Origin of the sequence: Citrobacter tructae (genome assembly GCF_004684345.1) — a bacterium.
Taxonomy (GTDB): domain Bacteria; phylum Pseudomonadota; class Gammaproteobacteria; order Enterobacterales; family Enterobacteriaceae; genus Citrobacter; species Citrobacter tructae.
The window spans coordinates 1,602,062-1,832,747 of record NZ_CP038469.1; the positions used below are offsets into that span (position 1 = coordinate 1,602,062).

The 230,686-nt window shown below is 51.6% G+C and carries 212 protein-coding genes, 2 tRNA genes and 5 pseudogenes (2 of these 219 cut by a window edge); 69 read left to right on the plus strand and 150 right to left on the minus strand.

The features are described 5' to 3' along the window. The 4 genes from efeB to putP all read right to left on the minus strand — a co-directional run. Nucleotides 1-1,218, minus strand: the 5' portion of a protein-coding gene (gene efeB / locus E4Z61_RS08590) for an iron uptake transporter deferrochelatase/peroxidase subunit (protein WP_135322399.1). Its footprint begins 66 nt before the window's first position; only the first 1,218 of its 1,284 coding nucleotides appear in the window; its start codon is at nucleotides 1,216-1,218; its stop codon lies off the left edge, out of view. Nucleotides 1,219-1,223: 5 nt separating this feature from the next. Then, nucleotides 1,224-2,351: an iron uptake system protein EfeO gene (gene efeO, locus E4Z61_RS08595; RefSeq protein ID WP_135322400.1), complete on the minus strand. Its 1,128-nt coding sequence runs from the start codon at nucleotides 2,349-2,351 to the stop codon at nucleotides 1,224-1,226. A gap of 58 nt (nucleotides 2,352-2,409) precedes the next feature. Beyond that, nucleotides 2,410-3,243 (minus strand): iron uptake transporter permease EfeU, encoded by an 834-nt coding sequence (gene efeU, locus E4Z61_RS08600; RefSeq protein WP_135322401.1) that lies wholly within the window; start codon nucleotides 3,241-3,243, stop codon nucleotides 2,410-2,412. A gap of 214 nt (nucleotides 3,244-3,457) precedes the next feature. Next, on the minus strand, nucleotides 3,458-4,966 hold the full coding sequence (gene putP / locus E4Z61_RS08605) for a sodium/proline symporter PutP (protein ID WP_135322402.1): 1,509 nt from the start codon (nucleotides 4,964-4,966) through the stop codon (nucleotides 3,458-3,460). A gap of 422 nt (nucleotides 4,967-5,388) precedes the next feature. Here putP and putA point away from each other — a divergent pair, with 422 nt between their 5' ends. Continuing rightward, nucleotides 5,389-9,351: a trifunctional transcriptional regulator/proline dehydrogenase/L-glutamate gamma-semialdehyde dehydrogenase gene (gene putA / locus E4Z61_RS08610; RefSeq protein ID WP_135322403.1), complete on the plus strand. Its 3,963-nt coding sequence runs from the start codon at nucleotides 5,389-5,391 to the stop codon at nucleotides 9,349-9,351. 58 nt (nucleotides 9,352-9,409) lie between these two features. Further along, the gene (locus tag E4Z61_RS08615; RefSeq protein ID WP_135322404.1) at nucleotides 9,410-9,805 is read left to right on the plus strand and encodes a lysozyme inhibitor LprI family protein; all 396 of its coding nucleotides are present in this window, start codon (nucleotides 9,410-9,412) and stop codon (nucleotides 9,803-9,805) included. Here E4Z61_RS08615 and rutR read toward each other — a convergent pair. Then, the gene (gene rutR, locus E4Z61_RS08620) at nucleotides 9,802-10,440 is read right to left on the minus strand and encodes an HTH-type transcriptional regulator RutR (protein WP_135322405.1); all 639 of its coding nucleotides are present in this window, start codon (nucleotides 10,438-10,440) and stop codon (nucleotides 9,802-9,804) included. The two genes, E4Z61_RS08615 and rutR, sit on opposite strands and share 4 nt — an antisense overlap. A 215-nt stretch (nucleotides 10,441-10,655) precedes the next feature. After that, nucleotides 10,656-10,829, minus strand: a complete 174-nt coding sequence (locus E4Z61_RS08625) for a con-10 family general stress protein (protein ID WP_135322406.1) — start codon at nucleotides 10,827-10,829, stop codon at nucleotides 10,656-10,658. A gap of 385 nt (nucleotides 10,830-11,214) precedes the next feature. On the opposite strand from E4Z61_RS08625, the gene wrbA reads away from it, so the two are divergent. Then, a complete protein-coding gene (gene wrbA, locus E4Z61_RS08630) occupies nucleotides 11,215-11,811 on the plus strand; it encodes an NAD(P)H:quinone oxidoreductase (protein WP_135322407.1) in 597 nt (198 codons plus the stop codon). A gap of 20 nt (nucleotides 11,812-11,831) precedes the next feature. Further along, on the plus strand, nucleotides 11,832-12,059 hold the full coding sequence (locus E4Z61_RS08635; protein ID WP_096757610.1) for a YccJ family protein: 228 nt from the start codon (nucleotides 11,832-11,834) through the stop codon (nucleotides 12,057-12,059). 37 nt (nucleotides 12,060-12,096) lie between these two features. On the opposite strand, the gene agp is transcribed toward E4Z61_RS08635, so the two are convergent. The 7 genes from agp to E4Z61_RS08670 form a co-directional block, all read right to left on the minus strand. Further along, nucleotides 12,097-13,338, minus strand: a complete 1,242-nt coding sequence (agp, locus tag E4Z61_RS08640; RefSeq protein WP_135322408.1) for a bifunctional glucose-1-phosphatase/inositol phosphatase — start codon at nucleotides 13,336-13,338, stop codon at nucleotides 12,097-12,099. A gap of 87 nt (nucleotides 13,339-13,425) precedes the next feature. Next, the gene (locus E4Z61_RS08645) at nucleotides 13,426-14,133 is read right to left on the minus strand and encodes an ArsR/SmtB family transcription factor (protein ID WP_135322409.1); all 708 of its coding nucleotides are present in this window, start codon (nucleotides 14,131-14,133) and stop codon (nucleotides 13,426-13,428) included. A 57-nt stretch (nucleotides 14,134-14,190) separates the two neighbouring features. Beyond that, on the minus strand, nucleotides 14,191-14,958 hold the full coding sequence (locus E4Z61_RS08650; RefSeq protein WP_135322410.1) for a sulfite exporter TauE/SafE family protein: 768 nt from the start codon (nucleotides 14,956-14,958) through the stop codon (nucleotides 14,191-14,193). Nucleotides 14,959-15,095: 137 nt separating this feature from the next. After that, nucleotides 15,096-15,602, minus strand: coding sequence for a protein disulfide oxidoreductase (locus E4Z61_RS08655; RefSeq protein ID WP_135322411.1), 507 nt, complete (start codon nucleotides 15,600-15,602; stop codon nucleotides 15,096-15,098). Then, nucleotides 15,592-16,215, minus strand: coding sequence for a DsbA family protein (locus tag E4Z61_RS08660; protein WP_135322412.1), 624 nt, complete (start codon nucleotides 16,213-16,215; stop codon nucleotides 15,592-15,594). Before E4Z61_RS08660 ends, E4Z61_RS08655 begins: the two co-directional genes overlap by 11 nt. Then, complete coding sequence (locus E4Z61_RS08665) at nucleotides 16,212-18,092, minus strand: protein-disulfide reductase DsbD family protein (RefSeq protein ID WP_135322413.1); 1,881 nt, start codon at nucleotides 18,090-18,092, stop codon at nucleotides 16,212-16,214. The genes E4Z61_RS08660 and E4Z61_RS08665 overlap by 4 nt, the downstream gene beginning before the upstream one ends. A 48-nt stretch (nucleotides 18,093-18,140) precedes the next feature. Then, nucleotides 18,141-18,503, minus strand: a complete 363-nt coding sequence (locus E4Z61_RS08670) for a copper resistance protein (protein WP_135322414.1) — start codon at nucleotides 18,501-18,503, stop codon at nucleotides 18,141-18,143. A gap of 376 nt (nucleotides 18,504-18,879) precedes the next feature. On the opposite strand from E4Z61_RS08670, the gene dsbA reads away from it, so the two are divergent. The 4 genes from dsbA (at nucleotide 18,880) to cbpM (ending at nucleotide 22,282) form a co-directional block, all read left to right on the plus strand. Next, nucleotides 18,880-19,503 carry a thiol:disulfide interchange protein DsbA gene (dsbA, locus tag E4Z61_RS08675; RefSeq protein WP_135322415.1) on the plus strand — a complete coding sequence of 208 codons (624 nt, stop codon included), beginning with the start codon at nucleotides 18,880-18,882 and terminating at the stop codon, nucleotides 19,501-19,503. Nucleotides 19,504-19,861: 358 nt separating this feature from the next. Beyond that, nucleotides 19,862-20,578 (plus strand): YebC/PmpR family DNA-binding transcriptional regulator, encoded by a 717-nt coding sequence (locus E4Z61_RS08680; protein WP_135322416.1) that lies wholly within the window; start codon nucleotides 19,862-19,864, stop codon nucleotides 20,576-20,578. Between the two features lie 490 nt (nucleotides 20,579-21,068). After that, a complete protein-coding gene (gene cbpA, locus E4Z61_RS08685; protein WP_135322417.1) occupies nucleotides 21,069-21,989 on the plus strand; it encodes a curved DNA-binding protein in 921 nt (306 codons plus the stop codon). Beyond that, nucleotides 21,989-22,282: a chaperone modulator CbpM gene (cbpM, locus tag E4Z61_RS08690; protein ID WP_135322418.1), complete on the plus strand. Its 294-nt coding sequence runs from the start codon at nucleotides 21,989-21,991 to the stop codon at nucleotides 22,280-22,282. The genes cbpA and cbpM overlap by 1 nt, the downstream gene beginning before the upstream one ends. 79 nt (nucleotides 22,283-22,361) lie before the next feature. Here cbpM and E4Z61_RS08695 read toward each other — a convergent pair whose 3' ends face one another. Further along, nucleotides 22,362-22,718, minus strand: coding sequence for a YcgJ family protein (locus tag E4Z61_RS08695; protein WP_135322419.1), 357 nt, complete (start codon nucleotides 22,716-22,718; stop codon nucleotides 22,362-22,364). A gap of 166 nt (nucleotides 22,719-22,884) precedes the next feature. Between E4Z61_RS08695 and E4Z61_RS08700 the strand changes: the two genes are divergently transcribed. The 3 genes from E4Z61_RS08700 to E4Z61_RS08710 all read left to right on the plus strand — a co-directional run bounded on the left by E4Z61_RS08700 (nucleotide 22,885) and on the right by E4Z61_RS08710 (nucleotide 27,925). Next, the gene (locus E4Z61_RS08700; RefSeq protein WP_135322420.1) at nucleotides 22,885-23,451 is read left to right on the plus strand and encodes a Slp family lipoprotein; all 567 of its coding nucleotides are present in this window, start codon (nucleotides 22,885-22,887) and stop codon (nucleotides 23,449-23,451) included. A gap of 165 nt (nucleotides 23,452-23,616) precedes the next feature. Continuing rightward, a complete protein-coding gene (locus tag E4Z61_RS08705; protein WP_135322421.1) occupies nucleotides 23,617-24,774 on the plus strand; it encodes an efflux RND transporter periplasmic adaptor subunit in 1,158 nt (385 codons plus the stop codon). A 28-nt stretch (nucleotides 24,775-24,802) separates the two neighbouring features. Next, on the plus strand, nucleotides 24,803-27,925 hold the full coding sequence (locus E4Z61_RS08710; RefSeq protein ID WP_135322422.1) for an efflux RND transporter permease subunit: 3,123 nt from the start codon (nucleotides 24,803-24,805) through the stop codon (nucleotides 27,923-27,925). 96 nt (nucleotides 27,926-28,021) lie between these two features. On the opposite strand, the gene E4Z61_RS08715 is transcribed toward E4Z61_RS08710, so the two are convergent. The 4 genes from E4Z61_RS08715 to E4Z61_RS08730 all read right to left on the minus strand — a co-directional run bounded on the left by E4Z61_RS08715 (nucleotide 28,022) and on the right by E4Z61_RS08730 (nucleotide 32,901). Then, the gene (locus E4Z61_RS08715; protein WP_135322423.1) at nucleotides 28,022-29,233 is read right to left on the minus strand and encodes a MalY/PatB family protein; all 1,212 of its coding nucleotides are present in this window, start codon (nucleotides 29,231-29,233) and stop codon (nucleotides 28,022-28,024) included. A gap of 12 nt (nucleotides 29,234-29,245) precedes the next feature. Then, nucleotides 29,246-30,697 carry a Na+/H+ antiporter NhaC gene (gene nhaC / locus E4Z61_RS08720; RefSeq protein ID WP_135322424.1) on the minus strand — a complete coding sequence of 484 codons (1,452 nt, stop codon included), beginning with the start codon at nucleotides 30,695-30,697 and terminating at the stop codon, nucleotides 29,246-29,248. Nucleotides 30,698-30,838: 141 nt separating this feature from the next. Continuing rightward, the gene (locus E4Z61_RS08725; RefSeq protein ID WP_135322425.1) at nucleotides 30,839-31,849 is read right to left on the minus strand and encodes a LacI family DNA-binding transcriptional regulator; all 1,011 of its coding nucleotides are present in this window, start codon (nucleotides 31,847-31,849) and stop codon (nucleotides 30,839-30,841) included. 215 nt (nucleotides 31,850-32,064) lie between these two features. Continuing rightward, entirely contained in the window at nucleotides 32,065-32,901 is an 837-nt protein-coding gene (locus tag E4Z61_RS08730; protein ID WP_135324908.1) for an alpha/beta fold hydrolase, read from the minus strand. Between the two features lie 884 nt (nucleotides 32,902-33,785). On the opposite strand from E4Z61_RS08730, the gene E4Z61_RS08735 reads away from it, so the two are divergent. After that, nucleotides 33,786-34,082 (plus strand): LysR family transcriptional regulator, encoded by a 297-nt coding sequence (locus tag E4Z61_RS08735; protein WP_135322426.1) that lies wholly within the window; start codon nucleotides 33,786-33,788, stop codon nucleotides 34,080-34,082. 593 nt (nucleotides 34,083-34,675) lie between these two features. On the opposite strand, the gene E4Z61_RS08740 is transcribed toward E4Z61_RS08735, so the two are convergent. From E4Z61_RS08740 to E4Z61_RS08755, 4 genes are all read right to left on the minus strand, one after another. Further along, nucleotides 34,676-35,812: an HlyD family secretion protein gene (locus E4Z61_RS08740; RefSeq protein WP_135322427.1), complete on the minus strand. Its 1,137-nt coding sequence runs from the start codon at nucleotides 35,810-35,812 to the stop codon at nucleotides 34,676-34,678. Nucleotides 35,813-35,814: 2 nt separating this feature from the next. Further along, the gene (locus E4Z61_RS08745; RefSeq protein WP_135322428.1) at nucleotides 35,815-36,159 is read right to left on the minus strand and encodes a DUF3302 domain-containing protein; all 345 of its coding nucleotides are present in this window, start codon (nucleotides 36,157-36,159) and stop codon (nucleotides 35,815-35,817) included. Nucleotides 36,160-36,748: 589 nt separating this feature from the next. Continuing rightward, nucleotides 36,749-37,111 (minus strand): helix-turn-helix transcriptional regulator, encoded by a 363-nt coding sequence (locus E4Z61_RS24385; RefSeq protein ID WP_135322429.1) that lies wholly within the window; start codon nucleotides 37,109-37,111, stop codon nucleotides 36,749-36,751. A 265-nt stretch (nucleotides 37,112-37,376) separates the two neighbouring features. Beyond that, on the minus strand, nucleotides 37,377-38,903 hold the full coding sequence (locus tag E4Z61_RS08755; protein ID WP_135322430.1) for an EAL domain-containing protein: 1,527 nt from the start codon (nucleotides 38,901-38,903) through the stop codon (nucleotides 37,377-37,379). Nucleotides 38,904-39,577: 674 nt separating this feature from the next. Here E4Z61_RS08755 and E4Z61_RS08760 point away from each other — a divergent pair. After that, nucleotides 39,578-40,429: an aldo/keto reductase gene (locus E4Z61_RS08760; protein ID WP_135322431.1), complete on the plus strand. Its 852-nt coding sequence runs from the start codon at nucleotides 39,578-39,580 to the stop codon at nucleotides 40,427-40,429. A 26-nt stretch (nucleotides 40,430-40,455) separates the two neighbouring features. Then, nucleotides 40,456-41,445, plus strand: coding sequence for an aldo/keto reductase (locus E4Z61_RS08765; protein WP_135322432.1), 990 nt, complete (start codon nucleotides 40,456-40,458; stop codon nucleotides 41,443-41,445). Nucleotides 41,446-41,480: 35 nt separating this feature from the next. Here E4Z61_RS08765 and E4Z61_RS08770 read toward each other — a convergent pair whose 3' ends face one another. Then, nucleotides 41,481-42,374: a LysR family transcriptional regulator gene (locus E4Z61_RS08770; protein ID WP_135322433.1), complete on the minus strand. Its 894-nt coding sequence runs from the start codon at nucleotides 42,372-42,374 to the stop codon at nucleotides 41,481-41,483. Between the two features lie 215 nt (nucleotides 42,375-42,589). Between E4Z61_RS08770 and E4Z61_RS08775 the strand changes: the two are divergent. Continuing rightward, nucleotides 42,590-43,228, plus strand: a pseudogene (locus E4Z61_RS08775) (NAD(P)H-binding protein). Nucleotides 43,229-43,305: 77 nt separating this feature from the next. On the opposite strand, the pseudogene E4Z61_RS08780 reads toward E4Z61_RS08775, so the two are convergent. From E4Z61_RS08780 to tssB, 30 genes and pseudogenes are all read right to left on the minus strand, one after another. Next, a pseudogene (locus E4Z61_RS08780) lies at nucleotides 43,306-43,698 on the minus strand (type VI secretion system Vgr family protein); the annotation flags it as partial. A gap of 570 nt (nucleotides 43,699-44,268) precedes the next feature. After that, nucleotides 44,269-44,592 carry a hypothetical protein gene (locus tag E4Z61_RS08785; protein ID WP_135322434.1) on the minus strand — a complete coding sequence of 108 codons (324 nt, stop codon included), beginning with the start codon at nucleotides 44,590-44,592 and terminating at the stop codon, nucleotides 44,269-44,271. A gap of 49 nt (nucleotides 44,593-44,641) precedes the next feature. Continuing rightward, nucleotides 44,642-45,187, minus strand: coding sequence for a hypothetical protein (locus E4Z61_RS08790; RefSeq protein WP_135322435.1), 546 nt, complete (start codon nucleotides 45,185-45,187; stop codon nucleotides 44,642-44,644). 16 nt (nucleotides 45,188-45,203) lie between these two features. Beyond that, complete coding sequence (locus tag E4Z61_RS24110; RefSeq protein ID WP_240703863.1) at nucleotides 45,204-45,962, minus strand: hypothetical protein; 759 nt, start codon at nucleotides 45,960-45,962, stop codon at nucleotides 45,204-45,206. Between the two features lie 429 nt (nucleotides 45,963-46,391). Continuing rightward, nucleotides 46,392-46,571 (minus strand): hypothetical protein, encoded by a 180-nt coding sequence (locus E4Z61_RS24115; RefSeq protein WP_240703864.1) that lies wholly within the window; start codon nucleotides 46,569-46,571, stop codon nucleotides 46,392-46,394. Continuing rightward, on the minus strand, nucleotides 46,571-47,110 hold the full coding sequence (locus tag E4Z61_RS08800) for a DUF4123 domain-containing protein (RefSeq protein WP_135324909.1): 540 nt from the start codon (nucleotides 47,108-47,110) through the stop codon (nucleotides 46,571-46,573). Before E4Z61_RS08800 ends, E4Z61_RS24115 begins: the two co-directional genes overlap by 1 nt. After that, nucleotides 47,090-47,308 (minus strand): annotated as a pseudogene (locus tag E4Z61_RS24390) (type VI secretion system Vgr family protein); the annotation flags it as partial. The gene E4Z61_RS08800 and the pseudogene E4Z61_RS24390, both read right to left, overlap by 21 nt. A 489-nt stretch (nucleotides 47,309-47,797) precedes the next feature. After that, the gene (locus E4Z61_RS08805) at nucleotides 47,798-48,169 is read right to left on the minus strand and encodes a hypothetical protein (RefSeq protein WP_167817535.1); all 372 of its coding nucleotides are present in this window, start codon (nucleotides 48,167-48,169) and stop codon (nucleotides 47,798-47,800) included. Between the two features lie 4 nt (nucleotides 48,170-48,173). Further along, a complete protein-coding gene (locus tag E4Z61_RS08810) occupies nucleotides 48,174-49,157 on the minus strand; it encodes a DUF6402 family protein (RefSeq protein ID WP_135322437.1) in 984 nt (327 codons plus the stop codon). A 4-nt stretch (nucleotides 49,158-49,161) separates the two neighbouring features. Continuing rightward, entirely contained in the window at nucleotides 49,162-51,621 is a 2,460-nt protein-coding gene (locus E4Z61_RS08815) for a type VI secretion system Vgr family protein (protein ID WP_135324910.1), read from the minus strand. Nucleotides 51,622-51,632: 11 nt separating this feature from the next. Next, a complete protein-coding gene (gene tssJ / locus E4Z61_RS08820; RefSeq protein WP_135322438.1) occupies nucleotides 51,633-52,157 on the minus strand; it encodes a type VI secretion system lipoprotein TssJ in 525 nt (174 codons plus the stop codon). Nucleotides 52,158-52,188: 31 nt separating this feature from the next. Further along, the gene (tssG, locus tag E4Z61_RS08825; RefSeq protein WP_135322439.1) at nucleotides 52,189-53,271 is read right to left on the minus strand and encodes a type VI secretion system baseplate subunit TssG; all 1,083 of its coding nucleotides are present in this window, start codon (nucleotides 53,269-53,271) and stop codon (nucleotides 52,189-52,191) included. Then, nucleotides 53,235-55,004 (minus strand): type VI secretion system baseplate subunit TssF, encoded by a 1,770-nt coding sequence (tssF, locus tag E4Z61_RS08830; RefSeq protein ID WP_135322440.1) that lies wholly within the window; start codon nucleotides 55,002-55,004, stop codon nucleotides 53,235-53,237. The genes tssG and tssF overlap by 37 nt, the downstream gene beginning before the upstream one ends. A 39-nt stretch (nucleotides 55,005-55,043) precedes the next feature. Continuing rightward, a complete protein-coding gene (tssA, locus tag E4Z61_RS08835; RefSeq protein ID WP_135322441.1) occupies nucleotides 55,044-56,648 on the minus strand; it encodes a type VI secretion system protein TssA in 1,605 nt (534 codons plus the stop codon). Beyond that, nucleotides 56,649-60,026 (minus strand): ImcF-related family protein, encoded by a 3,378-nt coding sequence (locus E4Z61_RS08840; RefSeq protein ID WP_135322442.1) that lies wholly within the window; start codon nucleotides 60,024-60,026, stop codon nucleotides 56,649-56,651. A 24-nt stretch (nucleotides 60,027-60,050) separates the two neighbouring features. After that, nucleotides 60,051-61,211 carry a hypothetical protein gene (locus tag E4Z61_RS08845; RefSeq protein WP_135322443.1) on the minus strand — a complete coding sequence of 387 codons (1,161 nt, stop codon included), beginning with the start codon at nucleotides 61,209-61,211 and terminating at the stop codon, nucleotides 60,051-60,053. A gap of 3 nt (nucleotides 61,212-61,214) precedes the next feature. Next, nucleotides 61,215-61,478 (minus strand): PAAR domain-containing protein, encoded by a 264-nt coding sequence (locus E4Z61_RS08850; RefSeq protein ID WP_135322444.1) that lies wholly within the window; start codon nucleotides 61,476-61,478, stop codon nucleotides 61,215-61,217. Nucleotides 61,479-61,493: 15 nt separating this feature from the next. Next, a complete protein-coding gene (locus E4Z61_RS08855; RefSeq protein ID WP_135322445.1) occupies nucleotides 61,494-61,913 on the minus strand; it encodes a hypothetical protein in 420 nt (139 codons plus the stop codon). A 257-nt stretch (nucleotides 61,914-62,170) separates the two neighbouring features. After that, entirely contained in the window at nucleotides 62,171-62,551 is a 381-nt protein-coding gene (locus tag E4Z61_RS23860; RefSeq protein WP_167817536.1) for a hypothetical protein, read from the minus strand. A gap of 290 nt (nucleotides 62,552-62,841) precedes the next feature. Continuing rightward, the gene (locus E4Z61_RS08865) at nucleotides 62,842-63,039 is read right to left on the minus strand and encodes a hypothetical protein (RefSeq protein WP_135322446.1); all 198 of its coding nucleotides are present in this window, start codon (nucleotides 63,037-63,039) and stop codon (nucleotides 62,842-62,844) included. A 13-nt stretch (nucleotides 63,040-63,052) separates the two neighbouring features. Beyond that, on the minus strand, nucleotides 63,053-63,562 hold the full coding sequence (locus E4Z61_RS08870; protein WP_135322447.1) for a hypothetical protein: 510 nt from the start codon (nucleotides 63,560-63,562) through the stop codon (nucleotides 63,053-63,055). Between the two features lie 9 nt (nucleotides 63,563-63,571). Continuing rightward, nucleotides 63,572-66,475: a CHAP domain-containing protein gene (locus tag E4Z61_RS24120; protein ID WP_240703866.1), complete on the minus strand. Its 2,904-nt coding sequence runs from the start codon at nucleotides 66,473-66,475 to the stop codon at nucleotides 63,572-63,574. A gap of 11 nt (nucleotides 66,476-66,486) precedes the next feature. Beyond that, complete coding sequence (locus tag E4Z61_RS08880) at nucleotides 66,487-68,844, minus strand: type VI secretion system Vgr family protein (protein WP_135322448.1); 2,358 nt, start codon at nucleotides 68,842-68,844, stop codon at nucleotides 66,487-66,489. Beyond that, nucleotides 68,837-71,500: a type VI secretion system ATPase TssH gene (tssH, locus tag E4Z61_RS08885; RefSeq protein ID WP_135322449.1), complete on the minus strand. Its 2,664-nt coding sequence runs from the start codon at nucleotides 71,498-71,500 to the stop codon at nucleotides 68,837-68,839. Before tssH ends, E4Z61_RS08880 begins: the two co-directional genes overlap by 8 nt. 153 nt (nucleotides 71,501-71,653) lie before the next feature. Then, nucleotides 71,654-72,145 (minus strand): type VI secretion system effector Hcp, encoded by a 492-nt coding sequence (hcp, locus tag E4Z61_RS08890; RefSeq protein WP_095925785.1) that lies wholly within the window; start codon nucleotides 72,143-72,145, stop codon nucleotides 71,654-71,656. A 2-nt stretch (nucleotides 72,146-72,147) separates the two neighbouring features. Beyond that, nucleotides 72,148-73,827, minus strand: a complete 1,680-nt coding sequence (locus tag E4Z61_RS08895; RefSeq protein WP_135322450.1) for an OmpA family protein — start codon at nucleotides 73,825-73,827, stop codon at nucleotides 72,148-72,150. Continuing rightward, a complete protein-coding gene (gene tssL / locus E4Z61_RS08900; RefSeq protein ID WP_135322451.1) occupies nucleotides 73,827-74,531 on the minus strand; it encodes a type VI secretion system protein TssL, short form in 705 nt (234 codons plus the stop codon). The genes E4Z61_RS08895 and tssL overlap by 1 nt, the downstream gene beginning before the upstream one ends. Then, nucleotides 74,528-75,877, minus strand: a complete 1,350-nt coding sequence (gene tssK, locus E4Z61_RS08905; RefSeq protein WP_135322452.1) for a type VI secretion system baseplate subunit TssK — start codon at nucleotides 75,875-75,877, stop codon at nucleotides 74,528-74,530. The genes tssL and tssK overlap by 4 nt, the downstream gene beginning before the upstream one ends. Before the next feature lie 18 nt (nucleotides 75,878-75,895). Further along, a complete protein-coding gene (gene tssC / locus E4Z61_RS08910) occupies nucleotides 75,896-77,446 on the minus strand; it encodes a type VI secretion system contractile sheath large subunit (RefSeq protein ID WP_135322453.1) in 1,551 nt (516 codons plus the stop codon). Nucleotides 77,447-77,482: 36 nt separating this feature from the next. Further along, entirely contained in the window at nucleotides 77,483-77,980 is a 498-nt protein-coding gene (gene tssB, locus E4Z61_RS08915; protein WP_135322454.1) for a type VI secretion system contractile sheath small subunit, read from the minus strand. 435 nt (nucleotides 77,981-78,415) lie between these two features. Here tssB and E4Z61_RS08920 point away from each other — a divergent pair, with 435 nt between their 5' ends. Then, complete coding sequence (locus E4Z61_RS08920; RefSeq protein ID WP_135322455.1) at nucleotides 78,416-78,703, plus strand: hypothetical protein; 288 nt, start codon at nucleotides 78,416-78,418, stop codon at nucleotides 78,701-78,703. Between the two features lie 146 nt (nucleotides 78,704-78,849). Here E4Z61_RS08920 and E4Z61_RS23865 read toward each other — a convergent pair whose 3' ends face one another. Both E4Z61_RS23865 and E4Z61_RS08925 read right to left on the minus strand, forming a co-directional pair. Further along, on the minus strand, nucleotides 78,850-79,008 hold the full coding sequence (locus tag E4Z61_RS23865) for a hypothetical protein (RefSeq protein ID WP_167817537.1): 159 nt from the start codon (nucleotides 79,006-79,008) through the stop codon (nucleotides 78,850-78,852). A gap of 53 nt (nucleotides 79,009-79,061) precedes the next feature. Beyond that, the gene (locus E4Z61_RS08925) at nucleotides 79,062-79,571 is read right to left on the minus strand and encodes a hypothetical protein (RefSeq protein WP_135322456.1); all 510 of its coding nucleotides are present in this window, start codon (nucleotides 79,569-79,571) and stop codon (nucleotides 79,062-79,064) included. Between the two features lie 131 nt (nucleotides 79,572-79,702). Between E4Z61_RS08925 and E4Z61_RS23870 the strand changes: the two genes are divergently transcribed. The 3 genes and pseudogenes from E4Z61_RS23870 to E4Z61_RS08935 form a co-directional block, all read left to right on the plus strand. After that, complete coding sequence (locus tag E4Z61_RS23870; RefSeq protein WP_167817512.1) at nucleotides 79,703-80,182, plus strand: hypothetical protein; 480 nt, start codon at nucleotides 79,703-79,705, stop codon at nucleotides 80,180-80,182. Beyond that, on the plus strand, nucleotides 80,073-80,486 hold the full coding sequence (gene radC / locus E4Z61_RS08930; protein ID WP_420808712.1) for a RadC family protein: 414 nt from the start codon (nucleotides 80,073-80,075) through the stop codon (nucleotides 80,484-80,486). Before E4Z61_RS23870 ends, radC begins: the two co-directional genes overlap by 110 nt. A gap of 12 nt (nucleotides 80,487-80,498) precedes the next feature. Next, a pseudogene (locus tag E4Z61_RS08935) lies at nucleotides 80,499-80,723 on the plus strand (type IV toxin-antitoxin system YeeU family antitoxin); the annotation flags it as partial. 326 nt (nucleotides 80,724-81,049) lie between these two features. On the opposite strand, the gene E4Z61_RS08940 reads toward E4Z61_RS08935, so the two are convergent. Beyond that, nucleotides 81,050-81,137 (minus strand) — tRNA-Ser (locus tag E4Z61_RS08940). A 143-nt stretch (nucleotides 81,138-81,280) separates the two neighbouring features. Then, complete coding sequence (locus E4Z61_RS08945; RefSeq protein ID WP_135322458.1) at nucleotides 81,281-82,909, minus strand: ABC transporter substrate-binding protein; 1,629 nt, start codon at nucleotides 82,907-82,909, stop codon at nucleotides 81,281-81,283. Between the two features lie 271 nt (nucleotides 82,910-83,180). Here E4Z61_RS08945 and yccA point away from each other — a divergent pair, with 271 nt between their 5' ends. Continuing rightward, nucleotides 83,181-83,840 (plus strand): FtsH protease modulator YccA, encoded by a 660-nt coding sequence (gene yccA / locus E4Z61_RS08950; RefSeq protein ID WP_135322459.1) that lies wholly within the window; start codon nucleotides 83,181-83,183, stop codon nucleotides 83,838-83,840. A gap of 88 nt (nucleotides 83,841-83,928) precedes the next feature. Then, a complete protein-coding gene (tusE, locus tag E4Z61_RS08955) occupies nucleotides 83,929-84,258 on the plus strand; it encodes a sulfurtransferase TusE (protein ID WP_135322460.1) in 330 nt (109 codons plus the stop codon). Here the strand turns inward: tusE and yccX are convergent. Beyond that, on the minus strand, nucleotides 84,255-84,536 hold the full coding sequence (gene yccX / locus E4Z61_RS08960) for an acylphosphatase (protein WP_135322461.1): 282 nt from the start codon (nucleotides 84,534-84,536) through the stop codon (nucleotides 84,255-84,257). The genes tusE and yccX overlap by 4 nt on opposite strands. A gap of 94 nt (nucleotides 84,537-84,630) precedes the next feature. On the opposite strand from yccX, the gene rlmI reads away from it, so the two are divergent. Together rlmI and hspQ are read left to right on the plus strand one after the other, a co-directional pair. After that, nucleotides 84,631-85,821, plus strand: a complete 1,191-nt coding sequence (gene rlmI, locus E4Z61_RS08965; RefSeq protein ID WP_135322462.1) for a 23S rRNA (cytosine(1962)-C(5))-methyltransferase RlmI — start codon at nucleotides 84,631-84,633, stop codon at nucleotides 85,819-85,821. A 57-nt stretch (nucleotides 85,822-85,878) separates the two neighbouring features. Continuing rightward, on the plus strand, nucleotides 85,879-86,196 hold the full coding sequence (hspQ, locus tag E4Z61_RS08970; RefSeq protein ID WP_135322463.1) for a heat shock protein HspQ: 318 nt from the start codon (nucleotides 85,879-85,881) through the stop codon (nucleotides 86,194-86,196). A gap of 73 nt (nucleotides 86,197-86,269) precedes the next feature. On the opposite strand, the gene E4Z61_RS08975 is transcribed toward hspQ, so the two are convergent. Further along, on the minus strand, nucleotides 86,270-86,683 hold the full coding sequence (locus tag E4Z61_RS08975; RefSeq protein WP_135324911.1) for a CoA-binding protein: 414 nt from the start codon (nucleotides 86,681-86,683) through the stop codon (nucleotides 86,270-86,272). A gap of 172 nt (nucleotides 86,684-86,855) precedes the next feature. Between E4Z61_RS08975 and csgI the strand changes: the two genes are divergently transcribed. After that, on the plus strand, nucleotides 86,856-87,518 hold the full coding sequence (csgI, locus tag E4Z61_RS08980) for a curli synthesis inhibitor (protein ID WP_135322464.1): 663 nt from the start codon (nucleotides 86,856-86,858) through the stop codon (nucleotides 87,516-87,518). Nucleotides 87,519-87,611: 93 nt separating this feature from the next. Beyond that, nucleotides 87,612-88,070: a methylglyoxal synthase gene (gene mgsA / locus E4Z61_RS08985; RefSeq protein WP_135322465.1), complete on the plus strand. Its 459-nt coding sequence runs from the start codon at nucleotides 87,612-87,614 to the stop codon at nucleotides 88,068-88,070. A gap of 31 nt (nucleotides 88,071-88,101) precedes the next feature. On the opposite strand, the gene helD is transcribed toward mgsA, so the two are convergent. Further along, a complete protein-coding gene (gene helD, locus E4Z61_RS08990; protein WP_135322466.1) occupies nucleotides 88,102-90,156 on the minus strand; it encodes a DNA helicase IV in 2,055 nt (684 codons plus the stop codon). A gap of 125 nt (nucleotides 90,157-90,281) precedes the next feature. On the opposite strand from helD, the gene E4Z61_RS08995 reads away from it, so the two are divergent. Beyond that, nucleotides 90,282-90,728: a YccF domain-containing protein gene (locus tag E4Z61_RS08995; RefSeq protein ID WP_135322467.1), complete on the plus strand. Its 447-nt coding sequence runs from the start codon at nucleotides 90,282-90,284 to the stop codon at nucleotides 90,726-90,728. Nucleotides 90,729-90,746: 18 nt separating this feature from the next. Continuing rightward, nucleotides 90,747-92,900 carry a YccS family putative transporter gene (gene yccS, locus E4Z61_RS09000; protein WP_135322468.1) on the plus strand — a complete coding sequence of 718 codons (2,154 nt, stop codon included), beginning with the start codon at nucleotides 90,747-90,749 and terminating at the stop codon, nucleotides 92,898-92,900. On the opposite strand, the gene E4Z61_RS09005 is transcribed toward yccS, so the two are convergent. Beyond that, complete coding sequence (locus tag E4Z61_RS09005; protein ID WP_135322469.1) at nucleotides 92,878-93,492, minus strand: TfoX/Sxy family DNA transformation protein; 615 nt, start codon at nucleotides 93,490-93,492, stop codon at nucleotides 92,878-92,880. The two genes, yccS and E4Z61_RS09005, sit on opposite strands and share 23 nt — an antisense overlap. Nucleotides 93,493-93,708: 216 nt before the next feature. Here E4Z61_RS09005 and sulA point away from each other — a divergent pair, with 216 nt between their 5' ends. Both sulA and ompA read left to right on the plus strand, forming a co-directional pair. Continuing rightward, the gene (gene sulA / locus E4Z61_RS09010; protein WP_135322470.1) at nucleotides 93,709-94,218 is read left to right on the plus strand and encodes an SOS-induced cell division inhibitor SulA; all 510 of its coding nucleotides are present in this window, start codon (nucleotides 93,709-93,711) and stop codon (nucleotides 94,216-94,218) included. Between the two features lie 355 nt (nucleotides 94,219-94,573). Beyond that, nucleotides 94,574-95,632, plus strand: a complete 1,059-nt coding sequence (gene ompA, locus E4Z61_RS09015; protein WP_135322471.1) for a porin OmpA — start codon at nucleotides 94,574-94,576, stop codon at nucleotides 95,630-95,632. Between the two features lie 98 nt (nucleotides 95,633-95,730). On the opposite strand, the gene matP is transcribed toward ompA, so the two are convergent. Then, nucleotides 95,731-96,183, minus strand: a complete 453-nt coding sequence (gene matP, locus E4Z61_RS09020) for a macrodomain Ter protein MatP (protein WP_135322472.1) — start codon at nucleotides 96,181-96,183, stop codon at nucleotides 95,731-95,733. Between the two features lie 185 nt (nucleotides 96,184-96,368). Between matP and E4Z61_RS09025 the strand changes: the two genes are divergently transcribed. Beyond that, entirely contained in the window at nucleotides 96,369-98,129 is a 1,761-nt protein-coding gene (locus E4Z61_RS09025) for an AAA family ATPase (RefSeq protein WP_135322473.1), read from the plus strand. A gap of 68 nt (nucleotides 98,130-98,197) precedes the next feature. Continuing rightward, nucleotides 98,198-98,716 (plus strand): bifunctional 3-hydroxydecanoyl-ACP dehydratase/trans-2-decenoyl-ACP isomerase, encoded by a 519-nt coding sequence (fabA, locus tag E4Z61_RS09030; protein WP_135322474.1) that lies wholly within the window; start codon nucleotides 98,198-98,200, stop codon nucleotides 98,714-98,716. A 107-nt stretch (nucleotides 98,717-98,823) separates the two neighbouring features. On the opposite strand, the gene rmf is transcribed toward fabA, so the two are convergent. From rmf to rlmKL, 6 genes are all read right to left on the minus strand, one after another. After that, a complete protein-coding gene (gene rmf / locus E4Z61_RS09035) occupies nucleotides 98,824-98,991 on the minus strand; it encodes a ribosome modulation factor (RefSeq protein ID WP_135322475.1) in 168 nt (55 codons plus the stop codon). Between the two features lie 256 nt (nucleotides 98,992-99,247). Then, nucleotides 99,248-99,811 carry a membrane integrity-associated transporter subunit PqiC gene (pqiC, locus tag E4Z61_RS09040; RefSeq protein ID WP_135322476.1) on the minus strand — a complete coding sequence of 188 codons (564 nt, stop codon included), beginning with the start codon at nucleotides 99,809-99,811 and terminating at the stop codon, nucleotides 99,248-99,250. After that, nucleotides 99,811-101,448, minus strand: coding sequence for an intermembrane transport protein PqiB (gene pqiB / locus E4Z61_RS09045; protein WP_135322477.1), 1,638 nt, complete (start codon nucleotides 101,446-101,448; stop codon nucleotides 99,811-99,813). Before pqiB ends, pqiC begins: the two co-directional genes overlap by 1 nt. 4 nt (nucleotides 101,449-101,452) lie before the next feature. Next, on the minus strand, nucleotides 101,453-102,706 hold the full coding sequence (pqiA, locus tag E4Z61_RS09050) for a membrane integrity-associated transporter subunit PqiA (RefSeq protein WP_135322478.1): 1,254 nt from the start codon (nucleotides 102,704-102,706) through the stop codon (nucleotides 101,453-101,455). Nucleotides 102,707-102,720: 14 nt separating this feature from the next. Continuing rightward, nucleotides 102,721-104,628, minus strand: coding sequence for an ABC transporter ATP-binding protein (locus E4Z61_RS09055; RefSeq protein WP_135322479.1), 1,908 nt, complete (start codon nucleotides 104,626-104,628; stop codon nucleotides 102,721-102,723). 12 nt (nucleotides 104,629-104,640) lie between these two features. Further along, on the minus strand, nucleotides 104,641-106,749 hold the full coding sequence (gene rlmKL, locus E4Z61_RS09060) for a bifunctional 23S rRNA (guanine(2069)-N(7))-methyltransferase RlmK/23S rRNA (guanine(2445)-N(2))-methyltransferase RlmL (protein WP_135322480.1): 2,109 nt from the start codon (nucleotides 106,747-106,749) through the stop codon (nucleotides 104,641-104,643). 98 nt (nucleotides 106,750-106,847) lie between these two features. On the opposite strand from rlmKL, the gene E4Z61_RS09065 reads away from it, so the two are divergent. After that, entirely contained in the window at nucleotides 106,848-107,957 is a 1,110-nt protein-coding gene (locus tag E4Z61_RS09065) for a YcbX family protein (RefSeq protein WP_135322481.1), read from the plus strand. Here E4Z61_RS09065 and zapC read toward each other — a convergent pair. Further along, nucleotides 107,954-108,496, minus strand: a complete 543-nt coding sequence (gene zapC / locus E4Z61_RS09070; RefSeq protein WP_135322482.1) for a cell division protein ZapC — start codon at nucleotides 108,494-108,496, stop codon at nucleotides 107,954-107,956. The genes E4Z61_RS09065 and zapC overlap by 4 nt on opposite strands. Nucleotides 108,497-108,661: 165 nt before the next feature. Continuing rightward, on the minus strand, nucleotides 108,662-109,672 hold the full coding sequence (gene pyrD, locus E4Z61_RS09075; protein ID WP_135322483.1) for a quinone-dependent dihydroorotate dehydrogenase: 1,011 nt from the start codon (nucleotides 109,670-109,672) through the stop codon (nucleotides 108,662-108,664). A 243-nt stretch (nucleotides 109,673-109,915) separates the two neighbouring features. Here pyrD and ssuE point away from each other — a divergent pair, with 243 nt between their 5' ends. The 5 genes from ssuE to ssuB are packed head-to-tail and all read left to right on the plus strand — an operon-like array spanning nucleotide 109,916 to nucleotide 114,167. After that, on the plus strand, nucleotides 109,916-110,491 hold the full coding sequence (ssuE, locus tag E4Z61_RS09085) for an NADPH-dependent FMN reductase (protein WP_135322484.1): 576 nt from the start codon (nucleotides 109,916-109,918) through the stop codon (nucleotides 110,489-110,491). Then, entirely contained in the window at nucleotides 110,484-111,458 is a 975-nt protein-coding gene (locus tag E4Z61_RS09090; protein ID WP_135322485.1) for a sulfonate ABC transporter substrate-binding protein, read from the plus strand. The genes ssuE and E4Z61_RS09090 overlap by 8 nt, the downstream gene beginning before the upstream one ends. Next, nucleotides 111,455-112,600, plus strand: coding sequence for an FMNH2-dependent alkanesulfonate monooxygenase (ssuD, locus tag E4Z61_RS09095; RefSeq protein WP_135322486.1), 1,146 nt, complete (start codon nucleotides 111,455-111,457; stop codon nucleotides 112,598-112,600). The genes E4Z61_RS09090 and ssuD overlap by 4 nt, the downstream gene beginning before the upstream one ends. Before the next feature lie 11 nt (nucleotides 112,601-112,611). After that, nucleotides 112,612-113,403 (plus strand): aliphatic sulfonate ABC transporter permease SsuC, encoded by a 792-nt coding sequence (gene ssuC / locus E4Z61_RS09100; RefSeq protein ID WP_135322487.1) that lies wholly within the window; start codon nucleotides 112,612-112,614, stop codon nucleotides 113,401-113,403. Then, nucleotides 113,400-114,167: an aliphatic sulfonates ABC transporter ATP-binding protein gene (ssuB, locus tag E4Z61_RS09105; RefSeq protein WP_135322488.1), complete on the plus strand. Its 768-nt coding sequence runs from the start codon at nucleotides 113,400-113,402 to the stop codon at nucleotides 114,165-114,167. Before ssuC ends, ssuB begins: the two co-directional genes overlap by 4 nt. A 45-nt stretch (nucleotides 114,168-114,212) precedes the next feature. Here the strand turns inward: ssuB and pepN are convergent, their stop codons facing one another. Then, nucleotides 114,213-116,825, minus strand: a complete 2,613-nt coding sequence (gene pepN / locus E4Z61_RS09110) for an aminopeptidase N (RefSeq protein ID WP_135322489.1) — start codon at nucleotides 116,823-116,825, stop codon at nucleotides 114,213-114,215. A 265-nt stretch (nucleotides 116,826-117,090) separates the two neighbouring features. Between pepN and pncB the strand changes: the two genes are divergently transcribed. The 4 genes from pncB (at nucleotide 117,091) to aspC (ending at nucleotide 122,919) form a co-directional block, all read left to right on the plus strand. Further along, complete coding sequence (gene pncB, locus E4Z61_RS09115) at nucleotides 117,091-118,293, plus strand: nicotinate phosphoribosyltransferase (protein ID WP_135322490.1); 1,203 nt, start codon at nucleotides 117,091-117,093, stop codon at nucleotides 118,291-118,293. 165 nt (nucleotides 118,294-118,458) lie between these two features. Continuing rightward, entirely contained in the window at nucleotides 118,459-119,859 is a 1,401-nt protein-coding gene (asnS, locus tag E4Z61_RS09120; protein ID WP_135322491.1) for an asparagine--tRNA ligase, read from the plus strand. 615 nt (nucleotides 119,860-120,474) lie between these two features. Next, on the plus strand, nucleotides 120,475-121,545 hold the full coding sequence (gene ompF, locus E4Z61_RS09125) for a porin OmpF (protein WP_135322492.1): 1,071 nt from the start codon (nucleotides 120,475-120,477) through the stop codon (nucleotides 121,543-121,545). A 183-nt stretch (nucleotides 121,546-121,728) separates the two neighbouring features. Then, entirely contained in the window at nucleotides 121,729-122,919 is a 1,191-nt protein-coding gene (aspC, locus tag E4Z61_RS09130; protein ID WP_135322493.1) for an aspartate transaminase, read from the plus strand. A 57-nt stretch (nucleotides 122,920-122,976) separates the two neighbouring features. Here aspC and E4Z61_RS09135 read toward each other — a convergent pair whose 3' ends face one another. The 7 genes from E4Z61_RS09135 to cmoM form a co-directional block, all read right to left on the minus strand. After that, nucleotides 122,977-123,624, minus strand: a complete 648-nt coding sequence (locus tag E4Z61_RS09135; protein WP_135322494.1) for an MBL fold metallo-hydrolase — start codon at nucleotides 123,622-123,624, stop codon at nucleotides 122,977-122,979. Nucleotides 123,625-123,651: 27 nt separating this feature from the next. After that, entirely contained in the window at nucleotides 123,652-124,200 is a 549-nt protein-coding gene (mepK, locus tag E4Z61_RS09140; protein WP_135322495.1) for a peptidoglycan L,D-endopeptidase MepK, read from the minus strand. 177 nt (nucleotides 124,201-124,377) lie between these two features. Next, nucleotides 124,378-126,129, minus strand: coding sequence for a L,D-transpeptidase (gene ldtD / locus E4Z61_RS09145; RefSeq protein WP_135322496.1), 1,752 nt, complete (start codon nucleotides 126,127-126,129; stop codon nucleotides 124,378-124,380). Between the two features lie 260 nt (nucleotides 126,130-126,389). Beyond that, complete coding sequence (gene mukB / locus E4Z61_RS09150; protein ID WP_135322497.1) at nucleotides 126,390-130,850, minus strand: chromosome partition protein MukB; 4,461 nt, start codon at nucleotides 130,848-130,850, stop codon at nucleotides 126,390-126,392. Further along, nucleotides 130,850-131,554: a chromosome partition protein MukE gene (gene mukE / locus E4Z61_RS09155; protein ID WP_135322498.1), complete on the minus strand. Its 705-nt coding sequence runs from the start codon at nucleotides 131,552-131,554 to the stop codon at nucleotides 130,850-130,852. The genes mukB and mukE overlap by 1 nt, the downstream gene beginning before the upstream one ends. Continuing rightward, a complete protein-coding gene (gene mukF, locus E4Z61_RS09160; RefSeq protein ID WP_135322499.1) occupies nucleotides 131,535-132,857 on the minus strand; it encodes a chromosome partition protein MukF in 1,323 nt (440 codons plus the stop codon). Before mukF ends, mukE begins: the two co-directional genes overlap by 20 nt. A 3-nt stretch (nucleotides 132,858-132,860) precedes the next feature. Then, entirely contained in the window at nucleotides 132,861-133,640 is a 780-nt protein-coding gene (cmoM, locus tag E4Z61_RS09165; RefSeq protein WP_167817538.1) for a tRNA uridine 5-oxyacetic acid(34) methyltransferase CmoM, read from the minus strand. Nucleotides 133,641-133,775: 135 nt separating this feature from the next. Between cmoM and elyC the strand changes: the two genes are divergently transcribed. After that, nucleotides 133,776-134,555, plus strand: coding sequence for an envelope biogenesis factor ElyC (gene elyC / locus E4Z61_RS09170; RefSeq protein WP_135322500.1), 780 nt, complete (start codon nucleotides 133,776-133,778; stop codon nucleotides 134,553-134,555). Here the strand turns inward: elyC and E4Z61_RS09175 are convergent. From E4Z61_RS09175 to E4Z61_RS09240, 14 genes and pseudogenes are all read right to left on the minus strand, one after another. After that, complete coding sequence (locus E4Z61_RS09175; RefSeq protein WP_135322501.1) at nucleotides 134,532-135,425, minus strand: YcbJ family phosphotransferase; 894 nt, start codon at nucleotides 135,423-135,425, stop codon at nucleotides 134,532-134,534. The two genes, elyC and E4Z61_RS09175, sit on opposite strands and share 24 nt — an antisense overlap. A gap of 178 nt (nucleotides 135,426-135,603) precedes the next feature. Next, a complete protein-coding gene (gene kdsB, locus E4Z61_RS09180; protein WP_135322502.1) occupies nucleotides 135,604-136,350 on the minus strand; it encodes a 3-deoxy-manno-octulosonate cytidylyltransferase in 747 nt (248 codons plus the stop codon). Further along, nucleotides 136,347-136,529, minus strand: coding sequence for a protein YcaR (gene ycaR / locus E4Z61_RS09185; RefSeq protein WP_135322503.1), 183 nt, complete (start codon nucleotides 136,527-136,529; stop codon nucleotides 136,347-136,349). The genes kdsB and ycaR overlap by 4 nt, the downstream gene beginning before the upstream one ends. A 51-nt stretch (nucleotides 136,530-136,580) precedes the next feature. After that, nucleotides 136,581-137,813, minus strand: coding sequence for a winged helix-turn-helix domain-containing protein (locus E4Z61_RS09190; protein WP_135322504.1), 1,233 nt, complete (start codon nucleotides 137,811-137,813; stop codon nucleotides 136,581-136,583). A gap of 41 nt (nucleotides 137,814-137,854) precedes the next feature. Next, on the minus strand, nucleotides 137,855-138,832 hold the full coding sequence (gene lpxK / locus E4Z61_RS09195; protein WP_135322505.1) for a tetraacyldisaccharide 4'-kinase: 978 nt from the start codon (nucleotides 138,830-138,832) through the stop codon (nucleotides 137,855-137,857). Next, nucleotides 138,829-140,577 (minus strand): lipid A ABC transporter ATP-binding protein/permease MsbA, encoded by a 1,749-nt coding sequence (gene msbA / locus E4Z61_RS09200; protein ID WP_135322506.1) that lies wholly within the window; start codon nucleotides 140,575-140,577, stop codon nucleotides 138,829-138,831. Before msbA ends, lpxK begins: the two co-directional genes overlap by 4 nt. Nucleotides 140,578-140,613: 36 nt before the next feature. Next, nucleotides 140,614-142,878 carry a ComEC family protein gene (locus E4Z61_RS09205; RefSeq protein WP_135322507.1) on the minus strand — a complete coding sequence of 755 codons (2,265 nt, stop codon included), beginning with the start codon at nucleotides 142,876-142,878 and terminating at the stop codon, nucleotides 140,614-140,616. A 205-nt stretch (nucleotides 142,879-143,083) separates the two neighbouring features. Continuing rightward, the gene (ihfB, locus tag E4Z61_RS09210; RefSeq protein WP_003035780.1) at nucleotides 143,084-143,368 is read right to left on the minus strand and encodes an integration host factor subunit beta; all 285 of its coding nucleotides are present in this window, start codon (nucleotides 143,366-143,368) and stop codon (nucleotides 143,084-143,086) included. 159 nt (nucleotides 143,369-143,527) lie between these two features. Next, nucleotides 143,528-145,201, minus strand: a complete 1,674-nt coding sequence (gene rpsA, locus E4Z61_RS09215; RefSeq protein WP_045441262.1) for a 30S ribosomal protein S1 — start codon at nucleotides 145,199-145,201, stop codon at nucleotides 143,528-143,530. Between the two features lie 113 nt (nucleotides 145,202-145,314). After that, nucleotides 145,315-145,998 (minus strand): (d)CMP kinase, encoded by a 684-nt coding sequence (cmk, locus tag E4Z61_RS09220; protein WP_045441261.1) that lies wholly within the window; start codon nucleotides 145,996-145,998, stop codon nucleotides 145,315-145,317. Nucleotides 145,999-146,168: 170 nt separating this feature from the next. After that, nucleotides 146,169-146,326: pseudogene (locus tag E4Z61_RS09225) on the minus strand (metalloprotease); the annotation flags it as partial. A gap of 48 nt (nucleotides 146,327-146,374) precedes the next feature. Further along, complete coding sequence (gene aroA, locus E4Z61_RS09230) at nucleotides 146,375-147,658, minus strand: 3-phosphoshikimate 1-carboxyvinyltransferase (RefSeq protein WP_135322508.1); 1,284 nt, start codon at nucleotides 147,656-147,658, stop codon at nucleotides 146,375-146,377. A gap of 70 nt (nucleotides 147,659-147,728) precedes the next feature. Continuing rightward, nucleotides 147,729-148,817, minus strand: a complete 1,089-nt coding sequence (gene serC, locus E4Z61_RS09235) for a 3-phosphoserine/phosphohydroxythreonine transaminase (RefSeq protein ID WP_135322509.1) — start codon at nucleotides 148,815-148,817, stop codon at nucleotides 147,729-147,731. 214 nt (nucleotides 148,818-149,031) lie between these two features. Further along, nucleotides 149,032-149,724 (minus strand): DUF421 domain-containing protein, encoded by a 693-nt coding sequence (locus tag E4Z61_RS09240; protein WP_135322510.1) that lies wholly within the window; start codon nucleotides 149,722-149,724, stop codon nucleotides 149,032-149,034. A gap of 135 nt (nucleotides 149,725-149,859) precedes the next feature. On the opposite strand from E4Z61_RS09240, the gene ycaO reads away from it, so the two are divergent. The 5 genes from ycaO (at nucleotide 149,860) to E4Z61_RS09265 (ending at nucleotide 157,048) form a co-directional block, all read left to right on the plus strand. After that, nucleotides 149,860-151,620 carry a 30S ribosomal protein S12 methylthiotransferase accessory factor YcaO gene (ycaO, locus tag E4Z61_RS09245; protein ID WP_135322511.1) on the plus strand — a complete coding sequence of 587 codons (1,761 nt, stop codon included), beginning with the start codon at nucleotides 149,860-149,862 and terminating at the stop codon, nucleotides 151,618-151,620. 405 nt (nucleotides 151,621-152,025) lie between these two features. After that, the gene (gene focA / locus E4Z61_RS09250) at nucleotides 152,026-152,883 is read left to right on the plus strand and encodes a formate transporter FocA (RefSeq protein WP_135322512.1); all 858 of its coding nucleotides are present in this window, start codon (nucleotides 152,026-152,028) and stop codon (nucleotides 152,881-152,883) included. Nucleotides 152,884-152,942: 59 nt separating this feature from the next. Beyond that, nucleotides 152,943-155,225 (plus strand): formate C-acetyltransferase, encoded by a 2,283-nt coding sequence (gene pflB, locus E4Z61_RS09255; protein ID WP_135322513.1) that lies wholly within the window; start codon nucleotides 152,943-152,945, stop codon nucleotides 155,223-155,225. Nucleotides 155,226-155,418: 193 nt separating this feature from the next. Continuing rightward, complete coding sequence (pflA, locus tag E4Z61_RS09260; protein ID WP_135322514.1) at nucleotides 155,419-156,159, plus strand: pyruvate formate lyase 1-activating protein; 741 nt, start codon at nucleotides 155,419-155,421, stop codon at nucleotides 156,157-156,159. A gap of 97 nt (nucleotides 156,160-156,256) precedes the next feature. Then, a complete protein-coding gene (locus E4Z61_RS09265; protein WP_167817539.1) occupies nucleotides 156,257-157,048 on the plus strand; it encodes a PA3715 family protein in 792 nt (263 codons plus the stop codon). A gap of 122 nt (nucleotides 157,049-157,170) precedes the next feature. Here the strand turns inward: E4Z61_RS09265 and E4Z61_RS09270 are convergent, their stop codons facing one another. Further along, the gene (locus tag E4Z61_RS09270) at nucleotides 157,171-158,019 is read right to left on the minus strand and encodes a MurR/RpiR family transcriptional regulator (protein ID WP_135322515.1); all 849 of its coding nucleotides are present in this window, start codon (nucleotides 158,017-158,019) and stop codon (nucleotides 157,171-157,173) included. Between the two features lie 121 nt (nucleotides 158,020-158,140). Between E4Z61_RS09270 and E4Z61_RS09275 the strand changes: the two genes are divergently transcribed. From E4Z61_RS09275 to E4Z61_RS09295, 5 genes are read left to right on the plus strand one after another with little or no spacing between them, the layout of a single operon-like run. Next, complete coding sequence (locus tag E4Z61_RS09275; RefSeq protein ID WP_135322516.1) at nucleotides 158,141-158,416, plus strand: PTS sugar transporter subunit IIB; 276 nt, start codon at nucleotides 158,141-158,143, stop codon at nucleotides 158,414-158,416. Between the two features lie 16 nt (nucleotides 158,417-158,432). After that, nucleotides 158,433-159,698, plus strand: a complete 1,266-nt coding sequence (locus E4Z61_RS09280; protein WP_135322517.1) for a PTS ascorbate transporter subunit IIC — start codon at nucleotides 158,433-158,435, stop codon at nucleotides 159,696-159,698. A 12-nt stretch (nucleotides 159,699-159,710) separates the two neighbouring features. Continuing rightward, nucleotides 159,711-160,508 carry a transketolase gene (locus tag E4Z61_RS09285; protein ID WP_135322518.1) on the plus strand — a complete coding sequence of 266 codons (798 nt, stop codon included), beginning with the start codon at nucleotides 159,711-159,713 and terminating at the stop codon, nucleotides 160,506-160,508. Further along, nucleotides 160,508-161,419 carry a transketolase family protein gene (locus tag E4Z61_RS09290; protein WP_135322519.1) on the plus strand — a complete coding sequence of 304 codons (912 nt, stop codon included), beginning with the start codon at nucleotides 160,508-160,510 and terminating at the stop codon, nucleotides 161,417-161,419. Before E4Z61_RS09285 ends, E4Z61_RS09290 begins: the two co-directional genes overlap by 1 nt. Nucleotides 161,420-161,470: 51 nt before the next feature. Further along, nucleotides 161,471-161,908, plus strand: a complete 438-nt coding sequence (locus E4Z61_RS09295) for a PTS sugar transporter subunit IIA (protein WP_135322520.1) — start codon at nucleotides 161,471-161,473, stop codon at nucleotides 161,906-161,908. A gap of 4 nt (nucleotides 161,909-161,912) precedes the next feature. Here E4Z61_RS09295 and E4Z61_RS09300 read toward each other — a convergent pair whose 3' ends face one another. The 10 genes from E4Z61_RS09300 to lrp all read right to left on the minus strand — a co-directional run bounded on the left by E4Z61_RS09300 (nucleotide 161,913) and on the right by lrp (nucleotide 177,191). Further along, complete coding sequence (locus E4Z61_RS09300) at nucleotides 161,913-163,334, minus strand: APC family permease (protein ID WP_135322521.1); 1,422 nt, start codon at nucleotides 163,332-163,334, stop codon at nucleotides 161,913-161,915. A gap of 215 nt (nucleotides 163,335-163,549) precedes the next feature. After that, nucleotides 163,550-164,698, minus strand: a complete 1,149-nt coding sequence (locus E4Z61_RS09305) for an MFS transporter (protein ID WP_135322522.1) — start codon at nucleotides 164,696-164,698, stop codon at nucleotides 163,550-163,552. 280 nt (nucleotides 164,699-164,978) lie between these two features. Then, nucleotides 164,979-165,842: a dimethyl sulfoxide reductase anchor subunit family protein gene (locus E4Z61_RS09310; RefSeq protein ID WP_135322523.1), complete on the minus strand. Its 864-nt coding sequence runs from the start codon at nucleotides 165,840-165,842 to the stop codon at nucleotides 164,979-164,981. A 1-nt stretch (nucleotide 165,843) separates the two neighbouring features. Beyond that, nucleotides 165,844-166,461 carry a dimethylsulfoxide reductase iron-sulfur subunit DmsB gene (dmsB, locus tag E4Z61_RS09315; protein ID WP_102602158.1) on the minus strand — a complete coding sequence of 206 codons (618 nt, stop codon included), beginning with the start codon at nucleotides 166,459-166,461 and terminating at the stop codon, nucleotides 165,844-165,846. Between the two features lie 10 nt (nucleotides 166,462-166,471). After that, nucleotides 166,472-168,916 (minus strand): dimethylsulfoxide reductase subunit A, encoded by a 2,445-nt coding sequence (gene dmsA, locus E4Z61_RS09320; protein WP_135322524.1) that lies wholly within the window; start codon nucleotides 168,914-168,916, stop codon nucleotides 166,472-166,474. Nucleotides 168,917-169,152: 236 nt separating this feature from the next. Continuing rightward, nucleotides 169,153-170,445 carry a serine--tRNA ligase gene (gene serS, locus E4Z61_RS09325; RefSeq protein WP_096757692.1) on the minus strand — a complete coding sequence of 431 codons (1,293 nt, stop codon included), beginning with the start codon at nucleotides 170,443-170,445 and terminating at the stop codon, nucleotides 169,153-169,155. Between the two features lie 92 nt (nucleotides 170,446-170,537). Further along, nucleotides 170,538-171,881 carry a replication-associated recombination protein RarA gene (gene rarA / locus E4Z61_RS09330; RefSeq protein ID WP_135322525.1) on the minus strand — a complete coding sequence of 448 codons (1,344 nt, stop codon included), beginning with the start codon at nucleotides 171,879-171,881 and terminating at the stop codon, nucleotides 170,538-170,540. 10 nt (nucleotides 171,882-171,891) lie between these two features. After that, nucleotides 171,892-172,503 carry an outer membrane lipoprotein periplasmic chaperone LolA gene (lolA, locus tag E4Z61_RS09335; protein WP_096757694.1) on the minus strand — a complete coding sequence of 204 codons (612 nt, stop codon included), beginning with the start codon at nucleotides 172,501-172,503 and terminating at the stop codon, nucleotides 171,892-171,894. 111 nt (nucleotides 172,504-172,614) lie between these two features. Continuing rightward, nucleotides 172,615-176,562 carry a DNA translocase FtsK gene (locus tag E4Z61_RS09340; protein ID WP_135322526.1) on the minus strand — a complete coding sequence of 1,316 codons (3,948 nt, stop codon included), beginning with the start codon at nucleotides 176,560-176,562 and terminating at the stop codon, nucleotides 172,615-172,617. Nucleotides 176,563-176,696: 134 nt separating this feature from the next. Continuing rightward, complete coding sequence (gene lrp / locus E4Z61_RS09345; protein ID WP_000228473.1) at nucleotides 176,697-177,191, minus strand: leucine-responsive transcriptional regulator Lrp; 495 nt, start codon at nucleotides 177,189-177,191, stop codon at nucleotides 176,697-176,699. A 571-nt stretch (nucleotides 177,192-177,762) separates the two neighbouring features. Between lrp and trxB the strand changes: the two genes are divergently transcribed. The 5 genes from trxB (at nucleotide 177,763) to infA (ending at nucleotide 183,586) form a co-directional block, all read left to right on the plus strand. Further along, nucleotides 177,763-178,731 carry a thioredoxin-disulfide reductase gene (gene trxB, locus E4Z61_RS09350; RefSeq protein ID WP_135322527.1) on the plus strand — a complete coding sequence of 323 codons (969 nt, stop codon included), beginning with the start codon at nucleotides 177,763-177,765 and terminating at the stop codon, nucleotides 178,729-178,731. 114 nt (nucleotides 178,732-178,845) lie between these two features. Beyond that, nucleotides 178,846-180,612, plus strand: coding sequence for a heme ABC transporter permease/ATP-binding protein CydD (gene cydD, locus E4Z61_RS09355; protein ID WP_135322528.1), 1,767 nt, complete (start codon nucleotides 178,846-178,848; stop codon nucleotides 180,610-180,612). Then, nucleotides 180,613-182,334, plus strand: coding sequence for a heme ABC transporter ATP-binding protein/permease CydC (gene cydC / locus E4Z61_RS09360; RefSeq protein ID WP_135322529.1), 1,722 nt, complete (start codon nucleotides 180,613-180,615; stop codon nucleotides 182,332-182,334). It abuts the gene before it with no gap. A 43-nt stretch (nucleotides 182,335-182,377) separates the two neighbouring features. Continuing rightward, the gene (aat, locus tag E4Z61_RS09365; RefSeq protein ID WP_135324913.1) at nucleotides 182,378-183,082 is read left to right on the plus strand and encodes a leucyl/phenylalanyl-tRNA--protein transferase; all 705 of its coding nucleotides are present in this window, start codon (nucleotides 182,378-182,380) and stop codon (nucleotides 183,080-183,082) included. 285 nt (nucleotides 183,083-183,367) lie between these two features. After that, complete coding sequence (infA, locus tag E4Z61_RS09375) at nucleotides 183,368-183,586, plus strand: translation initiation factor IF-1 (RefSeq protein ID WP_002211347.1); 219 nt, start codon at nucleotides 183,368-183,370, stop codon at nucleotides 183,584-183,586. A 78-nt stretch (nucleotides 183,587-183,664) separates the two neighbouring features. On the opposite strand, the gene E4Z61_RS09380 is transcribed toward infA, so the two are convergent. After that, entirely contained in the window at nucleotides 183,665-184,576 is a 912-nt protein-coding gene (locus E4Z61_RS09380) for a LysR family transcriptional regulator (protein WP_135322530.1), read from the minus strand. A 108-nt stretch (nucleotides 184,577-184,684) separates the two neighbouring features. Between E4Z61_RS09380 and E4Z61_RS09385 the strand changes: the two genes are divergently transcribed. The 3 genes from E4Z61_RS09385 to E4Z61_RS09395 all read left to right on the plus strand — a co-directional run bounded on the left by E4Z61_RS09385 (nucleotide 184,685) and on the right by E4Z61_RS09395 (nucleotide 186,475). Further along, on the plus strand, nucleotides 184,685-185,545 hold the full coding sequence (locus tag E4Z61_RS09385; RefSeq protein WP_135322531.1) for a pirin family protein: 861 nt from the start codon (nucleotides 184,685-184,687) through the stop codon (nucleotides 185,543-185,545). A 16-nt stretch (nucleotides 185,546-185,561) separates the two neighbouring features. Then, nucleotides 185,562-186,239, plus strand: coding sequence for an isochorismatase family protein (locus E4Z61_RS09390; protein ID WP_135322532.1), 678 nt, complete (start codon nucleotides 185,562-185,564; stop codon nucleotides 186,237-186,239). A gap of 148 nt (nucleotides 186,240-186,387) precedes the next feature. Next, a tRNA-Ser gene (locus E4Z61_RS09395) sits at nucleotides 186,388-186,475 on the plus strand. A 92-nt stretch (nucleotides 186,476-186,567) separates the two neighbouring features. Here the strand turns inward: E4Z61_RS09395 and rlmC are convergent. The 10 genes from rlmC to E4Z61_RS09445 form a co-directional block, all read right to left on the minus strand. Next, on the minus strand, nucleotides 186,568-187,695 hold the full coding sequence (gene rlmC, locus E4Z61_RS09400; protein WP_135322533.1) for a 23S rRNA (uracil(747)-C(5))-methyltransferase RlmC: 1,128 nt from the start codon (nucleotides 187,693-187,695) through the stop codon (nucleotides 186,568-186,570). Between the two features lie 40 nt (nucleotides 187,696-187,735). Then, nucleotides 187,736-188,245: a YbjO family protein gene (locus tag E4Z61_RS09405; protein WP_135322534.1), complete on the minus strand. Its 510-nt coding sequence runs from the start codon at nucleotides 188,243-188,245 to the stop codon at nucleotides 187,736-187,738. Between the two features lie 36 nt (nucleotides 188,246-188,281). Then, the gene (gene potI / locus E4Z61_RS09410) at nucleotides 188,282-189,127 is read right to left on the minus strand and encodes a putrescine ABC transporter permease PotI (RefSeq protein WP_135322535.1); all 846 of its coding nucleotides are present in this window, start codon (nucleotides 189,125-189,127) and stop codon (nucleotides 188,282-188,284) included. Then, nucleotides 189,124-190,077, minus strand: coding sequence for a putrescine ABC transporter permease PotH (potH, locus tag E4Z61_RS09415; protein ID WP_135322536.1), 954 nt, complete (start codon nucleotides 190,075-190,077; stop codon nucleotides 189,124-189,126). Before potH ends, potI begins: the two co-directional genes overlap by 4 nt. Nucleotides 190,078-190,086: 9 nt before the next feature. Further along, nucleotides 190,087-191,220, minus strand: coding sequence for a putrescine ABC transporter ATP-binding subunit PotG (potG, locus tag E4Z61_RS09420; RefSeq protein WP_135322537.1), 1,134 nt, complete (start codon nucleotides 191,218-191,220; stop codon nucleotides 190,087-190,089). A 137-nt stretch (nucleotides 191,221-191,357) separates the two neighbouring features. After that, a complete protein-coding gene (potF, locus tag E4Z61_RS09425; protein WP_135322538.1) occupies nucleotides 191,358-192,470 on the minus strand; it encodes a spermidine/putrescine ABC transporter substrate-binding protein PotF in 1,113 nt (370 codons plus the stop codon). Between the two features lie 431 nt (nucleotides 192,471-192,901). Beyond that, a complete protein-coding gene (locus tag E4Z61_RS09430; RefSeq protein ID WP_135322539.1) occupies nucleotides 192,902-193,378 on the minus strand; it encodes a type III secretion system chaperone family protein in 477 nt (158 codons plus the stop codon). Nucleotides 193,379-193,468: 90 nt separating this feature from the next. Further along, a complete protein-coding gene (gene rimK, locus E4Z61_RS09435) occupies nucleotides 193,469-194,371 on the minus strand; it encodes a 30S ribosomal protein S6--L-glutamate ligase (RefSeq protein WP_135322540.1) in 903 nt (300 codons plus the stop codon). A gap of 59 nt (nucleotides 194,372-194,430) precedes the next feature. Beyond that, nucleotides 194,431-195,153, minus strand: a complete 723-nt coding sequence (nfsA, locus tag E4Z61_RS09440; protein ID WP_135322541.1) for a nitroreductase NfsA — start codon at nucleotides 195,151-195,153, stop codon at nucleotides 194,431-194,433. Continuing rightward, nucleotides 195,137-195,427, minus strand: a complete 291-nt coding sequence (locus tag E4Z61_RS09445; RefSeq protein ID WP_135322542.1) for a YbjC family protein — start codon at nucleotides 195,425-195,427, stop codon at nucleotides 195,137-195,139. Before E4Z61_RS09445 ends, nfsA begins: the two co-directional genes overlap by 17 nt. A 171-nt stretch (nucleotides 195,428-195,598) precedes the next feature. On the opposite strand from E4Z61_RS09445, the gene E4Z61_RS09450 reads away from it, so the two are divergent. Beyond that, nucleotides 195,599-195,862: a GrxA family glutaredoxin gene (locus tag E4Z61_RS09450; RefSeq protein ID WP_135322543.1), complete on the plus strand. Its 264-nt coding sequence runs from the start codon at nucleotides 195,599-195,601 to the stop codon at nucleotides 195,860-195,862. A gap of 35 nt (nucleotides 195,863-195,897) precedes the next feature. Here E4Z61_RS09450 and E4Z61_RS09455 read toward each other — a convergent pair whose 3' ends face one another. Beyond that, entirely contained in the window at nucleotides 195,898-196,278 is a 381-nt protein-coding gene (locus E4Z61_RS09455; RefSeq protein WP_135324914.1) for an inner membrane protein YbjM, read from the minus strand. 268 nt (nucleotides 196,279-196,546) lie between these two features. Here E4Z61_RS09455 and E4Z61_RS09460 point away from each other — a divergent pair, with 268 nt between their 5' ends. Further along, nucleotides 196,547-198,232, plus strand: a complete 1,686-nt coding sequence (locus tag E4Z61_RS09460) for an aspartate:alanine antiporter (protein WP_135322544.1) — start codon at nucleotides 196,547-196,549, stop codon at nucleotides 198,230-198,232. A gap of 283 nt (nucleotides 198,233-198,515) precedes the next feature. Here the strand turns inward: E4Z61_RS09460 and E4Z61_RS09465 are convergent, their stop codons facing one another. The 8 genes from E4Z61_RS09465 to E4Z61_RS09500 all read right to left on the minus strand — a co-directional run bounded on the left by E4Z61_RS09465 (nucleotide 198,516) and on the right by E4Z61_RS09500 (nucleotide 205,358). After that, entirely contained in the window at nucleotides 198,516-198,731 is a 216-nt protein-coding gene (locus E4Z61_RS09465) for an ogr/Delta-like zinc finger family protein (protein WP_058842448.1), read from the minus strand. A gap of 67 nt (nucleotides 198,732-198,798) precedes the next feature. After that, complete coding sequence (locus E4Z61_RS09470; RefSeq protein WP_135322545.1) at nucleotides 198,799-199,896, minus strand: phage late control D family protein; 1,098 nt, start codon at nucleotides 199,894-199,896, stop codon at nucleotides 198,799-198,801. Further along, entirely contained in the window at nucleotides 199,893-200,378 is a 486-nt protein-coding gene (locus E4Z61_RS09475; protein WP_115614539.1) for a phage tail protein, read from the minus strand. The genes E4Z61_RS09470 and E4Z61_RS09475 overlap by 4 nt, the downstream gene beginning before the upstream one ends. Continuing rightward, entirely contained in the window at nucleotides 200,375-203,176 is a 2,802-nt protein-coding gene (locus E4Z61_RS09480; RefSeq protein ID WP_135322546.1) for a phage tail tape measure protein, read from the minus strand. Before E4Z61_RS09480 ends, E4Z61_RS09475 begins: the two co-directional genes overlap by 4 nt. Beyond that, the gene (locus E4Z61_RS09485; protein WP_032680256.1) at nucleotides 203,169-203,288 is read right to left on the minus strand and encodes a GpE family phage tail protein; all 120 of its coding nucleotides are present in this window, start codon (nucleotides 203,286-203,288) and stop codon (nucleotides 203,169-203,171) included. Before E4Z61_RS09485 ends, E4Z61_RS09480 begins: the two co-directional genes overlap by 8 nt. A gap of 14 nt (nucleotides 203,289-203,302) precedes the next feature. Then, nucleotides 203,303-203,605 carry a phage tail assembly protein gene (locus tag E4Z61_RS09490; RefSeq protein ID WP_032680255.1) on the minus strand — a complete coding sequence of 101 codons (303 nt, stop codon included), beginning with the start codon at nucleotides 203,603-203,605 and terminating at the stop codon, nucleotides 203,303-203,305. Nucleotides 203,606-203,660: 55 nt separating this feature from the next. Further along, nucleotides 203,661-204,176, minus strand: a complete 516-nt coding sequence (locus E4Z61_RS09495; RefSeq protein ID WP_115614536.1) for a phage major tail tube protein — start codon at nucleotides 204,174-204,176, stop codon at nucleotides 203,661-203,663. A gap of 9 nt (nucleotides 204,177-204,185) precedes the next feature. Beyond that, nucleotides 204,186-205,358 carry a phage tail sheath protein gene (locus tag E4Z61_RS09500; protein WP_135322547.1) on the minus strand — a complete coding sequence of 391 codons (1,173 nt, stop codon included), beginning with the start codon at nucleotides 205,356-205,358 and terminating at the stop codon, nucleotides 204,186-204,188. Nucleotides 205,359-205,487: 129 nt separating this feature from the next. On the opposite strand from E4Z61_RS09500, the gene E4Z61_RS09505 reads away from it, so the two are divergent. After that, complete coding sequence (locus E4Z61_RS09505) at nucleotides 205,488-205,994, plus strand: hypothetical protein (RefSeq protein ID WP_135322548.1); 507 nt, start codon at nucleotides 205,488-205,490, stop codon at nucleotides 205,992-205,994. 104 nt (nucleotides 205,995-206,098) lie between these two features. On the opposite strand, the gene E4Z61_RS09510 is transcribed toward E4Z61_RS09505, so the two are convergent. Genes E4Z61_RS09510 through E4Z61_RS09535 form a run of 6 tightly spaced genes read right to left on the minus strand, consistent with a single transcriptional unit; the run spans nucleotide 206,099 to nucleotide 210,516 of the window. Beyond that, entirely contained in the window at nucleotides 206,099-206,695 is a 597-nt protein-coding gene (locus E4Z61_RS09510; RefSeq protein WP_135322549.1) for a tail fiber assembly protein, read from the minus strand. Then, on the minus strand, nucleotides 206,695-208,092 hold the full coding sequence (locus E4Z61_RS09515) for a phage tail protein (protein ID WP_135322550.1): 1,398 nt from the start codon (nucleotides 208,090-208,092) through the stop codon (nucleotides 206,695-206,697). Before E4Z61_RS09515 ends, E4Z61_RS09510 begins: the two co-directional genes overlap by 1 nt. After that, complete coding sequence (locus E4Z61_RS09520) at nucleotides 208,089-208,694, minus strand: phage tail protein I (RefSeq protein ID WP_135322551.1); 606 nt, start codon at nucleotides 208,692-208,694, stop codon at nucleotides 208,089-208,091. Before E4Z61_RS09520 ends, E4Z61_RS09515 begins: the two co-directional genes overlap by 4 nt. After that, entirely contained in the window at nucleotides 208,687-209,595 is a 909-nt protein-coding gene (locus tag E4Z61_RS09525) for a baseplate assembly protein (protein WP_135322552.1), read from the minus strand. The genes E4Z61_RS09520 and E4Z61_RS09525 overlap by 8 nt, the downstream gene beginning before the upstream one ends. Further along, the gene (locus tag E4Z61_RS09530; protein WP_135322553.1) at nucleotides 209,582-209,941 is read right to left on the minus strand and encodes a GPW/gp25 family protein; all 360 of its coding nucleotides are present in this window, start codon (nucleotides 209,939-209,941) and stop codon (nucleotides 209,582-209,584) included. Before E4Z61_RS09530 ends, E4Z61_RS09525 begins: the two co-directional genes overlap by 14 nt. Then, complete coding sequence (locus E4Z61_RS09535; RefSeq protein WP_135322554.1) at nucleotides 209,938-210,516, minus strand: phage baseplate assembly protein V; 579 nt, start codon at nucleotides 210,514-210,516, stop codon at nucleotides 209,938-209,940. The genes E4Z61_RS09530 and E4Z61_RS09535 overlap by 4 nt, the downstream gene beginning before the upstream one ends. A gap of 138 nt (nucleotides 210,517-210,654) precedes the next feature. Between E4Z61_RS09535 and E4Z61_RS09540 the strand changes: the two genes are divergently transcribed. Next, nucleotides 210,655-211,464: a DUF2971 domain-containing protein gene (locus tag E4Z61_RS09540; RefSeq protein ID WP_167817541.1), complete on the plus strand. Its 810-nt coding sequence runs from the start codon at nucleotides 210,655-210,657 to the stop codon at nucleotides 211,462-211,464. Here the strand turns inward: E4Z61_RS09540 and E4Z61_RS09545 are convergent. From E4Z61_RS09545 to E4Z61_RS09595, 11 genes are all read right to left on the minus strand, one after another. Next, nucleotides 211,461-211,922 carry a phage virion morphogenesis protein gene (locus E4Z61_RS09545; protein WP_135322556.1) on the minus strand — a complete coding sequence of 154 codons (462 nt, stop codon included), beginning with the start codon at nucleotides 211,920-211,922 and terminating at the stop codon, nucleotides 211,461-211,463. The two genes, E4Z61_RS09540 and E4Z61_RS09545, sit on opposite strands and share 4 nt — an antisense overlap. After that, nucleotides 211,915-212,346 (minus strand): phage tail protein, encoded by a 432-nt coding sequence (locus E4Z61_RS09550; RefSeq protein ID WP_135322557.1) that lies wholly within the window; start codon nucleotides 212,344-212,346, stop codon nucleotides 211,915-211,917. Before E4Z61_RS09550 ends, E4Z61_RS09545 begins: the two co-directional genes overlap by 8 nt. Beyond that, nucleotides 212,309-212,557 (minus strand): Rz1-like lysis system protein LysC, encoded by a 249-nt coding sequence (gene lysC, locus E4Z61_RS24125; RefSeq protein WP_240703880.1) that lies wholly within the window; start codon nucleotides 212,555-212,557, stop codon nucleotides 212,309-212,311. Before lysC ends, E4Z61_RS09550 begins: the two co-directional genes overlap by 38 nt. Further along, nucleotides 212,442-212,870, minus strand: coding sequence for an Rz-like lysis system protein LysB (gene lysB, locus E4Z61_RS09560; RefSeq protein ID WP_135322559.1), 429 nt, complete (start codon nucleotides 212,868-212,870; stop codon nucleotides 212,442-212,444). The genes lysC and lysB overlap by 116 nt, the downstream gene beginning before the upstream one ends. Beyond that, nucleotides 212,867-213,382, minus strand: a complete 516-nt coding sequence (locus E4Z61_RS09565) for a lysozyme (RefSeq protein ID WP_135322560.1) — start codon at nucleotides 213,380-213,382, stop codon at nucleotides 212,867-212,869. Before E4Z61_RS09565 ends, lysB begins: the two co-directional genes overlap by 4 nt. Beyond that, a complete protein-coding gene (locus tag E4Z61_RS09570) occupies nucleotides 213,363-213,578 on the minus strand; it encodes an HP1 family phage holin (protein ID WP_001397650.1) in 216 nt (71 codons plus the stop codon). Before E4Z61_RS09570 ends, E4Z61_RS09565 begins: the two co-directional genes overlap by 20 nt. A gap of 3 nt (nucleotides 213,579-213,581) precedes the next feature. Next, complete coding sequence (locus E4Z61_RS09575) at nucleotides 213,582-213,785, minus strand: tail protein X (RefSeq protein WP_135322561.1); 204 nt, start codon at nucleotides 213,783-213,785, stop codon at nucleotides 213,582-213,584. Further along, complete coding sequence (locus E4Z61_RS09580; protein WP_135322562.1) at nucleotides 213,785-214,249, minus strand: head completion/stabilization protein; 465 nt, start codon at nucleotides 214,247-214,249, stop codon at nucleotides 213,785-213,787. The genes E4Z61_RS09575 and E4Z61_RS09580 overlap by 1 nt, the downstream gene beginning before the upstream one ends. A gap of 94 nt (nucleotides 214,250-214,343) precedes the next feature. Further along, nucleotides 214,344-214,994: a phage terminase small subunit gene (gene gpM / locus E4Z61_RS09585; protein WP_024552863.1), complete on the minus strand. Its 651-nt coding sequence runs from the start codon at nucleotides 214,992-214,994 to the stop codon at nucleotides 214,344-214,346. 3 nt (nucleotides 214,995-214,997) lie between these two features. Then, on the minus strand, nucleotides 214,998-216,065 hold the full coding sequence (locus E4Z61_RS09590; RefSeq protein ID WP_135322563.1) for a phage major capsid protein, P2 family: 1,068 nt from the start codon (nucleotides 216,063-216,065) through the stop codon (nucleotides 214,998-215,000). A 16-nt stretch (nucleotides 216,066-216,081) separates the two neighbouring features. Next, a complete protein-coding gene (locus E4Z61_RS09595) occupies nucleotides 216,082-216,915 on the minus strand; it encodes a GPO family capsid scaffolding protein (protein WP_135322564.1) in 834 nt (277 codons plus the stop codon). 140 nt (nucleotides 216,916-217,055) lie between these two features. Here E4Z61_RS09595 and E4Z61_RS09600 point away from each other — a divergent pair, with 140 nt between their 5' ends. Both E4Z61_RS09600 and E4Z61_RS09605 read left to right on the plus strand, forming a co-directional pair. Next, the gene (locus E4Z61_RS09600) at nucleotides 217,056-218,822 is read left to right on the plus strand and encodes a terminase ATPase subunit family protein (RefSeq protein WP_135322565.1); all 1,767 of its coding nucleotides are present in this window, start codon (nucleotides 217,056-217,058) and stop codon (nucleotides 218,820-218,822) included. Next, nucleotides 218,822-219,862 carry a phage portal protein gene (locus tag E4Z61_RS09605; RefSeq protein WP_135322566.1) on the plus strand — a complete coding sequence of 347 codons (1,041 nt, stop codon included), beginning with the start codon at nucleotides 218,822-218,824 and terminating at the stop codon, nucleotides 219,860-219,862. The genes E4Z61_RS09600 and E4Z61_RS09605 overlap by 1 nt, the downstream gene beginning before the upstream one ends. 47 nt (nucleotides 219,863-219,909) lie before the next feature. Here E4Z61_RS09605 and E4Z61_RS23950 read toward each other — a convergent pair whose 3' ends face one another. The 10 genes from E4Z61_RS23950 to E4Z61_RS09655 all read right to left on the minus strand — a co-directional run bounded on the left by E4Z61_RS23950 (nucleotide 219,910) and on the right by E4Z61_RS09655 (nucleotide 227,941). Next, nucleotides 219,910-222,102 carry a hypothetical protein gene (locus E4Z61_RS23950; RefSeq protein ID WP_205746889.1) on the minus strand — a complete coding sequence of 731 codons (2,193 nt, stop codon included), beginning with the start codon at nucleotides 222,100-222,102 and terminating at the stop codon, nucleotides 219,910-219,912. A 23-nt stretch (nucleotides 222,103-222,125) separates the two neighbouring features. Then, nucleotides 222,126-222,299 (minus strand): hypothetical protein, encoded by a 174-nt coding sequence (locus E4Z61_RS23875; RefSeq protein ID WP_167817542.1) that lies wholly within the window; start codon nucleotides 222,297-222,299, stop codon nucleotides 222,126-222,128. Nucleotides 222,300-222,883: 584 nt separating this feature from the next. Continuing rightward, nucleotides 222,884-225,292, minus strand: coding sequence for a replication endonuclease (locus E4Z61_RS09620; protein WP_135322567.1), 2,409 nt, complete (start codon nucleotides 225,290-225,292; stop codon nucleotides 222,884-222,886). Further along, complete coding sequence (locus tag E4Z61_RS09625) at nucleotides 225,283-226,140, minus strand: DNA adenine methylase (protein WP_135322568.1); 858 nt, start codon at nucleotides 226,138-226,140, stop codon at nucleotides 225,283-225,285. The genes E4Z61_RS09620 and E4Z61_RS09625 overlap by 10 nt, the downstream gene beginning before the upstream one ends. After that, a complete protein-coding gene (locus E4Z61_RS09630) occupies nucleotides 226,137-226,364 on the minus strand; it encodes a TraR/DksA family transcriptional regulator (protein ID WP_016150819.1) in 228 nt (75 codons plus the stop codon). Before E4Z61_RS09630 ends, E4Z61_RS09625 begins: the two co-directional genes overlap by 4 nt. Next, on the minus strand, nucleotides 226,364-226,597 hold the full coding sequence (locus E4Z61_RS09635; protein WP_135322569.1) for a DUF2732 family protein: 234 nt from the start codon (nucleotides 226,595-226,597) through the stop codon (nucleotides 226,364-226,366). The genes E4Z61_RS09630 and E4Z61_RS09635 overlap by 1 nt, the downstream gene beginning before the upstream one ends. A 67-nt stretch (nucleotides 226,598-226,664) precedes the next feature. Further along, nucleotides 226,665-227,006, minus strand: a complete 342-nt coding sequence (locus tag E4Z61_RS09640; RefSeq protein WP_135322570.1) for a DUF5347 family protein — start codon at nucleotides 227,004-227,006, stop codon at nucleotides 226,665-226,667. Further along, nucleotides 226,970-227,170 (minus strand): phage filamentation protein Fil family protein, encoded by a 201-nt coding sequence (locus E4Z61_RS09645; protein WP_135322571.1) that lies wholly within the window; start codon nucleotides 227,168-227,170, stop codon nucleotides 226,970-226,972. Before E4Z61_RS09645 ends, E4Z61_RS09640 begins: the two co-directional genes overlap by 37 nt. 7 nt (nucleotides 227,171-227,177) lie before the next feature. Continuing rightward, nucleotides 227,178-227,687, minus strand: coding sequence for a phage regulatory CII family protein (locus tag E4Z61_RS09650; RefSeq protein ID WP_135322572.1), 510 nt, complete (start codon nucleotides 227,685-227,687; stop codon nucleotides 227,178-227,180). Nucleotides 227,688-227,719: 32 nt separating this feature from the next. Beyond that, nucleotides 227,720-227,941, minus strand: coding sequence for a MerR family transcriptional regulator (locus tag E4Z61_RS09655; protein ID WP_135322573.1), 222 nt, complete (start codon nucleotides 227,939-227,941; stop codon nucleotides 227,720-227,722). Between the two features lie 95 nt (nucleotides 227,942-228,036). Between E4Z61_RS09655 and E4Z61_RS09660 the strand changes: the two genes are divergently transcribed. The 3 genes from E4Z61_RS09660 to E4Z61_RS09670 all read left to right on the plus strand — a co-directional run. Further along, a complete protein-coding gene (locus E4Z61_RS09660) occupies nucleotides 228,037-228,633 on the plus strand; it encodes a phage repressor protein CI (protein ID WP_135322574.1) in 597 nt (198 codons plus the stop codon). 20 nt (nucleotides 228,634-228,653) lie between these two features. Next, on the plus strand, nucleotides 228,654-230,351 hold the full coding sequence (locus tag E4Z61_RS09665; protein WP_135322575.1) for an SNIPE associated domain-containing protein: 1,698 nt from the start codon (nucleotides 228,654-228,656) through the stop codon (nucleotides 230,349-230,351). 84 nt (nucleotides 230,352-230,435) lie between these two features. Then, nucleotides 230,436-230,686, plus strand: partial view of a phage integrase gene (locus tag E4Z61_RS09670; RefSeq protein WP_135322576.1) — the start only. Its footprint extends 796 nt past the window's final position; the window shows 251 of its 1,047 coding nt (coding positions 1-251); its start codon is at nucleotides 230,436-230,438; its stop codon lies beyond the right edge, outside the window.

Below are 230,686 nucleotides of genomic sequence, written 5' to 3' on the forward strand. Positions count from 1 at the left end.
GTAACCGCCGCCAATCGGTTTAACATACTCTTCGAGCGCTTCACCGTTCAGGCGTTTCTGTACTGCCAAAAACCCTTTCTGCAGATCGTGCTGATAGCAGACAAACAGCAGTCCCATATCCAGTTGGCCGGAAGGCGTCACACCAAGCGAATAGCTGTAGCCACGACGCATCATCAGGCTGGATTCCGTCGCTTTGGTGCGCGGGTTTGCCAGCCGGATATGGCTGTCGAGTGCAATTACCTCACCATCAGGATCGCTGGCATAATCCGGTACATCATGCTCATGCTGCATTCCCAGCGGCGCACCGGTCTGTTTATCGCGCCCGAAAATGGTTTGCTGTTCTTTAAGCGGCGTGCGGTCCCAGAACTCAACGCGAAACTGAATAAGCCTCACCGCCTGATAACTCCCCCCTACCGCCCATGCAGGCTCGCCCTGATCGGCCGTGACCCACACTACGTTTTGCATCAGTTTTTCATCGGTACCGTCCGGGTTAGCCGTCCCGTCTTTAAAGCCGAGCAAATTGACCGGGGTTTCTTTGCCTTTACTGCGCGCAGCATGATCGGAGATAAATCCTTCGCGTTTCCAGCGAACGCTGAGCAGGTCCGGCGTATGCTTAATAATGTCACGCAATGCATGGATAACGGTGTCCTGCGTGTTGGCGCAAATCTGCAACAGCAAATCCCCGTGACACAGCGCGGCATCCAGCGAATCATTCGGAAAACGCGTCATTTTTTGCAGCGTTTTCGGCATTTGCGTTTTCAGGCTATAACGCTCATCGAACAGCGAAGAGCCGACCGACAGCGTCATCGTCAGGTTATCCGGTGCAATGTAAGCCCCCAGAATACCGGAGTCCATTGGTGGCAAGCGCGGATTCGGCGTTTCTGGCGCCGGGCCGCCGGTGGTCAGGAACGCAAAACGACGGGTCAGTAAACGAAACAGGCGTTCAAGGTCTGCCTTATCACTGGCAAGAACATCAAACGCCACCAGCATCATCGATGCCTGCTGCGGCGTCAGGATCCCCGCCTGATGCAGCCCATAAAAAGGCTGCTCATCATCGCGCGCGTTCGGCGACAGGGTCCCCGGCGCGCTTTGTGGTTTTTGCGCATGCGCAACTGGGCAGCCGCCCGCCAGCGCCAGCGCACCACCCAAGGCTCCCATGCCTTTCAGTAGACGTCGGCGTGACGGTTCACTCACGCCGTTTTCATTATCTTGCTGCATGATGCTTAATCCAGACCCAGTACGCCGCGTAATTGTGACAAGTCTTCTGCCAGCGTCGTAATCGGCCCTTTCAGCGCGTTGCGGTCAGCGTCGGTCAGCTTGTCGTAGGTTTCAAACCCGTCTTTGGTGCGATATTTGCTCAGGATGCTATCGACTTTTTTGAAGTTCGCATCCACTTTCGCCAGCAGCTCAGCATTAGATTTTTGCAACTGAGGACGCAGGAGATTGACAATTTTCTGCGCGCCATCGACGTTGGCCTGGAAATCCCACAGGTCGGTGTGGCTGTAGCGATCTTCTTCGCCGCTAATTTTGCTGGCAGCCACTTCTTCAATCAGCCCTGCGGCTCCGCCAACCACTTTTGACGGAGGGAAGGCCAGTTCACTGATGCGCGTTTGCAGGTCGATAACGTCGCTGTTCAGCTGATCAGCGTATTTATCCATGCCCTTGGTGGTATTGTCGCCAAACAGCGCTTTTTCCAGGCGGTGGAAGCCGGTGAATTTAGGATCGGCGGCTTTTTGCTCGTAATCGTCTTCACGGGCATCGATGCTGCCATCGAGATCGGAGAACAGTTCGGCAATCGGTTCAATACGTTCATAATGCTGACGCGTCGGCGCGTACAGGGATTTGGCTTTCTCGATATTCCCTGCTTTAATCGCGTCCGTAAACGCTTTGGTACCCGTAACCAGCTGTGCGGTTTCTGCGGTCACATAGGCTTTGTATTCGGTAATCGCGCCACTCAGGCTCAGCAGGGCGTCACTCTGCGCCGCATCTGCCGTTGCGCTGCCCTTGACGATCAGTTTCCCTTTAGGGTTGGTCAGCAGTCCACAGGTCATATCGTATTCACCGGGCTGCAGGTTGGCGGTCATTTTCTGGCTGAAGCCTGGCGCAATATTTTCACGCTCTTCAACCACCATCACGCCTTTGAGGATTTCCCACTCCAGCGCTTTCTGACTGTGGTTCTGAATAATAAATTGGGTTTTCCCGGCGTTGACCGTGATCGTCATCGGTTCACACTGTTTGTCGTTAACCGTGACGTTGACCTTTGGAATATCAGCGGCGTGTGAGGCAAAAGCAGAAGTAAACAGCGCAGCGATACCTAACTGCAGTGCACTACGGCGAAAGTTAATCGTCATGACCTATCCCTATAAATAAGTATGTTGTAACTAAATGAGATTCTGCGTCGCGTTGTTATCAGGGTGCAGTACGAGACGCCGTAGAGCCTGAACGAGGCGGTAATGCAAACATAATCAGTGCCGGGATCAAGTAGATAAACCAGACGGCAACCTCGCTGACGCTTGGTGCTTCCTGGTAACCAAAAATCCCCTCCATCAGCGTGCCAAACAGCGAGTGCGTGGACAGCACACTGCTGAGGTCAAATGCCACATCCTGGAAATGATTCCATAACCCGGCCTCGTGGAACGCACGAATCGCTCCGGCCGCAAGACCTGCGGCCACCAGCAGAATGAACAGGCTGGTCCATTTGAAGAATGCCCCGAGGTTCAGTTTGATCCCGCCGAGGTAAATCAGGTAGCCCAGTACAACGGCGGTTGCCAGACCCAGCATCGCCCCTACCGGCGGCCAAATGCCCACATCCTGCTGAAATGCCGCCAGCAGAAAGAAAACTGACTCCAGTCCTTCACGGGCGACCGCAAAAAAGACCATCATCACCAGCGCCCAACCATGATGATTGCCACGCTGTAAGGCGTTATCGACAGCCTGCTCCAACTGAACTTTGACGTTGCGCGAGACTTTACGCATCCAAAAGACCATCCACGTGAGGATCACCACGGCAATCACGGCCACAATCCCTTCAAACAGCTCCTGTTCTTTTTGCGGAAATTCACCGGTGGTCTCATTAATGAAAATCCCCAGCGCCAGGCATAGCGCCGCCGCCAGCAGAACGCCAATCCACATCACACCAATCCAGCGACCTCGCTGAGTCCGTTTCAGGTAACTGGCTATCAGGCTGACAATCAGCGCGGCCTCTAAGCCTTCGCGCAACATAATCAGAAATGGAACAAACATGCGAAGTACCCTTAAACGTTATTCTCAGTCAACTCGTGAAAAGAAAAGTAAATTACAGTGATAGTGATTATCATTACAGAAAAGAAAAACTCAAGCGGAATGTTTTGAGAATGATGACTTAATGTAAACAGTTAGCTTGGTAAGGGTTACTGTCTTTTTACGAAGAGAGGCGTAAAAAAGCCCGCGCACGGCGGGCTGTAGAAGAAATAACAGATTACTCAACCTGTAAACGTGACGGCGGTGCTGAGTGATAATGTGCATCTGCTTCGGCAAAGCGTTTTTGCATGGCGGCTGAAGGTGCTTTACCCAGCAAGCTGAACACCACGATGCCGATGCTGCCGAAAACGAAGCCCGGGATGATTTCATACAGACCCAGCCATGCGAACTGTTTCCAGACGATAACCGTGACTGCACCAATGATCATCCCCGCCAGCGCGCCATTACGGGTCATACGCGACCACATAACAGAGAACAACACCACCGGACCAAATGCCGCACCAAAGCCTGCCCAGGCGTAACTCACCAGACCGAGAACGCGGTTTTCCGGGTTAGCCGCCAGCGCAATAGAGACCAGCGCGACAACCAGCACCATAACGCGTCCAATCCACACCAGTTCTTTCTGGCTGGCATTTTTATGCAGGAACGCTTTGTACAAATCTTCCGTAATAGCGCTGGAACACACCAGCAACTGGCAGCTCAGGGTCGACATCACCGCCGCAAGGATGGCAGACAGCAGAATACCGGCAATCCACGGGTTGAACAGAATTTGCGCCAGTTCAATAAACACGCGCTCGGCGTTCTGATTAACCGCACCGGCCAGCGCCGGATTGTTATTGAAATAGGCGATACCGAAGAAGCCAACGGCAACCGCCCCCGCCAGGCACAGGATCATCCAGGTCATACTGATGCGACGAGCGTGAACAATGCTATGGTGAGAATCTGCTGCCATAAAGCGCGCCAGAATATGTGGCTGCCCGAAGTAACCCAATCCCCAGCCCATCAGTGAGATGATGGCGACAAAGTTCAGCCCCTTGAACATGTCCACATTCTCAATGCTCTTTTGTTTAATGACTTCCAGCGAGTCTTCAAATCCACCGACGCCAATAATGACCATCACCGGCGTCAGGATCAGAGCGAAGATCATCAGGCTGGCCTGCACGGTATCGGTCCAGCTCACCGCGAGGAATCCACCAATAAAGGTGTAAATGATCGTGGCTGCCGCTCCCGCCCATAGCGCCGTTTCATAGCTCATGCCAAAGGTACTTTCGAACAGACGCGCCCCTGCGACAATACCGGAAGCGCAATAGATGGTGAAAAACAGCAGAATCACCAGCGCGGAGATAATACGCAGAATTCGGCTTTTATCTTCAAAACGACCGGTGAAGTAATCCGGTAACGTCAGTGCATTGTTATTGTATTCGGTGTGAACACGTAAGCGTCCCGCCACCAGTTTCCAGTTGATCCATGCCCCAACAATCAGGCCGATAGCGATCCAGCTTTCTGAAATTCCAGACAGGAAAATCGCACCCGGCAGCCCCATCAGCAGCCAGCCGCTCATATCAGATGCCCCGGCGGAAAGCGCGGTGACAAAAGGCCCCAGGCTGCGTCCACCAAGAATGTAGTCATCAAAGTTTTTGGTTGAACGCCATGCAATAAACCCTATCAATAGCATGCCAAAAATATAGACACAGAATGTCACTAACATCGGTGTGCTAATAGCCATCAAAACTCTCCAAAATTATGTATCGACAATGCCGTAGCTTGCCGTTTTATTACCCTGCCGGAACGTGGCAAAGATATCTATGTTGACCTGGGCGACCGTATCCTGCCGGAAGCGATGGTCATTCACAATCGATTTAACACACCATTTACATCAATTTTGATCTCGAGTAGATAGCATTTTTCTGGAGGTTGCACTCCCTCACACTTTTTTCGGTTGCACCTTTAAAAAGTGTTAACTACCGCAGAGAAAAAGAGCCCGCGATTTTTACACCTCTTTCTACAAACACCACATTCATTAACATTTCATTCATTTTCAAGCTTGCAAACCAAGTCACATTTAACATGGTTGCACAAAGTTGCAACATAGTGGATATTTCTCGCTAACTATCATTTCCGTATTTCAGTACAACAGGAGTAAACGGCATGGGAACCACCACGATGGGGGTTAAGCTGGACGACGCCACACGCGAACGTATTAAAACAGCCGCATCACGAATCGATCGCACGCCGCACTGGCTGATCAAACAAGCCATCTTTAATTATCTCGAAAGACTGGAAAATGACGATGTACTTCCTGAGCTACCTGCCCTGCTGGCAGGCGCAGCTAATGAAGGTGATGACGCAGCGGCATACCAGAATGAAACCCACCAGCCTTTCCTCGAGTTTGCCGAACAGATCCTGCCGCAGTCGGTTTCCCGTGCGGCGATCACCGCCGCATATCGACGCGCGGAAACCGACGCCGTACCGATGTTGATGGAACAGGCTCGCCTGCCGCAGCCGATCGCTGAACAGGCGCATAAGCTGGCGTATCAGCTAGCAGACAAACTGCGCAATCAGAAAACCGCCAGCGGTCGTGCCGGCATGGTACAGGGTCTCCTGCAGGAGTTTTCGCTTTCCTCTCAGGAAGGCGTCGCGCTGATGTGTCTGGCGGAAGCCCTGTTGCGTATTCCCGACAAGGCCACCCGCGATGCGCTGATCCGCGACAAAATCAGCAACGGTAACTGGCAGTCACACATTGGTCGCAGCCCGTCGTTATTCGTCAATGCGGCAACCTGGGGACTGTTGTTTACCGGTAAACTCGTCTCAACCCACAACGAAGCCAGCCTCTCACGCTCGCTGAACCGCATCATCGGTAAGAGCGGCGAACCGCTGGTACGTAAAGGCGTCGATATGGCGATGCGTTTGATGGGTGAACAGTTCGTCACCGGGGAAACCATCGCCGAGGCGTTAGCTAACGCGCGTAAACTGGAAGAAAAAGGTTTCCGCTACTCCTACGATATGCTGGGGGAAGCCGCGCTGACCGCCGCTGATGCACAAGCCTATATGGTTTCTTATCAGCAGGCGATCCACGCCATTGGTAAAGCGTCGAACGGGCGCGGAATTTATGAAGGGCCGGGAATTTCGATCAAGCTGTCGGCGCTGCACCCGCGCTACAGCCGCGCACAGTACGATCGCGTGATGGACGAGCTTTATCCGCGCCTGAAATCACTCACCCTACTGGCACGTCAGTACGACATCGGCATCAATATTGACGCCGAAGAAGCAGACCGTCTGGAAATCTCCCTCGATCTGCTGGAAAAACTGTGCTTTGAACCTGAGCTGGCAGGCTGGAACGGGATTGGTTTTGTCATCCAGGCTTACCAGAAGCGCTGCCCGTATGTAATTGATTATCTCATTGATCTGGCTACGCGCAGCCGTCGCCGACTGATGATCCGCCTGGTCAAAGGCGCGTACTGGGACAGCGAAATCAAGCGCGCGCAGATGGACGGTCTGGAAGGTTATCCGGTCTATACCCGTAAGGTCTACACCGACGTTTCCTATCTGGCCTGCGCGAAGAAACTGCTTGCCGTGCCAAACCTGATTTACCCGCAGTTTGCCACCCATAACGCCCATACGCTGGCGGCAATTTATCAGTTAGCGGGTCAAAACTATTATCCCGGACAGTACGAGTTCCAGTGCCTGCACGGCATGGGTGAACCGCTGTACGAGCAGGTCACCGGTAAAGTAGCTGACGGTAAACTGAACCGTCCATGTCGTATTTACGCACCGGTAGGCACCCATGAAACGCTGTTGGCGTACCTGGTGCGCCGTCTGTTGGAAAACGGCGCCAACACGTCGTTCGTTAACCGTATTGCCGACACCACTCTGCCGCTGGATGAACTGGTTGCCGACCCGGTCGAAGCCGTGGAAAAAATGGCGCAGCAGGAAGGCCAGGCTGGCCTGCCGCATCCGAAGATTGCGCTGCCGCGCGACCTGTACGGCAAGGGGCGCGAAAACTCCGCTGGGCTGGATCTGGCGAACGAACATCGCCTGGCCTCGCTGTCCTCTGCCCTGCTCAATAGCGCGCTGCAAAAATGGCACGCGAAACCGATTCTGGAGCATCCGGTAGCTGACGGACAAATGACGTCAGTGATTAACCCGGCAGAACCCAAAGATATTGTGGGCTACGTTCGCGAAGCCACTCCTAATGAAGTGGAACAGGCGTTACAGAGCGCCGTGAATAATGCGCCTATCTGGTTCGCCACGCCGCCGCAGGAGCGTGCCGCTATTCTGCATCGCGCCGCCATCCTGATGGAAGGCCAGATGCAGCAACTGATTGGCATTCTGGTTCGCGAAGCGGGTAAAACCTTTAGCAACGCCATTGCCGAAGTGCGCGAAGCAGTCGACTTCCTGCACTATTACGCCGGACAAGTCCGCGATGATTTTGATAACGAAACGCATCGTCCGCTAGGCCCGGTGGTCTGCATCAGCCCGTGGAACTTCCCACTGGCCATTTTCAGCGGGCAGATTGCTGCCGCGCTGGCCGCAGGCAACAGCGTACTGGCAAAACCAGCGGAACAAACCCCGCTGATTGCCGCTCAGGGCATCGCTATTTTACTGGAAGCCGGTGTACCGCCGGGCGTGGTGCAACTGTTGCCAGGCCAGGGCGAAACCGTCGGGGCGCAGCTCACGTCCGATGAGCGCGTGCGCGGCGTGATGTTCACCGGTTCAACAGAGGTCGCCACCTTATTGCAGCGCAACATTGCCACCCGTCTTGACGCTCAAGGACGTCCAATCCCGCTTATCGCCGAAACCGGTGGGATGAACGCGATGATCGTCGACTCCTCGGCGCTAACGGAACAGGTTGTGGTGGATGTGCTGGCCTCTGCCTTTGACAGCGCCGGGCAGCGTTGCTCCGCGCTACGCGTCCTGTGTCTGCAGGACGACATCGCCGATCACACGCTGAAAATGCTGCGTGGCGCGATGGCGGAATGCCGTATGGGTAACCCGGGTCGCCTGACCACCGATATTGGACCGGTTATCGACGACGAGGCCAAAACCAATATTGAACGTCACATTCAGGCCATGCGCGCCAAAGGTCGTCCGGTATTCCAGGCTGTGCGTGAAAACAGCGATGATGCACGTGAATGGCAAACCGGCACTTTTGTTGCGCCGACGCTGATTGAGCTGGAAAGCTTCGATGAGCTGCAAAAAGAGGTGTTCGGCCCGGTACTGCACGTGGTGCGTTACACCCGTAGCAACCTTGGCAATCTGATTGAGCAGATCAATGCCTCCGGTTACGGCCTGACGCTGGGTGTACACACCCGTATTGATGAAACCATCGCCCAGGTTACCGGCTCGGCACACGTGGGCAACCTGTACGTCAACCGTAATATGGTTGGCGCAGTGGTCGGTGTGCAACCTTTCGGAGGTGAAGGTTTGTCAGGCACCGGTCCGAAAGCAGGCGGTCCGCTGTATCTGTACCGTCTGCTGGCTAATCGTCCGGAAAATGCACTGGGCATCACCCTGGCTCGCCAGGATGCCGACTACCCGGTTGATGCGCAGATCAAGGCGGCGCTGATGCAGCCGCTGGAAGCGCTCACTGAATGGGCAACCGATCGCCCAACATTGCATGCGCTGTGCCAACAGTTTGCTGAACTGGCACAGGCCGGAACCCAGCGTTTACTGCCTGGCCCTACCGGCGAGCGCAACACCTGGACGCTGTTACCTCGTGAGCGCGTACTGTGTATTGCCGATAACGAGCAGGACGCGCTAGTTCAGGTCGCCGCCGTGGCCTCCGTGGGTAGCTCAATACTTTGGCAGGACGATGCTTTCCATCGCGAGCTGGCAAAACGTCTGCCAGCTGCGCTTTCCGGGCGCATCCAGTTTGCCAAAGCGGACAACCTGACGGTACAACCGTTCGATGCGGTTATCTTCCACGGTGATTCCGACCAACTGCGCGCGCTGTGTGAAGCGGTTGCGGCACGGGAAGGCGCAATTGTCTCGGTACAAGGGTTTGCCCGTGGAGAGAGCAACATTCTGCTGGAGCGTCTGTATATTGAGCGTTCTCTGAGCGTCAACACCGCCGCTGCTGGAGGAAACGCCAGCCTGATGACAATCGGCTAAGGGTATGGTTAATTAAGGCTCCGGTAACGGGGCCTTTTTTATGAAGCCAGAGGGAAGCATGAAACGAATTGTACTGACATGTGTGGCGCTGCTGCTCAGCAGCCAGGCGCTGGCGGATGACTGCGCCAATGCTAACACCCAAGATGAGATGAACAACTGCGCCGTCGGGCAGTTTAAAACGGCAGATACAAAGCTCAATGATACATATCAAAATGCGCTTAAACGCGCGGCACCCACCCAGCGTGAATTACTGAAAAAGGCCCAGGTGGCGTGGATAACCCTACGGGACGCGGACTGCGCATTAATCAGCTCAGGTACAGAAGGCGGCAGCGTGCAGCCGATGATCGCCAGCCAGTGTCTGGCCGATAAAACCAACGAGCGCGAAGCGTTTCTCGCTTCACTGTTGCAATGTGAAGAAGGCGATTTAAGCTGCCCGTTACCGCCTGCCGGTTAACGCACGCGGATCCCTTCGATAATCATCCGCTGCACGTTCTCAACCGTTTGATTAAAAAAAACTTCATCGCGCAGCGTTGCGCCTGTCACCGCCTCCACCTGCACAGCGAAGTCGGCGTAGTGCTGAGTGGAGGCCCAAATCATAAAAATCAGATGATGCGGATCGACCGGCGCCAGTTTCCCGCTGCTGACCCAACCGGCAATCAGCGCGGATTTTTCATCAATCAGCGTTTTAAGATCGCCCGTCAGTTCAGCCATTAGTAGTGGCGCACCTGCAAGCATCTCCATGCAAAACAGCCTTGATGCCTGCGGGTAATCACGGGAGACTTCCAGTTTGAGACGGATATACTCTTTGATCGCCACCAGCGGCGCAAAGTCTTCACGAAAAGCCTTCAGCGGCGCCAGCCAGATGTCGAGGATCTGCCGTAAAACGGCAATATAAAGCACCTCTTTCGACGGGTAATAATAGAGCAGATTGGTTTTTGACACCCCCGCCTGCTCTGCTACCTGTTCGAGACGCGTTCCGTGGATCCCATACTGGGAGAAGATATTTAACGCCGCGGTTAAAATGGCCTCGCGTTTAGCGCTGACCGCCTGCGAGCGTTTACCTGTTTTTTTCTCTGCGCGTTGAGCCATGCGCCCTCTCCTTGTTTTGAGGGCGTCAGCATAACAAATCATACGGTGAATGGATAAGTTAAAGCGATTTCGGCGGAGCCTCTGGCACGACGGGAAATGGTTACCGTTAAACTTTGCAAACAAAAAACCGCCGGAACAACCCGGCGGCGGTGGCTTCGCAACGTCTGTTGCTGAACGGTCAGCCGTCACGATAAATCTAACAGACAGCCTGGCAATTACGCTTTATTGTTGCCGTGGCTATTTTTGCCCCCTTTTTTGCCTGCCTCTGAAGCGCGTTGCGGGTCATTCTTGAAATTGCCCCCGCTGTGCTGGCCACCTTTTCGACCTGCTTCTGATGCTCTTTCACGGTCTTCCGCAAAATTGCCGGAACCGCCTCGATGGTTTGCCATTACTGCCCTCCGTCATTGATTAGACATCATATTGCATAGGCACTGAGGAGTGATACCTCACGCAGGCTGTAGGCAATGCCCGATGTTCGCTGCGTGGGATTAAGCATAGTGAAGACTAGCCTGACAAGCGGTTAACGGTAATATCCTGCAACAGGTTTGCGGGTATTTAGTGAATAATCACAGCCAGAAATCAATAAGCCTTTCTTATGACTGGCAAATCCCGTCTGCTTAAAAATGTATCAGTTTGCGACAAAAAAACATTGCGATTAAAGTTGTTATAAATCAAAGAAATGATGGTGAAATTTGCACTCCTGACCGTACGTCATATCTTTAAAGGTAGGTAGCGAATCGCTACGGACACGGTTAACTCGAGGAGTAGTGCAAAATGGCAAAAGTTCTGGTGCTTTATTATTCCATGTACGGACACATTGAAACCATGGCCCATGCAGTCGCAGAAGGTGCAAATAAAGTAGATGGTGCGGAAGTGATTATTAAGCGCGTACCGGAGACCATGCAGCCTGAGATTTTCCTGAAGGCGGGCGGTAAAACACAAAATGCACCAGTCGCCACCCCGCAGGAACTGGCTGATTACGACGCCATTATTTTCGGCACCCCCACCCGCTTTGGCAATATGTCAGGTCAGATGCGTACCTTCCTGGATCAAACCGGCGGTCTGTGGGCTTCTGGCGGTCTGTACGGCAAACTCGCCAGTGTATTCAGTTCAACGGGGACCGGCGGCGGTCAGGAACAAACCATTACCTCAACCTGGACGACGCTTGCTCACCACGGAATGGTCATCGTTCCTATTGGATACGCCGCGCAAGAGTTATTTGACGTCTCACAAGTTCGCGGCGGGACGCCATACGGCGCAACCACCATTGCCGGGGCCGATGGCTCTCGCCAGCCAAGTCCGGAAGAGTTGTCTATCGCCCGCTATCAGGGTGAATATGTCGCTGGTCTGGCTGTAAAACTTAATGGCTAATCGTCAACAGGAGGATTCGTATGCCAACTCAAGAAGCGAAAGCCCATCGCGTCGGTGAATGGGCACGTCTGCGCAATACATCGCCTGAAATCGCCGAGGCCATTTTTGAAGTCGCCCATTACGACGAGAAACTGGCAGAAAAAATTTGGGAGGAAGGCAGCGACGAAGTGCTGATCAAAGCCTTTGAGAAAACGGACAAAGATTCACTCTTTTGGGGTGAACAGACAATCGAACGTAAAAACGTCTAACAACATGACTCCCCCGTTTGCACGGGGGAGTTTCTCTTTACTTCGCCGCTGCATTCAGCACGCTATCGAATTTATCGCCAGGGCAGAATCCATTCGCATCGATCGGACAGCCTTTCAGTTCCAGCGTCACGCGCTGCGCGGGTGATTTTAGCGTCAGCACCTGCGCATCACGCAGCTGCTGCGAGCTCTGATACACATACTCGATTTTCATCAGATCCTGGTTAGTATTACCGTCATGCCAGCGCTGGAAGACAATCTTCCCGCCAATCGGCGTGCGTTCGTTCTGGTCATGCAACTGATACGGTTTGAAATCCAGTGCTGTGAGTAATGACGCAATGTTTGAGTCATGTCCTACCAGGACAGTGATTTTTGGCGCGGTCACACGGTCCGTCACCAGTGCCTTATCGATATATTTCACCAGCGGTTTGGCGACATTTTGCGCCACATCCGGCGAGGTGAACAGGCTGTCCTGATAGCCATTTTTCAGCTTCGACAGCACCTTCCACTGTTGATCAGATTTAATCTCACCCCAGGCCACCTCATTCAGTGGGAAGCCTTCGTAATATTGCAACGTGAACGCATCCACCAGCGAGTTACCTACCTTCAGTGGCCCTGAAACTCCGGGTTCCTGCTGGTACTTCGCGCTAAACGTGTCTTTGGCGTCAGTCAGGGAGCACTGCTGTTTTTCTTTACAGGACGGTGAGTCTTTGTAGTTGGTCATTTGCTCAAGCAGCTGATAGCTGTCGTTGAGCTGCATTTTACTGCGCTCTTTTTCCATTGCCTGCACGGCCTGCTGGCTGAAGGCGGCGGAATCGTCGGTGATCACCGGGTTGAAGGTGGGATCCATAGTGCCCATTTTTTCCTGATGATGCACAGGAACGTCACAACCCGGGAACGCGCCAGTCACAAAGAACTGCGCCGTTGCGACCGTGCGCTGCAGGCTGTTGGCGTAGGTATACACCGTATTCGGTGCCGGACACTCACCGGATTTAACCATCCCCTGCTCTGCCAACCATTCACGCATGTAATGGCCCATATAGATTTCCAGCACACCACCTTTAGTGGTGAGCTGACCGCCCGGCACATCCCACTGTGGCCACTGTTTTGGCGTGGATTGCTCAAGAACGCTGCCATTATTGGCTAAAGGTGCCCGTAAGTTATGTCGACTCATCATCAGTACTTGCTGGAGTTGATAGCCCTCCGGCGCGGTCTGCGCCTGCGCGGTGGCTGACAGTAATACAGCCCCTGCCACGGCTGCGGCGATTAACGATTTATTCATCCCTACGACCTCTTGTTGTTATCAATCACAACAGAGTGTGACAGAAACGAAACATTTTTCCGGGAACGCTTTCGCAAAATGGGTCATTTACCGCGTCACGTTAATACCGAACTCGCTCTGGAGTTTGCGGATACCAAGCGGGGTGAAGGTGACATGGCGACTGCCTGTCTCGGTTTTAATCCATCTCCGCTCGGTAAAGCAGCGCAGAAGCGTTGCGCCGAGCGCGCCCCCCGGATGGAAGCGTCGCTCGCTCCAGTCCAGACAGCCACAGCTAAGTTTTCGCCGGGAGACACCGGCGGAGATAACTATTCCCATCTCTGCCAGCTTTTCCTGTCCAAGAGAAGTCAGCGTGTCACCATCTGCGGTTAGCCATTGCCGGGAAACCAGCGTATCAAAAAGTCTCACCGCCACTTCTCCAGCGAGATGGTCATAGCAGGTTCGGGCATGTCGCAAGCCCGGCGGCGTGGTGATTTTTCGCGGTGTTGATGTCGCCCACGCCACGCCCATCAGGCGTTCCAGCAGTTCAGCGATATCCGCGCCTGCCAGACGAAAATAACGATGCCGTCCCTGAGCGAGCGCAACAACAAAACGCTGTTCGCACAGACGAGCCAGATGGGCGCTGGCGGTCGAGGCAGACACGTCTGCCACGGTGCTGAGTTCCGTCGCCGTCCAGGCGCGCCCATCCATCAGGGCACACAGCATGCGCGAGCGCGATTTATCCGCCATTACCGCCGCAGTAAGCGCCATCCGCGACTCCAGTTCGGCCTCTTCTTCATTCAACATGACAGATGTCATAGCGACCTCATTAGCCCTGAATATCTGCATTAACGATGCCATGAAATCCTCGTAAAGTCACAGCGGGGACGCAACCGCACGTAGCATCATCTCCACGCCCAAACCCACCAGGCAAAACAGAAAACAGCGTTTAAACACGACAGGAGATATCACCCGCCGCAGGCGTGATCCAATCCACTGACCGAACAACGCAGGCACAATGGCAAAAGCGGATAAGCTCAACGACTGAACGGGTAACGCATTGTGCCACCACAAACCAAACGCTAATGCCAGCGTCGAGAAGGTAAAGGAGATCCCGAGTGCCTGCACCAGTTCATCCTTTTCAAAACCCAGGGACTGGATCCACGGCACGGCAGGCATCACAAACACCCCGGTGCCGCCGGTCAATAAACCCGTCACAAATCCAATAACCAGAGAGAGCGATTTTTCGCGCTGCGGATCCACCGGGATCTTTTTTCCTGCCAGCGTCCAGATGGCGTAAGCAATCAGCGCCACGCCGAGCACAAACTGCGTGCGGGTGGTGTTGCCGCTGGTGATCCAAACGCTGGCCAACAGAGTCGCTACCACCACCGCCAATAGCATTGGCCACAGCCGTTTCAGTAACGTTTGGGTATTTCCTCCCCCGCCAAATTGAAACAGGTTACTGACTAAAGAGGGCAGCAACAGCATTGCCGCTGCCGCGACCGGGGAGATAAGCGAGCCAAGGATCCCCATCGCTACAGTGGGTAGCCCCATACCGGTCACGCCTTTCACCATGCCTGCCAGCACAAAAGTTGCGGCAATCATTATCACCATCGAAGGTCCGAACGCTAAAAACATCGTCATGCTGCGCTATCCCGAAAATAATGAAGATGACGTATTTTGGACGTGAATCGCGGTGTTTGCTTCGTCGCGCAGCGAACTGTGCCCTCCCGCTACACCGGTAGTACCATAAAAAATGCCGGGTTTCCCCGGCACAAAAATCAGAACGTTTTTGCCCACCACAGCCGCAGTTTCATACCCCAGTAGCTGGTCCAGCCGCTGGTCGTGGACACCACGCGGCCTTGTGACATCACCACCAGCGTTGGCGTGACGCTAATCTCCCAACTGCGGGAGAGTACGCCATCGGCATCATTAATGACCGGGAATTCCACGCCTTTGCGCGCCAGCCAGCGAGACACCTCAGCCTCACTGCCGGAGCGCAGCACAATGGTCATCACGTTTTCCCCTTCCCGCTGTAATCTGGCGACTTCCGGCGTCGTGAAGCGACAAACGCCGCACCAACTGGCCCAGAAATAGAGCAGTACGGGCTTGTCTTGACTCAGCGACGCCAGGGTGACGGTTTCGCCATCCAGCGTCTGCAAAGGCGTACTGTCAAAAGATGCAGGGAGTTGGGGCGCTCGCCATGCGTCCATCAGCAGCATGCCGCCCACCAGCAGTGCCAGCAAGATGAGTCCTTCGCGCAGCCAGCGCCGCAGTTTACTGAGCATTGGCAGCCGCCAGCTTTTCTTTGACGACCGCTTCGAGCGTTTCCCACGGTACAGCGCCGGGAATAAGTTCATCGCCGATGATCGTGGCAGGTGTACCGCGCACGCCGACAAGCCGCGCCAGTTGCAGGTTAGTGCTCAGCGTTTCCATACTTTTATCATCCAGCGTGACCGAGGTTGCCGCCGATTTTTCCTGCGCCTGTTTGATGCTGGCAGCAGTATGGTAGCCCCTTTTCTGCATCAGTTTTTCATGCAGCGCCAGGAACTGCTGCGGGTGCTCGCGCCAGGTCATCAGCGCGGTACGCGCCGACAGCACCGAGCTTTCACCTTTAAACGGCAGCGGTTTAATCACCACTGCCACATCCGGATATTTCTGCACAATTTTTTCCAGCATCGGATCCAGTTGCTTGCAGTACGGGCAGTTATAATCGGTAAAATTAATCAGCGTCAGTTTTGCCTGCTTCGCCCCAATGCGTGGGCTGTCAGGATCGTTAAACAGGGCTTCCTGAATTAACGCTTCAATTTGCTTTTCCTGCTCCGGTGTAAACGGCGCTGGCTCTTTCGCCACACTGACGGCAGAAAACAGGGACAACAGCAAAACAATCATCATTTTCATGGCGTGACTCCTTTGGCATCCACCAGCATTTTTAACATCGCATCGCGGGTTAACAGCGTCGGCAACGCCTGACCATCCGGCAGACCGGGGCCATAAATTTGGTTAAACGGCACAGCAACCTGGCCGCGTTTTTTCAGAAATTCGGTGATGGCTTCAGAGGGCAGCGTCCAGTCACCGCGCAGCGCCACCACATCGGGCTGTTGCAATGCGGCCTGCACGTCCTCTTTATGCAAGACGTTGTATTTATTTACCTTGCAGGTAATACACCAGTCGGCGGTGACATCAATGAAGACACGCTTATGTTGGGCGAGCGCATCGGTGATGGCCTGCTCGCTCAGCGGCTGCCAGTTGACACTCTCTTTGGCGGAACTTTGGCTTGCGAAGCCCAGATGCGGGAGCAGCAACGTTGCCAGCCAGATGGCTGAACCTAACATCATCACCCCGAGCAAACGCCGCAGGATATTCATCCAGCGTCCCGGACGCGGTAAACGCAGCGCCAGACCCGGACGCAGCGCCACCATCAGCCACGGCAAGCTCATTCCTAGCCCAAGCGCCAGAAACAGCCCCCACAGCGTCGGCAGCGAAGCCGTTAATGCCACCGCCACCGCTGTCCCCAGAAACGGCGCACTGCACGGCGTGGCCAACAGCGTCGCAAACGCGCCTTGCCAGAAATGCCCGGCCAGGCCATTGCCACCGTGGGTCGCCAATGTGGTGGTCATCGTTGAAGGCAAACGGAATTCAAACAGCCCGAACAGGCTGGCGCTGAAGACCAGCATCACCAGCACCATCACGCCGATAAACCACGGGTTCTGGAACTGGATCCCCCAGCCGAGCGCCTGATTGGTCATCCGCAGCACTGTCATCAACGCGGCCAGCGCCATAAAAGAGACCCATATTCCGGCCACCGAGGCGAGGAACTGGCGACGAACCTGACGACGACTTTTCTCCTCAACGAGTAAAATTGAGCCCAGCTTCATCCCGAGCACCGGCAGCACGCAGGGCATCAGGTTGAGGATAAGCCCCCCCATCAGCGCCATCAACACCACCTGCCACAGCGGCAGCGCCGTGTTTTCGGTAGTCGGCGCGTCACCAATGACAAGATGACTTTCCTGGGCAACGCCGTTATCAGCCAACACCAGCGTGATCGGCTTGCCACGCAGATCCGGCGCGCCCTCTCCCCAACTGTCATGCACTGGGATCGTTGCCCGGAGCGTTTCCCCCTCCACGCGAATTTTCGGCATGCCAAAATCCGCCTCATCAACGGTATCCAGATACAGCCCGGGCTCTGACCATCCTCCTGTACGCTGTGCTTCAACAACCAGTTCTCCGGCGCGCGCACCGGCACGCAGAGAATCCGTCAAGCCACTGGCAAGCGGGATCTGCCCCATGGCCTGAGCATAGTCATGAGCAAAGGTTGGGTCCTGGGCGGATGGGGTCACGGAAAAGGGATAATCCGTCAGCAGGCAGACGTTACTACACGTCGAAAGCGTCAATACGCCGCTCAGCGTAGCCGGTGGCGTCCCGCGCACCACCATAGGGAACGTCACTTTATCGTGATATCCCTGGGTGGTAATACTGGCGACCTCAAAGCGCGCAGGCGTGGGCCAGAACCAGTCCACGGTTGGCATTGCACCCTTCCAGGCGATAGACGGCGCAATGCCGCCCTCGCCAGGTGAACGCCAGTAGGTTTTCCAGCCATCCTCCAGTTTGACATCCAGCAGCAGCCGGGTTTCGCCGTCCGCAGATGTATCAGCACGTAGCCGCACGCTGGCGTGGTCGTTATCGGGTGAGCGCAGCCAGCCGATTTCAGCGGCCCAGGATACGGGCAGCCATAGCAATAACAGACAGAGCAGTGTCTGCCTGAAAACAGTCATCATATTTTTTCTCCATGAATAATTATCTAACAGTCAGCAACGGCTGCACTGTCATTCACGGAAGACGCAAAACCTGAGATGAACCCGAAGCGTGGGTGGCGAGATAGCTCGCGGTGGGAAAAACGGCAGACGAAAAGCCCGCACCGGCGCCAGTAGCGACAAGAGCAGGCAAAGCACCAGAATGGCACCTTCAAACAGCACCGGCGGCGAAGCCAGCAATGACTTCGCGCTCAGTTCACAAGGGGTAACGGGCGAAGCGTCATCAGCCTCGGTTTGCGCGCTGGCAACAACGGTCACGGCAGGGGTATTCATCTGCAACGCGTGCAGACCCGCCATGCGCTGCGCGGTGCATACCATCACCACGACACATGCCAGGCACAGGAACCACCATCCCATCCGTTGACGTTTTGCCATTTAACCCTCACTGATTGACGCGGTTATCTTAGCTACTGGCGAGGTTTTGGCAACCTTTACGCTGTAAAGTTATGTCGGAGCAAGGCGCATCGCCGCGCCCGCGTGAAATGGCAATGAAGCACCGCACCCAAAATATTAACTCGATAATAAAATCAACAAGAAAATATAACGACAGTTATCTTTCGCCATTTCCGATGAATCATCATGAAAGCGCACCAGAATATATTCAAGCAAGATAAATAAAGAACGTATGTGTAAAACAAAGTAAGGGGCAACACATTTAAAAATGAATACTTTATTATAGTGCAGGCGTAATGGACCTCGCGTTCATTATAAACACAGCTTGTTTATAATATGTTATTTAGAGTATATGAAAATGAAAAAATATTTACTCCCGCTTATCGGGTTGCTGTTTACCGTGAGTGCTCAGGCAGCAACATTTACCGATGGAAAAGAATTTATCACGCTTGATAAAACCGTACCGTCAGCCCCTGCGGCGCTGAAGTTTTTCTCATTTTACTGCCCTTCTTGCTATCAGTACGATGAAGTACTGGAAGTCACTGATAACGTGAAAAAAGCATTGCCTGCAGAGGTTAAACTCACCGAGTATCACGTCGACTTTTTAGGCCCTCTGGGAGCAGACATGACGCACGCCTGGTCAGTCGCCATGCTGTTAAATGTGGAAGATAAGGTTAAGCCTTTACTTTTTGATGCCGTCCAGAAGAAACAGTCCATTAATACCGCTGATGATATCCGTAATGTGTTTATCCAGGCAGGCGTGAGTGCCAGTGATTATGATGCCGCGTGGAATAGCTTTGCAGTAAAATCACTGACGGCCAAACAGCAAGAATTGGCTAAAGCCGTTGATTTAAAAGGCGTACCGGCTATCTTTATCAACGGCAAATATATGATTAACCCGAAAGGATTAAATTCCGATAACGTTAATTCTTTTGTCCAGAACTACGCGGAAACGGTCCGCTTTCTTATTAGCAAACCTTAATCAGTCATTAATATAAGTTACGCACCACCAGCAGTGGCCAGAACCTCTTCCGACCCTGTTAGTGGTGCAGCCATGCGCCCAGGGAAGTGATGCGCATTTTCGTGGCTGTTTTTCTTGCCTTAGGTATTATTGCTGCAATTCAATTATTAAGTATAAAAACACAAGAACCAAAATAAAAATCGCAAATAACTTATCCATAATGTTAACCATTGATTAAATTAAAGTAGCACCCCGTAAAATTTGGATATTTTTAATTCTCATAGACTAGAATTTACATATCATGATATAATGTGAAGGGAAAATACGCAGGTTATTAACCTGCCAGTAATATGATTAAATTTGCGAGGAGATCATTCCAGTGGGACGTAAATGGGCCAATATTGTTGCTAAAAAAACGGCTAAAGACGGTGCAACATCTAATATATATGCAAAATTCGGTGTAGAAATATATGCCGCTGCTAAACAAGGTGAACCAGACCCAGAATCAAACTCATCTTTGAAATTCGTTATTGAACGTGCGAAACAAGCACAAGTTCCCAAACACGTTATTGATAAAGCCATTGATAAAGCCAAAGGTGGCGGAGATGAAACGTTCGTTCAAGGCCGTTATGAAGGCTTTGGACCAAATGGTTCAATGGTTATTGCTGAAACGTTGACTTCAAATGTTAACCGTACGATTGCTAATGTCCGCACAATTTTCAATAAAAAAGGTGGAAATATCGGAGCGGCAGGTTCTGTCAGCTATATGTTTGATAATACTGGCGTGATTGTATTTAAAGGAACAGACCCTGACCGTATTTTTGAAATTTTGCTTGAAGCTGAAGTTGATGTTCGTGATGTAACCGAAGAAGAAGGCAACATCGTTATTTACACTGAATCTACAGACCTTCATAAAGGCATTGCAGCGCTAAAAGCAGCTGGAATTACTGAATTCTCAACAACAGAATTAGAAATGATTGCTCAAGCAGAAATTGAGCTTTCACCAGAAGATTTAGAAATCTTTGCAGGACTTGTTGACGCCCTTGAAGATGACGATGATGTTCAAAAGGTATATCATAACGTTGCAAATCTCTAATTATAGATTAAAGGAATCTGCCATTATGGCAGATTTTTTTAACTTATAGAGTTGTTACAAAAAAGCATACCTAGCCAGATAGATTGATTATAAAAAATACTACCCCCAAAAATAAATCACATTAATTGAAATGTCTGGTCTTAACTATCTTAGTTTTGTTTGTATATACCCAATGGATTTCGAATTGCATTGAGGCGGCAAGAGAACGAATCCCGATGAGCTTACTGTAGTAAGTGATTCGGGTGCGTAAACGTAGCCAACAAAGATGCAACTTGAAAGACGATGTGTATATTACTGGAATGACACAGAATTTCTAACACTCCCCTGCTTTTCACTCATAGCAAAGTAGGTCTGTCCTGACCGATAAACATGCTCCCCTCACTCCCTTCGTAGTTGGCATTCGCACTTTTCAGGATTACCCTAAACTTAACGGTGATGCCTTTCCCTAGGGGTATCCTTCTTCATGGGTTGATTCATACGAGATAACACTATGGAATTAAAGGATTATTACGCCATCATGGGCGTGAAGCCGACGGACGATCTCAAGACCATCAAGACCGCCTATCGTCGACTCGCCCGCAAATACCATCCCGATGTCAGCAAAGAAACCGACGCCGAGGCGCGTTTTAAAGAGGTTGCTGAAGCATGGGAAGTCTTAAGCGATGAACAGCGGCGTGCCGAATACGACCAGTTGTGGCAACACCGCAACGATCCGCAGTTCAGCCGTCAGTTCCAGCAAGGAGAAGGTCAGAGTTACAATGCGGAAGACTTCGACGATATCTTCTCCTCCATTTTTGGTCAGCATGCGCATCAGTCACGGCAACGTCGTGCCAGTCGGGGTCACGATATCGAAATCGAAGTTGCCGTATTCCTCGAAGAAACGCTGGCTGAGCATAGCCGCACCATCAGTTACAACCTGCCGGTATACAATGCTTTTGGCCTGGTAGAGCGGGAAATTCCCAAAACGCTGAACGTGAAAATTCCGGCCGGCGTAGGCAACGGTCAGCGCATCAGGCTGAAAGGCCAGGGCACGCCCGGTGAGAACGGTGGCCCGAGCGGCGATTTGTGGCTGGTGATTCACATTGCGCCGCATCCGCTGTTTGACATTGTTAATCAGGATCTGGAAGTTGTCGTTCCCCTCGCCCCTTGGGAAGCCGCGCTGGGTGCGAAAGTTACCGTACCCACACTCAAAGAGAGCATCCTGCTGACGATCCCACCGGGTAGCCAGGCCGGGCAGCGATTACGCATCAAGGGCAAAGGACTGGTGAGTAAAAAACAGACCGGTGACCTGTACGCGGTGATCAAAATTGTGATGCCGCCCAAACCTGACGACAACAGCGCCGCATTGTGGCAACAGCTGGCGGACGCGCAGAAAACCTTTGATCCACGCAAAGAGTGGGGGAAAGCATAATGGCTAACGTTACCGTCACCTTTACCATTACCGAGTTTTGCCTGCATACCGGCGTTTCTGCCGAGGAGCTAACTGAGATTGTCGGGCTAGGGGTTGTCGAACCCCGTGAGGATAAAACCTTCGATGATCATGCGCTGACCGTCGTGCAACGCGCATTGCGCCTGCGTCAGGAGCTGGAACTTGACTGGCCGGGAATTGCCGTTGCGCTCACGTTACTGGAAGAGAACGCTCAGCTGCGTCAGGAAAACCGCCTGCTGCGACAGCGTTTGTCACGCTTTGTCGCGCATTCGTAATGAGGCTGAGGATTAACACCTCGATTGATAACGTTAAATACGACGGGTAAGCGACTGACTCAGTGCTTACCCGTGGTTGTCAGGATTTATCCGACTTGCCGAACAGCAACGCGGTGTAGTGGGAGTTCACCTTGCCACTGTGTTTACCATCTGGTCCGTAGTATCGATCATCCCGGCACAGACGCTCTGTGGTGTCGCAAAACAGGCCGCCCTGGAAGGTAAACGCCGTCGTATCGAATTGTCCGGCCGCTGCCAGTTTATCCCCCTGCTTCTTCCCGACATATTTCGTGGTCAGCGCCACCGACAAACCGTGCTCATCAGCACAGATATATTTGTCACACAGAACACCTGGCACCGGGCTATGTGGGCTGGTCACCGCTGCGTACGCTGGCAGTGACAGGATACCGACAGCCAACAAGATACCGACTTTTATCATCACTCTCTCCCTATATTCTTCGTCAGTCGTGATTAATATTGTATACCAGAAGCCATCTATAACCATGAGCTACAATTATATTACTTTTAGATAATCAGCAGCGCACTTGATGACAATAATGATCAAAGGTTTACTATAGACCTGTCTTTTTTAGCAGGAAAGTAAAATGAACAAAACCAAAGGCGTAATGATTTTTGCCCTTACATTCGTCCTGTCAGCGTGTGCTTCAATCCCGGAGAATATAAAAGGAAATAATCAGCCAGATATACAAAAAGATTTTACCTCCGTCCATAATCAACCCGGGTTATATAAAGGTCAGCAGGCGAGATTTGGTGGTAAAGTCATCAATGTGATCAACGCAAAAAACGACACTTTACTGGAAATAGCGGTTCTCCCGCTTAACAGCTATGCCAAACCACAAATAGACGCGAGCTATCAGGGCCGCATTCTCGCCAGCCAAAAAGGCTTTCTGGATCCGGTTAATTACAGGAACCACTACGTCACCATTTTAGGGACGATCCAGGGAGATGAACCAGGGTTCATCAATAAAATACCGTACGACTTTGTTAAAGTTGACTTACAAGGTATTCAAATTTGGCATCTAACAGAGTCGGTCAGCGCAACCTATAACATGTGGGATTACGGCTATGGTGCATTCTGGCCTGAACCCATGTGGGGTGCACCGTACTACGCAAATACTATCACGCAAGTCACACCGGAGTTAGTAAAGTAATTCAGTTGCACGATGGCGCAATTATATTGAGCCATCGCAACCCTTAGCCAAATAAATGGGCTTTGCCATTCTTATGCCTGACCTCCTCATGTTATTTATCGATGATATCCAGCCCCTGCATGCAATACCAAAAAATGTGCGCGTACAAATTCTTCAGGGATTACTATGAACAGAAAACGCTTACTGTTGATACCATTAATTTTTAGTGCTGCCATCACCACCGCGTGTGATAATAAACCTGCAACAAATACCACCATCAGAGAACCGGAGGTCGGTGTTATTACCCTGGCCCCCTCCTCCGTTAATATTAAGAGTGAACTTCCGGGCAGAGCCGTTTCGTTCAAAATCGCTGAAATAAGACCTCAGGTCAGTGGTATAATTATTAAACGAAACTTTATTGAGGGTGATAAAGTCAGCAAAGGAGAATCTCTTTACCAAATTGATCCTGCCCCTCTGCAAGCGAAACTCGATGCTGCTAAAGGCTCTCTGGCAAAAGCGCTGGCCACCGCCAATAATGTGCGCTTAACATTACAGCGTCAGTCTGCCTTATTAAAATCCAATTACGTCAGCCGCCAGGATTATGACACCACGCGTTCTCAACTTAACGAGGCTAACGCTAGCGTTGCCGTCGCCAGAGCGGACGTCGAGCAGGCCACGATTAACCTTCATTATGCCAATATCACCTCGCCTATTGATGGCATCAGCGGCACATCCTCCGTTACCGTTGGCGCACTGGTCACCGCGAATCAGGAAAATGCGCTGGTCACCGTTCAACAACTGGACCCAATTTATGTTGATTTAACGCAATCAGTGCAGGACTTCTTACGCCTGAAAGAAGAGAAATCCAGCGGAAAAATTGCCCAGCAAAAAGGCCAGATTCCAGTTGAGCTGATGCTGGAAAACGGCAAACCCTACCGCTATACCGGTACGCTTCAGTTTTCCGATCCTGCCGTCGATGAAGTCACTGGCTCCGTGACTCTGCGCGCCATTTTCCCTAATCCTGACGGTGAAATTTTACCCGGCATGTATGTTACGGCTCTGTTGGATGAAGGTAGCCAGCAGGACGTTTTAATGGTTCCTCAACAAGGGGTTACCCATAACGAGCAGGGAAAGGCCACCGCATTGATCCTTGATCAGGAAAACGTGGTGCAACTGCGCGACATAAACGCTGTGCAGGCCGTAGGTAACCAGTGGTTAGTTACCACGGGATTACGTCCCGGCGACCGGGTTATTGTTTCCGGATTACAAAGAATCCGTCCGGGAATAAAAGCCAGGGTCCTCTCTTCGCACCCGAATAGCCCTGACACCGTAACCAAACAGTAATACTCCAGGCATTAAGGACATCTTCTTCATGGCCAACTTTTTTATTGAACGCCCGGTTTTCGCATGGGTGCTCGCGATTATTCTGATGTTTACCGGGGGGATCGCGATCATGAATCTGCCAATCGCCCAATATCCTCAAATAGCGCCCCCGACGATTACTATTAACGCCGCCTATCCAGGCGCAGACGCAAAGACCGTAGAAGATTCCGTCACTCAGGTGATTGAACAAAATATGAATGGCCTTGATGGCCTGATGTACATGTCATCCACCAGCGATGCAGCAGGTAACGCGGCCATTATCCTGACCTTCAAGAGCGGCACATCACCCGATATCGCCCAAGTTCAAGTGCAAAATAAACTGCAATTGGCGATGCCCTCTTTGCCGCAGGAGGTTCAGCAACAAGGGGTCAGCGTTGATAAATCCAGTAGTAATATCTTAATGGTTGCTGGCTTTATCTCGGATAACAACAGCCTGAGCCAATATGATATTGCCGACTATGTTGCTTCGAATATTAAGGATCCTCTCAGTCGTACCGCCGGGGTGGGGAGTGTGCAATTATTCGGTTCGCAATACGCCATGCGTATCTGGCTGGATCCGCAAAAACTCAACAAATATAGTCTCACGCCGCAGGATGTTATTTCGCAAATCAAGATACAAAATAATCAGATATCGGGAGGGCAACTGGGCGGTATGCCACAGTCGGCAGATCAGCAGTTGAATGCGTCAATCGTTGTTCAGACTCGCCTGCAAAGTACCGATGAGTTTGGCAAGATCTTCCTGAAAGTCCAGCAAGATGGTTCTCAGGTTCTGCTGCGGGACGTCGCGCGAATTGAGTTGGGGGCAGAAAATTATTCTACGGTCGCACGGTATAACGGCAAACCTGCCGCCGGGATTGCGATTAAGCTTGCCGCAGGCGCGAATGCACTGGAAACATCCCGGGCAGTAAAAAAAGAGCTGGACAGATTATCGGCCTGGTTCCCTGCCAGCATGAGGACCGTTTATCCCTATGACACCACCCCATTTATCGAGATTTCAATTCAGGGTGTTTTTCAGACATTGATCGAGGCAATCATCCTGGTATTCCTCGTCATGTACCTTTTTCTGCAAAATTTCCGCGCGACACTTATCCCCACAATCGCGGTTCCCGTTGTGATCCTTGGAACATTTTCAATCCTGTCTGTTGCAGGTTTTACGATTAATACCCTCACGATGTTTGGCATGGTGCTGGCAATAGGGCTTTTAGTCGATGATGCCATCGTGGTGGTCGAGAACGTTGAACGTATTATTTGCGAGGAAAAATTGTCCCCAAAAGCGGCGGCGCATAAAGCGATGGGCCAGTTGCAAAGAGCGCTGGTCGGTATTGCCGTGGTGTTATCCGCCGTATTTATGCCCATGGCTTTTATGAGCGGCGCAACAGGTGAAATCTTCCGTCAGTTTTCCATCACCTTGATATCCGCTATGACGCTGTCGGTGTTCGTGGCGATGAGCCTGACACCCGCACTTTGCGCAACGCTATTAAAAGCAGCGCCTGAGGGGGATAACGCAAAAACACATTTCCTGTTCACCCGTTTCAATCATTTCATGGAGAAGTGCACCCAACACTACACGGACAGCACGCGTAAACTCTTGCGTTGCACAGGCCGTTACATGGTCATCTATTTGGTTATCGGGGCGGGCATGATTGTCCTGTTTTTACGCACCCCAACCTCCTTTTTACCGGAAGAAGATCAGGGGGTATTCATGACCACTGCGCAATTACCTTCGGGTTCAACGATGGTGAATACCAGCAAGGTTCTGGGCGAAATCACCGATTACTATCTGACGAAAGAACAGAAAAATGTCGCGTCTGTTTTTACCGTTGGCGGATTTGGATTCAGCGGGCAGGGGCAAAACAATGGACTGGCATTTATCAGCCTGAAGCCATGGTCTGAGCGTGTTGGGGAAGAAAACGCGGTTACCGCCATTATTCAACGGGCAATGGTTGCCTTAAGTGCCATCAATAACGCCGTGATTTATCCTTTCAATTTGCCTGCCGTAGCAGAACTGGGAACCGCTTCAGGGTTTGATATGGAGTTGCTGGATAACGGTAATCTTGGGCACACAAAGATGATGCAGGCCCGCAACCAGCTCCTGGCGCTGGCTAATCAGTCATCCGGTGAGGTCGCCGGGGTGCGTCCTAACGGGCTGGAAGACACACCGATGTTCCATGTTAATGTCGACGCCAAAAAGGCTGAAGCCATGGGTGTCTCACTCTCGGATATTAATCAGACCCTCTCCACGGCGTTTGGTAGCCGTTATGTCAATGATTTCCTTAACCAGGGACGCGTTAAAAAAGTGTATGTTCAGGCCGATACTCCGTTCCGCATGCTGCCTGGCAATATAAATCACTGGTACGTGCGTAACGCCTCCGGTTCCATGACTCCGCTTTCCGCCTACTCAACAACCGAATGGACCTATGGTTCCCCTCGCCTTGAACGCTACAACGGGCAACCTTCAATGGAAATTTTAGGGCAGCCTGTTGTCGGAAAAAGCAGCGGTGATGCGATGAACTTTATGGCATCCCTGATGAATAAATTGCCTGCCGGCGTCGGTTACGCATGGACGGGTCTGTCTTATCAGGAGGCGTTATCCACAAACCAGGCGCCCATGCTGTATGCTATTTCGCTTGTTGTAGTATTTCTTGCACTGGCAGCCCTGTATGAAAGCTGGTCCATTCCTTTTTCAGTGATGCTCGTGGTGCCAATTGGCATCGTCGGTGCGTTGCTGGCTACCGACCTGCGCGGTTTAAGTAATGATGTTTATTTCCAGGTCGGCCTGCTCACCACGATGGGTCTGTCGGCTAAAAACGCCATTCTGATCGTTGAGTTTGCCGTCGAGATTATGCAAAAAGAAGGAAAAACACCGCTTGAAGCCGCAGTGGAAGCAGCGAAAATGCGCTTACGCCCTATTCTGATGACGTCGCTGGCCTTCATTTTGGGGGTTATTCCCCTGGCAATAAGCAACGGTGCGGGTTCAGGCGCACAAAATGCGGTGGGGACTGGCGTAATCGGGGGGATGCTGGCCGCGACCGTGCTGGCGATTTATTTTGTCCCGGTCTTCTTTGTTCTTGTCGAAAGCACGTTAGCCCGGTTTAAAACACCGCGCTGTTAATACCTGCGAAAACGCATCCCACCAGATGCGTTTTCATATAATGACAGCCGACTTTTTAAGTAGACCGGCAAAGCCTCATGCAGAGTAATAACGCTTTTATTTAAACTCGCTGATGGGATGAACGTTATTTGCAGATTTAAATGCAATGCGTTTCATTCCCTCCAGCGCTTTTTCGAGGTATGCGCGTGGACATCCCAAGTTCAGGCGGATAAAACCATTGCCAGCCTGACCAAAGCTATTTCCCATTGAAGGTGCAATACCAGCGACATCAACCATAATCCATTTGAGCTGTTCATCATCCAGCCCCAGTGCTTTGCAATCTATCCATAGCAGATACGTTCCCTGAGCAGGAACAATTCGAGCCCATGGAAGATATTCATCAACCTGTTTAATAAACCATTGGCGATTATCTGCCAGATACCCCAGTAACTCATCCAGCCAGGCCGCGCCATGTCGCCATGCAGCGGTGCTTGCCTCGATAGAAAGTGCATTAAAGACATCCAGTCCATGCGCATCCAGACGACGCAAAAATTGCTCACGCAATGCCTGGGACGGAATAAGAAAGTTGGCGATGCGTAATGTCGATAAACCGAACGTTTTACTGGCAGACGTCGCAGATATCACACGCGAATGCCAGCGCTCTCCCAGATGTAAAACCGAGGTAAAGCTCTCGCCTGGCAGTAACAAATCGGCCCATATTTCATCCGACAATACCGTGACATCATAGGCCTCACACAACAGGAGCAGTTGTTCCAATTCCTGCGCTGACCAGCAGCGGCCGGTTGGATTATGGGGATTACATAAAATCATCAAAGGTGGACGTTCAGTACGAAATAACCTTTCCAGGTGGATGAGATCCATTTTGTAACCCGTTTTGGGATCTTCATGTAACGGATTTTCCAGCAAACGTCGGCCATTGAGGGATATTATTTTGGAAAATGATCCGTAATAAGGTCCCTGAACCACCACCCCTTCCCCTGGATGACTCAGCATTTGTACCAGTAAAGATAGCCCTGGAACCACGCCTTCAATGCTACAGACCCACTCCTGCTTCAGGTCCAGTTGGTGCCGTGTCGCGAACCATGAAATGAGAGAGTCATAGTACGTTTGCGGTCGTTCACTGTAGCCGAAAATACCGTGTTCGATGCGTTGCGCTAAAGCCTGCTGCACGGCATCGGGACAGACAAAGTCAAAATCGGACACCCACATGGGCAACAGTTCATTGCTCTCCTTACCAAAATAGCGTGCCATAAAGTCCCATTTCAGAGAGCCTGTATTGTGGCGATCGATAATCTTATTAAAATCCATGGTCATCCTTTCCTATTCTGTAGCCGCAGTCGTCTTCTCTTTTCCAGGCATCGGGGATAGCCTGGCAATACCGATTCCAGTGAAACCATAAATTAAGGCAAAAAAGATAGCTGAATAACACTGGACAGCCCAGGGCAGTAAATCCAGCGTGCTCACTCCCAACGTCGTTGCCATATATACCCCGGCAGCAGTCCACGGCAACAAGGGTTCAATAACGGTGCCAGCGTCTTCAATCGTCCTTGACAGATTTTTGGTATCCAGCCCCATGCGCCGATAGGCATCTTTGAACAGTTCAGCGGGAACCAGAAGCGCCAGTTTGCCGTCGCTGGTGGCGCCGGTAACCAGAATAGTGGTTGCGATGGTCGCAGCGATTAACTGACCGACACTGTCAATGATTGTCAGTAAGCGGTTGATAATAATGCTGAGTGCGCCAGTTAACGTTAAGGCACCGGCAAAAGAAAACGCGCAAAAAACAAGAAGGATGGTGCTCATCATTGAGAACATGCCACCACGATTCAGTAAGCGTGGAACATCCGCAATAATTCCCTCACTTCCCACAGGGAACATATTGATATTGAATCCATCAATAAACGCATCCAGGCCTTGCTTGAGACTGAGTCCCTGCAACACGACACCCAAAATCAGTGCCAGTACGCATGCACTCAGCATTAAAGGAATCACCGGTTTTTTGCGAATCGCCCCCCACAGCACAATCACGGGCGGCAAAATCAGAATGATATTAAAGTGATATAGCGACTCCAGGGCGTTGACAATATCCGTGACGCGCTGTGGTGTGGCAACATCGCCGAGCATACTGCTATGGCCTGCAATCAGATACACCACAGCGGCCAGCAGGAAACTGGGGATGGTTGTCCACAACAAATGCTGAATGTGTTCGAACAGCGTCGTCTCCGCCACAATCGCCGCAAAGTTGGTGGAATCAGACAGCGGCGATATTTTATCGCCAAAGTAGGCGCCAGAAACCACCGCACCAGCCGCTGCCGCCAGGGGCACATCCAGACCAGAGGCTACGCCCATGAGCGCAACCCCCACCGTTCCTGCCGAGCCCCATGATGTTCCGGTACATACGGACACCACGCTGGTCAAAAAGAATGCGGCGATCAGAATGTATTCAGGACTGATTAATTTGAGTCCCCAGTACACCATGTACGGTATGGTTCCACTGAACATCCATGTGCCGATTAGCGCACCTACGCAGATCAAAATCATGATGACCGGCATCGCTTTGGCGAGTTTATCCACCACCGAACTGATAATGTCTTCCCAGGTATATCCCTGCCACCACGCAATACCGGCGGCTACCGCGGCAGAACAGAGTAACAAGGGCTCAATACGTAACCCCATGATGCCGTAACCAACGATCAGCAGCAGTAGCATGGCGGCAATGGGGATCACAGCTAAACCAAATGAGAGTATTTTTTTCTGATTGTGAGAGGCATTCATAAATGGATCTCCTGTCTGTAGAGTCGCTCAAGAGTAGATGAACACCCTTTACCCTGAATGTGATCGCCTATTCGTCACCATGTAAGCGATTACATGAGATGACAAAATTTGAGACAGATCACAGTTGATACCCTTGACGACTTACTCAGAGATCTGAGGAGGGAGAGCGGAATCACGGATCACCAGTTCAGCCGTGAACTTGTTCATACCGGGCTGCGGGGTTACCCCCTTAAAAAGTTGTATTGCCAGTTGCGAAGCGCAGCGTGCCATTCGCTCAACCGGATAGTGCATGGTTGTCAGCGCCGGGTAGAGATAACGGGCCATCACTACATCGTCAAACCCAACGATAGAGAGCTTCTGTGGGAGATTGATCCCCTGCTGATGTAGGATGCGCATGATACCGGCCGCCATTACATCGTTAAACGTTACCGCAGCGGTGAAAGGAATGTCGCAGTTAAGCAGCTGGTGCGCAGCGCGTTCCCCGCCTTCTTCATTAAAAGGTACGCTAATTACCCAGCTTTTCTCAGGCGTAATGCCGTATTCAGTCAATGCCTGACGATACCCTTCCAGTCGCTCGCGACGATCGATAATCGGTAAATCAGTGGTTACGCAGGCGATACAACGGTGTCCTTGCTCCAGCAAATGAAGAGTGGCCGTTTTAGCCGCCTGACTGTTTTCCAACCACACGCAACGATTAGCCATCCCGGCAATATAGCGGTTCACGACTACCATGGCAGGGAAATGGGCGGCGTAACGCAACAGTTCCTTTTCTGACAATCTACTGGCATGAACTACAATAGCCTCACAGCCTTGATTGATCAGAAAATCAAGCCCGGATTTCTCCATTCCTTCATCGTGGCCACCGCTGCAAACCATTAGGCGAAATTGCTCTTTGCGTGAGACCTCTTCCACACCGCGCGCAAGACGAGCAAAAAAGGGATCGGCAAGATTACCCGTCAATAATCCGAGCATGTCACCACTACGTTTCGCGAGCGCAATGGCTGCGGCATTACGATGATAATTAAGTTCGCGCATGGCCCTTTCAACACGTTCACGCGTCACTGGTTCAACCCATGCGGTTTGATTGATAACACGCGAAACGGTTGCTGTTGAGACTTTCGCCAGCAATGCAACATCCTTTATTGTCGCCATTTCAGTTCCTTATATTTTTATATTATTCATTTCACTATTGAAATTATTATTTGTAGAAACCAGTCGCCGATTCCACCGTTTAATATAACAAAAAATCGAATTGATTCTAGCATTAATTAAAGAAATGAGCATTCCATTTTATTATTAATATGCGTTTAACTTATGTCATTTTTATTCTGAAGCTGAGTGAAAAATGCCCCAACTTCAGAATATTTTCAGGCTTGGATAAATTGCAACAGATCGTTATTAATTACCTCGGCGTGCGTGGTATGCATCCCGTGCGGATAGCCTGGGTAAATTTTCAGAGTGCTGTTAACGAGCAATTTATCCTGTAAAAGCGCTGCATTTTTATAAGGGACAACCTGATCATCATCACCTTGCATGATTAAAACGGGCAACGTAATGGCTTTCAAATCATCGGTCTGGTCAGTTTCAGAAAAGGCTTTAATCCCTTCATAGTGCGCTTTTGCACTCCCCATCATCCCCTGCCGCCACCAGTTTTGAAGGGTTCCATTTGATATCTCAGCCCCTTCCCGATTGAATCCGTAAAATGGTCCGGTTGCTACATCAAGATAAAACTGCGCGCGATTTGCGGCAAGAGCCTGACGGAATCCATCGAAAACACCGAGCGGTGTCCCCCCCGGATTATTGTCAGTCTTCACCATTAGCGGTGGTACTGCGCTGATAAGCACGGCTTTCGCCACACGACCTTGCGGTTGCCCGTATTGGGCGACATATCTTGCCACCTGCCCCCCTCCTGTGGAGTGGCCAACATGCACGGCGTTATGCAGATCCAGATGTTCCACAACGGCAGAAACATCTGCCGCATAGTGGTCCATATCATGACCTTCGCTAACCTGGTCTGAACGTCCATGTCCACGACGATCAATGGCAATAACACGATAACCTTGATTAAGGAAGAATAACATCTGGTTATCCCAGTCATCCGCACTCAGCGGCCAGCCATGATGAAATACGATAGGTTGAGCGTCTTTCGCCCCCCAGTCTTTATAAAAAATGTTCACACCATCTTTCGTTTTTACAAATGACATAGTTGTATTTCCCTCGAGAGGATATTTCAGCCAAAAGATCATTGATACCGCGTTGATCGCGCAACATCTTACAAACATGGGCAAACCAACACGAATGAACCTGCGTAAGGCTTAGTGAGTATAGTTGCAAAAATTAGAAATCTTTTAATTTTGGTTTTACTGGATATATAACGTATGAACTTAATAACTCTTTAAATACATAGCGTTAAAGTTGTATAGAAGCACAAGCCGTCCGACGTATCGTCATCAATACCCTAAAAATTATGTCATTGACGATGGCCTATCCTTCATTATTCAGAATGGTTATCCCCTGGATACTCCGAACTTTCCGGTTTACGTCGCGGTATGGTCAGTACCTGTGCATTCATACTTTGCCACGACGATTTCATCGTTCTGCCTACCAGAAGTTTAGTCTCTCACTCATGGTCTCTACCAAAGGCACAGGCATGTAAACCGTGGTTATCGGGTTGCTATACGGTTAAGTCAAAAGAGCATATCTGCAGCCCGACTGAACTCTATGCTAACTTTGGAATAATAGTATTAATTGTTTTGTATTTTTAAATTGTTTATCATTTTTGCACTTATGGTTATCTTTATGGACTGCGATTGATAATCTTTATCAAAATAAAATATATGCAATGTCATGATAGTTATAATTAATAAAATAATTTAATCAACTTAACATGTTAGAGACATCTCGCGAAATCGCTACATTACCTGATATAAATCACTAAATAACTTGGTATATACCAGAATTAAATCTCTTTATTTTATAATCTTTATGGTTTTAGTGATTGTTTTTTTAACATTCTAAAACACTTATATTTTGTATTACTATATGAGAGACTTGTTAGGTGAACGTTGATAGCGATGAGAACATTAATATGATTGAAAAACATGATTTTGAATATATGAAAAACATTGACTTTAATTCTGTTTTATATTTTTCGGCAGTAATGAATTATAAAACAATATTTAATGCCAGCGTAGTTTTGAATTGTTCCGCTCCAACGGTAAGTATTATGTTGAAACGCTTTTGCTCTTACTTTCCAGTTCCACTTTTTGAGAGAGAGGGGCGTTGTTTAACTCCAACAAAATATGCTATGGAGTTGGATGAAATGATCGGCGATACCTTCTTAAAATTTTCCATTGCTATGCGCGAAGATTATCGAAAAGTATAAATATATCAAATGATATTTGGTCTTCATAACAGTCTGTCTTTAATATTTATACAGAATATTATTTATTGGGTCGCCATCCCTCAGTCATTAGCTCAATGATATAATCCAGCGATCGTTGCACACAGAGCGGCAGGTTCTTTCGGTTTCTATAAATAATATCACAATTAATAGCAGTATAGATATTGTCAAATCTTAATTACTCACTAACAGTGACTATTTCTATTTCTGCCGCTTCCACATGAATAAATTCCAATACATTGTTATAGCTATAATCAGTCATCGAACTTAATAAAATAAAGGGATATTGGGCTAATTCTTATGGTGTGGTAAAAGGATGTCTTTTACTGAATTCTGGGGTTGCAAACACATCCATCCGAACCCGCTTTACTTTTCGGGCAGTCAGATTCTGGTTATGAAGTGGAAAATAGGAAATAAGCATGTCACATGAGTTGTTAAAACTCACACCTTTAAAGTAGTCTGATTTTCAAATTTTTCATTATTTCTGTTCTGTAGACATTTAAGTATCTTACTCCAGTGTTGATGATCTATAGCCAGAAATAATCACCTGGAATCAAAAAAAACATGATAACAGTTTAATGATCCAGATAGAGGTAATGCATCCAACTGGTCATCCGCAATAAAACTTTACGCATAATAGCCACATGAGAAAAATGTTCTGAATAGATGGCAACTTGCGCGTAGATACCATCCGGTAAATCATCAAAATTTTCATCAGGGGTCAGATCAATAAGGGCGATGACACCATCACTATCGGGTGTAGTGGTTAATGATTGCAGTGTTCCTTGAGCCTGATACGAACCGCCTGGAATTACCGGAAGAACGCTAGCCAGCGTTCCTGTAAAAACCTTTCCTGGCAAGGCGTTGAAAACAATCTCTGCTTCGTCGCCACGTTTTAAACGTAACAAGGAGTTCTGGCGAAACTGCGCTACAATTTGTCGCTTTTGTTTGGGTATAAATACCATTACTGGCCGTAGCGGCAGCGCAGCAGCAAAAGTACCTGGGCGGATCAATACTTGAGTGGCGTAGCCATCACTGGGGGCACGGACCACGGTTTGTTGCAAATTATATTTTGCTTCAGCGAGTTGAGCCCGCAGACTGGCAACTTGTGATTGTTCTCCATTGAGGAGGCTATTAATCTGGCTTTTAATTTGGGCTTGCTCCGCGACGGATGACTTTACTGCCGCATCTTGAGCGAGGTAGCTTTGTCGGGCATGGTCGATATCACTTTCTGAAAACGGGTTCACCTTTGCCTTACTACCCTGCAAATAGCGTTGGTAATCTTTGTATACACGGTCACGCTGCGCAGTCGCTGTCGATGTATTGGCGATAGCTTCATCCAATTGTGACTGCAGCGCATCAGCATTATGGATAGCCGTAACAAGATCGGCCTCAAGTCTCTCAACACGTGCCTGGTACCGTGTAGGCTCCAGTTCAAAAAGTATTTCCCCTTTTTTAATGAGCTCGTTTGGTTTATCCATGATAGTACGAACAATACCTGTCACTTGTGGTGTAATAGGTATGGAAATTACTGCTTTTTGCGCCTTAAATGTATAAGGGTGGTTATAATTCATTAATAGAATCAGAGTGCCAACCAGAAATATTCCGCCCAGTGCTGCTGTTGGAACACTCCATTTATTAATAGGAATTCTGAATATTTTAAAAACTAACCAGGCAAGGGCTACGTAAGTCAGAATAATTAATAAATCCACAATTAGTCACCATAATTATTATTAGAGTCAGCATCTTTTTTATGCTTTTTCAATTGTCGCTCAAGCTCAGCAACACGTAGATATAAAGCCTCATCACGCGGTTGTTGAGTAGTCTGCATTCCCCATCCACGATCGGGACGATACAACGTGGCCCAAATCCATAGAAACGGCCACAAAACATGTAAAGTGAACAAGCTTACCCACCCTGCGACATGTATAGCATCAGCATGTGGATGATGACGCTTTTTGGCGATTTCATAAGAAATGTCATGGATGATGATGACACCGTAAAAAAATATCAGGAATACCAGAATTAAAACACCAAGTGCAAAATAATTAAGGAACATACTATTCCCCTTTCCTCGGCAAGGTTGGTAAAACAAAACCTGCTCTAGATTTTAATTTTGTTGCATCTCCTTTGTGATGGGCGGGAGACATAATGCAACTGGAGGTAACATAGTTATTATTCATAAGATGAGAAGACCTGGTTCTTTTTGTAATCATTTTGTTATTTTTGTTTATCAATGCATAGAGTGCAACATAATGGATGTAGAATACATTATTAAACCAACCTCGCTAGCATTAACCGTTTAGGTTTCTGAAACGATTTTATTATATGAAACATAATATTTTAAAATAGATTGCATGATGAAGTGCCATGCCTTACATTATAGTTGCTTCATAAGATATCTTACGTAAGAGGACATCTTAATTAATGATACTTATGCAGCAAGTGTGCCTGAGAAAAAATAATCATTATTTTTTACATCATTTTGACCGTCACCCGTGCGGTCTTTTTTTTTGCTTTCCCCTTAAAAACTTCTTAGCTAAAACTGAGCACAACTGCGTTCAGATTACTGTAGTAAATGATGATATAAAAAATAGTTAACAGAAAATCAAGGATATGTCAGTTTGCTGAGAAATTAGACTTTCATATTATAAATGAATATTTTTCACACCTGACCGCCTTAACTCACAGGGGGTTATTTTGTATTTTTTCCGAAATGCTCGATGAAAGGACTGTTGCGAACTATATCCAGCATTTAAGGCAATGGACAGGATAGTACTTTGGGAGTGGACTAATTCATGAACTGCATGCTGGAGGTGTGTCTCCCTGATAAAACGGCCAAGTGATATCCCAGTATGTTCTTTAAAAAAAGATTGTAGGTAAAATTTTGAAAAGCCAGAGATAATAACCAAATCATCAATCCGTAGTTTTTCATTTTGGTGTTCTTTAATAAACATTATTAGCTGGGTAGACACATCTTTTGTGAATAAGTTGTTTTTTGAACATTTCATTTATCTTACACTCCTAACAATCGGAATAAACATTAAGCTAAAAACTATGATGCAGGTATCAAATCCTGGTGAGGATTTTCATCATACACCCTATAGTTGTCCCATATCTATACTCATAGTAAGCATTGAATGTTTATGAAGTTATAACTATTTAGCTATTTCTCTCTCTATCGAACCATTACCTGACTAATACAGGCAATATATTTAATAAATATTGATATAACTCAATGATGTTAATCATCGATTCACGAGACGACATGGCTAGTCAGGAGTAAAATTGTCTGGCAAAGTCCTCCATGGGAATGGGTTTTCCGTATAAGTATCCTTGCAGAAAACTAACGTTACGTGCTTTTAGATATGTTGCCTGAACTTCATTTTCTACCCCTTCCGCAACGATCTGTAGGTCCAGTCGGTTGGCCAGATCAATAATATTATCAATGATATGAACGGAGTATGAATCAACACCAATATTGTTGACAAAGCTCTTATCGATTTTAAGAATATCAACATTAAAACTTTGTAAATACTTTAAACTGGAATTTCCTGTGCCAAAATCATCAATGGCAATAAGAACTCCCAGTTCATGCAGTTTTTTCACAAGTGTCTGCGTCGTGCTATTTGTCACCAGTAATTCACGCTCCGTCAATTCCAAAACCAACCGAACAGGATTGTCCCTAAATGCCTGGATGAATTTTCGACAGTCTTCCACCAAGTTGAAGTCACTAAATTGACTGGCACTGATATTAAAAGCGAAATGAAAGTTTTTCGGCAGTAAATGTGCTATCGGAACAAACTGTTTACATACATTGGTCATTAGTGTTTGGGTCATCGGTATAATGAGGTTACAGCTTTCAGCCAAGGGAATAAAACTGTCCGGCGGAATAATACCGAGATTGGGATGTGACCAACGGATTAAAACCTCACAACCAACCCATTGGGAGTGTTCTCCTGAGACCACTGGCTGAAAGTAAGGTATAAACTCCTGAAGATTCAATGCCTGAAGCAATTCATATTCTACTGTGATGAGTCGACCTGACCATCGAAATACACCAAAACCCACAATAGCAGCCAATAAGAACCAGGATAAAAGAGTGAACCGAGAGAAAATCCAGAAGTAATAGGCATAATCGCCAGATGAGATAACGGTAGCTATCCGGAAGGGATATCGGCTCGATATTTGCTCCATATACCCTGGCATATCGGAGGTAAACAGGGGGGCAGCACTTGTCTGCCATTGCTGTCGTCCAACAACCAACGCCAGAGGTAAATTGATACTCATCACGTACAGTTCGGAAAGAATATGGTCGCCATAAAGCCTGACCACAATACTGTCATGACCAACGACCATCCGGTAGATAATCAGTGGCTGCCCTTTCCTAACCCGTGTGTCGCTCATCAGGTAGAGCATTCCGTTGGTATAACTATCAAAATTGATATTCTCTTCATTGTTACCGTACAAAGATGAGCAATAGATTTTATGTCCCCGAACCAAATTTATGCTGCGCAGATGTTGGGAATAAGCCACTTGCATTCTCAGCTGTAGCTCAACAGGCTCAAGACAGGGTTTACCATGATATTCTTTTACGTCAAGCGATGCTTTCCTGGCGCTATCCAGAGTTCTCTCCACAAGTTGCCGGGCATTTGTCATTCTGATGTTAGTGGTTCGCTGAAGATTGGATGCTGCCTGCCAGAGCGTGCTGATTAACCCCAACAGGACGCAAAGTAGGCTTATGAGTATTGCGCGAATCAGTCGATGCTTAAATCGACGCCTTTTTAACAGACCAAACGGCATGTCATTACCTCTACAGCTTATGTGAACCGTTTTATGGCTTTACCATTACGCCATACAGGTTAAGGGCTTTATAAGTACACGACGCTCTTCGCACTTCATTGATAATGGCTGCATGCAATGAGACATACTGTGGTTAAGAATATTTAAATTAGTTTATGATTTGTATTCTCCTTCATAGCTTAACATTTATATTTAATTTCCTGATAGGGAAAGTGATTGGTTCTGCATTCACCATTCATATACACGCTAAACTCAGATGTACATATAATTAAAAACACATATTTATCAATGAGATATTTTTATTTGCAAGTGTTTGCATTGAGTTTAATAAATATTTTAAAAGACGTTATAGTTTAGATAATTTAAAGTATTATAAGTTTCTTTAATTTATAAACTGCCCATTGATAATTCTGGTACTTTCAACCTGTTGATAATGATCTGAACCATGAGAGTGACATCATGTGTGGTTGCCGATTTTTCCTGTTGTTGACGGTATTAATAGACACGATTTAAACCCGAATGATTACCCATGGCTGCATCTGGCTGTGAATTCAACCGATGAATGCCCAAACAATTAATGAGCACATCTAATAAACCCTAGCTAATTACCCCATCTAATCGAATAAATCTGTTTGCGTTATGATTTTCCTGGACAACAGCTAAAGGATAACGTCATGCAGACAGTCACACTGAACAACGGTATTGAAATGCCCCTGTTGGGCTTTGGTGTATTCCAGATGACAGATGCCAGCGAGTGCGAACACGCAGTGATTGACGCCATCGAAACAGGTTACCGCCTGATTGATACCGCAGCCTCTTACCAGAATGAATCCCAGGTTGGGAACGCACTCAAACAGACCGGTATCGCACATAACGAAATTTTTGTCACAACCAAACTATGGCTACAGGATACGAACTACGAAGGCGCGAAAGCCCAATTTGAGCGGTCACTGAACCGACTACAGCTCGATTACGTTGACCTGTACCTGATTCACCAGCCTTATGGCGATGTCCACGGCGCATGGCGGGCGATGGAAGAACTGCAGCAGGCAGGAAAAATTCGCGCCATTGGCGTCAGCAACTTCCATCCCGACAGGCTGGCCGATCTTATCGCCTTCAATAAAATTGTTCCTGCGGTTAACCAGATTGAAGTGAACCCTTTCAATCAGCAGTTGCATGCCGTTCCGTGGATGCAAAGCCGTGGCATTCAGCCCGAAGCGTGGGCACCATTTGCTGAAGGGAAAAACGGTTTGTTCCAGCATCCCGTGTTAACGGCGATGGGCCAGAAGTACGGCAAAAGCGTGGGCCAGGTTGTTCTGCGGTGGATCTTCCAGCGCGGCATCGTTTCGCTGGCTAAATCGGTGCGCAAAGAGCGCATGGAAGAAAACATCAACATCCTCGATTTTGAACTCAGTCCTGAGGATATGCAGCACATTACCGCCCTTGATACCGCGACCAGCGCCTTCTTTTCTCACCGCGATCCGGCGATGGTGGAATGGCTGACTGCCCGTAAGCTCGACGTCTAAACTACAACGTAAAAAGGTACTTAGTGATGCAAAAACGTTATCTTGGTCAATCCGGGCTCGAAGTGTCAGCCCTGGGACTGGGTTGCATGGGCCTCAGCCACGGCTACGGCCCGGCGACAGATACCCGTCAGGCGATCGAACTCATTCGCTCAGCGGTTGAACGTGGCGTCACGTTCTTCGATACCGCCGAAGTATATGGCCCATATCTTAATGAAGACGTTGTCGGCGAAGCCTTAAAACCGTTGCGTGACCGTGTGGTTATTGCCACCAAATTTGGTTTTAGCTTCGGTACGGACAACAAGCAACAGATTTTAAACAGCCGTCCGGAGCATATCCGTGAAGCAGTAGAAGGCTCGCTGCACCGCCTAAAAACGGATGTCATTGATCTGCTATATCAACACCGTGTCGATCCGGACGTCCCTATTGAAGATGTAGCGGGAACAGTGAAAGACCTAATAGCTGAAGGCAAGGTCAAACATTTCGGTCTGTCTGAAGCGGGTGCACAAACCATTCGTCGAGCGCATGCAATACAACCTGTCACTGCCCTGCAAAGCGAATACTCTATGTGGTGGCGCGAGCCTGAGCAGGAGATCCTGCCGTTGCTGGAGGAGTTGGGCATAGGTTTTGTGCCCTTCAGCCCCTTAGGCAAAGGCTTCCTGACAGGAGCGATCACGCCAGGGACAACGTTTGGCAAGGATGATTACCGAAACCAGGTGCCACGTTTTGCCAAACAAGCACTGGAAGCCAATGAAAAGATGGTTGTTTTGTTGGGTGAACTGGCGGGCGAAAAAGGTGTGACTCCTGCACAAATTGCGCTGGCTTGGTTGCTGGCACAAAAGCCGTGGATTGTGCCGATCCCGGGCACCACCAAACTGTACCGGCTGGAGGAAAACCTGAGGGCAGTTGACATTATTCTTTCGCAAGAGGACTTATTGCAGATAACCCAGGCGCTTGAAACGATTAAAATCGTTGGCGAGCGCTACTCGCCTGAACATCAGGCCCGTGTAGGCCGTTAAGACTCAAGCGGGTCCACAAGTAAATTGCGGACCCGTTATTCCGAGTAGCGAAGTGCATCAATCATCAGCGCAAAAGCAGATGGATGCTGCTTACGGCTCGGGTAGTAAAGATAATATCCGGGGAAAGACGGGCACCAGTCCTGCAAAACCTGAATAAGTTCACCTGACTTTATGTAATCCTGAACCCCGTCCTCAGGAACACAGGCGATGCCGAAACCCGATAAAGCCGCATCAATCCTCTCCTCCAGTAGATTAAACGTCACCTGTCCTTCAACTCTGACGCGTAGCGGCTTCCCTTCCCTCTCAAACTCCCAGTGATAAAGCCCACCAGCAGTCGGCAATCGCATATTGATACAGCGATGATGTTGTAGTTCGTGCGGCGTTTCAGGCGCTGGGTTAGCCGCAAAATAATCCGGCGCACCGACCACGGCCATGCGCATATCCGGCCCGATTCTGACCGCCACCATGTCTTTATCCACGCTTTCGCCCAGACGGATCCCGGCATCAAAGCGCCCTTCAACAATATCGACGAAGCCGTTATCGACCACCAGTTCGACATTAATTTCCGGATATTCCCGAAGAAAGGGCTTTAACTTTGGCCACACTACGCTGCGCGCGGCATGCTCCCCTGCGGATAAACGGATATTACCGGAGGCAGTACCGTTGAGTTGAACAAGCGCTTCCAGTTCCTGCTCAAGATCGGCAATACGCGGTTCAAGGCAGGCAATAATGCGCTCACCCGCTTCCGTTGGCGCCACGCTTCGAGTGGTACGGGTCAAAAGGCGGATATTTAACCTTTCCTCAAGTGCCTTCATCGCATGGCTAAGCGCTGACTGCGAAACGCCCAGTTTACCGGCCGCTTTAGTAAAACTTCGCTCTCTGGCTACCACCAGAAAGATTTGCAGTTCGTTGAAGTTCTCTTTGAGCATTGACGGTTTCCTTAGTGAAACATTCCCCTCAAAAGGAATTCATGAAGGGTGTTCATAGACACAATCATTTTAGCCCCATTACTGACAATAATGATAATTGATATTCGGAACATATCGAAAAATATGTCTGAATAATCAGAAGGTTTATCATGAAAATACTTGTTGCCGGCGCAACAGACAGTATTGGTCTTCATGTGATGAATACGGCTATTGAAATGGGTCATCAACCCGTGGCGCTGGTCAGAAATCGGCGCAAAATTACACTTCTTCCGCGTGGAAGCGATATTTTCTACGGCGATGTTTCGATACCTGAGACACTCACCAATTTACCGAAAGATATTGATGCTGTTATTTTACACTCGGCTCCGATGGACAGGGACGAATGGGTGCCAGGGCCATCGATTATGGCGGCGTGCACAATATCCTGACGATATTTAAAGGTACTCGCGTGCGAATTGCCTTAATGCGCTACCGAGCGGCTCAGCGCCTGGAATCAACGCACTGAGGTTCATGACTGGAAACGACGTGCCGAACGTCTGGTCAGGGCGAGTGGTCACCCCTATAACATCGTCAGGCCCGGCTGGTTTGATTACAACAATGATGATGAGTACAGGATCGTTATGATCCAAGGCAATCGACGCTATACCGGAACGCCGGAAGATGGTGTGATATCCCGCGTTCAAATTGCCCGCGTGCTGATCAGTGCACTGAGCAATGACGCCGCAAAAAATAAAACGTTCGAACTGGTAGCGGAGCGAGGGGAAGTCACGCCTCTATTTGCGGAAATAGCTGTTCAATCACATCCACTGATTGCCAACAAACTGACTGGTTTTATCCAAATCAATTGCAGATAGAGAACTGAAATCCAATATTCTATTTTTCATTGTCTTAGATTTCACATCTACCACTCCTAAACGCTCTAGTCGCTTAAGATTTCTTTCAGCGCCGTTTCCATATCCAGCACTTCGCCTGCGGCCTTTTGCTGCCCGTCGGCGGTGATGAGCAGCCCTTTCGCCACGCGGATGACGCCGTATTCATCGGTTCTGAGTTCAAAGCCGGAACCGCGCGGTTTGTTCTGCTCATCGACAATATGTCCCTGACTCAGTTGCGTGCTGCCGAACGGCGTGGTCAGCGCAATATGCTCCTGACCGCGCTGGTCCTCCATCCGCAGTTCATTCTGAGCGGCGGTGCGCAGGATGTTCTGGCTGCGGTTGCCGCGGGTGACGATGTCAGCGTGTTCAGAGTCGTGAAACGCATGGGCGAGGTAGGGCCGGTCGATGTCGCCGTCGTCATAGCCGATGCCCACTTCCGTGCCGTCGATAACGGTAGCGGGTCTGCCCGTCAAACAAGGCCAGCCAGTTATCCATTGGCATTGTCGTCACTCCTTAACGGGGATCAGAATCAGAAAACCATCACAAAATGATCTACAAGACAACGCGCTGAGTGCTTTTACCCGAGAACATATCAGTCATGGTTTTTTATTAACCTTAAGGCATGAGTATTGTGAAACAATAGTAGATGATTATTGAAATTGTTACTTTTGAAATAGCTAGTCATGACATCTAAAATCATATGACCGCGAGAAGCATCCTGTTCAAACTGACTGCCAAATAAAAACATAACAAGCGTTAAATATGCCTTTTGCTCTGTACATATAAATTCATTATCTACAGAAAAAGCCTCAGCAAAAAACAATCAATTCATTGATAGTATCGCAGCCAATAAAATTATATTTTTGAGGGTATATAGACTCCAATAGTTCATGTAATTCTTTTGGTGTTGAGTATAACCCTCGGGAATCATCACCCAACCTAAAGTTATAAAACCGATTCACACTCGCCAAAAAAACTCACTATCTTCCCCATGTACAGCATTGAGATAGCTTTCAAGTAAATCATATAAAGCCTTGCTTTTTTTCTATCTGTGAGACTGTAGTTTTCTGACTGATATTATTCAGCCACTGATAAAGAAGTTCTTGTTCAAACCCCATGCCAAACATGAATGTCATATCGATAAAAAGACGAACCGGACCCCGTTGAGTATTACCAGACTGTTGTGCCAACGAAATACGCTTTTTTATACTTTCTTTGAGAAAATCACTGTTAAATGATTTAATCAGTACTGGGAACATAAGTCGGCAATGTTCAATAACTTCGCTAACATAATCTTCAAACGATAACATCTTGAGTAATGAAACTTGATCCTCACTGAACTCCATTGATAAACCTCTATTTAAATAAAATCCACTAAGTTAATGTCACTAAATTTTATTTTATTGTTCTCCCATCTTTAAAGTCCTTATAGGAATAGGCCGCAGGGGATATCGAATGCCAGTAGCCAGCATATCGAACTACACTCCCATACGTCATAAAAATCAATTTACCATTATAAACAACTCTGATTAACTCAACTTCATATTTTTTTTCTTTATATAAAAAGAAAACAAGAAAATAATCATTGACCGGTTTGAAGGATTCGTTATCCATTTCAGTTCTTAAATATTCATATGAAAGATTACCGTCCATCAATTGCAAAAAGCTCTGACTATCTAATTTGCCAATCACTGAGAGTTCAGGAATGCTATTCCCGGAATTATCAATTGCTTCCTGTATACGGGCGGTGATGCTAATTGTGTTTAAATTATCGACGGGGGTATAATGGAGATTTAATAGATGAAAATCGTCAATTTTAACGTATTGAGATGTCCTAAGCCATTCACTGGCATCAATCCATTTTTTCTTATTTGGCCACTCATGATCATTTTCATTTTCTGGCGTTACAAAAACAGCCATTTTATAAGAATGATTATTCATATAACATACTCCAAAACTAAGGGTTAATAGAATAACGATCATACACAATCGCCATTTCAAATTCATAACGTTGTCCATTCTTCTGGTTGATAGGATTGCAAACCTTTTTAAGTCCTGCAGGAGTGTTTCCTGTTGTTGGGTAACGCCACGAGCCATTTGGTGAGATAGGCCCACCATTTTTTTCATTTTTAGCACGTTCTTTTACATCAATACTTCTTCTATAGTTTTCATCATAACCCTCTGGTAATTCAGGTGGTTTCGCATCTTTATTCCCTTTTGCTTTTTCAATCTTATAATTATCCATTTCACTTTGATATCCCTTAATGATCTTGTTATAATTATTATCTTTTTTAATTTCCTCTGCTGTCCCATAAATGTCTACATAACTAGAACGCATTTCAAAGGCTTTAACTTTTACATCCCAGTGATTGACCATTCTCTGCGCAGGACTTTCCTTTTGGCCAGCATCCTTATTTGATAAGTCACTACCGTCTACCGATATCCCTGCACGACAAGCATATGTTGTGATTTCCGCATCATAATCAAAAATAGACTCATAGACATCTTTGATATCACTGAAACTAAACTCACCCAAATCTAAATTATCACCAGCATAATGAAAAGAGGCTATGTTAATAACACCATGGCAAAAAACAGACACCTTCTTAATCAATCTTTTGTTAGTCTTCCTCTGGTTAAAAAAATGCACTAACTCTTGTTTGTTTTTTACATACACAACCCGTGAATTCAATTTCTCAGCATACTGATTAATCACGGCTACATCGTTTGTAGTATAACCCTGTTGGAAAACAACCATAATGCGTTGTATTGCATGCCCCTTCGTGCTAGCTGCAGGAAAATCTCTTAACTGTCTTAAACCGCAATTAATAAACCGATATTGATTCCCCTTGCTCTCCGCAGTCAGGCCAAATCCCCCTTCTAGACGCCAGTCTCTTGGCGCCGTTCTGGCTGCGACAACTGCGATATAATCATAACCACTGCAATAGGGAATTTCTTTTTCTGGGTAATCAGGTGCTGTTACTAAAGATATTTTCCTGTCTTCTAATTCCGTTAATGTTCCAAAGTTACCACCACGTTTACGGCATCCCTCAGATAATTTCCCAAACAGAGCAAAAAATTCCTCAGGTTTTTGTGTTTTAAATCTCTCTGTCTCATATGATTCATTTGTTTTACCCTGCTTATACTAACTGGTGTCTTCAAAATGTACAGCCCAGGGGATCCCTTTGAGAATAACAGCTTCATCATTAACTGGCACAAGTTTAATGCGATGCGTAAATTCTTTATTACTCTTGCCGGCAGGCACCCCTACTTCACCAGTACAATTTGGCATTGATGTAGGATCCAAAGATTGATGTCCAGCCACTATAACACCTCCTTATTTTCATTTTTTAAGACGATTTGACTCAACTTTGCATCATTATATTGATAGTAGCTAATGTTAGTTTCACTCAGAAACAACCACCGATGAGTAAATCTCATCAGGTTTTCAATTTGAAGAGGTAATAATATTTTAGAAAGCATTTTCAGGACCCGGCAATCGTAAAATCGAAATAGCCCCGTCTCCTTCGAAGGAAAAGTCACCACCAAACAAGATATTAAGTGATTAGTTAATTGTAGAAATTCTTGTTCGCTGATAATCCAGGAGACTGCAGGATATTTTTTCTCAAGCATAAATATATTCAAAAGTTTGTCAGAAGATATTTTATCCACTTCCATTAGCCATGGACCGGCAAATGCAATAAGTTTGTCTTCTGGTAAACACAAAAGAGATCGGATCGCTTTACTTTCTTCAATTGGCTCGCCGTAAGCCCGTTCATACTGAATACCGTCCACCAGCACATATAACTTCAATAGCTCAGAGCCAGTTGTCAAACTTTCTAGCACCACCCGCCCACTCAGCATGCGCAGCGTGGCATACTTCATCAGTACGTCTTCCGCCGCCACATCGTCCTGCGACGAGGTGAACTCAATTCGCCATCTGAAGGGCTCGTTCAGCGCCTCACGACCACGAAATTTCAGGACATCCGCACTGACCCGGCTGTCGTTGATCTCAAGCTGGTAGCGAGTCTGTCCGTCGAACAAGGCCAGCCAGTTATCCATCGCAATTGTCGTCACTCCTTAACGGGGACCAGAGTAAGAATTTTAGCGTCATAACGTTGCCCATTAAGCTGGTTAATAAGACCGCAATATTTTTAGGCGTTATTAATGTCATGAGGTAGCACTATAAACCACGTATCTCCTGCTCTGGTTTATACAGAATATATTCAACAAACATCACTTCAGCTGATAACTGCCATAACCTAACCCTCCAGGATAGAAAAACTCATATTTTTGACCATTAATTAACTCGTTCAAATTATAAACTGGAACTTCAGAAGAGCAATAACGCAGAGGGATTATGCCCCCCATACATAGCAAAACACAACACCCGCCTTTAAAACACTTATAAAGAGAGGCGATATTCCTTCAGAGAAACATACAGTAGTTTTATTTTTTTATCTGAACTGAATATATCGATCAATATTACCTTTTCATTAAAGTGATACCATATCATTCCTGACACTGTTCGATTTAGCTCTTCATTCTATGCTAACCGCATGCTGGAATCCTCCATTCCGCCCACCCATCACTTGTTGGATATACAGCAAATTGCCCATGCCATTCTGGAGCCATTAAATCTGAGAATTGTGCCTGCCAAAAGTACCATGCTGAGCTTTTTAATTTATTACCATCTTTATCATATACAATGAAGAATGATTGATTGGAGAACAGGCGCAGTAATCTACCAGGTGCTCCGTATGGGCGATAGTCTGGAATATAAGTCACCAACTCACACTTATTCTGATCATTCCAGAGAGAGTCCTCCTTTACCGCCCCCCGATAAGCCATTATTTTAATAAAAAGTAAGCATGTAAATATCATAAAAAAAGCCAACAATGTCGCGATGACTATCTTTTTCATTAACCTAGTCATTCGCGTTCTTCTCTTTCCAGTCAAAATACTCTTTAATATCTATAACATTCAAATGAATTACAATATTTACCGGAATTTTCTTTACTGTTGAATAAACAAAAAAGTCTCCGGTTTTTTTATCAACTTTATACTTTTCCCTATAGTTTACAAAAGCCGAGTTTGTGACTCGGAAGTATCGATCATCGTCGTTATCAATATAGTCTTTATTCATCACCCCACTGATCAAATTTGGCTTAATCACACCTTTAAACCCCCAATACCCTAAAGGCTGATCATCCCCATCATTCATAAATTCATAAGTATCTCTGACATACAGACCAAGCTCGTTAATCTCTAATCTTATGAATCCACTTTTTTCTTTAGATATAGAAAGATCTGTAAATGCTATTTTTATTATAAAAGAGCCAAGAGCACCGTAGACATCATCAAGTTTATCTGTCGCCTTTTCCCATAGAGTACTGCCAATCCTTATGAAATTAAACTGACTTATCTTATCTAATTCCATTGCAGATAAGCCATCATAGTTAATATGGGCGTTTTTGAACACACCATCAACAAAAAACCCCGAATTCTCCAATCTATTTAAAATAAAACACAGCCCGCTAGACAATTGATTCAAAAGACTCTTTTTACGACCAAGAGTTTCATTATACTCTACAACATTTGACATCTCCCTTACAAAGCCATCATAGATAGGTTTAATGCGTGATGATGAGGTTAATAGCCAATCAAAACTTAAATCATCTAATATATTATGTTTATCAATCATCCCCATATCGACTCTGTTGAGTTTTTGTTGTTTAGTCATTTCAAAATATGGGTCATTAAACCACTTTCGCATAAACCTTGCAGATTCGATCCACCCCATATTTTCCATAACCTGAGGGATATCGGTAATTTTAAAAACTTTTACGGGAACAGTTTCCTGAGATTCCTTGTCATTAGTGAGCTTAGACTTTACTTTTATTTCAACCATTATTTTACCCAATAATTAGTGAATCTTGTTTCAAGATACTCAACTCGATCTCAGATGCCTCTGAATTACTTATAAAACTAGTGAGACCATTGTCACAAGTGCTTCCTTTTACTACACCTGATGCGGAAGATAATACATAACCAACTCCCGGAATTGGCTGAAGCGTTTTGTCATCAACAAGAACAAAACTTCTCCTGTAACTATCAGATACTCCAGGCATAAATGGATATTCGGCCTCCTGGGTTACACTTCCAGTCGTCACCGACCGCTTAATCTTCCGCGTATACGTCGTATCCGTCCCGTACTCTATTTTCCCGTCCTGGATGATGAGGTAACTCCCGCCACCAATCAGCGTCACCTTCTTCTTCCCCGCAAACAGCATGTCGCTCGCCGATATCAGGCTCAGCTTTTGTTCTGCTGACAGGTGCATCGCCCCATTCTGCGCCTGGATTTGCACCGGGCCTTCGCTGGCATTCAGGGTCAGCGAGCCGCTCCGGGCAAACAGGCCGACACTTTCCCCTGCCAGAATAGACGTGTTACCCAGCGCCCCGCTGCTGAAATCTCCCCCGGCGTTCACCGCCACGTTTTTACTGGCCGTCAGTTGCTGATGTTCCCCGCTGCTGAACGCCACGCCCTGCGGACCGTGGAAGTGGATCATCTCGTTCAGCGGTTTCAGGCGCTGGTCGAACATTGCCAGCTGGCTCGCGATATCCGCCTCCAGTGCCTGCGCCTGTTCTGCCGCTGCCGCCAGGGCTTTCAGCTGCTGCTGGCAGACCTCGATTTCTTTCAGCGCCGTTTCCATATCCAGCACTTCGCCTGCGGCCTTTTGCTGCCCGTCGGCGGTGATGAGCAGCCCTTTCGCCACGCGGATAACGCCGTATTCGTCGGTTCTGAGTTCAAAGCCGGAACCGCGCGGCTTGTTCTGCTCATCGACAATATGTCCCTGACTCAGTTGCGTGCTGCCGAACGGTGTGGTCAGCGCAATATGCTCCTGACCGCGCTGGTCTTCCATCCGCAGTTCATTTTGAGCGGCGGTGCGCAGGATGTTCTGGCTGCGGTTGCCGCGGGTGACGATGTCAGCGTGTTCAGAGTCGTGAAACGCATGGGCGAGGTAAGGCCGGTCGATGTCACCGTCGTCATAGCCGATGCCCACTTCGGTGCCGTCAATAAGGGGCGTGTGCCAGCCGTATTTGTCGCCAGAATAGGGTTTTGCCTGGCGGACCCACAGGTAGTTATAACCCGGCTCTGCATCTTCGCGGCTGAAATCCAGCTTCACCCGGTAGCGGCCCTGATTATCCAGATGGGCGTAGATATCTCCCTTCTCCCGGCTCTCAACCCGCGCCGGGAGCGTGCCGAGTATCTTCGGGCGAGGCTCTTCTTTCGGGCGAAAGCAGAACTGTTCGCTGTACGGCATGCCCCACACCGATACATGCAGGCGGCTGTCGCGGGCGGCGCTGTATGTCGTGAGGGTTATTATCACGCCCTCTTTCAGGTCGTTCAGGGTGCTACCGTCAGCTTCCAGCACCATCCCCGGCGTCAGGTGTGATGCATTGCTGAACAGGTGCAGTCGGGCTGATTGATTCAGTTCGCGCTCGTGGTGGATACGGGCGTAAAACGCTCCGCTTTCGGTTTCCGGCTCAGAAGTTGCATCATCGCCCGCGTCGAGGAATGGCGCGGCGTAGCGGTAGTGCTCCCCGGTGGTGGCGGCGTTGTTTCGGACGGTGACTGATGAATCTTTCAGGGTGGTCGCCGTGCGGTAGTTGTAATCCCGAGTGCGGACCAGCCCGGTCACCGTGTTATGCCAGGTGCGCAGGCCCCAGACCGATTCCGCCGCACCGTCGTACAGGGCTGACGGCTCCTGATACGGCAGATGCACGTCAAACTGGTAGTTCAGCTGGCTGTCGGCAAACGTCAGCGTGTCCAGCCCGGTGACCTCATTGACGCTGGAGCGGAACCAGATACCGACCTCAGAAAGCAGGCGCTGGATAAACTGCAGGTCGCTTTCCCGCCACTGAGTGATGAGTTCCCGCTGCGGGTAGCTTTTCTCCAGACGAAACTCAAAATCCGAACCCTCCAGACCGTGCGCCCGCAGCACCTGCTCCACCAGCTCAGGAACGGAGAGATTCTGGTACACCGCGCAGCGGCGGGTGTTAGCGAGCAGCGCCAGACGGGATGATATCGTCACGCTGTAGTGCGTCTGGTCGGCGGTCGCGCCCAGCCATTCAAAAGCGATAATGATGCCCTGCACCCCCCGCCCACTCAGCATGCGCAGCGTGGCATACTTCATCAGTACGTCTTCCGCCGCCACATCGTCCTGTGACGAGGTGAACTCAATTCGCCATCTGAAGGGCTCGTTCAGCGCCTCGCGTCCGCGAAATTTCACGACATCCGCACTGACCCGGCTGTCGTTGATCTCAAGCCGGTAGCGGGTCTGCCCGTCAAACAGCGCCAGCCAGTTATCCATTGCCATTGTCGTCACTCCTTAACGGGGACCAGAGTCAAAAATCCATCGCCAAGTTCAATAGTGCGCGGTTTATCCGGATCGAGATCGGCGCGGGTCAGCACCAGTTTCCATGAATTGTTCTTCATGTCCGGGCGGTTGAACAACCCTATCACCGCCACAAATTGAGCCTCTTCATCCATGGGCATATTGAGCGTGACGCTGCCTTTAGGCATGACCAGCAGCGACTTGCTCGAAACCATATCCTCTTTCAGCACAGTGTCCGCATCACGCAGCAGCTTCTGATAATCAGCGGCATCGACCTTCTGCCGATCTTTTAGCTGATAGACCCGCACCATGGTCGCCAGCGGGGTCTGCGCCTCATCGGCATTGGTGGCCGCGCGCGGTTCGAAATCGAGGTGCAGCACATTAATTTTTTTGTAGAAAATCGATTTGGTCATGTTAACCGCGCCATCAGAGACGGACTGGGTCAGGCCGCAGCCCGCCAGCAGGCTGCACAACGCGATCAGCGCAATCTGTTGCAGGGGGGAGAATGTCATTCGGAGGTTCCTTTCAGAATAAACAGACGTATTAGTCGAAGCGGTAGCTGCCATCCTGGGCGGAGGGCAGCGGGTGGCAATTGAGGCCTTCATAGCAGCCGAGGCTGACGGTCAGATGGCTGCGGTTGATACTGAGCTTTCCCGCTTTCAGTCCGAGAATACCGGTGCGGCCAAGCTGGATTCGACGTTTCTGGCCGAGTCGCGGCTCAGGAAGCACGCTCACGGGCACCGTCAGACGCAGCCGCACATCTGAGCGATAGCCCATATAAACGCGCAGCAGCACCATCAGATCGGTGTGGAGTTGCCCCCCCGGCAGCCAGCCTTCGGCTTCCTCGGGATGGCTGGTCGCCAACCACAGGGCGATCCGGCTGCAGGCTTCCTTGCCAGTTTTCCCCAGCGTGGCGCGCTGAGATAGCGCGACGCGGTTCGCTTTCCCGAGACCGCTGCGCTGGGACACCTGCACTTTGATGGGGTCGGGGCTGATAATGGTGGCCGTCGTTTCCGGTGCCAGCAAGGCGACTAACTGTCGAATGCCTTCCGCATTTCGGGTGGGCAGGCGCATCGCCCCCAGCAGCGCCAGAAAACGGGAAACCGGCGTGGCGACGTTATCCGCCGTGCCCGGGATCCCCAGCCCCACCAGCCCCAGTAAGCACTGTGACGTATCGTCTGTACCACCGGATTCAAACGTCGCGGGATAGGCGTATTTGCGCCAGATCCGGTAGTACTGAGTGGTGATGCGGTGGCTGAAAATATCCAGAAACGAGGTGGTCGCTTCATACCCTTCCCTGCGCTGGGCGATATCGTCCAGATAGGCCGTCGGCAGCGGCGAATCGACGCCATACATGCCGAGGAAGGTGGTGCGCACCGTCGGCGGCAGATGTGGGTAGTCTTCATCGGTTTCAACCGCGCGCAGTTCACTTGCCGGAAACCCCATTCCGGGCCACGGGCGAAAACGCACCGGATCGGCTGAGGGTTTATCCGTCGTTCCCAGCAGCGTGGTCTGCGACGCTTCCTGTTCGATCAACTGGCAGTAACGGTAGAAGTTAACCCGCCAGATATCCTTGCCAAGCTGCTCTGTCAGCCCGGCACGTGCTGGCTGTGATTCTCTTTCCATCGCAGTCGTTTCCCTGTCGGTTGCAGTACCAGCGTCAGCTGGTTGAAGAGGTGTACATCGGCGTACAGCGAGAAGAAGCGGTGCAGCATTTCGCCAAACAGATTAACGTCACCCTCGCCGGAAAAGTTGTCGGCATTGAGTGTGACTTCAATCTCCACGCCGCGCAGCATGTAGCCGCGCTCAAAGCGTCGGATTAGCGTGTGTTTTACTGCAACAATCGCTTCCAGGCGGCGGCGGTTCATCTCATCGTCGGTCCAGTCGTACAGGGCCAGCGTCCCGCGCAGCACTTCCGGATTGTCCATCATGCTTAAGAAGCTCGAACCCAGATGGCTCATCACTCGCCAGTGGAAACGATCGTTCGCTGGCGGATACAGCGGCAACGTTGGCGCGTTCAGATTTAACACTCTAACCGGGACTTTTCCGGCTTTCACAACCCGGTCGAGGAGCGTACTTTCCAGCGCCTTGCGGGGAAGCTGTCCGTTGGTTCCGGTGATACGCATCGACAGGGATTCTGGCTTATCAGACAGTTGCTCGATTTCAAAGGAACGTCCTCCCAGAATCAGCCAGGTGTCGTACAGACCTGACGGGCCGAGCTTGACGCGGGTGTGGAAATAACGCTCCGGCGCATCGTGACGCATCATGCCGCCGCGATGGCGAAAGCTGGTGAACGGCACGTACTGATGCTTGCCGTTTTTCACCGCGCCGTGAATGTTGTCGACACTGTAGATTTCCGTGTGGCCGTCCTGCACGCGCATCGGGCGTAGCAGGTATTCGTTTTCCAGCGGATCGATGGTCAGCGGATCTGCTTCCAGAGTGAACAGGTTGATCACCGGGGCGCAGTGCAGACGGAAGTTTTCAGTTTCAAACGGAATATCCGACGGCCAGCCGCCGTCGAGCACGATGTCGGTTTCAAACCAGGTGGTATCCTGATTGAGTCCGGTCAGTTCCAGACCGCGTAACTCAACGAACATAAACTTCTGGCGGAAGCTGAAGTACTCCAGCAGCAACTGATAGCCGCTAAAGGCTGAATCACCCTTCGGCCACAGACGCTCGGAATCGTCAAACCCCATCGGCTTGCACCAGCCGTTAAACTTCACCCGCTCGGCACGGGTCGCCGCATGACGGGCGTACATCGCGTGCACCCGACGAGTCAGCGCCAGATGCAGGGCTGACGCAACCGGGCTTTCCGCATCAAGGTATATGGCGACTTTATCGATGTCGCTTTTCGCCCAGTCCACTTTGCTGCTGCATTCAAAACGCAGGCGGATCGCGGCACGTCCGCCAGGTTCGGTTTGCAGGCGTGCACCCGCCAGATGAATAGGTTGCAGGGTAATATCGCGGGTGGTGCGGTACTGGCAGACGGTTTTGTCAGGCCCGACCGGGCGCGATAACACCGAGAAACCTTCCGGCAGCGTTTCGGCCTGCTTAAGCTGCTGCCACTCTGGCGATAACGCGACAACCGCCAGCGACGGAATGGTGCGCATATAGTGCGGCCAGAGCAGGCTCACCAGCCCTTCGGTCAATTCCGGCAGGTCATCGTCGAGCTTTTCGCGAAGACGCCCCATCAGGAAGGCAAAGCCTTCGAACAGGCGCTCGACGTACGGATCGCGAGCACCGGTTTTATCCAGATTGAGCATGGCAGCGCGGTCGGGGTGGGCGCGGGCAAATTCTTTACCGGCTTCGCGCAGATAGCGCATTTCTGCTTCGTAATAACGCAGGGTTAAATCATCCATGCACGGGATTCCTGAATGTCGTGTTGTTCAAATAAATCATTAGCCGCACAGCACCATCGCCCGGGCAGGATCGATGGCAATCAGGCCTGCCAGCAGCGCGTCCATTTCAGGGGCGAGGCGGGCTTTGTCGCTTTCACTACGGCCCGCTTTCAGGCGCAGCAGTTTCAGCCGTCGGGCCTGCACTTCAAACAACAGCGCGGGTTCCCAGTCGTTAAGCGTCAGCTGCGGTGCACTGCTGGTAAGCTCCCCAAGAAGATGAAGCGCCATTTCATTGCGGCCGAACTGTTCGGCGACGCGTGCCATCAGTAAGCGCTGTAACCAGCGGTTGCGGGGAGATTCCATCCCGGGGCGAGTCTGAAGCCAGCCGAGCGCGACTTCCGGGCCGTCGCTGTCGCCTTTCGCCATGGCTTCTGCCTCCAGCGCGAGAATGTCATCCGACGGGCCGGAGACGGTTGCCGCTTCATCACCGAAACCTGACATGTCGTCATTCACTTTTTCGGCGAGCCAGTTCAGCGTCACTTCGTCGGCGAACGGCGTGCCGTCGCTCCAGGAGAGCTGTTCCAGACCATGCAAACGGGCCAGCAACAGCTTCAGGTCGCTGAGGATATAATCGGCCCAGCCGTCCCAGGGTTGTCCGGCGCGGCTCAGCCCCTGCCACAGATACCATTGCAGATCGAGCCAGTAGCGGTTGGCCCCTTCGCAAAACATATCGCTGGCCTGCTCCACTAGCTCTGTCCAGTTCTGTTGCAGGTACAGGCGTTTGAGCTGCGCGCGGTAGTCTGGTTTCGGCGGCGAAAGACGGGTGCGACCGCTGGCATCCAGCGCCGGGATCTGCCCGACAGTATCCCAGCGTACGGCCTTCATCAGACGGTGTGAGGCCAGCCAGCCGTCCGGCTGATCGGCCAGCCAGCGGGCCAGCACTTTTGACTGGCTCAAAAACTCACCTTCGGATTTCACCATGATATCCGAGGCTGACGACCTGACCGTTGAGACAGATGCACTTTCCGTTGTGCCGCCACTCTGTGGCGATAAGCCGTCCAGCCCGCCGGAGCCAGCCAGACGTGTTTCCAGTGTACGGGACAAGCCTTCCAGCGCCGGACGTTCGTTCTCCGGCCAGCCTTCCAGCTGCGAATCAAGCAGGCTGAGTGCGGCGGCCGTTTGCGCCGTTTGTGCGCGGGTGGCCTCCGGCCAGCGTGAGAGCGTGTCCTGCATTCTGGTACTGTTCAGCCATTCCAGTGCCGATTTACGCGCGTTGGCCCGAAGCGGATGACACCGATCGCCGTAACGACTCAGCATCGCGACTAACAGTTGTAACCCTTCGAACAACCCCTGCTCACCGTCGCGTTGCAGGCGGGCAAAGATATACCAGGTCACCACACGGAGATCGCGGGCCGTCTGCTTGAGCATTTTCTCCGCAAGACGGCAGATCGTTTCGGTATCGGTGCCGGAGAGTTTGTTGATCTCCTCGCGCATCAGCTGGAAATCGTCGTCATAGGCGGGATCGTCTCCCGCCCCTTCACCTGTCGCGAGCGGTTGTAACCAGTTGTCCCAGTTTGTCAGGCCGTTTTGCGCGCGGTCGAGCAGCGCCTTCTGGCCCTGATTGTCCGGCACACACAGGGTGAGCAGCGCATTTGCATTCACCATTTATTCAGCCTCCGTGGCGGCCAGCGCGTTATTCACCGCACCAGGCTCTATTGAAAAGATCGATTCCGGCAGGATGAAGCCCTGCAGTTTCAGCAAGGAAAGCGGCCCATCACCCAGCTCGCTGCGCAATATAAACTTCAGCGGATTGCCGTCCGGGGTGATCCACACCAGCTGGGTGCGGCTGCTGTCGAGCGGGGTGATCAGCGCTTTATCAAGCAGACGAATAAAGCCCCAGTTGCCCTGGTTGTGTTCGTACAGACGCATCTCCGCCGTATTACTGCGCCAGCTCAAATCCACACCGGGATAATAGGTGTTTCCCGGCCAGGTAAAGCTCTGCCAGCTTTCCATCTGGTTGAAATAATCGAGATTCTGCCCATCAACCGCTAACTGTATCTGCGCCACGTCGCGCGACGGTCGGGCCATCAGCTCGAAATGTACGCCCGCATCGCCCTGCGCAAAGACGATGTCTGAGATATCTGCCAGTTGATTGATGGCATTAAGGAATGCCGGATTGACGGTCATCCCCTGACTCGCCGCAGGATCGACCACCCAGTGGCTGCCTTCTTGATGCAGGATGCCGCCAAGATTGGTTTTCAGGAATGCCGCGATGCGCCCTGAGTCACCGCGCAGGAACTGCGCCAGCAGCGGCAGAGAGGCGTCGCTGCCCGTCGCTTTAAACGGATAGCGTCCGGCAAAGGCGGTATTCCACTGGGACACAATAGTGCTCTGCCAGCGGATGTTCAGGCTGCCTGCCGCCGGAGCCAGTACCTGACGCCATGCGAGATCCAGCGGCTGGACAAACAACGCCTGACCAAAACCGCTCCACTCCTGACCGAGACTCGCCGCCACCAGGCTGCCGTAATCGCGGGTGTCCGTCAGATCGATGGCTTTGCCCTGGAATACGGTCTGGGCCAGCATCTGCGCCATCGCCTGCGGATCCGGTGCACTGGTCACCTGTTGCAGCTTGAGACGTACCTGGGTGACGCGCGCCAGCCAGGACTGGAAGCTCAGATTGCCGTTGCTGCCGGTGCCGTCCTTCCCGGCCATCACGCCTGTCAGCGGGCCAAACACCCCGTCCAGCGGCCCTTTTGGCCCCTGCGCCTGCTCGATAAACTGTTGCGCGTTCTTTTTCTTACCGACCAGTTTTTTCGCCGAATCCACCAGCGAATCGGCCAGCACTTCGCCTTTCGCCCCGGTCTGCCCTTGCCAGGCCAGCGTATTCATCAGCGCCACCAGCGGCGACTGTCGCACGTCTGCCAGCAGGTTCAGCTGGGCAATCGCCTCGGACAACGATTCCGCTTCGTGCCACTGAATGCTGTTCGCCAGATTCAGCCACGCGTTGCCAAAATCGGTGAAGTAGCGCTCGGTCAGGCGCTGTTTCAGCGCTTCCGGCGAGATATCGCCACTTGCCTGATGGGTTTTGTCGGTCAGAACCCAGTCGATTTCATCGCGGCGAGTTGTAACCACCTCATCAATGGCGTCTTCAACCTGCTCTTCCCACGCCTGACGGGTGAACATCCCCGGCACCACCTCTTCGGTGCTGAACAGGGTTGACGCATCGGTATCACCGGTCATATCCGCCAGCGTCAGATCCGGCCAGTTTCGGGCAATGCGTTGCTGCATCTCCTGATACAGGCCAGATTCCGCGTTCCGCTGACCAATCTGCTTGAGCAAAATCTGGCGCACAGTGCCCACCAACTCCGCATCCGGTTTGATTTTCCACTCGGGATGCGCGGACAGGTTTTGGGCATAAAAGCCCAGTAATTTCGGGGCCTGCGTCTGCCAGGCGCTATCGGCAACACCCGCGCGTTTTGGCCAGGCTTTGAGCATATTGGTCGAAAGCCAGGACGCATCGGCTTTATCCGGACGCGCGAGCATCAGATAACCTTTGAGCAGAGCGTAAGCTCGCTGGGTAGCAGACGTTCGGGCATCGCTCCCCGGCGGAAGTTGCACAAAAGCGGTGAGCTGCTGATGCAGCTGTGCCGCCAGCGCATCGCGCATCAGCACCTGATTATTGCGGGCATACAGCGGCCAGAGGGCATTCAGGGTGTCGCGATCCTGGTTCAATCCGAAACGGGTGTACCAGGGTGCGCCGTGCGCTTCCCGGTCCTGCAATCGGGCGACGGCCTGCTGCAACACGAGCTGATTACGCAGACGTTCGGTCAGCGGTTGTCTGGTATCGGCAGCGAAACGTGCGGTCTCCTGGGCCTGATAAATCTGGGCGCGGTTGACGATGAGCGACATCAGTGTTCCGGCACCCCACAGCAAAATCACGCCAAGAAAAGCCAGGCGCAGCACGCGTTGCCAGTGGAAGCCAATTTTGTGGGCATGAACCTGTAGACAGTCTTCTTCCAGTGCCTGCCAGGCTGGCGGACTCAGACGCGCATGCGGCAGCGTCCCCGTTGCGGGCAGCGCGGGGCTGAACATGATGCCGCGCAGGCGATAAGGTGCCGGGCCTGTCATCAGACTTTTTAGCAGCGGTGTCAATTGTTGCCTGAGTGGTCCGCGCAGCTGATCGGAAACACGCAGCAGCCAGTTGTGACGGGTGTCGGCCAGCAAGGTGGCCGTCCCTGCCCGCCGCAGACGGGAGGATAATGTGGTTACGGACTCCACAGCGGCATCGGGTATCGCGCCTGGGCCGAACAATGTGCCTGTTGCCGGAACGCCCTCGCCCTCTTGCTCCCACTTTTCATCATTGATGAACCACAGCCAGACGGGAGCCTGCCAGCCCAGTTGCGCGTCCGCTTTCTGGCGGCTACGGACCAGTGTGTCCAGCGCCGCGGCATCCGGAAGCTGCGTGCTGTCCATCACCTGCACAATGCCATCCACAGGGCGCTCAGAGCGGACCTGGTTGAGGATTTCAACGAATTCTGGCTCGGGCATGGCTTCGGCAGGTCCGGCATGGATCAGGACTATACCGTCGTTCTCCTGCCAGTGATCGCGCTTGAGGCCTGGTGCCACTTTTTCAATGTGCTCGTCGGTGCCCTGAACCAGCAGCAGGCGAACTTTGGATTTCCAGCGACGGGTGTAGCGCAGGCGGAGGTGATCGATAAGCCCTTCAGAGGTAAAACGCGTGGTGTCTTCATCAGTATGAGGCGGCGCGTTGGGCTGAGCAGAATCACTGCTGCTTTCTGTCCCCGCATCCTGATTGCCCCCTTTTTCCCCGGCAGTCATCATCAGCGTGTGAGCAAACCATCCCAGAATCAAAATGATAACGATTAAGGTCAGGCAAAAGACCATGACCCCCAGTTGACTATAGGGACCCACGCGCACCGCACTGGCCGTCTCTTCCGGATAGAACCAAAGAAAACAGCCAAATATGCCTGTGATACAGAGCGCAAAGGTAAGAATGGAGGCGAGCGCGGACGGTCTTTTCATAACAAGCGGTAACATCCCTGATGATTATTCTGGAGTGACAGCACACAGCTGTCGGGTATCTTTCGATGATTCAGTCACCACCATCTGCGCTTCGCCGTCGGCGAGGCACTGGCGGGTAGCGAGGATTAGCGCCTGCCAGGGGGCTGCAACTCCTGCAAAACCTGCAACGGTATCGATATTCGTATATCGCTGGGCGGGCAGTTCAGGCGCATAGACTTCGCAGGCAGAGCTGAGCGCATCACTGGAAGCCAGTGCGCCACCGGTTATCCAGCCGCGAAGAACGGTTTCCTTGTCGAGACCGGCCCACAACATAGCGTGTTTGAATGCGTGCCCCAGATCGCCCGTGTGATTGATTTGCGGGCGATGTATACGTGCGGATTTGGGCGGCGTACCTTTAAGGCGGCAGTTGGTCATCAGCACAACCGAAATCGCTTCTCCGGTATCGTTCTGCGGCACGTCGTTCAGTTGTGCACTAATCACCAGCAGAGCGGACGGTTTTGCATAATGGTAATCGAGCCAGTAATCGATTAGCCGCAAGCCTGAGAGGTCGCGAATGCGGCTAACGGGTCGGTCAATCTTGAGTAACCAGCTTAGCGAAAGGTCTGGTAGCCCCTCCCCCACATCCAGTGCCAGGTAGCAGGCCATCCCCGGAGGCAGCGCCTCCAGCAGTTGATTTATGCGCCCGGTCACCTCCACTTCAACGCCCGCCAGTACATCGTTTGCATCTTTCCCGCCAGGTATACGAGAGTGCCTGACCGGCTTGTCTGGCCTGCGAGGCATCACGGGTTGCAGAATGGGAGTTTTACTGAGGACTGCTTTTTGCGTGGGCTTATGCTCACGTTCAAAGGCATTCACCAGAATGTCGCCAACAAACCAGGCAAAACGCTGCCCGCGACCTTCGTCACTGACATGGCGGGCCTGAATGGTTTTGTTGGCCGTGTATTGCCCCACGCTCAGATACTTGTAGCCCGCCCGACGCAACGAGAACATGGCTCCCCAGAGCAACACAGGGAGCACAACGGCAAACAGCCAGAATCCGGGTCCTGAACGCTCGCCCTGCCAGAACAGGAACGTCAGCCCCATGCCCGCAATCAGAACAATAGCCCCAAAGATCAGCCAGCGCCGGGTCAGCGGGCGTGGCGGTTTGGCTTTCTTTTCCGGGATCCGTTCCAGAATAACTGGCATGGCTCAGCCCACCGATGCGTCAGGGAGAGAGCTGATCAGCGTGCAGCCACAGGCGCATTTATGCCCATGAAATGCCACGGGGATCCCGTTATCCAGGTAGTCAGGATTGCCTTCGGTAATGATGGTCGGTCCATGTCCTTGCTGCGGGCATGAAACTTTGTCACCTTTGCGTGCAACACCAATGCCGCCGAAAATCATCGTCGCGGACCCGGACAGAACTGCCCCACCGTGAGTGGTTTTATCGCCGATTCGAATTATTCCTTGCATATTTCCTCCGATTAACTAGCGAATAACCCGGGTATTTTTCCATCCACTTGGATCCCACATGAATAATTCACTGTGAACCTGGACTTTCCCTGATGGCGATTTTTTCAGGAGTATTTGGGGAGCGGATATATCACATTCAGTGTCAGTATTTTCCTTACTGGACCAGGTTAGCGCTAACTTCTCGCCATCATTTGAGACAGTGTATTTACCATCACAGGTAAACAGGGCATGCCACGAATACATCGTCACCACGGCATTTTTATCCTCCTTTATCGCGACATTCCAGGTAACACTTGCTCTCTGTCCATCTATAAACTCTTCGCCCTGTTGCGTGTATGAATATGTTCCAACAGGAACATCACTCGCTAAAGCGAAAAAATTAACGCAGCTTAAAACCAGGACTGCACACAGGCTTTGTCTAAATTTAACTCTCATTTATACACCTCGTCAGAGCAATTAGCCTCGACTTCATAACCTAAAAAATAGTAAAGGTGTACATCGCCGGACCTTGACACTACATTAACACCTTCAGAGCTTGTGCAATATTCAAAAATATCCCTAAACCTTTTACCATTAATAATCAAGCTACGTTGCCCATTAAACTTGACATCATCAACCTTAATTTCCCCACCATAGGATATGAAAGCAATGCTGGTATTTAACTGCGACCCGTGACGATTAGCGCCATTATATTAATATGTATACATTTTATTTCCATCTACAGCATCTTCTACAGCATCTTCTACAGCATCTTCTACAGCATCTTCTACAGCATCTTCTACAGCATCTTCTACAGCATCTTCTACAGCATCTTCTACAGCATCTTCTACAGCATCTTCTACAGCATCATTTGTCTTTTCACTTGAAAAATCACTTCCAGAATAAGCATCGCAATGTTTTCTTGCATAGGAACAAATTAAAACATTTTCTTCACGCAAATTTTTTGTTGTCGACATCTGCATTTTAGAATTATTAAAAGACACAATCCCTATATCTGGAGAGATATCTCGCCCATCAGCTTGAACCTGACACGTCAGCAAGAAAAACCCTCCTATCAATAAATGATTCTGCATGACTCGCTTTCTTGCATTAGATGAATGCTAATAGTTAATTATTGTTTTTGTATAAACTCACATCCATTATTTTAATTTATTTTTTGAACGTTTTAATTTCAACCATTGTCCTTGGCCATAAGCAAGCGGCATACCTTTTATATACATATTGCTACCTTTCTTCAAAAGATGAAATTGAGGTGATGGATACGCGCAGCCATCCGATCCACCTAAATATTTTAACAAATACTCACCATTGTTTTTTTCAATATCATAATTACCATCACAGGAGATCGGTGCATGCCACGTTGTTATCTTAATGTTTGCTTTTTTTGATTATCTAAAATAACCAGATCATATCGAATATATACCTGAGAACCGTCGGCTAATTTCTCTCCATTCATTTCTAGAAAATATCTTTCATTAGGCTGTACACGATCTGAAGCACTCGAAGAACAAACAAAAAGAGATATCAAAAAGAAAAAAGAACATAGAATTCGATTACTCATACATTTTTCTCCTTCAGCCTGCACAAACCACATCAGTTAGCTTTAGCTGATCTTTATTGATTGAACCAAAAGTATATGAACAACTTATTTCGGCGGTCATATCATCAGGAGCTGAGATAAGCATGTTCTCGAAAACAATGATCTGACCATTTTTGATTTTAGCTTCAAAGGAATAATCACCAGTCTTATCTTTGAAGACTTTCTTAGCATTTGAATTTAACGAGTCGCCATTTATTAATTCTGATTCAATAAAGTTTATGAAATATTTTTTTGATACTTCACCGTTAAAAATAACATTTGAATTATGTTTGTCACTATCACCAAATGAATCTGGAGGCGACTTCTTGAAATCTATAAACAATCCGGGGCTTAGTTTATAAGAAGACAGTTTTGAATAATCAACCTCAGAAATTGTTGGATGTGAAAAAATTTCTGAGAATTGTTTAAAATAATTAGCACATGCCGAATCACCTGCAATCGAGCTAATTGAAATAAATAATAAAGCAAATATAATTTTTTTCATTTGTTAACCTTAGTGGGTGTCAGAGTAACTTGAACTAGGACCAGAAACATTAATTACCTTCAATTCGTAATCCTCTGGTCTAACAATATACCCTTTTGGTTTCATTAAAAATTTAATGGATGATGCTGAGTTGGCCCTGATAGAGATACAGTTTGCCGTCCCTACGCGCCCCCCGCCCTGGTTTCCACCCAAGATAAGCAGTCGTCCATCAGGATTAATGCCACATACGAATCCAACATGACTATAGTTCATAACGTCAATAGCCCCATAGAACGGCTTATCTACAATCTCACCATTTTCCCAAGTTCCATGCCCCCATGAATAAGCCAAAGCACTATGTGTTGCTAATGGAGCATATTTGGTCTGCATTAAACACCAATTCACAAATGATGAACACCATGAGGTTGTGCCATCGCTGCCCCTGGCAGTCGTTGTATTATGATATATTTTAATTTTATTATTTAACTCAGAATCGGTCTCAATTAAATTTCTGTATTGACTAAACTCTGACAACGCTACTGGCATCCAATCTGGCCCATCAGATTTTTCCCCTATGCAATCACACTGATTCCTATACCTCTCACCTTCACTAATTAAAGTATTCAGCCTGACAAGCAACTCTCTTTTTTGTATCAGTCCATCATTATTTCCTTTATTACCATGTTCTGTAGAATCTAAACTGGCATTCATCTTGTAAGCTCTTTCATTGTCCACCTTTGAATACAGAACTGCATCATCTGGTTTACCAACACCTTCAGGACAAAAAATGTATGTGTACACATCTTCCGGAGTTTTAATCTGATCGAATTTATCTTTATTTGACGTGAAATATAGTTTGACATAATCCAACTGTTCAATCTCATCCATAAGTGCAAGCTGCAGTTTAGTCAGACTCATATTGTTGGTTATATTTATCTGCTGTACTGCCATTGACGTAAATTGAATCAATCCGACCGCATTCTGCTCTACCAAGCTATTATCTTTAGTAATTTCATCTCTTGTAAATGCATGAAGCTCAATTTTAGGTCTTGGACCTGATTTTCCTGAAACAAATATAATATCGCCGTTCTTGTGGCGTACTTTTCTGTAAGCTATAACGGAAGATGAGAACATTCTGTTCGTTTCAACTGACATGCATCCCATTAAAACATCCGCATATCTTAATTTCTCAGCTTCGCCCCACATTTCGGCACAAATTTTAATAACTTTCTTTCTAAATAAGCATGCCTTCGCTGCCCCTAGCCTCTGATTTACAACTTCACCCCAGATTAATTTTGCACAATCTTCTTCAGTTTTCAGCGCTGACAAAAACACTATCGGATGCATATGCCAGACAGCCTTACCAGAGGTAAAGGGCTCAACCTTGCTCATCCACTCCATATCGTCCAGCCACTTCTTGGCAAAATCGATGCGCAGGGTGTCATAATCTTGGAAGAATGCGGTCCATTTCTGGTGACTGCTTCCACCAAACCATTCGCTTTCATGTTTCACAACCATGCGGGAAACAATATCGCGCACTCCCATCTCAGGATGGTGCAGCGCAGTGAACAACTCTCTTTCTGAAAGTTGCCCATCCTTGTCGGTATCCATTTTGTCGATCATGCCCTTATAAAAACTGGACATCTGTTTTTCCTGAATACCACGTTCCGGTCTGACTTGTTCGGCGAGCCACTGGTATGCAGACTTCATCCACCCCTCTTTCAGCGAAGCTGACATATCTGACGTACTCTCCTCGACCAATGCGGAGAAACCGAGTTCTTTCAACCAGTACTGCTCAAACACATCCACATAATCCTGAATCAACCAGCTCTGTTGACCCAACTGGTAATATGTTTTCTCGCTGGCAGTTTTCGGACTGCATTTATCCACAGGCAAAATGACATGCATGTCCTTGCTTACAGGGGATGTCGTTTTGGTAAAGGTATCGCCGGAATTTGTATAGAGCATTGCGTCAGGGTGCACGCGAATATATTTCCTCCCCTCTTTAATTTGCCCTGGATTATCCAGAAATGACGGCATCCGGCTATCGGCACTGAGAACTTCAACATGCGCATAAGTACTGCTGCTGGTTTTCGCCATTCCTGCGGGCGCAATGTCTTCTCCGAGGAAACCAATAGCATCCCCGGCGTTTATTTTCAGTGGCTGATCGGGCTTTGTAACCGTATCAAAGGTTCCTTTCGCAACGGCTTGCTGCATCCAACTCGGCAACCGAGCATACTGTTCACCGTCCTGAATCATATACTCTGGAGAGGTTGTGACCCAGAATGGTTCTCCTGTCGATTTTCCATCTGTATCAATCGACTGAGCCAGGCCAAAGGGTTGATTCGCTTGCCCTTTATAGCTATACAGCCCTTCTGTAAGAAGAAGTACACGGGAGTCTTTCGCTAATGTGCCATTCGATGATTCCGGAATGGCTATGTCACCAGAACCTGTCTGGCTGGCCTCGTATTTTCCCTTAGGGTGTTTCTTTACGCCACTTGTAGCCAACACCTTCATGCGCTTGCGCTTTTCAAATGCCGATAACGGTGCCAGGCCTAAATATAGTGTGTAAAACTCGAGCCACGTTTTATCATTTTTAGGATCGGGTTGGCAGACTGACTTCACCAGCACAAAAGTCGTTGTGTACTGCACTGGCTGGCCGAGATACGTACTCTTTTTGTAATCCTTGTTCACTCGCCAGGCCACCACGTCACCACCGGCCATGCACTGCAGCGGCACTGCGGTCTCCATCGTCTCCGGTTTAAGCACGGAGGCTGGAGCCGATTTCTCAGTAATGTGGAGTCCGCCGTGCCACATCTTATTGGTGCCTGCAAGCCAGGAACCATGAGGCTCCTGACCAATCAGCCTCATCATTTCATCAAGCGTGGCGTAGTTCTCACCGTTTTGTTTACGGGCAGGGAAACAGGTTTTCATTCAGGTAATCCTTAGCGTGACATTATCCCATCTGACTCAGATGGCTGCAGTTCAAGAGTGGTTTTATCGAACACAGGCGGATTGCTCTGCATATTCGCTGCCACCATTGGCACCTGATAGCGCGCCGCTTTGGTAATAAAATCCCCGTTCGTCCCATGCTCGATCCCGCTCTCACTCAGCTTCAGATACGAACCACCGCCATTCAGCGTCAACGTTTTCGGCGTACTGATGATGATTTCATTCTTGCTACTGGTGACCGTGAACTGCTGGTCGGCGCTCATTTCCAGCGTGCTGTGCTGGGCGCGCACTTCGACATTCCCGAGGTTCGCGATGACTTTCGCGCCCGCTTTATGCGCAAACACCCCCAGAGACTGCTCAGCACTTATCGTGACATTTTTCATCGCCCCGATATCAACATGCTGCCCGGCGGTGACCATGGTGTTTTTTGCACTGGTCAGTTGAAGGTGCTCACCGGAGGTCAATGCGATACCCTGCGGGGCAGAAGCCAGTACCACGGCGGACTGCAAATCCTTCAGGCGGCTTTGCAGCAGGTTGTTTTGCGACTGGATATCACAGGTCAGCGCTTTGGCCTGTCCGGCTGCGCCATTCAGCGCCTGCATCTCGCTGTTAGCCTGGGTTATCTGGCTGACCGCCGGGTTCATCTCCAGCACTTGTCCCTGGCCTTTGGCCTGGGTATCTGCGGTCAGGTACACACCGCGGGCAGCACGCACCGCCCCAAACTCGTCGGTACGCAGTTCAAAACCCGTACCGCGCTGTTCGCGTTGGGCATCGACCAGATGGCCGATATTGAGCTGCGTTTTGCCGAACTCAGTCGCCAGCTTGATGTGCTCTTCCTGGCGCTTATCTTCCAGGCGGAGTTTGTTGTTCGCGGGCGTTCGCAGGACGTTGCGCGTGTGGTTATCGTCAGTGACGTGATCCGGATGTTCTGAATCATGCTGGGCATGGGCGATATACGGACGGTCTGGGTCACCCGCATCAAACATCACTGACACTTCGGTGCCGTCGATCAGCGGCGCATGGAAGCCGTAATTGTCACCGGCATACGGCTTCGCCATCCGCAGCCACAGATAGGCATAACCCTGCTCGCTGCTGTTGCGGTCGAAATCCAGCTTTGTGCGATAGCGGCCCTGGCTATCAAGCCAAGCATAGGTATCGCCTTTTTCAGTACTTTCGACACGTGCCGGGAGCGTTCCGGCGATCACCGGGCGATTGTGCAGCGGCGGGCGATAGCACACGGCTTCGCTGTATGGGATCCCGGTAAAGGTCATCTTAAAACTTTGTTTACGCGAACCACTGCTCTTCACGCCAGTGATGACGATCCCGTCTTTCAGGTTGGCGGGAAGCGAGCCTTGCGGTTCAAGCACCTCACCCGGAGCCAGCACCGGGCTGCTTGTTTTACCCAAGACTGCCTGCTGCGCGTTCAGAATACGTTCATGACGCAGGCGAGCGTAGTAGGCTCCGCTCTCCGGCATCTGGGTATCCCCTTCGCTCAGGAAAGGCTCTGCGTAGTGATACACCTCGCCCGTGGTGATGCCGTCCGTCGTGCTGACAGACGTGGAACTGTCCTGCGGCGTCAGTGCCTCGCGATAGTTGTAATCACGGTTGGCAACGCTTCCTGAAACCACCTGATGGCCGGTTTTAATATCCCAGACGCTGAGCTGGCCGTTATCGCTGGTGCGTGATGGCGGGATCAACGGCAGCTTCACGCCAAACTGATACTGCTCCGGGCTGTCCTGGAAAATCACCACATCCTGCTCGAGGCGACCGTCCATCTCGAAACGCCAGAAGATACCCACTTCAGCAAGAAGGCGCTGCACGAATTCGAGGTCGGTTTCGCGCCACTGAGTAATCAGTTCGCGTGCCGGGTAAGATTGCGACAGGCGAAACTCAAAATCCGCCCCTTCCAGTTCATGCTCGCGAAGGATCTTCTCCACCACTTCCGGGACGGACTGATTGAGGTATATCTCGCTGCGTCTGGTGTGCTTCATCAGGGCGATGCGCGGCACTATTTTCAGCGTGTAATACGTTTCATCGGCAGACGTTGAGAGACGCTGGAATGTCTCAACCACACCATAAACGGTACGGATGGGGGTGGCAGGCATGCCGTTAAATAACGGAACCTGAAACGCAAACGACGCCGGTTTAAGCAATATCGTGTCGCTGGCAATATCACGTTCGCTACAGGTCACTTTGACGGTGTAGTGCCAGGGTTCGCTGAGCTGTTCTTCCGCTTTGAAGCTAAAAACATCCAGGAAATGCGAACACCCGTGAACGTCCAGTCTATAGCGGGACATCCCCAGAAGTTCGTCGATTTTATCCTTCGCAAGAGCAATGACTGAATCACTCATCATTCGCTCCCTCTACAGGTCTGGCGTCAAACCCCAGCCTAATCCCCTCTTCCTCACTCCATTCCATAGTCAGCAAAACCGGTTTCTGCTTCGCCGCCATATGGCTCAGCAGCTGCTGGCTCAGCACCGGCAAAATCTGCTGATTCAGCAGGCTGTCGACGTTGCGCGCCCCGGTGTCCGGCAGCAGACAAGCAGAGGTGAGCGCATCGTACAAACTCGATTCGATATGTGTGGTCAGCCCGTAGTGACGGTGCAGGCGCTTTCTCACCTGGCCAAGTTTCATCTCGACGATGGTGCGCATCGCCGTTTCCGCCAGCGGGCGATAGATCACCGTCTGGAAGCGGGCCAGCAGCGCGGGCTGGAAATGATCGCGCAGGATCGGACGTAGCAGTTCGTGCTGATCCGCTTCGGTCGCGTCCGGCTGTTCGTCCAGCAACTGCATCAGGTGATCGCTCCCGAGGTTGGACGTCATCAGGATCACCGTGTTGCGAAAATCGATCTCGCGCCCTTCGCCGTCGCGCATAAAGCCGCGGTCAAACACCTGGTAGAACAGATTCATTACGTCCCGGTGCGCCTTTTCGACTTCATCGAGCAGGACCACGCTGTACGGACGTTTGCGCACGGCTTCGGTCAGAATGCCGCCCTGGCCGTAACCGACGTAGCCCGGAGGCGAACCCTTCAACTGAGAAACCGTGTGCGGCTCCTGGTATTCGGAGAGGTTGATGGTAATCAGGGATTTTTCCCCGCCGTACATCACGTCCGCCAGCGTCAGAGCAGTCTCGGTTTTGCCGGTGCCGCTCGGGCCGACCAGCAGGAACACGCCCTGAGGACCGTTCTCGGACGTCAGGCCGGTTTTGGAGGCGCGCAGGCGCCGGGCGATGGCGGCCAGCGCCACGTCCTGGCCGACTACGCGCCTGCCGATTTCATTTTCCAGACTCAGCAGTTCGGTCTGCTCGTCTTTCATCAGGGACGAGAGCGGCACGCCGGTCCAGTCGGCAATGACGGTGGCGACGGTGCGCACATCCACGTCGACGGCCAACAGCGGATTGTTGTGCTGCATCCCGTTGAGTGCCTGTTGCAGGGCGTGGGTTTCGCTCTGGCGGGAGATGTCCTGGCGGGTCTCCAGCAACTGTTCGGTGAGTTTCAGCTCTGCGCCGTACTGGGTTTCCCGTTCGTCGAGTTCGACAATCAGGCACACTTCTTCCTGCTCAATTACCGCCAGACGCTCGCCGTGCGCGGTGTGCCCCACTGCCAGATCTTCCAGCAGCGCCTGTTTCTCCATCGCCAGAGACGTGAGCTGCGCACGGATGCGGGTCAGCGGCTCCGGCACGGTGTCGAGGCTCATGCGCACCCGGGCAGCGGCGGTGTCGAGCAGATCGACCGCTTTGTCCGGCAGCTGGCGGCCCGTCAGGTAACGGCGGGAGAGCGTCACCGCGGCGCGAACCGCGTCGTCATTGATGTGCACGTTGTGGTGTCCGGCGTAGCGGGATTTGAGGCCACGCAGCATCAGGCAGGCGGTGTCGTCGTCCGGCTCGTCCACTTTCACCATCTGGAAGCGACGCTCCAGCGCGGCGTCGCGCTCGAAATACTGTTTGTACTCAGACCAGGTGGTGGCGGCGATGGTGCGCAGTTCGCCACGCGCGAGGGCCGGTTTCAGCAGGTTGGCGGCATCCGCGCCGCCCGCCTGGTTGCCCGCGCCGATGATGGTGTGCGCTTCATCGATGAACAGTAAAACTGGCACCGGAGACTGCTGGACGGCATCAATCACATTTTTCAGGCGCTGCTCGAATTCGCCCTTCACGCCCGCGCCCGCCTGCAACAGGCCGAGATCGAGGGTGCGGAGGATCACCGGTTTGAGTGATTCCGGGACGTTGCCTTCGGCAATACGCAGCGCCAGCCCTTCCACCAGCGCGGTTTTCCCGACGCCCGGCTCACCGACCAGGATCGGGTTGTTTTTACGACGGCGGGAGAGGATGTCCACCATCTGGCGGATTTCCGTGTCGCGGCCAAACACCGGGTCGATTTTGCCCTCTTTCGCTTTGGCGGTGACATCCAGCGTGAATTTATCCAGCGCATTCTGGAGCGCCGGCGACAGCTCTCCCTCTTTCACTTCCGCGCCCACCGGACGGCCCACAAATTCCACTTCACCGCCGTGCGTCTGCGCCAGCTCTTCTTCCTGCTGGACTTCCGCACGCTCGTCGGACTGCGCATCCAGCAGCGGACGCAGGCGTTCGAGCTGGCTCTGGCCCAGCGTCAGCAGCGGCCACAGGCCGTCGCAGCGGATCAGTTTCGGGCTTTCGGTCAGGGCAATCAGCAGATGCTGGCTGCGGATTTGTTCCTCGCCCTGCAAGGAGGCGGCCATCCACGCCTGTTTCAGCAGCGTGTTGAGAGCGTCGGAGAGCGTCGGACGACTGCGCACCGAGCGCGGAAGCTGATCCAGCCAGCCCAGCAGCGCCTGCCACATCCCGTCCATATCCCACTCGTAGCGGCGCGCCAGCACGGTGAGGTCGCCTTCACCCTGCTCCAGCAGTTTCAGCAGCCAGTGCTCGGGCAGGATTTCAGCGTGGGCGCGGGTCTGGCACAGTGAGGCGGCCCCTTCCAGCGCGCGGGCGCAGTAAGGGTTAAGGCGACGTAACAGGACGGCTGAGTTTTCCATTTTCTCTCTCTTCTTTTTTCCGGGCACGCTACCGCCCTTCGCTGTGAACCGAAGCGCATAGGGTCAGGGAGGCGGATTGTGATTTTCCTGAGCGCCCGGCACGCAGACGCTCAAGAAAACTGCGGACAGGAAACCCTGCCCGCAAAGGATTTACTAAGCAGTAGTGCGCTCATTCCAGGAATCGGAATGAATGATGTTGCCGTCTTTGTAGGTCCAGGTGATTTTTTCGTAACGCAGTTCGATCATTTCCAGATGGTTGTGTTTTTCCATCGCAGGATCTTTGATGTCGTGCATTTTCGGCGCGACTTTTACCAGCTTCACGTTTTCCAGTTTGGTGTTGAAATACTCAACTTCCTGACCCGCGTCATTGATGCGATACCATTTGAACTCCGCAGATTTCAGGGTCTGACCGGTGGTCACCGCTTTGTACAGATACGGGCTGGAGGAGTCGATTTCCTTGGTGAACAGGAACGGCGTGTGGATACGGGTGCCGGTCAGCTTGCCGGTGTTGTTGTCGGTCGGGATGTACAGGTTGTGATCCTGAGCAACGACTTCGATGCTGCCTTCGCGGTCCTTCACATCGACAGAACCTTTGATGTCTGCACCGCCGTCATCTTTCAGCCACAGATAAACTGGAATTGCCATTTTTACTTCTCCATTTTGTTTTGAGCGACGTCATCATCCTGCGATGGCGTCTGGGGGTTGCCCGGTAACTGACAGGCGTTGGCCTGAGGCACCAGACTGATTTCGACACGACGGTTGAGCGCACGGCCTTCCGGCGTGTCATTGGTTGCGACAGGGCGGCTTTCGCCATAGCCCTGGACTGCAAAACAGCTTTCCGGCACGTCGCCGGTGTCACGCATCCAGTCGCGCACCGCTTCCGCGCGTTCCCGGGAGAGCGTCTGGTTAAGTCCAGGATTGCCGGTGTTATCGGTGTGCCCTGCGACCACGATCAGCCAGCCTGGTTTGGCTTTGATGCCCACCAGAGAGTTCACCAGCAGTTTGGTGGAGCCGGGTTTGAGCGCGTATTTGCCGGAATCGAACAGGGACATGCTGTCGAGGCGGACAATGGTCGGGAGCACTTTCGGTTTTGGCGGCGGCGGAGGCGGCACGTAGGTATCAATCGCCTGCTGAACGCTCAGCCACAGACGCTCACCCGGGTACAAACCCAGATCATAACGTTGCGGCGTACCCTGACGCTGCCAGCGCTCCAGCAGCAGTGCATCCTGTTGCAGAGCCTGTAAGGACTGTGCTTTCGGCGCGTAGTGCGTCATCGGAATGGCGTACCAGCGCTGCAAATCAGAACCTATGCGCCCAATCAGCGACTGGTTATTCAGCACAGACAGGCTAATTGCGAAGAGTGCGCAAAGCAGCAGCACGATCACCACGCGGCGTCCGGTTTTTCCTCCCTGCAACGGCATGGCATACGGAGCCAGCAGAGGCAAAAGAGGGTCAGGGAAATGCCACAGCGCGGGATAAGAAGCCGTGACAACCGGAGGTAACAGCTTCGAATGACGGAACAGCCACTGCGGCCAGACGGCCTCTGGCAGGGATTTCACCGCCCCACTGCGCACAGCCACGGCGAAAGGGGTGACGGCCGGGCACAGCCGGTCGGCTTTGCTCAGTTCATCCATCACCACCTGTTGCAACATCGTCATCGCGTGGGACAAATATGGCAGCCGGGTCACGTTTTCAGCACTCTGACGCCAGTCGTCGAGCAGCATGGCTGGCTCATCGGTCGGGCAGACCAGTGACGTTTTGCCGCGCACGACAATCCACGGGGCCTCCGGGCCAGAAAACTCGCCCGTCAGCACCACCGGCGGCGTATAGCCCGACACGCCTTTCAGCTGTTTAACCTGCTGGCGCAGGCTTTTCAGCGAGGCGCGGAGCACCCCTTCGTCTTCGTGAAGATCGGGCAAGCAGCGGAACATCACCACCAGTTGCCCGGCCATCCGCGACTCGCGAGCCAGAAGACGGTCAGCAAACTTACTCAGGTGCTCAACGGCGCCCACGTTCAGATAACAGCCCTGTGCCGTTGTTCTGCAGGCGCTTTCCGCGAAGAACGAGCCCTCGGTATCGCCACAGACCAGCAACACCGGTCCGGTAAATCCTTCCGGCGGATAAATCCCGTCTTCGGTCTGGCTGCCCACCGGGCGCTGGCGCAGGTAACTCCGACGCGCCAGTAGCCCGGCCACCATCATTGCCACCAGCGTCAGCATACTTTTCAGCGGTCCGGAGGTATTCAGAAATCCCCAGACCAGCCAGAGCACCGCCGCGAGGCAAATCAGCACCGGAAAAGCGGCTCTTAACAGGGCAGATCGTCGCATCAGCGCAGCTCCGGAAGTTGCTGGTGCAGCAGATCCTGCAGCCACAAATGACCACCCGCCCAAGCCAGCGCGGTGAGCACCACGGCCAGAGCAATCCAGAACCACACGGAACGCAGAAGGTTATAGCGGCGTTTGCCGGTTTTCTGCACCACCAGAGACACTCCGGTTTCCAGCGGCGGAACTCGCTCATTCAGGACCGCAAGCACTTCCTCACGCTGAGTCTGACCCACGCCAGAAAGACTGAACTGCCCCTGGAAACCCAAAGCCAGCACGCGCTGGTAGCAGGTCAGTACCGCCGGAACCGGAGAAGGCTGACGCAGCACTTCCGCGATACGGTCATACAGCGCACCACCGGCACGAAGCGAACCGAAGTAACGGGCCTGCAACGGTGCGGCGCGCCAGATTTTAGCGCCTTCATCGACCACCACTTGTTGGGGTTCTTCCGTCTCAGAGGCCGTCTCTGCCACTTCTGGCCTGCGGTTCATCACTGCCTCGTCCAGCAGTGCGCACTGCGCGTAGGAGATGTGGGTGATGCTTTCAGAGTCGTAGCCCGCTCGCTCCAGCGCTTCGCGTACGCTTTCGACCTGCGCGCAGCAGTTCTCATACAGCGCCTGACCATCCGGCGCTTTCGCGCCGTGGCGTAACTGGGCAACCGTAAGCCACGTATCCGCCATCAGCGTGTCGAGATCGATATCCTTTCTCATGAGCGCAGCACCGCAAACAGTTCAAGTTCGAGTTCACCCAGCAGCGAAGGCACGTAGAACATGCAAACGCCCTGCTCCAGCATGTCGTGCGCCGCTTTGCTTTCCATATCGAGGACGAAGTACTGGTTTTCCAGTCGCACCGGTAATGCCGCCGGAACCCGGCTGAGCGGGATAAGCGCGATCCCTTCCATGGCGACACCAGAAATCAGACCGACATCGTCCGGGGTCCCTGCCATCGCCATTTCGGCAAACTTCTCGGCCACCTGCCAGGCAGGCAGATTCGAGCGAACGGAGAGATAGAAATCGGCCTCTTCGCGCAGACGAATATCGTGCAGCACCGCTTTCCAGGTCTGTTGATCCGGACGGCTCATAGTGATGGCCACGACACGTGACGGCAGGCTGGCCTCCAGCAGTTCGCTGATCAACTCAAACAGACGCGGGAATGTATTTTCCGGCACAGAATGGTCGTAGCCAGGAATGGTGTCCAGGTCATGATCCAGCGAAAACGTCAGCATACTGCCCGCCAGACGCGCCAGTTCCACCCAGACCTGTTCAGGATGGCGGGACGGGAAACGTTCATATTCGGTCAGCACGCGGGCATGGGTGTTGAGCGCATTCAGCAGCCAGAACAACGACACGTCAGCGACGGCAAAATCGGCCATCCGATCATTGCTTTCTCTGCGCATCGACATCAGGCGCTGGCGACGCGAGCGCAGCTGACGGTTCAGCAGCACCAGTCGTTCGCGCAGCAAAGAGCTCGCAGAGAACATCGCCATCGGCGGGATGAAATCCGGATCCTGACGCCAGCCGCTGTGCCCATCTTTCAGCAAGCGGGCGATAGCGCAGGTTTGCCAGCCATCGTTGTTTTCATGGTCGAAGCGGAAGGCCAGATTAAAACGGGCCACCGCCATCGGCTCTTCTTCCTGACCGAATGCGTCGGCAACCGTCACCCACTCCTCACGATAACGAAGCGGGCGTTCCGCCTGAACTTCCTCGGTCTTGACATTGGCGATCCCCGGTTGCATGACCGGCAGAGCAAGATACACGGTCACGCTGTCGGAACGACCTACACCACCCGCCACGATCTCGCGTGGTTCAGGCGGGAGATCGCTGCTTTGGGTGTCGATCAGCGTGCCATCGGGCAGCCACACACGCAGGACCTGCGTCTGAAGAAGCCCGGATGTCAGCAGAGAATCGTTCAGCTCAACGCGCTCAACGCCCCACGGGAACGGGCTGGTTAACGCCGACAGCCCTGAACGGGAAAAGGCATCCCATTCCGACTGCTGCTGGAACTGTTGCGGGGCCAGCAAGGCCCCTTCGTTCCATAACGGACGATAAATTTTCATCCCTGGAATTTCCTCGCCTTACGACTTGGCTTTCGGCATCTGGGAAACCAGTGAAAGGTTGACGTCCATCCCTTCGACCTGGAAGTGCGGCACCGCGTACAGTTTCACGCGGAAGAAGCCCGGGTTATCTTCGATGTCCTCCACCAGCACTTTCGCATCGCGCAGCGGGTGAGACGCCTGCAGCTCATCGCCCGGATCGGTCATTTCAGTGACCAGACCACGTACCCAGGTGTTGAGTTCCAGCTCCAGCAGACGACGGTCCTTAGTGGTACCGATGTTTTCACGCTGGATCAGCTTCAGATAGTGCGCGATACGGGACAGCAGAAAGATGTATGGCAGACGGGCGTTGATGCGGCTGTTAGCGGTCGCATCTGCCGTGTCATACAGCGCCGGTTTCTGGGGGGAGTTCGCCGAGAAGAAGCAGGCGTAATCGCGGTTTTTGTAATACGACAGCGGGATGAAACCGAGGTTGGCGAATTCAAATTCGCGGGTTTCCGGGATCATCACTTCTGACGGGATTTTCACCTGGTTGCCGGTACCGAGATCGTACAGGTGGATTGGCAGGTCTTTTACTGCGCCACCGGCCTGCGGGCCGCGGATCTGCACACACCAGCCGTTGTTGATGAAGCTTTTCACCATGTTGGCGGCGAAGGCGAACGACGCGTTGGTCCACAGGTATTTATCGTGATCCGGGCCTTTTACTTCTTCGACGTAGTTGAAGCTGCGCACCGGTACGGTATCCGGGCCATATGGCAGACGGCCCAGCACGCGCGGCATCACCAGACCGATATAGCGGGAGTCGTCAGTCTCGCGGAAGGATTTCCACTTGATGTACTCGGCGCGATCGAAGTAGTTGCCGATATCTTTGATGGCGGCCACTTCTTCCATGGAATCTTTCAGGAAGAATTTCGGACCCGCAGAGCCGATAAACGGCATGTGCGCCGCGGCAGAGACTTTAGACAGGTTACGCATCAGCGCCACATCTTGCGGGCTGGCATCGAACTCGTAGGCAGAGATCACTGCACCAATCGGCTCGCCACCCGGGGTGTCGTATTCTGCGATGTAGGTCTGTTTGTACAGACCGCTCTGGATGATTTCCGGGGAGTCTTCGAAGTCCTGACGCAGCTCTTCTTTGGAGAGGTCAAGGATTTCCAGTTTCACGTTCTGGCGGAAGTCGGTTTTGTCGACCAGGTGCTTCAGGCCGCGCCAGACTGATTCCACTTTCTGGAACGCATCGTTGTGCATTACTTCATCAAGCTGACGACTAATCTGGAAATCCAGTTCAGCGATGTGATGGTCGAGCAGGGTTTTATCCAGTTTTTCGACTGTCTGACCGGATTTTTTCAGGCACTGCATGAAGACCTGTACCGCCGCCGTGACGCGCGCGTCTGCAGAGGTTTCGGCCATGATGTTATTGTCCTGAAAACCATCCAGCTCGCCGAGTTTTGACACCGGCGTTAAATTGATTTTCTCGAACAGAGATGCGTAAACACCGCTCTGTGGCAGTGTTTTTTCCACAGTCGCGCCACCCGCCTGAGCCAGGGATTCATTATTAATAGACATAAGCATTTTACTCGTGATTATTCCGTTAAAAGTTTTCAGTAATTAAGCCTGAATCGGGGCGAGTGCATTTAACTCATTGCGCAATTCGTCGCTGAGGGTTGGGTCTTTCAGAATTTTTTCCAGTTCTTTCCGGAAAGTGACGTTATCCAGTAAATTGGATTTTAAATCGCGCAATAAATTACGCATGGCCAGCATGGCGCGAAGCTGAGGTATTTGACGGGCAACCTGTTCAGGTTCGAAGTCTTTCATATCCTGGAACTGGAGGCGGATATTCTCTTCTGAACCGTCGCTGGCGAGGGTATTTTTAACGGTGAGGTTAACTTCAGGATTCAGTTCGCTCAGTACGCTATTGAAATTATTCTTGTTTACGTTGATCTTTTCGCGCTCAGACAGTGCCCCTTCGGCCTTGCCGTTACTGAAGTCGCCCACGCTCAACAGTTTGAGGGGGAGTTCGACTTTCTTCTGGGCACCGCCGGTGTGTAAATCAAGTTTGATATTAACACGCGCCTTTGGAATTTCTGATTGGAATGAATCCGCCATATTACATCGCTCTCCTGAATAATTTAACCCCTGATATGAATTAGGGTACTCACGTAAAAATTGTGGGTAGCGTTTTACCAGTTACGGGAATAAACGTAAAGCAATGCAAATTAAAAAATTAAGTAAGCCAAAATAAAATCTTACCAGAAATGAATAATCGCACCACGCCTGCACCTTCAAATATCTTTGGTGTGAATACATAAAAATAAATATCAGGCTTTTATATTATTCAGAATTTTAATACAAAATTCGCAGAAAAAACCCATATTAAGTTAACTCAAAGAAACCCACTTTCCGAAAAACGCGTTGTACAAAAAACAGGATATTCCGATACATTTGGAACAACAATATTGTTAGCGATGAAATAAAGGAAGATACATATGTTTACAGGGACGATGACTAACCGCTATACCTCGATACACCCGGGTTATTAAGATGAGTAAAATACCACGTAATCACAGAGCCAGCTGGACAGTTCAGGAACTCACCTTCCCGGGCAGAACGGAGAATGCCATGAAGCTGATGGCGAACAAGCTGGGCATTCAATATCAGGGCGGCATTATTCATGGAGCTCGCCAGCGGATCTGGACCGACAGGGAGTGGCGGAAACTTAAAGATAATATTCATCTTACCCCTTCAGGACTGTTGGACTACTTCCCTGGACGTACAGTGAGATCTATCGCAAAAGCAAAAGAACGACTCCGAAAGCATCGGGTTATCTAAACCACATTACTGAAGATTTTCCTTCAGCCAGATGGTCATACGCCTTTGCCCCATCCCCTTTCGTCAGCAGGCATTCAGGCTGATACTCGCAATATCCTTTGCCCCGTTGGTTTACAAACGGGCTCACCGAGCAAGACAGATTTTCATTACTTCTTCTGAGCAAGGACCTCCTGAAAAGCAGCCTTGATATCCGCCCTCTCCCTTGACCAGTGCAACACGCGAGCACGCAGCTCACCATCATTCAGTTCAATGCCATTTTCTTCGATAAATTTTTGTAAGGGCTTATCAATGGCTTTGAATGCCATCTCCTTCTTTGGCCACCCAGCGTCTGGCCTTTCGGTTATTTCAAGAAGCTCGATCACTTTTTGAAGGCAGGTTCAAATTTATGGGCTTTACCTAACCCACCTTTTCTTGCTCTGGAAGTGAGTTGTTGATTTTTCTTCTGTTCTGTGGAGCTCAACACCACGTTATAAAGCATCGACAGATCTTTTTTTAACTCAAGATAACCACATGCTATTGCAAGGTATCGACATGCTTCTCTCACGCGACCCATTTTCTCGAAGGCCAGGGCAAGCGAATGTAAACCGATGGCAATCTCGGTAGACCCCGCCATCGTCTTGTCCCGATCGGCTTGCCGGCAAATCTGCTCAAACTCGTAGTTAAGCGCAGCATCATAATGGCTTTCGATATCATTCTCTCCATACTTCTGAAAGAAGTCTGAAGCACATTTATGCCCTGATTCCACCACTGAACCAATCTCCTCCTCAGACAAACCATCACGCTCGTTGGTCTGCTTTAATATCTGTTCAAAATTCCGGTAAAGAGTTTGAAAATCCTTTTCATCGTTTATCTCAACTTTGTTTGGCATTTACATGGATCTCCTTTCCTCTATCCCAGATTCATTCAGTCATGCCATTACTATTCAGGGCAATATTCACCCTGACCGATACACTTTCTTTCTGACGAATAAAGGCGGTGAAATGCTGCGCGAATTGAACGATGCCAGGCCAGAATAGATATTATGTAAGGGATGAAACCTACTGCCTGGATGAAACGGGTGCAGCATACATTGGTGTAAACGGCTGGCCATCACGCGCTATCTTCAAAAAGAGCTGCGAGGTGGGTGCCCCGGATTGCCCTGTTTATCTTGGTATGAATAATGACCCGCCAACCATGCGAAACGACGCCGTTCAACACATCCCTTACAACAGTGGAAAGGTTAATCGACTGAAGGAAAACAACCCTCCACCAAAATCAACGGCCGATGAAACCGTCGCAGAGCAGGAAGGCTATGTCATGAACTATGTCAAAAGGGACAACTGTACAGAGAACAAACTGATTGTTAAAAATACCCGTACGGGGAAAACGGCTGCGGTTACGACTGCTGGAAAAGTATCAACGTCAGCCGAGCGTGTCATTTACCTCCACCAGCTTCACCAAAACCTGGCTTCAACTGCAGATGGCTCACCTGGAGCGTGAAGTTTTCATCGTGATGTATCTCGACAACCAGCACTATCTTCTGGAATACGAAACATTGTTTACCGGCACGCTCAGCCATACCGAAGTACATCCTCGCGAAGTGGTTAAAATGGCCCTGAAACATAACGCTGCTGCGGTCATTCTGGCTCATAACCATCCGTCTGGTACGACAGAAATCAGTCAGCAGGACAAACATGTGACTCAGCGGATTGCTAAAGCCCTGGCTCTGGTAGAAGTGCGCGTGCTGGATCATCTTGTGGTGGGAAACGACGTAGTGTCTTTTGCTGAGCTGAGGTTGCTTTAAAAGGAGTTTTTGATGTCATTAACAACATCGCAAGAATGGAGACTACAAAGCCATATCGCGCCACGCTTTGGTTCAAGGCTGGTTCAGGAGGGAAATCGCCTGTATTACCTGGCTGACAGAGCCGGGTTGACGGGACGCTTTAGCCCGGAGCAGCTACAGAAGATGGATCTGGCTTTCCCGCAGTTTATAGAGCAACTGGAAGCAATGTTGCGTTCCGGTCAGCTAAATCCCCATCTATAGCATCAGGTGACCATCTCAATTTCGGATTTAACCTGTATAGCAGCTATCACCCTCGCTCAACATCCCATTCAAAGGGGCCAAAAAAGGCCAGTAATGGCCTTTTTTATTTCCATAATAATTGAGTCACACTCATGAGCCTGCGTTGCATTAGAAATGTGTGATGCTGCCCGAGGAGAAAATCGATGTTTTTAGGAAAAGTGCCCAACAAAAAATCGAGTGGTTTCGTCGGTTTTTGACAGTAATTTGGCGCGGAATATACCAAGCGAATATACCAAGAGCCGAAAACAACAAGGGGCTACCTTTCGGTAACCCCTTGTTTAATTTGGCGGAAGCGTAGAGATTCGAACTCTAGAACCCTTTCGGGTCGCCGGTTTTCAAGACCGGTGCCTTCAACCGCTCGGCCACGCTTCCAATGAGGCGCACTATAAACATCCCGAACGGACCTGTAAAGCACCAAAGTGTTCGTTTGCCTGAAAAACAGTCAATTTGTTGTTAATCGACTGAAATAACAACAGATTGACCGTTTATTCAGCACAAATATGCTCATCTGCTGCTTAATGCTTTTTGATGAACATATCTTTGGTGTAGTAATTTCCCCGGTTATCCGGCGCGAATCCCCCCACCCATGGCTTCACCAGGTGCGTGCGAACATAGTGATAAACAGGAATTGCCGGTACCTCTTCTGCCAAAAGCGTTTCCGCCTGCTGGTAATACTTCCCACGTTCTTCCAACGAGCTTGCTTTTGCAGCACGACTCATCGCTTCATCGTAGGCGGGATTGCTGTAGTTGGTGGTGTTCTCACTGTCACCGGTACGGAAAATGTTCAGGAAGCTCGATGCATCATCGTAGTCAGCGATCCACGCATAGCGCACCACGTCAAAATTACCGGTGTGCATAGTGTCCAGCATGGTTTTCCACTCCTGGTTTTGCAGCTTCACTTCTACACCCAGATTTTTCTTCCACATTGATGATGCCGCAATCGCAATACGCTGATGCGTTTCAAAGGTGTTGTAGAGCAGATTGAATGAAAGCGGATGCTCAGGGCCAAAGCCTGCTTCTGCCAGCAGTTTTTTCGCTTCAGCAATACGTTTAACCCGCGGCCACGACGCGTATTCCGGCGCTTGTAACGTCACCCCGCCTATTACAGGCTGGCTGATAACCCACGCGTCACGCTGCCCCTGTCCCATCACTTTCTGGGCAATGATGTCTTTATCCAGCGCCATATTCAGTGCCCGACGCACGCGCGGATCGTTAAACGGCGCACGGGTCGTATTAAACTGGTAGTAATAGGTTGATAGCAGCGGCGAGACGTGAAGCTCATCACCCATCGTTTTTTTCAACTGGGCGAACTGATTTACCGGCACGCTAAGGACAATATCGATTTCCCCTGCCTTGTAGCGGTTAACATCTGCCGCTTCTGAGCTGATGGGCAGGTAAGTGACTTTATCAATGACCGTGTGCGCGTTATCCCAGTAGTGCGCATTACGCACCGCGACGATCCGCTCGTTCACCACCCACTGTGACAGTTCGTATGGCCCACTACTGACAAAATGCTCTGGCCGGGTCCACTTGTCGCCAAAACGTCCAATCAGCACTTTATCCAGCGGCACCAGCGATGGGTGCGCCAGCATCGCCAGAAACGCCGCAGTGGGTTGCGTCAGAGTAATTTCCAGCGTGGTGTCATTCAGCGCTTTTACCCCCAGCTCGGCAGGATCTTTTTTCCCCTGCGCAATATCGGCAGCGTTCGCAACGTGCATGTTGCCAAGGTAGGAGGCATACGGTGAAGCCGTTTGCGATGAAACCAGGCGCTGCCAGCTCCAGACTACATCCTGTGCGGTAATCGCAGAGCCATCAGACCAGGTAATGCCCGGACGTAAATGAAAGGTCCAGACGGTGTTGTCTTTATTCTCCCAGGATGCCGCAAGGCGAGGCTCGATAGACCCGTCCTGATTGACGGCAACCAGACCATCGAACATATCGCTGATTAAATTAAACTCTACGTTGCTTTCGACTTTATGCGGATCCAGTGATGCAGGTTCACTTCCGTTATTTCTCACCAACTCCTGTTTTTCTGCCAATGCTGTTCCTGCGGGAACATTGGCTGCCCATGCCGCACCATTTATCGATATCAAACAGGCTGCCAGCAGCGTAAACGTCAATACCTTCGATTTGTGTTGAGTCATTCCCTGCACCTTATTGTTCTGTTTTATGATGACACCGCAGTCACTCTTAAAGGGATGCAGGAAATAACGCAATATTTTTCAGTCACCTATAAGATGTCGATCTGACATTTTCAAACAATAAGTGGTAACATCTGATTCAGGCACTTTTGCTGAAATAAAATGCTTAAGTCTGGCGGGTTAAAATGCGTAAAGATGGGTAAAACCGCTGTGTCATTACCCGCGATTTCATTATCCTCCGTCATTAATTACATCTGTCATAAGAGAGTGACTCATGGATCGTATTATTAGTTCTTCGCGCGACCGTACATCGCTACTCAGCACACATAAAGTGCTGCGCAATACCTATTTTCTGCTAAGCCTGACGCTGGCGTTTTCGGCCATCACCGCAACGGCCAGCACCGTGCTGATGCTGCCATCCCCGGGTCTTATCCTGACGCTGGTGGGTATGTATGGTCTGATGTTCCTGACGTATAAAACAGCGGATAAGCCGGTCGGCATTCTGTCTGCTTTCGCATTCACCGGCTTCCTGGGTTACATTCTGGGACCAATTCTGAACACCTACCTGTCCGCGGGCATGGGTGATGTTATCGCTATGGCACTGGGCGGCACCGCGCTAGTCTTCTTCAGTTGTTCTGCCTATGTGCTGACCACCCGTAAAGACATGTCTTTCCTCGGCGGTATGCTGATGGCAGGTATCGTGGTGGTGCTGGTTGGTATGGTTGCCAATATTTTCCTGCAACTGCCAGCTCTGCATCTGGCCATCAGTGCGGTGTTCATTCTGATTTCTTCGGGCGCTATCCTGTTTGAAACCAGCAATATTATCCGTGGCGGTGAAACCAACTACATCCGTGCAACGGTCAGCCTGTATGTTTCGCTGTACAACATCTTCGTCAGCCTGCTGAGCATTCTGGGCTTCGCCAGCCGCGACTAAGTTGTCAACTCGCACTATCCGGCCCCGCTTATGCGGGGCTTTCTTTTTTGGTAAACTGCCGCCAGTTTGACTAACGTAGTGAAGGATTATGTTGATCTTTGAAGGTAGAGAAATCAGTACCGACAGCGAAGGCTATTTAAAAGACACCACCGAATGGAGTGAGCCGCTGGCCGCCGTTATTGCCGAAAACGAGGGTATTAACCTTTCGCCTGAGCATTGGGAAGTGGTGCGCTTTGTGCGCGAGTTTTATCTGGAGTTTAATACGTCTCCGGCAATCCGCATGCTGGTAAAAGCGATGGCCAACAAGTTTGGCGAAGACAAAGGCAACAGCCGTTATCTTTACCGTCTGTTTCCGAAAGGTCCGGCCAAACAGGCAACCAAAATTGCCGGTCTGCCAAAACCGGTAAAGTGTATTTAATAGCGGATACTAAATCCCTTTAAATCATCGCCAGGACGATGGGGCTCACTGAGAACTCTGTCTACCCTGGCGCTGCGCGGCCCTCCCGCTTTTAACCACTTCATCAGTTGTTCCACCTGCTCGCTTTCGCCGCAGGCGACAATCTCTACGCTACCGTCATTCATATTCTTTGTATACCCGGTCAAGCCCAGCCGTTGCGCTTCATGCTGGGTGGTATAGCGAAATCCTACGCCTTGTACCCGGCCGTAAACCCAGGCAATGATGCAAACTTTAGACATTACGGTTCTCCTTATCATCGCGTTGCGCGTTGCAAATCCCCGAAAAACTCAGGACAATGGCGCCCATTTCTTTGAATCGACAGAATAGCAAATTATGAGTGTACGTTTAGTGTTAGCCAAAGGGCGCGAAAAATCATTACTTCGCCGCCATCCGTGGGTATTTTCCGGTGCCGTCGCACGTATGGAAGGTAAAGCCAGCCTTGGTGAAACCATCGATATTGTTGACCATCAAGGTAAATGGTTAGCACGTGGTGCCTATTCACCGGCGTCGCAGATCCGTGCACGCGTCTGGACATTCGACAAATCTGAATCCATTGATATCGACTTTTTCACCCGCCGCCTGCAGCAAGCGCAGACGTGGCGCGCCTGGCTGGCGGAGAAAGACGGTCTGGACAGCTACCGTCTTATTGCCGGCGAGTCCGATGGCTTGCCGGGTATCACCATTGACCGTTTTGGTCATTTCCTGGTACTGCAACTGCTCAGCGCCGGGGCCGAATATCAGCGTGCCGCGCTGATTAGCGCCCTGCAAACGGTGTTCCCCGAGTGTGCCATTTATGACCGCAGCGATGTTGCAGTACGTAAAAAAGAGGGCATGGATCTGACCCAAGGCCCCGTCACTGGAGAACTGCCCCCGGCTCTGCTGCCAATTGAAGAACACGGTATGAAGCTGTTGGTCGATATCCAACACGGTCATAAAACGGGTTACTACCTGGATCAACGTGACAGCCGTCTGGCAACACGTCGTTATGTACAAGACAAACGCGTACTGAACTGTTTCTCTTATACCGGCGGCTTTGCGGTGTCTGCGCTGATGGGGGGATGCAGCCAAGTCGTCAGCGTTGATACCTCGCAGGAAGCGCTCGACATCGCCAGACAAAACGTCGAACTGAATAAGCTGGATCTGAGCAAAGCCGAATTTGTTCGTGATGACGTATTTAAACTGTTGCGTGCCTATCGCGATCGCGGTGAGAAATTCGATGTCATCGTGATGGATCCGCCGAAGTTTGTTGAAAACAAAAGCCAGCTAATGGGCGCCTGCCGTGGCTATAAGGACATCAACATGCTGGCTATCCAGCTACTGAATCCTGGCGGTGTGCTGTTGACTTTCTCCTGCTCTGGACTGATGACGACCGATTTATTTCAGAAAATCATCGCCGACGCCGCATTAGATGCAGGTCGTGATGTACAATTTATAGAGCAGTTCCGTCAGGCCGCCGATCATCCGGTGATCGCTACCTACCCGGAAGGGCTGTATCTGAAAGGGTTTGCCTGTCGCATCATGTAACTTGAAAAGTGGAATATTGCCCTTACATTGAGGGTATCTATTTCCCGGGAGGTGACTATGATTGCCAGCAAATTCGGTATTGGCCAGCAGGTCCGCCATTCCCTGTTAGGTTACCTTGGAGTGGTCGTGGATATCGACCCGGAATATTCGCTTGATGACCCGTCACCCGATGAGTTGGCGGTAAACGACGAACTTCGCGCCGCTCCCTGGTATCACGTGGTGATGGAAGACGATAATGGCTTGCCAGTACATACGTATCTGGCGGAAGCACAGTTGAGCAGTGAGCTACAGGAAGAACATCCTGAGCAACCTTCAATGGATGAACTGGCGCGGACAATCCGTAAACAGCTTCGGGCTCCACGCCTGCGCAACTGACCCTGTTTTCCCGGCCTACGACACATTGCTGTAGGCCGGGAAAACGTCGTGTACAACCCACTACCGCGTATTCTTACTTCGCCAGTCCCAGCCGCGGGATCTCAATCGCCGGGCAGCGATCCATCACCACCGCCAGACCTGCATCACGCGCCAGCACGGCCGCCTGTTCATTAATCACACCCAACTGCATCCATAAGGTCTTCGCCCCGATGGCGATCGCCTCCTGCGCAACGCCCCATGCAGCTTCCGAATTACGGAAGACATCCACCATATCCACCTTTTCCGGCACATCCGCAAGTGTCGCATAACCCTGCTGCCCGAGTAATGTTTTCCCGGCAACCTTGGGTGAAACGGGGATAACGTGATAGCCCTGATCGAGCAAATATTTCATCACTCGATAGCTTGGGCGCTCAGGTTTATCGCTCGCCCCTACCAGAGCGATCGTACGGGTGGATGTCAAAATGCCAGCAATATCGGTCTCTTTCATCATCTTCCTCCAGGCTGTTTTGCAAAGTGTACGACAAACCTGACGTTGCAACCATTCATCCCATACCAGCGCATGAGAGCTAAACTGGAAATTATGTCTATATGTTAGTAAACATGATTGTCGAAAAATTTTGATACATCTTACTCAGGTATTTTCTGGACAGGAGAACCCTATGAGAGCCGGCATTGTGACAGCCTTGATTGCCCTGTGTTTGCCGGTATCCGTTTTTGCTACCTCATTACGTCTGTCAAACGACATTGATCTGCTGGTACTGGACGGAAAAAAAGTCTCCAGCTCATTGCTGCGCGGTGCTGAGAGCATTGAGCTGGAAAACGGTCGGCATCAGCTGGTTTTTCGCGTCGAGAAAACTATTCGCCTGTCCAGCCATGAAGAACGGCTGTATATTTCTCCCCCGCTGGTCATCAGTTTTGACACCCAACTCGTTAGTCAGGTTAATTTTCATCTTCCACGCCTGGGCAACGAGCGTGACGCGGCACATTTCGATGAGGCCCCACGCGTGGAACTGCTGGATGGCGGCGCCATGCCGATTCCGATCAAGCTGGATATTATGACCATCACTTCCACGGCGAAAATCGTTGATTATGAACTTGAGACTGAACGCTATAACAAAGCGGCTAAGCATGCTTCATTGCCCCAATTTGCCACCATGATGGCAGATGATAGCTCGCTACTCTCTGGGGTTTCTGAACTGGACCGTGTGCCGCCTCAGTCGCAAACGCTCACCGAGCAGCGTTTAAAATATTGGTTTCAGCAGGCCGACGCGCAAACGCGAAGTAACTTTCTGCAATGGGCAGAGAAGCAGCCCCCTTCGTGACATTTATGTTCACATACGCATTTTTTTTGTCTTTCCCTTGCAGCGTCAAGTGCTTCCAGTACTCTGTAGCAAGGTTAACTTGGGAGCTGTACTATGGAATTGACGACTCGCACATTACCAGCGCGCAAACATATTGCGCTGGTTGCACACGATCACTGTAAACAGATGTTGATGAACTGGGTAGAACGCCACCAGCCGTTGCTGGAACAACACGTTCTCTATGCAACAGGCACGACAGGAAATTTAATCCAGCGCGCGACCGGTATGGAGGTCAACGCCATGCTGAGCGGCCCCATGGGCGGCGACCAGCAGGTGGGTGCGTTGATCTCTGAAGGGAAAATAGATGTGCTGATCTTCTTTTGGGATCCGCTCAATGCCGTCCCTCACGATCCTGATGTCAAAGCCCTCTTGCGCCTGGCAACGGTGTGGAACATTCCAGTGGCGACCAACGTTTCGACGGCTGATTTTATTATTCAGTCGCCGAATTTCAGCGATGAGACGGAAATCCTGATCCCGGATTACGCCCGCTACCTGGCAGAACGCCTCAAATAATAGCCTGACAGGCGGCTGTTGCCGCCTGTTTTCAGGGTTTGCGCGTAACCGGAACATCCAACTGTTTAAGCTCATCGACAAAGCACGACGGCGTGTCTTTGTTAAACAGCAGCCATACCCGATGCCGCGCACGCGTTAGCGCCACATAAAGCAACCGCCTCTCTTCTGCATCAGGAAAATCCTCCACCGCGGGAAGCAACGCCTCTTCCATAATTGACTCGCGGGCCAGTGCCGGGAAACCGTCGCTACCTTCATGAAGTCCGACAATAATAACGTAATCAGCCTGCTGCCCTTTACTGGCATGGATAGTCATAAATTCAAGTTGTAGCTTGGGCCAACGGGTCGCCGCCTTCTCCAGGTTGGCAGGTTTCAGATGATGATATCGCGCCAGAATCAGAATTCGCTCTTCGGTTTTCGCAAAACCAGACAGCTTATCCAGCAGTGCATCCAGTTGGCTTTCATCCAGCAGCGTCACCGATTTTTTATCACCGTTCGTCAGGCTGTTAAGCGGTTTGGCAAGCTGATGCGGGTTTTGCTGAATAAAGCGATTGGCAACCTCCCCAATACGGCTATTGAAGCGGTAGGTGGTATCCAAATCACAGCGATCGCCCTCACCAAAGGTTTGATGGAAACGGGTGGTTAAGGAAAGCTGTGCACCACTAAAGCGATAAATCGCCTGCCAGTCGTCTCCAACAGCAAACAATGTGGTCTGCGAATTTTGTTTCCGCAATGCAGCCAACAACGCAGCGCGCTGGGGAGAAATGTCCTGAAACTCATCAACCAGAATATGTTTCCACGGACTGATAAAGCGTCCCTTTTCCAGAATGACGATGGCCTGATGAATTAACCCGGAAAAATCAACCGCGCTTTCTTCTTTCAGCGCACTCTTCCATGCTTTGAGCAGTGGAGCCATTAGCTTAATACGTTTACTGAAGAGATCGCGAATGTCCTCCGGCGCATTAGCAATCATCTCCGCCTGCGCCCCACCGTGCATACGAATCAGGCTAACCCAACGATCCAGCCTCGGGGCCAGACGACGCTGCAGTTTTTCGTCATCCCAAAAATTGCCTTCAGGCACGGACCACTGCATCTCCTCTTCTAACCACTGCCGCCAGCCTTTGGCCTGCGCCTTTTTCTCGCTGCACTGCTGACGCCAGGTCGTGATAAAGAGTTTATTCCGCGCGGCAGTATCGTTTTCAAGCTTACTTACCATTGGAACCTTTTTACTGCCCTGCTGGATGATGTACAGCGCCAGCGAGTGGAACGTCCGAGCAGTGATCTCTTCTGTATGCAGTCGCTCGCGAATACGTTCATCCATCTCCTGGGCCGCTTTGCGACCAAACGCCAGCAGCAGAATTTGTTCGGCTGCCGCGTTCCCCTTTGCCAGTAACCAACCTGCTCGCGCCACCAGAACGGATGTTTTGCCACTTCCCGCCCCCGCCAACACAAGTAATGATTGTTCACCGTTAACCACCGCCCGGGCCTGAGCCGGATTTAGCGGCGAAGACTCGATCTGCTGGAAGAACTCGGCGTGCTCTGCCAGCATTGCGTCGGTGTAGGCCTGATTGTGCTGCAACCTGCAGGCTTCAATGTCCTTCAACCATGACTGGCATTGGCGTAACGCTTCACGACAATTTTCAAATTCTTCCAGCCGATTAACCGGCAGCGGCAGCGCCGCAAAAGCGCGGCGGATTTGCTGTTGCAAGCCTGACGTTTGGCTACGCGTCAGCCATTTATTATCGCGGGTACGGGCAGTAATCGCCTCGACTTGCTCTTGCAAAACAGTCGCGGCAACATCGCTCATTTCCTGGCTCCACTGCTGCCAGAGCGAGTTGAGTTGATGATGGAAACGCTGGGTTTCTGCCCATTCCGTACCATGCAGTCGCACGACCTTATCATCCGGGAGCACAAATTCGAGTTCCCCCCACACGAGACCCCGTTTGCAATGAATAGCCAGCAATTGATTGAATGGAATAAGATACTCGTGACGATCGCCGGAAACTTTAATACCGGCATTAAGAATAACCGCCCGGTCGTACGGGTGTTGTGCCAGACGTTTTCCAAGAGAAGTAGCTTTCAGTTCCATAAGGCTTAAGCGGATCCACACGAAGAGATTTACTTATCAGTGTAACCGCCAGAGAAAACGTGCTCCAGCCCAAAAAAACGTTACAATTGCCGAATTCACCAAAAACCAGAGTTAAACGAGAGTTTATGCGTACCGTTCTGAATATTTTAAATTTTGTGCTCGGGGGTTTCGCGACCACCTTAGCCTGGTTACTGGCAACGCTGGTCAGTATTGTACTCATTTTTACCCTGCCATTAACCCGCTCGTGCTGGGAGATAACACGCCTTTCCCTGTTTCCATATGGCAACGAAGCCATTCATGTTGATGAACTCAACCCGGCAGGTAAAAGCGTCCTCCTGAACACAGGGGGGACGTTACTGAATATTTTCTGGCTGATTTTCTTCGGCTGGTGGCTTTGCCTGATGCATATTGTCTCCGGTATTGCCCAGTGCATCACGATTATTGGTATTCCTGTGGGTATTGCCAACTTCAAGATTGCCGCGATTGCACTCTGGCCCGTCGGTCGCCGCGTGGTCTCAGTTGAAACTGCCCGTGCAGCGCGTGAAGCCAATGCGCGCCGTCGCTTTGAATAACCAGGACTGATGGCCTTTATGTTAAGTCCTCTGCTCAAACGCTACACCTGGAACAGCACCTGGCTGTACTACGTGCGGATTTTTATCGCACTTTGCGGCACAACGGCGCTGCCCTGGTGGTTGGGCGACGTAAAGCTCACGATCCCGCTTACACTGGGCATGGTGGCCGCCGCGCTAACCGATCTCGACGATCGCCTCGCAGGCCGACTGCGCAATTTGATCATTACGCTGATCTGCTTTTTTATTGCCTCGGCTTCTGTCGAACTGCTCTTCCCATGGCCTTGGCTGTTTGCTATTGGCTTAACGCTTTCTACCAGCGGCTTTATTCTGCTTGGCGGACTCGGTCAGCGCTATGCAACCATCGCCTTTGGCGCTTTGCTTATCGCCATTTACACCATGCTGGGTACGTCTCTGTACGATCAGTGGTATCAGCAGCCGATACTGCTGCTTGCGGGTGCAATCTGGTACAACCTGCTGACCTTGACCGGACATCTCCTGTTCCCGATCCGCCCGTTGCAGGACAATATAGCTCGCAGCTATGAACAGTTAGCGCACTATCTTGAATTGAAATCGCGCCTGTTTGATCCCGACATCGAAGATGAAAGTCAGGCACCGCTTTACGATTTAGCGCTGGCCAATGGGCAGCTGATGGCGACGCTAAACCAGACCAAAGTCTCGTTGCTAACCCGCCTGCGCGGTGATCGTGGGCAGCGTGGAACGCGCCGTACGCTACATTACTATTTTGTGGCGCAGGATATTCACGAACGCGCAAGTTCCTCACATATTCAGTACCAAACGCTACGCGATCACTTTCGTCACAGCGACGTGATGTTTCGATTCCAGCGCTTGATGTCCATGCAGGGGCAAGCCTGTACACAGCTGTCACGCTGCATTTTGTTGCGCACCCCCTATCAGCATGACCCGCATTTTGAGCGTGTTTTTACGCATATTGATGCCGCACTTGAGCGCATGCGTGCAAGCGGCGCGCCCGCAGACCTGCTCAACACGTTGGGATTTTTGCTCTCCAACCTGCGCGCTATCGATGCGCAGCTGGCAACGATTGAATCCGAACAGGCGCAGGTTATCTCGCGCAATGAGTCTGAAAATCAGCTTGCCGATGACAGCCCGCATGGGTTCAGTGATATCTGGTTACGTCTGAGCCGTAATTTCACCCCTGAGTCCGCGCTTTTTCGCCATGCTGTTCGCATGTCGCTGGTACTCTGCGTCGGTTACGCCATCATCCAGATAACCGGTATGAACCATGGGTACTGGATCCTGCTGACAAGTCTGTTTGTCTGTCAGCCAAACTACAACGCCACCCGACATCGCCTGGCTCTCAGGATTGTTGGCACATTGGTCGGGATAGCGATTGGTTTACCCATCTTGTGGTTCGTCCCGTCTCTGGAAGGACAGCTGATCCTGTTAGTGATTACTGGCGTGCTCTTTTTTGCCTTTCGCAACGTGCAGTATGCCCATGCAACCATGTTTATCACCCTGCTGGTATTATTGTGCTTTAACCTGCTGGGTGAAGGTTTCGAGGTCGCCCTACCGAGGGTTATTGATACGCTGATTGGCTGTGCTATTGCCTGGGCTGCCGTCAGTTTTATCTGGCCGGACTGGCGGTTCCGTAATTTACCACGGGTCATTGAACGGGCAACGGATGCTAACTGTCGGTATCTGGACGCTATCCTTGAGCAATATCATCAGGGGCGCGATAACCGTCTGGCATACCGAATTGCCCGCCGTGATGCGCATAACCGTGATGCTGAGCTTGCCTCCGTAGTGTCGAACATGTCGAGTGAACCTGATGTTACGGCCCAAACGCGCGAAACAGCATTCCGCTTGCTGTGCCTCAACCATACCTTTACGAGCTACATTTCCGCCCTCGGCGCTCACCGGGAACAGCTAACCAATCCAGAGGTCCTGGCGTTACTGGATGATGCTGTCTGCTATGTCGATGATGCACTTCATCATCAACCCGCTGACGAGCAGCGCGTATACCAAGCACTGGAAGGTCTGAAGCAACGTATTCAGCATCTTGACCCGAGCCCGGACAGTAAAGAACCGCTGGTCGTACAACAGGTTGGATTATTGATCGCACTGCTCCCGGAAATCAGGCGATTACAGCAGCAAATCGCTGCTTTACCCTCTAGTTCCCTGGTTCAGGCTTAATCAAACTGGCCCACTCAACCAGCTCCTGGCGGCGAGCCGCCGGGAGCGCTGCTTCATGTACCCCACTGATTGCACCTTCCAGGGCATAAAGAATTTTCACCGTTAGCAACGGGTTAATTTGCAGAAGCTTCAGCCAGCACATTTGAGCACCCAGGGTACGTAATGTACCTTCATCTTTAATCCCGGCTTCGCTCAGTAACGTCTCCAGATGAAATGATATATTCGGGAGCTCCCTCAACCGATGTTGAGCAACGCGCGTCTGTTTTTCTTTCACTGCTGCATCCAGCGAATATCGTGATAAAGACACCAATTGTTGTTGGTTTCGCCACAATTCATCGTTCACCTGATAATAGTTGAGGATCACGGGACGCCCGCGTTTTATAAACGTCAGCCAGACAGGGGAATGTTTTACACAGTACTGTACGCTTTGCTCACACGCCCTAAGGTATAACTCACCGTTGGCGACCATTGCAAAGACCGTTTCCCCCACTGTCAGGCTATAGCTACCAAACAGGGAGCGATAACGAATCGTACCTAAAGAGGCCAAATATTCTTGTGATTTATAAATCCTGGCATAAGAAAGGTTTTTCATAAAAATCCTTTTAAATCATAAGATAAGAGAATGATTCGTAGTAACGATTCCGTTAATGACGACCATAGGCAACTTAGTCTCATGGGGCAAGATGAATTTTATCTTTCCCGCCACGAAGGCTAAAAATTGCGAGTCTGTTTCCGAAAATAAGGTTGATCTTTAGTGATAGCAGGGTTACTGTACATCCATACAGTAACTCACAGGGCTGGATTGATTATGTACACTTCAGGATACGCAAATCGCTCTTCGTCGTTCTCTTCCACATCAAGCAATAGTGCACGCGTTTCTTCAGAAAACGCGACCGCTGGGCTTATCAGTGAAGTGGTCTATCGCGAGGACCAGCCCATGATGACGCAATTACTGCTTTTACCCCTGCTTCAGCAGCTAGGACAGCAATCACGCTGGCAGCTCTGGCTTACGCCCCAGCAAAAACTGAGCCGAGAGTGGGTGCAATCAGCAGGACTTCCTTTAACGAAAGTTATGCAAATTAGTCAACTCTCTCCCTGCCATACGCTGGAATCGATGGTTCGTGCGCTGCGCACTGGCAACTACAGCGTGGTCATCAGCTGGCTGACTGAAGAATTAACGGAAGATGAACATGCTGAACTGGTAAAAGCGGCTGATGAGGGGAACGCAATGGGATTTATTATGCGTCCTGTTCGCGCCCAGGCACTTGCGGGGAGACAGCTTTCCGGGCTAAAAATTCATTCAAATTTGTATCATTAAGTAAAATTAGGATTAATCCTGGAATTTTTTTTCATGCTTTAATTTTATTTTGAATTGTAATGAATTTTTAGCCTGAATGCCTGTCTCAAGCGGTTTTCAGGATGCTGGCAGTACAATTATTCATCCATAAATGTTAAATATTGTGTATACAAGCCTTTTTTTTTCATATGCCTGACGGACTTCACACTTGTAAGTTTCCAACTACGTTGTAGACTTTACATCGCCAGGGGTGCTCGGCATAAGTCGCAGATATCGGTAGAGTAACTATTGAACTGGTCCCCGGGTGAAGGATTTAACCGTGTAATCTCTCAGGAGATATTCATGGCGAATTTTGGATGATAACGAGGCGCAAAAAATGAAAAAGACAGCTATCGCAATTGCAGTGGCACTGGCTGGTTTCGCTACCGTGGCGCAGGCCGCTCCGAAAGATAACACCTGGTACGCTGGTGCTAAAATGGGCTGGTCTCAGTTCCATGACGTAGGCAACAACCAGATCAACAACGCCGGTCCTACCCACGAAAGCCAACTGGGTGCTGGTGCGTTCGGTGGTTATCAGGTTAACCCGTACGTTGGTTTTGAAATGGGTTACGACTGGTTAGGTCGTATGCCATACAAAGGCTACACTGACGGCACCCATCAAAACGGCGCTTTCAAAGCTCAGGGCGTTCAGCTGACCGCTAAACTGGGTTACCCAATCACTGACGATCTGGACGTTTATACCCGTCTGGGTGGTATGGTTTGGCGTGCAGACGCTAAAAACAACGAAGGCTTCAAAGACCACGACACTGGCGTATCCCCAGTATTCGCGGGTGGCGTAGAGTATGCAATTACTCCTGAAATCGCTACCCGTCTGGAATACCAGTGGACCAACAACATCGGTGACGCGAACACCGTTGGTGGTCGTCCGGATAACGGCCTGTTGAGCGTTGGTGTTTCTTACCGCTTTGGCCAGGGTGAAGTAGCTCCGGTAGTTGCTCCGGCTCCGGCTCCGGCTCCAGAAGTACAGACCAAGCACTTCACTCTGAAGTCTGACGTTCTGTTCAACTTCAACAAAGCAACGCTGAAACCAGAAGGCCAGCAGGCTCTGGATCAGATGTACAGCCAGCTGAGCAACCTGGATCCGAAAGACGGTTCCGTCGTGGTTCTGGGCTTCACTGACCGCATCGGTTCTGACGCTTACAACCAGGGTCTGTCTGAGAAACGTGCTCAGTCCGTTGTTGATTACCTGATCTCTAAAGGTATTCCTTCTGACAAAATCTCTGCACGTGGCATGGGCGAATCCAACCCAGTTACTGGCAACACCTGTGACAACGTGAAAGCTCGCGCTGCACTGATCGACTGCCTGGCTCCGGATCGTCGTGTTGAGATCGAAGTTAAAGGCATCAAAGACGTTGTAACTCAGCCTCAGGCTTAAGTTATCGTCTTATAAAAAACCCCGCGATGCGGGGTTTTTTTTCACCTGTTTTTCACCCGACAAGCGCGGGTATTCAACACACTGCAACCAACACCACGCTATTCTTTTCCCAACAGCGCCTGTAAATCCTGTTTCAATGTGGACATTTTGTTCGCGTATTTCTCTTTATGCTCGGCATCCTCAATCAACTGCACAATGGTTTCAGAAAGCGTTTTACCACGCCGCTGCGCAAGTCCTGCTAAGCGCTGCCAGACCATGAACTCCAGGTCGATAGATTTCTTACGCGTATGCTGATGTTCAGCATTAAAGTGCCGTTTACGCCTCGCCCGTATGGTTTGTTTCATACGATTTTGAAGAGCTTCATTCATGTGTTCTTCAATCCAGGTATTCACCCGAACCGGTTCATTTTCGAGGGTTAGCAATAAATCAACGGCCTCTTCGGCAGCGCTGGCTTCCACGTAACGGGTAATCAACTCCCCCTCACGATGCTTTTTCACCAGATACTTCCATTTCCAGCCGCTTTCAAGATTTTCAAGTTGTTGATATTTCATTGCGATCTCAATGTTACCGTGTAACTCTTATCAGAATATCAGCTTTTTAGGCATCTGAAGAAAAGAATATCCAGCCTGTGAACTGTCGCGCGTCATCACCCCCGTTTAGGTGTGCATTCCACGTGTGCAGTGCTGACGGTTACGGTATAATCTCGTTTTTTACAACAGACTAAAAAACATCAACTTTGACCATTACGAAACTTGCATGGCGTGATCTGGTTCCTGATACCGACAGTTATCAGGAAATATTTGCACAGCCGCACGTCACTGACGAAACCAACACCTTACTCAGTGATACTCAACCACGCTTACAATTTGCGCTTGAGCAACTGCTTCAGCAGTGGACAACGTCCTCTTTTATGCTGGTGAAAGCACCGGAAGAGCTTGAGTATCTCAATCTTATCGCCACGGCCGCGCGTACATTACACACGGATGCCGGAAGCCTGGCAGGGGGTCATTACGAGATCTCTGGTCACACCATCCGTTACCGCACAGCGGAACAAGCAGAAGACAATTTTGCGACCTTAACTCAGGTAGTCAATGCTGACTGGGTTGAAGCCGAACAACTGTTTGGCTGCTTGCGTCAGTTCAACGGTGAAATCACTCTACAACCGGGACTGGTGCATCAGGCCAATGGGGGCGTACTGGTCATCTCATTACGCACATTGTTAGCTCAACCACTGCTGTGGATGCGCCTGAAAGCCATTGTCAGCCACGAGCGCTTTGACTGGGTAGCCTTTGACGAATCCCGCCCGCTTCCCGTCTCCGTTCCTTCTATGCCGCTGAAACTGAAAGTGGTGTTAGTCGGTGAGCGCGAATCGCTGGCAGACTTCCAGGAAATGGAGCCAGAGTTAGCAGAACAGGCTATTTATAGCGAGTTTGAAGATAATTTGCAGATAGTGGATGCAGAAACCATGGCCCAGTGGTGTCAGTGGGTTACGCATACCGCCAAACGCAATAATCTACCCTATCCCGCACCCGATGCCTGGCTGACGTTGGTGCGTGAAGCCGTTCGTTATACCGGCGATCAGGATACGTTGCCGCTTAATCCGCTGTGGATCACTCGACAGCTCAAGGAAGTGGCCCCCCTTTGCGAGGGCGAAACCTGTAACGCTGAGCAGTTAGGTCTGATGCTGGCGCAACGGGAATGGCGGGAAGGTTTTCTGGCTGAACGTATGCAGGATGAAATCTTGCAAGAGCAGATCCTTATCGAGACCGAAGGTGAGCGTATTGGGCAAATAAACGCGCTGTCGGTGATTGAGTTTCCGGGTCATCCTCGCGCGTTTGGTGAACCTTCACGTATCAGTTGCGTCGTGCATATTGGCGATGGCGAATTTACCGATATTGAGCGCAAAGCCGAGCTTGGCGGAAATATTCATGCCAAAGGCATGATGATCATGCAGGCGTTCCTGATGTCGGAACTGCAGCTCGAACAGCAAATCCCCTTCTCTGCCTCGCTAACTTTCGAGCAATCCTACAGCGAAGTCGATGGGGACAGCGCATCCATGGCTGAACTGTGCGCATTGATTAGCGCCCTTGCCGACGTTCCGGTAAATCAAAGCATCGCCATTACCGGTTCTGTCGATCAGTTTGGCCGCGCGCAACCTGTTGGTGGCCTGAACGAGAAAATTGAAGGTTTCTTCGCTATCTGCCAGCAGCGTGAATTAACCGGTACTCAGGGCGTGATTATTCCTTCAGCTAACGTCAGGCATCTGAGCCTACAGCCAGCACTACTACAGGCCGTTGAAGAAGAAAAATTCACTATTTGGGCGGTGGATGACGTGACCGATGCGTTGCCACTGTTGTTAAATCTGGTGTGGGATGGTGAAGGCCAAACAACGTTGATGCAAACCATCCAGGAGCGTATTGCTACGGCAACGCAACAGGAAGGTCGTCATCGTTTTCCGTGGCCGCTGCGTTGGCTGAACTGGATTATTCCGAACTGATCGGACTTGTTCAGCGTACACGTGTTAGCTATCCTGCGTGCTTCAATAAAATAAGGCTTACAGAGAACATGGTAGATAAACGCGAATCCTATACAAAAGAAGACCTTCTTGCCTCTGGTCGCGGTGAGCTGTTTGGCGCAAAAGGTCCACAACTGCCTGCACCAAGCATGCTGATGATGGACCGTGTCATCAAGATGACCGAAACCGGTGGCAACTTTGACAAAGGTTTTGTTGAAGCTGAACTGGATATCAACCCGGACCTGTGGTTCTTCGGTTGCCATTTTATCGGCGATCCGGTGATGCCTGGCTGCCTGGGTCTGGATGCCATGTGGCAGTTGGTTGGATTCTATCTCGGCTGGCTTGGCGGTGAAGGTAAAGGCCGCGCACTGGGCGTGGGCGAAGTGAAATTCACCGGACAGGTTCTGCCGACCGCGAAGAAAGTCACTTACCGCATTCACTTCAAACGTATCGTAAACCGCCGCCTGATCATGGGCCTGGCGGATGGTGAAGTACTGGTTGATGGTCGTCTGATCTACACCGCAAACGATCTGAAAGTGGGCCTTTTCCAGGACACTTCCGCGTTCTAATCCAGAACCGCTTAGCAAACAGATTGAGACGTTAATCCGTCTTATCTGGTGTGCAAAAAGGCGAAACCTCCGCAATGCGGAGGTTTCTTTTATCTAAAGAGACAGAATCAGGCCATTAACACCCTATCCCCCATGGCTTCTCGCCAGCCTCCCAGCCAGTATGACCTTTGATTCAGCGTCTGATAGGGACACATTTCTTTTGGGCGTCCGGCAATGCCGGCCTGATATCCACGTTGATGTGCCCGTTCCAGGCGATCTCGTTTTTGTCTCTTCATGCCTCGTTTCCCTCATCTTTTGGTCTGGTGGAAAAGAAAACAGTGATTACTAAGTGTGCAACCACACTAAACGAATACCCCGAAACATCAGACTCGTCAATGCGCAAAATTCACGCCAGTGTCATATTTGTGAGCTACCCGGTAAATCATTTGTACAAAAATTATGAATCAGAACAGCTATATCAGCCGAGAAAAAAATAAAAAAAACCGCCTCGGGCGCTGAGCCGAAGGCGGTGTAATTTACAATTATTTAAGCTTAAGGAATGCGTTTCAGCTCTTGAGCGATAGCCGTCGCCTCCTGGCTCCAGGCGTTAGCCAGAACCTTCACCATCTCATCATAGCCATCCTGCGTCTGCACGGCTTCGATATGGAACGGGCGCTTGATCAGTTGCCCCTGATGATTCAGTAGCCATTCACCGCTGACAATGACTTTACCATCGTAGCGACCATGGAAGCCGGTCACCGTCACGTTGAGCGTGTCCTGCGTACTGCCCAGCGGCTGAGAGGCGACAACCCATCCAGGCAACTGCGTACTGAGGTTGGCAACAAGCGTATTACGTAACTGCTGATCTAACGGGCTGGCCCAGAGATTACTGTTGGCAATGACGTATTTCACATCGCTGGTTTGGTACACCACGCCATTACCCGCCAGATAATCCGGTACCGCGACCTGCTCAACCCACAGCAGACGGTTACCCTGGTTGGCGGTGCTCTGCACACCCCCCTGCGCAATGGGGAGCTGATAATAGCTTTTATTCTCTCCGTTGGAGCTGCATGACGTCAGCCAGACCGCCATCATCACCACTAGCCACTTTTTCATTATTTCGCCCTCTTCGGCTCTGGATCTTTTTTGTCCTTCGCTTCAAACACCAGCGCATTACTCTTATCGTTCAGCGTTTTCAGTACCGGTTGCAGCTCACGCAGAACCTGATCAAGACGCTGCATATCCGCCACCATCTTGTTATAGGCCGCGGAACCTGGCTGGAAGCCTTGCATGCTACGATTAAGTTCACGCAGCGTATTCTGCATATCCGCCGGCAATTGCTGCATCGACTGGCTACCAGTTATCTTATTCATATTATCCAGCGTGGTTTGCAGATGCTTCATCGTACGCTGGCTTTCTGAAAGCGTACTCGTCGCCTGCACGATCATCGGATTCAGTGGCAGATTATTAATCTTATCCAGTGCTTCCATCAAACGTTGCTGTATCTGCGCCAAACCGCTGCTAACGGTCGGGATAATTTGATAGCCATTAAATTCGCGTACGCCCGTAATCGGTGGTTCTTTCGGGTAGAAGTCGAGATCGACATACAGCGCGCCGGTCACCAGGTTCCCCGTTTTCAATGATCCTCGCAGCCCGCGTTTGAGCAACTCGGCCAGATGGGCACCCACATCGGTGTCTTCACCCAACTGCGCCTTCAGGCGTTCAGGTTCAATGCGCACCAGCACCGGAATACGGTAATCATCATTGAAGACCTGACGCATATTCGGCGCAAAGAAAGGCACTTTACTGACCGTTCCGAGGCGAATACCACGGAACTCCAGCGGTGCGCCAGGCTGCAACCCGCGAACCGAATCCTTGAAGAACATCAGGTAATCAATATGGTCCGTATACAGCGAGTCCTGAATACTTTTTTGATCGTCATAAAGATTAAACGAAGCCTGTTGTGCAACCGGCTGGCCTTGTTCTAAACCTTCAGGCACATCAAAACTGACTCCACCTCCGAACAACGTGGTGAGTGACCCCATTTCCACGCGCATCCCAGCCGAGGTGAGATCCACGGCAATGCCGCTATCTTTCCAGAAACGTACGTTGCTGGTGACCAGGCGATCGTTAGGCGCATTGATGAAGAGCTGATAGCTGATTGAGCGTTTTTGAGCATCAAAAGTGCTGGTCTCAACTGACCCCACGCGATACCCACGGAACAACACCGGGTCCCCCGGGCTTAACTGGCCAGCTTTTTTGCTGTCCAAAATCACGCGGATCCCCTTCGCATCTGGCGGTGCCAGCGGTGGAGAGTCCAGCAGTTGATAATTGGTGAGCTGGCTGCCTTTGTTCCCCGGCTGCAGTTCAATATAAGCCCCGGACAACAGCGTGCCTAAGCCGCTGATGCCCTCACGTCCCACCTGCGGCTTCACCACCCAAAAGACCGAATCTTTATGCAGCAGCTTTTCCATACCAGAGTTGAGACGTGCTTTAATTTCTACATGAGTCAAATCGTCAGTTAGCGTTGCGCTCTCGACGACGCCGACATCCACGCTGCGGCTCTTGATTGTTGTCTTGCCACCCTCAATTCCTTCGGCATTGGTCGTAATTAACGTGACGACCGGCCCCTGATGACTGTAGTGATAAAATAGGACCCATGCGCCAATGAGTGCAGTGACGATTGGGAATATCCACACGGGCGACCAGTTTTTTACCTTTTGCACTTTGGCTTCCCCACTTTTAGATTCCATGCTGTCAGGACTCCTCATGGCCTGGTTCTGGTTCACGGTCCCACGACAGACGTGGATCAAACGTCATCGCAGAAAACATTGTCATAATGACGACTAAAGCAAACATCAATGCACCCATTGCAGGATAAATGTTCATTAACCCTCCCATGCGCACCAGCGCAGAGAGTACCGCAATAACAAAAACATCGATCATTGACCAACGACCGACAAATTCCACAACTTCATAAATCAGGTGCATGCGCTCGCTGTCACGTTTGCCGTGCCCTTTAGCATCCCAGCACAGCCAGGCAATCGCGATCATTTTTAACGTCGGCACCAGAATACTGGCTATAAAGATGACAGCCGCTACCGGGTAAGAACCTTCGCTCCAGATTAAAACGACGCCTTCAATAATCGTTGACGGTAGTTTTGACCCTAACAAATCGGTAATCATGATCGGCATGATATTGGCAGGCAGATAAAGCATGATCGACGTGAACAGGAGTGCTAGCGTCCATTGCAGGCTGTTTTTACGACGCACATAGCCCGTTGTCTGACAACGCGGGCAGACTGGCTCATCAGCGGGAAGGATCGCGGTACAACAGGAACATGAACGTAGACCTTGTCGGATACCGGGAACGCCAGGTTTTAAGACCTGCTTAACCTCCGGCATTGGGGCGATATCATCCCAAAGCCAGCGACGATCAACACATTGAAAAGCGCGCAACTGGAGAACACAAAACAGGCACCACGGGATGAAGCTGCTGCCCACACCAATATCGCCATAGGCCATTAGCTTAACAAAGCTCACCAGCACGCCTGCGAGGAAGATTTCTGCCATCCCCCAGCTTTTCAACTGAAATAGAATACGCGCAAGCCACGCTTTAAGTCGCCAGGGCATCTCAACCCGGTTCACCAGCAGTAAGATGGTGAACAAGCAAAAGGCGGGAACCAACTGTACGAATAATAAAAAGAAGGTGCCGAGGCTGGCGTAGTCTTCCGAAAACAGCACACCGGGAATTTCCAGCAACGTCACTTCGCTGCTTACCCCAGCGACATTCATGTTCACAAAGGGGAAAAGATTAGATAAAAGCAGCATAAACAATGCTGCAATAGCATAAGCGGTAGGACGCTGCCTTGGCGCGTCCCACGCAACGGTTAATGTCGTGCCACATCTCGGACATGCCGCTTTTTGACCATGCGTAAGGCTCGGTAATGCCACCAGCATGTCACACTGCGAGCACAGAATATGCTTCGCGGCATGGTGATGTTCGCACATATGCGCTCCTTTAATTATGCGCCATTCTTTAAAGACTCAAGATACTCCCAGCGCTCAAAGGCTTGCTCAAGTTCTTGTTCCGCGTTGCTCAGGTCAGCCAGCACCTGCTGTGTTTGCTCATGCGGCTGACTGAAAAAGGCGGCGTCAGCGACCTGCGTTTGTAACGTATCCAGTTTAGCTTCCAGCTCTTCAAGCTGCTGAGGGAGCAGTTCCAGTTCGCGCTGTAGTTTATAGCTTAGTTTGCTGGTGCCGCGTTTTACAATTTCTGCTTTAGGGGCCGCAACTTCCTCTGTTTTTTTCGAGACTGGCTGTTTAAACGCCACATACTGTGACTGCTGTTCTCGCGCATCATGGTAACCGCCGACATAACGACCAATTTTGCCGCCGCCTTCGAAGATCCAACACTCGGTAACGGTGTTATCAACAAACTGACGATCGTGGCTGACCAGCAGTACGGTGCCCTGATAACCGTCAATCAGTTCTTCGAGCAGCTCCAGCGTTTCGACGTCGAGATCGTTCGTTGGTTCATCGAGGATCAACAGATTGCTGGGTTTCAGAAAAAGACGCGCCAGCAACAGACGATTGCGTTCTCCGCCAGAGAGCGCACGCACTGGTGTCATCGCCCGTTTCGGATGGAACAGGAAATCCTGAAGGTAGCCCAGCACGTGGCGCGGTTTACCGTTGACCATCACCTCTTGCTTACCTTCCGCCAGGTTATCCATAACGGTTTTATCCGGATCTAGCTCCGCACGGTGTTGGTCAAAATAGGCCACTTCCAGCTTTGTACCAACATGGATACGACCGCTGTCGGCCTGTAGCTGACCTAACATCAGCTTGATTAGCGTTGTTTTACCGCAGCCGTTAGGTCCAATTAACGCAATTTTGTCACTACGCTGAACCTGCGCCGAGAAGTCTTTCACCAGCTGTTTACCGTTAATCTGGTAGTCAACATTCTCCATTTCAAAGACGATTTTGCCCGAGCGGCTCGCCTCTTCAACCTGCATCTTCGCGGTACCCATTACTTCACGGCGATCGCCACGCTCCCGACGCATCGCTTTCAGTGCACGCACACGGCCTTCGTTACGGGTACGACGCGCTTTGATGCCCTGGCGGATCCAGACTTCTTCCTGCGCCAGTTTGCGATCAAACTCCGCATTCTGTAACTCTTCTACCCGCAGAGCTTCTTCTTTCTCCAGCAGGTACTGATCGTAATTCCCTGGATAGGTCACCAGCTTACCGCGATCGAGATCGACAATGCGCGTTGCCATATTGCGAATAAAGGAACGGTCGTGGGAAATGAAAATAATCGTTCCGTTGAAGGTTTTCAGGAACCCTTCCAGCCAGTCGATGGTTTCAATATCCAGGTGGTTCGTCGGTTCATCCAGCAACAAGACACGCGGATTGCTGACTAACGCCCGGCCCAGCGCCGCTTTACGCAGCCAGCCGCCGGAAAGCGAAGCCAGTTCCATGTCTGCTTCCAGGCCAAGTTGTTCCAGCACTTCATTAATGCGGTTTTCCAGCTGCCACAGATTGTGGTGATCCAGCAGTTCCTGAACCTTCGCCAGTTCCTGCAGGTTTTTATCACTCGGATCGGTGATCACCAGATGCGAGATATCGTGGTAACGCTTGAGGTACACCGCCTGTTCTGCAATTCCTTCGGCGACGAAATCGTAGACGCTACCCTGCACGTTGCGCGGCGGATCCTGCTGCAGACGCGCCACAACCAGATCCTGTTCATAAATAATACGCCCGTCGTCAAGACCCTGTTCACGATTAAGGATCTTCATCAGAGTCGATTTGCCCGCGCCATTACGGCCAACCAGACAGACGCGCTCGTTATCTTCGATATGCAATTCAGCATTATCAAGAAGCGGCGCATCGCTGAACGACAGCCATGCACCATGCATACTGATTAATGACATTTAATTTTCCTTTCAGGCTGCGGTAATCAGCCAGCAGTTGTGGATCTGACGGTTACGGGCAAAGTCCTGGGAAAGCGTTTTTTGGGTAATTTCTTGTGCTTTCAATCCCAGTTCAGCCAAACCCTCAAGATCCATACGGAATCCACGTTTGTTGTTGGAGAACATGATCGTGCCGTCTTTACGCAGTAGGCGTTTCAGATCTTTCATCAGCGCCAGATGATCGCGCTGCACGTCAAACGAGTCTTCCATACGTTTAGAGTTAGAGAAGGTCGGTGGATCGATGAAGATCAGATCAAATTGTTCATTGGCTTCGCGCAGCCAGCCAAGACAGTCGGCCTGAATTAAACGGTGCGCGCGACCGCTCAGCCCGTTGAGTCGCAGGTTACGTTCCGCCCACTCAAGATAAGTGCGAGACATATCGACCGTTGTAGTGCTGCGGGCACCGCCGAGTCCGGCATGTACGCTGGCGCTACCGGTATAAGAGAACAGATTGAGGAAATCTTTGCCTTTGCTCATCTGGCCCAGCATGCGGCGTGCAATACGGTGGTCCAGGAACAGACCGGTATCAAGATAGTCGGTCAGGTTAACCCACAGGCGCGCGTTGTACTCGCTAACCTCAATGAATTCACCCTTCTCATTCATCTTCTGATACTGGTTTTTCCCTTTCTGCCGTTCACGGGTTTTCAGCACCAGTTTATTCGGTGCGATCTCCAGCACTGACAGCGTAGCGGCAATGATGTCGAACAGACGCTGGCGAGCCTTCTGGGCATCAACCGTCTTCGGTGGCGCGTATTCCTGAACCACGACCCAGTCGCCGTAGCGGTCGACCGCTACGTTGTATTCCGGCAGGTCAGCATCGTACAGGCGATAGCATTCAATGCCTTCCTGGCGTGCCCATTTTTCCAGCTTCTTAATATTTTTACGCAGACGGTTGGCATAGTCTTCCGCCACCGTAGCAGGCTTGCTGTCTGCGGTCGTTTCTGCAACGTGATAGTTTTTCTGTACGCAGTCCAGCGGGCCGTTTTTCGCTTTAAACTGCTTATCAGCACGTAATTGCAGGCTGCTGAGCAAATCAGGAGAGGCGCTGAACAGCGACAGATTCCAGCCGCCAAACTGGTTTTTCATCGTACGTCCCAGTAGGCTGTGCAGGGCAATCAACGCCGGTTCGCTATCCAGACGTTCACCGTATGGCGGGTTGCTGATAACCGTACCATACGGTCCTTTCGGTAGAGGATTACTCAGTTTCGCCACATCTTTGACGTCAAACGTCACCAGATCCGCAATGCCAGCACGGCGGGCATTACTGCGCGCTTTTTCAATCACCCGGGCATCGCTATCGGAACCGTAAAAATGCGACGTATAGTCCGCCAGCCCTTTACGCGCGCGAACCTGTGCTTCCGCTTTAACTTCTTGCCAGACCGCTTCGTCATGCTGCGCCCAGCCGTTAAAACCCCAGTAACCACGGTGCAGGCCTGGTGCACGATCGGTTGCCCACATCGCGGCTTCAATCAACAGCGTACCGGAGCCACACATCGGATCGAGTAACGGTGTGCCCGGCTGCCAGCCGGAACGCATAACGATGGCCGCAGCCAACGTCTCTTTGATCGGCGCCTGACCGGCACGATCGCGATAGCCGCGCTGATGCAGACCATCACCACTCAGATCGAGAGCAATGCTGGCGGTATCTTTGTTCAGCCAGACGTTGATGCGCAGATCCGGGGATTCTCGATCCACATTCGGACGCGCCATATTTTTACGCGTAAAGGTATCGACAATCGCATCCTTTACTTTTAATGCGCCGTACTGGCTGTTGCGAATGGTTTCGTTCAGGCCGCTAAAATGCACGGCAAACGTCGCACCAGGGTTAAATATCTCTGTCCAGTCGATTGCCTGAACACCGAGGTACAGATCAAGATCGCTATAGACCTTGCATTCTCCCATCGGCAGGATAATGCGCGAGGCCAGGCGGCTCCACATCAGGCTCTGGTAAACAAGCCGCGTGTCGCCCTTAAAATGGACCCCACCCTGAACCACCTGGCACTCCACGGCGCCGAGGTTTTCCAGTTCAGTTTTTAACAGCTCTTCCAGCCCACGGGCCGTACTGGCAAACAGAGAATTCATAATGTCACTTTTACTCCAAGAAAATTGCTGCGCATTATAGCTAATCTCGCGCCCTTGTCATAAAGTTGAAGGCTTATTTTCGTTCGAGGGACTGTACAGTGGTAACGTTAACCCGACTTTTTGTTCATCCGGTTAAATCAATGCGCGGTATTGGGCTAACGCACGCTCTGGCAGACGTGAGCGGTCTGGCCTTTGATCGCATCTTTATGATTACCGAACCCGACGGAACGTTCATCACTGCCCGGCAGTTCCCACAGATGGTACGTTTTACCCCTTCCCCTTTGCACGATGGGTTGCACTTGACTGCGCCCGACGGCAGCAGCGCGCTGGTCCGCTTTGCCGACTTCGCCACCCAGGATGCGCCAACAGAGGTCTGGGGAAACCATTTTACCGCCCGTATTGCCCCTGCGGCGATCAATCAGTGGCTCAGCGGTTTTTTCTCCCGTGATGTGCAGCTGCGCTGGGTTGGTCCACAATTGACGCGCCGGGTAAAGCGCCACGACGGCGTACCGCTGTCGTTCGCCGATGGCTTTCCTTATCTTCTGACTAACGAAGCGTCGTTGCGCGATGTACAACAGCGCTGCCCGGCCAGTATCAGAATGGAGCAATTTCGCCCTAATCTGGTGGTCACCGGAGCCGCCGCATGGGAAGAGGACACCTGGAAGGTGCTTCGTATCGGCGACGTCATCTTTGATGTGGCAAAGCCCTGTAGCCGCTGCATTTTCACTACCGTCAGCCCAGAAAAAGGCCAAAAGCATCCGTCCGGCGAGCCGCTGGCAACGCTGCAAACCTTCCGTAGCGCAGTGGATAACGGCGATGTCGATTTCGGTCAGAATCTGATTGCTCGCAACAGCGGCGTGATCCGCGTTGGCGATGAAGTTGAAATTCTGGCAACCGGGCCCGCCAGAGCGTACGGCGCGGCGGAATCTGATGATACCGTCGCCGAGCAGCAGCAGCCTGATGCCAGCGTCCTTATCGACTGGCAGGGACAAACTTTCCGCGGCAACAATCAGCAGGTATTACTGGAGCAACTGGAAAATCAGGGGATCCGGGTTCCCTACTCTTGTCGGGCGGGGATCTGTGGATGCTGCCGGATTAGGCTGGTAGAAGGCGAAGTCAGTCCGCTGAAAAAATCTGCGATTGGTGATGACGGGACGATTCTTTGCTGCAGTTGTGTGCCAAAAACAGCGGTCAGGCTGGAGAGTTAAACGGCCTGCTCAAGGCTGAAACTGTCAACAGGGAGTTGCGGTTTCAGCCTGTCATTCATAATTTTAATGGCGTCGCCAAGCTGCATGGTGCGCCCGGCAATAACCACTCCCGGCTGTGCCAGCAGGCACAGGGCCGCATTTTCACCCGGTTCAACCACTAACAGATTAACCTGTTCTTCGGTATCGCTTAAATATACGCAGGCAGCGTCACCCACTACCGGTGACCAGTTAATGGTGTGCGCCACAAAGTGCCAGCTTTTTGGCATTTGCGGTTTCAGATATCGAATAGCCACCAGCGCATTGAGTACCAGTTCCGCTTTTTGTTCTTTGACTAAATCCAGGTCGCGGCACTTTTCTTCAAAAGAAAAATAAAGCGCAGCATCATCAACGCAAAAACCGGACGGAGAGAATGCATCAGGCGTGAGCATTTTACGCGCAAAACGCGAGCGAAATAACATACCATTGGCTAAATCGAGCATCATACGATCGTGCTCTTCATCATAATACCAGCGCCAGTTATCGTCGGGTTTAATTCGCATCAGTATCTCTCCATTCCTTAATCATCGTCGTTACGACAGTATCCTTTTGCCGCTTCGTTTATTGCCCTAATAATAAAAGCTCAGAATGTTTAAATAAGCAACAGTAAAGGAATATAAAACAACCAGGGCGAGAAATAAAGCCCTGGTTTGTGATTAGGGTCGTATTCAGATATTGGTGATGATTTCTTTAATCAGCGGTGGGCCTTTAAAAATAAAGCCGGAATAAATCTGAATCAGGGAAGCCCCTGCGGCTATTTTCTCACGCGCAGCGATGACCGAGTCGATACCACCAACCCCGACAATCGGCAATTGCCCTTTTAATTCCCGGGACAACATCCGAATAATTTCGGTGCTTTTTAATTGTAACGGTCGACCGCTCAGACCACCCATTTGATCGCAATTTTTCATTCCCTGCACCAGGGAACGATCGAGCGTAGTGTTCGTAGCAATTACACCATCAATATTATGACGAACTAAACTGTCAGCGACTTGGATCAGTTCTTCCTCAGAAAGATCCGGGGCGATCTTTACCGCCACCGGAACATATTTATGGTGGATTGCTTGCAGGTCATTTTGCTTATTTTTAATTGCCGTCAGCAGATCGTCCAGCGCTTCGCCGTATTGCAGCGTGCGTAACCCTGGAGTATTTGGTGAGGAGATATTAACCGCAATATAACCGGCATAAGCGTAGACTTTTTCCATACAAATCAGATAGTCATCTTTGCCATTCTCTACCGGGGTGTCTTTGTTCTTACCTATATTGATCCCCAGAATACCGTCAAAATGCGATTTTTTAACGTTTTCGACCAGGTTATCAACACCCAGGTTATTGAAGCCCATGCGGTTGATCAAACCTTCTGCGTCAACCAGACGGAAAAGACGCGGCTTATCGTTACCCGGTTGAGGACGAGGCGTCACGGTGCCTATCTCAATCGAGCCGAATCCCATTGCACCGAGTGCATCAATGCACTCCCCATCTTTATCCAGTCCGGCGGCAAGACCGAGCGGATTTTTAAACGTCAGCCCCATGCAGGTAACCGGTTTTGTCGGTACTTTTTGGCGGACAAGCGCTTCGAGCGGCGTGCCCGTAATGCGACGTAATTGCTGGAATGTTAATTCATGAGCGCGCTCTGGATCGAGCTGAAATAGTGCTTTACGAACGAAGGGGTAGTACATGAACTCTCCTGGATTCCCGGTGTGCAAACCGGGGGCGTATTATGTGCGATCGCGAACAAAAAGGGAATTGACCTGCGGCAATAAAAAGCAAACGTTTTCTTTCCGCTCCTCGTTTTATGCAATTTTCAGCTTTTCTATCCCGCATAAATCATTTCGATAAACAAAACCTCTCTGCCAGACTGCATAAATTGTTATCAATGTTAAATAAAAACGAACAATTGGTTATAAGGAGAGATTATAAATATGCGCGTTATCACTCTGGCGGGCAGCCCACGCTTCCCCTCTCGCTCCAGCGCCTTACTGGAATATGCGCGAGAAAAACTGAATGGGCAGAATGTCGACGTTTATCACTGGAATCTGCACAATTTTGAGCCCGATGATCTGATCTATGCGCGGTTTGACAGCCCGGCGCTAAAGACGTTTATCGAACAACTGCAGGCCGCCGACGGGCTGATTGTCGCCACGCCGGTCTACAAAGCGGCCTATTCCGGCGCATTGAAAACCTTGCTCGATCTGCTCCCTGAACGCGCACTGGAGGGCAAAGTGGTGTTGCCGCTGGCGACCGGCGGCACCATGGCGCACTTGCTGGCCGTCGATTACGCCCTGAAACCCGTCCTCAGCGCACTGAAGGCCCAGGAGATCCTGCACGGTGTTTTCGCCGATGATTCTCAGGTCATCGATTATCAGCATAAGCCACAGTTTACGCCGAACCTGCAACTGCGCCTGGACAGTGCGCTTGATACCTTCTGGCAGGCTTTGCAGCGCCGCGATGTCCAGCTTTTGCACTTAAATGCCCTGAGAGGTACTGCCCATGCTTAATTTACTTAAACGCCATACGCCGTGGCTGGCGCTGACCGGACTGCTGTCTTTGTCGACACTGGTTCACGCCGCAGATGCCGCGCCAGACACTCTGCGTATTGGCTATCAGAAAGGGAGCGTCAGCATGGTGCTGGCAAAAAGCCATCAACTGCTGGAAAAACGCTACCCGCAGACAAAAATCTCATGGATTGAGTTTCCCGCCGGGCCGCAAATGCTGGAGGCGCTAAATATAGGCAGCATCGATCTGGGTAGCACCGGCGATATCCCACCGATTTTTGCCCAAGCTGCCGGGGCCGATCTTGTCTACGTGGGCGTTGAGCCGCCCAAACCGAAAGCCGAAGTGATTCTGGTGCCGAAAAATAGCCCAATCCAGAGCGTCGCAGAGCTTAAAGGGCATAAAGTCGCCTTCCAGAAAGGTTCCAGCGCCCACAATTTACTGCTCCGCGCCCTGCAACAGGCCGGGTTGAATTTTACCGATATCCAGGCCATGTATCTGACGCCCGCCGATGCGCGTGCCGCTTTCCAACAAGGAAATGTGGATGCATGGGCAATTTGGGACCCGTACTACTCCGCCGCGTTACTGCAAGGTGACGTACGCGTTTTGAAAGATGGTACCGACCTCAAACAGACCGGTTCGTTTTACCTCGCCGCGCGCCCTTATGCCGAGAAAAACGGCGCTTTTGTTCATGGCGTATTAGACACTTTTAGCCAGGCCGATGCCTTAACCCTCAGTCAACGTCAGCAAAGTATCACCCTGCTGGCAAAAACCATGGGGCTGCCTGAACCGGTCATAGCATCCTATCTGGACCATCGCCCGCCAACCACCATTACCCCCGTCAACGCCTCTGTTGCCGCACTGCAGCAACAAACCGCCGATCTGTTTTATGACAACCGGTTGTTGCCGAAAAAAATCGATATTCGCCAGCGTATCTGGCAACCCACTCAACAGGCAGGAGCAAAATTATGAGTCTGAACATATTCTGGTTTTTACCCACGCACGGTGACGGTCATTATCTGGGAACAGAGGAAGGTTCACGCCCGGTCGATCATGGTTATCTGCAACAAATCGCCCAAACGGCCGACCGTCTGGGGTTTACCGGCGTGCTGATCCCGACCGGTCGCTCCTGCGAAGATGCCTGGCTGGTCGCGGCCTCAATGATCCCGGTCACTCAGAGATTAAAATTTTTAGTCGCGCTACGTCCCAGCGTAACCTCACCTACGGTTGCGGCACGCCAGGCAGCGACGCTCGACAGACTGTCCAACGGTCGCGCGTTGTTTAACCTGGTAACCGGCAGCGATCCGCAGGAGCTGGCGGGCGACGGCGTGTTCCTCGATCACACCGAACGTTATGAAGCCTCCGCTGAATTCACTCAGGTTTGGCGGCGCTTGCTGCAAGGCGAAACCGTGGATTTCAACGGTAAGCACGTCCACGTCCGCGGGGCAAAACTCTTTTTCCCGCCAGTGCAACGGCCCCACCCTCCGCTGTACTTCGGCGGTTCTTCCGACGTGGCGCAGGATCTTGCCGCCGAGCAGGTTGATCTCTATCTGACCTGGGGCGAGCCACCTGAACAGGTCAAAGAGAAAATTGAACAGGTGCGGGCCAAAGCGGCAGCGCTCGGGCGCAAGATCCGCTTTGGTATTCGTCTGCATGTGATCGTACGGGAAACGACGGATGAAGCGTGGCAGGCGGCGGATCGCCTGATTGCCCATCTGGATGACGACACCATTGCCAAAGCCCAGGCTGCCTTCGCAAGAACCGACTCTGTGGGTCAGCAGCGAATGGCGGCGCTGCACAACGGCAGGCGCGACCAGCTGGAAATTAGCCCGAACCTGTGGGCTGGCGTAGGACTGGTACGCGGCGGAGCCGGTACGGCGCTGGTAGGAGATGGTCCAACAGTGGCGGCGCGTATTAACGAATATGCCGCGCTGGGTATCGACAGCTTTGTGCTGTCCGGGTATCCGCACCTTGAAGAAGCGTACAAGGTCGGTGAACTGTTGTTCCCGCATCTGGATGTCGCTATACCAGAAATTCCGCAGCCGCAGCGCCTGCACCAACAAGGCGAAGCGGTGGCGAACGAATTTATCCCGCGCAAAGTTGCGCAAAGCTGAGGAGCCCGATGATGGCAACGCCGAAAAACAGGTGGTTACTGCGCCTTGCTCCGTGGTTTTTACCGCTCGCTCTGGTGGCGGTCTGGCAGGTCTCATCATCAATGGGCTGGTTATCCACCCGCATTCTGCCCTCCCCGCAAGGCGTGGTGGAAGCCTTTTGGACGCTTTCCGCCAGCGGCGAGCTTTGGCAGCATCTGGCGATCAGCTCCTGGCGGGCTGCGATCGGCTTTTCCATCGGCGGATCGATTGGACTGACGCTGGGATTGATAAGCGGCCTGTCACGCTGGGGCGAACGCTTGCTGGACACCTCGGTGCAGATGCTGCGTAACGTCCCACATCTGGCGCTAATCCCGCTGGTAATTTTGTGGTTCGGTATTGATGAATCCGCCAAGATCTTTCTCGTCGCACTGGGGACGTTGTTCCCGATTTACATCAACACCTGGCACGGGATCCGCAATGTCGATCGTGGGCTGGTGGAGATGGCACGCAGCTATGGGTTATCCGGTATTTCACTGTTTATCCATGTGATCCTACCCGGCGCTCTGCCCTCGATCATGGTCGGCGTGCGTTTTGCCCTCGGGCTGATGTGGTTGACACTTATCGTCGCGGAAACCATTTCGGCTAATGCTGGCATCGGCTATCTGGCAATGAATGCCCGCGAGTTTTTGCAAACGGATGTGGTGGTGGTGGCCATCATTCTCTACGCCCTGCTCGGCAAGCTTGCCGACGTCAGCGCGCAATTACTGGAACGTATCTGGCTACGCTGGAACCCGGCTTACCATGCGAAGGAGGCCACCGTATGAATACCGCTCGTTTAAATCAGGGCACGCCGCTACTGCTTAGTGGCGTGACGAAACGCTACGGCGCCAATACGGTGCTCAATCAGTTAGATTTGCACATTCCGGCAGGTCAATTTGTCGCCGTGGTCGGTCGCAGCGGCGGCGGAAAAAGTACATTGCTACGTCTGCTGGCCGGTCTGGAATCGCCTAACGCAGGGGAATTACTCGCCGGAACCACACCGCTGGCGGATATTCAGGATGATACGCGGATGATGTTCCAGGATGCGCGCCTGCTACCGTGGAAATCGGTTATCGATAACGTAGGTCTGGGTCTGAAAAACAACTGGCAAGATGCTGCCCGTGATGCGCTAACTTCCGTTGGGCTGGAAAACCGGGCGCTGGAATGGCCTGCCGCCCTTTCTGGTGGGCAAAAACAACGCGTGGCGCTGGCACGTGCATTAATCCATCGTCCCGGATTGCTGTTGCTGGATGAACCACTCGGCGCGCTGGATGCACTCACCCGCCTGGAAATGCAGGATTTGATAGTCTCTTTGTGGCAAGAACACGGTTTTACCGTACTGCTGGTCACCCATGACGTCAGCGAAGCCGTGGCAATGGCCGATCGCGTGTTGTTGATTGAGGACGAGAAAATCGGTCTGGACTTGACGGTAGATATCCCGCGTCCAAGGCGGATGGGTTCAGTGCGCCTGGCGGAACTCGAAGCGGAAGTGTTGAATCGGGTGATGCAGAGGGGGTATACCGAGCAGGCAGTACGTCGACACGGCTGATAATGCCGGATGGTGACGCAATTGCATCATCATCCGGCAACATTATCAGGCTAACGCTTTGGTTATCTTCTCGAACAGATCACCGGAGAGATTCTCCAGACCTTTCAGCTGTTCCAGCGCTGCACGCATCTTCGCCTGGCGTTTAGCATCATAACGCTTTAAGCGGATTAACGGCTCAATCAGACGTGATGCCACTTGCGGGTTACGGCTGTTCAACTCGGTCAGCATGTCGACCAGGAACTGATAACCGCTGCCATCTTCTGCATGGAATGCCGCCGGGTTGCTGCCCGCGAAAGCGCCAATCAAAGAACGGATACGGTTTGGGTTGCTCATGCTAAAGGAGCGATGCTGCAACAGGCCACGTACCGTTTCCAGCACATTGTCCGCCGGGCTGGTGGATTGCAGGATAAACCATTTATCCATCACCAGACCGTCATGATGCCACTTGTCATCATACGCCTGCATCAGCGCATCGCGACACGGCAACTGCGCCGCTACCGCAGCCGACAGGGCCGCCAGCGCATCAGTCATGTTATTGGCTTCGTGGTATTGCTTGCTCACCAGGGTATCTGCCAGATGCGTTTCGCCGAAGGCCAGGAAGCGCAAACAGGCATTACGCAACGTGCGTTTACCAATATCGCCATGCTCAACGCGGTACTCATCAAGATGGTTAGCGTTATAAATGGCGAGGAATTCATCTGCCAGTTCAGCCGCCAGCGTGCGGGTTAACGCCTCGCGCACTTCGGTAATCGCTACTGGATCGATAATCTCAAACAGCTCGGCAATCTCATTCGCCGAAGGCAGCGTCAGGATCTCAGCCGCCAGCGCCGGATCGATTTTCTCATCCAACAGAATCGCGCGGAACGCATCGGCCACGTGTACAGGCAGCGACAGCGGTTGTCCCTGCTGGTGGCGGGCAACATTCAGCTTAATGTACGTTGCCAGCAGGCTTTGCGCCGCATCCCAACGGGAGAAATCATTACGCGCGTGACGCATCAGGAAGGTCAGCTGCTGATCGCTCCATTTATATTCCAGTTTTACCGGTGCAGAGAATTCGCACAGCAGTGCCGGAACAGGCTGGAAGTAGACGTTATCAAAGACAAAGGTCTGTTCCGCCTGGGTGACGTTGAGTACAGAATTCACCGGATGCCCACCTTTTTGAAGCGGGATCACTTTCCCTTCGTTGTCGTACAACTCAATGGCGAAAGGAATATGCAGCGGTTGTTTTTCAGCCTGATCCGGCGTGGTCGGCGTACGCTGGCTGATAGTCAGCGTGTACTGCTCAGTTGATGGATTGTAATCATCACGCACAGTCACAACGGGTGTACCAGACTGGCTGTACCAGCGACGGAAATGGGAGAGATCGACGTTGGACGCATCTTCCATCGCCTGCACGAAATCATCACAGGTCGCGGCGCTACCGTCATGACGTTCGAAATAGAGCTGCATCCCTTTCTGGAAGTTAGCCTCACCCAGCAGGGTGTGGATCATACGAATCACTTCTGCACCCTTTTCGTACACCGTCAGGGTATAGAAGTTGTTCATTTCGATAACCTGATCCGGGCGGATAGGATGCGCCATCGGGCTGGCATCTTCGGCAAACTGCAGACCGCGCATGGTGCGCACATTGCTGATCCGGTTTACTGCGCGAGAACCGAGATCGGAGCTGAACTCCTGGTCGCGGAACACGGTTAAGCCTTCTTTTAGGCTCAACTGGAACCAGTCGCGACAGGTGACGCGGTTACCGGTCCAGTTGTGAAAATATTCGTGACCAATGACGCGCTCAATATCGAGGTAGTCTTTGTCAGTGGCGGTATCGGCACGCGCCAGCACGTATTTGGAGTTAAAGATGTTCAGACCTTTATTCTCCATTGCGCCCATATTAAAGAAGTCCACCGCGACAATCATGTAGATGTCGAGGTCATACTCCAGGCCAAAACGCTCTTCATCCCATTTCATGGAATTTTTCAACGAGGTCATCGCCCACGGCGCGCGATCCAGGTTGCCGCGATCGACGTACAACTCCAACGCCACTTCACGCCCTGAACGGGTGGTAAAGGTGTCGCTCAGGACATCGAAATCACCGGCCACCAGCGCGAACAGATAACACGGCTTCGGGAACGGATCCTGCCACTGCACCCAGTGACGACCGTTATCCAGTTCGCCCTGTGCCACGCGGTTACCGTTGGAAAGCAGGAACGGGTATTTGGTTTTATTGGCGATAATTTTGGTGGTAAAGCGCGCCAGCACGTCCGGGCGGTCAAGATACCAGGTAATATGGCGGAAACCTTCTGCTTCGCACTGCGTGCACAGCGCGTCTCCGGACTTATACAGTCCTTCCAGTGCGGTATTAGCTGCTGGACTTATTTCATTCACGATACGCAGCGTAAAACGTTCCGGCAGGTGGCTGATGACCAGAGCACCCTCTTCTTCTTTATACTCTTTCCACGGTTCGTCGTTCACGTGGATTGACACCAGGGTCAGATCCTCGCCATTCAGGCATAGGGGAGCATCAGACGCACCATGACGGACAGCCTGGCTCACGGCAGTGACCACGGTTTTTTCAGCATCCAGGTCAAAGGTCAAGTCAATATCAGTAATCTGGTAATCCGGCGCACGGTAGTCGTGGCGGTATTTGGCTTGTGGCTGTTGTGTCATAAAAAACCTTTAGCATCTTGGGTAGAGTCTCGGGTTCAGTCTATTCCTGTTGCGTAAATCGCGCTACGCAGAATGTTCATCTTTTCAGGTACAAACACCCTTTTTGCTACATTTGTATAACACGAGGCACGAATTGCCCTCGACCAGAAAGACAGCTTATGGTGTGATCGGGGTTCAATAAATCGCTAAACAGGGTATACTCCAGCGGTTTTCTTAGTTGTTTATTGTACTAAACGCTCCCGTGAGAGGATGCTACTGCGCACCTATGACACAATTCGCTTCTCCTGTTCTGCACTCGCTGCTGGATACAGACGCTTATAAGTTGCATATGCAGCAAGCCGTTTTTCACCACTACTATGATGTACAAGTAGCGGCTGAATTTCGTTGCCGTGGCGATGACCTGCTCGGTATTTATGCCGATTCTATTCGCGAGCAGGTGAATGCTATGCAGCACCTGCAACTGCAGGAGGACGAGTACCAGTGGCTCTCCGGCCTGCCTTTCTTTAAAGTCGACTACCTGAACTGGTTACGCGATTTCCGCTATAACCCGCAACAGGTCTGCGTCACCAACGATAACGGTAAGCTGAACATCCGCTTAACCGGGCCGTGGCGTGAAGTGATCATGTGGGAAGTCCCTCTGTTGGCGGTGATAAGCGAGCTGGCGCACCGTTACCGTTCGCCTGAATCAGGCGTCCCACAGGCGCTGGATGAACTGGAAAGCAAACTAGTCGAATTCTCTGCTTTAACGAAAGATATCGATATGTCCCGCTTCCATCTGATGGATTTCGGGACACGCCGGCGTTTTTCGCGTGAAGTACAGCAGGCTATTGTTAAACGTCTTCAGCAAGAACCGTGGTTTGTTGGCACCAGTAACTACGATCTCGCCCGTCGCCTGTCATTAACCCCAATGGGGACGCAGGCGCATGAATGGTTCCAGGCGCATCAGCAAATTAGCCCTGAGCTTGCCACCAGCCAGCGCGTCGCGCTTGCCGCCTGGCTGAATGAGTACCCTGACAAGCTTGGCATTGCGCTGACCGACTGCATCACCATGGACGCATTTTTACGCGATTTTGGCGTTGAGTTTGCGACCCGCTATCAGGGTCTGCGTCATGACTCTGGCGATCCGGTGGAATGGGGTGAAAAAGCCATCGCGCATTACGAGAAGCTGGGTATCGACCCACTCAGCAAAACGCTGGTGTTCTCCGATAACCTCGATTTGAAGAAAACGATTGAACTTTATCGCCACTTCTCGTCTCGCGTGCAGCTGAGTTTCGGTATTGGCACGCGCTTGACCTGCAATATTCCTCAGGTTAAGCCGCTGAATATCGTTATCAAGCTGGTTGAATGCAACGGTAAACCGGTGGCGAAGTTATCCGATAGTCCAGGTAAAACCATTTGCCACGATAAAGCGTTTGTCCGTGCGCTGCGCAAAGCCTTCGACCTTCCACACATCAAAAAAGCCAGTTAATCTCTCCAGGGAGTCGTTTCGACTCCCTTTTCGCGTTTATTTCCGAAATCTTTCACTCCAGCTACGAATTCTGCTTGTCTGATTGCAGATGCCAGGTAACATAGGTATCCCCCCATTACGGGTGGACATGTGTTTATATATCCGACTATTAACAGAGAGACTATTATGAGCGTAGTGCCTGTAGCCGACGTACTCCAGGGCCGCGTAGCCGTTGACAGCGAAGTCACCGTGCGCGGATGGGTGCGTACCCGCCGAGATTCAAAAGCTGGCATCTCCTTCCTCGCCGTTTATGACGGTTCCTGCTTTGATCCTGTACAGGCCGTCATCAATAATTCTCTGCCCAATTACAATCAAGACGTATTACGTCTGACGACGGGTTGCTCGGTTATCGTAACGGGTAAAGTTGTTGCGTCTCCTGGACAGGGACAGAGCTTTGAGATTCAGGCCACCGAGGTTGAAGTGACCGGCTGGGTTGACGATCCTGATACCTACCCAATGGCAGCAAAACGTCACAGCATTGAGTACCTGCGTGAAGTGGCGCATATGCGTCCACGTACCAACATGATTGGTGCGGTCGCGCGCGTACGTCATACGCTGGCGCAGGCGCTGCATCGTTTTTTCCACGAGCAAGGTTTCTTTTGGGTATCGACTCCGCTGATCACCGCTTCCGATACGGAAGGTGCTGGTGAAATGTTCCGCGTTTCGACGCTGGATCTGGAAAACCTGCCGCGTAACGATCAGGGGAAAGTCGATTTCGATAAGGACTTCTTCGGTAAAGAAGCGTTCCTGACCGTTTCAGGTCAGTTGAACGGCGAAACCTACGCCTGTGCCCTATCCAAAATTTATACTTTTGGCCCGACCTTCCGTGCAGAAAACTCCAATACCAGCCGCCACCTGGCTGAGTTCTGGATGCTGGAGCCGGAAGTCGCTTTTGCCGATCTGAACGATGTTGCGGGCCTGGCTGAAGCCATGCTGAAGTACGCGTTCAAAGCCGTACTGGAAGAACGTGCAGACGACATGAAATTCTTCGCTGAACGTGTCGACAAAGACGCGGTTTCACGCCTGGAGCGTTTCATTGAGGCTGACTTCGCGCAGGTGGATTACACCGACGCAGTAAGCATTCTGGAAAAATGCGGTAAAAAATTCGAGAACCCGGTGTACTGGGGTGTTGACCTGTCTTCTGAGCACGAGCGCTACCTCGCAGAAGAGCACTTTAAAGCGCCGGTAGTGGTTAAAAACTACCCGAAAGATATCAAGGCGTTTTATATGCGTCTTAACGAAGACGGTAAAACCGTCGCCGCAATGGACGTTCTGGCGCCGGGAATCGGTGAAATCATCGGTGGTTCACAGCGTGAAGAACGTCTTGACGTGCTGGATGCCCGCATGCTGGAAATGGGTCTGAACAAGGAAGATTACTGGTGGTATCGCGACCTGCGTCGCTACGGTACCGTTCCGCATTCCGGCTTCGGTCTGGGTTTTGAGCGTCTGATCGCTTACGTCACCGGCGTGCAAAACGTTCGTGATGTTATTCCGTTCCCACGTACGCCGCGTAACGCCAGCTTCTAATTCTGAATGATTCATCCAAAGGCCAGCATTGCTGGCCTTTTTAATATCCATCACCCAGACAATGACTTTCACTCATGCCGCCGCGCAATTCCACATGAATGCAACTTCTTCCCCCTCCATTCCTGTTACGTAATGTTTCACTGCAATATTTGCGCACAAAAAATAATCAGTATTTTTATTGTGGATTAGCATTTTCTGATTAAATAGAACAATTTTTAACCATTTGCACGGCATTCCAGACGGCTAAAAATAGTCAACTGTAAACATCGTTCTTTCCAGCATCCGTGCAAAAAATTGGCGTTATAAAAATTAAACATAAGAAAATCATATAAATAGAAATAGAATTGATTGTTTTTAGCGCAGGGACAGCTGAAATTTGAAGTTGTTCACAAAGTTGCATAAAAATAACACTTTGTTACATATTTTTTCTTTTTGAAACCAAATCTTTATATTTGTAGCACTTTGACGGTAGCGAAACGCTAGTTTGAATGGAAAGATGCCTGTCAGACACATAAAGACACCAAACTCTCATCAATAGTTCCGTAAATTTTGATTGACGGAATTTATTGGCGGCAGTGGCAGGTGTCATATAAAAACCGATGAGGGTAATAAATAATGATGAAGCGCAATATTCTGGCAGTGGTTATCCCTGCACTGCTGGTAGCCGGGGCAGCTAACGCTGCAGAAATCTATAACAAAGATGGCAACAAAGTAGACCTGTACGGTAAAGCAGTAGGTCTGCACTATTTTTCCAAGCACAACGGTGAAAATAGCTACGGTGGCAACGGCGACCAGACCTATGCCCGTCTTGGTTTCAAAGGGGAAACTCAGATTAATTCCGATCTGACCGGTTACGGTCAGTGGGAATACAACTTTGCCGGCAACAACGCTGAAGGCTCAAACGCGCAGGACGGCAACAAAACCCGTCTGGCCTTTGCTGGTCTGAAGTATGGCGATGCAGGCTCCTTCGATTACGGTCGTAACTACGGCGTCGTATACGATGCTCTGGGTTACACCGATATGCTGCCAGAATTCGGTGGTGATACTGCTGCCTCCGATCAGTTCTTCTCTCAGCGTAACGGCGGTCTTGCAACTTACCGTAACTCCAACTTCTTCGGTATGGTTGAAGGCCTCAGCTTCGCTGTACAGTACCTGGGCAAAAACGAACGTGATGACGCGCGTCGCTCTAACGGCGATGGCGTTGGCGGATCGGTAAGCTACGAATTCGACGGCTTCGGTATCGTGGGTGCTTATGGTGCGGCTGACCGTACCAACGCGCAAGAACAACTGCAATATGGTCACGGCGCGAAAGCTGAGCAGTGGGCTACCGGCGTGAAATACGATGCTAACAGCATCTACCTGGCGGCGAACTACAGCGAAACCCGTAACGCGACCCGTATCTCCAACGGTTATGCAAACAAAACTGAAGACGTGCTGTTGGTTGCTCAGTATCAGTTCGACTTCGGCCTGCGTCCGTCCATCGCCTATACCAAATCTAAAGGTAAGGACATCGAAGGTATCGGTGACGTAGATCTGGTGAACTACTTCGAAGTGGGTGCGACTTACTACTTCAACAAAAACATGTCCACCTATGTTGATTACATCATCAACCAGATCGATTCCGACAACAAACTGGGCGTAGGCTCTGACGACACCGTTGCTGTTGGTATCGTTTACCAGTTCTAATAGCAGACCTCTTTGTTAAATGCCTAAAAAACAGGACTTCGGTCCTGTTTTTTTATATCCGCCAGCGGATTCTTGCGTCTTCAAAAAACACTCCTGCTTTTCGTCACTAACGGTTGGCATTTTGTAAATCTCCCGTTAACCTGATAGCGGACTTCCCTTCTGTAACCACAATGGAACCTCGTCATGTTTGAGAACATTACCGCCGCTCCTGCCGACCCAATTTTGGGCCTGGCTGATTTGTTTCGTGCCGATGACCGCCCTGGGAAAATCAACCTCGGGATCGGTGTATATAAAGATGAGACAGGCAAAACGCCGGTGTTAACCAGCGTGAAGAAAGCCGAGCAATATATACTGGAAAATGAAACCACCAAAAACTACCTTGGCATTGACGGTATTCCGGAGTTTGGTCATTGCACTCAGGAATTACTGTTTGGTAAAGGTAACGTACTGATTAACGACAAACGCGCGCGTACAGCACAAACCCCTGGCGGTACAGGTGCACTGCGTGTGGCTGCTGACTTCCTGGCAAAAAATACCTCAACTCAACGCGTATGGGTGAGTAACCCAAGCTGGCCGAACCATAAGAGCGTCTTTAACTCCGCCGGTCTGGAAGTTCGTGAGTACAATTATTACGACGCGGCAAACCATTCCTTAGACTTTGATGCACTGCTGGCAAGCCTCAGTGAAGCACAGGCGGGTGACGTGGTGCTGTTCCACGGCTGCTGCCATAACCCAACCGGTATTGACCCTACGCTGGAACAGTGGCAAACGCTGGCGCAGCTGTCGGTCGAAAAAGGCTGGTTACCGCTGTTCGACTTTGCTTATCAGGGCTTTGCTCGTGGTCTGGAAGAAGATGCCGAAGGCCTGCGCGCATTCGCTGCACTGCACAAAGAGCTTATTGTCGCCAGCTCTTACTCCAAAAACTTTGGCCTGTACAATGAGCGCGTTGGTGCCTGTACGCTGGTTGCCGCCGATGCCGACACCGTTGACCGTGCATTCAGCCAGATGAAATCTGTCATTCGTGCCAACTATTCCAACCCGCCTGCTCACGGTGCGTCGGTTGTTGCCACCATTCTGAGCAATGATGCCCTGCGCGCCATCTGGGAGCAGGAACTGACCGATATGCGCCAGCGCATTCAGCGCATGCGCCTGCTGTTTGTGAATACATTGCAGGAGAAAGGTGCAAACCGCGACTTCAGCTTTATCATCAAACAGAACGGCATGTTCTCCTTCAGCGGTCTGACGAAAGAACAGGTTCTGCGTCTGCGTGAAGAGTTTGGCGTTTATGCTGTTGCTTCCGGACGCGTGAACGTGGCGGGTATGACGCCAGATAACATGGCACCGCTGTGTGAAGCGATTGTCGCTGTACTGTAAGTGACTAAAGACTAAAAAGGCCGCTGCTGCGGCCTTTTTCATTTATCTGACTTTCATTTACCAGACCGGCATTTCATCCTGCAGGAACGGGTTATGCTGGCGTTCATTGCCCAGCGTAGAAAGCGGGCCGTGACCGGGAATAAACGTCACGTCATCACCCAGGGGTAATAGCTTGCGTTTAATCGAGTCGATCAGTTGGCTGTGATCCCCACGCGGGAAGTCACTACGTCCTACTCCGCCTTTGAAAATCACATCGCCTGAAATCAGCAGCTTTGACTGTTCATCAAAGAAGACCACGTGCCCCGGTGTATGACCCGGACAATGCAACACCTGTAATGTCACGTTGCCGACGCTGATACGATCGCCTTCATTTAACCAGCGATCGGGCGTCAGCGGCTCACAGTCTCCCAGACCAAACATGCGGCTCTGCGCGGGCAGACCCTGCAGCCAGAACTCATCTTCTTTTTCCGGGCCGATTACCGGTACGCCATAATGCTGCGCCAGTTCAGACGCCGCTCCCACGTGGTCAAGATGACCATGCGTGAGCAGGATCTGCATCAGCGTCAAACCGCTGGCATCCACTTCCTGTTTGATTTTCTCGGCATCGCCGCCGGGATCGACCAACGCGGCCAGACGTGTTTGTTCACACCAGATCAGCGAGCAGTTCTGAGCGAATGCAGTGACCGGAATAATACGATAGTTCATACAGCTCCTGTTTCATTAAGCTACGGCTCACCAGTGCCGTGCTGGCCCGGTGTCAATATGCACAAAGTTACTGCGTGGGTAGTATCCTACACCACCTGCGCGCATAGATAACGCAGCTTTGCGAATATTACTTAATGCAACGCCTTCAATGTGGAAATCCATTGCCTGCCCTTTGGTGTGGTAGCTTTTCTTTGCCACACCGCGACTGCGCGCGCGTAATTCGTTATTGGTATCGACAGAACGATAGCCGGAGATCAGCTGTACGGGTTTACGCGTGCCGAGAAGGCCTTGCAGACGGAAGAGTTGATCGAACAATCCCGGATCGATGGATTTCACTTTATTCGCGCGAAAATCACGGAAAAAGTGATCAAGTTTTGCTAATTCGTCCTGAATATAGCCCCTGCCATCAAAAAACTCTGCTTTAATTGACTCCCCGGTATGCAGGTTATTCAAAGTCAATATACGCGGACGTGGGGTGGAGAGTGTAGCAAACGCAGGCGTGGGCAGGATGGCAGCGCCGAGGGCAATGCCACCAAGCGCCAGCAGTTTGCGGCGATTAGCGTCAAATTTGTCCATGGTATTAAGGTCTACAAGGTCAATGTTATCGTATGTATGCTCTAGCGCACGCGGGAAACCTTACCGGGCTAACTAGTCCGCGTCAAGGCTCCCAACCCCAGGAAACACGGGGCTTACAGCCATTCCGCCCCGCTTCCAACATAACTTACGACAATCATTTTCCTCGAACTGCTTCATTTATCTGATTAATTGTTCGGCTTTTGAAACAATTTGTGCACTGGATCGCGCGGTGAGATCGTAATTGTAAATATCTGTACGATATTGCGTACGCCCATCGGGTCCCACAAATGCGGTCAGATAGTAAAGATTGACCGGAATATTTTGGCGAATAGTCACGTAGCGCGTGTCCCCTTGTTTCAGCGCATCCGAAATCCGTGAATCATTCCAGCCCGCATCCTGCAGCAGCATATTCGCCAGTTCCGAAGCCTTATTCACACGCACACAACCGGAACTGAGCGCCCGCGTATCCTTCTGGAACAAATTGTGATTCGGCGTATCGTGCAGATAAATAGCATCTGAACTCGGCATATTGAATTTATAACGTCCCAGCGAGTTGCGCGCACCCGGCGCCTGCTGGAAGCGGAACGGCAGATTTGATGGCGTAATCGTCGACCAGTCAACCTGCCACGGGTCGATGGTCTGTTTGCTATTCCAGCCACGTATTACGGTATACCCGTGACGTTCGAGATAGCCCGGATCGTTCCATACCTTCGGCAGAATATCTTTGCGTGCCAGCGTCGGCGGGACGTTCCACGGTGGGTTAACGACGACGTTATTCAGCGCGCTGCTCATCATCGGCGTTTTACGGTCAGGACGTCCAACAATGACCCGCGAATCCAGCACCTGACTGCCGTTTTGATAATAAACTAACGAGTAAGCCGGGATATTTACCATGATCCCGGTAGACAACTCGCCCGGCAACAGGCGTAAACGCTGAATATTCAGTGCCAGTACGCCCGCGCGTTGCGCCGGTGTCACGTTCAGCCAGTCACGTGTTGCAGGACCAATCGCACCATCTGCCCCAAGCCCTTGCCAGGTCTGAAAACGCTTTACCGCCGCAACCAGTTCACGGTCGTAAGCGCCACGCCCTTCTCTGGCAGCCGTACTGACGGCAGCATCCAGCATACCGGTACGCTGCAAAATTTCACGCAGGGCCGGAATGTCATTACTCCATTCGCCTGGGCGCAGCGTGGTTGTGCTGGTTAACTGTGGCCACGGGCGTGAATCGCCCACCAGCTTGAGCAGCGATTCATGCATCGCTGCGTACTGCGGGTGTTGCGGCGTCAGGCTGGCAATAAAAGGGGTCAGCTGGCCATTATCCAACGCCACCTGCCATTGATTAATCACCGAAATGGGTGGCGTGGTCAGCGCGTAGGGCTTCTCGCTGTATAGCCAGCGGTTACCTTTGACCGGGATGTTGGCAATAAAGTGAAGATAGCCCATCATGGCATCAGAAAGGACGGCATCCCGCGCCAGTCCCGTCACGCCAGGGTCGGTCAGTAATGCCACCCAGGTAGTGAACTGCGGCTGAAAACCGGCAATAGCCACCTCGGCTAACTGCTGCTGGAAGGCTTTAACCGCATCGCGATTTTCCCACATGGGTTTCATATCGCGTGCGGCATACAGCAACGCCAGTTGGCTGATGTAAACCGGCGTATAACCTGCTGGAAGTTGAGAACGTAATTCGGCGCGGGCTTTTTCCGCAGACGCGCCATCCGGCAGCGCCTGAATACCCGCCATGACGGCTGTTGCGAAAGATTGTCCCTGCGGCTGTGATAGCGCGGTTGGCTGCTCACTAACGACCGTTGAGCTATCGCCGGGGATCATTTCAGGCTCATCGGCCTGCGCATTGAACAGTGGAGCGAATGTTACGGCCAGGCACAAACTGATTGCCGACAGCCGACGACCACACATTTTATTAAGCAACATCCCTTGCCCCCTGTTTTCTTTATCATACTTAAATAGCCAGACCGCTAGTATTCTCCCGATTGTCTCAGGGCGAGGTCTGTAAAACGCCAATACACTCTGAAGTATGACGAGCAAGCCCAGTGACGCGTCAGGCTTATCTTCAGTATATAAACATCAAATCGTTTTTGCCTAACCTAATGTAAAGAAATATAAAGAAATTACACCAGGCATTGCATACTTTTCAGAAAAGAAGAAGGCGGCCTGAGAGCCGCCTTCTTAACTTAACTTGCCTGCGAAGAGGCGTCTTCTGTTCCAGGCAACGGCTCTGGTAACTGCGGCGCAAACCCGCGCAGACCTACCACGTGAACGTGTTCAGTATTCTGGAAGACTTTACGCACCAGTTTGTAGGTAGTGCCTTTCTCCGGGCTGATGTTCTCCGGTGCAGCGATGATAAGCTGCATCTGCAAACGCTCGCACAGTTCAAACAGGGTCGCGATAGAGCGCGCATCAAGTCGCGCGGCCTCATCAAGGAACAGCAGACGGCAAGGCGAAATATCCTTCCCGCGCAGTCTACGCCCTTCATCTTCCCAGCTTTGCACCACCATCACCAGAATCGACATCCCGGTACCGATCGCTTCACCCGTTGACAGCGCACCGGATTCAGCACGTAACCAGCCGTCTGAACCACGGTTAACTTCAACTTCCATTTCCAGATAGTTGCGGTAATCCAGCAGTTCTTCGCCGATAGTTTGCGGCGTGCGCTGTCCCATGTCGATCTGCGGATTCAGGCGCTGATACAGTTTCGCCAGCGCTTCCGAGAAGGTCAGACGGTTGCTGTTAAACAGATCCTGGTGCTGCTCGTGCTGCTCGGACAGGACATCCAGCAACGTGGCGTGGGTTTCACGCACGTTCACGTTCAGACGAACGCTGTTGACCTGACCGAAGGAGACGTTTTGCAGCCCCTGGTTCAACATGCGAATACGGTTTTGCTCGCGCTGGATAGTCTTACGGATAATGTTCGCCACGCTGCGGGAACTGATCGCCAGCTTCTGCTCACGCGAGGTTAACTCTTCCGTCAGGCGGCTCAGCTCAATTTCCATCTGCTCGATGGCTTCCACCGGATCGTCGGTACGAATAATATCCTGACGAATACGTTCGCGCAGATGCTGGTAGACCGCCACGAAGAACTGAATCTTGCGTTCCGGGCGCTTCGGATCTTCAGACATGCGCAGCACGTCACGCAGGTGTTCGTTATCCGCCACCGCCAGACGCAGCGCACCCAACGCCTTATCCGACATTGAACGTAATTCATCACCGGAAAGATAAGCCAACTCGCGACGGTGCAGGCGGCGTTCAACACCGTTGTCTTTCACCATGCGCATCACGGCGCACCATCCGGCTTTCGCCATGACTACCTGTTCGCGCATTTCAAAGTAATCGCGTTCCAGCTTGCGCAACCTGCGGGTCAGGTTATCCATCTCGGCTTCGCAGAAGGTCAGTGCTTTTTCCAGTTGGTTACGGCGCGCACGGTTATTGCTGAGCTGCGCGTGCAACTCATCACGACGGATACGCGCACGTTCTTCCGCACCGCTATCGGCGCGAACACCAATATCCTGCAGCTCGCGCTGTAAATCGTTGAGCAGTTCTTTTTTCGTGTCATACGAACTTTTCAGCGACGCCATCACCTGGCTGTACTGGCTTAACTGCGCGGCATGACTGCGCAAGGCTTCACGAGCACGGGTACGTTCAGCTTCGGCGTGCTCCAGACGTTCACGCAGTTTCTCGTTCAGATCGCTGTTACCGCTGAGCATTTCTGCCGAGTCGGAATAGCTAAAGTGTGCGCGGCGCTGTACAACTTCGGTCAACGCAAATGCCTGTTGGCGCGCGTCACGCTGCATCTGCTGAGAGTACGCGTAGTCTTCTTTTAACTGTTCAAACTGCTCGGGGTCATTTTGCAGAACTGAAACCATTGGCTCCAGTTTGGCGAGCTGATTGCCATGCTGCTGAACGAAACGCGCCGCCTCCTGGGCTTCATCCAGACGTTCACGGATTTCGTCCACGCGGTCGGCTAAGGTGTCATCGGCCAGCAAATTCAAACGCGGCAGCAGACGGTTCAGGGCAGAGACCCCTTCTTTCGCCTGTTCAAACTGCATGCGTTGCTGCTGGTTATCATTTTCATGATTGGTCAGTGCACGCTCCAGCTCAACGCGGCGGCTGTTCAGCTGACGGATCTCTGCTTCAGGATCGGCTTCAAACGCCACAGCCAGATGGCTACCAATAAAGCGACTAAACGCCTGGTGCAGACGTTGCGTTTTCTGAACGTCAAACGAAAGCGTGGCGAAGCGTTCGGACAACCCTTCACGCTCGGCATGCAGGGTTTCGATGCGGCTTTCTCGTGCGGCACGACCAAAAATCGGTACCGTCGGGAAACGGGAATAACGCCACTGCCGCTCGGCGGTTTTCACCACCACCGCGTTTTCCAGTTCATCAACGCTGAAGACGCTGTCATCAAACGACTGCGGGTCCCCTTCGATGAAATAGAGGTCTTCCGGGCAATCGGTCAATCCGGCCAACTGTTCGGTGACCAGCGACAGATCCGGTACCACAATGGCATGGCGCGACGGGCCATACAGGGCGGAGAAGTACGGAGCATCTTCAAGGCTGACATCGTCGTAGATTTCTGACAGCAGTACGCCGCCGAAACGTTCGGCCAGCGCGTTGAGACGCTGATCTTCCGCGCCGCCCGGCTGACTTAAGCGTTCAATCTCTTCATCAACCGCGTTTTTACGCGCGCCGACTTCATCACGCTCAACAATGGCTTCGCGTTCGCGTTCCAGCAGCTGTTGCAGGTATTCGGTGACCTCCTGACTGGAGGTGAACTCTTCACCGCACTGTTCGCTAAGCTGGTTGAGGCTATTTTGCGCCGCCAGCCAGACGGGTGCACGCTGCATTAAATGCTGAATCCGGGATTGCAGCTGTTCCTGCTCCTGACGCAGGTTCATACGCTGTTCGCTGGCAGACGACACGCTATCAGACAGGGACGCGATGCGGGCTTCCAGTTCCTGATGCAGGGCTTCCAGCTCGTCGATGTCGAAATGTTTACCCTGACGCTTACAGAACTCCGCCAGCAAACGCTCGGCTTCCTGCTGTTCGCGCAGACGCTGCTCCAGCTCGCTCAGCCGCATCCGCAGCGGCTGAACCTGCTCTGCCAGATGCCGCTGCTCAACGCCTTCACGCAGCAGCTCACGCGCTACGCTCCAGGCTTCGCTGCGCGCCAGCGGTCCGTTGATCGCCGCCACCAACTGATAGGCCTGTTCGAACTGGCTGTGCGCGGTTTGCGCCACGCTCATTTTTTGTTCCAGCGTCAGCAGCTTTTCCGTGGCTTCCTGCTCTTTCGCCTGGAAGGTTTCCAGCCACTCTGCTGCGGAGTCTGCCGTCAGATCCGGCAAGTGACAGATCTCTTTGGCCCGGCTCAGCGCCTGAATGGCCTGGGTGTACTGAATCGCTCGGGTTTGCTGAACATCCAACGCCTGCTGGTAATCTGCAAGCTGGCTTTTCAGCTCATCCACTTCCAGTTCTGCGGCTTCCGCCCTGGCTTCATTCTCTTCCTGACGATCGGCAGCTTCCGCCACCACTTCATTTTGTTCTTCGAGACGGATCTGCAACTCTTCAAGATCCGCTTCATAGCGTTCAATTTTTTCTTGTTGACGCAGCGCGGTTTGCACCAGATTCAGATGATCGCTGGCCGCCTGATAATCCGCTTCAAGGTCGCCTTCGGCACCATTGTGCTCACCCAGCTCACGTGCCATCTCCACGTGTTTATACTGTTCTGCAGCCAGCTGTTTACGAGAGGTGTGCAGCTCGCGACGATATTCCAGCGCTTTATCAAGGTGGATGCGACGCTCGTTAGCATGGCGCATATAGTCCGCCGCCACGTAGTTGGTCGCTTCGCTGATTAGGTGCTTGAACAGGTCACGATCAGACTGGGTAACGCGTATCGCTTCCAGCGTCATGCGGTTTTCACGCAGCGCGGCTTCCATATCCTGGAATGCTTTACGCACCCCGCCGTTTTCCGGCAGCAGGTAATCACGAAGAGAACGGGTGATCGCACTGGAAATCCCGCCGTACAGCGAGGCTTCAATCAGGCGATAGAACTTACTTCGGTCTGAGGCTGAGCGCAGACGACGGGCGATGATGCCCAAATCGAACATCAACGAGTGATAATCAGTGATCGAGTTGAACTGCTTAAACTGTACGCCTTCCATCTCTTCAAGCTTATCTTTCAGCTCAGCAAGAGACAGTACGCGCGCCTGACGCTCATTCAACGTTTCCGTGACCAGTTCGGTTGGCTGTACCGACATCGGCAGCCCCTGAATGGCGAATGGTTTGATATCTACTTTACGATCGCGTCCGGCTATCTGTTGCAAGCGCACGCCAACCACCACGCGCTGATGACGCGAGTTCAAAACGTCGAGCATCGAGTAACAGACACCCGCTTTGAGCTTACCGTGCAGGCCTTTATCGCGAGAACCGCTGGTCGCACCGGCTTCGGTGGTATTACGAAAATGTAGCAGGGTTAGGTCGGGGATCAGCGCCGTAACAAATGCCGCCATGGTGGTGGATTTACCCGCCCCGTTCCCGCCGGACAGCGTGGTGACCAGCTCATCCAAGTCAAACGTGCGGGCGAAAAAACCATTCCAGTTAATCAGCGTTAGTGAGCGAAATTTACCGCGTTCAATCATTATTCTTCCTCTCCACTGTCCGGCTGATTCTCTTCTGGCTCATCGTTGAGCTGCAGGTGGTTTTCGACCGACATCGCTTCGCCATCACGAATTAAGCGACGCTGCGCTTCGCGTGGATCGTCACCGCTGCGCACGTCTGCGCCAAAGCGGAAGACAGATTCCGTAATGCGGAATTTGCTGCTGTCATGGCCCATAAACCACACCATGCCTAAGCGGCGCAGGCGGTTTAATGAAGAACGCACCTTCTCCTGCAGCTTCTGGCGGTCAACGTCCGAGCCGGTTGAGCGGTTATTCACCAGTCTGAGCAATTTGGCTTCATCAGCTAGCGTCAGCAGTTCGTCGTACAGTTCTTGCTGGGTAAAAATCCCTTCATTCGCCAGTCGTTCCGGGCTGAGATAGAGATAGCAAAGAATTTTACCGACCATCATGTCCAGTTCGGACAACACCGAACGAGGAATGAGCGTAGTGGAACGCGGACGAAGATAGAAAAAACCCTCCGGGGCGCGGATCAGTTCCACGTTATAGCGGCTGTAAAATTCTTCAAAGTATTCCTGAAAATCCATCAGGAAGGCATGATTGTCCAGCTCATCCAGGCCGATATGTCGCCCCGAACGTAATGCGCTGTCCAGCGCCGGAAATAACGGATTCGCCAGCGCCTGCGCCAGCTTAACCGGCATCACTTTTTCAATATTTGTCAATGACATGCGCCTGTACCTTGGCTCCGTAATCATTAATCGGCTGCCATTTGGCTGGCAGTCCGGTGAAATCTGCTTGCGCTACGCCAAGGCGTACCGCCTGATCGATAACAATACGTGCGACATCGAAGTGGCGCGCACGCGGATATTGCGCCAGATACTCGCGCACAACCAAACCGAGATCCAGTGGCGTTTGTCTGGATTTATAAATAGCCAACTGTTCTTCGATGATCGCCGCCAGCTGTTCACGGATCTCGTTAAATTCTTCATACTCCAGATCCGGCGGCAGTTCCCCTGTGACCTCTTCATCACGCAGCACCATCTCTTCGTCACGCATATCCAGCAGACGATCGGCATTGGCGTAGGTCAGCGCCCACGGTTCGTCAAAGTAAGTCTGGACAGACTGGCGCAAACGCTGGGCAAAGACGCGGTTTTTATCCATATCAATCGCGGTACGGATAAATTTATGCACGTGGCGATCGTAGCCGATCCACAGATCGATGGATTGCTGACCCCAGCTGATAATACGGTCGAGCTTGCTCTGTAAGTCAAACACCAGACGATCAACGAAGTGCAGATCGTCATGAGTCATCGTGGCGTCCTGAATCCGCAGCAGATTAGCCTGTAGCTTATCCCCCGCAGCTTCCAGCGTATCCTGCAGCTCACGCAGCGTGCCGGAGGTTTCAGACAACAGCATTTCGCAGCTGGAAATCGCCGCCCGCCAGTCTTTATTCAGCAACTGAGCAATGTCATCTTTCACCTGCTGCTGCTGCTCGTCCATAATGCGCTGCGTCAGGTCAATGCTGTCGAAGATTTCCGCCACTGAATATTTCAACGGCGCGTAGACATTACGGTGCCAGTGGAACTCATCGCCACCTTCTTCGGCCGCGTCTGCCGCGCGCTTCAGCTCACCAGCCACAATAGAGAGCTGCATGGAGAGGCGCAGCGTCGAAAACTCACGCTGACGGATGTAATAATCGGTGATGCCAATCCCCAAGGGTGTCAGACGATAGATAGCGTTTCCTTCCGCCTGCTCGCTGGTAAAGCGGTTCAGCAGACGTTGACGCACCATATCGTTGATCGCGTTGTTGGCGCGCACGCCGATGGTTTCGCTGGTTTGCTCAAACGCATCACTGACATGGCGGAACGCATCCACCAGTTCGCCTTCACTCATCTCACCGTCAAGCCGCTCACCGTTCAGCGTAGCCACCGCCAGCAGAAAAGAAAGTCTGTCTACCGGCAGAGAGATGGAAAAGTCATTTTTTCTGGCCCAGGCAACCAGTTCGGGGACTGTCTGGGAAAATTCACTCATAGGTTATCCTTGCATCTGCGGTTTGCGCGCGGTGACATGAATATAACGCCCAAGGCTAATAAACGGCTCCTGGCGGCAATAGCGCGTTTCTATTTCTGTTAAAGCGTCTAAACAGTCATGCTGTTTTTGTTTATCACGCAGATAATCATGAAACACCCTCACGCCCGTTTTACCGGTTATCTCCCAGCCGATCTCCTCCAGCCAACCGTAGACCTGCTGAGGCTCGCGCGGGAAGTCGGGAGACAACGTGCGCCGTTTCTTTTTATACATTCCCTGCTGCACATAGCCGAAATTGCCTACCAACACATTACGCATCAACAGACCGTTTGCATTGTAGAACATCAGCGATAAATCACCGCCAGGACGTAACATCGACCACAGTGTTTTTAAGACGGCTTGCGGGTCGGCCACCCATTCCAGCACAGCATGAAACAATATCAGATCAACCTGAGAATCCAAATGCTGCGGAATGTCCTGAGCGGCACAATGTATAAAATGCATGTTGTCGCTCACACCTTGCTCTTCTGCCGCACGCTGAGCTCGCACCACCATTTCGGCAGAAAGATCGCATAGGGTGACGTGATGGCCCCGCTGTGCCATGAGGATGGCTGTCTGCCCTTCTCCGCCACCCGCATCAAGCACTCGCAATGTTTGACCCGCGTATTCGGCAAGAAGCTTGTCCAGATCCTGCCAGAGGATCGTCTGGCGAAGCTGACCTTTAGTGGTACCGTAAATGTTACGGGAAAACTTCTCGGCAATGTCATCAAAATTGCGATCCCGCATCGCGCGCTCCACATGCTGGCTTAAGTGTGACTAAGTAAAACCGCTATTTTGTCACACCCGCGCCGAGAATGAACCTTTCTGGTGTAATATCCCTGCAGATCCCTTGCTATATGGTCAAAAAAGGAACCAGAAAGGATGCTTTTTACGCTGAAGAAAGTGATTGGCGGTATGATGCTGCCGCTTCCATTGATACTGCTGATTATGGGAGCAGGATTGGTGCTGGTGTGGTTTAGCCGCTTTCAGAAAACAGGGAAAGTTTGCATTAGCCTGAGCTGGCTGGCGCTTTTTCTGCTCAGCTTGCAACCCGTAGCCGATAGCCTGCTTAAACCGATTGAGAATACCTATCCCACCTGGCAGGATACGCAAAAAGTCCAATACATTGTGGTTTTGGGCGGGGGCTATACCTGGAACCCACAGTGGGCGCCGAGTTCGAATCTTATCAGTAATAGCCTTCCGCGCCTCAATGAAGGACTGCGTCTGTGGCGAGCCAATCCAGGATCGAAGCTGATCTTCACGGGAGGGATTGCGAAGACCAATACCGTCAGCGCCGCGGAAGTCGGCGCTCGCGTGGCACAATCGCTGGGCGTTCCTCGCAGTGATATCATCACGCTGGACACGCCAAAAGACACCGAAGAAGAAGCTGCTGCGGTGAAAAAAGCGATTGGTGATGCACCGTTCCTGCTGGTGACCTCCGCATCGCATTTACCGCGCGCGATGATTTTCTTCCAGCAGGCCGGACTGCATCCGCTGCCTGCGCCCGCCAATCAGCTGGCGGTCGACTCACCGCTTAACCCGTGGGAGCGTGCCATTCCCTCTCCTGTCTGGCTGATGCATAGCGATCGCGTCGGCTATGAAACGCTGGGACGGCTTTGGCAGTGGCTGAAAGGCTCATCAGGCGAGCCAGGGCAGCAGTGACTTGGTTGCCAGATCAAAGTTTGACCGACTGAAACGCCCGGTATTAACCAACTGGGCAACTTCATCCCACAACACGTACAACCAACGTCGCCAGATGAACGACTCCGCCACTGGCGCGCGTTGCAGATATTGCCACAGCAGACTTTCCGCCAGTGCATTATCCATCAGCCGGAACAGCTCAAACTCTCTTGGCGCCCAGAGCATTAAACCGGGTCCTACCATCGCCAGGAGCTGATCGCTACGAGCATCTTTGAGCATACTGCGCAAACTGAAATTCCCGTGGATCAGGACGCAGTTATCATTAAATCCTTCGAACAAAGCGGGCAGACACTCGCGGGTACGAAACAAAATCCGCTTGTCCTGCATCGTTAACCCAGTTTTGCTGAACTGGTTGAGGGTACTCCATAGCACTTCAACGCGTTGACGGTACCAGGACGGCCAGAAATTTTCCTGGGTATTATCCACTTCACCCACGCAGCCACGGCTGTCCTGGCGATGCCATGACAGCATCCCTTCTACGATCTGATCTTTTAAATGCTCCCAACGTTCGGGCGTTCGGGCTGGTGCCTCTACCGGCACGCCGCGTAAGCGCTCAAGTAGCAGTACGTCCGGGCCGGGATGCTCCTCATGGGTCAGAACACCATAAATGACCGGCATGCGCACCGTACCGCTGCGCGCCAGCATAGACGTTTTCCATGCTAACTGTTGTGCCATACCCGGCGTGGTGAAACTCCTTGCCATCAGCGGCATTGGATTTCCCTGGCTGTCATACAGTGACCACAGGGCCGTATCCGCTTTTTCATTCACGCATTCTATGCGACTGAGTTTTTCACCCAATAAATGACTGAGTTCGGCACGCAACTGTTCCATTTCAGATTGCCCTCATAAATGCGACTGCTTTCATAATGAGCGTCGTGCAGACGGATGTCACCCGGATGAGATCAATTGATGAACAGAAAAATGGAGGAAATGAGTAACGATACGACACTCCTCCCACTAATACGCGTCAGACATCAATCTGTAAGCGGGTGGAGTGCGATGAGAAAAATTAACGCATTTCGGCGCGAACGCGCTCGAGATCTTCGGTGGTATCTACGCCTGTGCCAGGAACCTCTTTAGCAACAGCAACGTGAATTTTTTCGCCGTACCACAGCACGCGAAGCTGTTCCAGCATTTCAATATGCTCAAGCGGGCTGGGCTGCCAGTTGACATAGCGACGAATAAAACCGGCGCGATAGCCATAAATTCCCAGATGACGCAGGAAAGTGTCACCGACGGTTTCGAGGCTTTTGGCAAAACGGTCGCGATCCCAGGGAATGGTCGCCCGTGAAAAATAGAGCGCATAACCTTCAGAATCCAGTACCACTTTTACCGCATTGGGATTAAAGGCTTCTTCCGTGGTGTGGATCGGCGCGGCAAGTGTTGCCATACCGACCTGTCGCTGCGCCAGATTCTCTGCCACCTGACGAATAATGACCGCCGGGATCATCGGTTCATCACCCTGAACATTCACAATAACGGTATCGTCGCTAAAACCACATTTTTCGACGACTTCCGCCAGGCGCTCCGTTCCGGACTGGTGATCGGCGCGCGTCATGCACACTTCGCCGCCCACCGCCTCAATGGCGCGTGCGACATCTTCATGATCGGTAGCAACAATAATACGGTCGGCACCGGACTCACGCGCACGTTCCAGAACATGCACAATCATCGGCTTGCCGTTGATATCCAGCAGCGGCTTACCTGGCAAGCGCGTTGACGCATAGCGCGCGGGAATAATGACCACAAAACTCATGATTTGCTCTCATCAGCTGTCAGGGCGCGGGCTTCTGTTTCCAGCAAAACGGGAATGCCGTCTCGCAGTGGGAAAGCAAGGTTGTCCGGCTTACAAATAAGTTCTTGTTTTTCCTGATTGAACCAGAGTTTTCCATTGCAGACCGGGCAGGCAATAATTTCAAGCAGACGATGATCCATAGTTCCTCCAGATGGACCGGATTGTGAATCCGTAAATATTAACATAATCGTTTACCGGGCTGGGGCTATTTCCCAGCCATCAGGACAATCAGTAAATAAACCTTCAGGGCATCGTCCCAGCGTTACGCGCGTCGCCTGTTGCCAACGCCCGAAGTCATCGATTGCCTGGAACAGACCCTTTTGCAGGGTTCCCCCCGGTTTGACGCCATCCTGCAACCAAAGCGAGATGATCTCCAGCACGCCCGTTTTACGGTGCATTTTAGCATCCATACGACCAACCAGTTGTCCACGATGCAGCAGAGGTAAAACAAAATAGCCATACTGCCGTTTTGGCGCAGGCGTGTAGCACTCCAGTCGATAGTTAAAGTCGAACAACTGCTCCGCGCGTTTACGATCCCAGACCACCGGGTCGAAGGGGGATAAAACGGCGCTGTGGGTGGCCGTTAACTTACCTGCCAGTGCCTGTTCAAGCAACGGAAGCAAGTCGCGATGAAGCCACATAGGACCCAACCTTTCGACGTCGACGGGGATAATTTGCTGCTGCTGAGCGCGCACATCACGCCAGTTTTTGAGCTCCGGGCGCTTTAAACGATAGTAGTCCACCAGCCACGGTTCACGAAAAATACCGAGGCTGCGAGCGCTATTATCCAGCATAACAATTTCCGCATCGGTCTGCGAAAGCAGGTCACGTTCGTCATCCCAGTGCGGCATGACACGATGTGTTACATCATAGACTCGCTGGAAATTACGTCGCTCCACCACCATCACCCTGCCAGCGGTGAACAGTCCTTCAAGATGACGCTTCTGTGGCTTCCATTCCCACCAGCCACTGGTTCCTTTGCGCGGATGCTCGAAATCCGCCGAGCGCACCGGTCCATTATGCTGAATATGCTGCAGCAGCTGTTCAATCTCATGGGCGTGTTCTTCCATCCAACCCGCTTTGTACTTCCAGCCCATATTCTCAGGGGCCAGCATACGATGGCGAATCAGCATAAAGTCACTGCGCGGTAAGAAACAGGCTTCATGCGCCCAATATTCCATCAGTTCACCGCGCTGTAGCGAGCTATCAAGCCACTGCGGAGAATAGTCGCCCAGACGACTGAACAGTACCAGGTAAGGGCTGCGCGCGACAATATTGATAGTATCTATTTGCAGTAAAGACATTCGCGCAATAGTCGCAAGAATATCTGCCTGAGTTGCGCGGCGGCGTGTTTTTTTCAGCAGGCCTTGTGCTGCAAGGTGAAGATGACGGGCATCCGTCAGAGAAAGGTGTGGCAACGACATTGATAACCTCATAAATCATTCGCTGCCGCAGCATGAAACCGTTAACGAGCCAGCGAGGTTAACCTATCAAGTAAAACACCGGGTTGGTCGCCCGACAGATGCGCATCGACAGGTAGGTACCACCAGTTGTCATCAGCAAAAGCGCGACATTTCACTGCGTCTTTTTCCGTCATTACCAGCGTTTGTCCGGCAACCAACAGTGCGCTGACGTCACTGTAGGTCAGAGACTGATGGTCTGCCAACGGGATACATTTCTGCGGTTCGGCCCCGCATGCCGCCAGGGTGGCAAAAAAACGCGGGGGGTGACCAATTCCGGCCATGGCGACAATATCAGGTAACTGCGCGACATCACAGCGCTCGCCAGTGCGCAAATTCACGGCCAGTCCCGGCTCAAGCCGCATCGGAATTTCGCCCGTCTGCGGGGTACCACCATTGACGATAGCCGCATCCACCGATTTAAGCCGTCCGGCGCGCTCACGCATTGGACCTGCGGGAAGCCACCAGCCATTGCCAAACCGACGTTCGCCATCAATCACCACAATTTCAACATCGCGCGCCAGAGCATAATGCTGCAGGCCATCGTCTGTGACGATAATCTGCACATCATGATGGGCAAGAATGGCTTTTACCGCATCAGCTCTTACCGGTGAAACAGCGACCGGAACGCCGGTACGCTGGAAGATCAGTACCGGTTCATCGCCCGCTTCTGCTGTGGTGGTATCCGCCGTCAGCAATAGTGGGTAAGCCTGAGCTTTTCCGCCATAACCGCGGGAAACCACGCCCACACGAATGCCGCGTTGCTGTAGGTGTTCAACCAGCCAAATAACCACTGGCGTTTTACCATTGCCGCCCGCAGTAAGGTTTCCGACCACCACAACCGGCACTGGCGCGCGCCATGCGCGTTTAAGCCCAAGCGTATAGCATAAGCGGATCCCTCCGCTCACCAGGCCATAAAGCCAGGAGAGCGGAAGTAACAATCGCCACAGAGGCGATTCACCAGACCAGATGCGCGCGATCATTGACCAAATTGCATTTTATGTAGCTGCGCGTAAACACCGCGCTGCTCAAGCAGTTCGCTATGGGTGCCGCGCTCAACAATCAGCCCGTCTTCCACAACAACAATCTCATCCGCCTGTTCGATGGTAGAAAGGCGGTGCGCAATGACCAGCGATGTACGGTTTTTCTGCAGTTCATCCAGAGCAGCCTGAATAGCGCGTTCGGATTCGGTATCCAGAGCCGACGTCGCTTCATCGAGGATCAGAATCGGGCTGTCGCGCAGCAAGGCTCGGGCGATAGCAATACGCTGGCGCTGACCGCCGGAAAGCAGCACGCCGTTCTCGCCAATGACCGTATCCAGGCCATTATCCATTTTGTTGATGAAATCCATGGCGTAGGCCATTCGTGCAGCTTCTTCAATCTGCTCGCGGCTATAGATATCCGTACGCGCGTAGGCGATGTTATTGGCTACCGTATCGTTAAACAGGTGCACATTCTGCGAGACCAGAGCGACCTGATCGCGCAGGGATGCCAGGGTATATTCGCGCAGATCGTGTCCATCCATCAGAATATGCCCTTCATCTATGTCATAGAAACGCGTAATCAGACTGGCGATGGTGGATTTACCTGAACCTGAACGCCCTACCAGCGCAACGGTTTTACCCGCCGGAATATTCAGGTTGATGTCACGCAGCGCAGGCACTTCACGTCCCGGATAGGTAAAGGTGACGTTACGGAACTCCAGATCGCCGGTTGCGCGTTCGATAACGCGTTTACCTTCGTCTTTTTCTTGTTCGCTATCCAGAATAGTGAACAAAGTCTGACACGCCGCCATACCGCGTTGGAACTGCGCGTTGACGTTAGTCAGAGACTTCAGCGGACGCATCAGGGCGATCATTGAAGAGAAGACCACCGTAATTGTCCCTGCCGTCAGGTTTTCCATGACGCTTGGGAAACTGGCCGCATACAACACGAAAGCCAGTGCCAAAGATGCAATCAGCTGGATGATAGGATCAGAGATAGAAGACGCGGAAACCATCTTCATGCCCTGCAATCGCATCTTGTTGCTGACTTTATCAAAACGTTTGGTTTCGACTTCCTGACCACCAAAAATCAATACTTCTTTGTGGCCTTTCAGCATCTGCTCCGCACTGGTCGTCACCTGCCCCATGGTGTTTTGCATATTCTTACTGATACTACGAAAACGCTTGGAAACCACGCGGATCGCAATCGACACAATGGGTGCCAGCACAATCAGAATTAATGACAGTTGCCAGCTGTAATAAAACATCATGATAAACAGGCCAATAATCGAGGCCCCTTCACGCACCACGGTGATCAGCGCGCCAGAAGACGATGACGCTACCTGCTCTGAATCATAGGTAATACGAGACAGTAACGTACCTGTAGACTGTTTATCAAAAAAGGCGACGGGCATGCCCATCATATGACCGAACAGGCGGCGACGTATGGTCATAACCACTTTGCCTGACACCCAGGAAATACAGTAGCTGGAGACATAGCTGGTCAAGCCACGCACTATCATCAGTCCAATGACCACCAGTGGCATCCACATCAGCACCGATCGATCGGCTTTACCAAAACCATCATCCAGTAATGGTTTAAGGAGCGATAGCATGAAGGTATCGCTGGCCGCGTTAAGGACTAACGCTATACCCGCCACGATCAGACCCGATTTAAAAGGCGCTATGGTCGGCCATAGTCGGCGAAACGTCTGCCACGTAGAGAGATCTTTATCGTTATGCATTCAAAAAACCAGCATTTGTTAGAATAGCCGCATATTCTACCCGTTATCCTCCGGCACGCCAAACCACTGATGATACCAACGAGGTAAAATCTGATCCCTTACGCTGCGTATCTGCCAATTTTCCTGATAAAAGTCCAGTGTAACCTGCCCTTGATGCGGGGTATCCAGCCATTGGTAATTCTGCTTCTGATAGCGTTGTTTCACTTTCCAGGAAGGCAGATGCCAGGCGTTATAGCGTGAAGCTGAGGCAAACGCTGCCTGCCCCCCCACCCGCTGAATCAGTGCCAATGACGATGAAGTATTACTGCCATGATGCGGAACCTGAATAAAAGTGGACTGCAGGTGCTGCCAGTAGTGACTTAGCATTTTTTGTTCAGCAGGGGATTCAATATCACCAGTCAGAAGAAGGCTGCGTTTGCCGTCGTCAACCTTCACCACACAGGAATGGTTATTTCCCCGATCGTTAGTTCCCCGAAGCGGCCAGTGCGCGCTGAACGTTAATCCCTGCCATTGCCAACTCTCACCGCGAAAGCAGGGTAAATGGCCTTTCCATCCGAGAGGGCTTCTCACCCACATTGTTGGCCAGGTTTTCAGTAACGAATCCATACCACCACGATGATCCAGATGTTCATGGCTCAACACGATCCCTTCAGGCGTCAAGTTGTGCCAGCGTAACCAGGGAATAATCAACTGTTGTGCGCTATCGCCCCCTGGCCATGCCAGCCCTGTGTCATAAAGGATTGCTTTACCATTACGGGCAATGACCATTGCCAGTCCCTGTCCAACATCCAGCATATACACCTGCCACACTTCAGCTCGCGATATCCGCCAAAACGGCTCGCTTAGAAATAGTAGTCCGCTAAAACAGATAACCGGAAGCGTACGCCAGACATTCAGTCTCCATACAATCAGCATCAACCAGGGAGACAATGAAAGCCATTGCCAGCGTTGATCAATGTTGATCCAACCTTCTGGCAGGCTGCTGAGTCCCCAAAATAGCAGTGCCAGTGACCTATCGGCCAGATACCAGATTCCTGACTCAACCATCACTGGGCCGGTTAAGTGCGCGATCATTCCCGCAAGTATCAGAGGGACGGAAACAAACGTAACCAATGGAACTGCAAACAAATTAGCCAGAAATGAGGTCAAACTGATGCCGTGAAACAAGGCGATTTGTACAGGCAAAAGCAGTAACGTAATACCCAACTGAAGATGCGACAACTTGATAAACACGTGTCCCGCGCGCGCGAGTGGCCATTCAGGTAGTGGAAACCACTGATACCAGAATATCAGTGCTGCTACGGCAAACGCAGATAACCACAGGCTTTGAGACAGAATGGCGACGGGATCAACCACTACAATCGCGGCCAGACAGCACGTCCAGACCGCCCAACCGCTCCATTGCCGCCCGCTCAGCTTAAGCGCTCCCCAGACAATCAGTGCAACGATGGTACGCAATGCGGGTGGTTGTAGCCCTGTTAACCAGGCATAAAACACCGCACAAGCTATTCCTCCCACCAGCGGAACCTGCCAGGCGATCCATCGGGTTGGCATAAAAAATTGACCAGCACGTATTAGCCCAGCGGCCAAAAACGCGGCAAAAGCAATATGCAGCCCGGAAATAGCCATCAAATGCGCCGTTCCGGTGTCGCGCATAATGCTTTTGACCTCTTGCGAAACGGACAGTCGCTCCCCCATTCCCAGGCCCAGGATCACCTGCTGCCAGGGATAGGTGGCTAACGTCGTATTCAACGAAGAGAGATAACGGGCACGCAGACTGCACTGCGGCGAGATGACTGTAGCCTGCAGGAAACGCCCCGTCAGCGGCCGATGCTGTGCTATGGCTTGACGCTGACTATCAAATCCCCCTTCATTTAATTGACCGTGTACCGCGCGAACCTTAAGCGTCATCCCCCATTGCTGACCCGCACACACTTCACTGGGCAAGTATTGCCCATACAGTACGATCCCCTGCGCCGGAAATATCCGTCTCCCCTGCAGGTGGGTAATCTGCCCATAGTGGGTTGTCATATGGTCAGTGGCGGTTATATGCACAACGGCTTGCTGCGTGTTAGCGGGGAGCGTATTACCTGCCCAGATAGCTTCTTTCGCTGCCAGTATTCCCCAGAGAAAGAACAACAGCGTTAACCCAGCGTATAGCAGATATTTATGCGGAATAAGACAGAGCATACACGCCAGACAAAACAAGCTGCTGACGCACACCATTCCGGGCAGCGTGGGTAACAACGTTAGCGGGAAAATGCCGCATAATGCACACGTACTGACGGTTGTTATTTTCATGAAACACTCCCTGTTACAGGAAGTGTGCAGCACAACGTAGCGATTGTCTGGTAGCAATTTACCGTTACACGAGGTGCATTCCGCTGTTATTGAGCGCTGGGTGTAACATGCGATTTAACTGAGAGTAAGGTTCCAATATGGGCAGACAGAAATGAAAAAAGCACCCTTACAGGTGCTTTTCTCGGCGTTAAGTTTCGTTAAGAACTCAACCGTAAATATTGGCGCGATCGCGCAGTTCTTTACCTGGTTTAAAGTGCGGAACATATTTTCCTTCCAGGTCCACTTTGTCGCCAGTCTTCGGATTACGTCCGGTACGTGGTGCGCGGTAATGCAAAGAAAAACTACCGAAACCGCGGATTTCAATACGCTCGCCCTGCGCCAGAGTCGAGGCCATATGTTCCAGCATCTCTTTTACTGCGTCTTCAACCGCTTTCGCGGGAATATGAGGCTGCTGGGTTGCAAGTCTTTCAATCAATTCTGACTTGGTCATGATTCCTCCGGTTCCTTAAAGGCAAAATTAGCTGCTGCATTGATTAAGGGCGGCCGTAGCCGCCCTTTGTCATTGATTACAGGACGAATCCTGTAATCTGTCAAGCTACTCGTTACCCTTTGTGCCGTTAATAGCACAAAGGATTTGGAGCACTCGATATTACTCGCCTTTAGCTGCTTTGAAAGCTTCAGCCATTGCGTTGTTAGAGAAGTTTGCATCTTCCTGTTTGTTAACAGTTGCGATTGCATCTTTCTCATCAGCTTCGTCTTTAGCACGGACAGACAGGCTGATTGCACGGTTCTTACGATCAACGCCGGTGAATTTAGCTTCAACGTCGTCGCCTACGCTCAGAACCAGAGTTGCATCTTCAACGCGGTCACGTGAAGCTTCAGAAGCGCGCAGGTAACCTTCAACGCCGTCAGCCAGTTCTACGGTTGCGCCTTTAGCGTCAACTGCAGTTACTTTACCATTTACGATTGCGCCTTTCTTGTTCAGTGCAACCCAGTTGTTGAACGGATCTTCTGCGAGCTGTTTAACGCCCAGAGAGATACGCTCACGTTCTGCGTCAACCTGCAGAACAACTGCTGCGATTTCGTCGCCTTTTTTGTATTCACGAACTGCTTCTTCGCCTGCAACGTTCCAGGAGATGTCAGACAGGTGAACCAGGCCGTCGATGCCGCCGTCCAGGCCAATGAAGATACCGAAGTCAGTGATAGACTTGATTTTACCTTCAACACGGTCACCCTTGTTGTGGGTTTCCGCGAACTGCTGCCATGGGTTGTTTTTGCACTGCTTCAGACCCAGGGAGATACGACGACGTTCTTCGTCGATATCCAGAACCATAACTTCCACTACATCGCCAACGTTAACAACTTTGGACGGGTGGATGTTTTTGTTGGTCCAATCCATTTCGGAAACGTGAACCAGGCCTTCAACGCCTTCTTCGATTTCAACGAAGCAGCCGTAATCGGTCAGGTTGGTCACGCGACCAGTCAGTTTGGTACCTTCCGGATAACGCTTAGCGATAGCTACCCATGGATCTTCGCCCAGCTGTTTCAGGCCCAGAGATACACGAGTACGCTCGCGGTCGAACTTCAGCACTTTAACAGTGATTTCGTCGCCAACGTTTACGATTTCGCTCGGATGTTTAACGCGTTTCCATGCCATGTCGGTGATGTGCAGCAGGCCGTCAACGCCACCCAGATCAACGAATGCACCGTAGTCAGTGAGGTTCTTAACGATACCTTTAACTTCCATGCCTTCCTGCAGGTTTTCCAGCAGCTGATCGCGTTCTGCGCTGTTTTCGGATTCGATAACGGCACGACGGGAAACAACAACGTTGTTACGCTTCTGATCCAGCTTGATTACTTTGAATTCAAGCTCTTTGCCTTCCAGGTGCAGTGTGTCGCGGACCGGACGAACGTCTACCAGGGAACCCGGCAGGAACGCGCGAATACCATTCAGCTCAACAGTGAAGCCACCCTTGACTTTGCCATTGATAACACCAGTAACGGTCGCAGCTTCTTCGTAAGCTTTTTCCAGCGTGATCCAAGCTTCGTGACGTTTAGCTTTTTCACGGGACAGCAGAGTTTCACCGAAGCCGTCTTCTACTGCATCCAGAGCAACGTCAACTTCGTCACCAACCTGGATTTCCAGCTCGCCCTGGGCGTTTTTGAACTGCTCTGCCGGAATGGCAGACTCAGATTTCAGACCGGCGTCAACCAGTACGATATCTTTGTCGATAGCAACAACAACACCACGAACGATGGAACCCGGACGGGTTTCGATTTCTTTTAAGGATTCTTCAAACAGTTGAGCAAAAGATTCAGTCATGTTTAATCTTCAGGTTTCATATTTAACGTCCACCTGGCTCCGTGCCGGATGGGGTTGTTTAACATACCCGCTGTCAATCCATTGCAACGGGGGTACTGCAAATTCGGTCGCACTTAAGCGAGAGCCAGTTTTTGGCGCGCGTATTGTAACGCTTTTTCAATCACTTGCTCAATGCTTAATCGGGTTGAATCCAAAACTAAAGCATCAGCAGCGGGAACTAACGGCGCTACAGCACGGTTTCGATCGCGGTCGTCGCGTTCTTCGATCTCGGCCAAAAGGCGTTCAAAGTTAACACTAAAGCCCTTTTCCTGCAACTGTAGCATACGTCGATGCGCACGTTCTTGCGAGGAAGCGTCCAGAAAAATTTTAACCGGTGCGTCAGGGAATACCACGGTCCCCATATCGCGTCCGTCAGCGATTAATCCCGGCGCTTCACGGAAAGCGCGCTGGCGACGTAACAGTGCTTCACGCACTCGGGGAAACGCGGCTACCTGAGAGGCGGCGTTTGCCACTTCCTGAGTGCGGATTTCACCACTGACATCTTCACCTTCCAGAATAACTTCCAGATTGCCGTCTGTTGAGATAAATCGCACATCCAGATGTGACGCGAGCGGCACCAGAGCATCTTCAGAAGCGACATCAACATGGTGATGTAACGCTGCAAGTGCCAGTACGCGATAAATCGCGCCAGAATCTAACAGATGCCACTGCAATGCTTCCGCCATTGCCTTGCACAAGGTGCCTTTACCTGCACCGCTTGGGCCATCAATGGTAATAACCGGGGCAATTGCCGTCATCTTTTTCTCCTTAAACAGGCATACGTTAACGTAAACGCCGCGCATTATACGCGCCAACGCTAATAATCGTTAACACAGAGTGTAAAAACCTGATTAGTCTGTAACGATGTGAGGAAGAATTGCGCAATTATAGCGGGCTGAGGGGAAAACAGCCCGGAAGAAATACCGATTTACTTTTTAACCGAGGCAATACGCTCACGCATATGCTCTGCACGATCGGCAGGAGCCGGGTGAGACTCCATCAACGATTTTGCATGTCCCGCATCCATGGTGGCAAACTTATCAAACGCGGTGACCAAGCCCTGACGGCAATACCGCGCTTTTTCAATGTTACGGACAACAATGCGCCAGTCAGATGACTGGCGCAATACGAAGGCTAGGCAAGCGTACTAATACGCGCCAGCTGTTCGAAATAATCCGGGAAGGTTTTCGCCGTGCATTTAGGGTCAAGAATAGTCACTGGTGTATCAGACAGCGCTACCAACGAAAAACACATTGCCATGCGGTGATCGTTATAGGTCGCAATGTCGGCAAATTTTAACGTTGCAGGCGGCGTGATGCGGATAAAATCATGCCCCTCTTCAACGATCGCGCCCACTTTACGCAGTTCTGTCGCCATCGCGAACAGACGATCGGTCTCTTTGACGCGCCAGTTGTAGATGTTACGTAAGGTCGTCGTACCTTTCGCAAACAGCGCAGCCGTAGCAATGGTCATCGCCGCATCCGGAATGTGGTTCATGTCCATATCAACAGCGTTTAATTCACCGTGCGCACAGGCAATGAAGTCATCTCCCCACGTAACGGTCGCGCCCATTTTATCCAGTACATCGGCAAAGCGAATATCGCCCTGCATACTGTTGCGGCCAATTCCGGTGACTTTTACCGTGCCGCCTTTAATCGCGCCAGCCGCAAGGAAATACGAGGCCGATGACGCATCCCCTTCGACCAGGTATGCGCCAGGGGACTGGTATTGCTGCGCACCTTTAACAACAAAGTGTTGGTAGTTCTGGTTCTCAATCTCAACGCCAAACGTTTTCATCAGGTTCAGCGTGATGTCGATATAAGGTTTTGATACCAATTCGCCTTTAATCGCGATCGTCGTATCCTGCGGTGCCAGCGGTGCGGTCATCAGCAACGCGGTGAGGAATTGGCTGGAGACGCTGCCGTCCACCTCAACCTGCCCACCGGTAAAACCACCGCGCAGACGTAAAGGCGGATAGTTTTCCTGCTCCAGGTAATCAATTTTTGCGCCGCCCTGGCGCAGCGCATCAACCAGATGACCAATCGGGCGCTCTTTCATGCGTGGTTCGCCCGTCAGCACAATGTCATTGCTCCCCAGGCACAGCGCAGCGGCCAGCGGACGCATCGCGGTACCAGCATTGCCAAGGAACAATTCCACAGCACCTTCGGCCTGTAACGCACCGCCGTTACCGACAATTTCGCAGCGGGTACGATCGGCGGAAAGGGTGTAGCTAATCCCTAACGCATTCAGTGCGTTAAGCATATGGCGGACATCATCGCTGTCCAGCAGGTTGGTCAGGACAGTCGTGCCATTTGCTAATGCAGCCAGCAGCAAAGCGCGGTTAGAAACACTTTTTGATCCAGGCAGATTGATGGTGCCATCCACCCGCGCAATGGGTTGTAACGTCAGGGATTCCATGAAACTTAACTCTCAAAAACAGATATAAAAACCCCACAGGCTGGCTGTGGGGATGAAAAATAACAGCAGATTAGCCGCGGCGACGTTCGAAATCGATCATGAAATCGGTCAACGCTTTCACGCCTTCAAGCGGCATTGCATTGTAGATAGACGCTCGCATTCCACCGACCACGCGATGCCCTTTCAGCGCATGCAAACCCGCAGCAAAAGACTCTTCCAGGAAGAGTTTATCCAGTGCACTGTCAGCCAACTGGAATGGAACATTCATGCGTGAGCGGTTAGATTTCGCGACATCGTTACGGTAGAAGTCACTGTTATCAATTACGCCATACAGTAGTTCTGCTTTTTGCTGGTTAATTTTGTCCATTACGCTAACGCCACCCTGCTCTTTCAGCCACTTAAAGACCAGACCAGAGAGATACCAGGCAAATGTCGGCGGCGTGTTGAACATCGAGTCATTGTCGTTCAGGACGGTGTAATCGAGGATCGACGGACAGGACACGTGTGCTTTGCCCAGTAAATCTTCACGTACAATGACAATCGTCAAACCCGCTGGACCAATATTTTTCTGTGCGCCGGCATAGATAACGCCATAGCGGCTAACATCAAGTGGCCCGGACAGAATGGTGGAAGACAGATCCGCCGTCACCACCACATTACTGGCAAAATTCGGCGTTTCATCGATCGCGATGCCATCGATGGTTTCGTTCGGGCAATAGTGCAGATAAGCCGCATTGTCAGAAAGTTGCCACTCGCTCATCGGCGTGACAGCCCGCAAACCGTCGACGGTGATTTTGGCGTCAATCACGTTTGGCGTGCAGTACTTTTTTGCTTCTTTAATTGCACTGGCTGCCCAGTAGCCGGCATCGACATAATCCGCCGTGGTTTTATCGCCCAAAATATTGAGTGGGATCCCGGCGAACTGACCGCGACCACCGCCATGGCAGAATAACACCTTGTAATTGGAGGGAATGCTGAGGAGATCGCGAAAATCCTGCTCTGCTTCCTCTGCAACCTGGATAAACTCTTTGCCACGGTGACTAATTTCCATGACCGACGTGCCAAGACCATTCCAGTCGCGGAGATCCTGTTGAGCCAGTTTAAGAACGTCCGCCGGTAGCATTGCCGGACCTGAACTAAAATTGAAGACCTGAGCCATTTCCCCTCACCACGTTGTGTTGTTATCCAGTCAACATCCTGTCTTTGGCTATTTTTCCAGTGACAGACATTGGGCATATGTTATTCCTGTGGATATCGGTTTTATCATTCAGTGACACGCGCCGCAATGGGTAAAACTGGTCAGGGCAAAAATGTGTTATTCATCACACAACAGAATCTATCGGATTGACTACCAAAAACCGATATTTTCGCTGTCAGGTTACCCGTTTTGCCCGGCTGGCCTTCGTCCATTCTGGATTTGCACAGCGTGGACATAATTGATGATCCCCGGCGTGCATGTGAATCACCTCACTACAGCGTACGCAGGCATAATCCCCCGCTTCCGGCACCACCTTAAATCGTTGGGTACAACGTTTAGGCAGAATGCTGAGACCGGGTTTAACGTCTTCGTTGGCAAAGAAATAGACGCTGATTTGCCCATTGGTCTCCAAAATGGCGAGTTTCACCTGGCCTAATTGCTCCACGCCGTTCAAACGTAATTCCATAAAAAATTCGAATTCCGTCATATTAGCGTTATTGAGCTTCGACCATGACAACTCACCGTCTTCGATGATCACCAAGGGTTTGCCTTCCAGCAAATCTTCCAACTTTTCACTGTGCGCCATCAACCACATCACTAAGCGATAAAGCAGCGCGAGGGTAATGAAGACCACCAGTACCGGGAGCAGCGGGACATCGTCATAAAACGCCACATCCCCCGCCGCCGAACCTAACGTCAGGATAATCAGTACTTCAAAAAGCGACATCTGCCGTACGCCACGCCGTCCGGTGATTTTTAAAAACAGGAAAACCAATATAAAGGTATATAAGCTACGCAGCGCAACCTCACCCAGAAACTCCATGGGTACTTTATCAAGTGCCATACGGTGTAAATCGAATGCTTTCATTTTGTACTCTTAACGTTGGTTACCGTGTGAAAGCATAGTCAACGCTTTTATTTGCGTCACAGCGGTAGCGGCGATAGCGCCGTTCATATAAAACCCGTATCATTGCGCGCTTTCCGTACGACAAAAGTGATTTTCATGACGCAAACATTTATTCCCGGCAAAGATGCCGCTCTGGAAGATTCCATCGCCCGCTTCCAGCAAAAACTCCTCGACCTCGGTTTCCAGATTGAAGAAGCCTCATGGTTGAACCCCGTTCCTAACGTCTGGTCTGTGCATATTCGCGATAAAGAGTGCGCACTGTGTTTCACCAACGGTAAAGGCGCGACGAAAAAAGCGGCGCTGGCTTCCGCGCTGGGCGAATATTTTGAGCGTCTGTCTACTAACTACTTCTTTGCCGATTTCTGGCTGGGTGAAACCATCGCTAACGGCCCGTTCGTGCACTACCCGAACGAAAAATGGTTCCCGCTGACTGAAGATGACAATGTGCCGGAAGGTCTACTGGATGACCGTTTGCGCGCATTCTACGATCCGGAAAACGAACTAACCGGCAGTATGCTGATCGACCTACAGTCAGGTAATGAAGAACGCGGTGTCTGTGGCCTGCCGTTTACCCGCCAGTCTGATAACCAAACCGTGTACATTCCGATGAACATCATCGGTAACCTGTACGTCTCTAATGGGATGTCTGCGGGTAATACCCCGAATGAAGCACGCGTTCAGGGACTGTCTGAAGTCTTTGAACGTTATGTGAAGAATCGCATTATTGCAGAAAGCATCAGCCTGCCGGAAATTCCGGCCGATGTACTGGCACGCTATCCGGCAGTAGTCGAGTCCATCGCCAAACTGGAAGCTGAAGGGTTCCCAATTTTTGCCTATGATGGCTCACTGGGCGGAAAATACCCGGTTATCTGCGTGGTGCTGTTTAACCCGGCTAACGGGACCTGTTTTGCTTCATTCGGCGCCCACCCGGACTTCGGCGTAGCGCTTGAGCGTACCGTCACCGAGCTGTTGCAGGGCCGCGGTCTGAAAGATCTTGATGTCTTTATGCCGCCGACCTTTGATGATGAAGAAGTGGCTGAGCATACCAACCTCGAAACCCACTTCATTGACTCCAGCGGCCTGATCTCCTGGGATCTATTCAAGCAAGATGCCGATTATCCGTTCGTTGACTGGAATTTCTCCGGCACCACGGAAGAAGAGTTCGCCACTCTGATGGCTATCTTCAAAACTGAAAATAAAGAAGTGTATATCGCTGATTACGAGCATCTGGGCGTTTACGCTTGTCGTATCATCGTTCCGGGAATGTCCGACATCTATCCGGCTGAAGATCTGTGGTTAGCGAACAACGGTATGGGTGCGCATCTGCGTGAAACGATTCTTTCTCTGCCCGGCAGCGAATGGGATAAAGAAGACTATCTCAGCTTGCTCGAACAGCTGGATGAAGAAGGTTTTGACGACTTTACCCGCGTGCGTGAGCTGCTTGGCCTGGCAACTGGCCCAGATAACGGTTGGTCCACTCTGCGTATTGGCGAGCTGAAAGTGATGCTGGCGCTGGCCGGTGGCGACCTAGAGCAGGCGCTGATTTGGACCGAATGGACGATGGAATTTAACGCATCCGTCTTTAGTGCTGAACGAGCCAACTACTACCGTTGCCTGCAAACGTTGTTGCTGCTGTCACAGGAAGACGATCGCCAGCCTCTGCAGTATTTGAACGCCTTCGTGCGTATGTACGGTGCCGATGCTGTCGAAGCGGCGAGTGCGGCATTAAGTGGAGAAGCGCCGTTCTATGGTCTTCAGCCCGTCGACAACGATCTGCATGCTTTCCCGGCACATCAGTCTCTGCTGAAAGCCTACGAAAAACTGCAGCGCGCAAAAGCAGCACACTGGTCAAAATAATGGCAAACAGCCTGTTCTGAGTAGGCTTCAACAATTGACTACGCTATATTACGGGGCGCTTTTAGTGCCCCGTTTTTTTTATTTTTGCGTAATCAAAAATAAATGTAAAAACAAGGTTAAAAATTAGTAGTTGATATTAAAAAAAATAGTTTGTTAGCGTTGCAATTTATCTCAATTACTCCATTTTAATTAACCGCTCAACTGGAGGGTAAAGGAAAAAATTCAACTCACTTTATAATTTTTAAAATTTATTTTTACTTGGATAATCAAAAAGTTACTCCGTAATTGCATAAAAACCATGCGTCTTACGGGCCTATAAGCCAGGCGAGATATGATCTATATCAAATTCTCATCTATAATGCTTTGTTAGTATCTCGTCGCCGACTTAATAAAGAGAGAGTTAGTGTGAAAGCTGACAACCCTTTTGATCTTATACTTCCTGCTGCTATGGCCAAAGTTGCCGAAGAAGCAGGCGTCTATAAAGCAACGAAACATCCGCTTAAGACGTTCTATCTGGCAATTACTGCCGGTGTGTTCATTTCAATTGCCTTTGTTTTCTATATCACCGCCACGACCGGTACCGGAACGATGCCTTTCGGCATGGCTAAGTTGATCGGCGGTATCTGCTTCTCCTTGGGGCTGATTCTTTGTGTTGTCTGCGGCGCTGACCTCTTTACCTCAACCGTACTGATTGTCGTCGCTAAGGCCAGTGGGCGTATAACCTGGGGCCAACTGGCAAAAAACTGGCTCAACGTTTATGTTGGCAACCTGGTCGGTTGCTTGCTCTTCGTGCTACTGATGTGGCTTTCCGGCGAATATATGACCGCCAACGGCGCATGGGGGCTAAATGTCCTGCAAACCGCCGATCACAAAGTGCATCACACCTTTGTTGAAGCAGTCAGCCTTGGCATTCTGGCTAACCTGATGGTGTGTCTGGCCGTATGGATGAGCTACTCAGGTCGCAGCCTGATGGACAAAGCGTTTATCATGGTATTACCGGTCGCAATGTTTGTTGCCAGCGGTTTTGAGCACAGTATCGCAAACATGTTTATGATCCCTATGGGTATCGTAATACGCGATTTCGCTACACCGGAATTTTGGACCGCTGTCGGTTCTTCTCCGGAGAATTTTTCTCACCTGACCGTGATGAATTTCATCACCGATAACCTGATTCCGGTTACGATCGGTAACATTATCGGCGGCGGTTTGTTAGTCGGGTTGACATACTGGGTCATTTACCTACGTGGTAACGATCATCATTAATCTGTTGATGTTCATTACACGTAGTAAATAAAAAATCCACTTAAGAAGGTAGGTGTTACATGTCCGAGCTTAATGAAAAGTTAGCCACAGCCTGGGAAGGTTTTACCAAAGGTGATTGGCAGAATGAAGTAAACGTCCGTGACTTCATTCAGAAAAACTACACTCCGTATGAGGGTGACGAGTCCTTCCTGGCTGGCGCAACTGAAGCGACCACTGCACTGTGGGACAGCGTGATGGAAGGCGTTAAACAGGAAAACCGCACTCACGCGCCTGTTGACTTTGACACCTCCGTTGCTTCTACCATCACTTCTCACGACGCTGGCTACATCAACAAGCAGCTTGAGAAAATCGTTGGTCTGCAGACTGAAGCTCCGCTGAAACGTGCAATTATTCCGTTTGGCGGCATCAAAATGGTTGAAGGTTCCTGCAAAGCGTACAATCGCGAACTGGACCCGATGCTGAAAAAAATCTTCACCGAATACCGCAAAACCCACAACCAGGGTGTATTCGATGTTTATACCAAAGACATTCTGAACTGCCGTAAATCCGGTGTTCTGACTGGTCTGCCAGATGCGTATGGCCGTGGCCGTATCATCGGTGACTACCGTCGCGTTGCGCTGTACGGTATCGACTACCTGATGAAAGACAAGTACGCTCAGTTCGTCTCTCTGCAGTCCGATCTGGAAAATGGCGTAAACCTGGAAGCGACTATCCGTCTGCGTGAAGAAATCGCTGAACAGCACCGCGCACTGGGTCAGATCAAAGAAATGGCAGCTAAATATGGTTGCGATATCTCTGGTCCGGCTACCAACGCTCAGGAAGCTATCCAGTGGACCTACTTCGGCTACTTGGCCGCTGTTAAGTCTCAGAACGGTGCAGCAATGTCCTTCGGTCGCGTATCCACCTTCCTGGACGCATACATCGAACGTGATATCAAAGCAGGCAAAATCACCGAACAAGACGCTCAGGAAATGATTGACCACCTGGTCATGAAACTGCGTATGGTTCGCTTCCTGCGTACACCTGAATATGATGAACTGTTCTCCGGTGACCCGATTTGGGCAACTGAATCTATCGGTGGTATGGGCGTTGACGGCCGTACTCTGGTTACCAAAAACAGCTTCCGCTTCCTGAACACCCTGTACACTATGGGTCCTTCTCCGGAGCCGAACATCACCGTTCTGTGGTCTGAAAAACTGCCTCTGAACTTCAAGAAATTCGCCGCTAAAGTGTCCATCGACACCTCTTCTCTGCAGTATGAGAACGATGACCTGATGCGTCCGGACTTCAACAACGACGATTACGCTATCGCTTGCTGCGTAAGCCCGATGGTTGTTGGTAAACAAATGCAGTTCTTCGGTGCGCGTGCAAACCTGGCGAAAACCATGCTGTACGCAATCAACGGCGGCGTTGACGAAAAACTGAAAATCCAGGTTGGCCCGAAATCTGAACCAATCAAAGGCGATCTGCTGAACTTCGACGAAGTGATGGATCGTATGGATCACTTCATGGATTGGCTGGCTAAACAGTATGTCACCGCACTGAACGTCATCCACTACATGCACGACAAGTACAGCTACGAAGCCTCTCTGATGGCGCTGCACGACCGTGACGTTGTTCGCACCATGGCGTGTGGTATCGCAGGTCTGTCCGTTGCTGCTGACTCCCTGTCTGCAATCAAATATGCGAAAGTTAAACCGATTCGTGACGAAGACGGTCTGGCTATCGACTTCGCAATCGAAGGCGAATACCCGCAGTTTGGTAACAACGACTCTCGCGTTGATGACATGGCGGTTGACCTGGTAGAACGTTTCATGAAGAAAATTCAGAAACTGACTACTTACCGTAACGCTATCCCGACTCAGTCTGTTCTGACCATCACTTCTAACGTTGTGTATGGTAAGAAAACCGGTAACACCCCAGATGGTCGTCGTGCTGGCGCACCATTCGGACCGGGTGCTAACCCAATGCACGGTCGTGACCAGAAAGGTGCTGTTGCCTCTCTGACCTCCGTTGCTAAACTGCCGTTTGCTTACGCTAAAGATGGTATCTCTTACACCTTCTCTATCGTTCCGAACGCTCTGGGTAAAGACGACGAAGTACGTAAGACCAACCTGGCTGGTCTGATGGATGGTTACTTCCACCACGAAGCGTCCATCGAAGGTGGTCAACACCTGAACGTGAACGTCATGAACCGTGAAATGCTGCTGGACGCGATGGAACATCCTGAGAAATATCCTCAGCTGACCATCCGTGTATCTGGTTATGCAGTACGTTTTAACTCCCTGACTAAAGAACAGCAGCAGGATGTTATTACCCGTACTTTCACTCAGACCATGTAATTCCCTGTCTGACTGAAAAAGAGTACAATAAAGGCTCCACGTAAGTGGGGCCTTTTTAACAGGTTACTCCTCAGACCCAGCCTGTTTCGTCAGCTATCTATACTTATGGATGACTGCCAAAACAGACTCGACACAGTTAATAACTGTGCAATCACTCTGGCCCCGGATGGGCCACATCTGGAGATACACCGCAATGTCAGTTATTGGTCGCATTCACTCCTTTGAATCCTGTGGCACCGTAGACGGCCCAGGCATCCGTTTTATTACCTTCTTCCAGGGCTGCCTGATGCGCTGCCTGTATTGCCATAACCGTGATACGTGGGATACGCACGGCGGTAAAGAAGTCACCGTTGAAGAATTGATGAAAGAAGTGGTGACCTATCGTCACTTTATGAACGCCTCTGGTGGCGGCGTGACGGCATCTGGCGGTGAGGCCATCCTGCAAGCTGAATTCGTTCGTGACTGGTTCCGTGCCTGTAAGAAAGAAGGTATTCATACCTGTCTCGACACCAACGGTTTTGTTCGCCGCTACGATCCGGTAATTGATGAGCTGCTGGAAGTGACCGACCTGGTAATGCTCGATCTCAAACAGATGAACGACGAAATTCACCAGAACCTGGTAGGCGTATCAAACCATCGTACGCTGGAGTTCGCGCGCTATTTGTCTAACAAAGATATCAACGTGTGGATCCGCTACGTTGTCGTGCCGGGTTGGTCTGATGATGACGATTCCGCACATCGCCTGGGTGAGTTTACCCGCGACATGGGTAACGTCGAAAAAATCGAATTGCTGCCCTATCACGAGTTGGGTAAACATAAATGGGTGGCAATGGGCGAAGAGTACAAACTGGATGGCGTGAAGCCGCCGAAGAAAGAGACCATGGATCGCGTGAAAGGCATCCTTGAACAGTATGGTCATAAAGTGATGTACTAAGTTTAAATCCCTGCAAAACGGCTGCCCATCATGGCAGCCGTTTTGTTATTTACGCTCATATCTTCGGCAAGTGGGCCATAGCACAGGAAAGGACGTTATGCGGCTATTCATCTCAGGAGTGTTACTGTTGTCTGCCCAGGCCGTGAATGCCGCCAGCAGCTGCGATATTAATGCCATTATCCAGCATGCCTGGCCGAATGCCACGACAACCTCACAAGGTACTATCACTCAAGATAACTTGGTGATAACTACCCATGGAGATTCTCCCAAAAGCGCGATTTGTCGCGTCTGGCCAGCTCACCCTGAGCTGACCCTGGCCGCCGTTCCGCTGATGTCGCAACAATATAGCGATTACGATAACGTTGGCGATCTGGAGCTTCTGGTTCTCGACTCCGCCACTCTCGATGTTAAACAGCGACTACGACTGCCAGAGCGTATGAGTGACGACGCCATTCGCATTACTGGGCTGACGCTTGATACCGCGCGCTGGAAAGTTGCGCCTGAGCAGACCGCATTTGGTGTGCGAATCTCCCGCACGGGGAGTTCCCGCGTAAATCCATTTAGTGAAGATGCGCTCATGTTGTTTGTTATAGACAATAATCAGCTACGGCCAATATTGAACGGTATCGTGTTGGTGAATAGCAGCGGAGAATGGGACGGCAACTGCGAGGGAACCTTCAACGACAGTAAACGCACCCTGGCGCTGGATTCTGGCTCACAGAATGGATTCGCCGATATTCGGGTAACTGAGAAAAACGTGGCATCCACCACAAATACTGACGCCAATGGCGAGTGTGTATCTAAGGACAAACCTGGCAAAACGACAACGTTGCTACGATATGATGGCAAGCAATATGTCGTACCCAAATCCCTCATGCCTCTGGAATAAGAACACCATAACGTCTGAAAATGAGACCATGGAAAGCGTAAAAAGTAATATGGGCAGAAAGTGATATCCTCACTTTTCCGGCGTCATTCTTGACTTGCAGGAGGGACGCCGGAATCCAATCTTTACGACATAAAGTATTCCGACAGCTTATTCGTCACGCTTTCAATCGAGAAAATGCGTTTCTGATGCGCTTTGCGACATTGCGCGTAGCGTTCGTCCTGTTCTTCCAGCGCGCTCAGCATACGATCCGCCACCATCATCGCCCCAGCAATCTCGGCAAACCCCGATTCCCCTTCCCCCTGTAGCGCAACAGCCGCCTGCAAGTTCCAGTCAGAAAGCCGGCTTAATGGCGCAAACGATCCCCGCGTCAGAGAGACAATTTTTATCCCCTGTTCCTTCGCCAGCGCCAGTGCCTGCATCATATCTGTGGACACTTGCTCAGTATGGATAACAATAATCCCGGTCTTTTGGCTGTCGGCCAACGGAGAGATCGCAGCCGGATAGAATCTGTCTATATAGCTGGCGATTTTCCCCATCTGTACCAAATTTATCTGTAGAAACAATGCCACGGGTACAGCCGTCCCGACCGCATAAATCGCAATATTACTGAGTTGGTTAAGCCAGGTTGCCACCGTTTGTAGCTCAATGCTGTCGATAATTGCATTACTGTCACGGACACTGGCAAGTACTGCCGCAGTCTCTTCACACGCCCCGTCATCCGAGCGCGCCGCGCCCTGCTCCAACGCCAGCGCTGTTCTGAAATCAGAGAATCCTTTAAAACCAAAGGCACGGCAGAAACGGGTGATACTACCCTCGCTGGTATCAATAGAATCCGCCAGCTCAGTAATCGTGTGTCGCATCACAAAATCAGGATTTTCGGTGATGAAACGCCCCACCTTTTCCAGGATCGGGCTCAACCCAGAAGCCTCATTTCTTATGTTAATCAACAAATTAGTGTCTATCTGACTCATTTTTGGCCTTTTTGCACAAAATGCAAATGCTGTCACATTCTTCGGTCCGCTTTGCGATAATAATTTTTATCACATCAATGATAGTAAATAATAATTATTTTTACAAACAGGAGAACGTCTAATGAAAGGTCTGATCGTCTGCCGTACCGGTATGGGCAGCTCGCTAATGCTCAAAATCAAAGCTCAAAAAATCATCGATAAGCATAGCTGGGATATCGATCTTGAACATGATGTGCTTTCAGGCTTAAGGACCTGGCAGAACATCGACTTCGTGATCACCATGAGCGACCTCACCGACGAAGTTGAAGCCGCCGGGTTCAGGGCTATCGGCATCACCGATCTGATGAACAGCGAAGAAATGGAATCAGCGCTCACCAGCATCGTTCAAAATAACTAACCTCTCCGGGGGAAATATGGATCTCCTAAAGTTCATTGTATTCGACATTCTGGGTGTAACCCCACTTTTAGTTGGCTTTATTGCGTTAATCGGCTTGCTAATCCAGCGCAAACCTATCGAAAAGGTACTTTCAGGTACCTTTAAAACCATTGTCGGATTTCTGGTCTTTGCCGGTGGTGCTGGACTTGCGGTAACCTCTCTCGGTAATTTTCAGACATTATTCAGCGATGGGTTTGGTCTGAAAGGCGTAATGCCGCTTGCAGAGGCACTAACCGGGTTGGCGCAGACCAAATTTGCCATGTGCGTTTCGCTCATTATGGTCGTCGGTTTTGGCTGGAACCTGTTTTTTGCACGCTTCACCCCGTTCAAGTACATATTCCTGACGGGCCAGCATAATCTTTATCTTTCAGCCTTATTAACCGTCACGCTTAAGGCCCTCGGCTACAGTGATGTGACGACAATTATTGTCGGCTCAGTACTGCTGGGGCTGGCAGCATGTATTTATCCTGCTATCGCCCAACCCTGGATGCGCAAAATCACCGGTAATGATGAAATTGCCATGGGCCATTACGTCACCCTGGCATATGCGCTTTCAGGATGGATTGGCTCTAAAGTTGGTGATCCTAAGCAATCAACCGAAAAACTGAATCTTCCTGGGTGGCTGGGGATTTTTAAAGACTATATCGTCTCCGTTTCCATCTCCGTCAGTATTTTCTACTACATCGCGGCGCTTGCCGCAGGTAAAGAAGCAGTGACTGCCGCCGCGGGAGGAATGCACTGGCTGGTCTATCCGTTATTCCAGTCGCTCACGTTTACTGCATCGCTCTATATCATCATCACTGGCGTTCGCTTGTTGCTGTCAGAAATAGTCCCGGCCTTTTTGGGGATCTCTGAGAAATTTATTCCTAATGCCAAACCCGCGCTGGATTGCCCGGTGGTCTTTCCTTATGCCCCTACAGCGACCGTTTTAGGCTTTATTTCCTCTTTTATAGGAGGACTGGTGGTCATGGGTGTACTCGCGCTGATTGGGCAAACAGTCATCATCCCCGTTGCTATCCCTTATTTCTTCATTGGTGCTACCGCAGCAGTGTTCGGCAACGCCTCCGGTGGCTGGAAAGGAGCGATTGCCGGGAGTTTTGTCACCGGCATATTAATTGGCATCGGCCCGGCACTCATCTACCCAATCATGGAATCGGTAGGTTTGTCCGGAACCAGCTTCCCGGAAACCGACTTCGTTGCACTCGGTTTAGTGGTGTATTACATCGGCAAAATGTTGCCTTGATAAGGAATGAACATGAATATTGACGAACTTAAATCCCACGCGCTGGCCGCTCGCCGGGATATTGTTTCCATGATTTATGAATCAGGTATTGGCCACCCTGGCGGCGCGTTATCCATTATCGATATTCTGACCTGGATTTACGATCAGGAAGTTGATTTAGCTGCATCTCCCCGCGCCCGTATCGTCATGAGTAAAGGCCATGCTGTTGCCGCCCAGTACGCTCTGTTGCATCAAAAAGGCAAAATTGCGCGTAGCGAGTTTAAGACATTCCGGCAAATTAACTCACGTTTGCAGGGGCATCCCAGCATCAAATCCATGCCAGAAGTGGATGCCACAACGGGTCTGCTGGGCCAGGGGTTATCCATTGCCTTCGGTATGGCGGCAGCGAAAAAGCAACATGGTGAACCACAGCGCGTTTTCGCCATTATCGGCGATGGTGAAATGCACGAAGGACAAATCTGGGAAACGTTGCAACAAGCCGGTCATATGAAGATGGATAATCTGGTGGCGATTATCGACTACAACGGCTTCTCTTCCCATGATCCGGTCAATCAGGTGGTGAATCTGGAACCACTGGCCGACAAAGTGCGTCTTTTTGGCTGGCATGTACTCGAACTCCATAATGGCAACGACATGCATCAGGTGGCTGACACCTTCATGCTATCGCGGCATCTGAAAGGGAAACCCATCGCGATTATTGCGCATACCACCAAAGGCAGCGGTGTTAGCTACATGGAAAATAACGGTGACTGGCATTCAAAAACCCCAACCACCGAACAATATCAGCAGGCTATGGAGGAGTTACAATAATGAAAGCACCACGAGATGAAATTGGTAACGCCCTCATAGCCCTGAAACAGCAAGGCTATCCGATTGTCGCCATCGACAGTGATTTAGCCAGTTCCACCCGCACCGACCAGTTTCAGGCCGCTTACCCGGACGCGTTCTTTGAGATGGGCATAGCCGAGGGTTCAGCGATGAGTTTTGCTGTTGGTCAGGCACTGGAGGGAAATATCCCTTTTTATGTGAACTTCGCAATGTTTGTGACAGGCACGGCCTGGACTCAACTACGTCAGGCCTGCTATGCCAATGCAAATATTAAACTTGTCGGCAGCCATCCCGGTATGGATGACGGCCCGGATGGTGCCTCCCACCATGCCCTGGAAGATCTCGCGTTAACCCGTGTTTTACCAGGGATCACCATTCTGACTCCTGCCGATGCCGAAGAGGTTGCAGAAGCCTTTGAGCAAGCAGTGAGAATTAAGGGACCGGTTTATATTCGTGTTGCTCGCGAACCGATGCCCGTGCGCGATAAATCTATCGTTCCCCGAGTGACTGATATTGACGCCGTAGAGAACTCAGGCAACGACTTCGCCATTCTTTATGAAGGAAGCGTTCTTGAACAAGCGAGTACGGGTTACGCCCAGCTAAGCGCGCAGGGAAAACGGGGAAAACTAATTCATGTTGCAACGCTAAAACCGTTTAACCGCCAGCGTTTCCTGCAACTGGTTAACAATTGTCCGCGAATCATTACGATTGAAAACCATACGATTAACGGTGGACTTGGCGGGCAAGTTGCTGAAGTACTGGCCGAGGAGGGATTAAGTTCACGATTACACCGTCTTGGGACTCAGGATACATTTACCGAATCGGGCAACAGCCGACAGCTAAAAGAGAAATACGGAATTTCAGCCTCCGCAATTTGTGAAGCACTCAAATAATCGGGTGGGCAGGCCGTAACACGGTCTGCCCACTGAGATAAGGATAAAATGATGGTATCTACACTGTTTTCAGCCTGTCAGTTTCGGGAACAATGCTGCACCTGGCAGGAGGCCGTACAACTGGCCTGTCTCCCTCTGGAAGAACAAGGAGCTATTACAAATAGGTATACTCAGGCAATCATACGTGAAACGGAACAACATGGCCCATGGTATATATTAAGCCCAGAGTTTGCCCTGCCTCATGCCCGCCCGGAAGAAGGTGTGATCGGTAGTAAAACGCATCTGTCGCTCCTGTGTCTAAAACAGGCAGTACAATTTCCCGGGCACCCGGATGTGCGGCTAATAATTGTTCTTGCTGCAGCCGACAGCACTCAACATATCGAAATGATTCAACAGTTGGTGTGCTGGTTGGATGAAGCGGAGCGCTTACACCAGTTATCCCATGCTACCTGCCTGGCGCAACTTCACTCCGCTCTTGAAGAAAGTTAGTTCATTATGGCTTCCTTCGTGCCAACAGCGGGAAAATTAAACCCAGTCCGACCAGCACAAACGGTGTCGCAATGTTCAGCGTCAGCTGGAACGTCCACTCAGGGGTAAAGGCTTCCATTTTTGGAAAGATCCCGGTGAGGCAGGCGAACGCGGTAAAGGCAAAACACCATCCGCCGACGGTTAACGCCAGAGTTTTGTTGCGGATAAAGACATATTCTGACTTATATTTCTGCGCCAGCCGAATAACAGCAATAAAGGCCACGAACACCCATAAATAACGTAGCGGCATAACAACGGAGTTAAGATTGAGCAACCATTTATACAGGTTATTCATGTCGCCAATTCCCAGCGTCGGCAACATAATCAGAATCGCGACTAACACTAGCGTCAGTATATAACCGTTCACCGGGGTACCGGACGCATTCGTGCGGCACAAACGCGCAGGAATATACCGACTGTCTGCATCACCCAGCAAAACTTTAAGCGGCGCATCGATAGAAAACACCAAAGCCGCAATCTGCCCCAGGGTGTTGGAAACCGCATAAATAACCATCAGCGTGTTTCCCATGCCGTAATACTCACCCAGTTTCTGGAAAGCATAATATTGACCATTGGTCATTAAATCATCGGGGATATGCCGGGAGTCAAACATCATCCCCATTGCCAGCGATCCAAGGATCGCACACACCGCCACCATAATAGCCAGAATCAACATTCCTTTCGGGAATTCTCTGCCGGGATTGCGGGTCTGATTAACATAAGGTGAAATTTTCTCCGCACCACCCACCGCGAAGACCAACATCGAAATCGTCGTAATATAGGTGAAATCGATGTGCGGAATGAACGATTCCCAGGTGATGTTGGTGGTGGCGATCTCGACATCGGTGATCGCCGGTGCGGTTACCGCCATCACGACATACAGAATCGACATCACAAACATCGCAATACCCGCCACCGAGCCAACAATTTTTAGTGACTTCATCCCGCGGGATGCGACCCACATGAAAAAGACAAACAGCGCCAGCGTCAGTCCCTGCAACGCCACAACGGTGTATTCTTTAATGAGTAACCCATCCCCCTTCAGCGCCCAGCCTAGGGCAATCAGGATAGCCTGCGGTTTCTGCGCCAGGTAAGGAATATGCACCACCCAGTAAGTCCATGCGGCAAGATAAGCCAGCCCCGGTCCCATGGTATGTTTAATCCAGGTACTGACGCCCCCCTTCCCATCTTTAAAGGTAGAACCAAGCTGTCCGACGATCAGCGCATAGGGAATAAAATAAAGCGCAAAAATAAAGATCCAGGAGGAGACAACCACTAATCCCTGATTAGCGTAGTTGTTAACAACGTTGCCAAATCCCCAAACGGTAATAAACGACATCAAGGCGATGTTGTACCATCGCAATTGTTTTTCCTGTACACCGGCCATACGCGATCCTTCGTGGGTGCGATTTTAAATATCGATCAATAAGGCGAGGGATTATGCGCGGTAAAATGAACGGGCGGAAATGGCAGAATGTAAAACTATAATCTTCTGCACAGTTTATTTTTCAGGAAAGATGAGTGGTGATTAAATACGATGAGTTCCCATAAAATGTACGTAATTTGTATGAATGGGAACCCATTGTAATCTGTTAAATGACCTCAGATATGCGCCACGGAATTGGGCTTGTGCCCTGTTTTACGCAGCAGCATCAGTAAATATATAAACGACACGCTGGCGATCATGATAAACAACAGGCTATCTGAGAAGTTCTGCATCAGCATCGCGGTAAAAGACGGCCCCAGCAGACTCCCCACGGTATAGCTTAATAACAATGCCTGGTTCATGGCGACCAGTTGATGATGTTCTACTTTTTCGCAGGCCCAAGCCATCGCAACCGGATAGAGGGTAAAACCTGCCGCCCCCAGCATGAACAATGCCGGGGCCATTGCAGCCTGATTGAGCATCGCAATGCTGCCGAGGATCACCACAAAGACCTGAACGCGTAAAACCAGCAGGCGTCCTAGCTTATCCGCCAGACGGCCAATCGGCCATTGCCCCAGAATACCCGCGCTAACCATCACTGCCATCCAGAAACCAATGCTGGCATTGCTTGCCCCCTGATGGTTAAGGTAGAGCGGCATCAAGCCATACAAAGAACCCAGCACAATTCCAGAGATAATGCAGCCGTTCACGCCCAGACGAGCCTGACGAAGCCTCAACATTGATGCTATCGGCGTCGAATGTTGTTCCTCGCTTTGCTGATTCATGATGCGAGTAAAGAGCAGCGGTAACACCCCCGCAAGGATCGTGCCCGTTACCCACGGCAAAACGCTCATCAGTTCTGTAGATACTTTACTGACTAACAGCTGCCCTAAAAACGTCCCCACGTAATAGACCATCATATATGCAGCCAGTAAGCGACCACGATTGCGGGAGGTACCGCTGCACATCAGCGCGCTTTCCACCACCACCCAAATCATGGCACAGCCGACACCCGCGATAAAACGCCAGGTCATCCAGCTCCAAAATCCCACCATCACACCCAGCCCGACACAGCCCACGGCGAAGATAAACGAGGCAATGTAATAGCTGCGGTTAAAGCCAAGGTGTCTGATTAAATACCCGGTCAATAACGTCCCGACCAGATTGCCGGTGAAATAAGACGAACTGACCACTCCCACCTGCCAGGTCGGCAGATTTTCATGGGCGAGCCAAAGCGGGACGAGCGTGTTTAACACGGCAATCGCCAGAGTCAGCAGAAGCAGCCCGCATAGCAGCAGCATAACGGGTCGGGTATAGGTAGACATGAATAAAAACCGTGAGGAAGTTCAAATTTCATGCGCATCATGCCACTGCAAAAAACATTGTCAATCGGCGCAATCAGGGGCCTGAAGCGCTTTCAGGAGGATCGATTTGTATTACTGATTCTTAATATGAATAGCTAAAAAACGAGAAAGTACATCTGCTTGTTTTAATTGATCTAAAACAAAATTATCGCGTTTCGTTCAGTCGAAAAATTTCATGGATGAACAGCATTATTTCTTTACCGAATAGCGCTGTGTACAGCGCTATTCGGCATTTTTCACGTTAGCTGGCAACCGCCATGCCCACGGTCATATGCAGACCGTAGAATACGCCGCGACCAATCAATTCGCCGACCAGCAGCAGAATAAATGCCACTGACAGCAATGGTACAGCAGGTTGGTAGCCTTTCACCTGCGGTACAATCCAGCAGCACAGCGCCAAAGCCAGTGCCACAATACGCCACGCCATCAGCGAGCCGTAGTCCGGTATCAATGCTGACGCCTGCTGAATGGAACTGTGAATTGTCGCCAGTTCAGCCCCCTGCATCACCGACATGATAGCGCTAACCACTAATGCAAATACCGAAATAGCTGGCAGCAGGCGCATTGCCCAGCCGTCAATTCCGGCGACTCGCAACAGCAGGTATCCCAGCAGCGGACCGCCCATAAGCAGCGTCAGGAAGAAGCCCAGCGGCGTCCAGACGCTGTACCAGGTCGGGATCGTATCAATGGTGTTATACACACGTACCATCATCCAGACGAAAACCACGCCCAGCACCATGGTGGCGACTAACCACAAATTACGTAACGCGGGTGACATTTTTTTCAATGTCGCCATCAACCAGCCGATTCCACCCACGGCAAAGAAAAGTGAGCCGCTGGCAATCTCGTTACTCAGTGCAGAAGCACCGATGCGGTTAAGGGAGTTAAAAGCACGCATTGGCGATCCCAGGTGCAGTATAGACGCGACAAAGCCGATGCCCATTAACACCCACAGACCCAACATGCAGGCAATTACGCGCTGTTGTGCTTCAGGACGTAATCCCCCTTTCATCAGCGCCAGCGCCAGAACAATAAAGCCGCCAACCACGCACTGTCCGAAGACCGTGAAGATCATCAGCGGCCACTCATGCCATCCACTTCCCATCTTACACCTCCTTCGGATTGGCCAGATAACCCGTGGTATCCCCGGTCGGGCGGCTATTGGCGTTAGGTTTGATTACAATGCTGGGTTTGGTGAAATGTGCGCCCGGCAGTGGCGCAACCGCCGCCAGATCACCGTGCTTTTTGCGCAGTTCGTCAATTGGACCAAAATCCAGAGCGCGCAGTGGGCAAGACTCGACGCAAATCGGCTTTTTGCCCTCGGCAACACGGTCGTGACAACCATCACATTTGGTCATATGCCCTTTGGCTGCATTGTACTGTGGCGCACCGTAAGGACAGGCCATATGGCAATAACGACAGCCAATGCACACATCCTCATCAACGACCACAAAACCATCTTCACGCTTGTGCATCGCGCCACTCGGACATACCTTGGTACACGCTGGATCTTCGCAGTGGTTACACGCAATGGAGAGATAATAGGCAAAGACATTCTGATGCCAGACGCCGTTATCTTCCTGCCAGTCGCCACCAGCGTATTCGTAAATACGACGGAAGCTGACGTCCGGGGTTAAATCTTTATAGTCTTTGCAGGCCAGTTCGCAGGTTTTGCAACCGGTGCAACGGCTGGAATCAATAAAAAATCCATACTGGGTTGTCATCGGTTACTCCTTACACCTTTTCAACCTGAACAAGGTTCGTATGTGACGGGTTCCCCTTGGCGAGAGGAGAAGGACGCTGGGTCGTCAGCACGTTGATGCAACCGCCCTGATCTACACGTTTCATATCCGGGTCATACCAGGCCCCCTCACCCAGCGCCACCACGCCAGGCATCATACGCGGCGTAACTTTCGCCTCGATATGTACCTCGCCACGGTCGTTAAAGATACGCACCTTGTCGCCGTTGTTAATACCGCGTCGTTGCGCGTCCAGTGGATTAATCCACATTTCCTGACGGCAGGAAGCTTTCAGCACGTCCACGTTGCCATAGGTCGAGTGAACGCGAGATTTGTAGTGGAAGCCCGTCAACTGCAGCGGGAATTTATCCGCCAGCGGATCGCTTAAACTTTCAAAGCCCGGGGCGTAGACTGGCAATGGATCGATCACATCGTCTTCAGGCAGTTCCCAGGTGGCCGCAATTTCCGCCAGCGCCTGTGAATAAATTTCAATTTTGCCCGATGGTGTGGTGAGCGGATTAGCATGAGGATCTTCACGGAACGCTTTGTACGCCACATGATGACCTTGTGGATCGCGCTGTTTAAAGATCCCTTGCTTACGAAATTCTTCAAACGTTGGCAGTTCCGGTATAGCTTTGCGCGACTGTTCATACAGATGACGCATCCACTCTTCCTGAGTACGGCCTTCCGTAAACTGCTGCTCAACGCCAAGCCGTTTCGCCAACTCGCTGGTCATTTGATAGATAGTCTTGCATTCAAAGCGCGGTTTGATGGCCTGATCGGTGAAAATCACATAGGACATATTCCCGCAGGAGGCATCCAGCGCGAAATCCATTTGTTCAGACGCCGTGCAATCCGGCAGCAAAATGTCGGCGTATTTCGCCGAGGACGTCATGTGGCAGTCGATAACGACAATCATCTCGCACTTCTTATCATCCTGCAGAATTTCATGCGTACGGTTGATATCAGAGTGCTGGTTAATCAGACAGTTACCGGCATAGTTCCAGATCATTTTAATCGGAACATCGAGCTTATCTTTACCGCGAACGCCGTCTCGCAGCGCCGTCATCTCTGGGCCGCGCTCAATGGCGTCCGTCCACATAAACATAGAGATGCTGGTTTCTACAGGGTTTTCCAGCGTCGGCATACGTTCAAACGGCAAACTATACGAGCCTTCACGCGCACCGCTGTTGCCGCCGTTGATACCAACATTACCGGTCAGGATAGCCAACATAGAGATAGCACGGGTAGCAATTTCACCGTTGGCGTGACGCTGTGGTCCCCAACCCTGGCTGATGTAGGCAGGTTTAGCGCTGCCAATTTCACGCGCCAGTTTAACGATACGTTCCGCAGGAATACCGGTTATCTGCGCAGCCCATTCAGGGGTTTTCGCGATACCGTCTTTGCCCTGTCCAAGAATATACGCCTTGTAGTGGCCGTTCTTCGGCGCGTCGGCTGGCAAGGTTTTCTCGTCGTAACCCACGCAGTATTTATCGAGGAACGGTTGATCGACTATATTTTCAGCGATCAGGACGTAGGCGATACCATTGACCAGTGCCGCATCGGTTCCCGGACGAATCGGGATCCATTCATCTTCACGACCGGCGCCGGTGTCCGTATAGCGCGGATCGATAATGATCATCCGTGCATTGGATTTCTGCCGCGCCTGTTCAAGGTAATACGTTACCCCGCCACCGCTCATTCGGGTTTCGCCTGGGTTATTACCAAACAGAACAACCAGCTTACTGTTTTCGATATCTGACGGGCTGTTACCGTCCGCCCAGCCGCCGTAGGTATAGTTCAACCCGGCAGCGATTTGCGCAGAAGAGTAATCTCCATAGTGATTCAGGTAGCCACCACAACAGTTCATCAGACGTGCGACCAGCGTTTTGCCCGGTGGCCATGAGCGTGTCATGGTACCACCCAGCGTACCGGTGCCGTAGTTAAGGTAGATAGACTCATTGCCGTAGTCTTTGATCAGACGCTGCATATTGCTGGCGATGATGTCATAAGCCTCATCCCAGCTAATACGCTCGAACTTGCCTTCACCGCGCTTACCAACGCGCTTCATTGGGTATTTCAGACGATCCGGATTGTAGACACGACGGCGCATGGAGCGGCCGCGTAAACAGGCGCGAACCTGATGCAGCCCCTCATAATTGTCATCGCCGGTGTTGTCGGTTTCAACATACTTGATTTCACCGTCCACCACATGCATACGCAACGGGCAGCGGCTACCGCAGTTCACCGTACAGGCGCTCCAGATCACTTTCTCATTGATCTGCTTCGGATTAATGGCTTCTGCTGCATTGGCAATACGGGTAAATGGCAGGGTAAACGCGCTACTGGCCATCGCCAGTCCGCCTATCGCCGTCGTTTTTACCAAACCGCGACGACTCACCTCAGCTGCCAGCATGGCATTGGGGATCTTAGTTTTCATAGTGGCTCACTCTGCTGCTCACAATAAACAAAAAAGAAATAATCGTTGTATAGATATTTATATATCGATACTATCGTTATACAGACTGGTATATAGTGAATTTGCGTAAAGACAGAGATAAATACTGGCTTTCACTCGAAAGTAGTATTACCACTTATTAGGTAAGGGTTATTGTCCGGTGTCAAACAGGCATAAAAAAAGCGCCCGCAGGCGCTTTTTTAGCAGGGAATGATAACTTACCCGATGTATTCCAGGCCATTCATATACGGACGGAGTACTTCCGGAACCTGAATGCGGCCATCAGCCTGCTGATAGTTTTCCATTACGGCAACCAGAGTACGCCCAACCGCCAGACCAGAACCGTTCAGCGTATGTACCAAACGAGTCTTCTTGTCAGACTTGCTGCGGCAGCGTGCCTGCATGCGACGCGCCTGGAAATCCCACACGTTGGAGCAGGAAGAGATTTCACGGTAGGTATTCTGCGCCGGGATCCACACTTCCAGATCGTAGGTCTTGCAGGCGCCGAAGCCCATGTCGCCAGTACACAGGATGATCTTACGGTACGGCAGACCCAACAGCTGAAGGACTTTTTCAGCATGACCAGTCATTTCTTCCAGCGCGTCCATAGAATCTTCAGGACGAACGATCTGCACCATCTCAACTTTATCGAACTGGTGCATACGGATCAGACCACGGGTGTCACGACCGTAAGAGCCTGCTTCTGAACGGAAGCATGGCGTATGCGCCGTCATTTTGATTGGCAGCGCATCTTCGTCAATGATTTCATCACGCACGAGGTTGGTCAGCGGAACTTCTGCCGTTGGGATCAGCGCATAGTTGCTGCTGTCGGCTTCTTCATCCAGTGGACGCGTATGGAACAGATCGCCGGCAAATTTCGGCAACTGGCCCGTACCGTACAGCGTGTCATGGTTCACCAGGTACGGCACGTAGTTTTCGCTGTAGCCATGCTGTTCAGTATGCAGATCCAGCATGAACTGAGACAGCGCACGGTGCATACGCGCAATCTGCCCTTTCATGACCACGAAACGAGACCCGGTCAGCTTAACGGCGGCAGCAAAATCGAGCCCTGCATGCATTTCGCCCAGCGTAACGTGATCGCGAACGTCAAAATCAAACTCGCGCGGCGTGCCCCAACGGCTGACTTCGATGTTGTCGTTTTCATCTTTCCCTACCGGGACTTCGTCCGCAGGCAGGTTAGGAATTGTCAGTGCAATATCACGAATTTCAGCTTGCAAGGTATCAAGTTCAGCTTTCGCGGCATCCAGCTCTTCGCCCAGTTTGTTCACTTCCAGACGTAAAGACTCGATATCTTCCCCGCGCGCTTTTGCCTGGCCGATGGATTTCGATCGAGAGTTACGCTCTGCCTGCAGATTTTCAGTTTGTACCTGCAGAACTTTACGACGCTCTTCGAGAGCGCGCAGCTTATCTACGTCCAGCTTAAAGCCCCGGCTTGCCAGTTTTTCAGCGACTGCGTCTGGCTCATTACGCAGCAGATTGGGATCGAGCATGCTTATCCTGTGCTTATCGAATTAAAATGGGAGAAAGTGACCACAGCCTGCAGTCACAGGGATACATTGCCAACATTACCGCAACGATCGCGCTAACGGTAGCGTTTTATAGGGCTATTTTGATCCTGTCCGGCAAGCCAGGCGAGCTTTTCGCCAATCTTGCCCTCAAGACCTCTGTTTGTCGGGTGATAATAGCGTGTTTGTGCCAGTTCCTGCGGGAAATACTCTTCACCGGCAGCATACGCATTCGGCTCATCGTGCGCGTAGCGATATTCCTGCCCGTAGCCCATTTCCTTCATTAACTTCGTCGGTGCATTACGCAGATGCACCGGTACGTCGTAATCCGGGCGGTCACGAGCATCTGCCAGCGCCGCTTTATAGGCGGTATAAACCGCGTTACTCTTCGGCGCGCAGGCCAGATAAACGATCGCCTGGGCAATCGCTCGCTCACCTTCTGCGGGTCCCACACGGGTGAAACAATCCCATGCCGAAATGGCCACCTGCATAGCACGAGGATCGGCATTACCCACGTCTTCGGAAGCAATCGCCAGACAGCGACGTGCAACATACAGCGGATCACCTCCTGCTGTAATGATGCGTGCGTACCAGTAGAGTGCCGCATCCGGCGCGCTGCCGCGTACTGATTTATGTAATGCCGAGATAAGATCGTAAAAACGATCGCCTTTATTATCAAAACGTGCGCTACGTTCTCCGGCAATCTCCGTCAACAACGTAGGCTGTAAAACGCGTTTCCCACTGGCGTCGACTTCCGCCATATCGGCCATCATTTCCAACGTATTTAATGCCCGACGCGCGTCGCCATTCACCAGCTCGGCAATAGCCCGGCGCGTTTCATTCGGCAGGACAATATCCTGGCCACCGTAACCCCGCACTTTATCCGCCATCGCCTGCTCCAACACCTGCTCGATATCGTCGGTAGTGAGCGATTTCAGCAAATAGACACGCGCACGCGACAGCAATGCCGAGTTCAGTTCAAACGAGGGATTTTCAGTCGTGGCGCCAATAAATGTAATGGTGCCATCTTCAATATGCGGCAGAAAGGCGTCCTGCTGGCTTTTATTAAACCGGTGGACTTCATCGACGAACAATATGGTACGCCGACCGGCGTTACGGTTCTGACGCGCACGTTCAATCGCTTCACGAATTTCTTTCACACCAGAGGTGACAGCCGAAATACGTTCAACGTCCGCGTTCGCGTAGCGGGCGATCACTTCGGCAAGCGTGGTTTTACCCGTACCGGGCGGCCCCCATAAGATCATGGAGTGCAGGTGCCCGGCCTCGATAGCACGCGGCAAGGGCTTACCCGCGGCCAGCAAATGCTGCTGGCCGATATACTGCGCTAAATTTTCTGGCCGCATACGTGCGGCCAGTGGCTGAAAGGTATTATCAGAAAAATCGAGCGACAGATTACCCACTCACACGCCTCTACTTACGTTGATCGTCTACCGTGACACCCTGCGGTGGGGTAAAGGTGAATTTTGATGGTTCGATCGCGCCATTCTGCTGAGATTTCAGCTGATAGCTACTGCGCTGATCGTCCTGTTCGACGGCGCTAAACTGATGGATAGTTCCGTCGCGTCCAACATTGATGGTGAACTGCTTCAGATTTCCGCTGCTGGTTTTTGGGGTCAGTACGAAGTCATCACCGTTTTGTTTGATGTTGTACTGCTGCCAGTCGCTGGACTGGTTACGCGCAATCAGCATAAACGGTGTGTTGCCCGTGGCATCTTTCAGCCAGGTCGCCGTTGCCTGCTCGACAAAAGGGTTAAAGAACCACAGCGTTTTTCCGTCGGAAACCAGAATGCTTTCGTCCGGCTGCGTCATATGCCAGTTAAACAGGTTCGGACGTTTAACCCACAAATCGCCCTGGCCTTCCTGCACCGCTGCACCGCTGCCATCGGTCACCTTCTGGGTAAAGCTGGCATGAAAGCTACTGACTTTATCCAGACGGCTTTTCAGATCGCTGGCTGCATCAGCCCAGACGCTACTCACGACAAAGCTCGACAATAATGCACAGGTGATTGCGATTTTTTTCATCGTTATTCCTCAAAATTCGTCACTCCCGACGGGGAGATCCATCTGCTATCTATTCCAGGCCAAAAATCAGCATGAGGAAAGTAGAAAATACTGAATTACTTAACTTTGCAATCAATCGAAGGGCGGCGGTGCCAGCACTTCACGATTACCATTATGCCCTTGCTCACTAACGATCCCCTGCGCTTCCATCTGTTCGATGATACGTGCCGCACGGTTGTAGCCAATACGGAACTGGCGCTGGACGCCGGAAATTGAGGCTTTACGTTTTTCCGTGACAAACTTAACGGCCTGGTCAAACAGCGGATCCAGTTCTTCCCCGCTGTCAAAACCACCGCCACCGCCTTCGCTTTCGCTGTCAGAGGTGATCCCCTCAACGTATTGCGGACGACCGCGGGCTTTCCAGTCCTGAACAACGGCGTGAACTTCTTCATCGCGTACAAAGGCACCATGCACGCGCACTGGAATTGTCGAGTTTGGCGCGGAATAGAGCATATCCCCCATCCCCAACAGTGATTCTGCCCCTGACTGATCAAGAATGGTACGCGAGTCAATTTTGCTCGACACGGTGAAGGCGATACGGGTCGGGATGTTGGCTTTGATAAGCCCGGTAATCACATCAACCGATGGACGCTGGGTCGCCAGCACCAAGTGGATCCCCGCCGCACGCGCTTTTTGCGCCAGTCGGGCGATCAACTCTTCCACCTTTTTGCCGACGGTCATCATCAGGTCAGCAAATTCATCCACCAGGACCACAATGTAAGGCTCTTTTTTCAGCACCGGATGGGTAACATCCATGCTATCGCCTGGCTTCCAGTACGGATCCGGGATCGGACGCCCCATGCGTTCTGCTTCAGCGATCTTCTCGTTGTAGCCCGCCAGGTTACGCACACCAAGCGCTGACATCAGCTTATAACGACGCTCCATTTCATTGACGCTCCAGCGCAGCGCGTTAGCAGCATCTTTCATGTCGGTAACAACTTCAGTCAACAGATGCGGGATGCCTTCATAAACCGACAACTCGAGCATTTTCGGGTCGATCATGATGAATCTCACATCTTCCGGTTGCGCCTTGTACAGCATGCTGAGGATCATGGCATTGACCCCAACAGACTTACCGGAACCTGTAGTACCCGCCACCAGCAGATGCGGCATCTTCGCCAAATCAGCAGTAACCGGTTCACCCGCAATATCTTTGCCAAGCACCACGGTAAGCGGAGATGGATTATCACGGAATTTCGCGTTATCCAGCACTTCGCGCAGATAGACGGTCTGACGTTTTTTGTTCGGTAATTCCAACCCTACGTACGGTTTACCCGGAATAACCTCCACCACACGAACCGCAGCGGTCGACAATGAACGTGCCAGGTCACGGGAGAGGTTAGAAATCCGCGCGGCTTTAACACCCGGCGCCAGATTCAGTTCAAAACGGGTAATCACCGGGCCCGGCGAATAGTTCACCACATCGGCTTTAATGCGAAAATCAGCTAAGCGAGCTTCAACCAGACGCGCCATTTGCTCCAGTGCGAAAGTATCTATTGGCTCAACTTCCGCCGGAGGCGGGGTGAGCAGATCCAGTGATGGCAGCAGTGTAGTTGGGCGTTGTACAGGACGGCTGTCGCCATTGCGCATCAATAACGGATGGATCAGGCTATCCTGTGGCTGCGGTGCAACAGGTTGCGGCGGCTGCTGATAATGTTGATGCGGCGCGACAGGCTGCGGCGGCTGCTGGTAATGCTGCTGCGGCGCAACAGCCTGTGGCGGCTGCTGATAATGCTGCGGTGCGACAGGTTGTGGTGCCGGTTCCGGCATCACGCTTGGGGTAAACAGCGGCTCATGCGGGCCATCATCCACCAGCGCTTTCATCGGTGAGAAGGCAAAATCATCCAGAGAGAACGGATTAGCACCAGCAGGCTGTTCACCGGAATAACGCTGCTGCTGGGAAGAGGCAAATTGACGGGCCAACTCCGCTTCTGCTGCAGATTCTTCGTCCTCAACCTGATGCGTATCGTCCTGATACTCTTCACCATAGCGATGCTGCTGCGACTGTGCGAACTGACGCGCCAGCTCATCCTGTTGCATAGCATCAATTTCATCGTCGGTATAGTCAGTGTCCGCATCAAGCTGCTCTTCACGCGCTTTCTCTTCGGCCATACGCTGCGACGGTAATTTTATGCCATAGGAAGCCAGCTCACGACGCGTTGGCACACGGACGCGATTTGGACGAGGCAGTTGCGGTCCAATCCCCTCTTTCACCTGTGGACGCGGCGCACCGCTACCCGCCAGGCTAAACACAGGTGCAGAGGCGGCGGCCCCAGCACCCAATGCTGCGTTTTTCACTCCAGCAGCCAGCGGCGCAACTGCAGCGACAGATTCAACCGGTGGTATAGAAGCGGCCGTCGTCATCGATGGCATAGACGGTTTAACACGCTCAGGTTCCTGAGCAGGTTCTGGAATCGGCTGATACCAGGCAGCTAACTGCTCACGTTCACGTGCACGTTTTTCTTCAACTTCTTCAAAGTAGTAGAGCGGCGGACGTACCGGTTTAGTCTCTTCCACGATCGGTTCAGGCTCTACAACTGGCGGTTGCTCAGCAACAGGTTCTTGCACGAAGGTAGGCTGCTGCTGATACACGGGCTGCGGCTGGAATGTAGATTCCTGTTGATAGCCCGATGGCGGGTTATACGCAGGCTCCGCTGAATGAACCGGTTGCTGCACTGGCTCTGGCTGCCAACTTTGTTCAGTAACCGGTGGCTGCCACTGCGGTTGCATTTGTGGCTGCGGAGCTACAGGCTGTTGGTATTGCGGTTCGACAACGGGCGGCACAACATATTGCGGCTGAGGTTCAACCGGTACGGGCTGCTGCCAGGGCTCATAAGCCTGTGCCGTCGGCTGGGAATATTGTGCAGACTGCGGATAACCTTCAGGTGCCTGTGCAATAACCGGCTCAGTCACTTGCGGCGTGGGCGCAGGTTGCCACGCAACGGCCGGTACAGGTTGAACAGGAATGCTCCCAGGGACCGGGGGAGTTTGCAGCAAAGGATCGACTGGTGCACTCCAGGCCTGCGTTGTTGCAGTGGCAGTAGCCGCTGCGGCGGCTACCACAGGTTCAGTCACCGAGTGACCATTTAGCAGTGGGTCGAATTCATCATATTCAGGCAGCGTGGCACGATTACCGGAGAACAGAACATCATTCGCATCGGCGGCAACGCCACGGGCACTGTATTCAATTTCATCTTCGTCATCCATTCGTTTGCCGGAAAACAGCGCAGCATCGGTATGACGACCTAGCGGGTTGGTAAATTTCTCGGCCAGACGCTTACGACGTGCTAACGCGCCGCGAAGAATACGGGCCCGGCGTGATTCATGCGGTTTTCCTTGGGCGGCGTCGACAGACTCTTCATCGTCTTCGTATTCTTCGTCATCAACCCAGGTATCATCGCGGCGAGTGCGGTTGCTGGCAAACGTCAGGATATTGAGTAACCAGCCGCCTAATTTTTCCGCAATGCTCACCCATGACCAACCTGTAAACAGCGTCAGGCCTGCGGCCCAGATACACAATAGCGTGAGCGTTCCCCCACTGCTGTGCAGCAGCGGTTGTAGCGTGGTGCTGAGCAGACTGCCAATCACGCCGCCGGAAGCGAAATACCAGATGTCATCGGCATTGATTGCAGCCAGCCCGCAAGAGGTGAGAATAAGCGCCAGAACGCCAATAATGCGCAGCGACACGGCAAAATAGTCGACGTATTCATCACTGGCCTGATGTCGCCAGGTAAACCAACAGCCACCGACAATGATGACAGGTATGGTGTAGGCCATTATGCCAAATATAAAGAACAGGGTGTCCGCCAGCCATGCACCGGGGATCCCTCCAAGATTATGGATAGGTTCGTGCCACGCGGTTTGCGACCAACTGGGATCCGAAGGGTTAAAGCTGAGTAAGGCAGCCATCAACCAGACGGCAAAAAGGGCAATAAGGATCAGTAGCGCTTCCAGAAGTCGGCGCCCGCTGCTTAACTTCGTCAATGTGACGTCTTTGTCTTCAGTGTATTCCTGGCTCAAAAACGGCTCTCCAGGTTTCAGGCTTTTCCTGCCCGATGCTAAAACGGACAACAGCACCGGGTTGCCCCGGCACTGTTGCTGTATGGATTAACAGGAGTGTAATCAAACTACGTCGATTTTGCACCTGTTCCGTGTTAGCGCGTCTTAATTACCAGACGATTGCTCTGTTTGACTTCTTCCATGACCACATAAGTACGTGTGTCATTCACGCCAGGCAGACGCAGCAGGGTTTCCCCTAAGAGCTTACGATATGCTGACATATCCGGTACGCGTGTTTTCAGCAGGTAATCGAAATCACCGGAAACCAAATGACACTCTTGAATTTCTTCAAGTTTTTGTACTGCAGTGTTGAATTGCTCAAACACATCCGGGGCGCCACGATTCAGAGTAATCTCAACAAAAACCAGAAGTGATGCATCCAGATAATGCGGGTTTAACAGCGCCGTATAGCCCTGAATAAAACCCTGTCTTTCCAACCGACGCACGCGCTCAAGGCAGGGCGTTGGTGAAAGTCCCACTCGTTTAGAAAGCTCGACGTTAGAAATACGCCCATCCTTTTGCAGCTCATTAAGAATGTTACGATCGATACGGTCGAGATCTTTGCCAGGGCGCTTCTTACTATCTACCATTATTATTGTCTCTCTGTATTCCTTCCCTACTCCTGCCTGACCCTTCTAACATCACTGTTCAGAGTCGCTACCCATCACAATAACCCGAAACCCAGAGGGATTTACGGTGCGCAATGCCTGGGTTTATGGTGAGAAGACCGTTGCCTGTCGGCGGCTATCGACATCACGAATGGCATCTGTCCACACCATGCGTAGATTTCGCTAACTCGGTAAACATGGTATCTGGATGCATGATTATGCAGCACACACACGACACAGTTTTTTTCTTCCTTGAATGTTTTCGCAAAACAGCAGGGGATTGTCAAAGCAAAACATCGATTTTTAGTACAACATGCCAGTTATTCATTGGGAGTGATGAGAAATCGTCATTTTATCGCCTTATAACTGGCCAATTTTAAGTAGAAATCGTTATATCCCCCTTCATACTTCAAGCTGCCTGTGCGTGGCCCTCACGCCCTTTCATCGGTTCCCGCTATTGCACAAATTGTTAACAAAATCGCCATACTCTTTTTTTACGCCTGCAAATTCCCTACAATCCTGCCCATTGCCTGCCAACAACTATGGGGATCTCATGGGCACGACCAAACACAGTAAACTTCTTATTCTGGGTTCAGGCCCTGCCGGGTATACCGCTGCGGTCTATGCTGCGCGCGCGAACCTGCAACCGGTACTGATCACCGGTATGGAAAAAGGGGGTCAGTTGACCACGACGACGGAAGTCGAAAACTGGCCGGGTGACCCGCACGATCTTACGGGCCCACTGCTGATGGAACGTATGCACGAACATGCGACAAAATTTGAGACGGAAATCATTTTTGATCACATCAGCAAAGTTGATCTGCAGAACCGGCCATTCCGTCTTACCGGCGACAATGGCGAATACACCTGCGATGCGCTGATTATCGCGACCGGCGCTTCCGCTCGCTACCTTGGCTTACCTTCTGAAGAAGCATTTAAAGGCCGCGGTGTCTCCGCCTGCGCAACCTGTGACGGTTTCTTCTATCGTAACCAAAAGGTGGCGGTCATTGGCGGTGGTAATACCGCAGTAGAGGAAGCGCTGTATCTGGCAAACATCGCCTCTGAAGTCCATTTGATTCACCGTCGCGACAGTTTCCGTGCAGAAAAAATCCTCATCAAGCGCCTGATGGATAAAGTCGAAAACGGCAACATCGTGCTGCACACGCACCGTACGCTGGAAGAAGTCACCGGCGATCAGATGGGCGTAACCGGGCTGCGTCTGCGTGATACTCAAAACACCGATAACATCGAGTCTCTGGATGTTGCAGGTCTGTTTGTCGCCATTGGTCATAGCCCAAATACTGCCATTTTTGATGGTCAGCTTGAGCTGGAAAACGGCTATATCAAAGTTCAGTCCGGCATTCACGGCAATGCGACGCAAACCAGCATTCCGGGTGTGTTTGCGGCCGGTGACGTAATGGATCATATTTATCGCCAGGCGATTACCTCAGCAGGTACAGGTTGTATGGCAGCCCTTGATGCTGAGCGTTATCTCGACGGTCTGGCTGACGCTTGCGAATAAGTTTTACAAATCAGTAACAAAAGTAAAAAAGGCGACTATAAGTCGCCTTTATTTTTGCCCCGTTGTAACATTGTCCTGCCCAAAAATTCCAATAACTCACCTGCTAAGCGAGCAATGAATAAAACCCGTCAAAAAGAGCTAACCCGCTGGTTAAAACAGCAAAGTGTCATTTCCCAGCGTTGGCTGAATATTTCACGCCTGTTAGGCTTCGTCAGCGGCCTGTTAATTGTTGCTCAGGCCTGGCTTCTGGCTCGCATTCTTGATCATATGATCATGGATAATATTCCTCGCGAAGCCCTTCTGCTCCCTTTCATCGTGTTAGTGCTGATTTTCATCCTGCGTGCGTGGGTGGTCTGGCTACGTGAGCGGGTCGGTTTTCACGCAGGGCAGCACATTCGTTTTGAAATTCGTCGTCAGGTTCTAGACCGCCTGCAACAGGCAGGTCCCGCATGGATCCAAGGTAAGCCAGCCGGAAGTTGGGCAACACTGGTGCTAGAGCAGATAGACGATATGCATGATTACTACGCGCGTTATCTGCCGCAAATGGCGCTTGCCGTATGCGTACCCATTTTGATTGTGGCGGCCATTTTCCCATCGAACTGGATAGCCGCCCTTATCCTGCTGGGCACCGCGCCGCTGATCCCATTGTTTATGGCGATGGTCGGTATGGGTGCTGCCGATGCTAACCGCCGTAACTTTCAGGCCCTGGCCCGACTCAGCGGCCATTTCCTCGATCGCCTGCGCGGCATGGAAACGTTAAGAATATTTGGCCGCGGCGAAGCTGAAACAGAAAGTATTCGTGCAGCGTCGCAAGATTTTCGCCAGCGCACCATGGAAGTCCTGCGTCTCGCGTTCCTCTCCTCCGGAGTTCTGGAGTTTTTCACCTCGCTATCCATCGCGCTGGTGGCGGTTTACTTTGGCTTCTCGTATCTCGGCGAACTCAATTTCGGTCACTATGGCGTCGGCGTCACCTTAGCTTCTGGATTCCTGGCGCTGATTCTTGCACCTGAGTTTTTCCAACCTCTGCGCGATCTGGGCACGTTTTATCATGCCAAAGCCCAGGCTGTCGGGGCAGCAGACAGCCTGAAAACGTTCATGGAAACGCCGCTGGCGCACCCTGAACGTGGTGATATTGAGCTGGCAGTAAAAGAGCCGGTTTCGATTACCGCAGAAGAGCTGGTTATCACCTCGCCGGAAGGTAAAATTCTTGCAGGCCCGCTCAATTTCTCGCTACCAGCAGGTCAGCGCGCGGTGCTGGTGGGACGAAGTGGTTCCGGCAAGAGTTCGCTATTGAATGTCTTGTCCGGTTTTCTCTCGTATCAGGGGTCATTACGGATTAACGGCTTTGAACTGCGCGACCTGGCGCCTGATTCCTGGCGCAAACAGCTATCATGGGTCGGGCAAAACCCGCAACTTCCTGCCGCCACGTTACGTGATAATGTGCTGCTGGCACGCCCTGATGCCAGCGAAGAACAGCTTCAGGCCGCGCTCGACAGCGCCTGGGTGAGTGAGTTTTTACCGCTGCTGCCACAGGGCGTGGATACGCCGGTCGGCGATCAGTCCGCTCGACTTTCCGTCGGGCAAGCGCAGCGCGTTGCCGTGGCCCGCGCCTTGCTCAATCCGTGTCAGCTACTGCTGCTGGACGAACCCGCCGCCAGCCTCGATGCTCACAGTGAGCAGCGCGTAATGCAGGCGTTAAACGCGGCATCACGTCGCCAGACCACGCTAATGGTCACACACCAGCTTGAAGACCTTGCCGAATGGGATGCCATTTGGGTCATGCAGGACGGACAGATCGTCGAGCAAGGCACTTATGCTCAACTGAGTGCTGCCAACGGGGCTTTTGCAACACTGTTGGCTCACCGTCAGGAGGACATCTAAATGCGCGCTTTGCTACCTTATCTGACGCTGTATAAACGTCATAAGTGGATGTTAACGCTGGGAATAATTCTGGCGATTATCACGTTGTTAGCAAGCATTGGTTTGCTGACGCTTTCCGGCTGGTTCCTCTCTGCTTCTGCGGTGGTGGGCGTGACCGGGATTTACAGTTTTAACTACATGCTCCCTGCGGCGGGCGTGCGCGGTGCGGCGATCACCCGTACCGCAGGCCGTTATTTTGAGCGACTGGTCAGTCACGACGCGACATTCCGCGTGCTGCAGCACCTGCGTATTTACACCTTTAGTAAACTGCTGCCGCTCTCTCCGGCTGGTCTGGCCCGTTATGGTCAGGGCGAACTGCTTAACCGCGTCGTTGCTGATGTCGACACACTTGATCACCTCTATCTGCGCGTCATCTCTCCGCTGGTTGGGGCATTTGTCGTGATTGTAGTGGTAACGCTTGGACTGAGCGTTCTCGATCTCACGCTAGCCGTCAGCCTTGGCGGCATTATGCTGCTGACCCTGTTTATTTTGCCCCCGCTCTTTTATCAGGCCGGAAAACGCACCGGGCAAAACCTGACACATCTGCGCGGGCAATATCGCCAACAGTTGACCTCCTGGCTGCAGGGTCAGGCTGAACTGACCATTTTTGGCGCAAGCGTTCGCTATCGCGCACAAATGGAAGCCACGGAGTTGCAGTGGCACGAAGCGCAGCGCCACCAGTCAGAATTAACAGCACTGTCTCAGGCCTTAATGCTGCTCATTGGTGCGCTGGCCGTCATCGTGATGCTCTGGATGGCCTCGGGCGGCGTGGGTGGAAATACCCAGCCGGGCGCGCTGATTGCACTGTTTGTATTCTGCGCACTGGCCGCATTTGAAGCCCTGGCCCCGGTTACTGGCGCATTTCAGCATCTCGGTCAGGTGATCGCCTCTGCCCTGCGCATCACAGAACTGACGGAACAGAAACCGGAAGTCACCTTCCCTGACGACGGGTCTACGGTTTCTGAGCAAATTACCCTCACACTGCAAGATGTTTGTTTCAGCTACCCAGGACAGGCGCAAAATGCGCTGGATACCCTTTCCCTGCAGGCTAAGCCCGGCGAGCATATTGCGATTCTCGGCCGCACCGGCTGTGGTAAGTCCACATTGCTGCAATTGCTGACGCGCGCCTGGAATCCACAACGCGGTGAAATATTGTTCAACGATCGCCCGATTTCATCTCTGAGTGAATCAAGTCTGCGTCAAAGCATCAGCGTCGTACCGCAGCGTGTACACCTGTTTAGTGCGACATTGCGCGACAATCTGCTGCTGGCCGCACCGCAGGCCAGTGATGACGTATTATCCGAGATGTTGTGCCGCGTTGGCCTGGAAAAACTGCTGGAAGATGATGGGCTCAACGCTTGGTTAGGTGAAGGTGGTCGTCAACTCTCCGGCGGCGAGCTCCGCCGTCTGGCTATCGCCCGTGCATTGCTACACGACGCCCCGCTGATGCTGCTGGATGAACCTACCGAAGGGCTTGACGCCACAACAGAAAGCCAAATGCTTGAATTAATTAGCGATGTCATGCGAGACAAAACCGTATTGATGGTGACGCATCGCCTGCGCGGACTGTCGCGTTTTAATCAAATAATAGTGATGGACAACGGACAAATTATTGAGCAAGGTAATCACGCAGATCTGTTAGCCAGGCAGGGCCGTTATTACCAGTTTAAGCAACGTCTGTAAGCTATTATTGAACGATCCAACTCGCGTAGTGGAGTTCGCTGTCATGCGCCTGGTGCAACTTTCCCGCAATTCTATCGCCTTCCCGTCACCGGAAGGCGCTTTACGCGAACCTAACGGTTTGCTGGCACTTGGCGGCGATCTCAGCCCTGCCCGCCTGCTTATGGCGTACCAGCGCGGTATTTTCCCGTGGTTTTCTCCCGGCGACCCCATTCTTTGGTGGTCGCCCGATCCGCGCGCTATTTTATGGCCTGAGAATTTTCATCTTAGCCGCAGCATGAAGCGTTTTCATAAACACTCGCCCTATCGCGTCACGCTAAATTACGCATTTGGTCAGGTTATTGAAGGCTGTGCCAATGACCGGGAAGAAGGAACCTGGATAACGCGTGATATTGTGGATGCTTACCACCGGTTGCATGAACTGGGGCACGCGCACTCTATTGAGGTTTGGCAACGAAATGAATTAGTCGGCGGCATGTACGGCGTTTCACAAGGGACACTATTCTGCGGTGAATCGATGTTCAGTCGTCAGGAAAATGCCTCCAAAACTGCGCTGCTTGTTTTTTGCTCTGAATTTAGCCACCAGGGCGGGAAATTAATTGACTGTCAGGTGTTAAATGGCCATACCGCGTCGCTGGGCGCCGTCGAAACCCCTCGTCGGGAGTACCTTGAACACTTAAGCAGACTACGTCAGCAGCGATTACCCAGCCACTTTTGGGTACCCCGGACGTTATTTTTACCTCAGGAGTGAATGTTTTCGGCACATTTTTTGTCGGGGTGTTATAATTGCGTCGCAGAGTCGGTTTAGCCCATTACCCCGCCGCCGTTAAGGAACAGTTCGCGTCAGGCAACGCCTATCGTTTATCTCATCGTTCCCTTACACGTTGCGCTTTAAGTGCAGCTTTGTCGTGTGTGGATAGAGTAATGCGCCAAACCTGATTTGCTGTGTTTTAAACGCACAAATCTTTACTTATTAAAAGAACTTCGGCATTATCTTGCCGGTTCAAATTACGGTAGTGATACCCCAGAGGATTAGATGGCCAAAGAAGACAATATTGAAATGCAGGGTACCGTTCTCGATACGTTACCTAATACCATGTTCCGCGTAGAGTTAGAAAACGGTCACGTGGTTACTGCACATATCTCCGGTAAAATGCGTAAAAACTATATCCGCATCCTGACGGGAGACAAAGTGACTGTTGAGCTGACCCCGTACGACCTGAGCAAAGGCCGCATTGTCTTCCGTAGTCGCTGATTGTTTTCACGCCAGACCGGCGTCCAGATAATAAAAGGTCGGTATATCCGGCCTTTTTTGTGGGCTAAATTTGAGGAATTAATCCTCTATCATGCGCGCATATTCTTCCGTCAAGAAATCGACTAATGCGCGCACCGATGGCAATAATCCCCTTCGCGATGGAAAGACCGCGTGAATAATCTCCCTCTTAGGCTCCCACCCGTCCAGCAATGCCACCAACTCCCCCGCCGCTAATTGATCCTTGACCATTAACTGCGGGAGTTGCACAACGCCTACGCCGGCAACCGCCGCCTCGCGTAACGCCAGCATATCAGTCGTGATCATACGCGGTGTAAAATGCACTTCCGCACGCGCACCCTGTGGGCCAAACAACTCCCAGCGATGAACATGTTTACCGGATGCCAGACTCAGCCCTGGCCAGCGAGTCAGCTCTGCCGGAGCATGTAATGCCCCCATCTGCTCAACCAAACGCGGACTGGCATACAGCCGGTGTCCCCTGTCAGCAAGTACCCGCATCACCAAATCACTGTCTTCAAGAGGACGTGGCCGGACGCGAATGGCCACATCCAGACCTTCCCCAACGACATCAACGCGGCGATTCGTGGCCTCAAGCTGCACTGTCACATCCGGGTAACGCGCCATAAACCGGGCCAGCATGGGTCCAATATGGACATGCAACAACGTCACTGGGCACGTAAGCTTCACAATACCTCGTGGCTCAACCTGCAACGCCGCAATGGCATCCTGTGCCGCCTGCGCCTCAACCAGCATCGCCTTGCAATGTTCGTAAAAAGTCTGCCCGACTTCCGTGACATTAAACTGCCGGGTGGTTCGCTGAATCAAACGCACGCCCAGTCTTTCCTCCAATTGCGCAATACGTCGGCTCAGTTTTGATTTCGGTTCATCAAGCGCACGACCCGCCGCTGCGAATCCTCCCTCTTCGACAACATGAACAAACCATGCGAAATCATTGAGATCCAGTTTCGTCATCTTATTGTCCTATTAATGAGACGGTGAGGGCTATTTTAGCCACTACTCAACTCGCTGTCATGAATATAAGCTTATTTACATCAAGATAACGCCACTGAGGAGACACATATGAAACACGTAACAGGCGTCTACACTGCACCTCGCCCGCACTGGGTGGGCGATGGATTTCCGGTTCGCTCGATGTTCTCTTACCAGTCTCATGCTGAGCAGCTAAGTCCGTTCCTGCTGCTGGATTACGCCGGTCCGCATACCTTCACACCGGGTAGCGAAAAACGCGGTGTCGGCGAGCATCCACATCGTGGTTTTGAAACGGTAACCATTGTTTACAGCGGTGAGGTTGAGCACCGTGATTCAACCGGGCGCGGGGGCATTATCGGTCCGGGCGACGTGCAATGGATGACGGCAGGGGCCGGGATCTTACACGAAGAATTTCATTCACCGGAATTTACCCGTAAGGGCGGCGAACTGGAAATGGTCCAGCTGTGGGTCAACCTGCCAGCCAAAGACAAAATGACCGTGCCGGGCTATCAGGGAATCAGCAACGACATTATTCCTACTGTCGCCCTGCCGGATAACGCGGGCACCGTCCGCGTGGTTGCGGGTAGCTATCAGAGCACGAAAGGTCCCGCGCATACCTTCTCGCCGTTGAATGTGTGGGATATGCGCTTGCAAAGCAATCATCCGGCCACGCTGTCCCTGCCAGAAGGATGGAGCACTGCGCTGGTGGTTCTGAAAGGCAATATCACCGTCAACGGCACCACGCCCGTGAGTGAGGCGCAGCTGGTGGTATTAAGCCAGCAGGGCAAAACCCTACATATTGAGGCCAGCAGCGATGCCAGCGTGCTGCTGCTGTCCGGCGAACCGTTAAATGAGCCGATTGTCGGTTACGGTCCGTTTGTTATGAACACAAAACAAGAAATCGCCGAAGCCGTACGCGATTTCAACTCCGGCCGTTTTGGCCAAATCTGAAGCGAAGGAGAATACGATGTCCAGTCCTGCAAATTTTAATGGCTCACGCCCGGTTATTGATGTAGATGATGCGGTGATGCTGCTTATCGATCACCAGAGCGGACTTTTTCAGACCGTCGGTGATATGCCAATGCCCGAACTGCGCGCCCGCGCCGCCGCGCTGGCAAAAATAGCTACCCTGGCGAAGATGCCGGTGATCACCACTGCCTCCGTTCCTCAGGGACCCAACGGCCCGTTGATCCCGGAAATCCACGCCAATGCGCCCCATGCCCAGTATGTAGCACGCAAAGGCGAGATCAACGCCTGGGATAACGAAGACTTTGTTGAAGCCGTCAAAGCAACCGGTCGTAAAACGCTGATTATTGCCGGCACGATCACCAGCGTCTGCATGGCTTTCCCGGCCATCAGCGCGGTGGCGGAAGGGTATAAAGTGTTTGCCGTCATTGACGCTTCCGGCACTTACAGCAAGATGGCGCAGGAAATCACGCTGGCACGTGTGGTGCAGGCAGGCGTTGTGCCAATGGATACCGCAGCCGTCGCGTCTGAAATACAGCGGACGTGGAACCGGGAAGATGCCGCTGAATGGGCGGAAGTGTACACCAAAGTCTTCCCGGCCTATCAGCTGCTGATCGAAAGCTACAGCAAAGCTCAGGACGTCGTGAACAACGGTGAAAAACTGGACTCTCAGCGCTAATCATATTTTCCGTGCCTGCCCGGGCGTAGAATATGTCTAATGCTTAACCAAACGACAGTGAATACGTAAATTCTGCTTGACCGTTTTAGCGCAACTCCCTATAGTAGCGCCCCGTTGCCCCCCAAGCGGTCAGGCAGCAATACAATACGGTGAGGTGTCCGAGAGGCTGAAGGAGCACGCCTGGAAAGTGTGTATACGGCAACGTATCGAGGGTTCGAACCCCTCTCTCACCGCCACATTTGAGAAAGAGCTCGTACGCAAGTACGGGCTTTTTTTTCGTCTGTCGTTTATGCAGGATGCAGCGCAAACACCGTATCCTGCTAAATGATTATCGTCTGCTGAGTAGCGTCAACACTTCATAGTGCGCGGTATGTGGGAACATATCGAAAAGCTGGACGCGCTCAATGCGATACCCTGACAACTCACGAATATCCTTCGCCATGCTTTGCGCATTACAGCTGGAGTAAACAATAAACTTTGGCGCCATACGGGAAAGATAATCACACAGTGGTTTGCCAATCCCCCTACGCGGCGGGTTCACCAGCACCAGATCCGGAACTTCTCCCTGCGCCGTCGCGAATTGGGTGGAGTCCAGCGCCTGAAAATGCAGATTCTGTAACCCCAATTCCTGCGCAGACTGTTTCGCACAGGCAATCGCCTCTGGTGCGATTTCAATCCCCGTCAGTTTCATCTGCGGCGTGGCACAATGCAGACCAAAGCCCCCGACACCACAAAACAGATCCCACATGTGGTTGATCTGAAGCTGACGCACCCAGTCGCGAGCCGTGGCATACAAGCGCCCCGCCACCACTGGGTTGGTCTGAAAGAAGCTCTGCGGGCGGATCCACAGCGGAACATCGTTAAAAAGTTCTGCCAGCGCCTGCTGCTCGGTCAGGAAGATTTCTGTCTCACCTTCCATAATCGCCATATGCACCGGCTGAATATTGACCGTAATCACCTTGAGCTGCGGTAACTGCGCCTGCAACCACGGCAGCGCCGCGCGCAGTTGCTCCAGCTTCGCCTCAGAGCGTAAGACAAAACGCAGCATCATACCGCCATCAAACTGACTTTCCGTTAACAGGACATATTTAAGTTCGCCCCGCTTACGCGCCACGTTATAGGGGGTCAGCCCCGCGCGGGCGATAAAGGGCTTTAGCGCGGCAAACACCGGCGAAAATGAGGCGGGGTAAAGCGGACAGTCACACAAGTCTTCAGGCGTACCGTCACGATGCAGCATGCCTAACAGCGGTTTTTCCACGCTGCCGCTCACGACCATCTTGGCTTTATTACGAAAGGCGCTCTCCGGGCCGCCGACTGGCGCGCACCATTCCCCAACCGAATAATCGGCAAGCAGATCCTGGAGATCGACTATTTTTGCACGGAGTTGATCGCCAACAGGTTGTGTTATCCACTGACAGGAGCGGCAGCGATCGGCGTCATAAAGTGCGCACTGCATACGAAAACCTTCAAATTAACCGGGGCGAAGATTATACACATTATTGCAAACGGAAGAACCGTCGACTGGATGCCGGAACAAACAACAGCAGCAGCACCAGCATATCTGGCAATTTCTGCATCACCAGCGTGCGAAAAATTTCACGCTTCGATTCTCCCGCAATACTAAACAACTCCGGATAACCGTAACCCAACGACGCCGCCCACAAATAACCGGAGGCTACCACCTGGGTAAACAAATAAATCCAGCGCGCCCAGTTACGCCCTTTTACTAATGAAAATGCACAATAAATTTCGATAAAGACCAGTATCAGACTGCTTAAAAATACCAGCGTCAAATCCCAGGTCTGCACGCTACGGTGAATGAACGCGATCGTCCCGCGCATGCCCAGCGTGTTAAAAATCATCAACAGATCGAGGCCGCGGATCATAATAATAGCGAGCGCCGCTACCTGCACCAAAGCAGGGACGTTTAAGCGAGCATGTGATGTGGATGATTTCTTAAAAAATCCCAACGCGTCGTCTTCCGTGAAAACGGTGCAGCGCCACATGCTGCACCGAGTAGAGGTTGGCAGATTTTAGTTTTTTCAGCCGCGTCTTGCACGCTGGATATCGCGCAATCGCTGCTTTTCTGTCCGGGCCATCAGATACCACGCGATAAATCCGATAATTCCGACCACGCCAAGAATAAGCGTAGCCAGTGCGTTAATCTCCGGATTAACCCCCATGCGTACACTGGAGAACACTAGCATCGGCAATGTCGTCGCCCCAGGACCCGAAACAAAACTGGCGATCACCAGATCGTCGAGCGATAGCGTGAAAGCCAACAACCAGCCGGAAATCACCGCCGGCATAATCATCGGCAGCGTGATGACAAAGAATACTTTCAGTGGCGTGGCGCCAAGATCCATCGCCGCTTCTTCGATGGAGTGATCCAGTTCGCGCAAACGTGAGGAGATAACGACCGCCACATACGCCGTACAGAAGGTGACGTGCGCCAGCCAGATAGTCAACATCCCGCGATCTGCCGGCCAGCCAATGGCATGAGCCATAGCGACAAACAGTAGCAACAGCGACAACCCTGTAATGACATCCGGCATAACCAGCGGCGCGGTGATCATAAAGGCAAACCCATTCGAACCACGGAAACGGCCAAAGCGCACCAACACCACGGCGGCAATCGTACCGAGGATCACCGCCATCGTTGCTGCACAAGCGGCAATGGTCAAGCTCATACCGACGGCACTTATCATCGCGGTATCGTGCAACAATTCTCCGTACCAGCGCGTTGACCACCCAGCCCAGACCGTCACCAGTTTGGAACTGTTAAACGAATAGATAACCAACATCAGCATCGGCGCGTACAAGAAGGTGAATCCCACCACCAGGATAAAGATGCGCCACGGCGAGCGAACGACCGGTAAGTTATTCATCCGTGTTCCCCCACGCTTTTTTGCTGATATTTATGGAACCACATGATCGGCACAATCAGTAACAGCAGCATAATAATCGCCACGGCAGACGCCACCGGCCAGTCGCGGTTATTGAAAAACTCCTGCCACAGCACGCGACCAATCATAATACTGTCTGGCCCGCCCAGCAGTTCAGGGATAACAAACTCCCCGACCGCCGGGATAAACACCAACATTGACCCGGCGATGATCCCACCTTTTGTCAACGGCACGATCACGCTAAAGAAGGTTTTCAGCGGGCGGGCTCCGAGGTCCAGCGCCGCCTCCACCAGCGAATAGTCAATACGCGTCAGCGCGGTATAGATCGGCAGCACCATAAACGGCAAATAGGCGTATACAATACCGATATAGACCGCCAGGTTCGTGTGCAGGATCGTCAGCGGCTGATCGATAACCCCCAGCCACATCAGAAAATTATTCAGGATCCCGTTATTTTTCAGGATCCCCATCCACGCATACACACGGATCAAAAAAGATGTCCAGGACGGCAGAATCACCAACAACAGCAGGATATTACGCGTTGACGGTTTGCTGTGCGCCACGGCCCATGCCAACGGATACCCCAGCAGAAGACAGCAAATCGTCGAAATCCCCGCCACCTGTAACGATTGCAGGTAGGCATCGACATACAGCGGATCGGCTGTCAGTTGCAGGAAGTTGCCTAAATTGAGCGTGATAGAAAGCTGATCGTCTGCCCATGAAATGAGATCAGAATAAGGTGGGATCGCCCGCGCCATCTCAGACAAAGAGATCTTAAAGACGATTAAAAACGGCAGCAAAAATAACAGAACCAGCCAGACATAAGGCAGCGCAATCACGACCTTACGCCCGTGCTTCATCTGCATCCGCGACATATACAGCGTGAAACGGCTCGCTTTATCCACGCGCGCCGGAGGTTCAAGTGTACTCATTTTCACTCCTTAAACCGTCAACACTACGCAACTGTCAGCATCCCAACACAAACGTACCTCATCGCCCCAGGTCGGTAGCCCCTTACGATAGCGATGTTCGTTTTGTAACTGGGCGCTCAACATCTGGCCGCTTTTTAAACGGACGTGGTAAACAGACAAATCGCCGAGGTAGGCAATATGCACCACTTCCCCCACCGCAAAGTTATAGCCATCTGGCGGAGGGGCCTCACAGAGCATAATTTTTTCCGGACGCAGCGCGACATACACCGGGACGTTATCAACGATGGAGGCATCGGCATCAACTTTCAGCGGATGGACCAGCCCCGGAGAGTCAATGACTAGGCCATCTTCCTGACGCTCCTTCAGCAGCCCTTCAAACACGTTTACCGAGCCGATAAATTCCGCACTGTAACGGGTGGTCGGATGCTCATAAATCTCTTCAGGCTCGCCGATTTGCACGAACTTGCCGCGATTCATGATCGCAATACGTCCCGCCATTGTCATGGCTTCTTCCTGATCGTGCGTCACCATCACACAGGTCACCCCCACGCGTTCGAGGATATCGACCACTTCCAGTTGCATTCGGTCACGGAGTTTTTTGTCCAACGCGCCCATCGGTTCATCCAGCAGCAGCAGCTTAGGCCGTTTTGCCAGACTACGCGCCAGTGCCACACGCTGACGCTGACCACCGGAAAGCTGGTGCGGTTTACGTTTGGCAAATTCCTGCATATGCACCAGGCCCAGCATTTCGTTGACGCGTTGGGTAATTTCAGCTTTCGGCAACTTGTCCTGCTTAAGACCAAAGGCAATGTTCTGCTCCACCGTCATATGCGGAAACAGCGCATAGGACTGAAACATCATATTAATCGGACGCAGATACGGCGGGACATGCGCTAAATCGACACCGTCGAGCATGATTTGCCCGGTGGTCGGCAGTTCAAAGCCCGCCAGCATACGCAGCAGGGTCGATTTGCCGCAGCCGGACGCGCCCAGCAGAGCAAAAATTTCACCTTTGTAGATAGTCAAGCTGACGTCATCGACGGCGTGCTGACCATCAAATGACTTGGTCAGATTGCGAATCTCAAGAAGCGGGGTCAGCGCTTTACGGGTCTTCGCCTGTGGGCGGGGGGTCGCATCATTCACTCTAGTGCTCTCCGGCATAAAACAAAGAAACGGTGCAAATAACGCACCAGCATGGTGCGTATTGCCGGGTTATGGGTGTTCAGAGATTGGGAGTCCCGGCGAACACACGTGCCGCCGGGTCATGTCCCTGACGCGGGTTATTTCCCGCTTTTCACCTTGGTCCAGGCGCGGGTACGGACACGATCGATCTTCGGATCCTGCACTTTCAGCGTGAACAGTTTGGCTCGCACATCGGCTGGCGGATAAATACCCGGATTGTCACGAACTTCAGGGCTGACCAGCGCCGTCGCTTCTTTGTTCGCATTGGCGTAGAACACGTGATCGGAAATATGGGCAATCACATCCGGGCGCAGCAGGTAGTTGAGGAACTGATACGCCTCATCTTTGTTTTTAGCATCCGCAGGCATGGCGAAAACATCGAAGAACGCCATCGCCCCTTCTTTTGGAATTGAGAAAGAAATATTGACGCCATTTTTCGCTTCTTTCGCACGATTGGCAGCCTGCCATACGTCCCCTGCCCAGCCGATTGCCACACAGGTATCACCGTTTGCCAGATCGTTAATGTATTGAGAAGAGTGGAAATAGCGAATATTCGGACGCAGTTTCAGCAGCAGATCGGTTGCCGGTCCGGTGTAATCATCCGCTTTGGTACTATTCGGGTCTTTGCCCAAATAGTTCAGCACGGTGGCAAACACCTCTTCGGGCGCGTCGAGGAAAGAGACACCACAACTTTTCAGTTTTTCCAGATTTTCCGGCTTCAGGATAAGATCCCAACTGTCTACCGGCGTATCTGCCCCCAACACCGCTTTGACTTTATCAACGTTGTAACCAATACCGGTGGTTGCCCACATATACGGCATCGCAAACTTGTTGTCAGGATCGTGTTTTGCCACCAGTTTCAACAGTTCGGGATCGAGGTTTTTCCAGTCCGGCAGTTTGCTTTTATCCAGCGGCTGGAATACACCCGCAGTAAGCTGACGCTCAAGGAAGCTGGCGGAAGGGACGACAAGGTCAAAGCCGGTGCTGCCCGCCATGAGCTTACCTTCCAACACTTCATTGGAGTCGAATACGTCATAAACCACTTTAATCCCGGTCTCTTTTTCAAAATTAGCCACCGTGTCCGGAGCGATATAATCAGACCAGTTATAAATATGCAGCGTTTTTTGTTCAGCAGCGAGCGTGCCGGCAGAGATGGACATCAGAGCACCCGCAACCAGGCCTGATAACCATTTTTTATTTAAGGCGGTCATAATCTCTTTCCTTCTGAAAGTTCGTTAACAAACGAACAAAAAAGTCACACTCTACGATATGCAAGAAACGTGCATATTCTTTCATTCAGCGCTAATGGAAAGAGAGGCTTCCCCTGCGCCACTATGGCTCGCTGATAACCGCTAAATCATTCAACATGCATTGCGGCCACATGTAGACCACAAGGGAATAATTGAAGGATAACGTTTATAAGCCTCGCCAGAATAACTTTAGCCAGGATTCGAGGATATAGCCCAGTTAAAAAAACGTCTTTTATCAATTTTTTATGCAGGTTTTGTCTATGACATAAAGCGGAAGGCGCAGATCTGAAGTGAATAACTCTTTAATGAAAGGTTAAATACAGAATAAAAATAGGGTAATACGCAACCGCTCTGACAGCGGCTGCGCTATTGGCATCATGGCTCAGGAAGTATTAATGGAGGAAATGGGTCTCAGTGCTGCCGTTTTGCACATCTTCTTCGGCGTTAAATAACAGCTGATGCGCCCCGGCTTCAAGGATCACCATTGATATCTGTTCTTCGCTCTGACGAACAAAACATTCAAACTGCTCAAACGTGACGCCCGGCACAACGTATAAAGACTGGCAAACCACCAGCTTTGGCAGATTATCATCTTGCATGTCCAGAAACGCTTTCACCGTCAGCGAACTGGCATTGATGGACGACAGATCGGCGGCAAGCGGCAGCAAAGCGGAGGGCCTGACTTCCGCCATCGCAGAAAACAGAACAACGTTATCCACCAAATCAATTTTCGCATCAAAGATGCCGTCGAAGTTTTGCATGTGAGGTAAATGCAGCGCCTGACAGGTATCGCATTCAAAAAAACTCATGCCCAGGTCGTCGAGCCATTGACGCAACGTATCCAGAGTGGGAACGACCAGTGATGTCATAATAATGTGCGACCTCTTTCGATGAAAAAATTACCGGCACAGCTTACGCAAAAAGACTGCGTCATACCACGATCGCAATCGATATTGCGTTTAGCCGCCGATTTTAAGACAAAATTCAGGTGTAGCATGGCGTTCGATCCACTGGATCATCCGCGCAGCAATATCAATCCCCGTGGTTTTCTCCACGCCTTCCAGCCCCGGAGAAGCATTAACTTCCATGACCAGCGGCCCACGGTCTGCACGCAGTATATCAACCCCCGCAACATCCAGACCCATGGTCCGGGCAGCCTTGATCGCAATGTCTCTTTCACGCGTCGTAATATTTGCAATACTGGCAACGCCGCCACGATGAAGATTGGAACGAAAATCGCCCTCTTTTGCGCGACGCTCAATAGCGGCAACCACCTCGTCTCCCACGACAAAGCAGCGAATATCCCGCCCTTTCGCCTCTTCAATATATTCCTGAACCAGAATGTGCGCATTCAGCCCACGAAACGCATCCACGACGCTCTCCGCAGCCTGACGCGTCTCGGCCAGCACCACACCGATGCCCTGTGTGCCTTCCACCAGCTTCACCACCAACGGCGCGCCGCCGACCATATCAATCATGTCGCTGGTGTCGTCAGGTGAATGAGCGATTCCGGTGATGGGCAAATCAATCCCCTGACGTGCCAGCAACTGCAACGAACGCAACTTATCGCGCGCACGGGTGATCGCCACCGACTCATTCAACGGATAGCTACCTAGCATCTCAAACTGGCGCAATGCCGCCGTACCGTAAAAGGTAATAGCCGAGCCTATTCTTGGGATGACCGCGTCAAAATGGGGGAGTTGACGGCCCTTGTAATGAATCGAAGACGCCGCCGGGCTGATGTTCATATAACAGGAAAGGGGATCGATAATTTCAACCAGGTGACCACGCTGCATCGCCGCTTCGCGCAGGCGCTTACAAGAATAGAGCGTTCCATCCCGGGACAAAATGGCAATTTTCACCCTGCACCTCTCTGAAAGACCTGCTAAAAGCTGGCGTATAATACACTGGGTTAAAATCTTTAGCGCGTAGCCCATCCCTGTTTATGCAAATATTCCAGGATAAAGGGACGATTTTCTTTGATGATAGTACGGCGGATATGATCGCTCCATGTATCGCGACGCGTGTTGCTACCACGGGTAAGGTAATACTGTGCAAGCTGCTCATCATAGTGCGCCAGTGCGTCCATATCGAGCGGCTGGTACTGATTTTCATGCACCACAATAGCTGCTGGCAATCGCGGTTTGATATCTGGGTTATCCGCAGGCCAGCCAAGGCACAGGCCAAACAGCGGCAGAACATGCTGCGGCAGTTTCAGTAACTCAGTTACCGACTCGATATTATTGCGCAGCCCGCCAATAAACACACCGCCAAGACCCAACGACTCTGCAGCGGTCAGCGCATTTTGCGCCATCATCGCCGTATCGACCACGCCCAGCAGCAGTTGTTCTGCCAGACCCAGTTGTGCATCAGGGCAAATCTGTAAATGACGGTTAAAATCGGCGCAAAACACCCAAAATTCAGCGGCCTGTGCCACGTGCGGTTGCCCGCCCGACAGCGTTACCAGCGACTCACGCAAGGCCTTATCCGTTACCCGAATTATCGTGCTGCACTGCAAAAAACTAGAACTCGACGTGCCTTGCGCGGCAGCAATAATCGCCTCGCGCTGCGCATCCGAAATCAACGCATCGGTGAAATGGCGAATAGAACGGTGGCTACGAAGTAAATCAATGGTTGGAGTCATCTCTTTTTTCTCTGGCTGAACGGGAAGAAACATCAGATGTTCGTGACATCAGTTGCGGTGCCAACAGTTGCGCAATGCGCCACATTAATAACACCGCAGCGGGAAGCATCAGCAATACGCCCAGAAAAATCATTACCACACAGGCCAACGGGCTGTTAAGCGGCGCGGGTAAAGTGAGGTAATCGTTAAGCGACAGCAGCGCCAGCGCTAACGACACCATACCGATCGTTTCCAGAATCAATACGCTTTTAGGTAACACACCCACAGTGCGCATACGTGACCTCCCGCGAAGTGGCACTTAGTATAAAACGTTCCGAGTTCTCATGTTTAACAGATATAGAGTAGATGTATCAAAGTAACAGGCTGAACCTGCTTTCCATCCGGCATAAATCGCGGCATCATACAGATATTCGCCATCTGGCTTGATAAGTTCGAGGAGAGAGAGATGTTTGCTGTTATTTTTGGTCGCCCAGGGTGCCCATATTGCGTGCGCGCAAAAGAATTAGCAGAAAAATTAAGCAATGAGCATGAAGATTTTAACTTCCGCTATATCGATATCCATGCCGAAGGGATCTCAAAAGCCGATCTGGAAAAGACAGTGGGTAAGCCAGTCGAAACCGTTCCGCAGATTTTTGTCGATCAGAAACACATCGGCGGCTGCACGGATTTTGAAGCCTGGGCAAAAGAGAATGCGAATCTGTTCGCCTGATTGCTGTCTCTACGCCCTCCACTGGGAGGGCGTAATCAGTGTTTTTTCCGCTGCTGATGCTGATTAAACAAGCTACTGATAAATAAATAGCACAATGCGCCAAGCGCGCACCAAAACACTGCACTAAATAACCATGCCAATTCTTGCCACAGCGAACGTGTGGGCATCAACACGAACCGCATCAATAACAGGCAGCACGGTGCCGCCAACATTGCGCCAAGAAGAGGTCTAAGCACCTCCCGACGATGGGAAAAAAAGCTTGCCGCCGCACCCGGCAATATAAAAAATAACAACCCGACCTCAGGATGCCCAGCCGCCTTAAATGCCCCTTTCACGTTCAGCGTTAATGAAAGACACACCACAATAAAAAGCACAAAGCAGCAGATCGCCCCCGCCCAACCTTGTCTATGTTTCAATCGTTCCTCCTGACACTCTCTATCGAACACACTTTTCGCCCAAAGGCGTCCAGTCAGATAAAGTCGTTCGGCATTCCATGCCAAAAACACACTCACACGATTCTTATAGCCGTTGAAACGTAATGAGATTAAACTAGCCGCATATATTGTCATGCTGCTTTATTTGGGGCTGTGTACGATGCTGTCGCCCCCTTAATTTCTGGCAAAAACATTAGCGTAAATTGCCATTTCTTTCAATAGCTTACTAGTAAACAAGAAGTTAGCCTCCGTGAATATAAACGTCGCAGATTTGTTAAATGGGAATTACATCCTGTTATTATTTGTGGTCCTGGCTCTGGGCCTGTGTCTGGGTAAATTACGCCTGGGGACAGTCCAACTCGGTAATTCCATTGGCGTTTTAGTGGTGTCCCTATTATTAGGTCAGCAGCACTTTAGTATTAACACTGATGCTTTAAATCTCGGCTTTATGCTGTTTATTTTTTGTGTCGGCGTCGAAGCTGGTCCCAACTTTTTTTCGATTTTTTTTCGCGATGGGAAAAATTACCTAATGCTTGCTCTGGTCATGGTCGGCAGCGCAATGCTGATCGCCCTGGGGCTGGGTAGGCTATTTGGCTGGGACATCGGACTGACAGCAGGCATGTTGGCAGGCTCAATGACTTCAACGCCGGTGCTGGTCGGTGCAGGTGACACATTGCGCCATTCGGGGATGACGGGAACACAGCTGTCGACCGCCCTCGACAACCTGAGTCTCGGTTACGCGCTGACCTATCTGATCGGACTGGTCAGCCTGATTGTCGGTGCCCGCTACCTACCAAAACTGCAGCACCAGGATCTACAAACCAGCGCCCAACAAATCGCCCGTGAACGTGGACTCGACACCGACGCTAACCGTAAGGTCTATCTGCCGGTGATCCGTGCCTATCGTGTAGGTCCGGAACTGGTTGCCTGGGCTGACGGTAAAAATCTGCGCGAGTTGGGCATCTATCGCCAGACCGGTTGTTATATCGAACGTATCCGTCGCAACGGTATTCTGGCTAACCCGGACGGCGACGCCGTGCTGCAGATGGGCGATGAAATCGCCTTAGTGGGTTACCCGGATGCACATGCTCGCCTCGACCCAAGTTTCCGTAACGGCAAAGAAGTGTTCGATCGTGATCTACTCGATATGCGCATTGTCACCGAAGAGATCGTGGTCAAGAACCACAATGCCGTCGGCCGTCGTCTGGCACAGCTAAAACTGACCGATCATGGCTGCTTCCTTAACCGCGTAATCCGCAGCCAGATTGAGATGCCGATTGATGACAACGTGGTGCTCAATAAAGGCGACGTGTTGCAAGTAAGCGGCGATGCCCGCCGCGTAAAAACCATCGCAGACCGTATCGGCTTCATTTCAATTCACAGCCAGGTGACCGATTTGCTGGCCTTCTGCGCCTTCTTTATCATCGGCCTGATGATTGGAATGATCACATTCCAGTTCAGTAATTTCAGCTTTGGCATCGGAAATGCTGCGGGACTGCTTTTCGCCGGAATTATGCTTGGCTTCCTGCGAGCCAACCACCCGACGTTTGGCTACATCCCGCAGGGTGCGCTGAACATGGTGAAAGAGTTTGGTCTGATGGTCTTTATGGCGGGCGTCGGCTTAAGCGCGGGTAGCGGTATTGGCAACGGCCTCGGTGCAGTTGGTGGACAAATGCTGATTGCGGGTCTGGTTGTTAGCCTGGTGCCGGTTGTCATCTGTTTCTTGTTTGGCGCTTATGTATTACGCATGAACCGCGCCCTGCTGTTTGGGGCCATGATGGGTGCACGAACCTGCGCTCCGGCGATGGAAATCATCAGCGACACTGCACGCAGCAACATCCCTGCTTTAGGTTACGCTGGCACATATGCCATTGCCAACGTCTTACTGACACTGGCGGGGACACTTATCGTCATCGTCTGGCCTGGCCTCGGTTAAAAATTGCGCCTTAAATGAAAATTTTTTGCATGTAAGCAGAACTTTTCTTCAAGGTGTCAGTCATAACTATTGCCACTGCTTTTCTTTGATGTCCCCAATTTGTGGAGCCCATCAACCCCGCCGTTTTGGTTCAAGGTTGATGGGTTTTTTGTTGCCTGGAATTCGGGACCTTTCTAATCAGCTACTTACGAGCAACCTTTAAGCCAGATGGCGACAAAATGGCGGCAGCGGTTTCGCCATGGCAGCAACAGGTATAAAAAAACCCGCCAACGGCGGGTCAGACTCAATAAGCAAATTGTTCCTGCATACCTTTTGGATGAGGTGGTGCCGCGCTGATTTTTTGCGGGCGGCATACTGATCGCACAAAAGTCTCATGCGTCACGAAGGTATGCCCGCATTCGATGTTAGTGCACTGGTTGTAGCGTTCTTTGGTTTCGTTGGAAACCTGGAAGCTGCTTCGGGTATGTGCCGCCTGTCCGCACATAGGACAATTCATCATAATAATCAGCCCTCATTATTAACCAGTTCGCAATAATGATACATCATTGTTCGCAATTTGGAACTAATCATTCCATTGCGAACTCATCTATTTTCACCTCAAATTCAATGCTGGTTGTGAAACCACTGTCAGCACTGACCGTATGCGTGAGTGTGGTGATTGTCCATTCTGCTTCATCTATGGGCTGCTTAAAGCCGCTCACCTTCACGGGCATTTCCGTGTAGAGATCGGCCCGCCCTTCCGCAAGCTGGAGAGAGAAAGACGCAACACCACGCTGCAGACGCTCCCATTGCATTTTGGCGGCCCGTTCAGCGTTGGCCCGTTTGGCATAGGTCCGGTTGAGTACCAGCACGTTTTCATCCGTGCCGACCAGATAATCCCCCTGCTTTGCCTCCGGCTCCTTTGCAGTCACAGTTTTCTTGCGTCGCTTAACACTTGTGGTTTCCTTCTTAGCTGGTTCCCGCGTATGCAGCCAGCTGGCAATCACGCCCGTATAGGCTCCACGATCTGCGAGGCTGAAACGGTGACTGTCCCCGGCCTTGCGAGTGATGGTGATTACCGGCAGTGGCTTTCCGCTGGCAGTTCTGCCCTGCCCTTGGCGGATAAACAGCAGATGCCCGTCTTTCACTGAGGCAATGGCCCCAAACTGCCGCGCCAGCTTCATCAGGAAACTCGCGTCGCTCTCATTGGTCTGGTCCAGATGATCCAGTGGCTTATCGGTCAGGTCCTTGCCCAGGGCCATGGTCAGGTTGTGCCGGGTGGCAATCTCTTTCACCACGTCGCCCACCGTCGTCTGATGCCAGGACTTCTCCCGCCGGGTGTTCAGGGTTTCCCGAAAGTCGGCACTGCGGGCGCGAATAGTCAGCTTATCCGGTGCGCCAGCGTGCTCAATCTCATCCACCGTGAAACTGCCCTTTGGGAAAAGTGGCTGGCCTTTCCAGCCCAGCGCCAGGGTGATAACCGCCCCACGTCGGGGCAGCACAATCTGACCGTCTGCATCGTCCATTTCCAGATCGAGCTGGTCAGCGTCGAAACCTCTATTGTCCGTCAGCGTCAGACTCATCAGGCGCTTATCCAGCACCTCCGTCACGTTCTTGCCCTCAATAACAATGCTGAAAGCGGGCGTTTTGCTGTTGAGGTCCAGCAGATCAGAGCTGATATTCATTGCAGCAGTCCTCCGACAGTGCTGGTGATGTTACCGATAGCTGATGCGGCAGAGTCCTGCAGGTTGCTCAACTGGTCGCTTAGGCTGCCGAACATATCGGACAGGGACTCATCCGCCCGTTTGAGAGTCAGTGAAAACTCAATCCGGCGCGCCTCACCTCCGGCGAAAAACTCCGTTTTGGTCTGGCTCAGGCTCTCGATCACAAACATGCCATAGATCGTGCCGCTGCCCTCAATCAGGGGCCACGACTTGCCCAGCTCCGCCATCTGCTCCAGCGCCAGCAGGGACAGCCTGCCACCCGTGATTTCAGGCAGCAGGACGCCGGAAAGAGTGAGCGAATCATTGTCCGGCCCAAGAAACTGCGTGGACGGACGACGGCTAACCCGGCTGTTTGTGGCGTGTCGCCAGCTGCGCTGATACTGCAGCTCCTGATAAGGCACGGTACGCAGCTGAAAAACATATAAACCCAGCACCATCATCATGATTCATATCCCCCTTGGTCGCTGTAGCTACTGCGGGCTTTCGCCCTGGCGCGACGCTCCCGTTCGTCCAGTTGCCTTGCCACCTCGCGGGCAATGTCCTGCGCGCTTTGGCCCGGCTGGGCGACAATATGAATGGGTGCGTTGATTTCGTAGCGCACAGCAGGCGGCTGGCTGGCGGTTTTCTCCTGCGGTGCGCGATAAGTTGCCGCGGGCAGGCTCATTGGATGGAGCGGCGCAGCATCTGCAGGCACTGCAGCGGTGCCCATCATTCCGGCAACCACTGATGCCAGCGCTGCTGTGCGCGTGCGGCTGGTCACATTCGCCGGACCGTTAACAATCTCCGGCCCATTCTCCCCGACAATGCCAAACTGACCGCGTGGGATCGCGCCGCCGCTGTCATACATCCCGGCAAAGGGAACCACTGCGGCAGCTGCGCCGCCGACCACCTGCACCAGCGTTTTGCCCGCGGCTTTATTATTTCCGGTCATCCAGTCCGGCAGATAATCGGTCACAGAGGACAGCTTGCTTTTGAGCGTTTCCCACTTCGCATTGATGCCGTTCAGAATGCTGTCAATGATGGCGCTCCCCACCTCCTGGAACTTTGCCGGGAGCGCGGCGACGTCTGCCAGAATGGCGGCCCATTTATCACTGATGGTCTGCCGAACGCTGGTCCATGCCTCAGAGACTCCGGCCTTAATGGCCTCCCAGTTTTTGGCAATCAGGCCCGGCAGGGTGTAATTGAAAAACAGGGATTTGATACCTTCCCAGGCACTGCTGGCAGCCTGTTTAATCCATTCCCATGCAGCAGTGGTGGCAGCGCAAACCGCATCCCACATGGCTTTGAACTTCGGCCCCAGCGTGTCCCAGTTCTGCCAGATAAGGATGGCGCCCATGGCAATCAGGCCGATCACCGCCAGGATAGGGTTTGCCATCATCAGACGGCCCAGCCACATAACCCCTTTGCCCACGCCACCGATGGCTTTAGTGATCAGACCAAACGCACTGCCGCCCTTAATACCCAGGATGGAAAACTGCAGGCGCATCAGCGCCAGCGGTCCAAGCACGGCAGCGATTGCCAGCATCACAGTGCCCAGCACTACCGCAATAGACGCCAGCGCAGCCACTACTTTCAGCAGTCCGCCTGCCAGCTTCGGGTTTTCCTCCACCCATCGGCGGAAAGAGTCAGTGACCTGCTTCGCTGTGTTCATGATTGCCATCAGTGGCTCACGCAGCGTTTCGCCCAGGCTGCTAAACGTGTTTTGCGCGCCTGTTTTGACCAGCAACCACTGCGCAGACAGGGAATCCTTGTTGATGTCGGACTCTTTCTGCATGGAGCCGTTGGCGTCACTGCCGGAAGTAAGCTTGAGCTGGCGCTGCAGCTCCGGCAGGTTGTTTGCCAGCTTCGCCGCATCATCACCAAACTCCTTGCCAAAAATCAGCGTCATCGCGCCCAGTCGCTTGTCTTTCGGCAGGTTGTTGACCTTCTCCAGCACGCGCTGAATAGTGCCCATTGCATCCTGGGTCATCTCTTTTTCAATCTGCGCTGGATTCAGTTTCAGCAAATCCATACCTGCAAAAAAGCTTTTACTCTGCATGGTGGCAATGGACAGCTCACGCACCATGGCATTTGCCGCACTGGCGGCAACTTCCGGCGCAGCACCGAGAGAGAGGAACGTGGAGCCGAGCGCTGCCGCCTTGCGGTAATCCAGGCGATCTGCCACACCACCCATGCGTTGCAGGACGTCGATAATATCGCCGCCCTTTGACATGGCGTTATCGTCTAGGTAGTTCAGCGCGTCGCCCAGTTGCTCGATGTTGCGGGTCGGGACTTTATAGAGCTGGGCAATTTTCCCCAGGCTTTCGGAAAGCTCATCCGCCGGGAATTCAAACGCCGTGGAGGCTTTCGCCGCCGTGGCAGCAAACGCCAGCAGGTCACGTTTCTGGTCAGCCCAGGAGTCATTGGGGTTTGCCACATTCATGCGCGCGCCGCCCTCGACCAGCGCGGCAAAGTCCACCGCCCCGTTTTCCATCGGCAGCTGCTCGCTGGCGGCTTTGATGGCGTCCTGCATTTCATAGAACCGGGCGGTGCGGTTGCCGTTATCATCACGCAGGCCATTAACCTGTTTCGCCACCCCTTTCATGGCATCTTCCATGCTGGCGTAGCTTTTCACCGCAGCCATTACCGGCGCGCCCATGCCTACCCCTGCGGCGGTTGTCGTCGCCCCGGCCCCGGCAATCCGATCACGAACCTCCAGACGGCGGGAATAATCAGAGCGTGCCGCGTGCATCCTCGCCTGCTGCTCACCCAGTCGTTTCAGGGATTGCTGCTGTTTGTCCAGTGCCTGCCGGGTTTCGTCCGCGTTCTGCCGCAGTTCCCGCTGTGCGCTGCTGAGTTTTTTGGTGTCGATTCCGGATTCTTTGAGGGCCTGCCGTTGACGCTGCACGGACTGACGCAGCCCGTTGTATTTGGTCTGTAGATCATTAACGCGGGTTTTGGCCTGCTCAAGCAGTCGGGCCTGCTGGGCAGTAGGTCGGTTGGTGGCGGCAAACTGCGTGGCGAGTTTCGCCGCTTCTTCGCGGGCGGCTTTGAGATTAATTCCGGTCACTGCCAGCTGTGAGCTGGCCTTACGAAAGCCCTCAATTCGCCCGGCCTGGGCATCCAGTTCTTTAAGCTGGACTTTGCTTTGCTGCACCGCAGCTGCCAGCGTTTTAGTGCTGGCCTGGGCGCTTTTGAAAGGGCGGGTGAGTTTATCAACCGCATTCAGTACCACCTGCAGGCGCAGGTTATTATCACTCATCGCTGGCCCCGCTTCTCAGGATCGCTTTATGCCGCCACTCCAGCACCTCTGTCAGCGGCATAACGTCAGTGACGGACGGCGGCCAGTGAAAAATGGTGGCAATGTCAGCCACCAGGTCATCAACCGTCAGGCTGTCGGCAAATCGGCAAGCACCGATTTCTTCAACAAAAAAGTGACCACCTCCACGGACATGGCGGTGAGGTCCGCCGGGTCCAGCTCTGCCATTTCCTGCGGGGTCAGCGTCGGGCTGGAAATGCGCGGAATGATGGTCATCATTGCGCTCACGTCCATGTCCATAATGGCCTGCAGGCGGGTGCCACGCAGTGCACCGGATTGCGGCTTGCGCAGCACCACCTCTTTGATTTCGCTTTTACCACGCAGGATTGGCGTATCAAGTACCACGGTTTTTTCGTTTACTTTGTCGCTCATGTTCTTGTCCTTACATCGGGAAACAGGGCGCGGAAGCCCGCGCCGTTATGGGTTATCAGAGGCCGATGGCGTGGCGGTGCGCTTCCATCAGGTCTACGCCGTCCACGATTTCGACCATGTTGATCGTATCGACCTCATAGAGCACTTCACCGTTAATGGTCAGTTTGGCGTAGCTGTTGGTGCTGCTGACTTTGGTGCTGTTGCTCTCTCCGGTTTTCAGCTCGCCGGAGTCGATTTCTTTGTGACGTCCGCGCACTACCAGCTCCACGGCCTGCACTTCCCCGGTGTCATCGCGCTGGATGGACGCAGTAAAGCGCAGTTGCACGCCGTCGGCGGTGGTTTTGGCGAGCTGCTTGAAGATCAGCGACTCCATCCCGCCAATGGAAAATTCCGTGTCCAGTGCGCCGTCATCCAGCCCCATGTCCACATCCACCGCGCCAGCCATGCCGCCGCCGCGATACTTCTCAAACTTGCGGGTAAATTTCGGCAGGGTCAGGGACTCAACGATCCCCTGCCAGTTGTTCCCGTCGTTGAACAGGTTCAGGTGTTTTAACTTACGAGGTAAAGCCATGGTGCCCCCTTATGCGCTGACCTGGCTGGCAAAGTTCATCAGGTACTGGTCAGTGATGCGCTGGCGTAGCAGCAGATTTTCCAGTGGTGGCACTGGCGTGTAGTCGTAATCGATCAGCAGCTTCCCGGCCTTGAGCGTGTCCTTGTCGTTCACAGCCTCATCCAGCCAGCAGTCACCGCCGATGAGGTAGCCCTGGCTCACCAGACTGCGCATTTTGGCGCGGATACCTTCGATAATGTCGCGGGCCAGCGACGGGTTAAGCGGCTTGTCCACTGCCCACATGTGCGCCTCTGCCATGATGTCAGCCAGCACCTGCGCCGTGCGGGTGTAACTTTCAAACTGGAACAGGGGATCGTCACTGAGGCTGCGGGAACCCCAGAAACGGAAGCCATCTTTGCGGATCAGCGTGTTGACGTCGTTCTGGTTCAGCAGCCCCGCATCCGTTGCCGGGTCCTGCAGATCCCAGAACACATCCGCAGACAGTCCGGTGACACCGTTCACGCCGACGTTGGACAGGGTTTTGTGCCACCCGGTCTGCTCGTCGATTTTGGCGCGCAGGCCCAGGGCGCGGGCCGTGGCAAACGCCGTTGCATCCGCCTGCAGCACGGTGTCAAAGTTGATGAAGTCAGGCCAGATCAGCATCCCCTCGCGCTGGCTGAAGTTCTCACGGTAGGTGATCGCCTCTTCCACGGTTTTGCAGCCGTAGGCGGAGAGGTACGCGAACCCGCGCAGACTCTGCGCCACACCCAGCAGCTCCGTCGCCACAGCCTGGTTGTCATGGCCCGGCACACCGAGGATGCGTGGCTTAACGCCCAACTGCGACTGCGCAGACAACAGCGCCTTGATGCCCGTTTTTTTACCGTCAGACGTCACGCCGCCGATGATGTTGGTGGTGGTTTCCGCTTCGGTTTCGCCCTGCTCCACGCGGACAACCACGGTGACAGGTTTGACCTGGTCGGCAATCGCATCCAGCGAACGGGCCAGCGTGCCGGACTCGCCCGCTTTGCCGCTGGCGGTCAGCACATCAGTCAGTAAGACAGGTTTATTGAGGGGGAACACTGACGGATCGGCGTCATCCCCGGTGCAGACCATTCCCACAATAGCGGTGCTCACCGTGGTAATGGTGCGGGTGCCCTCGTTGATTTCCTCAACGCGCACCCCGTGGTGGTAATCCTGAGCCATATAACGAATCTCCTGTAGAAGAGTTTCGTCATGATTCCTTTGTATGGAGTGAAAATCATCGAGACCATATTGTCTCAGTTATGATACAAAGTAATCGTTGAGGGATTAGCGATACGATGAGAGTAAACAATGGTTTTTAGTGAGATTACTGTTCTGTCATGTCAAATAGTTGCGTCTTTACTGATGGGGTGTGATTATTTCATGCCTTCCGCATGGAGGGCTAAGATCAATCAAATTCTTTTTGGATACTTCGCCCGATTAAGGGATAATGTTGATAGAGATATTTCACAGAAATTCAAAGAAACTTTTGCGCAGTTAAAAATAATATTTTTCTGTTTATGCCTGATAGCAATCTCCTATGCAATATACAACTTTAGAGTTTTTTTATATGAAATCTTAACTCCTATTCCGTATTTATGCCTCGCACTCATTTCACTTTTACTTTCAGCTCTGGCTCTCAATGTTCTCATTGGACATGCTGTAAAATTACTCGTCGCATTAGGTGTCGGGGGGCTATTTTTCAGAAGCATTTCTGTCTTTTTACTAAAAACGGAAAAAGGTCCACTTGCCGGAACTGGATTTCTCATGTTACTTATCTCATTCATCATGCGTTACTCGAATATCACTCACACTTGAACATTACGAATTAGAGCGATAAATACCGTAGCGCACTTCTTGGCTTTATGTGGGGGATGGCACAATGGACGGGCAGAAAAATCCCCGCACGTGGCGGGGAGATATTAAGCGGCTGGCGCTTCGGGCCAGGTAATTGCGGGAGAGGCGCTGGTATCCACGCGCGTCAGCAATACGCGGTATTTTCGCCAGGCATCAAAGCGGGCTTTTTCGTCGTCCGTCGCCATATCAAGATCAACCGCATCCTGTAGAGGGGCGATTTGCTCACTGGCGATATTGATCAGCGCAGCTTTGGTGGCGTTTGCTTCGGCTACTGCTGCCGCCTTTTGTGCCACTTCATCCGTCACCCAGCGCTCACCGTTCCATTTATCATAAGGCGTAGCGGGTTCGTAAAGCGTGGTATTTGCAGGGTAATCACCCGGTGCAGTGACTTGCAGGGGTTCACCTGTTTTGGTGCTCCAGACGGTTTCACCACGATGATCCACCAGATATTCCCACCCGGTCAGCTCGCTGTTCCGGCAGACCACACACCCACTCTTTGCTTTCAGCGGCTTATCTGTGCAGGCATTGGCTGGAATACCGACGCCTACAGGTAAAAACTCCGTTGACTGCGTTAAATATTCTCGCGAATTGCCATCGTAGTTAAACACGACTATCACCCCTGCCACGATGGCGAAGCCATTTTCTAATATTGCGGTCTGCATTATGCGGCCCTCACGATGTAGTTAAATGCGATGTTGCGCGGACGCGAAGAATAACGACGTGAACCAGTGGTTTCTGCTCCTTTACCAAATCGGAGGAAACCCTCTTGAGAGTCGGACCATGAATCAGCGTCAACAACATACATTTTTCCGACTGAAGATGACCCTTGCCCTGCATCACCAAGATATTCATGTACCAGTGTCGGCGACTGATAAGATCCCACCGCTCGCCCGCTATCAATTCCTCTTCCGTCATCCCATCCCCGGAGAAACTCACCGCGTAAATCCGGCAATTTCATTCCCGGATAAGCCACTGCCAGCTTTGGATACTGCACGGCGGTAAATGCCGCCCCATTGCACTTGAGCCATCCGGCAGGCGCTGCTGCAAGAGGCCAGGGTACCGGCACACCTACAGGTAAGGCAGAACCGGCCCCCAGGCCGAGGTTATTAAGGAATGCCGCAACATCGGCAATATCAGCACCGTTGGCAGATTTATCCATTTTCCCCGCCAGCGCATTTGTCATGGTGGTGGCAAAGTTCGGATCATTACCCAATGCTGCCGCCAGTTCATTCAGCGTATCAAGCGCAGCAGGTGATGAGCCAACCAGCGCAGCGAGTGCCGTTTTCACGAATGCCGTGGTAGCTACCTGCGTATTATTTACAGTCTGCGCCGCTGTCGGGGCCGTTGGCGTTCCGGTCAGAGCCGGACTTGCCAGGGGCGCTTTCAGAGCCAGCGCATTGTTAAGCACTGTCACCACCGCCTGCACAAAGGCAGTGCTGGCAATCTGCGTTGTATTGGTTCCGGCAGCAGCTGTGGGCGCTTTGGGCGTGCCTGTCAGCGTCGGGCTTTCTTTCGGCGCGTACTGCGTATGCGGATCGGCGGCAGCGATATGCTTCGCCATCTGGTCATCCACGTACACCTTTAACTCCAGCACCTTGTCATCCACATACTTGCGAGTTGCCAGCACCACCGCCGGGTCAATCTTCAGGGTGATGTTATCGGTGCTACTGGTGATCAGCACCATACGCACGGTCTGCGTGCGCCCGCTGCCTTCAGCCAGCTGCGGCTTGTAACTCTCCGGACAGTTGCCGACGGCGATCAGCGCGCCTGTCTCATCAAACAGGCCAACCTCACGAATCCACCAACCCCCCTCTGTTTCAGGAATAACCTGTTCCGCAATAATCTGGCTGCTATTCTGCGGGTCGATGTACAGCATATTGAGATCGGCGCGGCGCTTTTCAGCAACCAGCGCCGTCTGCTGTGCGCTGGGTGTTGGCAACACGCCGCCGCCATCACCCACCGCCATTTTAGTAATTTTCAGCGGCACACCGAGCGCGGCGGCGCTTGCCAGTTTCGCCGCGCCGATCTCCGTCAGCAGGGTATAAAATTTTGCGCTCATGGGTTCACTCTCATCGTGTCAATAACATGGACCGCACCGCCTGTATAAGCCGGGCCGCTGGAAGTAATGGTGTCGTTGATATACGGGTAAATGGTGATTTCTTCCCCGATATAGGTTCCCGCCCCCACCCAATACGGGCCGCTGGTTTGCAGGTTGATGGACATGCCGATCAGGTGACGGCTGCATGGCTTCGCATCACCGATCAGGCGCTCCAGCTCCAGATAGGTTTCCTCTGTGATGCCCTGGTCCTGCACGCCAATGTCCAGGCGGAACGTGCCGGGGGCCTCGTTGGTCTGCCACCACTCCAGAATGCGGATCAGGAAACCGAACGGCTCCACCACGCGCCGCACGGCGCTGGTTGTGCCCTTGTGCTGATGGATGTAGAAAGCATCCTGCACCACCCGGCGCTTAACGCTTTCCGCCCAGCTTTCGTCCCAGCGGTCCACCGAAAACGCCCAGGCCAGATACGGCAGAAAACTGACCGGGCACGTCGCCGGGTTCCACAGGTCACGCAGTGGCACCTGCAGATCGGAAATACCGCTGCAGCTTTCCGCCAGGCGGCGCTCCAGTGCGGATGAACCCGGCGGCAACAGACTATTCATCCGTACCCCCGTTGGTCACACTCCAGGTGGAACAGGAGGCGGCCTGGGTTTTATCCAGCACCACATCATCCAGCGGCGATGCCAACTCAACCCGCTGCACACCTTCAACATGCAGGGCGGCATAAATGGCGCTCAGACGAATATCACGCCCCAGCCGCGTCTGGCTGGCGATGTATTTCTGCAGACTAGCCTTGGCCTCTGCCATTACCGGCTCGGCCTCCGGCCCCGGATAAATAAAGATCGTGGCGTCCACGCTGTACGGGATAATCTCAGCGCTGCGCACCGTCAGACGGTCAGCCACCGGGCGCACGCTCTCACTGTTGAGCGCCTTATCAACCACCGCCAGCAGGTCAGCACCTGCGGTGCCGTCACCCTCACGACTGAGGACAGTAAGCACCACCTCCGCCGGGGCCGGGCTGGTTGCGCTGGCATCCGCCACGCGCCCGTCCGCGCTTTTAGCGTGAAACTCGTAGGCCGCCGTCGGCCCGGTGACGGACAGCCCTTCAAAGGCTCCGGGGATGCGCGGGCGCAACTCTTCGTCAGACTCGTACACCGCCGGGACGGGAGGCACGGCGTTATCATCGGCAGGCGTCACAATCAGGCGTTTCACGTTGTAGTTGGCGGCGAGCTGGTCAAGATCGGTATTACCGGAGTAAGCCACCATGACCGCCAGAGCCGCCTCATTAATACGCTGTAACAGGAGAATTTCCCGGTAGGTATTTTCCTGCAGCTGTTTAGTGATTGGCTCCGACTCCAGCGCCAGCGTGCGCCGCACGACGTCCTGCTGGTCCACGGCATAAAGCGCCACAAAGGACGCTTTGCGCTCTGCCAGCAGAGTTTCAAAGTCCGGCACTTTGACAATCTGTGGCGGCGGGAGTTGGGAAAGGTCAATTGCTGCCACTTTGTGCTCCTGTTGCAACGGAAAGAGAAACTGGCGAGCCATCAGTGCGCCGCCCGGTCAGGTCCACGACCATCGAGCCGTCAAAGCCTGAACTGATCGTGATAGCATCGAGAGTAAGCCGTGGCTCCCAGCGCATCAGCGCCACATAAACGGCACTCATCATCTGCAGGCGCAGCGCCGGGTTTTGTGGCTGGTCAATCAGCGCCGACAGCAGCGAACCATACTCCCGGCGGGCAATGCGGCTACCCTGCGGCGTGATCAGAATGTCTTTCACGGACTGATTGAGGTGCTCAGTGTCGGTAATGGCCTTGCCCGTGGCGCTGTTCATGCCGTAATACATCGTCATACCGGGCCTCCCGATGTGTCGCCGCCGGACTTCACTTTGTTGTGCGCGTGGTCATCCACCACGATCCCGTTTGAATCCATCGGCCCGCCACTCTGGTTAACGGCACCGTTAATCACCACGTTACTGTTGATGCGGGTGGTGTCGGCTTCCACAACGAAGTTTTCAGTTTTGAAAGTGACGTTATCTGTAGCCTCGATCACCATGGATTTAATGCCCCGGACGTACCAGCGCCCGGTTTCAGGCTCGTACTCAAACCAGCCACCGTCCGGGTATTCCGTCACGCTGCCGTCCTCAGATTTGGATGGCGGCGGAAACTGGTTTGAGTAGACGGCAGGCAGGGCAAAGGCGGTTTCCAGATTGCCGCCCAGGCTGAACAGCACAACCTGCTCCCCTACAGACGGTTTCCACCAGGTGCGGGAGTTACCCGCGCGTAGCGTCAGCCAATTAATCCAGTTGGTTTCAAGGTTGCCCGTCTTCACCCGGCACAGCCAGTTGTCCCGGTCCACTTCAGTTACAGTTCCGGTGCGGATCAGGTTGGTGATAAGGCGCATGATTTCGGTGAGTTGTGCGTTCATGTCTGTATATTGACATTAATAAGTCTTAGAATGTGAACATACTCAATTGTGTCACTTACAATACAAAGATTACGGTAGACAATGAAAAATTTTCAATTAAGCCCAACCTTGCAACCTGAGACAAAACTCTGGCGCTATATGTCTTTAGACAAATTCATTGATATTTTAGCTAGTGAGGAATTATATTTCACACCACTTAGCCACTATAGTAGAAGTGACCCTTACGAGGGACTATTGCCCCGTATAATATTAGATGCATTCTCTCATGTCATAAGAGATAACTTTGAGGAACTAGCAAGTAAAATACAGCCATTTCTTGATGTTCTTGAAGATGATAAAAGCGGAATCACGATTTCAGATGAGGACAACGCTAACATTCAGAATCTTAAAAATATGATGAGCGAGCACTTCACAAAAATTGAGGAAGGGTACTTTACAGTAATGAACTCTGTTACCGTTAATTGTTGGCATCAAAATGATTTTGAATCTGAAGGTATGTGGAGACTTTACTCCGATGACAACAAAGGCATTGCAATTCAAACATCAGTTCAAAGTCTAATAGATGCCATATCATGTGATGAACACATCGCAATTAACGAAGTCAAATACATAGACTACCTTGATGATAACCTCACAATTAGTGACTGTATAACAAATGGGCGGACCGTACCTTACCTCAAAAGAATTTCATTTGCGCATGAGAAGGAGGTTCGCCTATCAATCACCCCTAAAATCACCCCTGAAAATATAGAAAAACACACTCCAAAGGGAATTAGAGTTAAAGTATCACCTTCCAAGTTAATAGAGAAAATATACATATCCCCATACGTGTCCCAGCCCTATCCAAGTGCTGTATCAGCATTAGTCAATCAGTACAAAATAGAAGAGCACAAGCTAATAAACTCAAACTTACTAACAGTGGACAGCAAGCTGTTAAAGATATTTTAGCCAATGCCAGTTTCACTCAACAACATCAAAAGCAGACAATCACTTATATGTGCTATCGTATGATTGTTAAAGCCTAACAACCGCCGCTCTGCATAACGCACCTCCGGCCCCCGACGGCTTACACGATCACGTAAGCCGTAATGGTGAACCCTAGCAATACGCTGCACCTGCCCGGCAAATTCAACGCTGGCAGAATCGGCACTGGCGGCGGTTTTCAGGTATTTCGTGGTGCGAAGTTTGGCGAACATCTGCCGCTTAATGCGGCCTTTCTTTGTCCTGGCAGTTACCCGGCGCGGCTCGTAGCCCGTGCCATCAGGATTGCGCTGCAGGCGGATGTTGTTCTGCTGGTTTCGCCGCAGCTGCTGCGCTAGTTCCCGCATCATGCGCTTGCGCGCCGCAGGTTCCAGATTTGCCAGTAATGCCGTCAGCCAGGCATCCATTTTCTGCAGTTCATCCACGGCTCACCGTCCACATTTCTTCCGGCACATCCGGCTCAGGCTCCGCCTTAACGGTAGAGGTCCCGCCCTCCGAACTCACCAGAATGCGTTCTGTCAGTTGCAGGTCCAGACTGATGTCGCAAATGTCATTGCGCAAAATATCCACCTCAAAAGAAAACAGCTTTTCACGCAGCGCCGGGTTATTGATAGCATCCGGCTGATTCTCCATCAGCCACAGCAGCACCGGGGCCATCAGCAGATTCTGGTCGCCGCTGAAATCCTCAATCACCACATTCAGGGTGTAACGGTATTCCCACGACATGGACATCGCACCAGTAGCCACCAGGGAACCGTTGTCCACGAACAGATGCAACTTGTCGGGATTATCGCGCACATACGGCACTGCGTTATTCAGGGCGCTGCGTAAGGATTGCGGCTTGTTCACTGTTTCGCTCCTGACACGCAACTATCGTGTCGACTTTGTCAGCACAGGCCGCCCAAGCGGCCTCTGTTTCATCCAGCGCCGCATTCAGATCACCGTTACTGCGCGGCGCTGACCTTTCCAGGCGGCACTGCGTCACTCTGGGACAGCCATTCACGGTAAGCTGCACCTCCGGCAAGGGCAGGACGTTCGCGCAGCCTGATAATGTCAGCAGGCAAAGGAGCATCAGCCCAGCTGCGTAAATCCTCGTTTTCACGTTTCAGTTCCTCGATCCGGCGCTGGCGGCTTCGCAGCATTGCGATGGTCTGTTCCGCTGCCGCATAAAGCCGCGTCTGCTCCCGGCTGTTGGTTTCGGTCAGAATGTACAGACCGATCAACTGACTGTTTTTCTTCGTCAGTTCCTGCGCTTTACTTTTCAGCTCCGCGCCCTGCGTCTCAATGATGTGACTGGCATTGTTAAGCCGCCACGACTGCCAGCCCAGCGCAACAAGAACCAGCACCAGCCCTACCACAAGTGCGCGCGTCACGCTCCAGTACCTTTCAGACACCAGGCCATTTCCCGCGCGCGGCGGTTCTCCAGACCTTTATTTTTCACACCGTTAACGTAAATCCAGCGCGGTAGCTGGTTGCATGCCTGCCACCACTGCTGGCGATTGATATATGACACCATGGTTGACCTGCAGATCGCGCCGGTCCCCACATTGAAACCAATACTCACCAGCGCATCGTAGACATGCTGCGGGGGCTTAACCGTCAGACAGGCATCCAGCCTTTTTTCAGTCAGCAACACATTGTTTATTAACCCCTGCGCCGCCTGCCGTTCCGTGATAGTTTTCCCCGGTACCACCCCGGATGTATTGCCAATTCCGTCGGTCCAGACACCTGCGCTGCACTGATACGGCTGCAGACGACACCCCTCGTAATCGGCAATCAGTTTCAGCCCTTCAACGGAGGTTTTTAGCGACTGAAAACCGGGCAGCGTGGCGGCGATAGCCAGCACAGCCCCGACAAGGCAGCGCTTAACGATTGAAGGATTCATATTCCCCCCGTGAAATTTTGCCATCGCGCAGCAACCTGAAAGACTGGTGTTTGTAGTACCAGTTGATAGCCAGCATCAGCACACCAATCAACACGCCGCCAACCGTTGATGCATCCTTGAGCGACAGATCGCCCAGCCATGCCAGCAGTACGGCGATGCAGTAAGTAATAAAGGCGCTGATTCGTTCAAGCGTCATAATTCAGTCCCATAGCTGGACGGTCTGCGCCTTGGTTGACGCCGTAATGTCCGGCAGTTCCACCTGCAGCCCGTGCGGTAAAAATGGGCCGTACTCTGCCAGCCCCGGATTTGCCTGCAGAACCTGCTCCGTGACACCCTGCGTGCGCCCGTAATGACGCCAGCAAAGCGCGTCCACCGTGTCATACTGGTGTGCACGCACTTTCATCAGATAAGCTCCACCGTACAGTGCGGTGCATCCTGCACCCGGCTGATAGCCCAGCGGGCATCGCGCCACAAATCACCGCTGGCCTCCGCCAGTTCTTCCCCTCGCTTCACGCCGGACGCCGTGGCGTCATAATCCTGATAACGCTCATTGAGCACGGAGCGCGCCCAGCAAAAGACGGCGTTGTGGTAGTGCCGGATACGCTCGCTTTTGCCGTCCAGCATGTCCGCCGGAACCTCAGCCAGTGCCCGATAACCCTGCATCTGCTGGCGGTTGCGGAAGTCGTACAGCTCAGCGTTAACCTCAGAAATCGCCGTCAGCAGCACCTGCTTTAAACGCGGCTGCGTCACCGTGCCGTCAGTGCGCATCACACTGCGAAATTCCGACAGGTCCACATCAGGCCAGAACGGCGTATTTTTGATGACCTCCGCCTGTTCCGGTACCTGTTCGGGCGCAACAAACTTCATGCGGCTTTCTCCTGAAATAAGTGGGCGGTGGACGGAATTTTGATGTGGCAGTGCCTTTCGCCATCCCGTGCCGCCCGTGCGCGGGGCACGTTCGTTAGCGGCTGTCATTGCGCAGTCTGCGCTCCAGCTGCTGCTTTTCTTTTTTCACACCGCAGCGGGGATCAAGCTGCAGCGCATGGGTAAGGTGATTCAGGGCAGACGCCGGGTTGCTTTCGCTCAGTACAGCGCCGATGGCTTTATGCAGGCGCGCCCGCGACTGGTCCGGCATATCCAGATCGGTTGTCAGGTCCAGCGTCTGCAGAAGCAGATCGGCATCAAAACCGGCAGCGGCTAGCAGAGCGCTTTGCGCCGCATCTGCCATTTCTTCTGCCAGCACGGTCTGCACGTTACGGTTGCCCAGCGGCATCACCCAGCCATGGCGCAGCGCATGACGCCCGATTTCGAGCGCACCGGCATAATCACCGGCGTCGATACGCCACAGCATCACGTACATCAGCACGTCATCCTGCTGCGCACCTCCGGCAGCCAGCACGCCCTCCGCCCAGGCGGAATATTTCGGCAGCAGCTCCACCTTGATTTCCGCCTTTTTCACCGTGGACTGGACACCCTTGAGGCGGCGGCGGTCTTCTGCCAGTTGCAGCAGCATCAGGTCATACCCCGACGCATGGCGAACACTGCCGCCCTCACGGGCGGCCTGTTCGGCCTGAATGCGCAGGCGGTGCTGCCGTGCGGGACTCAGGCTCATGCATTACTCCCCGTTTCCTGTTTCTGCTGCAGGCGGGGTGAAATCACCGATTTCGATGTTTTCCACCAGTGCCGCGCAACGGTAGTCCTCGACCACATACGCCTCGTTGACGGATTCAAAGTTTTCAATCCGGTCACGTTTCGGGTTGTCGATAACAGAACGGCGGCGGGTGTCTTCCTGCCAGTAGATGGACAGGTTATCCAGACGGGTGATCAGCAGGGCATTCGCCGGGAAGAAAGGCGCGCGCACAGCCTGCAGGCCACCCATGCGTTTCTGGCTGATGATCAGATCGGCGGCGATTTTCTCGCTGTTGTCCTGCTCTTTGTTGACCAGCGGGAAATACTTGTCAGACAGCAGTTCACGTCCGCAGACAACAACCAGCTCGTCATCATCCTGATACTCCACATCGATCAACTCGTTGACGGTATCCATCACCACCGCGTCAAGATTTACATACTTACCACCCGGACCTACTTTTACCGGTTCTGCAGTAGTGATGCCGTCTTCTGCGGTTTTGCTGCCCATGACGTGATCCGGCGCGTCTTCGCGGATTTTCTGCAGCCAGCCTTTATTGACGTCCTGCAGCAGCGGGTTTTCAGCACGGTTGGAGGTTTTGGCGCGCTTCACGCCGTTAAAGCCGATCATGATGCGGTCCAGCGCCTGACGCTTGACGATGGCGTTGCGAATACGCACCTGGAAGTCCTGGAATTTCGCCCACATGTCCAGTTTTGCGTAGGTCAGCACCGTATCAAAATTGGTCTGCTCACATTTGTATTCCACGTTTTCCATCAGCGTCGGATCGGTAGGCTCGCGCTCTTTGGTGGTGGTATCGGTGGTTCCGGCAATGGTGCTGCCAACGCCCAGCCCCAGCAACTGACCGGACTGCTCAGTGACCGGCGTGATGTTAATCAGCGTCAGGAAAGCGGCGGACTGCTGGATCTGGTCTTCCAGCGTCTGCTGCACGGACGGCTCCACGGTAAACTTGCTGGACAGTTCTTCAACCTCCACACCGTTCAGGCGCGCCAGTTGCTGCAGGTAAGCGTTAAAGGCAAAGCGGGTTTTCTTTTTCATCGGGTTTTATGCTCCATCAGCAATTGGTCAGGGTGCCTGCCGGTGCGTCACCGCCCGGCGCGCGCTGGCGGTAATCCTTGCGGCTGTCTTCACGGCTCAGTTGCTGCTGTAACTCGGCAAAGGCGGTCTGTTGTTCCCGCAGGGAGTACTCCAGTTCAGAAAGGCGCTTGTCCTGTTCGGACAAGGATTTATCGGTGCGTTCGCTCAGGTTCTGCTGCTCAGTGGCGACCAGCTCCACGGCTTTATGCACGTCGGAGAAACGCGCCTCATCGGTCTGCTCTTTTTTGGTGAACAGCGCGGTGACGCGGGCAAACAGGGACGGTTTATCGTCGCGGGTTTCTTCCAGTTCGATCAGCGTTTCTTCGGCGGCAGTAAATAGGTTTTCAGGGTTCTGCTTGCGGTTCGCCAGCGGGTTATGTGTGGCACTGGCGCTGAAGGTCAGCATTTCAGTGCCGAGGCTCGCCGGATCGTCAGTCGCCGCCAGTCCCACAAGATAGGCTTTACCGGTGTCGGCAAACTTCGGGCTGACCTCCATGGAGGTAAACAGCTTCTGGCCTTTTTTCACCAGTGCCACCAGGGAGTCCGTCGGTTCAACATCGGCGTAAAGTGCCATCTTGCCCGCCAGCGGACCGTCCTGGATTTCCTCTGCAACCAGCGCCGTCACTTTGCCGTAACGGTTGAAGGCACTGTCCGGGGAATAAGACTTGATGTGCTCCAGGTTAATCAACGCGGTGTAGACCGTCGGGTTGTAGCTGGCAGCCATCTGTTCCAGCCATTCACGCTGGATTTCGCGCCCGTCGGTGGTGGCACCTTCCACCCCGATACGGAAACGCTTTGCTTTCACTGTCATGAGCCGTGCTCCGTTAGAAAACTTACTGGAGCCTTATGTTTGCGGCGATGGGGGGAGTGAGACAACGCACTGTATTTGTACGGTAAACCACACAAACCGCAGCCGGGGAAAGCCGCCATCCAAGGCCGTATGTTTGGGCCATGAACACGACACTGACCCCCGCAGACCTCGATCCCCGTCGGCAGGCCATGCTGCTGTACTTTCAGGGATACCGCGTAGCCCGCATTGCTGAAATGCTGGGTGAGAAAGTTGCAACCGTTCACAGCTGGAAGAAGCGCGACAAGTGGGGCGACTATGGGCCGCTGGATCAGATGCAGCTCACCACCGCCGCACGTTACTGCCAGCTCATTATGAAGGAGCAGAAAGAAGGGAAAGACTTCAAGGAAATTGACCTGCTGGCACGCCAGTCAGAGCGCCACGCCCGGATCGGCAAATTTAACGATGGCGGGAACGAAGCTGATTTAAACCCGAAAGTCGCCAACCGTAACAAAGGCCCACGCCGTCAGCCGGAAAAGAATGTTTTCACCGACGAACAGATCGAGAAGCTGGAAGAAGTCTTCCACGCCTCTATGTTCGACTATCAGCGCCACTGGTTTGAAGCCGGGAAAACAAACCGCATCCGCAATCTGCTCAAGTCGCGCCAGATTGGCGCAACGTTTTATTTTGCCCGTGAAGCATTGATTGACGCCCTGCTGACCGGGCGCAACCAGATTTTCCTTTCTGCCAGTAAGGCGCAGGCGCACGTTTTTAAGCAGTACATCATCGACTTTGCAAAAGAGGTGGGTGTTGAGCTGAAAGGCGATCCCATGGTGCTGCCCAATGGTGCAGCTTTGTACTTCCTCGGCACCAACGCCCGTACTGCGCAGAGCTACCACGGCAACCTGTATCTTGATGAGTATTTCTGGATACCGAAATTCCAGGAGCTGCGCAAGGTTGCCTCCGGTATGGCCATTCACAAGAAATGGCGACAAACCTATTTTTCCACGCCGTCCAGCCTGACCCACAGTGCCTATCCGTTCTGGTCCGGTGCGCTGTTTAACCGGGGCCGTGCCAAAGCGGACAAGGTGGATATTGACCTGACCCACAGCAACCTTGCGCGCGGCCTGCTCTGCCCTGACGGACAGTACCGCCAGATCGTCACCGTGGAGGATGCGGTGCGCGGAGGCTGTAACCTGTTCGACCTCAACCAGCTGCGCACGGAGTACAGCCCGGACGAATATCAGAACCTGCTGATGTGCGAATTTATTGACGATCTGGCGTCAGTATTCCCGCTCAGCGAGCTGCAGGCGTGCATGGTGGACAGCTGGGAAGTCTGGACCGATTTTCAGGCGCTGGCGCTGCGCCCGTTTGGCTGGCGAGAAGTCTGGATCGGTTACGACCCGGCGAAAGGTACGCAGAACGGTGACAGCGCAGGCTGCGTGGTTATGGCGCCGCCCACTGTACCGGGCGGAAAGTTCCGCATTCTGGAGCGTCATCAGTGGCGTGGGATGGACTTTCGCGCCCAGGCGGACGCTATCAAAAAACTAACTCAGCAGTACAACGTGACCTATATCGGCATTGACTCAACGGGCGTAGGCCACGGCGTATATGAGAACGTGAAAGCGTTCTTCCCTGCCGTGCGGGAGTTTGTCTACAACCCCAACGTGAAAAACGCCCTGGTGCTCAAGGCGTACGACATTATCAGCCACCGCCGCCTGGAGTTCGACGCCGGGCACACAGACATTGCGCAGTCCTTTATGGCAATCCGCCGTGCCACTACCGCCAGCGGCAACCGCCCTACCTATGAAGCCAGCCGCAGCGAAGAAGCCAGCCACGCCGATTTGGCCTGGGCAACGATGCACGCACTGTTTAACGAACCGCTGCAGGGCGAATCCGCCAATACCAGCAACATTGTGGAGATTTTTTGATGAGTGAACTCGAAGCCTTAACCAGCACAACGCCAACAGAAGATACGGCGCCTAAAAACGCAGGCGTAACTGCCGAGGCTTTCAGCTTTGGTGATCCAATCCCGGTGCTGGACCGCCGCGAGCTGCTGGACTATGTGGAATGCGTACAGATGGACCGCTGGTATGAGCCGCCAGTCAGCTTTGACGGACTGGCCCGCACCTATCGCGCCGCCGTGCATCACAGCTCACCAATTGCGGTGAAGCGCAACATCCTGACCAGCACGTTTATCCCGCACCCGTTACTGAGCCAGCAGGCATTCAGCCGCTTCGTACAGGACTACCTGGTGTTTGGTAACGCCTATCTGGAGAAACGGACGAACCGCCTCGGCGGCATTCTGTCGCTGGAGCCATCACTGGCGAAATACACACGACGCGGGATCAATCTCGACACTTACTGGTTTGTGCAATACGGCATGACCACGCAGCCCTACGAGTTTACCAAAGGCAGCATCTTTCACCTGATGGAGCCGGATTTAAACCAGGAGATTTACGGCCTGCCGGAATACCTGTCTGCCATCCCTTCAGCCCTGCTGAACGAGTCCGCCACGCTGTTCCGCCGGAAGTACTACATCAACGGCAGCCATGCTGGCTTCATCATGTACATGACCGACGCCGCCCAGAACCAGGAGGACGTGAACAACATCCGCCAGGCCATGAAAAGCGCCAAAGGACCGGGCAACTTCCGCAACCTGTTTATGTACTCACCCAACGGCAAAAAGGACGGGATTCAGATCATTCCGCTGTCAGAGGTAGCGGCAAAGGATGAGTTTTTGAACATCAAGAACGTAAGCCGCGATGACATGATGGCGGCACATCGAGTTCCGCCGCAGATGATGGGAATCATGCCGAGCAATGTTGGGGGATTTGGGGATGTAGAAAAAGCCAGTAAGGTATTTGTAAGGAATGAACTGCATCCCTTACAAAGCCGACTTAAAGAAATAAACAATTGGATAGGAGAAAATTTGATTGAATTTTTACCTTATCACCTAGAACACCCCTAATAGCGATAATACACCTTACCCAAAATAAAAAGGTAGGGTGTACATTTTCACTTGGTTTTTTTAAACCTTAAAATATTCATTTTAAAATCGTCTTCCTGGAAGATAGATCTAAACTTTCCTACTGCATTCTTGAGTAAGAAAGTTGGATTTTTATAGTCTCTACTATACCGCCCAGATTTTGAATTAATAGACAATACGCCTTTAACTCTTCTTATTTCCCCAGCAATCCTAGCAGGTTTAAACCCGGTTAAACTCGGATGCCCGACATCTCCAATTTCCTTTCCAATTAGAAGTACGCCATCATCACCAATCGCCCAAATTAAGAAAGAGTCCTTGTCATCGTTTTTCAGTCCTGCGCAAATACTGGAAAGAGCAATATCACTTTTCCCATAAAACCTTCTTGTGGTTTCATTCTCGTTAACTCTCCCCCCCTGAAACTCGCCGGCCTTTAACGATTTTGGTGCTCTCAACTTCCCAAAATTGAAATCCAAATAGTGTGAATAATCATCTTCATTTTTATTTATCTTTTTCATGAATGAATTAAAGAATTGCTCATCACTTTTGAATTTAGATATCTCACTTGCATAAGGCTCTAATTTTACAATTCTCTTAAGTGTTTCAAAAACTGCATCACAGCAATCTTTATTTTCATAAATAATGGCTGAAACAGCATTCCCTTGCGGAATATCAGTCGCATCAAATAAGACTTTGAAAGCATCCTTTTTATTTAGCTTAAAAGAAGCGACCCATTGAAATCTTGCATAACTTTTAGACAGGAAATCAACCCTTGCGCTTTTCAAAAAATCCTCTGATATACGAGGATTTGAATCATTTTGATAATTGAATTTATATTCTAAGAAATTCTGTCTTATGGTCGAAATTTCCTGCAATTCAACATCATAAGTTAACGCGCAACTCTTTTTCTCCTGCTCCTGCTCCTGCTCCTGCTCCTGCTCCTGCTCCTGCTCCTGCTCCTGCTCCTGCTCCTGCTCCTGCTCCTGCTCCTGCTCCTGCTCCTGCTCCTGCTTCTTAGCAACAACTACCTCGAGGAAACTGCAATATATCAACTCAATCAATTGACAAGTATTATTTGCATAATTATAGGGTAACCGTACTTTTGGAAACTGAACTGTGATTAATATATTCGGAATTAAAATCTCGTGCGGATCACTCCAACCTCCTTCATCATTTTTTTCTTGGAGTACCAATCCCCATTTTGATAAAGATCCATCATTTAAATTTTCAGATGAAATATCTTTAAAGGTGGCTCGAACATAAGGCCCAAGTCTATCATCATGAATATAAAGAGCACGTTCCCCTTCATCTTTATAACCTAAAATTGGAACAGCATGCCCAGCTTTTTTAATAAATTCACTAGATTTCTCCAAAGAATATATTTCCCCACCTAATATAAGTGGAAGGCCACTATTTATATGTATTCTGATCTTGTTAAAGAAAACATCCTGTGTTGTATCCTTTAGATACTCAGTTTGATGTTTTAACCTTTCTGAATCAATAGCTCGTAATATTTGTTTGTTATTAAGTTCTTTATTCGGAAAACTATTGCTTGAGTCGTTAATATGATTAATTGCGTTTGTTGTAATTACACCACGAGATGGAATATCCCTGACATTTTTCCATGAAATAGCATGCAAAGCCGACCAAATAGAAGTGGTTGCACAAGCAGATATAACTTTATCTTGCTCCTGAAAAGCAATCGATTCAACAGTCAAACTAATGCCAAAAAGATCCACGGAATATTCACGGAAGAGACATTTTTTATTACTATCTGAAATAATGCTATTATATATCCTTAAGCATGTGCGCCCTATAAATGTTTTCGGCAGCGGCTTAATTATCATGAAACCTAAATATGAGTCTTGAAGTAGTTTTTTTTCTTTTTTATTTATACCTTTATAAAGGTATTTATCAATATTACTGTGGTCAAATTCCATTGAAAAAAAATGCAATCTCGCTGATTTATAACCGGAGTTATTAAACCCTTTAACATAATAGCGAGCATAATCTTCTAAATAATCCTTATCCATATAATCATATTCAAGTATTACAGTTTTACATTTAGCATCTTTTAAATATCTATAAATGTAATCGATCTGTTTTTTATTGAAGATATCTGGAAATTCCGTTTTAAAAGATTCCTTAACTAAGTTAGTTAAAGTCTGTTTCTCAAATTCACAAATAAGATATGGAGTCATTTTTTTTAAAAAAAAAGCAACCAAAAGGTTGCTTGTTGTATTAGATATTAGAGACTGTAGGTTTTAGCCAACAGCGCATCATCGATAGACGAAGAGCGAGACTCCGCTTCAAATTCATCTTCAGCTTTGGCAATTTTCGCTTTAATTGACGCAGCTTCAGCCTCAGTGATAACCACCGTACTTGCTGAACTTGCAATGCTTAACAACTCTAGAATGCTCATAACCGACCTCATCAGTACCAGCAGTCATACAATATTGCGCTAATAGTAGCCTATAGCGAATCTTCGTGCAACCAGCGCGCGCGCTCGTATCCCCGCCACGCCTGCCCGCTTTATGGAGTGGTTTTCATGCAGGTGCATGACGGGCCGGAAAGCGCGCCAGTTCTGGCGGCCCCGACCCGTTGCGATCCTTTTTGGATCATGCGAATCCATGCACCATAGACATGCACTGCGTTATCAAGTCGCCGTATGCTGTATGGGAGGGAGATTCCCACGGTGCAAAATCACTAGTGCGTGTTTTCATCTTGCCTTACTCCGTACTCGTTTAGCCTAGTAACCAGATCACTTGTCAACTCCGACAACCAGGAGATCGCCACCTCCTTGTCGTCATCGCTACAATCTGAGCTGGCGACCAGCCGGGCCATAAGTTCTATCCGTTGCAATGCAAGTGACTCCATGAACAAATCGTTCACAACTCCCTCCCAATATTACTGTTTATATATACAGTACATCATATGTATTTAAAGCTGAAATAGTTTTTTACTCAGCTAACCCTTTGATTAATAGATATCCTGATTCCAGTCCTCTTAGTACCACTGCCGCCATTTATCATCTTCCTGCAGGCGCTGATTTCGGTAGAACAAACGCAGCCCGCCCCCGGACGGGATACTGCCGCCACGCAGAAGCAGATCCACCTCGGTATTACTCGCATCAAATCCCCTAGACCTCAGTTCAGCATCAAGCTGCTGGCGCTGATGATTGCTAATCTGCTGTTTGTACCCTTTTCGCCGCTTAGGTTTTACCAGTCTCAACCTGGCGGTAAGCTCACGCCGTTCCTTCTGGCTCATGCTGTGGAGGTAATCATGCAATTCCTTCTCATCCATGGTTTTAATATCGGGTAAATCACCCCCTGATTTGTTCAGATTTTCAACAGGGGGACAGTTATTGCCACGAGTCCAAGGGGCGCAAGCGCCCTGGTCGGCTGTCGCCTCCTGAACGTCAACGGCTTTACGAACCTTTTTCCACTTCACCGCGTGCGTGCAAATCTTGCCCTCTACAATCGGGGACCAGATGCCATAGATACGGATACCGTGATCGCCGTAGGCGCTCGGCTCGTCGTTAAGCTCATAAGCCGTGCGAACAAGGTGATGCTTGCGGGGAACCAGCACGCCGCCCTGTTTCATGATGTAGGTAGCAAAGCAGCCCGCATCAGCTGCTGCCAGCACCGCATCCAGACGCGGGTTATCCAGTACCGGCGCACCCGCTTTGTGCTCGCCCTGCGCTCTCGCGGCCTGACCAGCCAGTAAGCGCAGCTCGCGGTATGCCTGACGCCCCGGAATACCAAAGAAACGAAATTGCTGAACACGGTGCAGTGACGCCCAGGCGCTGACATGCTCGGCGCTGTCACGCAGTGATCTGCCGGTTTCTTTGCTGATTTCTTTAGCCAGCCCGCGCCCGTCGATGTTCTTACTGATGTATTTGGCGATGTAGCTGGTCGGCGTGCCCTTGCGCGGGTTGATTAGCTCAGACTTGAAGCGCGGCCCGGTATTGGTGCCCAGCTCCTCGCGGTCTTCACGGATGGCAAACTTACGCAGCAGTGCGGTGATGGAGCGACGGTCTTTTTTGCGCATAAAGCACAGAAGATGCCAGTGCACGGTGCCGTCATGGTGCGGCTCTGCAACGCGGACGCCGTACCAGCGCAGCCCGGCCTTGTGCATGGCCTTGCGGAAAGCGGCGAACGTATCAACCAGATAATCACTGCTCTGGCGGACCGTGGCGCTGGTCCACTTCGGATTTGGTCTGCCATTGTTGAGGGTTGCGTGGAAGCGTGACGGGCAGGTGATGGTATAGAACACCGCGCAGTCTCCGCGCATTTCCGCGATCAGTTCCAGCCCTTTAACACAGGCCATCATTTCATTACGGCGGTGTGCCGGGTTGCTGTTGCTGGCGTTCACCACATCTTCCATGTCCAGCGTGTCACCGTCTTCGTTTACCAGCTCATGCGAGCGGAAGAACTCCAGCGATTTGCGGCGCTGCTCGCGTTTGTGGATCACGGCTTCATAACTGGCATACGGGGACGCTTTCTTGTTGATCAGGCAGACGGCACGCAGCTGCTCCTCCCGCCACTCGCAGCGCATCTGCCATAATTTACGATACCACCAGTTCGCGCACAGCATGCGCGCCAGCGACGGCGGGATCAGTTCATAAGGCACCGGCTTGCGGCGGCGCTTTTTGCGGCGTAACTGCTCAAAGGCAGGCGGGATGACCTCAAGGCGCATGGCTTCTGCAGCAACCCTTTCCCATACCTGGCGGATTTCTTCTGGTTTAACATCGTCACTGACAAACAGATCGCCGCAGGCCGCATCAAGACACATGCTCATATGTGCCGCAACCAGCGTGGAAAGGCGCTTGACCTGATCCTGATTCATTTCAGGCAGTACCAGCAGCCCCTCCAGCCCGTCCTGGCTCGCCATAAACCGAAACGAGGTGGACATTTGGCTGCCCCGCACGCGCTCCAGCCGCTCAAGACACGGTCTGATTGTTTCGCGCAGATAGCGGGAATAAGCTTTAGCCCTGCCCAGGCTATGGAAGTATTTAATCCGCTCCAGCAAAGGCTTGCTGATATGGGCAGGCATGGCGCTTACATCGGCAATAATCACCAAATCTGGATTAACGCGCTGCTGTTCGCGGGCCATTTTGGCATGGCTAATCAGCCGATCCTGCTCCATTTCACGCTGGACAGGATCACGAGATTCATTGAAGAAATAACGTTCCCAAACCTTATCACTCATCACCTCACGGCGCAGATGCTCCTGCTCGTTATCCGCAGCGTACAGAGTAATGAGGTTTGAAAGCGCAGACTCCGGCGCAAATTCCGCCGGGTCCAGATATGGGTTAACCGCCTTTTTTGGGGTATTCCATGGAAAGGCCACGGCGGCCTCATTCGAGCCGCCGGTGGTTTGTGCATGATGTAATGTGAATTTACTCACTGCCACGCCCGCACCTCAGTTTCCACCGAGGTATCAGGACCGGACGCTAAATCAACACCAAACCAGCATGCCGATTTTGTGGCGATGATTTCTACTGCAGTTTTACTATCACCGGCAACCACGCCCATGCTGCGCTTAGCGGTTATACGATGGCGGGTAAAATCACGATAAAGCGAACGGGTCAGAGACGTATCGCTGTTGGACACGATAACCGGATGGCCTTCTGATGCCCTGCGTTCAAGAATAGACGCCAGATGGTACTGATCATCCTCTGTAAAACCTGCTGTGTGATATCCGTTAAACGTGCCGTCATATGGCGGATCACAATAAACAACATCCCCCGTCTGCAGCAGCGCAAGTGTCTCGTCATAGCTGGCGCAGATAAACGTTGCGCGTTTTGCTTTTTCTGCAAATGCGCGTATTTCGTTTTCAGGGAAGTACGGCTTTTTATAATTACCGTAAGGAACATTAAAATAACCGTCCAAGTTATAGCGACACAGTCCGCGATAACCATGGCGATTTAAATATAAGAAATACAATGCGCGTTCAATTGCGCCACCATGGCGCAAGTTAAACTCCTGTCTCGTCTTATAATATGCCTCTGGATCATTACGGGCTTCAAAAAGATATCTGCCCTCTTTGATGAAGTATTCAACATCATTCTTAATCACCTGATAGAGATTAATCAGGTCTGGATTAATATCCGCGACAAGATAATGAGGATAGTCTGTCGCCATCATCACAGCACAGGAACCCGCGAAAGGTTCAACCAGTCGCGGACCAACAGGAAGGTGCTTAATCAGTTCCGGCATGATGGCGGTTTTATTTCCCGCCCATTTAAGGATGGTGCTCATACAGCACCGCCTACGTAATGTTTGCCTTTCAGCTCTGCTATTTCCTGACAAGTGACACAGCACTGCACGCCCGGAATGGCGCGACGGCGTGCTGGCGGGATCGGTGCATCGCAATCAATGCAGAGCACACGGGAAACGCCCGGCGTTCTGTTGCGGGCGGTGTGGATATGGCGCTGACGTTCTTCTTCAACGCGCTGCTGTACAAGGTCCATTGAATCAGCCATCAGTGGATCTCCTGCTCTTCGTTCTGAATGTTTTCAGCCGCAATACGCAGCAGCTCCGCCGCTTCAACGTGATTAAGCTGGCGTGACGTTATATGGCAAGCCAGGCTATCAAGACGGGCTGCCATTGCCGCGGCACGTGCCCGGCGTTCTTCCATGCGTGCATCAGTCAGCATCTGGTTAAGGCCAGCATCATCTGGCCCTGTTTTAGTGATACGGGTTTCAATATTTCGCATTGTTGTTTCTCCTGAATTTGGGCAATAAGAAGCCCGGCGGGTTTACGCCTTTAATTTCGGTTGTGGGTTAATTCGGCATGGCTAGCCGATTTGGAAATAAACTCACCACTGTACGGAAATGGTTCATTGCTTTAATCAGCTCCCGCTTTTCGTCAGTCGTCAGCTCACTAACATTGACGCTATGACGTTCCGCCGGAATCTTTGCCATAAAGAATATTGCGGCTAGTGCGCGTTTATTCTGCTTATGGTTAATATCCCGTAGGTCCCGCATATCGCTAATAAAGCGCTCCAGTTCTGAATCAATATTTAAGCCAAACACTTTGGCCCTTAATTCCGCGATGTGGTTTAACCCATTAAGGCGGAGGCCAGCGCTTAGCGGGACAGTCGCAGCATCGCCTTCAATAGCCATGGTTTCCCCTGCTTTTTAGTGGATAGTTCATCCAGCAGCACATCCTGAGAGCGGCATGGATGCCAGCGCTTGCCATCCTTCCCCATAATCCAGCCATGACCGCAGTGCATTGCAGGACTTTGCTTAACGAGCAGTGATGCAAAAGATGGTTCTTTAGTCAGCATAGCCACCTCAGATCAGACCGAACGAAGCGCCGAGGCCCGTCACGGTGTCTACCGCGCTTGCCATCGCCGGATTCGCCTGCAAACGCGCATGCAATGAAACTGCAGTGAGTGCCATAAGGCGCGTAACAGAGTTGATGCTGTTGATAACATCGCGACGGCCTGCACTGGTTTTTACATCACCGGATACTGCACCTGCAGCTACTCGCCCAATCTCCGCAGTTGCACTCATGACGTAATGCGGCAGGTTCTCTTTTGCTACTTCATTCAATGGCACACACGGCAGGCAATGGATTTGAGCCAGAAAACCGTCAACCAGCGTTGAGTCTTCTGTGATATCAGTCAGCAGCCATATGTCAGGTGCAGTCAGCTGGTGTGGTTGTTCCGGGTTTAGCTTGTTGCGCAGAATCTGGACATTCATACCTGCACGTTCTGCCAGCTTCGCCATGTTATGACGCAAGGCGAAGGCACGACAGGCTTCATCGAAATGCGGGTGTTTGGAAACTCGATAGTCAAACATAGCAAGAGACTCCGATGTATCTCAAAATGGAACTAACTAATAGCGACATTGCAATCTGAAAGTGCATCAACAGTCAGCGCGACGATGTTTATCATCACCTTCTCGCGTTTCTTATCCTTACGCAGACGGTGGCGAGGCAGACGTCCATCAGCAAGCATGTCGTTAATGGTGTCTACAGGCAGTCCTGTCAGCTCGCTGTATCGTTCGATTGTGACGTGCGGCGTATTCAGAGTGATTGAAATGTTAGGGGCCATGGGGCAACATCTCCTATTGGCTTGTGGTGAGCCGGTAGTAACCGTGACAAGTACCCAAATGGGAACAAAATTGATATTAGGATCGCATAAGAGATATGTCAACATCAAAGTACCCAAGTGAGATCAAAATAAATCCCAATCAGGGTGGCAAGGCTGCGATTGAGCGATTGGTCGAGGCATATGGGTTTACGACACGGCAGGCCCTTGCTGACCACTTAGAAGTGTCAAAAAGCACTTTGGCTAATAGATACATGCGAGATACCTTTCCCGCAGATTGGATAATTCAGTGTGCCCTCGAAACAGGCACTTCACTCAATTGGTTAACCACCGGGCAAGGCCTTAAGCTAAGTTCTCAAACAGCAACCACCGAAGAGCTCGTGAAGTTTCGTCTGGTTGCGGGAAAAATGGTTGAAGATGGCTCATATGTTTTTGACGCGTCATTTCTTCCCGCGAAGCTTTCTGCCCCGATTGTTGTTCTCGACGGACCTACTACATACATCTGTGAGCAAAAATTTACAGAAGTGCTTGATGGGCACTGGTTGATAAACATTGATGGAACTTATTCCATCAGACTCATCACCAGGTTGCCTAAGGGCATGATTAAAATTTCCACTGCAGATAATAGTTTTGAATGTGCTTTTGCAGATATAGAAGTGATCGCATATGTGAGAAGCACAACTGTTTCAAATTGATAGAATAAAAGGACTTAGAAATGGATTTATTTCTTATAATAGTATTTTTCTTAGCATTATCCTCACCCGTATTGGCTATTATCTTGTACAAAATAGTCAAAAAGAACAAATTAACAGTCACAAACTTATCATTAGAGAATGATAACATAAAAAAAGAAAGAGATTCTCTAACAAATCAATTGAGCGAGTCCGATAAAAAAATAGCTCAAGCTATACGTGAACACTCTGAGTTAGAAGGAAGAGCTGCTCCCCTATGGCAATATGAAAAATTACATCGAGCTGTTTTAGATGCTGAGATGAAAATTAAAAATGCAGACTCCATATCTCTGGATAAAATTAGTGAATCACAAACCCGAGCGACTCGCATTGTTAATGACGCAAAACGCCAAGCAGAATTAACTATAAACAATGCAAACACTGAAGCAATATCAATAACAAAAGAAGCTCGTGAAGCTCGATTAAAAGCAAAAGAACGCCTAGATACTGCAAATAGTAAGGTTGAAGACATAATTTCGAATGCAAATGATAATGCAGTGAAGATCATTTCAGATGCAGAGGTTAGAGCAAAAGAAATTGCAGGTTCCGCATACGAGGCAAAAGAGTTCGCGGAGACCTACCAAGCTGTAGCCAAGTCAATGAAAAATAAAATTGAAGGGTACGGTGATGAATGGATAGTTCCAAACCGCAGCGTTTTGGACGAACTGGCAGAGAATTATGAATTTGCGGATGCAGGGAAAGAGCTGCAAAAAGCAAGGGAGCTAACTAAGTCTCTTATCAAAACAAGCAAAGCGGCAAGCTGTGATTATGTCGAACCGAACAGACGAAACACCGCAATCAAATTTGTACTAGATGCTTTCAATGGGAAGGTTGATAGCACCCTTTCGAAAATTAAACATAACAATTACGGTAAACTATCCCAAGAAATAAAAGATGCATTTGAGCTTGTGAATTTTAACGGTTCAGCCTTTAGATCCGCAAAGATCACCGACATCTACTTACAGGCTCGACTTAACGAGCTTAAATGGGGAGTAGCTGTAAATGAAATTATGCTCGAAGAAAAAGAAGAACAAAGACGAATTAAAGAGCAGTTACGTGAAGAAGAAAAAGCGCGTCGCGAGTACGAAAAAGCGATAAAAGAAGCCGAAAAAGAAGAGAAAGCCATTCAGCAGGCCATTGATAAAGCAACTAAAGAACTGATGCTCGCAGGCGAAGAACAACGTATAGCCCTCGAACAGAAACTAGCTGAGCTACAAATTAAATACGAAGAAGCAGAAGCTAAAAACCAAAGAGCCATCTCAATGGCACAGCAAACACGCTCTGGTCACGTATATGTGATTAGTAACATCGGCTCCTTTGGAGAAAACGTATATAAGATTGGGATGACACGAAGACTCGAACCGCTTGATCGCGTTCGTGAGCTGGGTGATGCAAGCGTACCTTTCTCATTCGATGTGCATGCAATGATCTACAGTGATGATGCCCCCTCTCTCGAAAATCATCTCCACAAAGTGTTTAACGATAATCAAGTGAACAAAGTTAACTCACGCAAAGAGTTCTTCAATGTTGGTATAAAAGACATCAAGTCAACGATTAAAGAAATGAGTATCGATGCGCATTGGACGATGTTTGCAGAAGCAAAAGAGTACAGAGAATCTTTAGCCATTGAGAATGAACGCAATAAGGCCGTAAAGGAAAGCGAGGAGTTAGTAGTCGCGTAGCTATGTATTAATCGTGGTAAACATACATTGACCACTGTTCAAACATACAGTTAAATTTAGCCCTCAGACATGAGGGCTTTTTTTATGACAGTACGAAAACTCGACACAGGAAAATGGATTTGTGAATGCTACCCCGCTGGGCGAAGTGGGCGGCGCGTGCGTAAGCAGTTCGCCACCAAAGGCGAAGCACTTGCTTTTGAGCGTCACACAATGGATGAGGCAGAGACTAAGCCCTGGCTGGGTGAATCGGTAGACCGTCGAACTCTAAAGGATATCGTTGAACTCTGGTTCAAACTGCACGGCAAATCCCTGACCGCTGGCGAGCATGTTTACGA

Excerpts from the sequence above, each read along its gene's own strand:
- rpsA (WP_045441262.1), bottom strand. The coding sequence starts at position 145,201 with ATGACTGAATCTTTTGCTCAACTGTTTGAAGAATCCTTAAAAGAAATC.
- E4Z61_RS09385 (WP_135322531.1), top strand. The coding sequence starts at position 184,685 with ATGAAACACGTAACAGGCGTCTACACTGCACCTCGCCCGCACTGGGTG.
- pqiB (WP_135322477.1), bottom strand. The coding sequence starts at position 101,448 with ATGGAATCTAAAAGTGGGGAAGCCAAAGTGCAAAAGGTAAAAAACTGG.
- pepN (WP_135322489.1), bottom strand. The coding sequence starts at position 116,825 with ATGACACAACAGCCACAAGCCAAATACCGCCACGACTACCGTGCGCCG.
- fabA (WP_135322474.1), top strand. The coding sequence starts at position 98,198 with ATGGTAGATAAACGCGAATCCTATACAAAAGAAGACCTTCTTGCCTCT.
- rlmKL (WP_135322480.1), bottom strand. The coding sequence starts at position 106,749 with ATGAATTCTCTGTTTGCCAGTACGGCCCGTGGGCTGGAAGAGCTGTTA.
- E4Z61_RS08705 (WP_135322421.1), top strand. The coding sequence starts at position 23,617 with ATGAACAGAAAACGCTTACTGTTGATACCATTAATTTTTAGTGCTGCC.
- tssG (WP_135322439.1), bottom strand. The coding sequence starts at position 53,271 with ATGGAAAGAGAATCACAGCCAGCACGTGCCGGGCTGACAGAGCAGCTT.
- csgI (WP_135322464.1), top strand. The coding sequence starts at position 86,856 with ATGAGAGCCGGCATTGTGACAGCCTTGATTGCCCTGTGTTTGCCGGTA.
- E4Z61_RS09600 (WP_135322565.1), top strand. The coding sequence starts at position 217,056 with ATGAACACGACACTGACCCCCGCAGACCTCGATCCCCGTCGGCAGGCC.
- E4Z61_RS09515 (WP_135322550.1), bottom strand. The coding sequence starts at position 208,092 with ATGAGCGCAAAATTTTATACCCTGCTGACGGAGATCGGCGCGGCGAAA.
- E4Z61_RS08710 (WP_135322422.1), top strand. The coding sequence starts at position 24,803 with ATGGCCAACTTTTTTATTGAACGCCCGGTTTTCGCATGGGTGCTCGCG.
- ihfB (WP_003035780.1), bottom strand. The coding sequence starts at position 143,368 with ATGACCAAGTCAGAATTGATTGAAAGACTTGCAACCCAGCAGCCTCAT.
- aspC (WP_135322493.1), top strand. The coding sequence starts at position 121,729 with ATGTTTGAGAACATTACCGCCGCTCCTGCCGACCCAATTTTGGGCCTG.
- E4Z61_RS09625 (WP_135322568.1), bottom strand. The coding sequence starts at position 226,140 with ATGAGCACCATCCTTAAATGGGCGGGAAATAAAACCGCCATCATGCCG.
- E4Z61_RS09005 (WP_135322469.1), bottom strand. The coding sequence starts at position 93,492 with ATGAAAAACCTTTCTTATGCCAGGATTTATAAATCACAAGAATATTTG.
- E4Z61_RS08870 (WP_135322447.1), bottom strand. The coding sequence starts at position 63,562 with ATGAAAAAAATTATATTTGCTTTATTATTTATTTCAATTAGCTCGATT.
- E4Z61_RS08995 (WP_135322467.1), top strand. The coding sequence starts at position 90,282 with ATGCGTACCGTTCTGAATATTTTAAATTTTGTGCTCGGGGGTTTCGCG.
- rlmI (WP_135322462.1), top strand. The coding sequence starts at position 84,631 with ATGAGTGTACGTTTAGTGTTAGCCAAAGGGCGCGAAAAATCATTACTT.
- kdsB (WP_135322502.1), bottom strand. The coding sequence starts at position 136,350 with ATGAGTTTTGTGGTCATTATTCCCGCGCGCTATGCGTCAACGCGCTTG.
- pflB (WP_135322513.1), top strand. The coding sequence starts at position 152,943 with ATGTCCGAGCTTAATGAAAAGTTAGCCACAGCCTGGGAAGGTTTTACC.
- E4Z61_RS09390 (WP_135322532.1), top strand. The coding sequence starts at position 185,562 with ATGTCCAGTCCTGCAAATTTTAATGGCTCACGCCCGGTTATTGATGTA.
- E4Z61_RS08785 (WP_135322434.1), bottom strand. The coding sequence starts at position 44,592 with ATGGAGTTCAGTGAGGATCAAGTTTCATTACTCAAGATGTTATCGTTT.
- yccX (WP_135322461.1), bottom strand. The coding sequence starts at position 84,536 with ATGTCTAAAGTTTGCATCATTGCCTGGGTTTACGGCCGGGTACAAGGC.
- E4Z61_RS08745 (WP_135322428.1), bottom strand. The coding sequence starts at position 36,159 with ATGTTCCTTAATTATTTTGCACTTGGTGTTTTAATTCTGGTATTCCTG.
- E4Z61_RS08895 (WP_135322450.1), bottom strand. The coding sequence starts at position 73,827 with ATGCGACGATCTGCCCTGTTAAGAGCCGCTTTTCCGGTGCTGATTTGC.
- E4Z61_RS09450 (WP_135322543.1), top strand. The coding sequence starts at position 195,599 with ATGTTTGCTGTTATTTTTGGTCGCCCAGGGTGCCCATATTGCGTGCGC.
- elyC (WP_135322500.1), top strand. The coding sequence starts at position 133,776 with ATGCTTTTTACGCTGAAGAAAGTGATTGGCGGTATGATGCTGCCGCTT.
- pyrD (WP_135322483.1), bottom strand. The coding sequence starts at position 109,672 with ATGTACTACCCCTTCGTTCGTAAAGCACTATTTCAGCTCGATCCAGAG.
- dsbA (WP_135322415.1), top strand. The coding sequence starts at position 18,880 with ATGAAAAAATATTTACTCCCGCTTATCGGGTTGCTGTTTACCGTGAGT.
- E4Z61_RS08695 (WP_135322419.1), bottom strand. The coding sequence starts at position 22,718 with ATGATAAAAGTCGGTATCTTGTTGGCTGTCGGTATCCTGTCACTGCCA.
- E4Z61_RS23865 (WP_167817537.1), bottom strand. The coding sequence starts at position 79,008 with ATGGCATTCAAAGCCATTGATAAGCCCTTACAAAAATTTATCGAAGAA.
- tssK (WP_135322452.1), bottom strand. The coding sequence starts at position 75,877 with ATGAAAATTTATCGTCCGTTATGGAACGAAGGGGCCTTGCTGGCCCCG.
- putA (WP_135322403.1), top strand. The coding sequence starts at position 5,389 with ATGGGAACCACCACGATGGGGGTTAAGCTGGACGACGCCACACGCGAA.
- efeO (WP_135322400.1), bottom strand. The coding sequence starts at position 2,351 with ATGACGATTAACTTTCGCCGTAGTGCACTGCAGTTAGGTATCGCTGCG.
- E4Z61_RS09290 (WP_135322519.1), top strand. The coding sequence starts at position 160,508 with ATGAAAGCACCACGAGATGAAATTGGTAACGCCCTCATAGCCCTGAAA.
- rmf (WP_135322475.1), bottom strand. The coding sequence starts at position 98,991 with ATGAAGAGACAAAAACGAGATCGCCTGGAACGGGCACATCAACGTGGA.
- tssH (WP_135322449.1), bottom strand. The coding sequence starts at position 71,500 with ATGGAAAACTCAGCCGTCCTGTTACGTCGCCTTAACCCTTACTGCGCC.
- pncB (WP_135322490.1), top strand. The coding sequence starts at position 117,091 with ATGACACAATTCGCTTCTCCTGTTCTGCACTCGCTGCTGGATACAGAC.
- E4Z61_RS09535 (WP_135322554.1), bottom strand. The coding sequence starts at position 210,516 with ATGAACGCACAACTCACCGAAATCATGCGCCTTATCACCAACCTGATC.
- E4Z61_RS09640 (WP_135322570.1), bottom strand. The coding sequence starts at position 227,006 with ATGGCTATTGAAGGCGATGCTGCGACTGTCCCGCTAAGCGCTGGCCTC.
- E4Z61_RS09265 (WP_167817539.1), top strand. The coding sequence starts at position 156,257 with ATGCGGCTATTCATCTCAGGAGTGTTACTGTTGTCTGCCCAGGCCGTG.
- E4Z61_RS09660 (WP_135322574.1), top strand. The coding sequence starts at position 228,037 with ATGTCAACATCAAAGTACCCAAGTGAGATCAAAATAAATCCCAATCAG.
- asnS (WP_135322491.1), top strand. The coding sequence starts at position 118,459 with ATGAGCGTAGTGCCTGTAGCCGACGTACTCCAGGGCCGCGTAGCCGTT.
- E4Z61_RS09630 (WP_016150819.1), bottom strand. The coding sequence starts at position 226,364 with ATGGCTGATTCAATGGACCTTGTACAGCAGCGCGTTGAAGAAGAACGT.
- tssJ (WP_135322438.1), bottom strand. The coding sequence starts at position 52,157 with ATGACATTCTCCCCCCTGCAACAGATTGCGCTGATCGCGTTGTGCAGC.
- putP (WP_135322402.1), bottom strand. The coding sequence starts at position 4,966 with ATGGCTATTAGCACACCGATGTTAGTGACATTCTGTGTCTATATTTTT.
- helD (WP_135322466.1), bottom strand. The coding sequence starts at position 90,156 with ATGGAACTGAAAGCTACTTCTCTTGGAAAACGTCTGGCACAACACCCG.
- E4Z61_RS09580 (WP_135322562.1), bottom strand. The coding sequence starts at position 214,249 with ATGAAGTTTGTTGCGCCCGAACAGGTACCGGAACAGGCGGAGGTCATC.
- E4Z61_RS08845 (WP_135322443.1), bottom strand. The coding sequence starts at position 61,211 with ATGCCAGTTATTCTGGAACGGATCCCGGAAAAGAAAGCCAAACCGCCA.
- E4Z61_RS09495 (WP_115614536.1), bottom strand. The coding sequence starts at position 204,176 with ATGGCTTTACCTCGTAAGTTAAAACACCTGAACCTGTTCAACGACGGG.
- infA (WP_002211347.1), top strand. The coding sequence starts at position 183,368 with ATGGCCAAAGAAGACAATATTGAAATGCAGGGTACCGTTCTCGATACG.
- tssB (WP_135322454.1), bottom strand. The coding sequence starts at position 77,980 with ATGGCGGATTCATTCCAATCAGAAATTCCAAAGGCGCGTGTTAATATC.
- sulA (WP_135322470.1), top strand. The coding sequence starts at position 93,709 with ATGTACACTTCAGGATACGCAAATCGCTCTTCGTCGTTCTCTTCCACA.
- yccS (WP_135322468.1), top strand. The coding sequence starts at position 90,747 with ATGTTAAGTCCTCTGCTCAAACGCTACACCTGGAACAGCACCTGGCTG.
- E4Z61_RS08715 (WP_135322423.1), bottom strand. The coding sequence starts at position 29,233 with ATGGATTTTAATAAGATTATCGATCGCCACAATACAGGCTCTCTGAAA.
- potI (WP_135322535.1), bottom strand. The coding sequence starts at position 189,127 with ATGAATAACTTACCGGTCGTTCGCTCGCCGTGGCGCATCTTTATCCTG.
- E4Z61_RS09310 (WP_135322523.1), bottom strand. The coding sequence starts at position 165,842 with ATGGGAAGTGGATGGCATGAGTGGCCGCTGATGATCTTCACGGTCTTC.
- E4Z61_RS08945 (WP_135322458.1), bottom strand. The coding sequence starts at position 82,909 with ATGACTCAACACAAATCGAAGGTATTGACGTTTACGCTGCTGGCAGCC.
- E4Z61_RS09470 (WP_135322545.1), bottom strand. The coding sequence starts at position 199,896 with ATGAATATCAGCTCTGATCTGCTGGACCTCAACAGCAAAACGCCCGCT.
- gpM (WP_024552863.1), bottom strand. The coding sequence starts at position 214,994 with ATGAGCCTGAGTCCCGCACGGCAGCACCGCCTGCGCATTCAGGCCGAA.
- E4Z61_RS08800 (WP_135324909.1), bottom strand. The coding sequence starts at position 47,110 with ATGCTGAGTGGGCGGGTGGTGCTAGAAAGTTTGACAACTGGCTCTGAG.
- E4Z61_RS09280 (WP_135322517.1), top strand. The coding sequence starts at position 158,433 with ATGGATCTCCTAAAGTTCATTGTATTCGACATTCTGGGTGTAACCCCA.
- E4Z61_RS08880 (WP_135322448.1), bottom strand. The coding sequence starts at position 68,844 with ATGAGTGATTCAGTCATTGCTCTTGCGAAGGATAAAATCGACGAACTT.
- E4Z61_RS09305 (WP_135322522.1), bottom strand. The coding sequence starts at position 164,698 with ATGTCTACCTATACCCGACCCGTTATGCTGCTGCTATGCGGGCTGCTT.
- E4Z61_RS09500 (WP_135322547.1), bottom strand. The coding sequence starts at position 205,358 with ATGGCTCAGGATTACCACCACGGGGTGCGCGTTGAGGAAATCAACGAG.
- yccA (WP_135322459.1), top strand. The coding sequence starts at position 83,181 with ATGGATCGTATTATTAGTTCTTCGCGCGACCGTACATCGCTACTCAGC.
- E4Z61_RS09275 (WP_135322516.1), top strand. The coding sequence starts at position 158,141 with ATGAAAGGTCTGATCGTCTGCCGTACCGGTATGGGCAGCTCGCTAATG.
- lpxK (WP_135322505.1), bottom strand. The coding sequence starts at position 138,832 with ATGATCGCGCGCATCTGGTCTGGTGAATCGCCTCTGTGGCGATTGTTA.
- rutR (WP_135322405.1), bottom strand. The coding sequence starts at position 10,440 with ATGGCTCAACGCGCAGAGAAAAAAACAGGTAAACGCTCGCAGGCGGTC.
- E4Z61_RS09300 (WP_135322521.1), bottom strand. The coding sequence starts at position 163,334 with ATGGCCGGTGTACAGGAAAAACAATTGCGATGGTACAACATCGCCTTG.
- efeU (WP_135322401.1), bottom strand. The coding sequence starts at position 3,243 with ATGTTTGTTCCATTTCTGATTATGTTGCGCGAAGGCTTAGAGGCCGCG.
- E4Z61_RS08625 (WP_135322406.1), bottom strand. The coding sequence starts at position 10,829 with ATGGCAAACCATCGAGGCGGTTCCGGCAATTTTGCGGAAGACCGTGAA.
- mgsA (WP_135322465.1), top strand. The coding sequence starts at position 87,612 with ATGGAATTGACGACTCGCACATTACCAGCGCGCAAACATATTGCGCTG.
- ompA (WP_135322471.1), top strand. The coding sequence starts at position 94,574 with ATGAAAAAGACAGCTATCGCAATTGCAGTGGCACTGGCTGGTTTCGCT.
- cydD (WP_135322528.1), top strand. The coding sequence starts at position 178,846 with ATGAATAAAACCCGTCAAAAAGAGCTAACCCGCTGGTTAAAACAGCAA.
- ssuB (WP_135322488.1), top strand. The coding sequence starts at position 113,400 with ATGAATACCGCTCGTTTAAATCAGGGCACGCCGCTACTGCTTAGTGGC.
- E4Z61_RS09510 (WP_135322549.1), bottom strand. The coding sequence starts at position 206,695 with ATGCAGACCGCAATATTAGAAAATGGCTTCGCCATCGTGGCAGGGGTG.
- E4Z61_RS08725 (WP_135322425.1), bottom strand. The coding sequence starts at position 31,849 with ATGGCGACAATAAAGGATGTTGCATTGCTGGCGAAAGTCTCAACAGCA.
- E4Z61_RS08975 (WP_135324911.1), bottom strand. The coding sequence starts at position 86,683 with ATGAAAGAGACCGATATTGCTGGCATTTTGACATCCACCCGTACGATC.
- serS (WP_096757692.1), bottom strand. The coding sequence starts at position 170,445 with ATGCTCGATCCCAATCTGCTGCGTAATGAGCCAGACGCAGTCGCTGAA.
- E4Z61_RS23875 (WP_167817542.1), bottom strand. The coding sequence starts at position 222,299 with ATGAGCATTCTAGAGTTGTTAAGCATTGCAAGTTCAGCAAGTACGGTG.
- hcp (WP_095925785.1), bottom strand. The coding sequence starts at position 72,145 with ATGGCAATTCCAGTTTATCTGTGGCTGAAAGATGACGGCGGTGCAGAC.
- E4Z61_RS08660 (WP_135322412.1), bottom strand. The coding sequence starts at position 16,215 with ATGAAAATGATGATTGTTTTGCTGTTGTCCCTGTTTTCTGCCGTCAGT.
- E4Z61_RS09540 (WP_167817541.1), top strand. The coding sequence starts at position 210,655 with ATGTCTTTAGACAAATTCATTGATATTTTAGCTAGTGAGGAATTATAT.
- E4Z61_RS09295 (WP_135322520.1), top strand. The coding sequence starts at position 161,471 with ATGGTATCTACACTGTTTTCAGCCTGTCAGTTTCGGGAACAATGCTGC.
- E4Z61_RS09520 (WP_135322551.1), bottom strand. The coding sequence starts at position 208,694 with ATGAATAGTCTGTTGCCGCCGGGTTCATCCGCACTGGAGCGCCGCCTG.
- ycaO (WP_135322511.1), top strand. The coding sequence starts at position 149,860 with ATGACGCAAACATTTATTCCCGGCAAAGATGCCGCTCTGGAAGATTCC.
- E4Z61_RS08615 (WP_135322404.1), top strand. The coding sequence starts at position 9,410 with ATGAAACGAATTGTACTGACATGTGTGGCGCTGCTGCTCAGCAGCCAG.
- E4Z61_RS08850 (WP_135322444.1), bottom strand. The coding sequence starts at position 61,478 with ATGCAAGGAATAATTCGAATCGGCGATAAAACCACTCACGGTGGGGCA.
- E4Z61_RS09575 (WP_135322561.1), bottom strand. The coding sequence starts at position 213,785 with ATGAAAGTGCGTGCACACCAGTATGACACGGTGGACGCGCTTTGCTGG.
- E4Z61_RS08760 (WP_135322431.1), top strand. The coding sequence starts at position 39,578 with ATGCAGACAGTCACACTGAACAACGGTATTGAAATGCCCCTGTTGGGC.
- cydC (WP_135322529.1), top strand. The coding sequence starts at position 180,613 with ATGCGCGCTTTGCTACCTTATCTGACGCTGTATAAACGTCATAAGTGG.
- mepK (WP_135322495.1), bottom strand. The coding sequence starts at position 124,200 with ATGGACAAATTTGACGCTAATCGCCGCAAACTGCTGGCGCTTGGTGGC.
- tssA (WP_135322441.1), bottom strand. The coding sequence starts at position 56,648 with ATGGTGAATGCAAATGCGCTGCTCACCCTGTGTGTGCCGGACAATCAG.
- E4Z61_RS09090 (WP_135322485.1), top strand. The coding sequence starts at position 110,484 with ATGCTTAATTTACTTAAACGCCATACGCCGTGGCTGGCGCTGACCGGA.
- zapC (WP_135322482.1), bottom strand. The coding sequence starts at position 108,496 with ATGCGAATTAAACCCGACGATAACTGGCGCTGGTATTATGATGAAGAG.
- pqiA (WP_135322478.1), bottom strand. The coding sequence starts at position 102,706 with ATGTGCGAACATCACCATGCCGCGAAGCATATTCTGTGCTCGCAGTGT.
- E4Z61_RS08805 (WP_167817535.1), bottom strand. The coding sequence starts at position 48,169 with ATGAAAAAGATAGTCATCGCGACATTGTTGGCTTTTTTTATGATATTT.
- E4Z61_RS24385 (WP_135322429.1), bottom strand. The coding sequence starts at position 37,111 with ATGAAATGTTCAAAAAACAACTTATTCACAAAAGATGTGTCTACCCAG.
- E4Z61_RS09490 (WP_032680255.1), bottom strand. The coding sequence starts at position 203,605 with ATGAGCGACAAAGTAAACGAAAAAACCGTGGTACTTGATACGCCAATC.
- E4Z61_RS08645 (WP_135322409.1), bottom strand. The coding sequence starts at position 14,133 with ATGACATCTGTCATGTTGAATGAAGAAGAGGCCGAACTGGAGTCGCGG.
- agp (WP_135322408.1), bottom strand. The coding sequence starts at position 13,338 with ATGAATAAATCGTTAATCGCCGCAGCCGTGGCAGGGGCTGTATTACTG.
- E4Z61_RS09590 (WP_135322563.1), bottom strand. The coding sequence starts at position 216,065 with ATGAAAAAGAAAACCCGCTTTGCCTTTAACGCTTACCTGCAGCAACTG.
- E4Z61_RS23860 (WP_167817536.1), bottom strand. The coding sequence starts at position 62,551 with ATGCAGAATCATTTATTGATAGGAGGGTTTTTCTTGCTGACGTGTCAG.
- nfsA (WP_135322541.1), bottom strand. The coding sequence starts at position 195,153 with ATGACTCCAACCATTGATTTACTTCGTAGCCACCGTTCTATTCGCCAT.
- aroA (WP_135322508.1), bottom strand. The coding sequence starts at position 147,658 with ATGGAATCCCTGACGTTACAACCCATTGCGCGGGTGGATGGCACCATC.
- E4Z61_RS08735 (WP_135322426.1), top strand. The coding sequence starts at position 33,786 with ATGATTGAAAAACATGATTTTGAATATATGAAAAACATTGACTTTAAT.
- tusE (WP_135322460.1), top strand. The coding sequence starts at position 83,929 with ATGTTGATCTTTGAAGGTAGAGAAATCAGTACCGACAGCGAAGGCTAT.
- E4Z61_RS09445 (WP_135322542.1), bottom strand. The coding sequence starts at position 195,427 with ATGCGCACTGTGGGTGTGTTACCTAAAAGCGTATTGATTCTGGAAACG.
- E4Z61_RS08665 (WP_135322413.1), bottom strand. The coding sequence starts at position 18,092 with ATGATGACTGTTTTCAGGCAGACACTGCTCTGTCTGTTATTGCTATGG.
- E4Z61_RS08765 (WP_135322432.1), top strand. The coding sequence starts at position 40,456 with ATGCAAAAACGTTATCTTGGTCAATCCGGGCTCGAAGTGTCAGCCCTG.
- matP (WP_135322472.1), bottom strand. The coding sequence starts at position 96,183 with ATGAAATATCAACAACTTGAAAATCTTGAAAGCGGCTGGAAATGGAAG.
- wrbA (WP_135322407.1), top strand. The coding sequence starts at position 11,215 with ATGGCAAAAGTTCTGGTGCTTTATTATTCCATGTACGGACACATTGAA.
- trxB (WP_135322527.1), top strand. The coding sequence starts at position 177,763 with ATGGGCACGACCAAACACAGTAAACTTCTTATTCTGGGTTCAGGCCCT.
- E4Z61_RS09565 (WP_135322560.1), bottom strand. The coding sequence starts at position 213,382 with ATGAATCCTTCAATCGTTAAGCGCTGCCTTGTCGGGGCTGTGCTGGCT.
- E4Z61_RS08635 (WP_096757610.1), top strand. The coding sequence starts at position 11,832 with ATGCCAACTCAAGAAGCGAAAGCCCATCGCGTCGGTGAATGGGCACGT.
- E4Z61_RS08865 (WP_135322446.1), bottom strand. The coding sequence starts at position 63,039 with ATGAGTAATCGAATTCTATGTTCTTTTTTCTTTTTGATATCTCTTTTT.
- E4Z61_RS09405 (WP_135322534.1), bottom strand. The coding sequence starts at position 188,245 with ATGTGGCGCTGCACCGTTTTCACGGAAGACGACGCGTTGGGATTTTTT.
- E4Z61_RS08840 (WP_135322442.1), bottom strand. The coding sequence starts at position 60,026 with ATGAAAAGACCGTCCGCGCTCGCCTCCATTCTTACCTTTGCGCTCTGT.
- serC (WP_135322509.1), bottom strand. The coding sequence starts at position 148,817 with ATGGCTCAGGTCTTCAATTTTAGTTCAGGTCCGGCAATGCTACCGGCG.
- cmoM (WP_167817538.1), bottom strand. The coding sequence starts at position 133,640 with ATGCGGGATCGCAATTTTGATGACATTGCCGAGAAGTTTTCCCGTAAC.
- E4Z61_RS09240 (WP_135322510.1), bottom strand. The coding sequence starts at position 149,724 with ATGAAAGCATTCGATTTACACCGTATGGCACTTGATAAAGTACCCATG.
- lolA (WP_096757694.1), bottom strand. The coding sequence starts at position 172,503 with ATGAAAAAAATCGCAATCACCTGTGCATTATTGTCGAGCTTTGTCGTG.
- E4Z61_RS08810 (WP_135322437.1), bottom strand. The coding sequence starts at position 49,157 with ATGGTTGAAATAAAAGTAAAGTCTAAGCTCACTAATGACAAGGAATCT.
- E4Z61_RS09530 (WP_135322553.1), bottom strand. The coding sequence starts at position 209,941 with ATGACGATGTATTACGGCATGAACAGCGCCACGGGCAAGGCCATTACC.
- E4Z61_RS09465 (WP_058842448.1), bottom strand. The coding sequence starts at position 198,731 with ATGATGAATTGTCCTATGTGCGGACAGGCGGCACATACCCGAAGCAGC.
- mukF (WP_135322499.1), bottom strand. The coding sequence starts at position 132,857 with ATGAGTGAATTTTCCCAGACAGTCCCCGAACTGGTTGCCTGGGCCAGA.
- E4Z61_RS24120 (WP_240703866.1), bottom strand. The coding sequence starts at position 66,475 with ATGAAAACCTGTTTCCCTGCCCGTAAACAAAACGGTGAGAACTACGCC.
- rlmC (WP_135322533.1), bottom strand. The coding sequence starts at position 187,695 with ATGCAGTGCGCACTTTATGACGCCGATCGCTGCCGCTCCTGTCAGTGG.
- E4Z61_RS08700 (WP_135322420.1), top strand. The coding sequence starts at position 22,885 with ATGAACAAAACCAAAGGCGTAATGATTTTTGCCCTTACATTCGTCCTG.
- nhaC (WP_135322424.1), bottom strand. The coding sequence starts at position 30,697 with ATGAATGCCTCTCACAATCAGAAAAAAATACTCTCATTTGGTTTAGCT.
- hspQ (WP_135322463.1), top strand. The coding sequence starts at position 85,879 with ATGATTGCCAGCAAATTCGGTATTGGCCAGCAGGTCCGCCATTCCCTG.
- tssF (WP_135322440.1), bottom strand. The coding sequence starts at position 55,004 with ATGGATGATTTAACCCTGCGTTATTACGAAGCAGAAATGCGCTATCTG.
- E4Z61_RS23870 (WP_167817512.1), top strand. The coding sequence starts at position 79,703 with ATGCCAGGCCAGAATAGATATTATGTAAGGGATGAAACCTACTGCCTG.
- ompF (WP_135322492.1), top strand. The coding sequence starts at position 120,475 with ATGATGAAGCGCAATATTCTGGCAGTGGTTATCCCTGCACTGCTGGTA.
- E4Z61_RS09505 (WP_135322548.1), top strand. The coding sequence starts at position 205,488 with ATGGTTTTTAGTGAGATTACTGTTCTGTCATGTCAAATAGTTGCGTCT.
- E4Z61_RS09595 (WP_135322564.1), bottom strand. The coding sequence starts at position 216,915 with ATGACAGTGAAAGCAAAGCGTTTCCGTATCGGGGTGGAAGGTGCCACC.
- mukB (WP_135322497.1), bottom strand. The coding sequence starts at position 130,850 with ATGATTGAACGCGGTAAATTTCGCTCACTAACGCTGATTAACTGGAAT.
- potF (WP_135322538.1), bottom strand. The coding sequence starts at position 192,470 with ATGACCGCCTTAAATAAAAAATGGTTATCAGGCCTGGTTGCGGGTGCT.
- aat (WP_135324913.1), top strand. The coding sequence starts at position 182,378 with ATGCGCCTGGTGCAACTTTCCCGCAATTCTATCGCCTTCCCGTCACCG.
- E4Z61_RS08790 (WP_135322435.1), bottom strand. The coding sequence starts at position 45,187 with ATGAATAATCATTCTTATAAAATGGCTGTTTTTGTAACGCCAGAAAAT.
- ssuD (WP_135322486.1), top strand. The coding sequence starts at position 111,455 with ATGAGTCTGAACATATTCTGGTTTTTACCCACGCACGGTGACGGTCAT.
- E4Z61_RS09135 (WP_135322494.1), bottom strand. The coding sequence starts at position 123,624 with ATGAACTATCGTATTATTCCGGTCACTGCATTCGCTCAGAACTGCTCG.
- cmk (WP_045441261.1), bottom strand. The coding sequence starts at position 145,998 with ATGACGGCAATTGCCCCGGTTATTACCATTGATGGCCCAAGCGGTGCA.
- E4Z61_RS09190 (WP_135322504.1), bottom strand. The coding sequence starts at position 137,813 with ATGTCGTTGCCACACCTTTCTCTGACGGATGCCCGTCATCTTCACCTT.
- ldtD (WP_135322496.1), bottom strand. The coding sequence starts at position 126,129 with ATGTTGCTTAATAAAATGTGTGGTCGTCGGCTGTCGGCAATCAGTTTG.
- dmsA (WP_135322524.1), bottom strand. The coding sequence starts at position 168,916 with ATGAAAACTAAGATCCCCAATGCCATGCTGGCAGCTGAGGTGAGTCGT.
- E4Z61_RS08770 (WP_135322433.1), bottom strand. The coding sequence starts at position 42,374 with ATGCTCAAAGAGAACTTCAACGAACTGCAAATCTTTCTGGTGGTAGCC.
- E4Z61_RS08650 (WP_135322410.1), bottom strand. The coding sequence starts at position 14,958 with ATGACGATGTTTTTAGCGTTCGGACCTTCGATGGTGATAATGATTGCC.
- dmsB (WP_102602158.1), bottom strand. The coding sequence starts at position 166,461 with ATGACAACCCAGTATGGATTTTTTATTGATTCCAGCCGTTGCACCGGT.
- E4Z61_RS09650 (WP_135322572.1), bottom strand. The coding sequence starts at position 227,687 with ATGTTTGACTATCGAGTTTCCAAACACCCGCATTTCGATGAAGCCTGT.
- E4Z61_RS09055 (WP_135322479.1), bottom strand. The coding sequence starts at position 104,628 with ATGTCATTAATCAGTATGCATGGTGCATGGCTGTCGTTCAGCGATGCG.
- tssL (WP_135322451.1), bottom strand. The coding sequence starts at position 74,531 with ATGAGAAAGGATATCGATCTCGACACGCTGATGGCGGATACGTGGCTT.
- E4Z61_RS09665 (WP_135322575.1), top strand. The coding sequence starts at position 228,654 with ATGGATTTATTTCTTATAATAGTATTTTTCTTAGCATTATCCTCACCC.
- E4Z61_RS09430 (WP_135322539.1), bottom strand. The coding sequence starts at position 193,378 with ATGACATCACTGGTCGTTCCCACTCTGGATACGTTGCGTCAATGGCTC.
- tssC (WP_135322453.1), bottom strand. The coding sequence starts at position 77,446 with ATGCTTATGTCTATTAATAATGAATCCCTGGCTCAGGCGGGTGGCGCG.
- cbpM (WP_135322418.1), top strand. The coding sequence starts at position 21,989 with ATGGCTAACGTTACCGTCACCTTTACCATTACCGAGTTTTGCCTGCAT.
- ycaR (WP_135322503.1), bottom strand. The coding sequence starts at position 136,529 with ATGGATCATCGTCTGCTTGAAATTATTGCCTGCCCGGTCTGCAATGGA.
- E4Z61_RS09645 (WP_135322571.1), bottom strand. The coding sequence starts at position 227,170 with ATGCTGACTAAAGAACCATCTTTTGCATCACTGCTCGTTAAGCAAAGT.
- pflA (WP_135322514.1), top strand. The coding sequence starts at position 155,419 with ATGTCAGTTATTGGTCGCATTCACTCCTTTGAATCCTGTGGCACCGTA.
- E4Z61_RS08730 (WP_135324908.1), bottom strand. The coding sequence starts at position 32,901 with ATGTCATTTGTAAAAACGAAAGATGGTGTGAACATTTTTTATAAAGAC.
- msbA (WP_135322506.1), bottom strand. The coding sequence starts at position 140,577 with ATGCATAACGATAAAGATCTCTCTACGTGGCAGACGTTTCGCCGACTA.
- E4Z61_RS09655 (WP_135322573.1), bottom strand. The coding sequence starts at position 227,941 with ATGGCCCCTAACATTTCAATCACTCTGAATACGCCGCACGTCACAATC.
- E4Z61_RS09635 (WP_135322569.1), bottom strand. The coding sequence starts at position 226,597 with ATGCGAAATATTGAAACCCGTATCACTAAAACAGGGCCAGATGATGCT.
- pqiC (WP_135322476.1), bottom strand. The coding sequence starts at position 99,811 with ATGAAAAAGTGGCTAGTGGTGATGATGGCGGTCTGGCTGACGTCATGC.
- E4Z61_RS09475 (WP_115614539.1), bottom strand. The coding sequence starts at position 200,378 with ATGATGATGGTGCTGGGTTTATATGTTTTTCAGCTGCGTACCGTGCCT.
- E4Z61_RS08925 (WP_135322456.1), bottom strand. The coding sequence starts at position 79,571 with ATGCCAAACAAAGTTGAGATAAACGATGAAAAGGATTTTCAAACTCTT.
- E4Z61_RS09205 (WP_135322507.1), bottom strand. The coding sequence starts at position 142,878 with ATGAAAATAACAACCGTCAGTACGTGTGCATTATGCGGCATTTTCCCG.
- lrp (WP_000228473.1), bottom strand. The coding sequence starts at position 177,191 with ATGGTAGATAGTAAGAAGCGCCCTGGCAAAGATCTCGACCGTATCGAT.
- mukE (WP_135322498.1), bottom strand. The coding sequence starts at position 131,554 with ATGTCATTGACAAATATTGAAAAAGTGATGCCGGTTAAGCTGGCGCAG.
- E4Z61_RS09605 (WP_135322566.1), top strand. The coding sequence starts at position 218,822 with ATGAGTGAACTCGAAGCCTTAACCAGCACAACGCCAACAGAAGATACG.
- E4Z61_RS08855 (WP_135322445.1), bottom strand. The coding sequence starts at position 61,913 with ATGAGAGTTAAATTTAGACAAAGCCTGTGTGCAGTCCTGGTTTTAAGC.
- E4Z61_RS09175 (WP_135322501.1), bottom strand. The coding sequence starts at position 135,425 with ATGGAACAGTTGCGTGCCGAACTCAGTCATTTATTGGGTGAAAAACTC.
- E4Z61_RS08670 (WP_135322414.1), bottom strand. The coding sequence starts at position 18,503 with ATGGCAAAACGTCAACGGATGGGATGGTGGTTCCTGTGCCTGGCATGT.
- E4Z61_RS09380 (WP_135322530.1), bottom strand. The coding sequence starts at position 184,576 with ATGACGAAACTGGATCTCAATGATTTCGCATGGTTTGTTCATGTTGTC.
- potH (WP_135322536.1), bottom strand. The coding sequence starts at position 190,077 with ATGAGTACACTTGAACCTCCGGCGCGCGTGGATAAAGCGAGCCGTTTC.
- ssuC (WP_135322487.1), top strand. The coding sequence starts at position 112,612 with ATGGCAACGCCGAAAAACAGGTGGTTACTGCGCCTTGCTCCGTGGTTT.
- E4Z61_RS09480 (WP_135322546.1), bottom strand. The coding sequence starts at position 203,176 with ATGAGTGATAATAACCTGCGCCTGCAGGTGGTACTGAATGCGGTTGAT.
- cbpA (WP_135322417.1), top strand. The coding sequence starts at position 21,069 with ATGGAATTAAAGGATTATTACGCCATCATGGGCGTGAAGCCGACGGAC.
- E4Z61_RS09285 (WP_135322518.1), top strand. The coding sequence starts at position 159,711 with ATGAATATTGACGAACTTAAATCCCACGCGCTGGCCGCTCGCCGGGAT.
- E4Z61_RS09570 (WP_001397650.1), bottom strand. The coding sequence starts at position 213,578 with ATGACGCTTGAACGAATCAGCGCCTTTATTACTTACTGCATCGCCGTA.
- E4Z61_RS08815 (WP_135324910.1), bottom strand. The coding sequence starts at position 51,621 with ATGGATAACTGGCTGGCGCTGTTTGACGGGCAGACCCGCTACCGGCTT.
- E4Z61_RS08920 (WP_135322455.1), top strand. The coding sequence starts at position 78,416 with ATGAGTAAAATACCACGTAATCACAGAGCCAGCTGGACAGTTCAGGAA.
- ssuE (WP_135322484.1), top strand. The coding sequence starts at position 109,916 with ATGCGCGTTATCACTCTGGCGGGCAGCCCACGCTTCCCCTCTCGCTCC.
- E4Z61_RS08655 (WP_135322411.1), bottom strand. The coding sequence starts at position 15,602 with ATGCTCAGTAAACTGCGGCGCTGGCTGCGCGAAGGACTCATCTTGCTG.
- E4Z61_RS08755 (WP_135322430.1), bottom strand. The coding sequence starts at position 38,903 with ATGCCGTTTGGTCTGTTAAAAAGGCGTCGATTTAAGCATCGACTGATT.
- E4Z61_RS09270 (WP_135322515.1), bottom strand. The coding sequence starts at position 158,019 with ATGAGTCAGATAGACACTAATTTGTTGATTAACATAAGAAATGAGGCT.